This is a genomic window from Sphingobacteriales bacterium, from assembly GCA_016706405.1.
Lineage (GTDB): Bacteria > Bacteroidota > Bacteroidia > Chitinophagales > UBA2359 > BJ6.
Window position 1 is genome coordinate 1,208,872 of record JADJJT010000001.1, and the last position, 230,686, is coordinate 1,439,557.

Sequence of the window (230,686 nt, forward strand, 5' to 3'; positions counted from 1 at the left end):
TATTTGGGTAGGCATTACTACGGGTTCGGTAAGGCTGTCGTCAAAGTTAAGGCGGGTGTCAACGGTTTCTTTTTCGAGGTCTTCGGTAAATTCTTCGGCAATACGGCTAAAGCGGGCTTCGGTATAACGCATAGCGGCGGGGCTGTCGCCGTCAACCGAGCCAAAATTGCCTTGTCCATCTACAAGGGGGTAGCGCAGGCTCCATTGTTGGGCAAGGCGCACCATGGCATCGTACACCGAGCCGTCTCCGTGTGGGTGGTATTTACCCAGCACCTCGCCCACAATACGTGCCGATTTTTTGTAGGGTTTTCCAGCACCTACGCCTAATTCGTACATACCGTAAAGTACGCGGCGTTGCACAGGTTTAAGGCCATCGCGCACATCGGGCAAGGCCCTCGAAACAATTACCGACATAGAATAATCTATGTAGGCTGTTTTCATTTGCTCTTCAATGTTTACTTGTATTATTTTATCTTCGGCTGGAACTTGGTTATTATCTTCCGGATTCATAAATGGCTACGGTTTAAATGCAGGTTGTAATTTTGTAACAAGGTGTTATTAAAGCACAAAGATACGAAATTTAAGTGTTTTTTTTTACCAATCTGTCGCTGTTCTACAGGTTTTGTTAGCAGTTAGGCCATAATATTGCTTGTTACTTTGTTACCCCTAAGAAAAGTCTTCAAAATTAGTTTAAATTATTTTTTGTTCTATTACTAATTATATTTCAGGCAATAGTCCACAAAAAAGTATCCGGAGGTAATTAATAGTTCCATTTCATTTTAGAGGATGGGATGGGCAAAATCCTTCGGAGTTGTGGGGTTTTTCCATAAACTGCCAACCCAACCCCGGAGGCGAAAAATTTATCCGGAAACTGACAATAAACAGGTAACAGTTGTATTTTCCGGATAAAACACAAGTAGTTATATCCGGAAATTGAAAGCATAATAGATAGCAAAACAGAAAACCAATTACAATTTGAAGTTGTTTAAAAATTAGTTTCTTGAACTAATTTGAAACTATGTACTACTAAAGTAATTGCAAAACTAAGTTGTCAATATATTTGTTTTACATTTTACAGCCTGTTTTATCTCAATAGTTTCTTAGTATCAAGTCCTTAAAACTGCCACACCGTTTAATGCTTAAACAAATTCTATGTGTCTATGTGGTTAATTATTATGGTTTAATTCTTAAACAACTTCTTAGAAAATATCCGGAAAAAACGAATCATTTTTATTAGATGTGTTGTTTTATATTTGTCTTGTGGTAAAGGAGAAAACTGTAATTTTGCCCCTCCTTTTATTTGATTTATTTTACTTAATCGTTATTTACTTACCTGCCCACCTTAAACACCATGCAAAACTGGACTATTTCGCAAGAACTAATTGAACAAGCTTTTGATAACCGCCAATTATTAAACGAGGTGCAAACTCAAGCCACCATAAACGCCGTCATTGCCGCCTTAGATGCCGGCGAACTTAGAACGGCACAACCTATTTTTGATGCAGCAGGGCAAATGACCAACTGGCAGGTAAACGAGTGGGTAAAAAAGGCAGTATTATTGTATTTTTCTATCCGGAAAATGGAAACCATCGAAATAGGGCCTTTTGAGTTTCACGATAAAATGGCATTAAAACGCAATTATGCGCAGTTGGGCGTTAGGGTGGTGCCACACGCAATTGCCCGCTACGGCAGTTTTATTGCGCCAACTGTAATTATGATGCCCTCGTATGTAAATATTGGCGCTTATGTTGACGCGGGCACTATGGTAGATACTTGGGCTACAGTTGGCTCGTGTGCGCAAATTGGCAAAAATGTGCATCTAAGTGGCGGGGTAGGCATAGGCGGTGTGCTTGAGCCAATACAGGCCAGCCCCGTAATAATAGAGGATAATTGTTTTATTGGCTCGCGATGTATTGTTGTTGAAGGGGTGCGCGTAGGCAGCGAGGCTGTTTTGGGTGCTAATGTAGTGCTTACGCAATCTACTCATATTATTGATGTTACCGGCCCCGAGCCTTGCACTTATAAAGGTTATGTACCGGCAAAATCGGTGGTTATACCGGGCAGCTATACCAAACAGTTTAACGCGGGGGCTTACCAAGTGCCCTGTGCTTTAATTATTGGCCAACGCAAAGCAAGTACCGACACCAAAACCTCGTTAAACGATGCCCTCCGCGATTTTCAGGTGGCTGTTTAGCTTGCCCTACCCTACCCCATTTTACCCTTCGGTACTGCCTATTTCGTTGCCCTCGGCAGGTTGAATATCGGTTAGTTTTGGCAGGTCTTTAACCGAAAAAAGGCCAAAATATTGCATAAAAAACGGACTTGTACGGTATAAAACAGGGCGTCCGGGGGCGTTGCTGCGGCCAGCAATATCTATTAATTCTTTTTCGAGGAGTTTTTGTACGCTGTAATCGCAATTTACACCTCTTATTTGCTCAATTTCGGCTTTGGTAATGGGTTGTTTGTAGGCAATAATGGCTAAAGTTTCGAGGGCTGCCGTTGAAAGGCGTTTGTTTTGTTTTAAATTTAATAAAATTGATACTGACTTGTGGTAAATTGTATGGGTTAAAAACTGCCATCCCTCGCCAATAGGCACTAACTCAAAGGCATATTGCCCCAACTGGTATTTTGCTGTTAATCTTTGTATTGCTGCTTCTATCGCTTCTTTCTCAACGGGTTCGGGAAAACTAGCGTCTAAACAAGCTTTAATTTCTTTTATATTTACGGGTTGATGGGCGGCAAAAATTAAGGCTTCAATGTACAATTCCAAATCGGTCATACCAAATATAAATTACAAACAAAATAAATCAGGCACAAAGATAAGACTTTTGTCGATGCTTACGTTTTTATCCGGAATTGAACCAACGCGGCTCTATATTTGTTAAAACACATTATAAGGTTTTAAATGCTCAATTTTTAACTGTATCTTTGCCCTTTCAAGTTTTATTGGCAAGCAATATATTTTGTTCATTTTTTTATTTTACCCCCATCATTCAATTCAATACATGGATAAACAAGACATGAAAAACAGTATAGATCCTCAAGAGTTAATGCAAAGTTTTATGCGTAGCAGCCGTTTTGCCGATAAATTTTTAGAGCAACGAAAAGTGTTTTTATGGGGGCCTGTTACCGATAAGTCGGCAGAGCGTGTAGTAAATCAAATTTTATTTTTAGATGCCGACCAACCCGGACAGCCCATTACTTTTTATATTAATAGCCCAGGCGGCATGGTCACCTCCGGATTGGCCATGTTAGATGTAATGAATTTAGTTGCCTCGCCCGTGCATACTGTTTGTGTTGGATTGGCGGCCTCAATGGGTGCTGTACTGCTGTCGGCAGGTGTAAAAGGGCAACGTGCCTGTATGCCCAACGCCCGCGTAATGATTCACCAACCAAGTTTAGGAGGTTTTAGGGGCACATTTGCCGACCTCGAAATTACCGCCAAAGAAATGCAAAAAACTAAGGACGTTTTAGCCTTAATTTTAGCTCAAAATTGTAATAAACCCCTCGAACAAATTAATAAAGACTTTAACCGCGACTATTGGATGGGCGCCCAGGAATCGGTTGAATACGGTATTGTAGATGCCGTTTCGGCCAAAATTTAAACACCAAGGTTTAAAATCAAGTGTATTTACTCCCCTCCATAGCTAAATAAACAAGGTTTTTGTCGAAAAAAGAGAGATGCAATCTAAATCTATCCGGATTGCTTTATAAAACTATTATATGGCATCGAAAAACAGGGGCGCAGCCATCTACCAGCAAAAAAGCCAATTTAAAATTTGGCTCATCATTATTGCTGTCTTAGGTTTGATAACGCTTTTGCTTTATACCAGCAATTTAGCTACTCGTTTACAAGACGAAGAGCGCAAAAAAATATCGTTGGTGGCAGAGTCGTACGAACAACTTCAAAAATTAACCTTAGATTCATTAATTGAAGACCAGTTTGATTTTTTACAAGGGCTTGGGCAAAATAACAACACTATTCCGGTAATTTTGCTCAACGAATCCGGAAAAATTGTTGGCACAAAAAACTTAGATTCTACCCGTAATTATCGCAACCCCCAAGACTCGGTTTATTTTTACGCTGAGCTTGCCAAAATGCAAAATTCATACGATCCGGTTTTGTTTACCTACCAATACCCAAACCCCGACGGCACACAAATTACCAAACAACAGTATATTTATTATAACGACTCGGCATTATTGGTCGAATTAAAACGATACCCTTATTTACAAATTGGTATTTTACTGGCCTTTGCCTTAATAGCTTATGTAGCATTTAACACCGCTCGCCGCGCCGAGCAAAACCGCGTGTGGTTAGGTATGGCCAAAGAAACCGCCCACCAATTAGGTACGCCACTTAGCTCAATGATGGGTTGGTTAGCCCTGCTTAAATTAGTTGACGACCCCAACGGCCAAGCCGATATGGTAGCCAACGAACTGAATAAAGATGTAGAGCGGCTACAAGTTATTGCCGACCGGTTTTCAAAAATTGGCTCTGAGCCTCACCTTTCAACAAACGATATAGTTAGCTGTGTACAAAATACCGTTAATTACGTGCAACGCCGCGCACCAAATAAAGTTCAAATTAATTATGTAGCCAACCCCGCTCTAATTTATACTTTGCTTAACCCCGTACTACTCGATTGGGTGGTAGAAAACCTGCTAAAAAACGCCTTAGATGCCATGGACGATACCGGCACCATTGATGTAAGCATTAGTTTAGATGAAAAAACAAACCAACGTATTATAATTGATATTACCGACACCGGAAAAGGCATTGAAAGAAGCAAACTCGGCACCGTTTTTGAACCCGGATACAGTACTAAAACCCGAGGCTGGGGACTTGGCTTGTCCTTATCGAAACGTATTATTGAAGAGTATCACAAAGGGCGTATTTTTGTGCTGAAATCGGTTATAAATAAAGGTACAACTTTTAGAATTATATTACCCAAAATTACGCAATAACAAAACATGGCTCACAATTTAAATTCGGGCTACCTTACCCACCCCTCAAACCGCACCTAAACCAACCCCTAAACTTTAATTCCGAAGAAGTTAAATGCTAACAGAAAATGGCGTGATAAAATCCTAACTACAAAAAAGTTGAGCAAAGTTGAGTAAAGTTGAGTAAAGTTGACTCCGGATCAACTTCTTCGCCTCCTTTTGCCTAATTAAATTATATAGCCATTGGGCTAAGTTTTCCGTTGGCACAGTTATAAACCACACCTTTAAAGCGTTGCACGTTTGCGTAGTCATGGGTACCAACAACAATTGTAGTAGTAGTTTGCCGGCATATTTGAAAAAGCAGTTCAAAAATTTCGTGTGCACTTTGTGGGTCAAGGTTGCCGGTGGGTTCGTCGGCAATAATTAAGGCGGGGTTATTAAGCAAAGCGCGGGCAAAGGCTACGCGCTGCTGCTCGCCGCCCGATAGTTGGTAGGGCATTGCTTGTCGTTTATCGAGCATAGCAACGTTGGCCAAAGCGTGGGTAATGCGGTTTGCTATTAATTGTTGGTCGCGCCAGTCGGTAGCTTCAAGGGCAAAGCGAAGGTTAGCCTCAACGGTACGGTCGTGCAGCAATTGAAAATCTTGAAAAACAATACCCATTTTCCGGCGCAAATAAGGGCGGGTTTGCCAGTTAAGGTGTTCTAAAGTAAATCCGGCAACTTTGCCAAAACCGCCAGCCAAGGACAAATCGCCGTAAAGGGTACGCAACAAACTGCTTTTGCCGGTTCCGGTGCGTCCTAACACATACACTAATTGCCCTTCGTTAACAGTAAAATTAACATTATCAAGCACTACCCTGCTGCGGTGGGCAATTATAGCATTTTTAAGCTCAATAACAGTAGGAGGGTTGGTTGATGTCATTTGACGTTTTGTATTTTGCGGCAAATTAAATAAAGTTTTAAAAAATACAAACCTGTAACACAAAAAACCCGCAACAAATTGTGTTATTTAGTACAATTTACTGCGGGTTGTAATAGGTTGTGGTAGGTAGCCCGTAGGGGAATCGAACCCCTGTGCCAAGAATGAAAATCTTGTATCCTAACCCCTAGATGAACGGGCCATTTTTGATTTTTCTATCAAAAGCGGTGCAAAGGTATGGCTTTTTTTAGTTTCTGCAAATATAGAATTGATTTTTTTTGATTTTTTTTTGACTTTTTATCTTTTATACCTATCCGGCATAACTGGTAAACAACCCAACTAAATCAAATATTGCCTTGTTTTTTGTATCTTTGCGGCTTATGAACATGCAATATATTCGCAATTTTTGTATAATTGCCCACATAGATCACGGAAAAAGCACCCTTGCCGACCGACTTTTAGAACATACCAAAACCATTAGCGAACGACAAATGCAAGCACAGGTGCTTGACAATATGGACTTGGAACGCGAACGGGGTATTACCATAAAAAGCCACGCTATACAAATGTATTTAGCGCACAAAGGCATTAACTATACGCTTAACCTTATTGATACCCCCGGCCACGTTGATTTTAGCTACGAGGTTTCGCGTTCAATTGCCGCCTGCGAAGGGGCGCTATTATTGGTAGATGCCTCGCAAGGTATTCAGGCTCAAACCATTAGCAATTTGTTTTTAGCAATGGAAAACGACCTCGAAATTATACCTATTATTAACAAAATTGATATGGAGGGCGCAATGATTGAAGAAGTGGCCGACCAAATTATGGATTTTATTGGCTGCAAACGCGAAGATATTATTTTGGCCTCGGGCAAAACCGGGCAAGGTGTAGAAGACATTTTTGATGCCATTATTAACCGGATTTCTGCTCCTAAAGGGCATCCGGAAGAACCCCTGCAAGCCTTAATTTTCGACTCTCAATTTAATTCGTTCAGAGGGGTTATTGCCTACTTCCGGATTTTAAATGGTACCCTCCGCAAAAATGAAAAAGTAAAATTTGTAAATACCGGAAAAGAGTACTTTGCCGACGAAATTGGCGTGCTGCGGCTCAATATGGAGCCCAAAACCGAACTTAGCGCGGGTAACGTAGGCTACATAATTACCGGAATTAAACAAAGTACCGAAATTAAAGTGGGCGATACTATAACTACCGTTGCCAACCCCTGCAATAATGCCATTCAGGGCTTTGAAGACGTGAAACCAATGGTATTTGCCGGAATTTACCCCATTGATAGCGACGATTTTGAAGACCTGCGCGAGTCGCTTGAAAAATTGCGCTTAAACGATGCCTCCTTGGTATTCGAAGCCGAATCATCGCAGGCCTTGGGCTTTGGCTTTCGATGTGGTTTTTTAGGCATGTTGCACCTCGAAATAGTGCAAGAACGCCTTGAACGCGAATTTGATATGGACGTAATTACAACCGTGCCAAACGTGTCGTATTTTGCCTACACCCAAAAAGGCGACAAACTATTGGTAAATAACCCCAGCGACCTGCCCGAACCCACTTTTTTAGCCCGTGTTGAAGAGCCTATGATTAGGGCGCAGGTAATTTCCAAACCCGAATATATTGGCAATATTATGCGCCTTTGCTTAGAAGATAAACGCGGCCGGTTAGTAAACCAAACCTATTTAACACAAACCCGTATTGAACTTAGCTTCGATATGCCGTTGGCCGAAATTGTGTTTGATTTTTACGACAAATTAAAATCAATTTCAAAAGGATATGCTTCGTTTGACTACCACGTAACCGGATTTGAAGAATCGGATTTGGTAAAGGTGGATATATTGCTAAACAGCGAAAAAGTAGATGCGTTGTCGGCTTTAATTCACCGCGACAAATCGTACACGTTTGGCAAAAAAATATGTAGCAAACTAAAAGAATTATTGCCCCGGCAACAATTTGTAATTGCCATACAAGCAGCTATTGGCGCTAAAATTATTGCCCGCGAAACCATTAGTGCTTTCCGCAAAGATGTAACCGCCAAATGTTATGGAGGCGATATTAGCCGCAAGCGCAAACTTTTAGAAAAACAAAAAGAAGGCAAAAAGAAAATGCGCCAAGTTGGTTCGGTTGAAGTGCCACAATCGGCATTTTTAGCAGTACTTAAATTAGATTAATCTATATTTGCAAATAACGAGTTAATACGAGAAAAAGAATTACCATTCCGTAATGGCTACGCGCTTTAATTAACCCGCTTGCCATTGTTGTAGGTAACAACAAATCCCTGAAACCCCATTTTTTTAACTTCCTCAACATAGGCATCGGCTTGTGTGCGATTGGTAAAGTATCCGGTTACATAGCGGTATAACCCTTGGTCGTTTTTGTCTATCGTTACATTTTTAAAGGGATAATTTTTTAAATCTTTCCGGATGCTTGCCAAAAATTGTACTTTGTAAGTAGTAGTAATCATTTTGGCAATTACTGTTTTGGGGGCATATTTAGGATTTGTGTTTGGCTGTAATGCTAATACATTCGTATTTTTTTTAGCAGTTTTATTGTTATCATTTTTTGAGCTATCTTTAGATTTTACTGCTTTTTGGGCGAGTGGCGCATTGTCATTTTTAGCTGCTTGGGCAACTGCTGCCCGGTTAGTAGTTTTAGCACTGTTTAAATACTGGCAGTAGGCCGTTTCGTAGGCGGGGTTTGTTAATAAACTGTTCATTAATACAAATTGCTCGGCACCATAACTGCTATTTTGCATTACCTGCCTTGCATGTGTTAAGGCGTTTAGCAGTTGTTGCTGGTGGGCTTGGGGCATTTGTAATAAATTAAGTGCATCGGTGGCAAATACCGAAGCTGGCAAGGTATAATAAGTTCGTTTGTAGTGCCCGCCCAATTGCCCATCTTCGGGGTAGCGCCAAACAGGCAGGTATAATAACTGGTCAAAATAGGCTTGGCAAGTGGTGGGATGGCGCATTAAATTTACTTTAACAATTTGCCCTATGCTGGTATTGGTGCTAATGGCATTTGAAATAAAATTACCCAACGAATAAACAACCGGAACAATTGCTTCAGTGCCATCGGCTCGGGTAGTTTTTACTGTTTTAATAGGTTGTACCACATGCGGATGCGCCCCAATAATTAAATCGGCACCTAAGTTGGCAGCAGTTTGCGCCCATTGTTGCTGGTAGGCATTTTCGTAATTCACACACTCAGTTCCCCAATGAAAAAACACTATAATTAGGTCGGCATTTTGAAGTTGTGCGGCAGCTATATCGTTTTTAATGGCGTTAGCATCAATGCGGTTTACAATACCCGGTGCTTCGGTGCTAAGGCCGTTCGTATGAAAAGTATAGTTTAATAAAGCAAGTTTAAAATCGTTGACCCAAAAAACCAAAGGGCAATATAAATCGCGGTCGGCTTGGCTGGCAAAGGTGCCGGTTTGTAATAAATTGCGTTGCTTAATGGCATCAATAGTATGCGAAACCCCTTGATGGCCGCTGTCGTTTGAGTGGTTGTTTGCGGTAACTAATACATCAAATCCGGCAAATTTAAGTCCATCAACTAAAGCATCGGGAGTTCTGAAGCGCGGAAACCCAGTATAAGGTGGCTCGCCCGGAAGTGTTACCTCTAAATTAGCAATAGCAATGGTAGCATCTTCAATAATAGGCTTCATATACTGAAAACAAGGTTTGTAATCGTATTGCTGCGTTACGGGGTCAAAGGCGGCATTTACCTGCGGTTTATTGCCCATTACATCGCCGGCAAATAATAAAGTGGTGGTACTTGCCAATAGGCCGCAATTAGAATGAACCAAGAAAACCAAAAAAACAAGCGTTGTTATACAAACTGATTTCATAAAAATATTTATTTTACAATTGCAAATTTATAGGTTTTATTGATTGCTTAGGTATAAAAGGCTTTAGTTTGTGAAGGGTTAAGTTTATATCCGGAAAAAACCCAGACAATATAATATTTGTCCGGATGAATAACAAGCAAGTTTTACCTGTTAAAAAAGCGTTGTTAGCCTGTAGTAAATAATTTTATAAGTCCGAGTTTAAGAGACTGTCTAAAAATTAAAAATTGGCATGCCAGTCCTAAAAATTGATAGGAAAAAAGTTATTAAAAGAGATGTGAATAAAAGACTATCAGTTTGACGTTTAAATAATAATTCATAGCTTTATGAAAATCAAACACATAAAGTAAAATGAAAACCTACCCAAGCAGTCTCACCGATAGTCAATGGAGTGCAATATTAGGCATTTTAGACGACAAACGGAAACGAAAACACAGTTTAAGAGAAATTTTTTAATGCGCTGTTCTATTTGCTTAAGCTGGCTGTCAATGGCGCATGCTGCCGTTCCATTTTCCGTCATGGAAGCTTGTTTACTACTATTTTACCAAGTGGAAGAAGGATGGGACGATAGAACTCATCCATGAAATACTCAGGGATAAGACTCGAAAGCAAGCAGGCAGGGCTTCATCGCCAAGTGTTGGTATAATTGATAGCCAGAGCGTAAAGACAACAAGCGTCGGAGGCTTGTGCAGAGGGATTGACGGGGGTAAAAAAGTTAAAGGCGAAAGCGGCATATTATTGTAGATACAATGGGACTACTTTTAGCGGTTGTGGTTCATGCGGCAAATGAGCATGACAGTAAATCAGCCCCAATGGTTATAGCTGACCTCAGAGGCAGGTTTTGCAGATTGGTAAAGATAGTAGCTGATGGCGGGTATAGAGGCGAGTTAATTGAAAATACCCGCAAAACGTTTGGGTGGGTGGTTGAGGTTGTAAGTAGATCGAATACAGCCTCGAAATTCGAAGTATTGCCAAAAAGATGGATTGTTGAAAGAACTTTTGCATGGCAAAGCTATCGAAGATTGAGTAAAGACTTTGAGTTCCAAACCGAAACGAGCCAGACAATGATCCAACTTGCCATGATAAAATTGATGCTTAATAGAATTAGAAAATAAAATTTAGACAGGCTCTAAGGCTTTTATTATCATTTGGTATAAATTGGTAGCGGCAAAACTATTAATAATCATATTTGCCGCCGACAGGTTTTGATTGCCGCTATTTGGGTTATAAAAACCAACACAAAACATATTTGCAGCCTTAGCTGCCGTAACACCATTAAAACTATCTTCAATGACTATGCACTCCTTTGGCAGATGCCCCGCCTCATGCGCTGCCAACTCAAAAATATCCGGATGAGGTTTGCCGCGAGCAACTTGTTCCCCACTTATAATTGTCGTAAAGTATGGCCTTAATTTAGTTTTTTGCAAAATAAGGTCAATGTTTTGCCTCAACCCCGACGAGGCAATGGCGCAAGGCACTCTATTAGTTTTTAAGAATTGTAAAAAGGGAAGTAAGTGGGGCGTTGGCGTTAAGTTTGCTTTTTGTAAAGTTTTAAATTTTAAGGCTTTTTCGGCCAAAATATATTGCTCAACAGGCAAGCTTAGTTTATACACATCAACAATGTATTGCCAAAACAACCTACCCGATGCCCCAATAAATTGCAAATATATTGTTTGAGGCATTTCAAAGCCAAGACTTTTAAACCACGCGAGGTTCATGTCCATATACAATTTTTCAGTATCGACTAATACGCCGTCCAAATCAAAAATAACTAAACAAGACATAAAAAGGAAACAATAATAGGAAGCACTACAACAAATAAGGCGCATAAATTGAGCCAAATTAAATAAAAATGCTAAATTTGCAAAAATACAAGTACTGCGTGCAACGCTTTTTTAAATGTTTGCATCTTTAAACTACAGAAATTAGTATTTAATGCGTTGGGCTACCGAAATTTGTGAAAAAGACCTTATACGAGGCTGTATTGATGGAAAACAAAAGCACCAAGAGGCTTTGTACGCCCGGTACTCGCCAAAACTGTTTGCCATTTGCCTGCGCTATGCCAACGACCGCCCTACCGCCGAAGATATTTTACAAGACAGTTTCATAAAAATTTTCCGGAACTTAGAAAAGTTTAGATTTGATGGCTCGTTTGAAGGATGGATGCGCCGGATAGCCGTCAATACCGCCATTGAATATTTCCGGAAATCAACCCCTATGTACCCAATTGTTGAGACGGGAGGCGGGGTAAATGAAATTGTGAACGAAAACATATTGGCAAACTTAAACGCCGCCGATTTATTGAAATTGGTACAAGAATTGTCGCCCGGATACCGAACCATCTTTAATTTATATGCTATTGAAGGCTTTACGCACCGCGAAATTGCCGAAATGCTCTCTATCAGCGAGGGAACATCAAAATCGCAATTAGCACGTGCGCGCTATTTATTGCAAAAACGTTTACATGATTTAAAACTATACAAAACAAAGGTCTATGTTGAAGCGACCTGAAAATATGAACCCCATTGACGAGCTTTTTCGCGAAGGATTGGCCAACCACCAAACGCCTCCCCCACCCCGACTGTGGAAAGGGATTGCCGCGCAACTGCCCACCCGAAAGCCTTTTTACCAAAATTGGCAATTTACTACTTTATTAGTGGCCACTGCCTTGTTTTTGGGAGGCATAGGCGGGTATTATTTGGCCCTGCCCACCCAAAAAACTAATCGTATTGATGCCATTACTATTGCCGACAGCCCACCCGAAGGGCAAAACATAGCGCCACCAAGTGCTAATTTACAAAGCAAGGCACAGCCTACTGCCGCTACTGAAAATAGCATCTTAAAGTCGGGTAACGATATTGATACCGACAAAAACGCGCAAAGAAAGGTTAATACTGCTAAAGGTGTAGATACCGAGCCGCTTTCGGCGGTAAATGACCAGAGCGATGCAAATGCTAACAGCACCTTACTATCCAGATGGAAAAATAAATCCGGAAAAAAAAGCCAAAGCCTTTTAAACTCAACAATGGCCACAGCAGCAAATATCAAGGCAAACTCAAACTTGTTGCCTTCAAGTACAACATCGTATATTGAAACTATTGATATTGCTGCTAACAAAAATAAAAACACTGACTTTACCCAGCCGCTTGTTGCCAACCTTAAAAACACCGACCCAACACCTGCGCAAGCCAAAACCGAAGCCTTGGCAACCTTGCCTAAATTGTTGGCTTCAACAGCTAATAACGACAACAAAACAACAATTAATGCGTTGGAACACAATTTGCCCCAAGATCAAAACCCCAGCAAAGCAAACTACCAAGCACCAATAGGGCTTTGGGTGGGCAGTTTTGTTAACGGGGGCCTAAACTGGATTGTTAGCCCCAATGCCATGCAAAACCCGCGTGCTAATTTAGTAGCTGCCCAGCCATCGGCTGCTCGTTTTGGATGGGGGCAAGGATTAAGCGCCGGCTATAATTTTAGTCGTAATTTTGGTGTTCAGGTCGAGTATATAGGCAAAACATCGGTAGGGCAAAACTATAAAATGACGGCTACCAATAAATACCGCGACAATTCATTGGTAAATAATGGCTTGCCGGCCAAAGGATTATCGAGCAAAACAAGGGTTAATTTAGTCTATACGCAAATACCCGTTTTAGTTAAGTTCCGCACGGCAAACCTGTTTTTAAAATCAAGCCAATTGCCCGCAACTATATCGGTTTTGGCAGGCATACAATACAGCAAACTTAAAGCAGCCGCTATTAAAATAGACAATTACCTGCTACAAGAGCAATTACTAAACCAACATCAGTACGCTATAGCCTTAGGTGCCGAAATGGAACTGTACCTCACACGCAATTATTTTTTAACCTTTGCAAGCCGTGCAAGTTTTGGCGCAACAACCCCTAACAGCACGGAGGCAAGCATACCCTTTGCCAAAAATAATGCAACCTTAATTAACTGGGGACTAAGAGCGGGTATAAATTACCGTTTTGCCCCTACTAATTAATGGCATAACAGCTTAAAAAATGTAAAAATATAAAGGTTTAGGTGTTTATATACAATGCAGCGATACTCGTGCAAAAGCATAGGGTGTCGCTTTTTTGTAGTAGAATGCCAATTTTATTTGTATTTTTGGCGGCTGTTTTGAAATAAATATTTTAAATTCGATTATTCTATATTAGATTTTATGCCTTTTTCTTATTTCCGGATTTTTTTGTTTAGCATAGTTTGCATCACACATTCAGTTACCTTTGTTTTTGCCCAAATGCCGCCGGCCTTTGCAAATGCAGTAAAAGATACTTTTGACCTACCCGTTTCGACCTCAATAATTAACACAATACAAGCCGCCGATGTGGACTTTGATGGCGATTTAGATATTTTAACCGGACAATTACAGCAAGAAGCTTTGTTTTTATTTTCAAACTCCGGAAAAAAAGACAGCGCAATTTTAGGTACGTACAGCAAAAATCCGGATGGTATGCTTACGGCCTCCTCGTTTTTAAACTATGCCCGCCTTGCCGACCTCGATGGCGATGGCGATTTAGACCTGCTAACAACCAGTTTTGACCCTAATAATGCCAGCGCTGGCGTATTTGCCTACCAAACCAATGTAGGTAACGCTTACAAACAACAATTTGCAGCACCACAACTAAACCCATTTGGATTGTCGCTGCCTGCCGATACCTTAGTGCCTACAACCCTTGAAGTATTTGATTTTGATGCCGATAATGATTTTGATATTTTGGCCGGATTAATTACACCTTCCGGAACAGGCAACGTGTATTATTGTTTTTATCAAAACACAGGTAACGCCCAAACACCCAATTTTGCCCCGGCGCAAGTTCAACCCACGTGGCTACCCGATATTTTTACCCAAACAGCTACCCATTATATTACCGCTGCCTGGGGCGATTTTGACCAAAACGGCCACTTCGATTGTATTGCTTTCTCAAAACTAATAACCGACCCCACAAATCCCGCCGATACGGCCACTCAGGCCTTCTATTACCACAGCACAAACGATCAGATGGGTGGTTTTCCCGTTTTTGCTACAGCCCAAAAAGCTTCGTTAAATATTACCAAAACCACCAATAACCAATGGCCGTATATTGTACCCACTGCCGGCGATTTTGACGGCGACGGCGACCTTGATATACTAGCCTCATGGGCCGAAGGCAGTACGCAGTCGCGGTTTTATTTTTGGGAAAACAAACTGTGGATTACCAATGCGCCGCCTGATTTACCCCTAAATAAGGAAAACAATTTATTAAAAAATTTCAGCGTGGTTTACCAGCAGCAAAGCCATAGCTTACAAATAAATTATCATAATTACCAAACTGACGCCACAATCTACCATCCGGATTATAATAATGCTGTCTTAAATAATTGTCAGTTAGTAATTGCCAGCCTTGATGGCCGTATTTGGCATACTGTATCCGGAAAAAAATTAGCTGAAAGCCTTTTTTCTGTTTCAAATAATTCAGGCTACAACAGCATGAGCATACCATTGCCTCCGCTTGGGCAGGGTTATTATTTAGTTGGTATTGTGGGTGGACAAAACAAATTGCTTCGAAATGGGCATTTTGTAATTCAAAACAGCAAATAGTTTAGTGCTAGCTAATTTATTGGTATTAGTAAAATAGTGTAGGTTCTGATTTATTGTGCAAACCATAGTAGCTCTTATAAAATCAGTAAATTTGTTCGTTATTTTAGCGAATTGTATTTTGATTATTTTGTTGTAACTTTGTAGAAAGGTTTTTTAATTTTACCGTTCTCAATTTATTAAACTAAGATACTGATAATTTACCTCTTCAATTTTTATCCGGAATTTAACCGGACAACCAACTATAAATAAGTACAACCCATTCATTTAATTTACATCAAAGCTAAGTAAAACCGTTATTCATCCTTTGTCAATAAAAACACAACAAAATACATATATGCAAACTAAAAAAACTATTGTCCCGATTTTATTCACCCTCGCAACATTTATTATTAGCAGTATAAGCAGCAACACCCTATCGTTGGTGCAATTACAAGCACAAAATTGCATTTACGAAGTATTAGATGGCGCCCCTATGGCTGTGGCCAAACAACCTTGGTATTTTTGTACCAATACCTCGTTGGCAGCCGATATTACCGTTACGCAAACCATACCCCCAAGTAAAAACATTACCCCCGATTATATATACGTTGTAACCAAACCTTCAGACAAAACAATAACAGGTACTACCCCCAACGGCGCTTTTGATTTTAACAAAGGGCCAGGCAATAAACCCTACCCCGATGGCGTTTACCCCCTAACCGTTTTTGCCTACAGCCAAGCAGGTTTTAACGAAATGGCCAATAAATTTAAGGGCGTATTTGAAAGCTTTGGCCTTGATATATCTAAATTGCCCGAACAAAACCCCATTGCCTTAGCAATAGCCTTAGACGCGGACAAAAAACTTACCTTAGCCGAATTTGAAACTTTTTGGTGCGAAACATTGCCTACAATGGGGGCAATACCTTGCCAATACTCTATGGGGCTTTATCACGAAATTACGGTAACAAAAGATGCTGCTAAATGCCAGGCCATTGGTATTGATTCTAATGCCGCATCCAATAAATTTGTAGCCCACATTTTGCCCGGCAATACCTTGCAATTTACCCTTCCGGATGCTTTTAACACAGCAAATATTATTATTTATACCGCTAATGGCCATTTATTTGAAAGTTTACCTGTATCTTACGGCACTTTTTCGAAATCCGTAAGCACGCAAACATGGCCTAAAGGTATTTATTTAGCTAAGATTACCAATAATAACGGTTACAGCTTTAATACCCGGTTTGCAATATGGTAAACTAAAAAAGGAACATTACTGCCTACCTAAATAAACAAGCAAACAAATTAAATCATAATATACTAAAAAAAACTTAAGAATGAAGCAAATTTTTACCTTTATGCTATTATTGGGCCTAATGAACGCCCAAGCACAACTTACCGATTGTAAGTTTTTTGTTGCCGACTGCTTACAAGTTCCAATAGCACCTACCAGTGTTGCCTGCCAAAGCGGTAAAGATGCCGCTAACTTAGTCATTAAAGAATGGAGCTCGACTGGATGTGCCACTTTGCCAAGTTACCGCATTATTGTTACCAGCCCCGAACAAGTGTTATTAGACGGTGCTGGCAAACCCCGCGTAGATGCAAATGGCAACGAACTAAAAGGCGAACCAGTTGTAGGTGTATCTGCTGACGGTAGTTTCGATTTTACAAATAATCCGGACACCGGAAGTCCCTTTGTGCTGCAAGACTATAAATTTACCGTTTTTGCCTACCGCGAATCGCAGGTAGATTCATTTGTAAACAATAACAAAGCACTGCTTGAGTTTTTGGTGGGCACCGAAATTACCTCGACTGATTTAGCTGTTTTATTTGATGCAATGGCCAGCTTATTTGGCGATCTTTCTATCAAAGACGTTGAAAATGCTTTATGCAAACCAATTACTAATTTAGGTGGCTTAACCCTTGAAGATGCAGGCGTGGTTCCGGTACCCGAATACAACTATGGTGGCTCGTATGTAGTTAGCCTTAAAGCCGAACCCGATTGCTTATCAACCGGTGTTAGCAGTTTGCCCGATAACACTTTAATTATAACCTACCAAGCTCAAGATAATGCCGTACAAGTAGCTACTATTGGTAAAGCGCAGATTAATTTACACGACTTAACCGGAAAAAATATATTTGCTACCCAAGTATCGCCCGGTAAAACCCAGGTTAATTTACCAAGTTTAGTAAACGGTATGTATATTTTAAACGCACAAAGTACCGATGGTCGGATGCTAACCCAACGCATTATAGTACAATAAGCAAACACATACGTTTGATAACTGTGCATATATAAATTACACTTAAAAATATTGCGCCGGAAAAGCCCAAAACAGCTATTCCGGCGTTTTTTATTGATTTATTTTAACCATACATACAACAAACAACGCCACTCAACACGTTAAAAATAATGTCTAACACCCTTTTAATTGTTTACGCTACCTATTTGGAGGCTCAACCTTTACTGCTGCTTTTACAACCCTTTTTAGAAACAAGTGCTGAGTGCGATAAAAATGACTCGCAATTACTTTTGACTACAAAAGATAGTACCTTTTTAAGTTTTGTGCTATCGTCAAAATTAAAAGTTCAGCTACTAATTACCGGAGCCGGATTAACTGCCACCTCGTGTTGGGTAACAAAAATTACAAGTTTATTTAACTATAGTCTAGCTATAAATGCTGGCATTGCCGGATGTTTTGACTCCAAATTATCTATTGGCAGCGTTGTTTATGTAACCAAAGATACTATTGCCGATATGGGCTCCGAAGAACCACTTATTGGGTTTAAGCCTATTAGCCAAATGCCATTTTTTAACGCCAACGCTTTTCCATATCAACAAGGATATATATACCAAAACCCACCGCAGCACAATACAATATTACAAACGCATTTAAGCCAGCTACCACAAGCAAGCGGCATAACCGTTAATTGTGTTACCGGCAAAAAAACGACACTGAGGCAGCGGCGGCAATTATTTAATCCGGATATTGAAACAATGGAAGGAGCAGCCTTTTTTTATGCCTGCCATCTTACCCAAACGCCTTGTATAGCCATACGGGCAATTTCAAACCGCGCCGGCGACAGAAAATATACTAATTGGGACCTACCTTTGGCCGTAGAAAAACTAACTCACAATATTTGGTCCTTGATAAAACTGTTCCAGTAAAATAATAGTAGCTTGGCAATTTGTTTTCTTTTACTTTTAAACCTTTGGCGTGCCTACGGTAAACCTGCAATGAGAACAAAAATTTATTGTTTAAATTGTATCTTTGCAAAATAGAATCTTATATTTATAACCTTTAAATATTTTTATCTTCACTTTTACTATGGCAAATGACAAACAATCTATCAACGAACCACAAATATGGGAATGGCTATCGGCAATTTGCGACCCCGAAATTCCGGTTTTATCTATTGTTGACTTAGGTATTATCCGGAAAATAAATATTGAACCAAGCAATGACATCGACCAAGCAAATGTTGAAATAATTATAACGCCAACTTATTCGGGCTGCCCTGCTATGAATACCATCGAGGCTGAAATTGCCTACACTTTAACACAACAAGGTTTATCGTTTGTTAAAATTACAACTGTTTTATCGCCGGCATGGACAACCGACTGGTTAAGCGCTGCCGGGCGCGCCAAACTTTTAGCATACGGCATTGCACCACCAACAAAAACCAGTTCAAACAAACAAGCGCTTTTTGCAGCCCCTCCGGTTGTAGCCTGCCCGCAATGCGGCAGCACAAAAACGCAAATGATTAGCAATTTTGGCTCAACTCCTTGCAAAGCTCTTTATAGATGTTTAAACTGCCTCGAACCTTTCGATTATTTTAAATGTCATTAAAAGTAGGCGTAGCATTGAGGGTTCAGCACAATAATAAAGAAAAAAACAAATACAATATACAAAGTTATACCAAATATGATAGCTACGGAAAAAGCACAAAAAGTAGTTCAAAAAATGTATAGTAACGATGCCTTTAGCCAATGGCTTGGCATCGAAATTAGTGATGTTGAGCCCAACCACGTTATTCTTACCATGACCATACGGCCCGAAATGACTAATGGGTTTGCCATTGCACACGGTGGTATTACCTACGCTTTGGCCGATAGTGCTCTGGCTTTCGCCTCCAACTCATTAGGCCGCAAAGCTGTTTCTATTGAAACATCTATTAACCATACTTCCTCCTTACGGGCAGGCGACCAACTTATTGCCAGTGCCAGCCCCGAAAGTGTTACCAATAAAATTGGCATTTACAGGGTAATAATAACCCGCGAAGCCGACTCGCAAGTAGTAGCCGTTTTTAAAGGAGTGGTGTATCGTACAGAAAAAGAATGGGGAATTTAGCTAAATAGTATATTTTTATCCGGAATTTTATATAATTTGCGCGCTTAAATAGCATCGAAATACAAGTAAATTCCATTTTGACACTACTAATATTAAAATAACTTATAAACTCCGTATTATATTATGAAAAAAAATCCTATACTACCAATATTAATGTTTTTGTTTACCTGTTTTGCGCTTTGCACTCAGCCAATTTACGCCCAAAACAATAGCAACCCAACCAAAGGTAAAACAAAGGTCAAAACTACTGCCACAGACGATAATAATATGTTGGACGATGACGATGACGAACCACAGCTTGAGCGTGTAAAAAACGCCTTCAAATCATCACGGGTTATTAATGGTCACTCAATGGAAATGATTGGCCACGGCACCCTCGATTTTAGAATTTTGCACCGTTTTGGCCTAATCAACCGAGGGCTTTACGAGCTTTTTGGCCTTGACCAGGCAAGTATGCGCATGGGTTTCGACTATGGTGTTCTTCCTAATTTAACTGTTGGTATTGGCCGAGCAACCGTAAGAAAAGAATCAGACGCATTTATTAAATATCGTTTACTTTGGCAATCAAAAGGAGCCAAAAATATTCCAGTTTCTTTAGTTTGGGTTTCGGGTATTACTTGCAGTGGGCTAAAATGGAGCGACCCCGAACGTGATAACTATTTTAGTTCGCGTTTAGGTTATTACCACAGTTTAATTATTGGTCGTAAGTTTAACGAGCGCCTTAGCTTACAAATTTCACCGACCTTAGTACACCGCAATTTAGTTGCAAAAAAGGAGGATGGCAATGATATTTACGCTATTGGCTTAGGTGGTCGGGTTAAATTAACCAGGCGTATTACCCTTAATGTTGATTATCACCATGCCTTAAACGGGCAACCAAAAGACGAAAACCAAAATCCGCTTTCTATTGGCTTTGATATTGAAACCGGTGGACACGTTTTTCAATTACACTTTTCAAACGCTGTTGGCATGAACGAGCGTACTTTTATAACCGAAACCAACAACGACTTTTTTAAAGGCGACATACAATTTGGCTTTAATCTGTCGCGAATTTTTCAAGTTCACAGTCCCAAAAAATTAAAATAGGTCGAACTATTTGACTAATTAACTATTTAATTTTTCAGGATTTGGCTATACGTCCAAAACGTTGTTACAAGAAACAATGGTTCACCGGCATTAGTTATTTTATCCGGATAAACTAAGTTTTCGCTAACAGCCTGTTTAACACCGCTTTATTGGGCTCTTAACTTTTTTATGTCAAAGCTAACAATCAAAACTATATCGAGCGCGCAAAACCCTTTGATTAAAACTGTAATGTTGCTGTTAGATAAGAGCAGGGAAAGGCGGCGCGAACAAGTTTTTGTTGCCGAGGGTATGGCCGAGGTTAAACGTGCAATTGAGGCCGGATACGAGGCGCAAATCCTAATTTTTGCCGATGGCAATACCGATGATGCCGTAATTGCCGAAACCTACCATTTAGCCAATCAATATGCACCTGCCACAGATATTGAACTTATTAAAACTACCCCTACCCTATTTGCTCGCTTAGCCTACCGCGGCAATGTTTATAATCATATCTTAGCTGTTTTTAAAGCAAAAACGCATAGTTTAAGCCAGTTACCCAAACCTGCCAAAAACTGGCTTGGGCTTGTTATCGAGGGCGTCGAAAAACCCGGCAATATTGGGGCAATTATGCGCACGGCCAATGCCGCCCAAGTAAACGCTGTTTTGCTTTGCACCCCTCAGCAGCACGCCGATGTCTATCATCCGCACATTTTGCGGGCAAGTTTGGGGGGGTGTTTTAGCCTTCCTATTGCAATATGCTCTACCACCGAGGCTATAAATTGGTTGCAACAGCATAATATTACAAGTTTTGCCGCTGCATTATCCGGTTCAGTACCCCATTTCGAGGCCAATTTTAAAACATCATGCGCTATTGTTTTAGGTGCCGAGCATCAAGGTCTTTCAAACGAATGGTTAAATAATGCCAATCATAAAATACGTATTCCCATGCACGGACAAGTCGATTCTTTGAATGTATCGGTTTCGGCGGCAATTTTGGTTTACGAAGCATTACGGCAACGAGCCGCGTAAAAAAACTTCGCATTGTTCAATCTTTTTTATTTGCTAATTAGCCGTTTTATACCCCACCAAGACGTAATAATTAAAAAAATAGTTTTTTTGCAGCAAAACAGATGCCTTTAAAATGATGCCTCGTTGTGAAAGCAAATTTTGGTATTCTTTCAAATTATATTGATGTGGATGCAATACATCGGCAGGTATTTTCCGGAAAAGCCAACGCCAAAACCTGTAATTGTGCGCATCTATTGACATAACTAAACAGCCATTGGGTTGTAAACTTTGTACTAATTTATCAACAGCATTATCAATGTTTGTTACATGGTTAATAGCATTGAGGCAGAAAACCACCTCAAAACATGCTTCATACTGCATGTTTTCTATGGTATTTGTTTCAAACCTTACATTTGGCCATTGATTGGGATTAAAATGGGGCAGCTCGTTGGCGTATTTATTTAACAGGGGGTCAATGGCTGTTACCGCCCAATTATTGGCTGGCAGAGCAGTGAAAATACCGGCTGGCCCACATCCGGCATCTAAAGCATTTATAACCTTGCTTGAATTTGGTGTTTGTAGCGGCAGATATCCGGATAATTGATGTAAAAAATCATACCAGTATTGCCGCTTCCATGCTAAGTATTTATCCGGATGCTTTGGTTTTAGGTATCGCTTCCACCATTTTAATTCGAGCCATTGGGCAATACGCCATCGCAAATTTGGCATTATAAATTGGCTTTTAAATATTAGTCTAAATTTCTATGCCTTTTAGAGTCAACCATGCAACTGCTGCATATTTAAGCAATTTACCCAACAACATTAATAAGGCGGTTATACGCAAATTGGTTTTAAAAAAGCCCATTCCGGCACAAAACAAATCGCCTAAAAACGGCAACCAACTAAAAAAAGCCAACCACAGCCCATATTTGTTTAAATAGTATTGCGTTTGCACTAATTGTTGGTGTTTAATACCAAAATACCGTTCTAACCATTGCCATTTGCCTAAATAGCCCAAATAATACGAACTTAGCCCACCTAACCAATTTCCTATTGTTGCTATAATTATTATCCAACCTATATTGTAATAGCCTGCGTACACCATACCCACAACAACTACGTCTGAGCTAAATGGCACAATGGTGGCACCTAAAAACGATGCGGCAAATAAGCCAAAATAACCCCAGGCCAGCCATTCTTCCATATTACATATATGATACCGCTATTTAAGACTTGTATTTAAGAAATATAATTTCTTTAGGGTTTAAATACCGCCATTTTCCGCGCTCAATACCTTTTTTTGTTAAGCCACCATAAGCCACACGGTCTAATTTTACAACCTGGTAGCCTAAGTGTTCAAACAGCCGGCGCACTACCCTATTGCGTCCAATATGGATTTGTAGTTCAATTAGGGTGCGTTCAGCATTTAGACATTCCAATTCGCGTATTGGCACGAGGCCATCTTCTAATTCTACACCTTGTGCAATTTGCTCTAAATGCTTTTTAGCAATAGGTTTATCTAATGTTATTTGATATACTTTGCGCAATTCTTTCGAGGGGTGTGCTAATTTTTGAGCCAGTTCGCCATCATTTGTAAGCAATAACAAGCCCGTAGTGTCGCGGTCTAAACGGCCAACGGGGTAAAGTCGGTATGGCGATGCATCACTAACTAATTCCATAACTGTATGCCGTTCGCGCTCGTCGTCTGTTGTCGTTATATAATTTTTGGGTTTATTTAGCAACACATAAACACGCGGCTCGGGATTTAAGACTCTGCCTTCAAATGTAACCGTATCGGAAGGCATTACGCGGTGCCCCATTTCAACTACCACTTTGCCATTGACCTGCACGCTGCCTTTGGCAATTAATTCGTCGGCTTTGCGGCGTGCGCATACCCCAGCATTTGCTACATATTTGTTTAAGCGCATTCCATTCTCGCCAAATAGGTCGTTGAACTCATTATTGGCATCGTAGTGGTTGTTTACCCAAATATGGTTTTTTGCAATATATTCTTTCTGTCCGCCATACGATTCTTCCTTTTTACTTTGTAATTTGCTTTCTGTGGGCAAGCCAAAATCGCTCGAAGGGTTTTGCTTTTTATTATAAGTGGCCGCCTTTTTAAATTTGGGCGATTCATTATCTTCCGGAAATTGGTTAAAACGCGAATTGGGTTTTCTGTCTCGGCGGTACGTTTCCGGACTTTTTTCGTAGGTGTCGTAGGCCTCTTTATGGAAATTATCTTTGCCATTACGCGGTTTTTTGGGCACAAAACTGTCCATTTCTTGGCTAAAATCGTCCTCGCTGCCAACAATATTCCTTTGACGGTAATTGGTGTCATTGCGCTTTCCAAATTTACTACCTCTGCGGTTGGATGGTCTTGACGAGGTTTGTTGTTCCGAATCTTCCGGAAATTGGTTAAAACGCGAGTTGGGTTTTCTGTCGCGGCGGTACGTTTCCGGACTTTTTTCGTAGGTGTCGTAGGCCTCTTTATGGAAATTGTCTTTGCCATTACGCGGTTTTTTGGGCACGAAACTGTCCATTTCTTGGCTAAAATCGTCCTCGCTGCCAACAATATTCCTTTGACGGTAATTGGTGTCATTGCGCTTTCCAAATTTACTACCTCTGCGGTTGGATGGTCTTGACGAGGTTTGTTGTTCCGAATCTTCCGGAAATTGGTTAAAACGCGAGTTGGGTTTTCTGTCGCGGCGGTACGTTTCCGGACTTTTTTCGTAGGTGTCGTAGGCCTCTTTATGGAAATTATCTTTGCCACTACGCGGTTTTTTGGGCACGAAACTGTCCATTTCTTGGCTAAAATCGTCCTCGCTGCCAACAATATTCCTTTGACGGTAATTGGTGTCATTGCGCTTTCCAAATTTACCACCTCGGCGGTTGGATGGTCTTGACGAGGTTTGTTGTTCCGAATCTTCCGGAAATTGGTTAAAACGCGAGTTGGGTTTTCTGTCGCGGCGGTACGTTTCCGGACTTTTTTCGTAGGTGTCGTAGGCCTCTTTATGGAAATTGTCTTTGCCATTACGCGGTTTTTTGGGCACGAAACTGTCCATTTCCTGATTAAAATTGTTATTCCGCTGCCCAAATTTACTACCTCGGCGGTTGGATGGTCTTGACGAGGTTTGTTGCTCCGAATCTTCCGGAAATTGGTTAAAGCGCGAGTTGGATTTTCTGTCGCGGCGGTACGTTTCCGGACTTTTTTCGTAGGTGTCGTAGGCCTCTTTATGGAAATTGTCTTTGCCACCCCGTTGTTTTTTAGGGGCAAAACTGTCCATTTCCTGATTAAAATTGTTATTCCGCTGCCCAAATTTACTACCTCGGCGGTTGGATGGTCTTGACGAGGTTTGTTGCTCCGAATCTTCCGGAAATTGGTTAAAGCGCGAGTTGGGTTTTCTGTCGCGGCGGTACGTTTCCGGACTTTTTTCGTAGGTGTCGTAGGCCTCTTTATGGAAATTGTCTTTGCCACTGCGTTGTTTTTTGGGCGCAAAACTGTCCATTTCCTGATTAAAATTGTTATTCCGCTGCCCAAATTTACCACCTCGGCGGTTGGATGGCCTTGACGAGGTTTGTTGCTCCGAATCTTCCGGAAATTGGTTAAAGCGCGAGTTGGGTTTCCGATTGCTGAAGCTCTTTCCGGAGCCACCAAACCCCATTTTCGGCTTTGAAAATGTCTTTTTCATTTAGTATTTATTGCGATGTTTCACAACATCAAATTAAATTTGTTCGTGCATCTATTTATACTACAATTTTTGCAGTACAAAATTGAACGAATTATATCTATTAAATTAGTTGAATTATTTATTTGCGTGTTTGCTTGTTTATTTATTTGTTCCCATTAATTTTGCATACTCTTGATAAAAATAGGGTATGGTTTCAATGCCCTTGTAAAAATTGAATAAACCAAATTTTTCATTTGGCGAATGGATGGCATCCGTATCTAAGCCAAATCCCATAAGTACTGTTTTTACGCCCAAAACCTGTTCAAAAAGCGCTACTATTGGAATACTTCCGCCTCCGCGCGTAGGAATTGGCTTTTTGCCGAATGTTTTTTCCATTGCGGCTTCTGCGGCGCGGTAGGCTACAGCGTTGGTTGGTGTAACCGCCGGTGGGCCGCCGTGGTGGGGTGTAACCTTCACCTGCACAGAGGCGGGGGCAATTTTCGTGAAATGTGCTGTAAAAAGTTCCGTTATTTTATCGGGGCTTTGGTTGGGTACCAATCGCATTGATATTTTGGCATATGCTTTTGATGGCAGCACCGTTTTAGCGCCTTCACCTATATAGCCGCCCCAAATACCATTTAGCTCTAAAGTTGGCCTTATTCCGGTACGTTCAATGGTTGTGTAGCCTTTTTCGCCCATTACGTCGGCTACTTTTAAATGTTCTTTATATTTGTTTAAATCAAATGGTTGGCTGTTTAAGGCATTGCGTTCATTGGCGGTCAATTCTATTACATCATCATAAAATCCGGGGATGGTAATGTGGCGGTTTTCGTCGTGCATACTCGCAATCATGGTGCAAAGCACATTGATTGGATTGGCAACAGCGCCGCCATAAGTTCCCGAATGTAGGTCGTGACTTGGCCCGGTAATTTCAACTTCCACGTAGCTTAATCCTCGCAAACCAACGTCTATTGAGGGTATATCATTAGCAATCATCCCTGTATCTGATATAAGCACTACATCGCAGGCATAGCGCTGCGCATTTTCACGCAAAAAATCGGGTAAATTTGCCGAGCCAACTTCTTCTTCACCTTCAATTAAAAATTTAACGTTGCACGGCAAGCCGGTTGTTTGCATCATCATTTCAAACGCCTTTAAGTGCATAAAAAACTGTCCTTTGTCATCACAGGCCCCTCGCGCGTATATATTCCCATCTTTGACCACTGGTTCAAAGGGAGGCGAGTGCCATAATGCCAATGGATCGGGGGGCTGCACGTCATAGTGCCCATACACCAAAACGGTAGGCAAATTGGGGTTTATTATTTTATCGGCATAGACTACTGGGTAGCCTTGGGTTGGTAAAAGTTGAACATTATCTGCGCCAATAGCTTTTAAGTTTTCGGCTACAGCTTTTGCCATTTCATTCACAGCGCTGCTATATTTGCTATCGGCACTTACCGATGGAATACGCAACAAGTTTAACAACTCGTTTAAAAAGCGTTCTTTATGTTGTTCAAGATATGTTTGCATCGAACGTCACTCCGGCGGTTTATTATCCGGATTTGAATTTCTGTTTTTTAAGCTTTTTAATTAATTTAGCACAAAGATACAAATTATTAAGCATAAACTTCAATTCAGGCAAAGGGTTTGCATCGAGAAGATTTTTATAACGGCACCATTTTTCATTTTGTCAAATGGATAAAAACAAAAGCCAGCTATTTAGGCTGGCTCAGTTAGCATATTCTTATTATCGCAATTAAAAAATTTTTTTATGGTATATTTTTATACACCTGTACACCGTCAAAACCCCAGGTACCACTCGAAAAGCCGCCATCTGGATAGGGGGCTTCTACGCCATTTGTTGCCGGAACAATGCTAATTGTTGCCTCATTTGGTGTAACATCGAAGTTTAATTCAAATATACCTTCGTATAGTTTCGTACTGTTTTTAGTAAGTGTCAAAGCATAAATTTCTTCATTTGTAGCCTTTTGGCCTACGGTATATTGCCCATCTTCGGTAGCTGTTTGTCCGTTTTTATATTCTTTTAGCAAGGTAAAACTATTATCTAAATCAAAGAAAGTAAATGTAAGGGCTTTAATCGAGTCGGCAAATGCTGGTGCCATAGTAGCTGTTGATTTCCATTGTCCGCTTATATCATCCGGATCTGGTTTTTCGGGGTCATCAATTATTCCATCGGTACAGCCTATAGCAAAGATAGCCATAAGAGCAAATGCCATTAACGGCAAAAAAAATCTTTTCATTTTATTTGATTAAATTGGGTTATGATGCTTACAAATTATAGTTGAAATAATACAGGTTCTTGCTTATTTGACCAAAGATGAATTGTTTTGTTTAATGCATCTCTCTGTTAATCAGTCAATTATTTCCGGATAGTTTTTTCCTATATCTCTTCAAAAAAACAGAAAGTCTGCAAGGTATAACCTTACAGACTTTCGTTATCTATTAAAACGTTGTAAACAAAGGTGCGCAGGGTTTAACTACGCACCCATGTTTAACATTCGTTTTATTGTTTCATGAACTTGTTGGTAATAACTTCAGTACCGTTGTTTAAGGTAATGTAGTAAGTACCAGCAGCGTAGTTAGCTACGTTCAATTTAACTTCGTTGTATCCATTAACAGCATCAACAACTTTAACGGCAACAACTTTTCCGGCTACATCGTAAACTGTGATGTTGATATTGCTAGTTTGAGTAGCAGTATATCCAACAGTCAAGTCAACTTTAGCAGGTACTGGACCAAGTTTTACGATACCGAAAGCAACTTCGCCACGGATTAAGGTAATGGTTCCAGCATCGTGGATTTGGCCATTCTTATCGTGCGATAGCAAACGGTAGTAGCTTAGGCCAGCAGGAGCGTTGGCGTGTAAGAAGTTGTAGTTGGTAATGGTAGCAATAGTACCTTGACCAGCTTGTTCGTTGATAGTGGTAAATACGATACCATCGGTCGAAGTTTGAAGTTCGAACGAAGCGTTGTCAATTTCGCTGGCGGTTGTCCAAGTCAAGAAGTTACCGTTGTCTTGAACTTCACCAGTAAAGCTTACTAACTCAACAGGAGTTTTAGCGCAAGGCTCTACATCTTCGTTTACATTGTAAATGTTGCCATTTACGTCTGTAATTGTAAAGTTAAAGCTTTCGCCGTCAGCTTTTTCGAAACTAAACATGGTGCTCATATAGTTGGTAGCACTAAAGTCGCCGGTAATACTAAACGGTGGTGTACCGCTTGTAATATTTACGTCAACATCATAAGTACCAACTTGTGAAGAGCCTACTGGAGGACAAATCACATCGTATTCAACTAACAAGTTTGTGCCCTGACCACCTTTAACGAATAAGGTAATATTTGCAGTTTTTTGCTGACCAATAGCGTCGCAAACTACATACACAACATTAACGGTTCCGGTAAAGTTAGGAGCAGGTTTGAAGATAAATGTACCATCAGCGAACCATTCAATTTCACCAATTGAAGGATCGATATCTTGCATACCACAAACAACGATATCTGTTCCGTTGTCGTTTGCCAAGATGTTCAAGTTAATCTGTTGACCTTGTTCGCTTTCGCCAGCATCGTTGTCAGCAGCTAAGCCGCAAGGTTCGCTTGGAATAGCTACAAGAGCAGGACCACCTTGACACAAATGACCGTCAGAAGATACATTGATTGATACTTGTGCATCAGCTGGGAAGGCTGTACCATCTATATTAGTAATATAAGCACAAGAAACACCACCATCTATGCTAAATATCGAACTTGAATTTTCGATACCAGCTTTAGGCCAGTTGATATCGTAAGCGCCGCTTCCGTAGAATTCAGGAGCACCACCCGAGATACAAACTTGTACTAAATAACCATTATAAACAACACCACCTACTTCAGTAGAAGCAAAACATTCGGCAGTTGCTGTTATTGAAACTGGGTTCAATACAGTAATTGCAAATGCTTGGCTAATAGCATAACAATCGTTGTCAGCATCACCTTCAATCCATGCGCCAGCGTTGTCGCCTACACTTGGAGCTGAAACTTGGCCTACATGATAGTTTACTACCCAAACATTAAATGAACCAGCGTTTTCAGTGCCATTGATGAAGTTGCCATCATCAGTTAAAGCAACGATAGTTCCATCTTCAGAAGTAATTGCAAAGAAGTTGGCATAACCAGCACCTTCATTGAAACCAACTAAACTAAATGGATCAACTTTAATTTGCTCTTCAGCACAGTAAACGAAGTCATTCAAGTTATTAGCCATTGGCGGGAATACGCCAAATACACCAGCAAAAGCGTTACAAGCAACAGGACATGGGTCTGGAGTGTCGCTTACAACAACAGCATCGGTACAGTTATTGCCAATATCATCAACATTAAAGCTAAACGGAGCACCGCTTGCGATAGGATCGCTTACAAATGGGTTGGCCATATTGTAAGAACCGCTACCACCGCTAATTGTGAAGCTAACGGTGTAAGCTGTGCCATCTTCGTTACAAGTTACAGTTAAGCCGTCAACCACTATAGGAGTAGCATCAACAACTGTAATTGTAGCAGTAGCAGTAGCCGAGCATTCGCCAGCACCAGCAGTGTAAGATACAGCAACATCGCCGCTATACAAGGCAGGATCAAATGTGCCATCCGAAGCTGCACCATTGATAGTAAACGAGCCACCAGCTGGGTTACCAACTAAGGTAATAGCTGCATCATCGCTACAAATACTTGCAGGAGCACCAACGATTTGAGCTGAAGAAACACCAGGTGTAACTTCAATTGTCATAGCATCAGAACCACCGCAGTAGTTGTTGTCGCTTGGTATTTCGTAAGTTACTGTGTAAGTACCTACACCAGCAGTAGCTGGGTTGAACGAAGCACCCGATAAACCAGCCGAAGCAGGTTCAACACTCCATGTGCCAATACCAGAAGTACCAGCAGCATAGTAAGCCGATAGATCAACTACACCAGCACTTTCGCATACAGAGATTGCATCAGTAGAAAGTTCTGCATTTTGAGCAGGTTTGATCTTAATAGATTTGGTACGTACAGTTTCATTATCATCATCTATGCAGTTCAAATCATCAGATTTGATAGCATCAATGATATTGTTGCCGTTGCCAGTTTCGTAGGTAACTTCGATTTCCGAGTAGTCACCAGCGAAGCCATTAGGAGCAAATACCCAGAATGGAACATCTTCTGAATCCATATTCAAGGTTACAGGAGGAGTATTAAATGGAGCCCAGTTTGGAACATCAGCAGAGAAGTTACCAACAGGAACACATTGTACCCAATCAAGATGAACATTGATGGTTACAGTATATTGTTCGGTCATCGGAGCCCAAGTGCGGCAAGTATCACCAGTGATGGTGCCATCTTGGTAGGTATCATTGTAGTTACCATTGTACAAGTGAGCCATTAAGTCGCGTACAAAGTAGCGAGTTTTTGACAATTCGGTACAATAGCCAACATAACAAGCACCGCTCGAAATTGGGCGTACATCTGATAAGCCATCAGTAACAGTGTAATCTAAGTAAGAATCGCTACCGCCATAGATATTGGTGCCGTTGCCAGTCCAGTTAGGCATAACTGGGGCAAATTCACCGTCCATACAAGCGTTCGGGTCATCTTTACAAGCAATACATGGGGTAGAGCAATCTTGCCATCCGTTGAAGGCAGGATAACCATAAGTATCAAGTTCGCTACCATTGTAAACTGGGTTATTGCCAGCATCGTTAGTAACACCTGCAACTGATGGATTAGTTTCGATAACGCCGTCTGCATTTACGCAGTTGTGGTCAGCATCATCAACCCATGGAGTATTGCCATTAAATACATAACCGATATCAGTACCTACATCGAATATACCGTTTCCGTTTACATCAATCCAAGTACCATCAACGTCACCCATTGGATCAATTGGGTCGTCTAAGTAATCTTCTAACTCGTCATCAATACCATTGTTATCATCATCATCATCGGCGCAACCAGCACCAGGTATAATGGTAACATCGTTAGTATTGTGGTGTTGAGTGAATAATACTTCAGTATCAGGTTGTTTGCATGCATCTGAACCGATGGTATATTCGTATGTTTGCGAATAAGCATCATCGTAGTCAGAACCAATTGTTACATTGATTACGTGACCAGTTGTAATGGTATAATTCGGAATGTCGTCAACGTTTGAAAGATCAAGTTCAACTTCATCCGGAACACCCATAGCATCAGGAGACATATAGCAGTTATAACCACCAATCGAGTTTGAATATTCGTAAATTTCTTCGCCACCTTCATATTCTACGCCATTACAGCCAGGAATAGTAAAGGCACCACCGTTATAAACGATTACCCAAGTTTCGCCATCTTCATCACCTTCTAAACAAGCAGCAGCTTCAGGAACTAACGAAATAATTACGCTGTTTGACATACGTTGTAGTGTACGCAAGTCACCTAAAGTGTTTTTGCTGTTTTGGATGGTGTCTATAGGAGCAGATGACATTTGTTCGAATGGACCAGCTAAAGTAAAGTCTTCGCTTGCTTCAACACAAAGAGGAGCATATTGGTCAGCACCAGTGCTAGCACCACCATCGTCAGCATTAGCATCGCCCCAACTCATAAACTCAACTTGTTCGCCGCTACAAACGTTGATAATACCAACACCAGCTGCGTTATCCGGAATGTTTAAGATTGGGAACCAACGAGAACCGCGGTTAGCAGCAGGACATTCGCTTGGACGTTCCCATGGGAATTCAGTTGCAGCTACATTTAAGTCGCCAGCATCCCAAGCATCGTTGTCATTCGAGTCAACATATAAGCCAGGTACAAAGCCAGAGCCAGGTACATTACCATAAGGGTTACCCATTGGGTCAATACCAGCATACCATGGGTAACCTGTTCCACAAACCATACCTTTGTATGGGTTAGGACCAAAGTTAGGAACGGTATATAGGTCATGTTTTTGGTTGTACCAAGTACCTTGGTCATCATCAAACACACCATATAATTGCATGTATTTACCTTCAGATACGTCTGTAGTAATAGGTTCGCCATCTGGGCCAATATAAGTAACATCCACCATTAAGGCGTTGGCAGGAGAACCACCATTGCCAGCATTCGGGCTGTTATCATCGTAGAATACTAAAGCATAACAGCTTAATTCGCTATCGGTAAAGCCTGAAAGCTCAATACCTTCGCAGAACGAGCAGGTAGCATAAGTATCATCCATATTGTTAAATGGAGTACCGTTGTTGTTTACGTAGTTGTAGTTTACGCAGTGGTCATCAATTGAAGCATCATAACCATAGTCGGCATAATGAATCTCAGAAATGATCGGATTGCGTTTGTTTTCATCTAAAGTAACAACGATAGTTGTATCAAACGAACCAGTTATTTCGGTTGGAGCGATGAATTGGGCTTCTTCGTCAATTAACTCAGTTAATACTAAAGTATCATTTTCGCAGAAAGCTTCAGCTACGGTAACTTTGCCAATTTGGTCTTCATACAAGTGGTTTTCACCCCAACGGTCATCAAGATCCATTAACATGGTCAAGTTCCAAGTAGCGTTAATTACAAAGCCACAGTCAGTCATGGTTTCGTAAGTAAACGGCAAGGTATAAGTTGGTTGGCCACAAGTAAAGTCAACAGGTTCAATGTTTGTATCAACCACTTGGCTTACTACAAACAAAGTACGGCATAGACGATCCATATATAAGATATCACCATCTGGGGCGATATAGTCATAATAGAATTCTTCTTGGCTATCCGGATGCAAGCCCCAGTTTAATAAACCAGGATTTGATGGGTAGCAACGATTGCCCGGAGTTGTGCAGTAGTTGCGTTCAGCATCTGTTACACCTTGTTGTTCCCAGCAAGTATTAGTCATACCAATCGAGCGGTTAGCACCGTCAATATCAACTACGTTTAAGTCCATAGTAATCATACCAGCAGCTGGGCCGTTGCAGGCAGTAAAGATACCAAGGTTAGTTTGGTCGTCTTTACCTGCATCGCTACCAGTTTTGCCTAATTCACCATCGGGGTCAATACCGTAACCAACTAATTGAGTTACGTTATTGTTTTGACGATAGTTCATAGACCATAATAGATCACTGATTTGCTCAGTAGTATAGTAGGCTAAGTCAGCAGGAGCTACACCAAGAGCTTCGCAAACGTTTACTAAGGCAACAGCCGAAGGACCGGTGCGAATATCAAATTCGGGGTCGTAAGCAATAGCACCGTAGCTAATACCATTCGAAGCAGCGTATAGGTCGCCAGAACCAGCAGAGATATAATCTACAGGAACAGAAACGCCAGCAATTTTACCATCACCACCTACTGTGAAACCACCAGCAATATAGTCGGCAGTTGAAGAAGATGGATTAGTAGTATTATTGCCACCATTTTGTAACGAACCAACTACACCACGCAATTGGAATGCGCCGTAAACGTGTCCGGTAGATTTACCAGCAGTTACAGGTGGGAAGTAGCCTTCTGTACCAGCTAATATACCATACTCATGACGTTCGTAGAAGAATAAGGCATAACAGCTTAAGTCAGTACCTTCAGCAGCAGTTAACTCTACAAATTCGCGTGGGTTAGAAGCATCGTACTCAATCTCTGTGATGTGAGCAGGTACTTTACCAGCTATAAAGTTAAAGCCGTTGTTGTTGTTACCTGGATCTTGGTTGCCATCGTCAATGTACTCAGTCAAATCAATTGAAAAGTCATCAGCAGATTGGCATACAAAGCCATAAGATTCAACATTTAATGGGAATGTATCATCAATTACCCAAACAATTTCGCCATCAGTTACATCGCATTGAGCATCACCTACAACATAGCTAACTTCTACTTTGCCAGCACAATCGAAGGTATAAGTAGTACCAGCAGCATCGTAAGCAACAGTAACATCAGTACAAGCTTCATTGGTATAATTAATTATAAAGTTACCACCTGGGGTAGCACCGCTTACTAAATAGTCGTTCAAATCTACAGTAGCGTCTAAGCAAATTTGACCATCAATATCAAGGTCAGCAGTAGCTTGAGAAATTACAGTAATAGTGAAAGAGCCAGTAGCAACACATGTAGTACCAGTTGTGTAAGTAATAGCGTAAACACCATCGCATGATGGGCATGAAGCCGCAGCAACGTTCGGATCAAATACATTAAGACCTATAACACCTGGGCCACTGAATGTACCAGCAGCTTGACCTTGTGGAGTTTGAACAAATTGGTTTAAGTTAACCAAAGCATCTGAGCATACACTTACTTCAGCATCAGGTATTGTAACAGATGGAAGAGCAACTACATTAATGATTGACTCTTCGGTAGTAGTACAAGTACCATTTGTTACAGTATGTGTAATGGTATAGTTACCAACCCAGTCAGTTGGGATAACAAAATCGTTACCAGATACCATAACTGTTTGGCCAACACCAGCATTGATAGTGGTTGTACCAGCATTATCCGGAGTAATTGTTAAGGTTGAACCAGCGCAAATTGTAGGAGTGCCGTTGTCTGTGAAGTCAGCACTTAATACGCGGTCAATATAAACAGTACCCATATTGGCATCGTTACCACCACAAGTAGGCGAGTTGCCTAATGCATAGTAGATAGTAACCGGAATTTGCATAGAATAACCTTCAGCATTTGCTAAATCGTTATCAGCAGCATCAGAAGCAGCAACAGCAGCTTGCCAAGCGGTGTAAGCACCAGGCACATCACCACAAGTCAATGGATCGGCGTTACAAGCAGCAACAGCAGCATTGTATGCAGCAAAAGCAGCATCTTCGTCAGCTTGTGCAGCAGCAGCAGCAGCTTGTAGTGCAGCTAATTGGTTATCAATAACCTCGTCAGCAGCAGCAATAACATCACATACGTTTAAGATATCGCCACTTACTAAGCCATCAAATGGGGCCATAGCATAGAATTCACCACCGTTTTTATCTGTACCAGCCGAGAAGCCAGTAGTCAATAAGGCAGTTAAGTCATAGCCACAGTTTGTACCACTCCAATCGCCTTCGCAAAGGGTAGCCTCACCAAGTGTGCCGTTAAAGCTATTGTTAATAAAGAAGTCGCCACATTCTGTATCTTTAGCTGTTTCGTCTTCAGTTAAAACGCCATCGCCATTTAGGTCAATAGCATCGCAACCATAAACTGTGTGGCAAATTTGAATTTCGGTAAATTCTTCTAAGCCTACAGCATTAAATACATCATAAGGACGCCAAATTGTTTCGCCATCTGGGTCAACCCATTCTTCTACTGCAGTATAAACACCACCTGAAACGTCTTTGCCAGTATCGGCACAAGCATCGCCATCGCCATCGTAAGGCAACGAAATAGTGTTTAAGGTATTACCTTGATTGCTAGTAGTTTCTGAAGAAGTGAAGGCATCAAAATCATCAATTTTGTAATAGATGTAAACGCGCAACGAAACTTCAAAATCATCAGCATGCGATAAAGCAGTATAAGTAAAGGCTGGGCTAGCACCTAAGCAGTTGCTAAAGTTCAAATCGCCAGCATCTACAAGATTAGTTGGGTCAAATACAAATAATGGATTTGCACATTGGCCATTTTGACCAGGAGTAGCTGGGTTGTTATCAAACACAGTGCAGTTTTCGATATTTGTAATGTCAAATTTATCGTTACCAGCACCACCAGGACCTTGGTTGTCGCCAATATCAAAAATATTATTGCCAGAAGGATCTGTTACAAATAAATGATCTACATCACCTTGGAATTGCTGATTATTGCAATCTGTGTAAGAAACATACACTTTGTAGTCAATAATAGTAGCTTGAGGTGGAATACCAGTCAAGTTAACTGTAACTACGGTAGGTATGTTTGCATTACCGCAAAGGGTTTCAGTTTCATCAAATATTACATAAGGATTTGTGCAAGAGTGGGCAGTTAGGTTGTAAGCACCTGTTAAGTCGCGGCTATTGGGGCAGCCATCTATGTAACCAGCTGTGGTTTCAGTACCTTGACCTTCGCAAAGGATATTATCCAATGGTGGGCAGTTGAAAGCAGCATCCGGAATAGCGTGAACATTAATAGTAATAGTTACAGGATCAACGATAAAGGCGCCAGTACAAGATGCATAGCAAGTTGTATTTACTGGACCATCAGGTGTTCCGTCACCATCCCAGTCGCCATCAAAACCTACTACATAGCAAAGTGTAATACTTTCAATACCATCAACATCGTCAACTAAAATGGCGTTGCCATCCCAGTCGTAAGCGTTGTCAAAGATATTGTTGCCAAGATATTTGTGGTAAGCAACGATTTCGCCGTTGTTTACTTCAGGAGCAGAACCACCGGTAATTACCCAGTATCCACCAGGAGTACCAGTAACAAACTGATCTAAGTCTTCAAGGTAGGCATCGCCTTCAAAGAAGTCAAATACATCTTGCGAAACAGTATTGCTTACTACAGGGTAAACAGTGATAGCATGTGTATCACATTCTTTAGCCGAGCAGTCGGTAGTATTTTCGCCAGTACAGAAAGTTAATACATAAGTCGTAACTTCGGTTGTAGCGCTAAAGTCAATAGTAATAGTACCAGCAACGGCATCCCATACAAGGCCAGGACCAGCCGGGGCGATACTTGCACTTGAAACAGCAGTATTATAACCAGCACCTACAGTAACTACTACAACGCCATCACCAGCGCAAGCTTGTTCTGGAGCATCGGCGATATCAGCAACACCACCGCGAACCAACGAAACTACTTGCTCTATGATAACTTCGCACTCGAAACCAGGTACGCCACCAGGTGCATTAGCGCCTGTAAAGCGGAAGGTAACTAAGCCCATATCGGTTTGGCCAGGAGAGTAAACGCCAGTTGTGGCATCAACGGTACCTGTATTACCCGCATTTTGGCTGGTAATGCTAAAGCTATAGCTATCGAAAGCGGTTAGGTTAAGTTCGGTGCCATCAGAGGCAGTAACAGTAACCCAAGCCGACAAGTCGGTAGTATTATTAGTGCTTACACATTCAGGAGCATCAAAATTAGTGATAGGCGAATCAACGATGGTTAATACAGCGCAATCGCTGTCGTAGCAACCACCAAAGTCAGCTACTAATTGATCTACTGGGAATGGAACAAGGCTGCAAACATCCCAAGAATCGTCTGGACCAACAGCAGGAGGCATATCTTCGAAGTGGAAGAATTGGTTGGTAACTGTATAGCTGTCAATAATAGAAACTATTATTGAGTCCAAAGTAGGATCGCTAACAGAAGGTAGAATTTGTATTTCAGTATAGTAGAAGTCACTACCACCAACACTTAATAATTGCATTGGGTCAATGTACTCGTATTCGTTTTCGCCACATGGGTCGGCGCAAGGATCTGGGAAGCCAGGTGGAACTAATGTTGCACCACCGCCTGGGAATATAGTATAAGTTCCAGGAGCAGCTGTGAACGATTGGGTATCAATATTAGCTGTAGTAATTTGAACCATATAACCATTTGTATTAGGATATAATGTTTCAAGGTCTTCATCATCAACTACGCCATCGTTATTAGCATCCGGAATAATACCGGCGGCCAAAGCATAACCACATTCGCTGTTCAAAATAGCCAAAGCTTCGGTATCGTCAATAATACCATCTAAAACGCCGTTGCCATTTACATCTTCACCTGGATCGCAAACACCATTTTGGTTAACGTCTTCGCTGTCAAGGTCAAAGTCAAAAATATCAACATCGCCGTCGTTGTCGGTATCCCAATCTGGGCAACCGAATTCGTAGCAAACATTAATAGTAAATGGTAAATTGCCATCGGTGTCGTAGGTAAGGATTGTGCTGTTTTGTTGAACATCACCACCTAAAATGTCAGCACCATCTGCATCGGTTGCACTTGTTACATTGAAAGTACCACCTTGAACAGTAGTATTTTCCAATAATACGTTAAGGTCAACCATACCAGTTTCGTCTGTACCCATAGCGCATAATGCACGGTCGTTAATAGTAGCATCAACGTCGTTAACTACGGTTACAGTGAAAGCATAAGTAGCCACACAGCTTGGGTAACCAACTTCAACCATAATGGTATGAACGCCTAAGCCCGAAGCACCTGTTGGAGGTGTGGCAGTAGCGCCAGCACCAGGAGGAGCTGGATCGCCAGGGTTGTAGGTTGGGTCAAAGAAACCAGCGCCGGTACCGTCGCCGCTTGAAACAGCAAAATTATTACCGTCGTTTAAGTCCCACACACCAGGACCAGACCAACGAATGAAGAAGTCTTCTTCGTCAATTTGGGTATTAGCGTCAAATATAGTTTCTAAAGCATCGAAAGTATTTAAGATATTAGCAATATCAGCTAAGTTAAGTTCAATACCTTCAGTGCTCGAACATACTACTTTAGGAGCAGCAAATACTGGGTTAAATTCCGGATATACGCTTACTAATTGGTCAGCACAAACAACACAGTTGTCGGCGTTTGGATCAGCACATTCGTCAAAATAACCTGGGCGGTCGCCATACTCAAAACAGTAAGATACTAAGTGTTGACCAGGGCCAGCATTGAACGGATCAAATACGGCTGTTCCGTCGCCATTATTAACTAAGGCGGGGTCAAAAGCATCGTTGTTAAAGTAGAAAGTACCTACTTGAGCGGTTTCGGCAACAGGAGGCAATGGAGCAACTGGGCCAGGACCAGGACATCCGGGAATTGGAGCACCAGAGAAGAATCCAATACCAGTATCGTATTCAGCTTGGCATTGTGCATCCCAGCTAAAAGTACCGCAGAATGGGTCTTCCAATGTGATGATATTAATGTAGCAAGGATCGGTAAATGAATAAACGTTACCGGTTTGCCAGTAATCGTCATCGGTATTGCCATCGGGGCCTTGCGTACCGCTAATCAAGAAAGAGTCTGTACAGTCGCCGGGGCAAGTATTATTGGTTTCGCCGCAATCGCAAACGCCGTTACCGCAGTTAGCACCTATATCAACAGGGCCTAAGCCTGGGCAAAGAGGTAGCGGGTTGCCAAATAAATCTGTACCTGAGTTATACTCACCTTCGCAAATACTATCCCAAATAAAGAAGCAGACCAAATCAACAACTAATATTGATTGGTAGCAGGGGTCGCTTAATGGATAAGCACCACCACTTTGCCAGTAGTTAGGATCAACTAAAGACATACCGCTATCATCTGAACCGGGGGCAATGCCAGTATCCGGACAGTCGAATGGGCAAGTAGTAGCATCTTCGCCTTGGGCTGGTTCGCAAATACCGTTATCGCAGTATTGTACAAATTTGGTAAAGCCAGCTTCAAACAAAGCTTCGTCATAAACGATGCTTGTTGGGTCGTTTTGGCAGAATTGGTCTAATAACCCAGTAAAGTCGGGATCTGGTTCGTCGCAAACACCGCCTACAACTGCACTGCAACCAGCAGCATCTGTAACGGTTAAGCTCCACGATTGAGCATCTACAACGGTAACATTCATTACGTCAAATATTGAAGCATTGAAAGTAACACTACCAGTAGCATCGCCGTTAAAAGTAGCCACATTACCTGTTAAAATATTAGTTAAGGTAACACTGCTTACGCCAATACCAGTTATGTTATAGCTGGCAACGCCACCTACACCACCTGGGTTTGAAGTTTGGCTACCGCCGTTATCTATACCAACACATTTAGCAAAGGTTTCCAAATCGCCACCTTTAAGGTTAGCAACCTCAGCAGCCAATACCGAGCCACCTGTTAAAGTAACTTCAACGGTAAACTGTGCATCGGTGCCATCAGTGCCATTGTTTAAGCAAGTGCAATGGCCTTTGGTAGCAGTGATGGGGTCTAATAACATGAATGGAATAAACGAAGTAGTATTACAGCCATTGGGCGCAATTAAATCGGCCGGATTAGCTGGGGTAAAGCTATAGCTGTCATCGAAAGTATAACCTACGGCAAAGTAAAGTACGTTGCTCGACAAGCCACCACCAAAAATACCACCGTTTTCGCGGGGGTTATTAATAGCGAATGGGCCAATTTGAGGAGCGCTTGAATTTGCATCTAAATCATCTGCAAAGAACAAAGTACCAACGTATAAAGCTTGGTTGGCAGCGTTCAACAAATCGAATGGGTTATAGTTGCCGGCAATAGCCACGTCAACACCATAACCACCAACGCCATTGTTATCTTGGTCGGCCAAAACGATATCGCTTTCGCCAACAATATCAATGTTTAAAAATTCGTTGTTGCAAATTACGTTGTCATCTAATACGATGTCGCCAGCTAAGCCACCTGGGTAGCAAGCTTGGTTAGTTACATCAAGGTCAAATACCATAGTAATAGGTGTACCGGGTATGGCAACTAATACAGTACCGCCATTGGGGTTAGCCGCTAAAATAGTATTTAAGTTAATAGATACTGGGGTATTGTAAATATTATCGGCACTCATGCCAATATCGTCATCGGCACCAGGTTGGCCAAAGCCAGCACATAGTGCGTCAAAAACAAATGGGTTGCCGCCCAAAGCACTACCGCAGTCGTCTTCAAAACCAACTACTAGAATAGTTGAGTTTGGCAAATCGGTAGCTGACAATGGGTCGTTTACGCCATTAAACAAGGTAGCTGTTGGGTACGCTTGTTGGCTTGGAATAGCAGGAGGTACTGGGAATCCATCGTCATAATGCACCGCACTAAACTGGCTGTTAAACGGAGCAGCAGATGAAATACCAAAGGTTAGGTCTAACATTACGTCTGCAAGACCTAAGTCGTTACCGGCGTTGCCGGCACCAGTATTGTACTGTACGCCTACAAAGTCGAAGTTAATAGCAGCGCAGTTTGAGGCTACGCAACCACCTGCACCAGCACCGCCGGCCGAGCCGCAGGCATACGGAGCAGCAGCTAAGTTGCCAACTAAATAGTTAAAGTTGCCGCCCAAAGGTGGGGCTAAGTTAAGGCCGTCGGCATCGTTACCAAGGTGTACGTTACCAACACCAATGCCGCCACCCCAGCCAGATACCGCAACAATATACTGGGTACCGTTAACAGAGTTAAACGAAACAGCCGAGTTAAATCCGCTGCTTGTACCACCTGCATCGTCGTCGCAGGCAGCTACTGAAACAGTGGGGTTACAGGGATCGGCAGAAAAATCGATGGCGTGAACCTGTAATACGTGGTCGCCGTTAGCTGCGCCGCTGGTGGTAAGTGTGGTTACAGTACCGTTACCAACAAACGAGAACACATCAATAGTGGTACTCGGAATGCCACAATTAAAGGCTGGCAAACCGGCGGCACCCATACTGGCAAACCCGGGTGGGGTTACGCCCGTATTAAAGGCCACACCAGCAGCCGGCGACGAGCCGCACAACTGTTGTGCCGAAGCAATAGCTGTCAACAATGGAGTAGGAGGACAAGCACCTGCACCAGAGCAGTCGTCGATGTCTGCCTGCAAGTTTAACCCCATACCCATAGTTGCAACTACAAGTAAAAGAAATTTAATTAAGTTTTTGTGCATAATTATACAATTAATTAAAAGATTTTTTTTTAAAAACATTAGTTTGTTAATAAAACATTAGCGTTTAAACACATAAAAATAAATAAGCAATAAACGGATTATTTATTGCTATTTATTTTTCGTTACCTTGAATTAGCACTTTGTGCGATTTCATAACACCATAGAAAGCTTCTTTGTCAAAGTTGTTTTCATCAATTTCATAACTTAATTGATTGTTTACAACTTTAGCCGACTTAACGCCGGTAACTTTGGCAAAAGCAGCTTCTAAAGCGGCCTCTTTGCCTTTTGCGTTTGTTAAGTCCATAACCGATTGGCCTTCGGCAACTTGGCCGGGTTGTAGCACAACGGTGTAAGGATTAACTGGGTTTGCAGCTTGTTTAGCTTGAATAGTAGCCCAATCTTCGTTGCCAGTAACTTTTGTCCAAACGCGGTTGCCGTTGGCATCAACGTTTTGGTAGTACTGGGTAGGCTCGCCTTGGGGGGTAGCGGCCATTTGGGTTTTAGTGTCAGCAGATTTTTGCTGATCCTTTTTGTACTTGGGCGTAGTTTTAATCCACTCTTCGTGGCTTTGCCCATTGGCAGCTTTTTGGTGCATTAATTGAACGCTGGGGGTGTTGCTACCTTTTGTACGCGCAGTTTGCGCAGTAAGAAACACCGAAATGCCAGCAACCAACAAAACCAAAACTGCTGCTAAAAACAGTTTGTTTTTCATGTGGTACATAATTTGGTTAACAAGAATATTCAAAATTAAAAAAAATAATTAAAATAGAAAATACATAAAAATGTGGCTATCAAGACTTTAGAATATAGCAACAAGATATTTTGTTTTTTGTAGAAATTTAATTGAAAGACAAGAACAAAAGCATAAAACTTAATATGTATTTGAGTGTGTTTAAATGCATTACACAATTTGGCATATAAGCCGCAAAGTAACGCAGAAAATTTGAAATTTCGATGCGTTTTCCTATTTTTTTTTGTTTATAGTTAAAAAAAGATAAAAAGTAGTGCGGGCTTGGTGGTTAAAATAAATTGTATAAATATTTAAGTGTATTATTGGCAATAATATTATTATGTATGCAACGATGGTAAATTATAATAAAATGGTTTGTATTTATAAAAAGTAAACTGCCATAAAACTACAATTAACGGGTATTTAATTATTAAAAAAGTTTAAATTAACACTATTGCATTTTTATTAGTAGTTTGACTGGACTTCAGGTTTAAATTCTGAATAAATTTTGAAGAAGAAATGGGTGCAATCCTTTGCTGGATAAGGAAATGCAAAGATAATACCATTTTTGGAATTTTTTAAAAAAAGAGTAATTTTTTTTCGTTTGCGCCTATATTTTTGCTTTGACAAAATAAAAACTGAAGAATCAAAATATAGGTTTTAAAATTAATAGCCACAAAATTAATACCAAAAAAACTGCCGCAGCTACATTTATATTATACCTGCTCAAGAAGGTTAGGTGCTGAGGCTAAAAATAAAAGGCAAAACACAAAACTATGGTGCAAATTAGGCAAGTAAATATCAATTTTTATCTGTGCAAACCTGTAATATCTCTGGTTGCGCAGCAAAGAAGAGAGCACCTTCGCAAAATAATTTTATACTAAACTATTTTATTATTTGTTTTGATGCTATCTTATATAACTAAGAGCCTGTCTAAATTTTATTTTCTAATTCTATTAAGCATCAATTTTATCATGGCAAGTTGGATCATTGTCTGGCTCGTTTCGGTTTGGAACTCAAAGTCTTTACTCAATCTTCGATAGCTTTCGAGCCATGCAAAAGTTCTTTCAACAATCCATCTTTTTGGCAATACTTCGAATTTCGAGGCTGTATTCGATCTACTTACAACCTCAACCACCCACCCAAACGTTTTGCGGGTATTTTCAATTAACTCGCCTCTATACCCGCCATCAGCTACTATCTTTACCAATCTGCAAAACCTGCCTCTGAGGTCAGCTATAACCATTGGGGCTGATTTACTGTCATGCTCATTTGCCGCATGAACCACAACCGCTAAAAGTAGTCCCATTGTATCTACAATAATATGCCGCTTTCTGCCTTTAACTTTTTTACCCCCGTCAATCCCTCTGCACAAGCCTCCGACGCTTGTTGTCTTTACGCTCTGGCTATCAATTATACCAACACTTGGCGATGAAGCCCTGCCTGCTTGCTTTCGAGTCTTATCCCTGAGTATTTCATGGATGAGTTCTATCGTCCCATCCTTCTTCCACTTGGTAAAATAGTAGTAAACAAGCTTCCATGACGGAAAATGGAACGGCAGCATGCGCCATTGACAGCCAGTTTTAAGCAAATAGAACAGCGCATTAAAAATTTCTCTTAAACTGTGTTTTCGTTTCCGTTTGTCGTCTAAAATGCCTAATATTGCACTCCATTGACTATCGGTGAGACTGCTTGGGTAGGTTTTCATTTTACTTTATGTGTTTGATTTTCATAAAGCTATGAATTATTATTTAAACGTCAAACTGATAGTCTTTTATTCACATCTCTTTTAATAACTTTTTTCCTATCAATTTTTAGGACTGGCATGCCAATTTTTAATTTTTAGACAGTCTCTTAAAATATCGTTTTGTTTGGCAAAGATAACTTATTTTAACTACTATTAGGACTTCCATCCTGCCAATAAGTAACAAATTACGACAAGGAAATAAATTAAAAACTAGGACGAAGCATGATATTAGTGCGTTGTAAAAAAAGATTTTACTAATTTTAGGCCGTTATTTATTGTTTTTGACTATCATTTAGTTTATATTTTTTTACAAAACCGCTCGTTTTACTAATATGTTTTGCTTCCATCGCCAGCCCTTTGTTTTGCCCACAACAACAGTTGCCAATATATATAACCTTATAATAATTATGGCGATTATATTGGCATTATGCTTATTATCCGGATGCACATCGAACAAAAACAAAGAGGAAAATCCGGAAACTGCGGCTACCACCGCCATTCCATCCGGAGAGAAATTATTTACCTTACTACCAGCCTCGCATACAGGTGTCGAGTTTAACAATCAAAATATAGAAGATACCGAAAATAATATTTTTCTTTACGAGTATTTCCACAACGGGTCGGGTATAGGTGCAGGCGATTTTAACAACGATGGCTTACAAGATTTGTATTTTGCCAGCAACCAAAACCCCGACAAATTATACCTTAATAAGGGCAATTTGCAATTTACCGACATAACTCAAGCTGCCGGTATTAAAGACGAAGGCTGGAGCACCGGAGTTACCGTTGTTGACCTTAATAACGACGGATGGTTAGATATTTACGTGTGCCGGGCAGGGGCACCACATAACCACCCACCTGCCTTGCGCGTCAATTTATTTTACCTAAACACCGGAAAACCCCAAAATGGGCAGCCTGTATTTGAAGAAAAAGCTGCCGATTATGGTATTGCCGACCCCTCGTTTAGCACGCAAGCCGTTTTTTTAGACTACGACTTAGACGGCGACCTCGATTTGTACGTGGCCAACCATCCGGTTGAGTGGTATGAAAAAGTGAGCTACCGGTACGAGGAAAAAATAAAACGATACAACGAGTACACCTCCGCACATTTATTCCGGAACAACGGCCCCAACCAAAAATTTACAGATGTAAGCAAAGAAGCCGGCATTTTAGCAGCCGCTTTTAACCTTAGCTGTACTATATTTGATGTAAACGACGATAAATATCCGGATATATATGTAACAAACGACTATCTTATTCCGGATTTTTTATGGGTCAATAATAAAAAAGGAGGGTTTACCAATCAAATTGAACAATATTTTCCACATATAAGTACTTTTGCTATGGGTGCAGATATTGCCGACTACAATAACGACGGCCTTAGCGATATAGCCGTTACCGATATGATGGCCGAAGATTTAGAGCGATGGAAAACCCACGAACCAGCCTCGAACTATGACCGACTTATGATACACAAACAATATGGTTACCATTATCAATACAAACGCAATACCTTGCAGCTAAACAACGGCCCCGGCAAACAATTTAGCGAAATAGGCCAATTGGCTGGCATGGCTTATACCGACTGGAGTTGGGCTATTTTGTTTGCTGATTATGACCTTGACGGTTGGAAAGACCTATACATAACTAATGGCTACCGCCGCGATATAGATGACTGGGACTTTAAACAATACCTATTGCCCGAAATGGCAAAAAAAGCCAGCGGTATGAACAAAATTGACACCATGGCTTTGCTGCAAAGTGCTCCCGAAATTAAAATTGCCAACTATGCCTATAAAAACAACGGCGACCTTAGCTTTACAAAATCAAGCGACAACTGGGGCGTTAACCAACCCTCATTTTCAAACGGCGCGGTCTATGTTGACTTAGACAATGATGGCGATTTAGAAATCATAACTTCTAATATAAATGAAAATTGCTTTATATACCGCAATAATTCGCGCGAACTTGACTTGGGCAATTATGTTACCTTTTCGCTACAACCAAACCAAGCCAATAACGGCATTTTAACTACCGTTACCGTAACAGTAAATAATATAACACAAACCCCAGTTTTTTACCCCTACCCGCGGCTACATGTCGTCGGTTGACTGGCGTTTGTATTTTGGATTGGGCAAGGCCAGTAAAATTGACAACGTTGAAGTAGTTTGGCCCGATGGAAAAAAACAAATTTTAGCAAATGTGCCCATTAACCAGCTAACCATTTTAAAACAGGCTGAAGCGCAGAAAAGCACTTCGCCCCCCTCAAATGCCCCTTCACCCTTGTTTGAAGATATTACCGCCAGCAGCAAACTACAATTTAAACACATCGAAAATTCATTTAACGATTTTAAAGTACAGCCCTTATTGCCGCACATGCTGTCGAGCCGTGGACCTGCATTGGCGGCGGACGATGTAAATAATGACGGCCTCGACGATGTGTATATTGGCGGCGCAAATGAACAAATAGGGGTTTTATTTATACAAAAGCCGGATGGCACCTTTGCCAAAAGTTCTAGCAAAGCCTTTGCCAATGATACCAAATACGAAGACCAAGATGCTTTGTTTTTTGATGCCGATGGCGATAAAGACCTCGACCTTTACGTAGTAACCGGAAGCAGTGAAATTGCCGAGGTTAGCCCACGCCATACCGACAGACTTTACACCAACGACGGCAAGGGCAATTTTACTTTTAGTACCAACTCGTTGCCACCTATGGACACCCCAAAAAGTTGCGCCAAAGCTGCCGATTATGACATGGACGGCGATTTAGACTTGTTTGTAGCTGGCTTGTGTATTCCCGGAAAATACCCGCTTGCGCCACAAAACTATCTACTTAAAAACAACGGAAAGGGCCAATTTAGCGATGTTATCAAAGATGTACTGCCCGATTTACAGTTCGTTGGCATGATACGCGACTTGGTTTGGACAGACTTTAACAGCGACAAAACCCCCGATCTTTTTTTAGTAGGCGAATGGATGAACTTAACTTTATACATGAACCAGGGCAACGGTAAATATGCTAGTATAGCCGCCAAACCAGGTTGGTGGAACAGTATTGAACAAGGCGATTTTGACGGAGATGGCGACCTCGATTTTATAGTCGGTAATTCGGGCACAAATAACCGCTTTAAATCTAACAATCAACAACCACTACAAATGTATATTAACGATTTTGACGACTCGGGAACTATTGATCCTTTGCTTACTTTGTATTTGGGCGAAAACAGCTACCCTTTCCACTCGCGCGATGAATATATAGACCAAATGCCCTCGCTTAAAGGCAAGTTTTTACGCTATCGCGATTTTGCCACTAAACGGCTCGAAGATATTTTTAAACCCGAACAACTACAAAAAGCAATGGTATTACAAGCCACCACCCTGCAAAGCGCTTATATTGAAAACAAAGGCAACGGGCAAATTGGGGTAAGGCCACTTGAAAATGCCTTACAAATGGCACCACTAAACGATATGGTTGTTTCTGATTTTAATGCCGACGGTGTTTTGGATATAGTTGCCGTAGGCAATTCGTTTGCACCCGATGCCGAAATTGGCCAGTACGATGCCGCTATTGGCTGGTATTTACAAGGCGATGGCACGGGCAATTTTGCCAATATTGCCAGCCGAAACTCAGGGTTTTATGCACCCGGCGACTGCCGTAAAATAGTGGCAGTTCGCACCCCAAATAAGGGCATATCTTTAGTAATTGCACGCAATAACGACAAGGCACAAGTAGTAAAGGTAAAAGCTCAAAGAGTACAATAAAAAATGTGAGTTATATAATGTTTTATCAATGATATTTAACAACAATAATGTTTAATTGTATTTTTGGCAACTAAATATTGAGGATTATACATAGCAATAATTGTAACCATGGGTAATTTCAACCGGTAAGAACCCGAAGGGTTCAAATGTTCTTTTTTCGATTTCAATGCGACCCTATTGGGGTCGAACCTTTTGTTTATTTGGTTTCTCTATAAACGTAAAATCCCTTCGGACTTGATTAGATTTGTTCAAAAATAGTGGTCAAGGTTTTCAAACCCAAAAGTGCGAACCGACTGACAGTAATGTTGTGTAAATCAATTTTATTCTTGAACAAGACCAATGAAAACAAAACAATATAACCATACATCCGGAAGCAAAAAACAAGAACTGCTGGCAATAGCAATCATGGGCATAAACCCATATCAATATAGCTGTGTCGCTCAAAAAAACATCAAAATTTTGCCGTACCTTTGCTACTCGTTTTTTTTGTTTTTAATTTTAGGTAATTCGCAATACAATTTAATTTAGTTGCGCTTTTTACTTGTTTACCTGCCCTTATTACTTGTATGCAGCAGCAAAGAGGTGTTCGCACGCGCTACGCGCCCAGTCCAACTGGTTTTCAGCATATTGGAGGCATTCGCACAGCCTTGTATTGTTATTTGTTTACCCGCAAAATGGGTGGGCAATTTATTTTACGTATTGAAGATACTGACCAAAGCCGCACCGTGCCCGGCGTAGAAGACTATATTGTTGAAGCCCTAAACTGGTGCCAAATTACTTGCGACGAAGGCGTACATTTGCCCGGAGGCCCCTGCGAACCTTACCGCCAAAGCGAACGTAAAGCCATATATGCCCAATATGCCCAACAACTAATTAATACTGGCCACGCTTACTACGCCTTCGATACCGAAGCCGACCTCGATGAGATGCGACAACGTTTGGCCAATGCCAAGGCCGACCAGCAGCACTATACGCGCGAAACCATGACTAACTCGCTAACGCTACCCCCCCATGAAGTAGCCCAGCGCCTGGCCAATAACCAACCTTTTGTAATACGGCTTAAAGTACCAAAAAACACGCAGGTATTGGTAAACGACTTGGTACGGGGTGAGGTTGTTGTACACAGCAGCGAAATTGACGATGCCATTCTACTAAAATCGGATGGAATGCCCACTTACCACTTAGCTAATGTAGTGGACGACTACCTAATGGGCATCACGCACGTGATTAGAGGCGAAGAATGGCTGCCCAGCACGCCTAAACACGTTTTATTGTACGAGGCTTTTGGCTGGAAAGATAAAATGCCCCAATTTGCCCATTTACCCCTACTACTTAAACCCGACGGAAACGGTAAACTAAGTAAACGAGACGGCGACAGGTTAGGATTTCCGGTATTTCCGTTGGCATGGCAACACCCACTAACCCCCGACAGCTCGACAGGCTACCGCGAAATGGGATTTTTTCCGGAGGCATTTGTAAACATGTTGGCCTTTTTAGGCTGGAATCCCGGCACCGAACAAGAAATTTTTTCTATGGACGAGTTAGTTGCCGCTTTTTCGTTAGAAAACGTCAGCAAATCAGGGGCTAAATTTAGTTTCGATAAAGCTAAATGGTTTAACGAGCAGTATTTACGCGCCAAAAATCCGGATGAATTAGCCGCCTTTGCCGCACCATTCGCTCCCGAGAAATTTAAGACTGTAAATACCGACTACCTTACGTCGGCTTTTGCACTAATGAAAGAACGGCTAACCTTTGCCCCTCAAATTTTTACCGAGGCCGCCTATTTATTTGAACCGCCCCAAAATTATGATATGGCAACGGTTGCAAAAAAGTGGAAACCCGAATTAAGCCCTGCTTTTGCCCAATTGATTGCCGAGTTTGCCAATATTGAAAATACCGGATTTACTGCCTCGAACCTCGAACAAACCACTAAAAGCCTAATGGCTGCCCAAAGCCTTAAACCCGGCGACCTATTACCTTTGTTGCGCATAGCCCTTACCGGCACCACCGCAGGCCCCGCCGTTTTTGATACTGCTGCCCTGCTTGGTCAAACCGAAACTACCAGCCGGCTTATAACCGGCTTAGCTTTGTTTGAAAACAGTAAATAACTATAACCAGTTAGTATAAAAACCTTTTGTTGTATTTATAGCTATTGCATTGCGCTAATAAAGTGGCAATGGCTAATTGCAACTTCTTCGAGCGGCCTTATTGTAAATTTGTCTGCAAGTTTAATGGATGTAAGCTCGTTTAAATTTCCTTGTCTGAACGTTTCTTCTGAAATAGGAATATTCAAATCAGCATATATTTTTTTGTAGTCGTAAATTCTCATCCTACTTTGTGGTTGAATAGAGTTGTCAATCCATTTCCATTGATTGTCTGAAAACTGAAGAAAATTATAAATAGTAATAGACTTGTCAAAGTGGGCAAAATGGTCAGACATATCAATAAAATGCGACATTACCCCCGATTGTTTTTTAACTATTCTTTTGAACTCTTTTAGAATTGGAATTAATATATCCGGATAAATATGCTCAAATGTATTGTTTGAATTAATCAGGTCAACAGAGTTGTTGGCCAAGGAAAGATTTCTGGCATCTTCAATAAGATAAGCAATATTTAGTTGTTGTAGTACTTCATCTAACGTAAAACTGTCATAATTCAAAAGCAGATTAGTAAGCAGTTCAAATCTATTTGGCAAAAAGTCAATATAATTTTTTAGTTGCCCTGCTTTATGGCAGGCAATAAACTTTTCTAAGGTAGTTTGTATTCTTTCCTTTGAAGTTAAAAATGAAATATCAACCGAATAAATTTTTTCGGCACCTATCAAAAATAAGCTTATTGGCACAATCGGATACCATCCTGTTCCAACCTCTAAGCAAACCTTAGGAGTTGGGTTATTTGCAGCATAGTTTTGAAAACCTTTGATGTGGGCCTTAGCGTGTCCAAGCCTGTCATAAAAATACGCTGTTGATAGGTTTACGCCCTTTGTAACATACTTCTGAAAAAAATAATTTATATGATGAGTTAACGGCAAATAAGAGATAGTCTTTTGAACAATGGCCTTTAGTTTCCATTTTTTCATTTTAAAGCACAAAACACGTTTAAAGCAGTTTAATTATTAATATTTTCAAGTATAGCCGTGTATTTTATTACATGCTACGCCTGTACTGGCCGCCAACCTGATACAATGCATTGGTAATTTGCCCCAACGAGCAATATTTTACTGTTTCCATTAGCGCTTCGAACATATTGCCATTTTGAACGGCTACTTGTTGCAAATATTGCAGTTGTTTGGCACACTCCTCCGGATAATGTTGATGCAATTGTTTTAGTGTGTTAATTTGGGCTTCTTTTTCTTCAGACGAAGAGCGTATCACTTCTTCCGGAATTACCGTTGGCGACCCGTCTGAAGATAAAAATGTATTCACGCCAATAATAGGCAATTCGCCGGTATGTTTTTGAGTTTCGTAATACAAACTTTCTTCTTGTATTTTGCCGCGCTGATACATGGTTTCCATCGCTCCAAGCACGCCGCCGCGTTCGGTAATACGGTCAAATTCGGCTAAAATGGCCTCTTCAACCAAATCGGTGAGTTCGTCTATTATAAACGAGCCTTGCAATGGGTTTTGATTTTTTGCCAATCCCAACTCGTGATTAATAATTAACTGAATTGCCATAGCACGGCGAACACTTTCTTCGGTTGGTGTGGTTATGGCTTCGTCGTAGGCGTTGGTATGCAACGAGTTGCAGTTATCGTAAATGGCGTACAATGCTTGCAAAGTGGTGCGAATATCGTTAAACGAAATTTCTTGGGCGTGCAAACTTCTTCCGGATGTTTGGATATGGTATTTCAACATTTGACTGCGCTCGTTAGCCTGGTATAAATGGCGCATGGCTTTAGCCCATATCCGGCGGGCTACCCGGCCAATAACAGCATACTCGGCATCAATGCCGTTGCTAAAAAAGAACGACAAATTGGGGGCAAAATCGTCAATATTCATGCCGCGCGAGCGGTAATATTCTACAAAAGTAAAGCCATTTGCCAAAGTAAAAGCCATTTGAGATATGGGGTTTGCCCCTGCCTCGGCAATATGGTATCCGGAGATGGAAACCGAGTAAAAATTTCGGACACTATTTGTAATAAAATATTGTTGCATGTCGCCCATAAGTCGCAACGAAAACTCGGTACTAAAAATACAGGTATTCTGGGCCTGGTCTTCTTTTAAAATATCGGCTTGTACGGTACCCCGAACTTGCTTTAAGGTAGCGGCTTTAATTTGAGCGTATATGTTTGCTGGCAGTACTTTGTCGCCCGATAAGCCCAACAGTGCCAATCCTAAGCCATTATTGCCATCGGGCAGGGCGGCGGCATTGTATTGGGGTTGTTTGTGGCCTTTTTGCGCAAAAATTTCGTTTATTTTTTGTTTAACTTGCTCGGTTAAGCCATTTTGGGCAATATAAAGTTCGCATTGCTGGTCAATGGCGGCATTTAAAAAGAAAGCGGCAACTGTGGCGGCAGGTCCGTTAATAGTCATTGATACCGAGGTATTGGCGGCGCAAAGGTCAAATCCGGAATATAGTTTTTTGGCATCATCTAAACAGCAAACACTAACGCCGCTATTGCCAATTTTTCCGTAAATATCGGGGCGGTAGTCGGGGTCTTCGCCATAAAGGGTTACACTGTCAAAAGCGGTAGAGAGGCGGGTGGCGGGCAGCCCTTTTGATACATAATGAAAGCGTTTATTGGTGCGTTCGGGGTTGCCCTCGCCGGCAAACATGCGCGTTGGGTCTTCGTTTTCGCGTTTAAATGGAAAAACCCCCGCCGTAAACGGAAATTGTCCTGGCACATTTTCTTGTAAATTCCAGCGCAAAATATCGCCCCAATCGGTATAACGAGGCAGGCTTATTTTGGGAATTTTATTGCCCGACAAGGAGGTGTGGTAAGTTTTTACCCGAATTTCTTTATCGCGCACTTTATAGGCATACTCGTCGGCTTTGTAGGCAGCTACAGTTTTAGACCATGCCTCAAGGATGTCTAAATTTTTTGGGTCGAGTTGTTTTTTTAGTTCGTTATATAATTTTTGTAGTGTTGTTAGCTCTTCGTTGTTTTGGGCAGTAGTTGGCAATAAATTTATCACCTGTTTTACGGCCCAAAATTTACTTGCAGCATTGCTTTGTTCGTTTACCCAACGGTCGTAGCGGCGGTTATTTTCGGTAATTTCGCTTAGGTAACGGGTGCGGGCGGGTGGTATGATGTAAATTTTTTCGCTGTCGCCTTCGGGAAGTTGCAGATTAGTTTGTAAATTGGCATTGGCTTTTTCGTTCAATATCCGGATAAGACGTTTATAGAGGCGATTAGTGCCCGGATCGTTAAATTGTGAGGCAATAGTACCTAAAACGGGTAATTCATGTTCGGGGGCATCCCACAAATTGCGGTTGCGTTTGTATTGTTTACGCACATCGCGCAGGGCATCGGCAGCGCCGCGTTTGTCAAATTTATTGATGGCAATAAGGTCGGCAAAATCGAGCATATCAATTTTCTCGAGTTGGGTGGCAGCTCCATATTCGGGGGTCATTACGTAAAGTGCTGCATCGCTAAAATCAACAATTTCAGTATCGCTTTGGCCTATCCCACTTGTTTCGAGCATGATAAGGTCGAAACCCGCAGCCTTTAAAATAGCTAAAACGCTTGGGATATGTTTTGACAATGCTAAATTTGATTGCCGGGTAGCCAAAGACCGCATGTAAACGCGCGGGTGGTTAATCGCATTCATCCGGATACGGTCGCCGAGTAAAGCACCTCCGGTTTTGCGTTTTGAGGGTCAACGGAAACAATGGCCAAGTTTTTATCCGGAAAATCAAGTAAAAAGCGGCGCACTAACTCATCGGTTAAAGATGATTTGCCGGCGCCACCTGTACCTGTTATGCCTAAAATGGGGCAGTTATGTGTGTTTTGTTGACTTTTGGAATTTATAAATGGCAATATAGTTTGGGCTGTTTCAGGGTAATTTTCAACTGCCGTAATAAGGCGGGCAATGGCATTATGGTCGGTTACAGATAGGTGTTGCAACTCGCCATTTAGGGGTTGCCCTAGGGGATAATCAGATTTTTGCAGTAAGTCGTTAATCATGCCTTGTAAGCCCATAGCCCGTCCGTCGTCTGGGCTGTAAATGCGGGCAATGCCATGTTGGTGTAACTCTTCAATTTCGGTGGGCAAGATAGTGCCGCCGCCACCGCCAAAAATTTTTATATGCCCTGCGCCTCGCTGCTCAAGCAAGTCGTACATGTATTTAAGATACTCGTTGTGGCCGCCCTGGTACGAGGTAATGGCAATAGCCTGCACATCTTCTTGAATGGCACAGTTTACAATTTCGTTTACCGAGCGGTTGTGGCCTAAATGTATTACCTCGGCACCCGATTGCTGCATAATGCGGCGCATGATATTTATGGCGGCATCGTGGCCGTCGAATAGCGAGGCGGCGGTTACTAAACGTATTTTGTGCTGGGGTTGGTAGGTGGTGGGGGTAAGCATATTATTTGTTTATGCTGTTTTTGCGTTTATATTTTTTTTAAAGCTGTTGAGCAGTTGGAACACCATGCAAATGAAATGTATTTGTATTTTTTTCAAACACAATAACTTAATATTTGCTGCCAACTGCAATAAGCTACAAAGATACAAAAAACCTCACGCTGCCCTCGTATTTTTTTAGCTGCCGGAAAAACCAACGGCTCAATTACTTAAATACTTGTTTATGGGAACAAGCGTCCGTAATAACGCGGGAAAGGTATCGTTTCGCGGATATGCGGTACACCTGTTAGCCACATTACCATGCGCTCGAAACCTAAACCAAATCCGGCATGAGGCACCGAGCCAAATTTGCGTAGGTCTAAATACCAGGTAAAGGCTTCTTCGGGGAGATTGTGTTTTTTAATTCCGGCCAACAAGGTGTTATGGTCATATTCGCGTTCTGAGCCACCTACAATTTCGCCAAACCCGTCCGGGGCTAACAAATCAACCCCTTTTACGTAGTCGGGGTCGTCTTCAAAACGTTTCATATAAAACGCTTTAATTTCGGCAGGCCATTTATAAACAAATACGGGGCAGTTGAATAAGCGGGTAATGGCGCGTTCGTGCGCCGAGCCAAAATCGTCTCCTACGGGGAAACTTTTGGCCGACTCTATCCAAATTGGAATATTTACGGCATCGTCTTCTTCTAATTTTTTAAGGCGTACTTTTAGCTTATCAATTTTGTTTTTGAAATAATTAAGTTCGCCCTTTTTAATGCCAGGTGTGGCAATTTTAGCCTCTGCTTCAGATAGTTCGTTTTTAGTAGTGGCAATTTCGGTGTGGGTGCGGGCTAAGTCTTCTTCAAAGGCGGCAATACTTGTTTTTCCGTTTACCGTTTTTTGACCTTTAATAATTTGAGCGGCCTCCATATAGGTAATGCGCGGAAATGGTTGGTTAATATGCTCAAACAGTTTCATATCGCGTTCAAGGACTTGCAGTTCGAAAGCACATTTTTTAGCTACATCGTTTACTACATGTTTTACAAACTCTTCAATCAGGTTCATGTCCATTTCAAGGTCGTAAAAGGCCATTTCGGGCTCAATCATCCAGAACTCCGATAAATGGCGGGGCGTTGCCGATTTTTCGGCTCTAAATGTAGGGCCAAAAGTATAAATTTTGCCATGCGCCATAGCTATAGCTTCGCCGTACAACTGCCCCGATTGAGATAAATACGCTTTGTTTTTTTCGTAATAGTCAGTTTCAAACAAATTAGTAGTACCTTCGCAGGCGTTGCCCGTTAGCAGGGGGGCATCGGCTTGTATAAAGCCGCGGTCGTAAAAAAACTGCATAATGCTCATTTTTACCTGGTTGCGCACGCGCAGCACTGCCCATTGGCGTTTGGTGCGCAGCCACAAATGGCGGTTGTTAATTAAAAAATCAACACCGTGTTCTTTGCGGGCAATTGGGTACTCATCGGCCAAATGTACTAATTGCATATCATCAACCAGCATTTCGAGGCCATTTTCTTGTCGTTCGTTGGCTACAATTTGTCCGGTAATAATAACGGCACTTTCCATGGTTAATTTTTCGGCTAATTCTAAATTGGTTTCGCCGGCGCGTTGAAGGTCAACAATGCATTGCAAAAATCCCGAACCATCGCGGAACTCGATAAAGGCAATTTTGCCACTTGAGCGTTTGCTAACTACCCAGCCATGTAAAGTAACTGTTTGGTTGATTAAAGTGCCCAAATGCTGCACATAAGTTAAAGTGGTAGCCATTTGTGTATTATTTATGGTTTGTATATTTAATTGAATTATAAGGGTGTTGCTAAGAAGCAATTAAATTAAGTGTTTAGGCAAAATAGCTTTTAACAAAAAGTTTGCAAAGGTACGGCTTTTTGTCCATAGTATAACAACAAAACGAATTAGATGTTGCGTGTAATACGAACAGGCTTGGTTTCATTTTAGCACTTCGTTCGTGATTTCGCAGCTAAAAAATGGCATACAAGAATTAAATTACAAGTAATATTTTACGAGTAAAGGAAAAAAAATATCCGGATAAATAACGTACCTTTAGGCCAACTTATCCCTATACATTAACAACAAACTGCTTCCACTCGTTCTAATGAAACAACTTTTACAACGTACATTTTATTTATTTATAGCGGGCTTATTTTTGTGGCTTATAAAAAGCCCGTTTTTATATTGCCAACCCCCTACCCTTTTTGAGGTTCGATTATACGGCAAAATTGCTAACAAGGCCACTAACGACCCTTTGCCGTTTATTAATGTAACAACTTATATTAACAAAAAATTGCGCGGCACCCAAACCGATTTTGATGGAAATTATGAGTTAAGGCTTCCGCCGGGTAGTTACACCATTTCTTATAGTTCGGTAGGCTATGTAACTTATTCTACCGAAGTAAACATTCCGGATAAAGGCAATAGCAATAATAGCATCAACCTTAACGCCCAACTTGAAGAAGAAAAAGCGCTTTTAGAAACGGTAGTTGTATCGGGCAGCAAATACGCACAAAAACTAAGCGAGCAAATTGTATCGTTAGAAGTATTGAAGCCCGGAATTATTGAGAACAGCAATAACAAACAGTTAGATGAGGCCTTGCAAAAAGTGCCCGGCGTTGATGTAATTGACGACCAAGCCAATATTAGAGGTGGGAGCGGCTTTAGCTATGGTGCCGGAAGCAGGGTGATGTTGTTAATGGACGATTTGCCCATTTTAACTGCCGACTCGGGGCTTCCTTTTTGGGATTTTTTGCCCATCGAAAACCTCTCGCAGGTTGAAATAATTAAAGGTGCATCGTCGGCATTGTATGGCTCGGCAGCCATGAATGGCATTGTAAACCTGCGCACTGCCTACCCAAAAAATACACCCGAAACAAAAATAAGCATATTTAACGGTATTTACCAAAAACCATCGGGAAATATTACTAACGATGTAGCTTGGAATGCTGACGGAACTGCCCAGATAGACAGCGACGGAGACACCGTGAGGCAACAAAAAGCATGGTGGGGCAACAAAGCACCGGTTGAAGCTGGTTTTTCTATATCGCATCGCCGTAAAATTGATAATTTAGACCTTGTAACTGGTGCCTATTTTTTAAGTTCCGACACCTGGCGACAACATGACTACCAACGCCGGGGGCGGGTAAATGCCAATTTGCGCTACAGACTACCTAGTATTAACGGCTTGGCAATAGGTGTAAACATTAATGCGATGTTAAACCGAAGCGGTACTTTTTTAATCTGGAACCGCGACAATACCAGTAACGGCACTATCAGCAAAGGGCAACCCGGATACGTGGGCGAAGCAGGATCTTACCAACTTTGGAGCAGTACCCCACCTATTAATGGCCGGGGGCAAAAGCTAACCATTGACCCTTTTGTAGAATATTTTAACAAAAGTGGTGGCAGGCATAAATTATTGGGCCGTTATTACCGAAACTATAACCGCAACGATACCGACCAAAGCACACTTAGCGATATTTTATATGGCGAGTATCAATATCAGCAGCAATACAAAAACGCTGGGCTTACTATTACCGCTGGCATAGTAACTACCCAAACCAAAGCTAATGCCGAGCTATATACGAGCGACTCTTTTCCAACGGGCAAATTTAACGCCAGCAATTTGGCCGGATACCTGCAATTAGATAAAAAATTAGGCAAACGATTAAACGCATCGGTAGGCGGGCGCTACGAACGCAACACTATTGAAGAGGAAACCGAAGCAAAACCCGTTTTAAGGGCCGGATTAAACTACCATCCTTTGTCGTACACTTTTATCAGAGCCTCGTTTGGGCAGGCATACCGTTTTCCGACTATTGCCGAAAAATACCTGAATACTGCACTTGGAAGTGCTAATTTTGCCAACAAAAATGTACCAATTGGCATTTACCCAAATTTTAATTTAAAGTCAGAAACGGGTTGGACAGCCGAAATAGGTATTAAGCAGGGCTTTAAAGTTGGCGACTGGCAGGGATTTTTAGATGTGGCGTGCTTTAGGAGTGAATATTACGATATGATGGAATTTACATTTGGTGCCAGCGACCCCCTCCGGAAAATATTGGTAGCCACCGGATACTGGCCTGAATTAGACACTTCCGTTATTAGCATACCTGTTAATTTTGGCATAGGTTTTCAATCTATAAATATTGGCGACACCCGCATTTCGGGCATTGATGCCTCTATAGCAGGCGAGGGCAATTTGTTTGGCTTCCCCACTACCCTTTTAGCCGGATACACTTATATAAACCCGCAGTTTCAAAACTTTAACAAGGTTGAAAGGATGTTGTCGTCCTCTGATAAGAATGTGTTAAAATACCGTTACCGTCATACCGCTAAAACGGATATTGAAACAAAATTGGGCAAAGTTTCAATTGGTTTAAGTATGCGGTACTTTAGTTTTATGGAGGCAATAGACCAAGCATTTAACTTGTTAATTCCGGGCGTTGAAAAATATCGAGACGAGTTTAACGATGGCAATTTTATTTACGATATGCGACTTTTGTTTCATCTTACCAATAACTCGACTTTAACGTTAATTTGTAACAACCTTTTTAACCACGAGTACTCGATGCGACCAGCATTAATTGAAGCACCAAGGCAATTTCAATTAAAATACTCCCTTTTGTTAACAGAAAAAACAACCGAATAAGGGACAGGTGCTTAGTTTAAAAAAATTTCCGGATAATTATTTGTTTTACTATCTAAAAATATAGTACCTGCAAAACGTATAAATAATAAGAGGCTACTCATAATAAATATTATTAAGTAGCCTCTTTATTCTTTATGGTAAAAGAACCGAATGTTTGGCAAACTAAAAATTAGCGAGCCAATTCTTCGATTAAACCAGAAATTTCGTTGATACGGTCATGGTTAAGCGTGTAATAAATATACTTACCATCGCGCTCGGTAACTACTACACCGGCGCGGCGTAAAATAGCCAAATGTTGTGAAGCAACAGATTGTTCGAGGCGTAATTTTACATAAATTTCAGTTACCGTTAACTTTTCCGATTCTTCAAGTAGCTGTACAATCGATTGGCGCAACTTGTGGTTAACAGCACGCAATACCAAAACAGCTTTACGCAGTTGGCTATAATCTAACACTATTGGGTTTTTAGAATTCGCCCTTAATGTTATCGAATCAGCATTAGATGATTTAGACATAATAGTTCCAATGTTAAAATATGTGAAATAAAGAAAAAAATTAGTATTAAAATAATGGGTGTAATTAGGTATTTTGGGGGCGTTTAAAATCTGCCACAAATATACACATTATTTATCATTACACAATAACCTTTGGTATTTTTTTTAATTTTGTTTATTTTTTCTATAATAAATTACAAATAAGCAGGCTCAAAATAAGCCATGTCAACAAACTTGTGTTCGTTGTAATGCGTAGCAGCAATTTGGTATAAATGGTTTGCGCTGCATTGAAAATCTGGGGCAGATTGAATAGCTGCAGTAAGGGGCAAAAAAGGCTGTACTTTACCCGCGCCATTGCCCACTAAATTTATATTTTTATAAGAGCTGGCAAAGTTTATATCGGCAGCAGTTGTTACTGTTATTTTTTTGCTGGGCAAAATTTCATTGCCTACGTCATCCAACATCGTTAAATATACGTCATTGCGACGTGCGTCTAAAACGGCTATATATGCTACGGAATTATTATTTTGGCCATTTTCCTTTGAACTATGGCCAAACTCATCTATTGCAGCCTTAGCCATAGCAAACAAAGAGTCAACGGCAATTAAGGGTTTATTTAGTGCATAACACAAGCCTTTTGCAACGGCTGCACCTATGCGCAACCCTGTGTACGAGCCAGGTCCTTTATTGGTGGCAATGGCATTTAGTCTTGAAAAAGGCAAGTTTACTTTCTGCATTAAATTATATATTAGTTGGGTAATTTGAGCAGCATGATTACGGATTTCTTTTGCAGTAATTGTATCTATTATAACGCCATTTACTCCAACCGCTACGGAGCACAACTCACCCGAAGTCTCGATACTTAAAATGCAATGTTCTCGCATCTCAACACAAAAATGTATATTTAAAATAAATCACAATAATAAAAGTAAAAATAACTCAACAAAACTAAATTATCAAACTAAACTACTGCCGACAAAAAAATCAATAATTATATTTAATAAAGAAACGATAAAACTTATGTTTTAGTTTTCAGTAATTAATTAAAAAAAGTTAAAAATTTATAGGCATGGTCAAACTAACGTTTTTCCGGATAAAAGTTACACTTGTTGCATCGCCTTTTTTAAACTGGCTTAAGGCTTGCATATAGCTGGTCATGTCAGTTACTTTATGTTTACCCAAAGCAGTAACAACGTCTCCGGCTAAAAGTCCGGCCTTATGAGCAGGTTTATCGTCGTTTACAGCGCTTATCTTCATCCCTTGTCCATCAAACATATAGTCGGGCACTACTCCTAAGGTTACCGTAAAGCGTGGTGCATTAGCATTATTACTGTCTTGTGTTTTGGTAAAACCAAGTTGCCCCTTGTCTTGCAAACCATCAAGAAGTGCCAAGGTCAAATTAGCGATACTACACATACCATCAAAATTCACTTTTTCGGTATCATCGCTGGGTTTGTGATAATCGTTGTGTTGGCCAGTAAAAAAATGCAAAACCGGAATATTTTTTAAATAAAACGAGGTGTGGTCAGATGGACCAACTCCCGATTCGGTAGTTTGTATTTTTAGCCCATCCGGATTTGACAGGTTGGGAATAATTTGCCAAACCGGCGATGTGCCAAACCCATTGATTTGTATTTGTTTTTCCTCATTTAACCGGCCTACCATATCGTAATTTACCATTGCCGTGATTTGATTTATAGGTATAGTAGGATTATTGGCATAGTAGTTCGAGCCGTAAAGGCCGAGTTCTTCGCCCGAAAATGCAATAAACAAATAATTATAGGATATTCGTGGATTATCTTGCAAAGAGCGCGCTAATTCAATAATGGTTGCTACCCCACTTGCATTATCATCGGCGCCGTTATGTATTTCGGCTGGACCTCGGTATAACGAGCCGCCCATTTCGCCATGTCCTAAATGGTCGTAATGCGCACCAAAAACAACCGTCAATGGGGCTTTATTATCTAAGAGTGCTATTACATTAGTTGCCACTTTTTTAATTGGATTTAGCTGAACCGTTAATTTGGCTTTTTTAGCAGATTTTGCCAACAAGACATCGGCTATATTGCCCGGCTTAACTATTACCACCGGAATTGTGTAAGTGGTTAATTTTAAAGCCAAATTAACTTCGGGGTTAGGCGTGGCAGCATCGTTATTTACAAAAATCACACCTATAGCACCGCGTTCAATGGCTTGCGCCACTCGTTTATCGGCATCTAAATAGGGGGCAAAGTCCGAGTGTGGGTTGTTATCGGGCGAAGGGTAGCGCATTAAGGCAATTCGCCCTTTTAAGGCTTTCGGTTTGATGTTTGCATAATCATCGCGTTTTAAATTGGGAGCAATAATACCATAGCCCACATCTACAATTTTTCCGGATATTTTACCATTACCCGACCTTGGCATGGGCAAATAGGCACTATCCAAGGGGTAGGTTCGTCCATCAATAGTTAAAAAATTGTCGTTAGCATATTTACGGCCTGCATAAAACTCAAAACGCTGAAAAAAGCTGCCACTTTCGCCCAATGGTTGCAAGCCTATTTCTTTATATTGCTGTGCTATGTACTCGGCTGCTTTGGCTTCGCCAGCCGAGCCTGTGCCGCGCCCTTCTAAGGCATCGCTGGCTAAGTACGCAACGTGTTTCCTATAATTTTCAATTTGCAGTTCGCAAGCGTTTGAAGGTAGCTGTTGGGCAATTAATGCAATAGAAGGAGCAAAAAAGGTAAAAATTGCTAATAAAGTGTAAAATCGCATATTATAATTATTTTATTTTAAAAACATTGTGTCTGCCTTGTTAATATTCGTTTGTTTTTAGCACCAAGAGTGCATTTACCAGCGCAGTTTTTTAGGCCAGAAGATTGTTGCATTTTTCAAATACAAGCCTATATCGTTATTATTAATTTGCCCGTCTCCATTTAAATCGGCGGGTAAATATCCGGATTGGCCCTGCTTGGCAGTTAGTTCATTAAAATCAAATACCGATATAACTCCATCTGCATTAACATCGCCAACGGGTAGTCCATATAAATCGGGTAAAAGTATGGTGCCAATATTGCCCCAGCTATTGCCTGCGAGGCCAAAATTGTATAATGTTACACCATCTTCAATCAAAACAGGGTTGCTGCTCATTGCCCCCAAATGCCCCCATGCGTTTACGGTAATATAAACTGCTTGCCCATAGTGGCAGTTAAAGGGAACTCCGGATGTATTATTGAAGGGGTTTACCAGCGTTCCGTCGGCTAATAAAATTGCCGCATGGCGTTCAACAATTTGATTGAAATTAAATTTATTTCTAAACTCGACCAAAACCCAGTTAACTGTTTTATCCGGAAAATTAACTACCGTTTCTGCTCCGGTATAAAAATAGGGTGCGCTGTTAAAAGGCTGCGTTTTAGGCAATACACCCAATGTTAACAAATCATTGTTCATTATTTTATCGGCTTTATTGTACAAGCCCTCTAATTGCAACTGAATTTGAGCAGTTACCGGATTGGCACAGGTTTGTTTTGCCAATAAATACTGATAATTAAACTGAGTTATATCGTTAAAGGTGGCGCTATTAGTGGCTATGTCAACGGCATCGGCAGTTTTTAGCAATGTCCATGCCGAGTCGCTGTTAAATGGACGGTAATACAAGGCCAGCTGGTTTGGGTTGCCTTGTAAATAGGCTTCGAGAGGCTCGGAGGGGGTAAAGGTAAGGTCGCATTTAAACGCACCATTGCCGTAACGTTCAACTATCCAGTATTGGCTTGATAAAGGTGTGTCGGTGGCATACAAGCCTTCAAGCCCCCATGGTTCAATAGCCAATTTGGTAACAACTATCGAGGCGTTAATGGCATAGTCAAAATTGAGCAAAAGGTTTGTATTTTCAAACACTAATGGCCCGTCGTTTTCAACTTTGCGCACTGCTACGCCTTTGCCAAACGGCCCCGACGATGGCACATATTTAGTATTGCTTTGTAAACTGCCCTTAACGCCGCCAATTACGTCTTCAAAATCGCCATCTACTTGATTAAACTGAAAATAATGTACCAAGCCGTTTAAACAATTATCGTTTAATGTCATGGTTGGATGCATGGTTTGGCGTACTTCGCCTGTTCCAAGTGCCCTGTTCCATATTCTTATTTCATCAATTTGGCCTTTAAAAAAACGGTCGCCATAACTGTCGTGGGCAATACGAACATCGCCATCCATATTAGCTGGTTCGTGGTCGGCGGTATTTTGTGCGTACTGTCCGTTTAAAAATAAATACGCTTTGCTGGGTGTTACTACTATGGCCACATAACTCCATTTCTTGTCGGGTAAAATTAAATTGCTGCCAAACGTCCAGTATCCGTCGTTCCAATGGTAGCGCAGTTCGTTTTTATCGGTTAAGCTAATACCATGCACACCACTTTCGTGTCGAGTAAATACTAAACCACAAAAATCCTTTTGGGGACCGTCGGGGCGAACCCAGCAAGCCAGGGTAAAATTATTGATATATAAGTTGGTTGGGTCAAAAACGGCATAATCGTCCACGCCGTCAAACTGCAAACCATTTCCCGAAAAGCCCTCGTATTGCTCGCCGGTGGTGCCCACTACCTGCACCAGGCTGGATTGGGCATTGACACTTTCGTGGGTGATAGTTTCATTAAAGGTATTATTTCCGGTTGGTTTAAAACGTACATATATTTTTTGACTGGGCAGCGTGCCTTGCGCATCCGGATTTAAGGTGATTGTAGCTGGTGCTTCTACATAGTTTTTTCCGGATACCGTACTTATTTGCACATTATTTGGTGGTGTAATAACAACTTGTTCGGTAAGGTTCACGCCTTTTATATTATAACTCAACTCATTTGACCACTCGTTTTTAGGTGTTGGGCAAAACTCGGGCAGTAAATTGGTGCTTATAATTGGTTTAGTGCTGCGGCTAACTAAATATTGCCCTAAACTTGGCACGTTATTAAAGGTTACCGTGTTTGAGTCGGCGTTTACTTCATTGCCAACTGTAACAATACTCCAAGGGCCGTCGCTGCCGGCGGGTCGGCCAAATAAAATCATTTGAAGTGGGTTAGCGGCTTCTATAGCCGTAAGGTCGTAAGGAAGGGTAAAGCGCAGGTTGGCATCAATTTTTTTCGAGTTATTTTCGTGGCGCCAAGCCACCCAGTATCGGTTACTGTAAATGGTTTCGGCATCAACGCCTTGTGTGCTGTTAGGTGTTGCGTTAAGGCTGGCAATGGTTAATTTAGCGTTGCTAATTGGGCTATTGCTTGCCGCTTCAATATCGGCATTGTTGTAAGGAGTAAACTCGGCTGTTTCGGGCAGTGAGGCGGTTGCGCCTTGCGCCAGAGGTAAACTCGATGCTATAAAGTCAATACCGCCCAAAGGTTTTCCATTATGTGCGCCTGTAACATCAACAACAGTGCTTTTGGTTATTTGGTTAAACTGGTAATATACTTTTAAACCCGTTTCGCAAGCGGTAAGGGCTTGGTGCATATTTTGCCTAATATCGGTAGTGGTGCGGACTACCCCCCAAATTCTAAACTCATCTAAACGCCCCGATATTGCCGATGCACCTACGGCACCAATTTTTAACCCATCCGTCCAGGGTGCACTTTTTTCCATCCAAATTTTGGTGGCCAACAAATCGCCATTTTTATACATATAGGCTCGTCCGTTATCGTAAACAAAGGCTATATGCTGCCACTCGTTTACTTTAATAGCACCTTCGGGAATATCATCGGTATCGAAGCGCGAATTAGCATCGGTGCCGCAATAAATTGCCCCCTTTGTGCTAGTATGAAACTTAAATTTGCCCCACTCGCCAATACTTTGGTTAAAATTGGCCAAATCGTAAGGATAGAGCCAAAACTCGACTGTAAATTCGTTAGGTTGCCAATTTAGGTTTTGAATAGTAAAATTGCCGTTATTGCTGGTAATTTCGAGGGCGTTGTTGGCATTAGGGTCGGAGGTGCCGGGCAGTACCAACTCAATGGTGGCGGTGCGCACGCTATCGCTATTGGCAGTAAGAGTTATAGGGTAATTACCGGTTTGTACCTGTTGAACATTTACCACTGTAAAAGTAGTAGTTTGCCCGGCTTTTAGGGTGATGCTACTGCCGTTGTTTTCAAAATATCCGGAAGTGCCGGCAGGCAACCCATTTGCAGTAATAGTAATATCGGCGCTATATGTACCTAATGGATAAGGCAAAACATTATATACCACAGTATCGGCAGTGCAAGCAATTATTTGCGAAGGCTCGGCTTGTAGTTCGTAATCAATATTGGTTTCAGGATAAATTGTAAAATTGGCATCCGAGATATCAAAAAAAACATTGTCGGCAGCAACAACAGCAATCCGGAAAGTATTACCGGGCAAATTTGGCACCGTAACCGTTGCACTTCCGGTATTAGGCAAATCAAGAGCCAGGTCTTCATAACTATAACCTCCATCAGCCGAGAACATGATATTTACTTTTTGGCAATTAACGGGTGTTAGGTTCGTGTTAGCCACATCCCATTTTACTGTTCGGGTGGTGTTGGCTGTCCATTTTTCGTTGCCATTTGGAGAAAGAACCAAAAAAGGCCCTGCAAAGTCGGTGGTTTTAAAGGCTACTTCGGCAAAATCGGCTGCACCGCCACCGGCGGCATTATCGCGCACAACGCATCTAAAATGAAGGTCGCGGTTGGTATTGGGCAGCAATTCGCCTAAGGTGTGGGTATTGTTTACAATATCGCTAATTTGCGGAAAGGTACGCATCACTTGCTCAACAGGGCCAAACACCCTAAAGAGTGGGGCATTTTTTTGTGGTTCGTTAGGGGTGCCGGCGGGGCCTAAATCGTATTGCTCCCAGCTATAGGTGAGGGTTTGGTTGTCGGGGTCGTTGGCAGTCGCAGCCATGTAAAAAGGGGTAGCAATGGGAATAAAAAAATTGCTGGCCGGTACTTGTAAGGTGGGGATAGTGTTACCCGTAGGTTGTATTTGTGCACAACTTGCGCCATTGCCCTGAAACATGTATTTAATTATTGATTCGAACGAGTTAGCATGGTAGTTTGGCAATTCGCTGCCGGGCATATCATCATTGCCGCACAAGCCAAAATACCCCATTAAAGTGTTGCCACTGCCCGGCTCGTAGGCAGTATCGCCGCTGCGGTTGCCGTTACATCCGCCGGCTATGCTGTTAAAGGTATGCATGGCCCCGCATTGGTGGCCTACCTCGTGTGCTAACACCAAAACAGCATTTGCCGAAACCAATTTGCCTTTTAAATCGCCGCAGACATTACCTACATAGGCAACACCTCCAACGCCATCACTTTCGCGAAGTACAATGCCAAGGTCATAGTTATCCCAGCCAATTTTTTCACTAACTGCTGTTTGGTTTTGGTCTAACATGTCGTTGTTATTGCCGTTATATGGGTCGGTTGCGGGGTCGGTAAACATAAGCAAATTGTTGTTGGCAACCATTTCAAAACGCACTGCTATTTCGTGTTCGGTAATGGCGTTTAGGTCGTTTAGCATTTGAACGGTAGCAGCTAAAGCATTATCAACGCCGCCATATTTATTAGTATATTCGGCCTCAACCGAAATGGCAATCCGGTAAATATGTAATTCGTCGCCATTGGCAAAATCACTTTTTTGTTTATTGTTTATGGCCTCGTACCATTCGGGGGTAAGGTGCTGTTGGCCAACGCTACAAATACCGCCGGGCTTGGGTGTATCTTCTAAAAAATAGACTTGTAAAAGGTGGGTTGCCTGAAGATGATAGGGGTCAATGACCAGAGTTTTGCCCAAATGAGGCATAAAAATAAAGGCATGAAAGCCCAATTTGGTGAGGCAAATACGCCCTGATGCGCTTTTATGTTCAAAGCCTTGTATGGTAAACGTAGCTAACTCGGGATATTTTTGCCGGAGTTTTTCGTGCACTATTTGCGAATGTTTTACTTCAAATTCCACTGTGCTGCCATCGGGCAAAGGTAGGGGCAATAATAATCCGGAAGCATTTGGGTTGCCATCTTCGTTGGGGGCTTGGCTTAAATACATAGCCAAATCAGCAGGATTGATAGCATAAAATGAGCGGATGCCATTGTTTACCAAAGTTTTAAAAAACGGGTTGGTTTGGGCATTGCCATAATCCGGAATTGCTAAATTGGCATTATCTTTAACAGCAATATCGGTTAAGTTTTTAAAAAAATTGGCTTGTCCAAAAGTCAAATTCGAGATTAAAATCGCCCCAAATAACCATATCACAGCGACTATAAATAAAGTAAAACGCATAAAAAATAAACAAAAAATAAATACGTTGAGATAATCAGGCCACAAATTTAGTAAAATACTGCGTTTTTTCGATACTTTGCCGCATCTTTGCTTTGGTACAGGTAAAATATCCGGATTAAAACACCCTAATACATGTTTTATAATTTAATCTATCAGCCATGTTATTTTCAGTTATCAAAACTTTAGTTAATTTTGCAAATCAGTTAATTAGTCTCGCAATCATTCACTTCATAAAATAAACATAACAATTAAAATGCAAAACACAACCACAACTACTCAACGCTATTTTTTTATTAGCACCTTATTTGTTTTAGCCTTTGTATGGCAAGGTTGCCCCGTTACAAGCAATTTAGCCGATTGTGAATTACCGCCTACTATTACAAAAATAGCCCCTCCGGCCAATCCACCCGGCCACGAGGTGCAAATTATAGGCACCAATTTTGACTCAAATTATACCGTTAATTTTGGCACGCAACCTGCCGAAGTAGTTTCGGTAACGCCAACACTAATTATTGCCAAAGTACCTACGGGTGTATCGGGAAGTTTAGCCCTAAGTTTGGTTTTAGATGAATGTACCGCTCAAAAAAACTTTGATGTTTGGAGTTCCTATCCGGATAATTTACCACCATCGCCCAATGTAATTGTTATTCCCGAAACGCCATCTACTTTTCCGGGCAGTTTTGACAACCAATGGGTTAATGTTTTTAACAGCGAGCACAAATTAGGTTTGTTTAATTTTGGCGGAACAGGCGACCCTGACGAAGTAGTTTCGACTGCCGAAGGCGGAGCCTCGGAAGAATTGTACGGCGATTTTGACAAGGAGCACTTTCTAAACCACAATCCAATTTCGGGGTATTTTAAATTTGATGCGGCCAAAAAAACCAGCGATATAAAAATTACCATTGACCGTACCGCCAAGCCAAATGGCAGTAAAGAAACCTATACCGGCCAATTAATTGACCCCAAATTAGTGGGTTTAACCAACGATGCGAAAGTTATTTTGCTAACTTCTACTATTGATGGGCGGCAACTTGTTTGCAGCGTATTTTAGTATTTTAGTTTACCTTACCCAACGCATTTTTAAGCTGGTCAATTACGTTTACCTCCATGGCATCAACACCGCGTAATTGAGCTAAATACCACGATAGCCAGTCGCCTAAACAGGTTAAATACAAGATGCGTTGCAGCAGCGACACCCCTTTGGCCTGCACCCTAAAAATATGAGGTGTGTATTGACTTATTAGTTCGCGGTTTAATTGCATCCGGAGGGCAGTGCGTGGGTGGGTGTCTTCTAACTCAAAAAACACTACCCCAAGTTGGTCGTTAAAAATACGCCAGCCAACCAGTTCATTATGATTCATTTCGGGAATTACATGATGCCATGCCAGCATTTTACTATTCTCGTTAATTTGTTGTCGCCATCTGATGGCGACTGACTCGGCATGAGCAGGGGCATATATTACCGGAATTTTACGAATAAGTCCGTTGGCCAAATTTTGCGCTTCAGTTTGTATTTGAGGTGTTTGCCCATCGAGCCAGTTAGCGGCTACCACTATAGCATCTAAAATTTGAGGCTTGGCAAAACCCAAAGCAGCCAATACGTGCAACTGTTGTACCAACGAGTAACCCAAGCAAGCACGTGGCGAGGGTTTGCCCGCCGGCATAAAGGCAATATCGCATTGGTATTGCTGTGCTAATTGGGCTAATTTGCCGCCCGATGTTATACAAACGATATGCGCACCCCTTTGACGGGCTTGCTCAAAAGCAGCTAAGGTTTCTTCTGTGTTGCCCGAGTACGAAGAGGCAATAACTAAGGTGCCAACACCTACCGAAGCAGGCAGCACATAATCTTTATTAACCATAAAAGGAATATGTAGTTGGCTGTTCAGCAAATCGTACACCATATTTGCCCCCATTCCCGAACCACCCAAGCCTGTAACCATAATATTTTTAACAGGTGTAGATATTGGCTTGATGAAGGTATTTTTTGTAATTTCAACCGCTTCGCGCAGTTGTTGAGGGAAGGCGGCGATAAGTTCGTTCATCATATTATATAAAGCTATGTTTTAATTTGGCAAGGTAATAAACAAGGATACAAAAATACAGTTTAGTGCGGCAATTTTTATAAACTATCCATTAATTTGCTTAATTTAACGGCTTAAATAGCGCATTTATGGCCATACACAACCAGCGAGGGCAGCAAGCCGAAGAATTAGCACAGGCGTATTTATTACAGCGTGGCTATCAAATTAGGGCTACTAATTGGCGCTACAAACGTGCCGAGGTTGATATAATTGCCCAACTCAATAATCAAACTGTGGCCTTTGTTGAAGTACGAAGCAGGAAACACTTGCAGTATGGGCATCCGGAAGAAACCCTAAGCCCGCGCAAAAAAGCCTTATTGGCAATGGCTGCCGAAGCATGGATAACCCAAACGGGCTTTATCGGTCAAATTCAATTCGATATTATAAGCATAACCATACTACCTCATTTGCCACCTCACGCATGGCCTTTAAAACACCTGCCCGATGCTTTTTGGTTTTACGATGAAGCGACAGAATAAAACTTTTAAAATATTTTTTCTAATGCTGGCTTTGTAAGTTTAGCAACAAAATCCGGATAAATTACCTTTACTGTTTAGCAATAAACCAAGTCTAAAAAACCATACCCTATCTATATATTTACTATGCGTATTTTTGCTTGGCTCAAACAACCAAACATCTAAAATTTTGCGTAAATTTGCCGGCCAAATCAAACGCTGTTAAATCTAAAATATTTGTAAAAAACCAATGATTTTTAACCACCATAACAACGAGTTTTTACATCGCCACGTAGGCAACACACCCCAACAAGTTACCGAACTATTACAAACCATAGGCTGTAACTCGTTAGAGGAATTGATTGAACAAACAATTCCAGATGGTATACGCCTAAGCAAAGCTTTACCCTTAGACCACCCCACCACCGAATACGATTATTTACAACATATTCGTGCCCTTGCGCAACAAAACAAACTTTGGCGCACTTTTATTGGCGAGGGCTTTTACGGCACTATAACGCCCCCCGCAATACAGCGCAATATTTTTGAAAACCCCGGATGGTACACGCAGTACACCCCCTACCAGGCCGAAATTTCGCAAGGCCGCCTCGAGGCACTGCTAAATTTTCAAACGATGGTGGCCGAACTAACCGGAATGGACGTAGCTAACGCCTCGTTACTTGATGAAGGTACCGCCGCTGCCGAGGCTATGCAAATGTTGCACCGCCTAAAAAATAAAAACCCCAAACAGCCATTTAACACCTTCTTAGTTACTACAAGCTGCCTACCCAGCACCATTGAAGTACTACAAACCCGCGCTGAGCCATTAGGCATAAACCTAATAGTGCAATGCGACACCGAATTTGATTTTACCAACCCCGATGTTTTTGGCTGTATTTTACAGTACCCCAGCCATACCGGATGCGTTATAAACTACAAAACTGTTGTAGAAGCTGCACACCAAGCTGGCGCTTATGTGGCTGTGGCCGCCGACTTACTAAGCCTTACCCTGCTTACACCACCAGGCGAATGGGGTGCCGATATTGTATTGGGTTTGGCGCAACGTTTTGGTGTGCCAATGGGTTATGGAGGGCCTCATGCCGCCTATTTTGCCACCCGCGAAGAATTTGTACGACAAATGCCGGGCCGGGTAATTGGCGTTTCTATTGACCGTGCCGGAAACACAGCCTTCCGGATGGCCATACAAACCCGCGAACAACATATTCGCCGCGACAAGGCCACCTCAAACATTTGTACTGCACAAGCCTTGTTGGCTATTATGGCCAGTATGTATGGCGTTTACCATGGTCCGCAAGGTTTAAAAAATATTGCCTCGCGTATTCATAAACAAACCGCTCATTTAAATGCCGAACTAACACAAATGGGTTATCAACAAGTAAACAATTACTTTTTTGATACGCTATTGATAGATTTGAGCAAACACCCCAATACATCGGGGCTTCGAATACGCCGTGTTGCCGAATTAGACGAAATAAATTTCAGGTATTTTCCAGATCAACCCGACTTAATAGGCATATCCTTAGACGAAACCACAACTACCCGCGATATTGACCGGATATGCCGCATTTTTGCCGAAGCAGTTGATATTCCGGCCCCTTCAATAAATGGTTACGAGGCCAAACATCGTCTTCCCGAAGACCTAATGCGTACCTCGTCCTTTTTAACGCATCCGGTATTTAACCGCTACCACTCCGAAACCGAGCTTATGCGCTATATTAAAAGTTTAGAGCAGAAAGATCTTTCGCTAACACACGCAATGATTCCGCTTGGCTCGTGTACCATGAAACTAAATGCAGCCGTTGAACTAATGCCTGTTAGTTTCCCCGAGTTTGGTGCCCTGCATCCTTATATCCCCGCCGACCAAGCCAAAGGCTATCAAGCTGTGTTCAGAGGCTTAGAAAATGCCTTGTGCGCTATTACCGGATTTGCTGCCTGCTCGTTGCAACCTAATTCGGGGGCGCAAGGCGAATATGCCGGACTAATGGTAATTAGAGAATGGCATAAACAAAATGGCAACTTAAACCGGCATGTAGCACTTATTCCCGAGTCGGCGCATGGTACAAACCCCGCCAGCGCTGTTATGGCCGGCATGAGTGTAGTTGTAGTAAAATGTGACGAAATGGGCAATATTGATGTGGCCGACTTAAAAGCCAAAGCCGAGCAATACGGCGACACCCTCTCGTGTTTGATGGCTACCTACCCCTCAACACATGGCGTTTTTGAAACAGCCATTAAAGACATTTGCCAAATTATACACCAAAACGGCGGCCAGGTTTATATGGATGGCGCCAACTTAAATGCCCAGGTTGGCTTAACCAGCCCTGCTACAATTGGCGCCGATGTTTGCCATATAAACCTGCATAAAACATTTAGTATTCCGCATGGCGGTGGTGGTCCTGGCATGGGGCCTATATGTGTGGCCGAGCATTTAGCACCGTATTTGCCAGGACATATTCATAAAACCAATTCCGAGGCGACCAATATCAAAGCTGTTTCGGCTGCGCCCTGGGGTAGTGCCAGTATTTTGCTAATTTCGTACGCTTATATCATATTATTAGGCCGAGACGGCGTAACCGAAGCTACTAAACATGCCATTTTAAATGCCAACTATATTAAAGCTTGTTTAGAAAATGCTTACGAAGTATTGTATGTTGGCGAAAAAGGTAGAGTGGCACACGAACTTATTATTGATATAAGACCATTTAAACGCAAAATTGGTATTGATGCTATTGATATAGCCAAACGTCTGATGGATTATGGTTTTCATGCCCCTACAGTTTCGTTTCCGGTTCCGGATACCATTATGATTGAACCCACCGAAAGTGAATCGAAAGTTGAATTAGACCGCTTTTGCCAAGCTATGTTATCCATCCGAGAAGAGATAGCCGAAATTGAAAACGGAGCTGCCGACAGTCATAATAATGTACTTAAAAACGCCCCCCATACCATCCACGAGCTTACCGCTAATGAGTGGACTTACCCTTACTCGCGGCAAAAAGCAGCCTACCCATTGCCATGGTTGCATAACCATAAGTTTTGGACAGGGTGCGCTCGTATTGACAACTCGTACGGCGACCGTAATTTGGTTTGTACTTGCCCACCTATGGAGGCGTATGCTTCGTAGTTATTTGTATTTTGAACATTATCTCATCCGGAATGAATAGGTAAAATCCGGATTAATGTTTTATTCCAAGCGAAATGCCTTGTTGCTTATAGCTGCAATTTATTTGATTGCAGCTATAATGCTTATTTCAACATTTACCTGCCGGGGCAGGGCGGCTACAGCAACGGCTTCGCGGGCGGGCGGGGTTATACCCTCAAAATAACTGCCATAAACGGTATTTACAGTGGCGTAATTATCCATGGTAGTTAAAAAAATGGTGGCTTTAACTACATTTGCCCAGGTTAAATTGGCCGCTTGCAACACGGCAGCAATATTGTCCATTACGCGGCGTGTTTCGGTGGCGATACCCTCGGTAACAATTAGTTGGCTTGTTTGTGGGTCAAGGGCTATTTGCCCCGACAAATACAGCGTATTGCCTGCCCAAACGGCTTGGCTGTACGGCCCAATGGCGGCTGGAGCATTGGGAGTGTTTATAATTTGTTTTTCAAACATATTATTATTATTATTTTTAAGTTCACTGTTTGGTTGTTGCTGTTTATGCTGACAGCAAAGGTACGCAATAGACATCAGGATAAATAGCGCTGCCGTTACAAAAAGTAAGCATCTTGGTTGCATAATAATAGCTGTTTATTGAACAAAAAAAAAGCGTTGGTAATGGTTTTTACACGCACTGCCAACGCAAAAATAATACTATTATCAAAACAATTTTTATTTCTATGTTTTGCCTAAAAATAACGGGGGGTACGAACCCGATAACCCTGTTTAGCAATATTATAACCCAACATAATCTCGTGCGAGCCAGAGGTAAATTGGTTAATTTCGCTTAGCGTATAATCGTAAGCATAGCCAATACGAAGGCCATTTTTAGCGGCAAAGCCAACTAAAGCGTCTATTGATTCGCTGTCAATTAATTTGTCTTTATTATTAATTGGGGTGCGGTAGGTTGCACCAAAATAAAAGGCATCTTTAAAGAAGAATAACAAATTAGCATCGAGTTGAACAGGTGCGTTTTGTGGCACCATTTTTACCAAAAACGAAGGATGCACTTTAAACGATTCGCTGCCAAGTACTAAACCGCCCATAAAATGATAATGTCTAAATTGGTGGGCAATTTTAGTTGGGCCATATTTGTTGTCTAAAAGGTGTGGTACAGATGCGCCCAGATAATATTTATTTGTATTGTAAAGATATAAACCTAAACCAAAATTAGGTAAAAATTTGCTGTAAACGTTGCTTGCATTGTTAAAAGCAGGGTCGGTGAAGGGGTCGAACTCGCCGGTTTGTTTGAGTTGGGTATAGTCGGAGCGCATATACAAGCCACCGCCTGAAATGCCTAAACTAAGCCGGGTGGCTTGGCCTAAAATAAAACTGTACGAGTAGTCGGCAAACAAGCTTATGCGTTGGTGTACGCCCAACTGGTCGTATTCGAGCCAACCGCCTATGCCCGATTTTTTATTAATATTGTCTAAAGGAGCATGTGCGCTTAAGGTTGCCCCACGAGGTGCGCCATCTATATTTACCCATTGATAGCGACCAATGCCTACCAAGCTCAAGCCGTCTCCGCTTCCGGCGTATGCCGGATTAAACACCAGTTTGTTGAACATAAATTTGGTGTATCGGGCATCTTGTTGGGCAAAGGCTGCACTACCAGTCAAGCACAAAAAACATAGTAATAAAAATACGCGTTTCATATTTTATTTTGTAAAATTATTAATCAAAGTTGGAAAACGGCAATTGCCTATATTTTTAAGTTTAGCAAAAATATTGCCAAAATTGGCCAGTTAGGTAAAAAATAGCATAGTTAATGCGCAAAAAGAAACAAAATTATTATTTCCGACCTAAAATTGCCATTTTAACTCAAAAAAATACAAAAAAACTTACCGGATTATATTTATTGGCAGGTGGTTTAAACATATTTATTGTTTTAACAATGTATCTATTAGGTAAAGATATGGGTAGTTGTTATATTCGGGGGGTAAATTATAATCGCCATGATTTTTGAAAGCCCCTATCCATACTTTATTATTCTTTAAGCTATCTAAATGTTTTACATCTATCCACCAATGATAGGCAGTAATATCGTTATTGTAAAACATAAGATTAGTGTTTTCAAACGAATTTACATTTACAACTGTTTTTATATGTTCCGGAATTAGGTTTTTTAAGCTTTTATAAATTTGAGTATTATAAATTAGTTTTTCTCTTTCAGGGTTTTCTTTTCTTATTGCGAAAGATTTGTATGGATTGAAGGAAAGCACTACAACAACTACTATAATTAGGTAATTTATCCATTTAATATTAATTTTATTAAGTAATTTATAAATGCCAATTGCAAGGTAAATTAAGCCAAACGGAACAACAATAAAAAAATAAGTTGCCAGTTTAGATTGGGCAATGAATGAGAAAAAGCAAAATACTGTAATAAACGATATAAATATAGATGTGTTGATTGTTTTGTTGAAGTGGTTGTTTTTTGCAAATGCTATTACTATCCCTGCAATTACAAACAACCAAACAGGATTGCCAAAATAGACACCAAATTTCATTAAATAAAATAGAAAATTTCCTGTATGCCCTTCAATAGTTTTGAAAATATGTTGCGAGCTGAAATTGTATTCATACATGGCTAATTCATTAAATTTGTGAAGAATATATAATTGCCAGGGTAAAAAAACGGCAACGCAACAAATAATACTCAAAGCAAAAAGCTTGACTTGTTTAAATTCTTTTTTTAATATAATTTCTTGAAGTACATAAATACCAAAAGGTAAAAAAACTAATAAGCCAACTAACCATTTGTTTAAGATAGCGCAGCCCGCAAAAACGCCAATTACCAGATTCCAAATTATTTTTTTATTTACTATTTTTTCTGTAAATGCCCAAAAACTTGCAAGGATATAAAAACAGAAAGCCATATCATTATGGTCCATTCCAATTTGCCCAGAAATCAATTCTAATTGATAATGCGAAAAACACATCAACAGCCCTGCTATTATAGAGATGGTTTTACTATTAGTTAACAAGAACGCAATTCTATAAATCAACAAAATAGTAATAGCGCCCATTAGTGCACTAGGGAGGCGCATAGAAAATTCGCTGACACCAAATACCTTCATGCTGATTGCCATTTGCCACATAAACAAGGGTTGTTTATGTAACCATACCGAGTTACAACACCAACTGTTTAAATCGTATGGTACTACAGGATTTTTAAATAACATTGGAATTAGCGGGCTATCAATCATGTTTTGCGCAACTAAAGCATGAAACCTTTCATCCCATTCGTGCAGGTAGGGGTCTAACTGAGCATAGAATAAACGCAATATTAAGCCTATTAAAAAAATGACAGTTATTTCGGGGTGCTGCTTTATTAATTTCATAATCGGAAACAAGGTCTGGCAAATTTACTTATTTGATGTTGAAATTTAGTTTATTGTTTTATAAATTTAGTATAGCCAATGCCTTTTTCACTAAGAGCGCGAAAGATATACATGCCCTTGGGTAAGCCGGATATATCAATTTCACTTTCTTTAACTAAAGGTGTTTTTTTAAGTAGGCACAATCCTTGCATATTATATATTTCATATAAATCCGGATTATAGCGTTTATCGCATATTAGTATAATAGTATTTCTTGAAGGATTTGGATATACTGATACATTTTGTATGTTTGATTGTGTTTCGGTTGAAGTTGGGTTTGCCATCTTCCTAATTTCATTAATACTGCCACATGGCAAGTCGAGAATCTCGCAAGATTCTAATTTAAAGTAAGACAATACACTATTTCTTCTTTCGTTGTTATATATCATTTTCCCATCTGTACTTGTGACTAAAGAAGCAAAACTTGTAGGAAAAGTAGCGTTAAATGTAAGAAAATCAAATGTATTCCAATAATCATCTATCCAATAATGATTCCACGAAGTTGATGTGTTGTTTGAAGGAATTTCAAATCTTTGAACTCTCCCATCTCTACCGATATATAAAACAAAGTTTAACGAAGGCAAATAACTTAAATTACTTTTTACAAAATCGGCATCTGGCATTCCTGCACATAAGCCATAAGTATAGCTTGGTAATTGATGAATCATATCGACACCATTCCAATAAAATCTGTGCAGCTTATCGTCCATCCCTTTATAAAAAACACCTTTGGGAGTAGAAACAATACTTCCTGGATCTGTACTCACTAAATAGGCATTTGTTCCCCAATTATCATCTATCCAACCATGCTGATAAACAAAAGGTGATGATTGCCAAAATATTTGAAGTCTTCCGTCTCTGCCTCTATAGATGATATTATTAGTTTCTTTTTCAACAACAACATCGCCATTAACAAAGTCAGCATCTGGCATTCCAATACAATTACCATACGTGTACTCTATTGTTAATTGATCCCACTTAGATACGTTTGCATTCCATTTAAATACATGAATTTTATTATCCAAGCCCCTATATGCTATTTTTCCATCATTTGTAACATCCATTGAATTTGGGGTCTTTGAAATTTTATTTTCGTTTGAATTCCAATTATCATCAATAAACCAATGCCAGTCATTAGTTCCTTGATTGCTGAAATATTGAATTCTATTGTCTTTACCTGCATAAAGTATATAGTTAAATGTAGGATTGTATTTTAAATTCCCATTACATAAACTAGCAGGCATAGTAGGCGTATAGTTATAGTTAATAATATTTGTGTTCCAAGTGCCATTTAAGTAAACAGACTTATAAATTCTATCCTCAGATACTCCTCGAAAAAATATTTCATTCGAATTGTTAGGATTGACCTCAATTGAATTTTGTATATTTGAAACCTTTGTTTCGGTTATTTGATTTTCGAAAACATTTGTATTGACGAAGTCGTTTGATGACTTATAAGGTAACGAATAGTTGCCTCCTATGGGTTTATATACTCTTATATAATCAATATCCATATAAGTGTTAATATCATTCCAAGGGTACATTGCTAAATTACAAATTAGCGCACAATTATACGGGTATGTTTGTATGGAGGTTATTGTTCCAAGTTCTCGGTGGTCAAAAAAATATGTTATCTTGTCTGGTGTCCAAACACATGTGAACGTATGAAAATCACTGGTAAAATTATCAAAAGGCAAATCCCATTCATGAAGTGTTTGGCATATAGTTTGGGGTGTTGTAGTCCAATCAATAGCAGCCGTACTTATTCTATTAGGAAGGCCTGCCTCAAATATATCAAGTTCGGTAGCTCCACCATAAAGCCAGAAAGCAGGAGCAGAAAATTCTGAGGGTAATTTACATCTTATCTCAAACATACCGTATCTGAAGCCAGTATTATCCCAAGTTCCTGTATAATCATCGCTAGGGTCATCCCAACCTGTTTTGGTTTGTATCATACCCGATTTCCAAGTAAATGTTCTTAATGTATTTCCATCGTAACAAGAATACGTGCTAGATAATTTAGTTGCAGACAATCTTAATATTCCGTTCGGTTGCAAGGATACCAAAGATTCGTCATAATACTCCCCTCGCCCTAAATCTGGATTTTCAGAACTGGCATCATACCCCCACCCCCAACATTGTGAACTTGGTGTAAACTGCCATTTTGTTGTAAGTTGAGATACACTAGTATAAGTATCAAAGTTGTCTTCAAAAACAAGTTGATAGTTTGCTGTATCTAACCTGCATTGTGCCTTAATATTAAAAGATATACATATATATATATATATATATATTACATGCGTGTACATTGCTTTACTCATAAGATTTTTTATTTATAATGCAGATAATATGTTTTATATTTTACTTTTTGAATTTGATATGTTTAAACTCTTTGCCTTCGTTTTTATAAAAAATATAGGTAGTTAAATATTCGAGGCTAATTATTTGCAAAAATAGTAATTTCTTACAAATATACGCCTGTTTGTCGGTTAGCAGCAAATAAGAAATTAAAAAACCACTTATTATAAAAAACAAATCTACGCCAATGGGCAAATTGTGTAGAAACATTTTAACTGCTGTTGCCAATTGTGCTTGAGTTTCGAGGGTGCTATGATAAATTATAATGGCAAAAGCGGCAAAAAACCTCAAAGTATTTAATCCGGAAAAATGGGTTACTGCCTGCATAATCTGTTGCTTGGGTTGTTAGGAATAAGTTTAGCTTTTCTTTTCAGTAATTGATAGTAGGGCAATAAATTTATCTAACAACCATGCCCAAATTTTTCGCGCAATTTGTAGAATTTTTCGAGGTGAATGGGCAAAATTTTTATAGGCATTTTTATTGTAAGCCGATAGTTGTTTGTCGCGGCTAAGATACATTTTTACTGCTTTTAATTCTTTGTCAAACTCGTCAACGTCATGGGTATCATTATTTTGATAATAAATTTTTAACAACAGAATTTTTCGTTCTAAATAATAGTAATTGTCGGGATAATTACTTGTAAGAAGATACTTGGCTTTTTTAAGTTGATTTTCGTAAAAAAACAACAAGGCGTTATGATAGGCAGCGATATATGTTTTAGCTTCGGCTGTTTCGGTTACTAATTTATTTTTATACAATTTTATAAAGTTTTTCGTCCATTTAATTTCATTGTTTTCGAGGCCACAATTAACAATTGCTGTAAAATGGGTATATGAAATAAACTCGTCAAAAATACCCGCCTCGACCATTTCTTTAAAGGTAAAAAAAAGTTGCAGGCTATTGGGCACTCGTGCATTTTTAGTTCGCCACATTTCGTGGTTAGCACATAAAAAATATAGTTGTCGTTTATCGTCAATTAGCAGGTTGTTTCCTTGTTTTAGCAATAAACTTCGCAGTTCAAGGTAAGCCTGGGTATTGTCGGGGTCAATAAGTAAGTTAATAATTTGGTGGTAAAGCCTAATAATTAGCACTTCGTTAAAGGGGGGTTGCGCGGCTGCCTGGCAAAGTTCGGTTAAAAAGCGCAAATGGTATTGTTTATTTAAAACGCGCTGTCGGTTTAAGGCTGCTACACTCATTTTCATTTTAAGCGCCATCGTGTAGCAATCAATTTTATCGAGCAACGATTGTAAATTGTCGTTTGCGGTTTTATTTTTTACCCGCATCAGGTAGGTAAAGTATTGACTTTCTAAGCGGTAGCTATAGTACAAATTATCAACACTGCTAATGTTTTCGAGATTTTCATGGGCTTCGGCAAAAACAGACTTAAACAGTTCGAAATTATTTTTTTCGAGCAGTCTATCTAACAATAAATCGTTCTGCAGGCAGGTTTCGTTTTCAAATGTTGTTACTGCCCAAAATCGTTTCAACAACTTAATAAGTTCGCTCATTAATTGATGAAGATTTGTGCCGGTTTTAGGTTTATCCGGATATAATTTTGCAAAAACTTTTTGATGGGATAATGCCGCTGAATTATAATCCGGATGATATTTAGCCAACAAATTTATCAGCTCTATTGCTTTTTTATTTCTGTTATAAATGGGCGACTGTACAAAACGTGTAAACGTTTCGAATTCTTCATTTAACAAAGTTTGCAATAATTGTATTAATTTGCTTTGGTGCATAAGCGCTTTTAAAGGAGTGGCAACAAGGTTCTTCAGTTTTATTTTGCCGGACAAATGTAAAAAAAAACCTCAAACAGTGTATTGATAATTACACCGCTTGAGGTTTAAAATTTGAAAATATATCTTTTTTTGCTGTTATTCTGTTTAATTGGCAGGTATGGCAGCAAAAGCGTTGTTTTCTTTTATTTTAGCCATTAATTGCAAAATAGCGCACTAAGTCTCGCACTGTAAGAATACCTATAATAGTATTATTTGCTGTTACAACGGGTAAGGCCTGCAATTTGTGGGTGGCAAAAATTTCGGCTGCAACGCCAATTGTATCCTCTGGGTCAAGGGTTATTGGGCCGGGTGTCATAATCGAATCAAGCGAAATTTTAGAGTCCAAAACGCTTTCATCTTGCGTGTTAAAAGCAGGTACTTTGTTTTGATAGGCACGTAAAACATCGGTGCTGCTAATAATACCCACAACAACGTCTTCGTCGTTTACAATGGGCAGGTGGTGCAAGTTATATTGTAAAAACAATTTACATACTTGCGAAAAGGTTGAGGCACGGTTTGCTATAATTACCGTATCGCTCATAACTAATTTAACTTTGGTGTTTTTGTTCATATAATAAATAAAGATTTAAAGCAAATAAAAAACATAACTCACTGAAAAATAAGGTAGTTAGGCATTTGTACAAACTACAATAATAACAATTTTAGGCTCAAATAAGTTTCCTTTTATTAGTACTATATTTTTGTTTTTCAATTGGTAGAGGGTGGTTGTGGAGGGTGGTTTTGAGTCTGCAAAGCTGCTAAAGCCTCGGCCTCTTGCAGGGCTAATTTTTGCTGGCGTTGTTTGTAGGTACGGGCCGACACTAATATACTAACTTCGTATAACAAATACAACGGTATTGATACTAAAATTTGCGACCAAGCATCGGCGGGCGTAATTATAGCGGCAACAATCAAAATAATAACAATGGCTTGCCGTTTGTAAGTACGTAAAAACTTAGGCGTTATAACACCTACTTTTGTAAGCAAATACATAATCATAGGCAGTTCAAACATTAGCCCCGAAACTAATACAAAAGTTGTAAGGATTGATATATACGAGCCAAATTCGAAAATATTACTTACCTGTGGGTCAATGGTATAGCCTGCAAAAAAATTAATACAAAATGGTGCTAAAATGAAATAGCCAAATAAAACGCCAATAAAAAACAGTGCCGAGGTAGTAAAAACAAAACCTCCGGTATGGCGTTTTTCGTTGGGGTATAAGGCCGGCTCAACAAAGCGCCACAACTCCCACAACATATACGGAAAAGCTAAAACCAAGCCCAGCGTAAGCGACACCTGAAGGTGCATCATTAGCTGCCCTTGAACGGTGGTGCTTTGCAATTGAAAATTTGCCGGAGCCATACAAAAAGTATCTCCTAAATTTAAGCTTCTCGATGCCCAACAAAAAAACTTGTACGTAAAAAAATCTTGACTTCGCAGACCAAAAATAAGTTTGGTAAACACAATTTGTGGTACTAAAAATACCAAGACTGCAATTATACCAATAGCCATAACCGAGCGCAGTATATGCCAACGCAATGCCTCTAAATGGTCAAAAAACGACATTTCGGCTGAGTTATTTTTGGCTGAAGGCATTTTATTTGGCTAAAAAACAGATATACAAGTAAATAAATTGAGTGGCAAAGTTACACCAGATTTTTTAGTTTGGGCAACCTTATTTTAGTTCTATTAGCACAACAATTTAGTTTGATTACAAAATATAAAAAGGCAAAAGCAGTTAAACCTAATTCTATCCAACTGCTTTTGCCTTGCATTTCAATTAAACTGATATTTGTAATAGGCTTTGCGTATCCGGCCAATTTTCCGGAAACATTTTTTATTAATAACCAAACAACTCTTCAAGGGTAATTTCTTTAAACTCGCCTAACGATTTTAGGTAGTCCATATCTAATTTATTTTTATTACCCATTACTACGTAAGTGAATTTTTTTCCTTTTATATGGCTATTAAAAAAGTTAACCATATCGGCCATGGTAATGGTTTGGGCTTTGGCATAAGTATCTTTGCGCAAGTCGTAGTCTAAGCCTAATTTTTTAGCATTCAGGTAATTAAAAAACTTATTCGTTTTAGCTATTCGTTCGGTTTCAATTTGTTTTTGAACGGCTGCTTTTGCAGTTTCAAACTGGGTTTCGGCTTGAGGCATATTATTCAGCAAACTATCCATGGCAGTAATTGCCGATTTCATTTTATCAGCCTGCACAGCCATAAAAGCATTCACATAGTGAGCTTCATCTTTTTTGCCGGGGCTACCAAAACTTGAACTGGCCGAGTAAGCTAAGGCGCGTACTTCGCGAATTTCCTGAAAAACTATAGACGATAAACCACTTCCAAAATAGTTGTTAAACAAACGTGCATACACCGCCGAGTTTTTATTAAACTTAGGCTGAGACTGGCTTAACATCAATATTTGTGCTTGTACCATATCATAATTTACAAAATAAACCTTAGTTGCTGTGGTTGGTTGTTGTTTAAAAACAATAGGTTTGGGATAAGCCTTTAAGGTTTTGGGTACTTTGTGATATTTATCTAATAGTTTGCTTACTTTTTCCGGAGTATTTTGGCCGTAGTAAAAAATATAGTGTTTGTACGAAGTAAGTTTTTTAATTTGGTCTATTAATTCTTGAGGTGTAATATTTTTCAACTCGCTAGCACTTAATATATTAGTTTGAGGCGATTTTGGGCCATATTCACCATAACTATATAGGGCACTAAATATTGAGTTTTTATCTTTTTTGGCATCTTCGCGTTGTTTTAAAATACCATCAATCATATTGTTTAACGCCTCTTGGTCGGGTTTTACATTAGCTAAAATATGTTCAAATAGTTTGATGCCCTCTTGTAATGATTCCTCTAATCCGGATAAACTAACGTAAACCTGGTCTTCTGAGGTCGAAACTCCAAAACTTAAGCCTAATTTATAAAACTCTTGTTTTAGCTGCTCGGGGGTGTATTTTTTTGTGCCTAAATATTGTAAATATTCAACAGCCAAAGCTAATTTTTTGTCGTTATCATCGCCCATATCTAAAATATAATACAAGTTAAATGTGGGATTAATTTCGTTGCGCACATAATTTAACTCAATTTTATTTTTAAGGCGTAATTTTTTAATATCTTTTTTGTAATCAAGGAAAACCGGTTTTAGTCTATCCGATTTTTTGCTTATCAGGTTTGTTAAAAATTCGGTTTGTTTGCTTCTATCTAATTTTACTTGGGTAATAGGTGGTTTTTCAACTTTCATTACATTTTTGTCTTCGCCTTGCCGTTTGTAAATTACCACGTAGTTGTTGCCCAATTTTTGATTGGCTAAGTTAACTATATCACTTTTGGTAATTTTGCTTAATTTTTCTATTTCAAGGGCTATATCTTGGTATGGCCTGTCTTGAATAAAACTGCCTAACATGGTAAACACCCTACCCGAATTGCTTTCCATCCGTTTAATTTCGCGCAGTTTAAAATTGCGCAACGAGGCATCAATCAGCCAGTTTTCAAATTTACCTTGTTTTAGTTGTTCTACTTGTTCTAAAAGCAGGTCTTTAACTGCCTCTAAGGTTTGTCCTTCGCGGGGGGTTCCGGTAAAAACCAAGGTGCTATAATCGTTCATAGCCATATAATAGCAGCCGCCGTCTAAAATTTGTTGTTTTTGCAATAAATTCAAGTCCATAATTCCGCATTTACCATTTTGCACAATTGCATCAACCAAGCGCAATTTAAGGGCATCGTCCGAGCCAGCGCCGTCAAAACGGTAGGCAATTTGAACATACTCGGCTTCTGTGCCATTTACCTCCTTAACAATTGGCGCTTCAAGGTTTTTTTCAGGGGCATGCGTAGGGCGTTTAACATCGCCGGCGCGCATATTGCCAAAATATTTGTTCACTAAGCGAATAGTTGTTGAGGGGTCAAGGTCGCCCGCTAAAACTACGGCCATATTATTGGCTACATAAAAATTATTAAAAAACTCATAGATACGGGTCATCGAAGGGTTTTTAAGGTGTTCGCCTAAGCCAATAGTCGAAATATGGTAGGGGTGCGTAGGAAACAATGCTTGCAACATCGTTTCATAAACTTTGCTGCCGTCTCGGTCTTGGCTCATGTTAAATTCTTCGTAAACTGCCTCTAATTCAGTATGGAAAAGGCGCAAAACGCACATTCTAAAGCGTTCGGCCTCCAATTCAAGCCATTTTTCAAGTTCATTTGCCGGAATATCGTTTAAATACGTGGTTTGGTCGCTGCTGGTAAAAGCATTGGTACCTTTTGCGCCTAAAGACGACACCATTTTATCGTATTCGTTAGGGGCAGCGTACCCCGATGCTATAAACGAAATGCTGTCTATTTGTTTATAAATTGCTTTTTTTACTTCCGGATTGGTTTCTAACCGGTGTTTTTCGTATAATTCCTCAATTTTATCGAGTAATTTTTTTTCTGCCTCCCAGTTTGTCGTTCCTATCTTGTCTGTGCCTTTAAAAAGCATGTGCTCAAGGTAGTGGGCAAGGCCGGTGGCATCGCGAGGGTCGTCTTTGCTGCCTGCGCGGGTCGAGATTGTGCCATAAATACGGGGTTCGTCTTTATTTACTGACAAATAAACTTTTAACCCATTTTTTAAAGTATAAACACGTGCATTCAAGGGGTCGTTTTCTACGTACTCGTAGGTAAATTCTCCGTCAGTTGCCGTTTTAGTTTGTGCGTTTGATTTTGTTGGGTAAAACAAGGCAATAAAAAAGCTAATTGTTAACACCGATAATAATTTTTTCATAAAAACTGCTTTCTAATTCTATTTTATTTTGTATTTAAAATTTTACAAGGTACAAAGTTACGGCTAAAAACCCCCTTTTTATATAGGCATAATTGCTTAAATTTGTTAAATTACGTGAAATAAGCCTATTTGGTATTAAAAGATAGCTAACCCATGCTATTTGCTACATTCTATCCGGAACCTCAATACCCAACAAGCCCAGCCCATGTTTTAGTATTTTTCCGGAAAAAGCGCTAATAGTCATTCTAAACTGTATCAATTCGGGTGTTGGGGCGTTTAGTATTGACACCTCGTTATAAAATCTATTAAATGTTTTAGCTAAATTGTATAAATAGTTGGCTACCACCGATGGGTCGTAGGAATTGCCTGAATCAGCAATAGCTTGGGCATAGAAATAAAACTGTTTGATTAGGTCGCGCTCGGTAGCGTGCAATTCTTGACCAGCTTGGGTTTTTGTAGGCAGGGTTGCGGGTTGCCCGTATTTGCGTTGCAACGAGTTTATACGGGTGCAAGCATACTGAATAAATGGCCCAGTGTTGCCTAAAAAGTCAATACTTTCTTGCGGGTTAAAAACCATTCGCTTTTGAGCATTTATTTTAAGCATAAAATACTTTAAAGCGCCCAAAGCCAGCTGCCAAAAAAGTTTGTTGGCTTCGGTTTCGCTCATATCATGGGTTTTGCCTAATGTTTGGGTGTGCTCTTTGGCAGTTTGGTACATAGTGTCCAATAAATCGTCGGCATCTACTACGGTGCCCTCGCGCGATTTCATGCGGCCGGTTGGCAAATCAACCATTCCATACGATAAATGGTAGATGCCCTGCGCATACGGTAATCCCATTTTTTGCAATACAGCTTTAAGGGCTTTAAAATGGTAATCTTGTTCAACAGCTACCACATATATAGATTGATCCATGTGATAGTCGCTATATCTAATCTGTGCCACACCCATATCTTGGGTAATATAAATGGTGGTTCCATCTTTCCGGATAAGAATTTTTTCATCCAAACCCATATCCGTCAAATCAACGGCAATAGCACCATCTGGGCGCTTAAAAAATCCGGGTATGCCCAGCTGCAAAGCTCTTTCTACCATAAATTGGCCAACCAAATACGTGTCCGACTCGTAATAAGGTTTTTCATAATCGCAGCCTAACAATTTATAAGTTTCAAAAAAACCCTCATACACCCAGTTGTTCATTGTTTGCCACAAATCTCTAATTTGAGGGTCGTCGGCTTCCCATTTGCGCAACATTTCTTGAGTTTCGAGGGCAAGCGGTGCTATTTTCTCGGCTTCGGCAGCGGTTATACCTTGTTCTTGTACAATTTGAGAAATTTGTTCTTGCAGTAAATTGGCATAAGCCACATAGTAATTGCCCACAAAATGGTCGCCTTTGGTTTTTGTACTCTCCGGAGTAGCGCCTTTAGCTGTTTTAAGCCACGCTATCATTGATTTACAAATGGCAATGCCCCTATCGTTATAAATGGTTACTTTGTGTACGGTATGCCCATTTGCTGCTAAAATATTGGCCATAGCATACCCGATTAATATATTGCGGATATGCCCCAAATGTAAAGGCTTATTCGTATTTGGGCCTATATACTCTAATACAATTTTTTTGCCGGTTGCCGGCTTTACGCCATACTGCGGCAGCGATAGCATAGATTTAAGCGTTTCAAACCAAAACTCATCGCTAAAGGTTAGGTTTAAAAAGCCTTTTACGGTATTAAAACTTTCTATAAAGGGAAAATGGGCTTGCAGGGCCTGGCCTATGGCCTGTGCGGTTTGTTCGGGGCTAAGGCGCGACATCCGCACGTAAGGAAACACCACTACAGAAAAATCGCCGGTAAAGTGTTCGGGCGTTTGGTTGATGGTTACACTGTTAGGGTTTATTTGGTTGTTGTCGCCAAATAGCTGTTGCACGGCTTGTGCCGTAGCGTTTCGTAAAGCCTGTTCTATAAACATAAAGGCAAGTTGGTTAAATTCATTTGATGGAGGTAATTCACGTACCTAAAATTAGATTTTGACTGAATAAACAGCAGGTTAGCATTTATTATTTTTGTGCTAAAATTATTAAGTTTGGTGTAAATACCGATTGTTTGGCAGTTCGAGCGGTAGCAAACAATACTATCCGGATGCAAAGTTTAACTAAAGCCCAAGTTATTTTACGGAGTAAGTTTTTAAACCATCCGGCAGTATATAACAACGATGGCAATACCTCAACCGAAGTAAAATGGCAATTTTTAAACAATTGCCTCGCCGAAAGTCCATTCAAAGCATTTTCGTGGGTAAAATCGCCATTAACGTATATCGAGGTAAAGGGTGCATCGGCATTATGCGTCCGGAACAACATGTAGCCGTTAGGTTTCAGTGCTTTTTGTGCCAATAATAGCAGGTCAACAAGTTCGTCTTTGCCAAAATGTTCAATTATATCCATGCCTAAAATAGCATCGAATTGGGTAGGGTTTGCTTGCAAAAAATCGAATACATTGGCTATTTGCACCTTTGCAAGACCCATTTTTTGAGCTATGTCAATTTGTTCGGGGCTAATATCTATCCCTTGCGCCGCGGTATAGCCCGCGCGTTGCAAAGCGTAAAGCAACGAGCCTGTTCCGCAGCCCATATCTAAAAGGTTTTTTTGTTGGGGGTTATCCGGAAAAATACGCTTTACTATGGGTATTATTTCAAGGGCAAACTGTTGTACTTCTTCATCAAATCGGGGTTTTATATTGCCAATATGTTGCGAGCCTGCATGGGTGGTGCTATAGGCTTGGTATAAACGCTGTCTGTATTGATACATGATTTTTTTTACTGAAGTTGTGGCACAAAATTACGCCTTTTATTTTGTAACCGCTTTGTCAAGCACCGTTTTATATAACTGCGCGTATTTTTCGATGGCATTTTGCAAAGCATATACTTGTGCTGCTTGCTGGCGGATATATTCTTGTGGTATATTTAGTAAATTATCTATCTGATTGATGGCTTTCGTATAATTAGTTGTGTTAAATGCATCTACTAAGTATCCGGATTTGGTTTCGGTTACAATTTTTGCCATATCGCCTACGCCCGTATTACAAATTACCGGAAGTCCCATGCTCATTAATTCGCCATGTTTAGTGGGCGATGAGGCAATTTTGGAATAAACTGGTTTTATAAAAAACAGCGCGCAATGGCTGGCTGCCATCCATGTTGGCAAGTGTTGGCGAGTTACAAATTTAACAAATATGTTTTGAGCGTCAATATTTTGTCGTTTTGCTTCGTTGTAAATAATTTCCGGAGGGTCGGGTGTTAAAAATACCATTTTCCAAGGCTCGATATGTTTTTTTTGGTGCAATAATTGGGCATAAAAGGCCAAGATTTCGGGCAGGCAATACCAAGTACCTATGGAACCCACATACAGCAAAATTTTTCCGGATTTTTGTAGTTGTTGTTGTTTACCCCAAACTTCGGTTTGCACCTGTTTAATGGCTGCTGTGTCTATATCTGCACGCGAAAAATGCGTCATATCAACACTGCATGGTATTACCTCAATTATTGTGTTTGCTGGCACACCTTTCCAAGATAAGATTTCGGTTTTGGCAGCTTGCGTTAACGATACTACAGCCGCGCTTTGGGTAACAAATTCCAACTCACGGTTTTTAAAGTAGTTGTAAATTTGTTTGTATAACCAATTTTTAGTATTCCATATTCCGCCATCAACTCGTTCATCTGCCCAAAAACCCCGCATATCAAAAATAAAAGGCAGGTTGGTTTTGCGTTTAAAACGCAGTGCTACAAGCGCAGCGATATAACTGCGGCAATGCACTAATTCAAACGGCTGCTGTTTATGTTGGCGCATTAAAGCGCGGTACATCCGGTAAACATCGTAAAGTGTTGAAACTATTGGTGGTTTTTTAGTATAAGTCTGTCTTTGCCAGTTGATGTGGTTTTGTTGGCAAATTCTTGCAATTTGCTGTTCATTTTGGGCAAATTTTGCTGTTTTTTCAAAACTAAAGAGGGTAAAATTATAGCCCCTTTCACTAAGTCCACATAAATAAGGTAAAACTTGGCTTTGCCCAAGTGGGTCGGTCATACCATCATAACTTAGGTAAGCAATACGCATATTTTAAGTATTGTTTTGAAGCTAAGGAATCACTATTATTTTTGTATTCACGATCCATTTAAAAAAAACAAAAGGCGATAGCTGAGTTGCCATCGCCTTTTATCTATTTTTTGAGTTTGCAGCTATGCTTTACTGACTTATATTATTTAGTTTCGTCTTCTGTTACCTCAGTATTTTCGTTGGCTACTATTTCGTCGGCAACAACATCTTCGTAAGTAGCGGCAGCAGCGGTTTCTACAGTAGAGTCAGCAGCACCTTTACGGCGGCTGCGGCGTGTGCGCTTGCGGGTAGCACTTTCGTCACCTTGAGCAGCGGCTGCGAAAGGATTAAAATCTACCAACTCCATATAACACATTTCGGCGTTATCACCCAAGCGGAAGCCGGTTTTTAAAATCCGGGTATAGCCACCTGGTCGGTCAGCAATTTTGGGGGCAACTTCGGCAAAAAGTTTTTTCACCACCTCTTTATTTTGCAAATAGCTAAATATTACACGGCGGGCATGGGTCGAGTCATCTTTCGATTTAGTAATTAACGGCTCAACATACTTGCGCAAAGCTTTTGCTTTTGCCAAGGTTGTTTTAATATGTTTATGTTCAATTAACGATGCTGCCATGTTAGCCAATAATGCCTGGCGGTGTTCTGCCTTGCGGCCCAAATGGTTAATTTTTTTACCGTGACGCATGATGTATGATAATAAATAGTAAAGTTAAAATTTATCGTTGCCTAATGGGGCAAATTAAATAGTGTTTAGTAGTCTTCGTCAAGTTTGTATTTAGATAAGTCCATACCAAAGGTCAAACCTTTGGTATTTATAAGTGCTTCGATTTCGTTTAATGACTTCTTACCAAAATTCCGGAATTTTATAAGTGTATTTGTATCATAATGTACCAATTCCGAAAGGTTATTAATTTTAGCTGCTTTAAGGCAGTTATATGCCCGTACAGAAAGGTCAAGATCTTCGAGGGGTGTTTTTAATATTTTGCGCATGTGTAGTAATTGCTCATCAACTACATCTTCTTCTTCTTCTGCCCTAACATCAAAGGTTATGTTTTCGTCTGATATAAGCATCAAATGCTGAATGAGGATTTTTGCAGCTTCTTTAATCGCATCTTCCGGATGAATAGACCCATCTGTTACAATTTCAATAATAAGTTTCTCGAAGTCAGTTTTTTGTTCTACCCTTGTATTTTCAATATTGTAGCGTACATTTTTAATGGGTGTAAATATGGCGTCAATAGGAATAATGCCATTAACCCATTCTTTAGGTTTATTATCTTCGGCAGGAAGATAGCCACGGCCTTTGTGTATTGTCAGTTCGATTTCAAGTTTAACCCATGGTTCCATTTGGCAAATTACAAAATCCGGATTCATTACGCGGTAGGTTGTATTTTGCTTTTCAATATCACCTGCTTTAAACTCGGTTTGCCCCGACACAACAATAAACAGTTTTTCGGTAGGATCTTCTTTAACGTATTTTTTTAGTCGAACCTGTTTAAGGTTCAGTATAATTTCAGTTACATCTTCAATAACCCCTTTTATGGAATCAAACTCGTGGTCAACGCCTTCAATTTTGATTGCGGTAATAGCGTAGCCTTCTAAAGACGAAAGTAGTACGCGCCGTAAAGCGTTACCTACGGTAACACCAAAACCAGGTTCAAGGGGGCGAAACTCAAAAACACCTTTAAAGTCGGTTGTTTTTTGCGCAACAATTTTTTCGGGCTTTTGAAAAGCAAGTAATGCCATATTGTTAGTTGAGGTTAAAAAATGTTTTAACAGTTTATAGATAAAAGTAGCAGGCAAGTGAAAGAAAAAGCAACTACTACACCAAGCTAATTAATAAAGTAAAAAAGTAAATATTGTTAATTGTAAGTGTTATTGGTCAGTTAGCACCTAATTAAAAAATCGGCTTATAACTAATTTAATTTTACTTTGAATATAACTCTACGATTAGTTGTTCGTTTATATTTTCCGGAATATCAGCACGTTGAGGCAAAGCAATAAAAGTGCCCACATTTGTTTCATTGTTCCAGTCTAACCAATTATATTGTTTTCCGCGTTTTGCAACGGCCGATTTAATAAACTCAAGTTCAAGGCTTTTAGGCACAACGCCTACAACATCGCCGGGTTGCAGAAACATTGAAGGTATATTTGCCCGATTACCATTAACAAGGATATGACGGTGTGTAACTAACTGGCGGGCTGCGCGGCGTGTAGGCGCCAAGCCCAAGCGGTAAACTACGTTATCTAAACGCGATTCTAACAACTGCAATAATATTTCGCCGGTAATACCATGTCGGCGAGCAGCCTCGTGGAAAGTACGGCGGAATTGGCGTTCTAAAACGCCATAAGTATATTTAGCTTTTTGTTTTTCTGTCAATTGGATTCCATACTCGCTTGTTGTGCTTTTGCGTTTTTTAGAAAGTCCATGTTGCCCGGGCGGATATTGGCGTTTTTCGAAAGATCGGTCATAGCCAAAAATGGCCTCTCCAAATTTGCGAGCTATTTTAGTTGCAGGTCCGGTATATCGTGCCATATATTTTTATAATGCAATTTGTTTGCGTTCTATTAAAATTTTGCTTAAAAAAATTATTTTATACACGCCTACGTTTTGGTGGGCGGCAGCCATTATGAGGTAATGGTGTTATATCGCGTATCAAAGTAACTTCAATCCCGCTTTGGGTAATGGTGCGTATAGCAGATTCGCGTCCTGAGCCGGGACCACGTACAAACACCTCTACCCTGCGCAACCCGGCCTCATGGGCAACCGAGGCGGCATCTTGTGCGGCTACCTGTGCAGCATAGGGTGTATTTTTTTTCGAGCCGCGGAAGCCAGCTTTACCAGCCGACCCCCAAGATATAACTTGGCCGCCGGCGTTGGTCATTGTAACAATAATATTGTTAAAGCTGGCCTGAATATAGGCACGGCCATCGGCTTCGACCTTAACAATTCGTTTTTTTACTACTTTTTTGCCTTTAACTTTTGCCATGGCAATTATTTTGAAGCGATTTTACGCTAATAGATTATATGATTTAATAAAAAACATATTGTTTTAAGCAACTTATAGTTATTAAAACAATAAAAAATATAAATATCGTAACGACTGACGCTGCTTCGGCAGGTTATAACTATCTAGGTTTATTTACCTACTTTCTTTTTACCTGCAACCGTTTTGCGTTTACCTTTCCGTGTACGGGCGTTGGTACGTGTACGTTGCCCGCGCAAGGGCAAGCCCTTACGGTGCCGAATACCTCGGTAAGAGCCGATATCCATTAAGCGTTTTATGCTCAATTGAGTTTCGGCGCGCAATTCTCCCTCAAGGGTATAATCGCCTAATACTACACGCAAACGAGTAACTTCCTCGTCTGAAAGGTCTTTAACCTTTTTATTGTGGTCAATTTTTGCCTTATCGAGTACTTCTTTTGCGCGTGTATTGCCAACTCCATAAATATAGGTTAAGCCAATACAAGCGCGTTTCATACGGGGCAAATCAACACCTGCTAAACGAGCCATATTTTATCCTTGTCTTTGTTTAAGCTTTGGGTTCTTTTTGTTAATAATAAAAAGCTTACCTTTGCGTCGTACAACGATGCAATCGGCGCTTCGTTTTTTAACAGATGCACGAACTTTCATGACGTCTGTAAGTTTTTTTTAGTTATTTGCCTTTCGCGCTTTCTATTATTAACAGTAACGCTATGGCAATTATATTAATTAATTTATTTATAACGATATGTGATGCGACCTTTGGTCAAATCGTATGGGGTCATTTCTATCATTACCTTATCTCCTGGTAGAATCCGGATATAATTCATACGCATTTTTCCGGATATATGTGCTATTATTTCGTGTCCATTCTCTAACTTAACCCTATATTTTGCGTTTCCTAACGATTCAGTAACAATGCCATCTAATATAATAAGGTCTTTATTGGCCATAAGGGTAAACAAAAGGTAACATAATGAGGTGTTTTTGGTACTTATTTGCCAAAAACTGAATTAGCACGCAAAGATACAGTTTTTTTTAAGAATTTGTATCTACACAAACGCTAAATACTCATTATTTTTTAATGCCGCTTCAATTTCACTGAATGACGACAAAATATCGGCTGTTTGTTTACCAATTGTGATGGTATGTTCAAAATGTGCCGATGCTTTCCCATCGGCTGTTCTAATTGTTGTCTTATCTTCATCACCTACTATTTCTTTTCTTCCTAAATTAATCATTGGCTCGATAGCCAAAACCAAACCCTGCAATAGTTTAATACCATCTCCTCTTCTTCCATAGTTAGGCACATCAGGTGCTTCGTGCAGGTTTTTTCCAACTCCATGTCCTACCAATTCGCGTACTACACCGTAATTATTAATACGTTCAGTATATTGTTGTATTGCAAATCCTATATCGCCTATTCGTTTACCAACTACTGCCTGTTCTATGCCTTTATATAACGACTCTTTTGTAACTTGCAAAAGTTTTACGACCTCAGTACTAACGGCTTTAAAGCAATAGGTATAAGCTGAGTCTCCATAAAAACCATTTGCCAAAACGCCACAATCAATAGAAATTACATCCTCTTCGCCTAATTGGTAATCACTTGGTAATCCATGTACTACGGCATCATTAACCGATATACATAAGGTTGCCGGAAAACCATTGTACCCTTTAAAGCCCGGAATCGCTTGGTTGTCTCTAATAAATTCCTCGGCTAACACATCTAACCGCTTGGTTGTAACTCCGGGTTTTATAAAAGGCACTAACGCCGCATGTGTTTTACCAACTAACAAACAACTTTGTCGTATTAACTCAATTTCATCGTTTGTTTTATAGTAAATATCTTTTGAGGTTCTACGGCGCAAGGCTTAATTAGCTGGTTTTAAATTGATTGTAGAAAGAACTTTTTTATTTAGCAATGATATTTCTTGGGTTATTTTTCTCCGTATTTATTTTCTTACAATATTATTTTTTATTTCGTTGTTTGCTGTTCTAAGTCTGTATCGGCATAGGCATTACGGCCACGAATTCGTGAGCCACCTGCAATTAAGCCATCATATTTCTGATTTAACAAGTGGGTTTCTATTTGTTGGAGGGTATCAAGTAGCACACCTACCATAATTAGCAACGAGGTGCCGCCAAAAAATCCGGATAGCTGCGAGGTTACACCTAATCCGGCAACAATGGCCGGAAGTACGCCTATGAATGCTAAGCATATACCACCTGGCAAAGTTAATCTCGATACTACTCCATCTATATATTCGGCTGTTTCGGCACCAGGTTTTACACCTTGGATAAACCCGCCATTTCGTTTAAGGTCGTCGGCCATTTGGGTTGGGTTAATCATAATAGCCGTATAAATATAAGTAAAGGCCAATACAATTATGAAATAAATAGCTTCGTACCAAAATGTTCCAACGTAACCATTGTTTTGTATATTTTGCATCATTTCTGATTCGGGCATAAATTGGGCCACGAATGAGGGAATAAATAGAATAGCTTGTGCAAATATGATGGGCATTACCCCAGCCGTATTGAGTTTAATTGGAATAAATGAGCGAGAACCGCTTGTTTGCCTGTTTCCTACCACTCTTTTAGCATACTGCACTTGAATTCGGCGTACTGCTTGGGTAAGCACAATACAAAATACAACAATGGCCAAAAAGAATAAAATTTCGAGCAAGAAGAAGATTAGTCCACCGCCGCCCGAAGCTGTTTTAGCATTGAATTCGGCTGCAATTGCAAACGGAAAACGCGCTACAATACCAACCGCTATTATGAACGAAATACCATTGCCAATACCTTTGTCGGTAATGCGCTCGCCCAACCACATACAAAATATAGTACCAGCTGTTAATACAATAACGGTTGATATTGAGAACAAAAATGGATCTATAACAATGGCTGGACCTGCTGTATAGCGCAAGTACGTAATATAACCTACACTTTGTAAGATAGTAACGCCTATAGTAAGGTAGCGGGTCAATTGGTTTATTTTTCTTCGACCGCTCTCACCTTCTTTTTGTAATTTTTGAAAATAAGGTACCGCCATCGTAAGTAACTGCACTGCTATTGATGCCGAGATATATGGCATAATACCCAATGAAAATATGGAGGCACGGTTAAACGAGCCACCTACAAACATGTCGAGTAAACCCAGTAATCCGGAGCCGCCCGACTTGGCCAAATCACCCAAAGCATTGGGGTCAACGCCGGGCAAAACAATGTAAGTACCAATCCGATATATAAATATCAATAAAAAGGTATAGATGAGTTTTTTGCGCAACTCTTCTATACTAAAAATATTTTTAATCGTTTCTATAAAGCCTTTCATGGTGTACCGCTAGGTTGAGGTATATTTAGATGTAGAAAGGCCATTCCTTTTGAGATATGCAATATATTATACAAAACAGGGTGGCGCTTTCCGGATGGATATATTTAAATTAATTAAGCAATTGGTTCAAAGCTTCCACCTGCCGCTTCAACGGCTTGTTTGGCTTTTTCGCTTGCTGCGTGAAGTTTTACGGTTAATGGTTTTGACAAATTGCCTTTAGCCAAGAGTTTTACTTTATCGTTTTGCTGCACTAAATGGCATTGACGTAGTGTCTCGAAGCTGATATCGGTTAAATTATGTTTATCGGCAAAATATTGCAATTCAGATAAATTAAAAGCAACGTATTCTATGCGATTAATATTTTTAAAACCGCGTTTGGGCAAACGGCGTTGGATAGGTGTTTGACCGCCTTCGTGGTTAAACTTTCGGTGGTAGCCTGAGCGTGATTTGGCACCTTTTAAGCCGCGGGTTGCCGTATTGCCATGTCCCGAGCCTTCGCCACGGGCAATACGTTTGCTTGATTTGGTGCTGCCTTTTGCAGGGCGTAAATTACTAAGTATATTCATGGTTTATTAAACGTTTTCTACGGTAACTAAATGGGCTACTTTGGCAATCATACCTTTTATTTGCGGTGTAGCTTCGTGCTCAACGGTTTGTTGCATTTTACGAATGCCCAATGCTTTAAGGGTTGCCTTTTGCCTAACTGGGCGGTCAATTGCGCTTTTTACTTGTTTAATACGTACTTTACTCATGGTTATATTTGCGAGTTGCGGCCTTTATTAATAATAAAAAATATAAATAACAGGTTTTTTATTTTTATCCGTTCAATACTTTGCCAACTGTTGTGGCCCTTTGTTTTGCAATGGTTTGGGGTTCGCGCAATAAGGCAAGCGCATTAAGAGTTGCTTTTACTACGTTGTGAGGGTTAGAGGAACCTAAGGACTTAGCAATTACGTTGTGCACCCCGGCACTTTCTAAAACAGCACGCATTGCGCCGCCGGCAATTACGCCTGTACCTTTCGATGCGGGTTTAATTAATACTATTGCTGCCCCATATTTACCTAATTGTTCGTGTGGTATAGTGCCATCAACAACAGATACTTTGATAAGATTTTTGAAAGCATCGTCTTTACCTTTGTCCATAGCTTCGCTAACCTCACGAGCTTTACCTAAACCATAACCAACCGTTCCGTTAGCATCGCCAACTATAATCATGGCGGCAAATGTAAATGTACGTCCACCTTTGGTAACTTTTGCCACCCTGTTTACGCCAATTGATTTATGGTTAAGACCTTCTGTTGAATTTGGGCGTACCCGGTTATAATGTATCTTTGCCATGTATAATAAATGCTATTTTTGCGAATTTAATATAAAGATGATTAATCTAAAACTGTAAACCTCCTTCACGTGCACCGTCAGCTATTGCTTTTATACGTCCATGATATAAAAAGCCACCACGGTCAAATACAACTTCTGTAACTCCGGCAGCCGAGGCACGTTCGGCAAGCAAAGCACCAACTTTTTTTGATTGATCAACCTTGTTGCCGCCAGCAGCAACAATAGCCGGATCTTTTGATGATGCCCAACCCAAAGTGATACCCTTTGAGTCGTCTATTAATTGTGCGTATATATATTTATTGCTTCTGAACACCGCAAGTCGTGGACGTTGACTGGTGCCCTGAATTTTTTTGCGCACTTTAAGATGTATTTTTTTGCGACGTGATGCCTTGTTGACAGCCATGGTAATTATTTTTTTTTATGCCATGATTCAACGTTTAAAGTCGAATCTGATATATTTATCTATTTTTTATTAAGTTGATACTAATGTTCTAAGTGAATTTTACTTACTGGTAAATATAAAGCGATAACAAGAAGTATAGTGTGTATCTAAATAATGTTATAGCAATTATCAAAGAAACTAGGCAGCAGTTTTGCCTGCTTTGCGGCGTATAACTTCGCCTTTAAACAAGATACCCTTGCCTTTAAATGGTTCAGGTTTCCGGAAGGAGCGTATTTTTGCACAAACCTGCCCTAACAATTGCTTGTCCAAAGACTGAAGTATAATGGAAGGGTTTTGCCCTTTTTCAGCGGTTGTTGTTGCAGTTACTTCTTTGGGTAATACAAAGTAAATTGGATGTGAGAAACCAAGTTGTAGCTCAAGTATCTGACCTGTGCAAGTTGCTCTATAACCCACACCTACCAATTCGAGTATAGTGGTAAAACCTTGAGAAACGCCTAAGACCATATTATTCACCAAAGCACGGTACAAACCATGTAATGAGCGGTGGCGCTTTTGGTCGGTGGGGCGATTTACAGTTAAATTATTATCTTCTACTTTTAATTCAATATCCCTGTCAACAGCTAATTTAAGTTCACCCTTTGGGCCTTTTACAGTTAGCATATTGTTTTTATCAATATCTATATTGACGTTTGCAGGAACGGTTATGGGCATTTTACCTATACGAGACATGGTAATAAATATTTATTTAATTTGCGGTGCAGGATAATAAAAAATTAATATACAAAACAAAGTACTTCACCGCCAATATTTAATTTGCGGGCTTCCTTATCAGTGATTACACCCCTTGAGGTTGAGACGATACCTATACCAAGACCACTTTTATAGCGTGGAAGGTCGCTACATTTGGCGTATTGCCGCAAGCCTGGACGACTATAACGAACTAATTCCCTAATAATAGGCAATTTAGATATAGGGTCGTATTTTAAGGCAATTTTAATGACGCCTTGATTATTGGCTGTTTCTTCAAACTTATAGCGAAAGATAAAGCCATTTTCATACAAGATTTCGGTCATGCGTTTTTTTACGTTAGAGGCAGGGATTTCTACAACACGGTGGTTGGCCATTTGTGCATTACGAATCCTTGTTAGGTAATCGGCTATTGGATCGGTTACAGCAGACATTTCGCTTGTTATATTATAATAGGATTATTAAAAGAAAAAAATAGTGGTTAAACATTGAAAATGAAAATAAATAACCAACTACTGATTAATATAGATTTTAGGTTTACCAACTTGCTTTTTTAACACCCGGAATTTTACCCATCGAAGCCAAGTCGCGGAATTTAACCCGGCAGATACCAAAATAGCGCATATAGCCTTTGGGTCTTCCGGTTAAGTTACAGCGGTTGTGCAGGCGCACAGGCAGGGCGTTCCGGGGCAATTTATCTAACCCTTCGTAGTCTCCGGCCTCTTTTAATTTTGCACGTTTTTCGGCATATTTGGCTACCAAACGTTCGCGTTTAATTTCACGAGCAATAATTGATTTTCTTGCCATTTTTATTACTAATAATAAGGTGTTTTTATGGTGTAATTTGCAAAACGGGTTGCAAAGATACAAAACTTTTTTTAATTATTTACTTACTTTGCTGTTTGAAAAGGCATTCCTAATGCTTTAAGTAGGGCAAATGCTTCTTGGTCGTTAGGCGCCGAGGTTACAAATGTAATATCCATGCCTTGAATACGGGGAACTTTGTCGATATCTATTTCCGGAAAAATAATTTGTTCGGTTATACCTAAGGTATAGTTGCCGCGTCCGTCAAATGCTTTATTGTTAACGCCTCTAAAGTCGCGCACACGGGGCAATGCTACCGATATTAAGCGGTCTAAAAACTCCCACATGCGTTCACCACGTAAAGTTACTCGAGCACCAATTGGCATTCCGTCGCGCAATTTAAAGTTCGAGATAGATTTACGAGCTTTTGTAGCCAAGGCTTTTTGCCCTGTGATGGTACTCATTTCATCAATAGCCGTTTCTATTAACTTTTTATCCTGCGTGGCAGCGCCTAACCCCTGATTGATGCAAATTTTCAATAAGCGTGGAACTTGCATTACCGACTTATATTGAAATTGTTCGTTTAAGGCTGGTACTATTTCAGTATGGTATTTGGTTTTAATACGAGGTATATATTTGTTTGCCATTATGTATTATTTAATCACCTCCCCTGATTTTTTAGCGTAACGAATTTTTTTATTGTTTTCAATTTTTATACCTACACGTGTAGGGCTGCCCGTTTTGGGGTCAATTAACATGAGGTTCGAGATATGAATTGGTGCTTCTTTTTCAAGCACGCGGCCTTCGTTATTTGTTTGGGCATTTTTACGGTAATGACGGGTAACTACATTTATACCTTCTACCGTAGCACGGCCAGTTTTAGTATAAATTTTTAATACTTTACCTTGTTTGCCCTTAAATTCTCCGGCAATTATCATCACTTCATCGCCCTTTTTCACATGGAATTTGGGGGCAAAGCGGCTAACTGATATTTTATATTTGCTTTCCATTTCTAGAAAAAATTGCTATTTTTAATATGGCTAGGGTTTTGTTTGTTCCCTTAGGTGTTGTTGATTTAGGATTGAATACTAATATCGATGATATTTAAAAAATATTCCGGAAAGAAGAGCTGGTTAAAGTACTTCCGGAGCTAATGACACAATACGGGTAAATCCTTTATCGCGTAGTTCACGAGCTACAGGACCAAAAACCCTTGTTCCGCGCAGATCACCGGCGTTATTTATTAATACGACGGCATTATCATCAAACGAAATATAGCTACCATCTTTACGGCGAACTTGTTTAGTAGTTCGCACAACCACCGCTTTTGACACCGTACCTTTCTTTATATTGCTCGAAGGCAGGGCCGATTTTACGGTTATAACAATTTCATCGCCCACCGAGGCATAACGCCGGCGAGTTCCGCCAAGTACACGAATGCACAAGGCTTCTTTTGCGCCGCTGTTGTCGGCTACTTTTATTCGAGTTTCTTGCTGAATCATGGCCTTTTGTATATAAGAAGAAAGATGAGATATTATTTTGCACGTTCTATAATTTCAACCAAACGCCAGCGTTTGTTTTTGCTAAGCGGGCGTGTTTCCATAATGCGCACTATGTCGCCAGTTTTACAATCATTTTTTTCGTCGTGCGCTGTATATTTTTTGCTGCGCTTAAGGAATTTTCCGTAAATAGGGTGTTTAATTTTACGCTCAATGGTTACTGTAATAGTTTTTTCCATTTTGTCGCTGGTTACAACCCCAATACGTTGTTTCCGTAAATTTCTTGTTACCTCTGTATTATTTAACATAATAATAGTATTATTTCGTTAAGGCTAAACTACCTACTAATTGGTTGAAAGAGTGCGTTATTAGTAATAGTAATAAATTGATTGATTTTGTGTTAAGGAGCATTCTAATTTTTGGCGGCAGCAATTTCGCGGGTGCGCAACTCGGTCAACAGACGGGCAATTGTTTTGCGCGAATTGCGTGTCGAGTAGGCATCTACCGTTTCTCCGGTAGCAGCATTAAATTTTATCCGGCGTAATTGCACGCGCTCTGAGGCAACTGCATCTTGCAGTTCGTCTGTACTCATTGCTTTTAGATTTGTTTTTTCTGCCTTGGCCATAACTTTAGACTGTTTTATAGAATGTTAATAATATTAAAAAAAGCTTCTATTCTTGATAATCGGTGCGTACTACAAATTTTGTGGGTATTGGCAATTTTTGTGCTCCTAAGCGCAGTGCTTCAGTAGCAAGTGCCAAGGGCACACCTTCAACTTCAAACAAAATGCGGCCAGGTTTAACTACTGCTACCCAATGGTCGGGTGCACCTTTACCTTTACCCATCCGCACCTCCTGTGGCTTAGCGGTTACTACTTTGTCCGGAAACACCCGAATCCATACTTTCCCTTCACGTTTCATATGGCGTGTTAGTGCCACACGGGCAGCTTCTATTTGACGCGCCGTCAACCAATGCGACTCAAGCGCTTTTAAGCCAAAGGTGCCAAATGCTAACGTGGCTCCACGATGGTCGTCGCCTTTCATTCGGCCTTTCTGTACCCTTCTGTATTTAGTGCGTTTTGGTTGTAACATAACCGCTTAGTTTTTTTAGCTTTCCAATAAGCAAAGTAAGACAATTAAAATATAGTTTACTATTTATATTATGGCAAGCAATTAAAAATTTTTTATGTGTTGTTGTAATGTAAACTTGTGGTTGTTATTATCGTGCGTGATTATAGTTGCTTAGTTATTTAAGCATTATCGTTATTATTAGTATTATTGCGTTCCTGGTTTCCACCGCGCTCACGTCTTCCGCCACCGCCGCGCTCACGTCTTCCGCCACCGTCACCGCCGCTACCGCGTTCACGTCTTCCACCGCCATCACCGCCTCCACGTCGTCTGTTATCGCCGCCACGGTCATTCCCGCCGCCGGGGCCTCCTACAGATTTTGTTTCGGCTTGAGGGGCCAAGTCCCGTTTGCCAAACACCTCTCCTTTGCATATCCAAACCTTTATACCTATTTTTCCGTAAACGGTATGTGCTTCTTTAACTGCATAGTCAATATCAGCTCTAAATGTATGTAGCGGGGTACGTCCTTGCTTGTATTCTTCACGACGGGCTATTTCAGCACCACCTAATCGACCACCAACCCGAACTTTTATTCCTTCACTACCCATACGCATTGTGCTGCCTATAGCCATTTTAATAGCGCGTTTATAGCTAATCCGGGCTTCAATTTGTTTAGCAATCGTTTCTCCTACGATATTGGCATCTAACTCCGGACGTTTAATTTCGGCAATATTAATATGCACATCTTTATTGGTTAATTTTATCAATTCCTTGCGAATCAAGTCCACCTCATTACCTCCTTTGCCAATAATAATACCCGGACGCGCAGTATGTACGGTAATAGTAATGCGTTTTAAGGTGCGCTCAATTACAATTCGAGCTATGCCGCCTTTAGCGATACGGGCCGATAAATACGTGCGGATACGCTCGTCTTCGTGTAATTTATCCGGAAATTCGGATGGTTTTGCGTACCAATTCGAATCCCATCCACGAATATATCCTAAACGGTTGGCTATTGGATTTACTTTTTGTCCCATAACAAATTGGAAATAAAACTATGGCTTATTGCCATTTTATAGTATAAACTGTTATTGGTAATATTAATTATTTTCTGTTAAGTTTTGTTGTATTTTTTCGATAGCTGTTAACACTACCGTTACATGATTAGAGCGTTTACTCACCCGATAAGCTCGGCCCATTGGAGCAGGCTTAATACGTTTCAATGAACGGGCACCATCGACGGTCAGATGCGAAATAAAAATAAAATTTTCATCGGCACGTCCGTGTGCTTGTTCCCAGTTTGCTAATGCCGAGCGCAACAACTTATACAAGGGTTTTGCGGCATGTTTGCGCGAAAAGCGCAAAACATTCATGGCATGACCTATTTCTTGGCCGCGCACAATGTCGGCTAGCAAACGCATTTTGCGGGGCGAACTTGGGTGATTACGCAGTTTGGCAATTGCTTCCATATACTTATTAATAAAAAATTAGTATGCTAAAACGCTATTGTTTTAATGTTTGTTATTTATTTCTTTTTGGCAGCGTGGCCTCTAAAGTTACGGGTTGGGGCAAATTCGCCCAATTTATGACCTACCATATTTTCGGTTACATAAACCGGAATAAATTTGTTACCATTATGTACAGCAAATGTGTGTCCTACAAATTCGGGGGTAATCATAGATGCCCGCGACCATGTTTTTACTACTGTTTTTTTAGTAGTAGTGTTTAGCACATCTATTTTCTTTTGCAGTTTATGATGTATATATGGGCCTTTTTTTAATGAACGTGCCATAAAATAAAATAAAATTTTCGTTAGTTTACCAATCGGCTTAAAATTTATCGAGGGCGTTGACTTACAATTAATTTACCAGATGCTTTTGTACGACTGCGTGTTTTTTTACCTTTAGCATACAAGCCTTTGCGCGAGCGGGGGTGTCCACCCGAGGCACGACCTTCGCCACCACCCATTGGGTGATCCACAGGGTTCATGGTTACACCGCGGTTGCGTGGTCTGCGACCCAACCAGCGGTTTCGGCCTGCTTTGCCTAATTTTTCAAGGCTATGGTCGGCGTTTGAAACCTTTCCAATAGTTGCCATGCAGGTTAACAATACCATCCGTGTTTCGCCACTTGGCATTTTAAGTATCGCATAGCGACCGTCTTTTGCGGCTAATTGCGCATAAGTGCCAGCACTCCGCGCCATTACACCTCCTTGTCCGGGTTCTAACTCTATATTATGAATTAGCGTACCGTAAGGAATATCGCGCAAGCAAAGTGTATTACCCAAATCAGGCGTAGCTTCTGCGCCCGATACAATTGTTTGGCCTACTTTAATTCCATCCGGAGCCAAGATATAACGTTTTTCGCCATCGGCATACGCTACCAAAGCTATAAAAGCTGTGCGATTAGGGTCGTACTCGACAGTTTTAACAACAGCAGGAATACCGTGTTTTTCGCGTTTAAAATCTACTATACGGTAGCGTTGTTTATGACCACCCCCGCGGTAGCGTACACTTAAACGGCCTTGGTTGTTGCGGCCACCAGTATTACCACCCTTCGATAACAAGCTTTTTTCGGGCTTATCCGTAGTTAGTTCGGCAAATGCGTTTGCAATTTTGTACCGGGTGCCGGGGGTTATTGGATTAAATTTTTTAATTGCCATTTTTATAAAACACTATTATTTGCTAATAGATGGAATTTTATTGTTTGTTTTATTAACTTATAAACCTTATGCTTCAGTATTGCCGTAAACATCTATTGTTTCGCCTTCAGCTAAAGTAACATAGGCTTTTTTACGCAAAACCGTATGACCCGAAACTACACCTCGCTTTGTAAAGCGCGATTTATTTTTACGGGGCATGATAGCCGTATTTACAGACTTCACACCAACACCATACATTTCTTCTATTGCCTTTTTAATTTCTAATTTATTTGATTTGGGATTAACCAAAAATGTATATTGACGAGCTTTCAACTTGTCACTCGACAAGTAGGTTGCTTTCTCGGTTATTACCGGCCGGATAAGAATTTCTTGTGCCATATACGGTTATGCTAATTGGTGGTTGTTTAATTATCAGTAAAACTTTTTGCAGCACTTTCGCTTAAAATAAGAGTACCACTATTTAAAATGCTATAGGTATTTAAGTTATTTACCAAAGCTATATTTGTTTTTGGTATATTGCGCAAAGATAAAAATACATTTGGACGAACATCGGCCAGCACCATCAAGGATTTACGGCCAGTCAAACCCAAGTTTTTAAGAATATTAATATACTGCTTCGTTTTAGGGCTGTCAAAATCAAAATCTTCTAAAACCATAATACTATTTTCGCGGGCTTTATACGTTAAAGCCGATTTTTTTGCCAACAACCTCACTTTTTTATTCAAATCCGAACGGTAGCTGCGAGGACGAGGGCCAAATACACGGCCACCACCCTTGTACAAAGGGTTATTGATATCGCCTTTGCGCGACCCGCCGGTTCCTTTTTGGCGGTGCAATTTCCGGGTTGAGCCTGACATTTCGCCGCGCTCTTTTGATTTATGTGTTCCTTGGCGTTGATTGCCCAAGTAATGTTTTACCGCCAAATATATGGCGTGGTCGTTTGGTTGCTCAAGGTTAAAAATGCTGTCTGGCAATTCTACCTCGCGACCTGTTGGCTGACCATTTGTATTTAAAACTGCTATTCGCATAGTAGTATTGGTTTTTTATTTCTTACTTAACAATGGTTACATACGAACCTTTGCTGCCAGGCAATGCGCCTTTAATAAGCAAAATGTTTTTATCAGATAAAATTTTAACAATTTCAAGGTTGCGAACTTTAACTCGTTCGCCACCCATACGGCCTGCCATGCGCATGCCTTTTAATACACGCGAGGGAAACGAAGAGGCTCCAATAGACCCGGGAGCACGCTCGCGGTTGTGCTGCCCGTGTGTGCGGCGGCCTACACCACCAAAATTATGGCGGCGTACTACGCCCTGAAAGCCCTTGCCTTTCGACGTGCCTACTACATCTACTATGTCGCCCTCGTTGAATATATCAACTTTAATTTCGGAGCCAAGCGCAGCCTCCAGATCATAGTCACGGAACTCTATTACTTTGCGCTTAGGGCTTACGCCAGCGCGCTCGAAATGCCCTTTTTGGGGCTTCGTCACATTTGATACTTTAGCATCGTCAAAACCTAACTGAATAGCGTTGTAACCATCGCTTTCTTCGGTTTTAATTTGTGTAACAGCGCACGGACCGGCTAAAACAATCGTGCAGGGTATTTGGTGGCCACTTTCATTAAAGTAGCTGGTCATCCCAATTTTCTTTCCGATTAAACCTTTCATCGGCTTATACTGAAACGGTTTGATGGTGAAGGAGTAAATCTGTTGTTGTGGCATTTTTTCCGGATAGTTTTTTTTATGACTGCCTGTCCGTATATCCTCAATAACAGGTTCTTTTAATTTTTTATGCTTTTATTTCTACGTCAACCCCACTGGGTAATTCAAGTTTCATCAAGGCATCTATAGTTTTATTGGTCGAGCTATAAATGTCTAATAGTCGCTTATAAGTAAACAGTTGAAACTGTTCGAGCGAGTTTTTGTTAACGTGCGGCGAGCGCAATACCGTAAAAATTTTCTTTTGTGTAGGTAATGGTATAGGGCCATTTACCACCGCGCCAGTAGCTTGTACGGTCTTAACAATTTTCTTGGCCGACTTGTCCACTAAATTGTGGTCATACGACTTGAGTTTGATACGAATTCGTTGTGTGGCCATAATATATTAATCAATTTCGGCTTTAATTTTACCTTGTGATTTAGCAATTACCTCCTTGGCTATGCCTTCGGGAGCAGGTGCATAGTGCGAAAATTCCATTGTAGAAGTAGCCCGTCCAGAAGTAATCGTACGCAACGAAGTTACATAACCAAACATCTCTGAGAGTGGCACTTTGGCTTTTACAACCTGAGCATTGTTTTTCGAGTCCATTCCCTCAATCATACCGCGGCGGCGGTTAAGGTCGCCCATAACGTTACCGCTATAATCTTCGGGTGTAATTACTTCTAGCTTCATAATTGGCTCTAAAATTTGTGCACCAGCGGCGCGTGTTGCCTCGCGATAGGCTAATTTTGCACACATTTCAAACGAAAAACTGTCAGAGTCAACGGCGTGGAAACCGCCATCGAACAACCGAACTTTTAACGAAGGCATTTCGTAGCCAGCCAATGGGCCATTGACCATGGCAGCAGCAAAACCTTTTTGTACAGCCGGTATAAATTCGCGTGGAATTGAACCGCCGACAATATCGTTAATAAATTCTAAGCCAAGTCTTGCTTCTCCGGTTTCGGGGTCAATACCGGCGGGAGAAACTTCAACAGATATTTTTGCAAATTTACCACGTCCACCTGTTTGCTTCTTATACACTTCTGTGTGTTGCAAAGTGCGGGTAATAGCTTCTTTATAATTCACTTGTGGTGCACCCTGGTTACATTCAACTTTAAACTCGCGTTTCAAGCGGTCAACAATAATTTCAAGGTGCAACTCGCCCATTCCGGCAATAATTGTTTGGCCGGTATTTTCGTCAAAACTAACTTTAAAAGTGGGGTCCTCTTCGGCTAATTTTGACAACCCTATCCCTAATTTATCTAAATCTTTTTGTGTTTTAGGCTCAATGGCTAACTGAATTACTGGCTCGGGGAACGACATGCTTTCCAAAACGATGGGGTTGCTTTCATCGCAAAGGGTATCGCCTGTTTTTATATCTTTAAAACCCATGCCAGCACCAATATCGCCAGCTTCAATGGTTTCGATGGGATTTTGCTTATTTGCGTGCATCTGAAACAGACGCCCGATGCGTTCGCGTTTACCGGTACGAGTATTTAACACTTGAGAACCAGCATCTACTTTGCCCGAATAAACACGCATAAAACAAAGGCGGCCAATATAGGGGTCGGTAGCAATTTTAAAAGCCAAGGCAGAAAAAGGTTCTTTCACGTCAGGTTTCCGGATAACTTCAGCGCCGGTATCCGGATGCGAGCCTATAATTGCTTCTTTATCAAGTGGCGATGGCAAATAGGTTATAACGGCATCTAATAGTTGTTGCACTCCTTTGTTTTTAAAGGAGGCACCGCACATCATAGGTATAATAGCCATGCCAATAGTAGCAGCGCGGATTGCGGCCATTACTTCGGCTTCGGTGATAGTATCGGGGTCGTCAAAAAACTTTTCTAAAATTTGGTCGTCGTAGTCGGCCACTGCCTCAATTAATGCTTGGCGGTATTCGGCTGCCAACTCAACCATATCTTCCGGAATTGGCACCTCGTTAAAGGTCATACCTTTGTCTTCGCCAGTCCAAATAAATGCTTTATTAGTAATTAAGTCAACAATACCACGGAAATTATTTTCAGCACCAATAGGCAATTGAATAGGAACGGCGTTTGCACCTAAAATGCGGCGAACCTGGTCAACTACCTCTAAAAAGTTAGCACCTGTACGGTCCATTTTATTTACAAAGCCAATGCGTGGCACACTATAGCGGTTTGCTTGACGCCATACTGTTTCAGATTGTGGCTCAACGCCTCCAACAGCACAAAATAGTGCCACTACCCCATCTAAAACTCGCAACGAACGCTCTACCTCTACGGTAAAGTCAACGTGGCCGGGGGTGTCAATAACATTTATTTGGTACTCATCGTTGCGGTATTTCCACCCAACGCGAGTAGCTGCCGATGTAATAGTTATACCGCGCTCTTGCTCTTGCTCCATCCAGTCCATTGTAGCGGTACCATCGTGTACTTCACCCAATTTATGTGTTAAGCCGGTGTAGTACAGAATTCGCTCGGTAGTAGTGGTTTTGCCAGCATCAATATGTGCGGCAATACCAATATTCCGGGTGAATTTTAAATCGCGTGCCATGTTTTATAAATTAAAAAAATATTTGATTATAATATGAGTTATTGAATTTCCGGATGCAAGTTTACTAATGTTAGGTAATTGAGTTTTATTATTTTGGGGCTATCCGGATATATTTGTTTTTTTATTTTGAAATCCAAGCCAAAACAGCTTTAATTTTTATTTCTATTTTTAGGCTCTAAAATGTGCAAAAGCTTTGTTGGCCTCGGCCATACGGTGTGTATCTTCTTTCTTTTTAACTGCACCACCTTCGCTTTTTGCGGCTGCTACAATTTCGTTGGCTAATTTTTGTGCCATTGATTTTCCGGGGCGTTTGCGAGCAAACAAAATCATCCATTTCATGCCTACTGATATACGGCGGTCGGGGCGTATTTCGGTTGGAATTTGGAAGGTTGCGCCTCCAATCCGGCGGCTGCGCACTTCAACCTGTGGCATTATATTATTAAGGGCTTTTTTCCATACTTCGTAGCCATCTTCGCTGGCCATTTGACTCACGGCGTCAACTGTTTGGTAAAAAACGGCGAACGAAGTACTTTTTTTTCCTTCGTACATCATCATATTTACAAAGCGGGTAACGAGTGGGTCGTTAAAGCGCACATCGGGTGCGAGGGGTCTTTTTTTAGCTTTTGTTTTACGCATTTTAAATCTCTACGTTTTGCAGTGGCTTATTTTATATAGCGTTATAGATTAAAGGGGTGGGGTTATTTCTTTTTGCCGGGTGCGGGTTTACCACCTTTGCCGGGGGCTGCTGCCTGGCCTGGTTTTGGGCGTTTTGCGCCATAAAGCGAGCGGCTTTGTCGGCGTTTATCTACGCCAGAGGTATCAAGTGCGCCGCGCACAATGGTATAACGCACCCCGGGCAGGTCTTTTACCCTGCCGCCGGCCACTAATACTATTGAGTGCTCTTGCAGGTTATGGCCTTCGCCGGGTATGTATGCAATTACTTCTACGCCATGTGTTAAGCGCACTTTAGCTACTTTACGCAAGGCAGAGTTGGGTTTTTTGGGCGTGGTAGTATAAACGCGGGTACATACGCCGCGGCGCTGTGGACAAGCATTTAAAGCCCTCGATTTACTGGCCGATTTTTGTTGTTCGCGGCCTTTACGCACTAATTGTTGTATAGTTGGCATACTTGCGCCGTTTAAATGGGCGGCAAAGGTACAAAATTTACCTTACCGATTATTGTATTCGGTTAAAAAAATATTTTACACAACGATTTGCAAGGCACAACAAAGCTTGTAATTATTGTAAATCAATAACAAACCCTAACTCTTTTACAAGTATCAAACAAATTGTTTGAGTTGTGTTTACGTTACGAAACCGATATACCGTTAATTATTTGATATCAGCTAAAGACCTGTTATATCGTTGGTAAGAGGCAGTTTCGGGCGGTTAAAATATGCTAATCGCCAAATGAGAGCGCAAAGATACGCTTATTTTTTGGATGTGCACCTTCTAAGCCTATTTTTTTTAAAAAAAAATGATTTTTTTTGAGTTTAGTATTTGAAATTATCCGGAAGTTGTGCTTTTTCTTCCGGGTAATTTATTTTCCGGATAGCTGAAGCTCGACTCTATAATGTAGTACTCTTCTTAATCTGATGATTATGTTTGTATTACGATGTAGAGGTGTCAATTAAATCGCCTTCGCGTGCTACGCTATAAATGCCGGGCTCGTCTTTAAGGCGCTTAATTAATTCGTTAAGTTGGCGGTTATTTTTTACATATACTTCTATATAGCCTTCAAAAAGGCCGAGTCCTTCGCCGGCATCTAATTTTAGCGAGCGCATATTTAGTTGCATCTCACCCGATATGATATTGCCAAGGCGCAATACTACGCCAATATCATCTTGGCCAACGATACGCAAACCCACATGAAATAAAATTTCTTTGCTTTGTTTAGCCCAGCGTACCTTTACTACGCGGTAAGGATATTTTGAAATTAGGTTAGGTACGTTGGTACAGCTTTCGCGGTGTAAACGTATGCCGTTTGAGATAGAAACAAAGCCGATAATACTGTCGCCTGGAACGGGGTGGCAACAAGTGGCAATTGAATAGTCAACTTTGTCGGCAAAGCCTTCAAAAACAGTTACTCCTCCACTGTACTGTGTGTTATTGGAGTTAAATTTATTGTTGATTTTATTTTCAATTTCGGTAATAACATCGCTGGTAAGGGCTTGAGCAGCTTTCTTTTCTTCGGGTGTTGCTATCATTTTGTCGCCCAAAAAAGAAAGCTGGCGCAGGTCTTCAATATTAATATGTTCTTTGGCAATACTTATGTATAAATCTTGTATGGTTTCTAATTTAAAATAGAAGGCAATTTGTTGCAGGACATGGTCATTTTCGTTTATTTTTAGGCTTTTCAATTTGCGGGTTAAAATTTCTTGCCCTGCTTGTGCTAGATCTCGTTTTTGGGTATTGATGGTACTGCGTATTTTTGACCTTGCGCGGCTTGTTCTGGCAAAATTCAGCCAATCGAGATTAGGTTTTTGCCGCTTTGAAGTAATAATAGATATGGTGTCGCCGCTGCTTAGTTCGTGGTCAATATTGTATAGTTTGTCGCGTTTATTAATTTTAGCACCTACGCAGGTATTTCCTAATTCGGTATGTACTTCGTAAGCAAAATCAAGTACTGTTGCGCCTGCGGGCAAATATTTTATTTCTCCGGCTGGTGTTGATACTATAATTTCGTCTTTATATAATTCATGTGTAAATTCGCGTACCCAATTAAGCGCATTGTGTTCGTCTGTATGCATTTGGGCTAAAAAGTCGCGCACTTTGGCCAACCAGTTATCTAATCCGGCGGGCATAAGAATTTTGTTTTCGCTCTTTTTGTTTTTATAATTCCAGTGGGCTACAATGCCGCGTTCGGCAATATTATCCATGCGTTTGCTGCGAATTTGCACCTCGAAGCGGCGTCCATCGGGCCCGGTAAAGGTGTCGTGTAATGCTTGATATTCGTTTTCTTTACGGTGGTTAACCATGTCTTTATGGCGTCCGGGTACAGTTTGATAAATAGTTGAAACAAGGGCAAATACGTTCCATATTATTTTTCTTTCTTCCTTTTTATATGCTTCAAGATCTTCAAACTCTCCTTCAACGTCAAAAATAATTCTAATAGCAAAAAGGTCATAAATATCGTCTATGGTTGTTTGGCCACGGGCTTGCATTTTTTGGTAAATCGAAAAAATATGTTTGGGGCGGCCATAGATATCTAAATTTTTATGTCCTTCGGCTTCAAGTATTTTTTTAATTGGGGCGACAATTTTTTGAATAAAGGCTTCGCGTTCGCGTTTTTTCTCGCGGTTAAGCATTGTATGAATAGCTTTATAAACGTGAGGCTGTGTGCATTTCATGCAGAGGTCTTCGAGTTGTGATTTTATTTTATACATGCCTAACCTATGAGCTATTGGCACGTAAAGGGCAAGAGTTTCGGAGGCAATGCGTATTTGCTTGTCGTATGGCATGGATTTCATGGTAAGCATGTTATGCAAGCGGTCGGCAATTTTTATCAAAATAATTCGGATATCGCTGCCAAGCGTTACCAGGGTTTTCCGGATATTTTCGGCTTGTTTTTCAACAAAGGAGCGGTCGTCAACAAAGCCTTTAATTTTCGAAAGCCCTTCCACTAAAAATCTGATTTGCAAGCCAAAATAATGCTCAATATCTTCGAGCGGGGTAGCTGTATCTTCGTGTACGTCGTGCAGCAAAGCGGCTTTAATAGATTCGGCATCGAGGTTCATGTCGGTAGCTACAATTTTGGCTACGGTAATAGGGTGCAAAATATAGGGCTCGCCGCTTTTGCGATACATACCTTTATGTTTATCGCGGGCAAATTCAAAAGCCTGGCGTATTCCGGCATAGGTATCATCCGGCAAGTAGGTACAGAATTTCATCAAGTCATTAAAAGCCTTTTCTACTATTACGTTTTCTTCTTCGTCTGTTAAAGGCTTTATTAACAACGGGGGGGTGGTTTCTCGGCTCAGCAAAATCATAAATATAAGGTGTATAGTTGTATCAAATAAAAAAAATAAGTGATGAATGAAAAAATTATTATGGCATAGAATTAGCGTTAAAACAGCATAACAAAAGGGGCTGCAACCAAGTGATACCATCCTATTTTGTTAGTTTAGTATTTTTGATTGCAATAGAAAGGAGGATTGTTTGTATTTATGATTAGGGTGAGTCTTTTGGCTTTAGCTTCCTTAGAACCAAAATTTTAGGGTAAAATAAACTAAGTTGCCAAAGTTTTTTTTGAGAATTAAAAATAAAGCAATAACTTTGCGGCTGCATTTAGCAAGCTACTCGCTTTTGGTTATTTTTTAAAAATAAACGGCAAGTTACAACTTTTTTTTAAAAATGCCAAATTTTTTATTTTATACTTTGCGGATGTGGCGTAATTGGTAGCCGCGCTAGACTTAGGATCTAGTGTCGTGAGACGTGGGGGTTCGAGTCCCTTCATCCGCACTTTGTTTGCCTCGATGGCAATTTTTTTTTGATGAGGTGCAAGTGTTTTACCTATCCGATATTTAAACCGCAGCTGTGGGGCAAAATATCCGGATATTATTTTTTAAGTTTTTGTACTTTTTCCTTCCTTATCTTTGCACGTCTTTTGCAAATATACCTTCGCTAATTTCTAATTTATTTTACTTTAATTTATTGTTGTTAAAATTTATCTATAAATAATAATGTCCTATACCATTGAACACTTAAACGCCAGTCTTGTACATATTATTATTGATGTTACCCCTACCGAATTTTCAGACAAGCAAAAACAGGGGCTTAAAGAATTCCGTAAATTTGCGCAAATAAAAGGCTTTAGACCAGGTACAGCTCCCGACGCATTGGTAAAAAAAATGTACGGCGAACAAATTCAAAATAATGCAATTATTGGCATTATTGAGAACGACCTTCATAAAGCCTGCGCAGAAATTCGCAATACGCTTGGCGCCCCCTATCCTATCAACGAAAAACCGGTGTCGGTTAATGAGTTAAATAAAGGCCAAGCTCAGCAGATGGTTTACGAGGCTATTTTGTACCCAAACATCGAATTTAATTTAGATAAAATAGAAGTAGAACACAAAAAAGTGCTGTTAACTACCGACATTGTTCAGGAAGAATATGGAAATTTCATGAACCAGTTGGCTAAATTTGTTGATATAGAAGACGAAAATGCGACCGTTGCCGATTGTGCTAATTTTAGTTGTGTTTTTACACAAATTGATGAAACTACGCAGCAACCTATCGAAAATGGTTTAGTCAGCAAACCCACCCCCATAGATATGGACCTAATTACCGAGGGCGAACATAAAAACCATATTTTAAACCTTAAAACTGCCGACAAACTGCCCGTAAAACTGCTCGAAATTTTTGATAAACCTAAAGAAACAATATTGTCTGTTCTATTTAACATTAATAAAAAGAATGATAGCGACGAGGCAGAACCCGATTATGAATTAAGTTCGTCCTGGTTTATGATGGAAGTAACTAAGTTAGCTAAAAAAGAATTGCCAACAACCGAAGAGGCAAAACAAATTTTTTTAGAAAGGGCAGATATCAACCCTGAAAGTGCGCAATACCAAGAGCTAATTGAAAAAGACCTTCCTGCTTTGTTCGAAGACTCAATGGCGCAATTTTGGAATTCTAAAACCTTCGATAAAATGTTAGGAAAACTAAAACAAGAGTTGATTGATAAAGTTGAGATTGAACTGCCAATAGACGCATTAAAACGTTTACTAATACACAACAGAGAAAGTGATAAAAACAACAAAAACCAATGGACAAAAGAAGCTATTGCAGAAGATTTAGAAAAAAACTGGGATAGCACATGGCACGAAATAAAATGGACACTTATTAGAGACCACACAGTAGAAAACAAAAATATACACGTAACTGATGGCGAAATTGACGCGGCAATTTTTGACAATTACTTAACGTATATTAGACATGCAAATATGAACGGACTTCAAATTCCGCCTAATTTTATGCACCTTGTTGAAAATGCACGTAAAAACCCAAATGAACGTGCTCATACAAAAGCTACCATTTTAGAGACAAAAGCCTTATATGCAATTGCAGAGGAGGTGAATATTAAAGAAAATTTATTAGATATAGATGCCATAACTGCCTATTTAAATTCAAACGAGAACAACGAGGCGGCCGGATATATGAAGACCGAACCCCTTGAAGACGACACCATAGCATTTGAACCATTGCCGGCTGAAGAAAATATAAATCCGGAAACCAAAAACGATTAAACCACACAAAGTTGTTTCTCTTTTTTAGAAATCAACATAAAAAATCCTCTCCGGATACATCTAAAACAAGGCAAACGCTCATCCTATATAACAACAGTATTAAGTCAGTTTTTTAACAGTCAAAGTTTTTTAACAAATTTTTTATAACTTTAATGCCAAAATACTGTTACCTTTATTGTAGTTTTATATATCAATTTTAAACTAAATCAACACCCAATTTTAGACATACAATTTATGGAAAACCTAAAAAAAGAATTTCGGCAATACAGCGTTAAACACCAAGGCCTTAACGGAATGCGTGTGGACAAATATATGGAGCTTGCCGAAGCCCAAACACCTAATGTTACCTCGTACATTACCCCTAATATTATTGAAGAACGCCAAATGAATATAGCCGTTATGGACGTATTTTCGAGGCTAATGATGGACAGAATTATTTTTTTAGGGGTGCCCGTTGCCGACGACGTAGCTAATATTGTACAGGCTCAAATGTTATTTTTAGAATCGTTAGATACAAACCGCGATATACAAATTTACATTAATAGCCCCGGAGGCTCGGTAACAGCCGGACTTGGTATTTACGACACCATGCAGTACATAAACCCAAACGTAGCAACTATTTGTACCGGAATGGCCGCTTCAATGGCTGCCGTTTTGTTGGCAGCAGGCACGCCGGGCAAACGCACCTGCCTAAAACATAGCCGCATTATGATACACCAACCATCGGGCGGCGCAGGTGGCCAAACCAGCGATATTTTGGTAAATTACCACCTCATTTTAGAAATGAAAAAAGAACTATACGAAATATTAAGCCAACATACCGGCCAAACCGTAGAACGCATTGAAATTGATTGCGACCGCGACTATTGGATGAAATCCTTTGAAGCTAAAGAATATGGCCTGATAGATGAAGTACTAATACGCCAAAAATAAAAAACAAGCATTCCTAAACATAAATGGCGTTTTTAACTAATTTTTTTCTCCGGATATAAAAGAGGAAATATAGCATTGTAACAACTTCAAGCAAATTAAATAATATCAACTTTTTAAAGAAAGCACTTCTAAAAGAAACTCAACCTCAATTTAAATTTTTATCAAATACATAAATGGCAAAAAAACAAGATATTCGCTGCTCGTTTTGCAACGCCCCAAAAGAAGACAGGTTAATGCTAATTGCCGGCTACTTAGATGCCCATATATGCGATGTATGTATAGCCAATGCCCAGCGTATTGTTGATGACGAATTTGGAGGCGAAAAACAAGTGCGTTTTACCCCCCAAAAAAATATTAAACCAAATACCATAAAAAGTTATTTAGACCAATATATAATAGGACAAGAAGAAGCCAAAAAAGTAATTTGCGTTGCCGTTTATAACCACTACAAACGCCTAACCCAACGCCTTGGCGATGACGTAGAAATTGAAAAATCGAATATATTAATGGCCGGCCCAACCGGTACCGGAAAAACCTTGTTGGCACGCACCGTAGCCCGCCTGCTAAACGTGCCCTTTGCCATTGTAGATGCCACCGTATTTACCGAGGCCGGCTACGTGGGCGAAGACGTTGAAAGTATTTTAAGCCGCTTACTACAAGTGTGTAACTATAACGTACAAGCAGCCGAGCGCGGCATAGTGTATATTGACGAAATAGACAAAATAGCCCGCAAAAACGACAACCCCTCTATTACCCGAGACGTGTCGGGCGAGGGCGTACAACAAGCTATGCTAAAACTACTCGAAGGCACCGAAGTATATGTACCTCCACAAGGAGGCCGCAAACACCCCGAACAAAAAATGATTAGGGTAAATACGCAAAATATCCTTTTTATATGTGGCGGCGCTTTTGATGGTATTGAAAAAATTATTGCCCGCCGCGTGCAAACCAATATAGTAGGCTTTAAAGCCGAAAATTTAGGTGGAAAAAACCAAGAAGACAGTTTGCTGCGCTATTTAAGTCCCCAAGATATTAAAGCCTTTGGCCTAATACCCGAATTAATTGGCCGGATGCCCGCCCTTACCTACCTCGAACCGCTTACCCGCGAAGCCCTGCGCGCCATACTTACCGAGCCTAAAAACGCCTTGGTAAAACAATATAAACGCTTGTTTGAAATGGACGGCAAAAATCTAATTTTTGAGCCAGCAGTACTCGATTTTGTAACCGAAAAAGCCTACGAGTTTAAATTGGGCGCCCGCGGGCTACGCACTATTTGTGAGGCCATTATGACCGATATTATGTTTGAGCTACCCTCGCAAACACATATTAAAGAGTACACCGTTACCCTCGAGTACGCCCAGCACCGCCTCTCTAAAGACCGTATTAACCAATTGCGCTTGGCAAGTTAATACTTTTTCCTTGCTAAAAGCACAACTACATGGCGAAAAATTAATGTTCAACTCCTTCAGAGCTGGGACTTGCTATTACTTTGTTTTCTAATAAAATTCTATTCCATTGGAGGGCAGAGGTGGGCTACCCTTAGCCCCAACCCGCCCACCAAACCGCCACTATAACCCTAAACCCTACATTAACAGACCTCAACTTGGCATTACAAATCTACAACACCCAAGGGCAATTAGTAAAAACCATTCCTTTATCATCCGGAGGGGAGGCAACCACGTTTAGCACCGCCAACCTAATATCCGGCATTTATTACTGCCGCCTTCAAAACCATCCGGAAATAGAAGGCGTTAAACTCCTGCTCTACTAATTCCACCGCTTTGAAGGGCGTTAGGGGGAGTTGTCCTCCTTCGACCTGCGATAATACGAGCCTAAATACAAATTGGGTTTAGTATTGGTTGTTTGACAAAACAAAGCAGGCAAAGCAAGTTTTAAACCTGCTTTGCCTGCCGTCATAAAATATAAAAGATATATGTTTGTATAAACCCGTACAAATAAAATAAACGCTATTGTTTATTTGTTTTTTCCGCCACTATTGCTGCCGGGTTTTCTGGGTGCGGGCTGTTTAGCCTTGTCTTTTGAATTTTTGTTGGGCGTTTGCATGTTTTGTGGCTTGTAGGGCTTAGTGGCCTCGGTTTGAGGGCGCGAAGGTGGTGTTGTGTCGGTTTTTTTCGTTTCCTTGTTTGTTTTTGTTTTTCTTAGCCTCAGCTTTTTTGCGTGCTTTTTCTTCTTTTTTCTTGCGTTTTGCTTCAGCTTTTTTGCGTTTTTTCTCGGCTTTTGCCTTCATTTTTTCCTCTTTGTTTTTTTTGCCCTTAGCACTTTTTGCTGTTTCGGTTTCTTTGGTTTTATTATTAGCCGCACTATTATTAGCCTCGGCGGTTTTGTTTTTGCCGGGGGGTAATTCGCTGCGCACCGATTTGCTGTTAGCATCGGCAGCCGATGCCGGGCGGTTTTTTGGGGGCTTCATATTCGTTTTAGGCTGAGGCGGTAATTTTCCATCTTTGCCGCTGCGTGTTTTAGTTTGACCCATTTCCAAACCTTTTTGTTTGCCGTCGGCGCTTTTCTCTTTCGTGTTTGTTTGGGTGTTTGCTGGCGCATCGCCCTGTTTAGTATTACCCGCGTTGTTTTGCGCGTAAGTAGTAGCAGTAATACTAATTAGCAGCGCAAACATTAAAAAAAATAGTTTTTTCATGTTTTAATTTTAATTTACTAATATTGTTTTGTTTCTATTAATTAAACAAATAATTAAATAAATAATTGACTGTGTAAATATTTCTGATAATACTTTTTATTTTTTATTGTTATTTATCAAACTATTAAATAAATGAAATTTGCAGTTAGAAGATAGTAAAACGGATTGGTTTAAACCTTTAATGAAACTTGTAGCTTTTGCACATCCGGAAAAAAACAAAGAATTAAATTAAACGCATCTTCTTTGTACAATTTATTTAACAAGCTAACAATAATCGGCATGGTTTTGTTTAAGTATTATTTTTATTTTTTACAATAAATAACAACAAATTTACCTTATTTGCCGTTTTGTGCCTTTAAACTTAGTTTGGCCAACCAAATTGCTTTATTTTCTTTTACTACCTAATACTCACTTTTTATATGCCATTACACCCAAGGCTGACTCGTGTGCGTCTTTTATTTTTTTGGGCTACAATTTTTATCATTTTTAGCCAAGCACCAGCAGAAGCACAAAACCCCGATTCGTTAAAGACTGCCACTCCTACTGATCCAAACGCTGCCCATGCCACAATTACTCCAACTTGCATAGTTCCGAGCGGTTTAGCTACGCTTTGGCGAGGCTTTACCCACGCATGGACGTATAACCATCGCTTAAACCGGTTGGGCAACTACGTTTTAAACAATAATACTTCTCCCGATAGTTCTTGCACCTTAGAGACCAAAATTGTGCATTGCTCGGCTACTGGCACTGGGTCAGATGTGGGTAAATTTACCACTTATTACTCGCATATTGCTAGCGATGCCGTTTACACCAGCAGCGGCCAACAAGAACTCCTTTTTTCAGGGCGCGAGGGCGATTTTCACACAACTCAACTGCCCGTTTTAATACCAGCACCTTACGCCACACAGCCCAACGACCGTCATTTGGCAGTACTTAATGGTTTTGACTTAGAGGCAAAAGGCAAAGCCGATAAGTTGGCAGTTTTACACCTTGCCGTAAATAATGCCGAGTATTTGCCCGCTACAAAAGAAATCAGATTTTATATAAATGTTTCGCTAATGGTTAAATGTCAATCGGTTGAATGTAACCGTATAAATAATAAGTTTGATTATTTGCTTAGAATTCACTATTTAGTTTTTTCCGGATGTGGTGAAAATTTTACTTTTAGCAAGCAATATCATCAATTTGATTATAATTGGCATAAAGGCGAAGATCTTATTTGGAAAGATGCCCAACAAACTCTTTACGGTGTTGGCAATGGTATTTATCCGGAGGCTGCCTTAGCTTTCACGTCGCTGCAAATTACACTAAACAAACCGCATTGGCTATTGGCGTGGCGCTCTTTTATTCAACCCGAAAATTACAATCCGGTCAATGGTTCGTACCAATATTCGCTGGGCTTGTTGTTTAAGCAATGGCAAACCGGCATGAAACGGAACTCGGCCAATCCAAGGCAATCGCGGTATGCCATAAAACGGGGCGGTTGGGCAAGTTTTGGTGCCGAAATAGCCTTGCTGCAGTTTAGTAATGGCGCAGTTGTGCACGGGCATACCGACGGTGCTTGCATTTGGAAAGGAGGCAACAAAAAAGCTAACCTGCCCGATGCCGTTTCGGTTCAATCCATACAAACAAATATCGCTAAATTTTACAATAACAACGGCCTTAACAATGGTTTGGAAAACGGAAGTGCAACACAGCAAAAATACAATACAGAGGCAATTGAAAAATACCAACAATACCTAAATGATTTGCAAAAACGCCGCGAACAGCGCAAAAAAAGCAAAAAAAATAATCCTCACCCTTAAGAAACCAAGCTGCAAACTATACATCCGGATACTAAGCAACGCTTGTGACTAAAGCATAAAACAATTGTTAATTTAGGCTGTTATATGTTTCCGGATAAAATTAACTCAAGTTGTTTCTTGTTTTCAAACAAAAAATGAACTAATATTTTATACGTACATAGGCAATTATAAATACCTCAAAGCCTTGTATTTGGTAGGTTTTAACAAAATTTAATATATTGTTATATCCTACTAACCACCTTATTTAATACTTTTACACCTGCTAATTTAAACGCACCAAGCAGCCATTTAACCCAACTATGAGCCATTTTTTTAAGTTATTTTCTTTTTTTTTTATTTTATTTTTATACGGCAACCTCTATACCTCAACCACTTTATTTGCCCAACAAACTACCACGGTTACAGGTAGCGTTACAGATAGCTTAAACAGCCAGCTTGGCTTTGCCAGCGTACTGCTGCTATCGCCCGCCGACTCGGCCATGCTTACCTTTACCCGCGCCGATGAATTTGGTCACTTCGAATTTAAAGGAGTAAAACAAGGGGCTACTTACCTGTTAAAAATTACTTATGTAGGATATATTCCTTACCAACAACCTTTTACCACTACCCCACAGCAACCTGTAATTGATTTGGGTAAAATTAGCTTAAAATCCTTCTCGAAAGAGCTGTTTGAAGTAGTAGTTAAAACGGCACGCGCGCCCATTAGCATAAAAGGCGACACCATTGAATATAACGCCGCCTCGTTTAAAGTGCCGCCCGGCTCAAGCGTTGAAGATTTACTTAAAAAATTGCCCGGATTTGAAGTAAACCAAGACGGCACCCTAAAAGCACAAGGCCAAGATGTAAGCAAAGTAACAGTTGACAACAAGCGATTTTTTGGCAACGATACTAAAATGGCCACCCAAAACCTACCCGCCGAAGCAATTAGCAAAGTACAAGTATTTAACGATAAAACCGAACAAGCCAAAATTACCGGAATTGAAGACGGAAAATCGGAAAAAACTGTAAACTTAGCACTCAAAGAAGAATTTAAAAAAGGGGGATTTGGCAAAATTACAGCAGGTTATGGCACCGATAACCGCCTGATGGCAAAGGGTAACTATAATAAATTTGACAACAAAAATCAATTTTCGGTGATAGGCTATGGCAACAACCTAAATCAAACCGGATTATCGAATGATGATTACGAAGATTTTAAAGGCAGCCAATCGTTCAACTGGGGAGACGATGCCGACTTTGGCTTTAGCGGTTCTGGACGAGGCAAGCGCTTTTGGTCTTCGGGCGGTGGTGGCGAAGAGAGTTTTTCGATTCCGCGCTCGTGGGGTGGCAACGGCAATGGCGAGTCGGTAAATTATGGCGCAGGTATAAATTATAATTACGACACCCCAAACCGCAAATTTAGCAGCAGCTATTTTTACAATCAAACCGAGCAAGAAAACAACGCCAAAGTGCTAAGTCAAAATATTTTAGCCCATACCTACTACCAAACAACCGATACCAACAGCGTAAACAGCTTTTCGGGCAACCACCGGGCAACGGTTCGGTTCGAGCAGACAATAGATTCGATCCACACGTTTGTGGTTGTTGGCAATGGCCGCCTTGGCAACCGAAACAATACCGATACAAGCTTTACCGAATACCAGACACCTAACCAGCTTATTTTCCGGAACCAAAGTGCCCAAAACAGCAGCGATGTATTAAGTTACGCTGCCAATGGCACAGCTATCTACCGGCTTAAATTTAAAAAGAAAGGGCGCAATTTTGCCCTCAGCGGCAGCTATTTTGGCAGCAATTTAAACAACGATGCCTTCCAGGAATCCATAACTAATAATTTTGTTGTGCCCGACCCTATTTTCAATTTTGGCAATAACGTATTTAATAATATAAACCAAAACGACCAAAATGACAATTCGCAAACCGAATTAAAATCGAGTGTGTTGTACACCGATAAAATTCATAAATATTTGCACTTCGAAACATTTTATAATTTTAGGCAGTGCAACAACCTAATTACCCGCAATGTTTACAATTTACTTGATGCCAACACCCCGCGTATTGACAGCCTTAGCAGCTATTATAACAACAGTATTGCCTATAACCGCTTAGGTACATCATTGCGTTTTAATTATAAAGGCGTAAGCATAGGCGCGGGGGTAGCCGCACAACAATATAATTTAGACGGGCAATATCGCAACCAAAAGGGCGCGGCATTAATGGGAGAGGTAAATAATACTTATTTTTTATGGATTCCGAACTTTGAGCTTAACTATAGCCCCAAAAATGGCCGGAATTTTAGCCTCGAATACGATGTAACTGTAACCGAGCCTGACAGGCAACAATTACAACCTTTTGCCGACAACAGCAATCCACTTTATATCCGGAAAGGTAACCCCGAACTGCTGCCCGAAGTAAGCCATGCCTTTGAAATTTCATACCGGATGTTTAACCGCGCCTCATTTATCAGCCTATTCGTAAACGCCGAGTATAACTATTTTAAAAATCAAATTGTAAACAACCAAACCATAGACGCTAAATTAGTAACAACAGTAGTACCTGTTAATATTTCGGGAGGCAATAGTTTTTGGTCGTTTGCCTCGTTTGGGTTTCCAATTATTAAAAGCAAATTATCGGTAAATACGGGCGCAAATGTAAATTTTTCTGAGAACAAATTATATATCAATAATATTGCCAACAACAACCAAACGCAGGTTTATGGAGGTAATTTGCGCCTTGAGCTAACCCCTGTTGAGGCATTTTCTTTTTCGGCATCTGGCCGCAGCTCAGTTACCTATAACAAGTACTCGGTTAATAATGCGCAAAACAACCAGTACTACAACCATTCATTAGGCAGCGAGTTTACGCTAAAATTTCCCAAATACTTCTATTTTAACACAAACTTTAATTACAGCGTATATATTAACGAAAAATATGGGTTTAACCAGCAGCAGCCTATTTTAACCCTTGCGGCCTATAAATTGTTTGGCAAAGGCAATAAATCTGAGCTACGCCTTACCGCTTACGATTTGTTGAATAAAGGCGCAAGTATTGAACAATACACAGACGAAAATACAGTTACCCAATCGCAAAGCAAAACCTTAACACGTTATTACATGTTGGCTTACACCTACAATATGCGAGGTGTTACTATTAAAACCCGCCACGAAGGTGGCGGTATGGGCTGGTGGTAAAAATTTGGTACTTACCCTTTACCGCAATATTTCGCGGGCAATTACAACTTTCTGAATTTCGGAGGTGCCTTCGCCGATGGTACAAAGTTTGCTGTCGCGGTAAAACTTTTCAACCGGAAAATCTTTGGTATAACCATAGCCGCCAAATATTTGCACGGCATCGGTTGCTACTTGTACGGATACTTCGGAGGCATAATATTTGGCCATTGCTGCTTCTTTGGTCATTTTTTTGCCTTTGTTTTTGAGGTCGGCAGCTTGTAAGGTAAGCAGTTCGGCAGCCTCAATTTTAGTAGCCATGTCGGCCAGTTTAAACGATATACCTTGAAAACTTGCAATAGGGGCATCAAACTGGTGGCGTTCTTGGGCGTATTTTACAGCGGCAGCCAAAGCACCTTTGGCAATACCTAAAGCCAAGGCAGCTATTGAAATACGGCCACCATCTAACACTTTCATGGCTTGAACAAAGCCCTCGCCCTCGTTGCCCAACATACAATCGTTGGAAACACGGCAGTTATCAAAAATAACTTCGGTTGTTTCAGAGGCGCGCATACCCAATTTATTTTCTTTTTTGCCGGCCTTAATTCCGGGGTTCGATTTTTCAACCACAAAAGTTGTCATGCCGTGGCTATCGCGCACCGAACCAGTGCGAACAATTACCACCATCACATCAGACGAGTGGCCGTGGGTAATCCAGCATTTAGTTCCATTAATTACCCAGTCGTTGCCATCTTTTACGGCTACGGTTTTCATATTGCCTGCATCCGAGCCGGTATTGGGTTCGGTAAGCCCCCAGGCGCCAATCCATTCGGCGGTAGCCAATTTAGGCAACCAGCGTTGTTTTTGGGCTTCGTTGCCAAACTGCAATATATGTCCGGTACAAAGCGAATTATGTGCAGCCACCGATAAACCTATTGAGCCACAAACTTTGGCAATTTCTGAAATTACGGTTACATATTCAAAATATCCTAAGCCTGAACCGCCATAGTTTTCCGCAACCAAAACACCCATCCAGCCTAACTCGCCCATTTTTTTAAATAAATCTACCGGAAAATGCTGTGCTTCATCCCATTCCATTACATAAGGGCGTATGTATTTTTCGGCAAAATTTTGTATTTCGGTAGCAATTAAGCGTTGGGTTTCGGTAGTTTCAAAATTTAAGGACAGGTCAAAATTGGCAGCAGGCATAGGGCAGCAAGTAAATGAAATAAAAAGTTATTTAAAATGGATTAATTCTATTTTTATAAGGGCAAAATTACTAATTTTTGCTTAATTTTTAGCCATAAAATGCCAAATTAGCAAAAATGCCAAAATGCGTTGAGAATTTTATTCAAATAAACCTGCAACTATTATCCGGATGGTGGCTTGCCTACAAATATAAAATGACACTCAGCGTCAATTAAAAAAATCCGGAATAAATAGCTCTTTGTGTGTTTTTCTTGAAATATTAAATTTGGTAGAAATAAAAAAAGTCTAAACAAAATTTGATTTTATCCCATACTATTAGCATAATTTTAACGTTTATAGTGTAAATTGCAGCCTTAAAGCAGGCATCTATTCTGTTTTATTTTACTTGTCTCTAAAAATCAACAAAACACATGATTTTAGATTTTAATTTACACGAATACAGGCAACAAATGCTTGCAAAAAAAGTATTTGACACTTCGCGCCGCCATATTGATAAACCCGAACTGCCCCAAACCGACAACAACCAAACAACAGCCCCAAGCGGAAAACCCCGCGACATAATGAGTGGTCTTGCGCCCTACACCGGCGACTGGAAACCAACTCAGGTAGTACATTTGCTAAAACGCACCATGTTTGGCGCAAGTTCGCAACACCTAAACGAATTGCTTAAATTGTCGCCGCAAGAAGCTGTTGATACTTTACTTAACCTGCCCAGCGTAAACCCACCCATTAACAACTACAATGGCCTGCCTATAAATGATGAAGGCACCGAGTTTTTAGCTGACCCTTATGTTACCTTAGGCGAAACATGGATAGACGCACCCTACACAGACGACCCCTATGTGGTTTATGGCAGATACGTGTCGCTAAAAGGGTGGTGGATACGGCAAATGCGCTATCAATCGCTTAGTATTGCCGAAAAAATGGTGCTGTTTTGGCATAACCATTTTGCCACCCAAGCAAGCGAAATTTTTGAGCCGCGTGCTACCTGGCGTTATTTAAATACCTTGCGGCAACATGCTTTAGGTAATTTTAAAAAACTTACCAAAGCTATTACCCTCGACCCTCAAATGCTATTTTATTTAAACGGCGCACAAAACATAGCAGGCTCGCCCGATGAAAACTATGCCCGCGAATTGCAAGAATTATTTTGCGTAGGCAAAGGGCCAAACTCAAAATATACCGAAAACGACGTACAAAACGCCGCCCGTGTACTTACCGGATTTACCGTTACCGATTTTGACCTGCTAACCACTACCTTTATTGCCTTTAACCACGATAAGAAAGATAAAACCTTCTCGGCATTTTACAAAAATACCAGCATAAAAGGAAAATTGGGCAACGACGGGCAGTACGAATTGGATGACCTTTTAGATATGATTTTTGATACCGACGAAGCTGCTTTGTTTATTTGCCGTAAACTATACCGCTTTTTTGTTTATCACGAAATTACCCCCCAAACCGAAACCGATGTAATTGAACCACTGGCTCAAATTTTGCGCGACAACGACTACGAAATCGCACCCGTTTTAAGTGCACTATTTGCTAGCGAACACTTTTTTGACCCGCTAAATTTTGCTGCTGTAATTAAAAGCCCTATTGATTTTTGTATTGGGTTATTGCGCGAATATGAGGTGGCACTTCCTGACACTACTAAATATTCAGCCGACTGGACTTTAGGCGAACTTATCAATTTTGTATTGGCTTTGCTGATGCAAGAACCAGGCGACCCCCCTAACGTTGCCGGATGGCCTGCCTACTACCAAGAACCCCAATTTGACAAATACTGGATAAATACCAACTCGTTCCCGCGCCGCATACAGGTTTGCGATGCGCTGATTTATACCGGAATTAATTATTATGAAGAAGAAAAAATACAAATTGATATTGTAGGCATTACCAAACAACTAAGCAACCCCGGCGACCCCAATGCCCTAATTGACGAAACCCTAATGCGTATGTATATTTACAACCTTACCGACGAGGGAAAAGCGCAATTAAAAAACATCCTCCTGTCGGGGCAATCAAATGATTATTACTGGACTACTGCATGGAACTATTATATAGACAACCCCACTAATAGCGATGCCTATTTGCTCATCTATTACCGCCTTGCCGAAATGTACCGCCGCATAATGCAACTTGAAGAGTATCAATTAATGTAAACAAAAAAATCCGGAAAGAGGTTAGCATCTTTCTAATCCCTTTCCGGAAAAAATAAAAAATATTTGGGTCATCGCTATTTTTGTACGGACATGTTAGCCTGCTGCCAAGCCTCAAAACCACCCTCGAGGTTATAAATTTGCGTAAAACCCATTTTTTGTAGGTCGGTGGCGGTTTCGCTTGAGCGGCCTCCGGTAGCACAATAAACCATAACTGGTTCGTTTTTGTTTAGGGCACCAATTTTTTGAATAAAATCGGCAGCCTGATAATCAATATTTTGTGCTTTGGCAATTTGACCCATTTCGGCTAATTCATCGGGGCTTCGAACATCAATTAACTGCCCTCCTTTTTGAATTTGTTGGGCAAAATCATCCGGATTAAGGTTGGCAATTGCGTGGGTGGCGGTAGTTAGTGTTGATGCGGCAGTAGTATTTTGCTTTTGTTGTGCCTCGTTGGAACAAGCTGTTAGCATCAAAACAAAACTTAGTAATATTATGCTTCGGGAATTTTTAAAAAATTGTTTCATAATTTAATTAGGTAATGATTTAATTTGTAAACTATTTACAGTCGATTTTTTTTAACGTTAGGGCAAAATTAGCAGGATTGACATTTTTAAGCACAAGTTGCCCCGGCGATTTTTCGACTAACTCGCCTATATGTTGGCTAATACCATCCGGAATTAGTTTAAAAATCACCTCTTCTGATTGCTGACTTCCTTCTATTGTGTAGTTGTAAATACCTTTAATAATATCACCTTCTTTAACTGCTGTAATTGTACCAGTCGAGCCATCTTTTTCGTAGGGTTGCCAGCGCATTGCACCTGTAACTTTGTTACCACTCGCTTCAATAGTTAGTTGAAGCTCCGTTGTGTCTTGGTTTTTGGTGCCTTCGGTTAGCAAATAACATGTTTTTTCGGGTGCCGGCAAAGGTTTACCTGCTACAACCTGTTTAGGTGGTTTTTGCTCGGCGGCGTTAGTATCGTTACTTGTTGAACGCGAGTTGTTTTGGCAACCAAACAAAGCGGTCAACAAAACAAAAAAGGCAATTTTGCTTAGGTAGTTAATCTTTATCATTATTTTTGAACAGATAGTATTAAAAAATAAAATATACAGTGGCAAACTTGCTATTTCCATAAATACCAAACGGAAACAGCACTTGGGTTTTGTTGTAACAAACTAAAATCGGCATCATTTACAAGGCCATCAAAGTTAAAGTCGGCATTGTAATACCCTAAGTTGGGATTGCCATCGTCTAAAAGCCAGTTGTTAAAATCTAATACAGTTATAGCGCCATTGCCATCGGCGTTGCCGGGGGGCATGGCATACACATTCGAGTTGCCAATTTTTACTAATTGGGTAGCGCCGTGCAGCACATTTGTAGGTACGCTTAGGTCGTGGGGGGTGGTATTATCAATGCTTAAAGGCATAGCGCTAATAATTGGCAAATGGTTGCGGTGATAGACAGCAAAATAATATGTTTTATTTACATCCAAACACCTAAAGCTAATACCTTCCGCACCGTTTATTCCGATAATTTGGCCATCATTGCGCAAAAATCCGGTTGTTGTTTCGGCTATTTGATGAATATTATCGGCTTCGCGAGCCTCGACCATTACCCAATCAACCACATCTGCCGGAATAATATCGGCGTATTGCCAGCCCGAAAAATTAAAGGGCGCGCTCTGGTAGGGTTGCAATTTGGGCAACAAACCAGCATCATATAAATTGGTATTCATTAGGTTAGTGCCTTCGTTATAAGCGCCTTGCAGCCATGTTTTAAGTTTAACGGTATTGGGGCCGGTGGCATAACACGGTGAGGCTGTTACAATAAGCTGCCCTTGTATGCTTAAGTTGTTAAAAGTAACTGTATTGGTTTGCGCATCGGCGGCAGTAGCTTTACCCATTGGACCCCAAGGCCCTTCGCCGTTAAATGCACGCGCATACATTTTAAGCAAACTGGGGTTTGCAGCATCGGTAGGTGTAATATCAAAGCCGGGTTTAAAAGTATAATCGGCTTTAAACGAGCCACTTCCCCAACGGTTTAGCACCCAATATTCGTTGCCCATTATTTGCTCGTTTTTGGCAATGCTATTAGTATTGTAAGGCAATAAATTAAGATTGCTAACTACCGAAGTTGCGCCGCCTTGCTCGGTATAATTTGCACTGAATTGCGTCCCTAAAAAATCAACTCCACCTATTTTTTCGACTGCCTCGCCGCTCAATCCGCCACCAACTGGGGCCGATGAGGTTACGCGCTGCCCATTTCCGGAAATTCCGGCATGTGCCGAGCCTATTTTATCTAAAATTGGGCCTTGTGTTTCGTTAAACTGGTAATATGCTACTAAATTAGCTGCATCATTTTGTGAAGTTGGGTGCATTGCTGCCCTGATTTCTTGCTTGGTTAAGGCTTTATTCCAAACTTTTACCTCGTCAATACTGCCTTTGAAATAACGTTCGCAACAATTATCTAAACCAATATCAAGTGGTGCGTTAAACCCTTGTGGGTCAAAGGTATCATTAAGCGACCAAGAGTTGCCATTAACGTAGAGGGTGATTTTTTTGGGCTGCACCACCATGGCTACGTGCGACCAGTAACCATCCGGAAGATATAAACCCGTGCCTACATCCCAAAAACCTTCATTCCAATGAAAGCGTAGTTCGTTGTCGTCTCGCAAGCTAATGCCCGATGTAGTGTTGCCGCCCCTACAAAATAAAATACCAGCCCAGTCTAATTGTTGGCCTTCGGGTTTTATCCATGCCGATAGGGTTAGGTTATTTGTGTTTAGGTTAAGCGGTTGGGTGCTGGCATAGTCGCCGTTGCCGTTTAATTTTAGGGCATTTCCCGGAATGGGTTCGGGTGCGCAGCCCGAAAAAGTTGTAATAAGGTTTTTGAGGGTTTGAGTGCTGGTGCCAAAGGCATCGGTAACGGTTAATTTAACATCGTAAACACCGGGTGTGGGGTAAGCTACTTTTGGATTTTCGGCAGTTGAAGTAGCCGGGTTGCCGCCTTCGAACTCCCAATACCAGGTGGCATCCTTAGCCGATTGTCCCGAATAGTTAATAAACTGCACACTGTCGCGCTCGCAGTACACAACCTGGCGGTCGGTGGCTATTTGGGCTTGTGGAGCGGGTTGCTCGTAAAAATCGGCTTCGTAAACACTGCGGTTGGTGCCGTCTCGCAATTTGCCACCACGGTACCATGGCACTAAACGCACCGAGTAGGTTGATAGTGGCAATTGGTTATTAAATAATGCCCAGTTAGGCATATTGTCGTTGCGGTAATAAACTGCCCGGTCGGTGCCAATATACACGCCTCCGTTAGTGCCCCGCAAATGAATTATATTAGTTATGCCCTCGCCATTAAGTTCGGGGGTGGTGTAGTTTTGCCAGGTTTGGCCGCCATCATCGCTGGTATAGGCGCGGAAGCCATCAACGGCGGGGTAGCCGCCGCCGTAAGGCGAGGTGCGCACCATCCATATTTTTTTGGCGTTGGTGCTGCTAACGGCAATATCGTAAGCCATCCACGTTTCGCCGTTCAGGATGGTTGAAGCCGGTGTAATTTCGGTAAATGTTTTTCCGGCATCATCACTTCGATAGATGCGTTTAGTGTCCCACCAACCCGGATAGGTGCAAACGTACAGAACATTGGGGTCGGTGCGGGCAATTTCAACGGCAGCCACTTTTGCGCCAAAATCGTACACATCTTGTGCTGTATAGCCGCCATCGTAGGTTATGCGCAGTTTTGTATCCTCGCCAGCATAGTAAATATTGTAGTTAAACGGATGTACTGCCATATCGCTGCTTTCACCTACGATATACGAGGCATTTGGATAGGGCGTATAGTTTGTTTTTATCGATTTTACCTCGCGGTTTCCGGATAATAATTTCCGGTTATAATCGCTAAATGCCAAACGCGGATAACCATAATTTGTATAACCACGTATGCCGTCTCCACCATCGGTACTTATCCAGCCGTTAATAAAAGTATCATTGTCTTTTAGCAGGGTGCCATTGTGGTAAACCCCTCCTAACATTACGTTGCCGTCTAAAAATCCGGCAGCAAAGCCCCAAAAATCGGTTCCGGTAATACCTAACATCCGGCGCTGAAAATTTTTGCCATCATCATTTGAATAAAAAATACCGCCATCGCAGGCAATCCAAATTTCATCGTTATCGTATTTAATATCATGAATATCGGCGTGTACGTAGTTGGGTTTTTCGGAGTGGCTCCATTTTGAGGGGCAGGTAAAATCGTTGCCACTATCGGTCGAAATCCACAGGTTTACGGCTCCGGCAAATAATTTGCTGCCATCTTTACTTGACACATCTAAGGCTAAGTCGTAATAATACTGGCCGCCGTCGTCTTCGCCTTCATCGCTCCAGGCGCAAAGGTTTTTGTTGTCATCTTCGTTAGGTACGCCTCCGGGGCCTTCGCCGCAGCACATAAATGCCCAGTTTTCGCCAGCATCGGTGCTTCGGTAAATGCCATACAAGCCGCTACCGCCATTAGCTACCCCTGTGGCAAAAGCATAAATTAAATTGGGGTTTGCGGGTGTTGTGGCAATTTCGGTGCGTTTTTGCTCGGGGGTTCCGGGAATGCCCGATGGGTCAGGCCAGCCTATGCCTTTTTTTATGAAATTTATGCCCCCGTCCTCCGATTTATAAAATTCGGTTCGATTGTTGATTTGTTTTACCGCATACATAATATCCGGATTATCGGGCTTTATTTCTATCTCTTGAAAGATGCCTGTTAAAAGTTGTTGCCAGTTTACGCCTCCGTTACTGCTGTAGTATAAGCCTTGGTCGCTGGCTAACCATACTAAATTGCCGTTGGTGGGGTGGGTAATTATGTCGCTAATATCGTGGGTAAGTGCGGTAAAATTGGCATCGGGGGTGTTGTTCCATGTTAGGCCGCCGTTGTTAGTTATATAAAGGCTGCCCATCATACCGGCGTAAACGATATTGGCATCTGAAGGGTGTATTTTTAATGCCCGAAGGCTGTTTATCATTAAATTGTGGGTAGTTGCTACCCAGTTAAGGCCGTGGTCGGTTGTTTTCCAAATGCCGGTGGTGGCGGTTGCAGCATATAAAATATCGGGGTTCGATGTCGATTGGTCAATACAATATACGTGGGCGGCACCGGCGGCGTACGAGCGGTCGGCGGCTTCTTTGTCAAAATCAATAGGGCCAAGTGAGGTCCATGGCGAGGTGGGGTCTTTTGTTTGCTGTAATGCCAAGGAATTAGCTATGTACTTGGCCTCGTTTTTTTTGTAGGCTTTTACCGCAGCCTCATTGGCGGGTAAATTATTATTATTGGTGGCCCCTAATTTGCGGGTAATGCCGCGCAACCAGCGTTTGTAATATTGGGTATGGCCATTTTTTACAAATTTATTTGTTTTGTAATATTTTGTATAAGCGGCTATTACTTGGCCGGGGTCGGGATTTTGGGTGTACATTAATTGCACCCAGTCGGGCAAGTTAGGGTCGGCAATATTGTAGGGTAATTCGGTATTATTAGGGGTATTTTGGGCGCAAAGCGTTTGGTTCAAAAGCCCATTTAACACCAAAAAGGTTAAAAATGCAGTAAGCAATAAACAGTAACGATAAAACATATTTAAAAAACTATGTGGGTAAACAAGTAGATAAACAACTAAGTAATAGCAATAAAACTAAATTAGCTTAACCCACAAAGTTAAGAAAAAAACTGCATTTCGCTATAAATGCGTTAAGCTCAATCCGGAAGATTAGGAAGCAAAAGTTAAAACCATACTAACAACAAAGATGACATCTTGTTAGTACCTAATATAAACTACTCCAATAGCACTTGAGTTTGGCTTATAGAGGTTAAAATCGGCAATAGTAACGTTGCGGTCTAAATTGGTATCGCCGGGCAAGTACTCCATTATAGACGAGGCTTGCGAAGCGTAAATATTATAGTCGGCGATAGTAATGGTGCCATTGCCATCTATATCGCCTGCTTTGAGGGCATGTTTACCATCGGCAAACTGGTGTATTTGGCTGCTGCCGCCCATTACTACGTTTGCCACAGTAAAATTAACGGTAGTAGCTGTATTATTTAGCGCAATGGGTTGGTTCGTAATAATATCTAAATGGTTTCGGTGCCTGATAACTACAAAATAGTTGCCTGGCGGCACCTCGTCAAAAAATAAGGTGGTATTATTAGCGGTGGTAACGACATCGCCATTTTTAAGTAAAAGGGCAGCTTTCGCTTGGGCAACAACGGCGGTATCGTTTGCCCACCGAAGTTCAATGATAACCCAGTCAACAGTGTTGGCAGGCAATGGCGTTACCGATTCTGTGCCTGAATAATTCCAAGGAGCCGTATTATAAGGTTGCTTGGTTGGCAATAGTCCGTTTGTTAACAAGTCGGTGCGCATTTGCCCACTTCCAGTATAAGCGCCTTCTAAAAATGCTTTTACCTTAAGATTTACCCCACAAGCCATTACGGTTATATTGGCCGAGAATACATCTTGGCACGATGCGCCACTGCCCGTTGTGTGGGTAATGGTATAGCTGCCGGGGGCTACCCCATCCGGATTTAACTGCCCCGAACTGCTAACAAAAGGTACACCCGCCCAAGTGCCGTAATCGTCGTAATAATTTTTAATTTGGTCATTCAAATTTACCGTGCCCATACATTCAAAAATGCTTAAAGGTGTCCATTCGGCAGGTGGATCTAAGGTAAAAAAGTTTTTTATGCCCGTTGCCGCCGGCGGAAGCCCCGTGCAAACCGTTTCAACGTAATACTCGTAAGTTTTGCACGAGCTTAACCCTGTTAAAGTAATATTGGTATTGCTGGTGGTAGCAGTTAGCCAGGTTGGGTCGCCTACAATGCGGTAATAAACCGTATAACTATTAGCACCCATAGGCAGCCAGTTTACTTTGGCCGACTGGTAAGTATTGTTGGTAACCCAGTATCCGGGAGTAGCCAAACAAGCATCTAAAGTGGTAAAATTGGTTGAGGTAGAAAAGTTTCCATTAGAATTTGAGCAGTTAGTTCGAATTTGTACTTCGTAATTGGTTTTATGTATTAAGTTGGTTATGGTAAAAGTGTCTGTTGTTACATGTTCGGTTTTCCAGTAGGTTTCGTTTATTTTGCGCCAGGCAACGGTATAAGACAAGGCATAAGGCACGGCATCCCAATTAACTTCGGCGGTATTGGCCGATATATTAGTAATAGTTATATTGGTTGGCGTAGCACAGGCAGGCTCGGCGGTTTTAAATTTAAACGACCCCGAAAAATTACTTTTTAAGCCACCTGTGCAATTGCTGCGCACCTGAAATTCGTAATTAGTAAAAGCGGTAAGTGCGGTTAAGGTAAGCGAGTTGCCGGGCGCGGGTAAGGTTGTCCATGTAGTTTCGTCGATTTTGCGATAACGCACGCTGTAGTCGATGGCGTTTGGTGCGGCATTCCAAGTAACGGTGGCGGTAGTTTCGGTAATAGTATTGGCGCCTAAGCCTTCGGGGGGGGCTGCGCAGTTGGTGTTAGGACTTAAAAATACGTTGTGTGTAGTAAGAACACCGTTTGTTAGCGTTTTATAGGTTGAATCAGAAATGTATCCGGTTTTTGAAGTTACAATTAATTTGCTTCCGGATGCGCCCGAACCGGTAGCATAAAATCCGGTTGCATTAGTGGTTGTATTGCTTCCTATAATATTTACTACCTGAACAGTTGCGCCTAAAATATTGGCGTTGGTAATGGCATCTTTCACTACCCCTTCGACGTAACAAGCCTGCGTGTAGGTTGGCTCTAAAATAAACAGTCCGTCTTGCATATCGCTGGCCAATACCACCCCCGAAGGCAGGTAAGGGTGGGCTGTCCAAACGCCTTCAAAGCCGCTGCCAACCAAAGGGTTTGTATCGTAATGGCCTGTTTCAATAAGGTTGTATGGATATTTGCAATCAACAATGGTAACTCCTGCTTTGTAATAAGAGACCACAAAAAAATCGTTAAGTCGGTAGGGGTTGTGCGGTGGGTAATTTACAAGGGGGTCGTGTTTATAGCGGTCAACTTCTTTAATATCGGCTGCATCTGAGCAGTTGTAGGCTGTAACCCAGGCGCCATTCACCTCGTCTGTTACATACACATAATCGCCATCGGTTGTTGGCCAGGCCGAGTGGGTAAAGGCGTTAGGGGTGGTTTTGCTGCCCATTGAAACCGCCGATGTTTTATTGGAAACATTTAGCATACGCAGTTTGCCGGCATAAATTTCGCAGGCCCAAAGGGTGTCGTTTCTTACAAAGCCATCGTGGATATAGGTCGTATATTTGCCCAAATAAGGCGGGTCGGTGGGGTTGGCGGCAATGTCTATAAAATGGCTGGCGTTGCCGTGTGTGGCACTGTTGCCGCCAAAAATATAGCCGATACCATTTTCGTCAATATAAATAGTATGCCCTTTGCTAAACCCAATACCTAAATTGCGGGTGTAAGAAACATAGCCGCCGGGCAGGTCAGCCAAATCAATTATTACCAAGGCATGGTTAGCCTGCTCCGAAACTACATAGGCATAGTGGTCGTAAACTTCAATATCGCGCCAAATATTATAAGGGCCACTAACAAAATGCAGTTGGGTTGGGTTGGTTGGGTCGGTAATATCAACAATAGAAATGCCGGTGCGGGTGGCAACCAAAGCGTACTCTTTGCCGTTGGCAGCGTAGCCCCAAAGGTCGCTAACCCCTTGCGGGTATTTAACCTGACCTAAAAGGCCTAAATTGGTTTGCGCTTTGGCGTTAAAATTTTCGCCTGCCCAGGTCAAACAAATTAGCAAAGTATTCAATAAAAAAAAGTAGCGTTTCATCATAAATTGTTTTTAGCTAAAACAAGCAAATGAGTAATAATAATAGCTTAATTTGCAAGAAAAAAAAATGAAGCCAAAGTTAAGGCCATTTTATGAAAAACAAGCCTATTTTATTTATCTCCGGATACATTTAATTTTTACTTTCTGCACACCCACAACTGCGTTAATATTGCTTACTTAAACAATTTGCAGTAACTTTGCTCCTTGTTTCAAAAGAACAAACAATATCTCAATGGCCTCGTAGCTCAGTTGGATAGAGCATCTGCCTTCTAAGCAGACGGTTGCAGGTTCGAGTCCTGCCGAGGTCACTTAAATAATATTTCAGAAAACAAGCCGTTAAAATTTGGTTCATAAAACCAAATTCCGTGCCTATGCGGCCTTATTAAGCGGGTATTTTTGCCCGGTTTGCGCTCAATTCTGACGTTTAGCAGGCAATTTTCGCTCTTAGCAGCCAGTTTTTAGCCGATAGAGTACCCTGTTTACTATCCGGCAATAAGGTATAGCCGCTCCCCTGCCTCATTGATTTTTATTTCATCCGTAGTAAATGAAATACTGCTTAGTGCATATTTTACTTGGTTTTGCCGCTGTCGTTGCAACTTTTATATTTTCATTTGAACAAAAAAGACAGCTATATATTTTTTGTAACTTTTTTCTTTAGCTAATTCTAAACTAGCTCCTTGCAATATTTTTCCGGATGGTTTTTTTAAGCCATCCGGATTTTTTTTTAATTGCTTTCTAATATTAATCCGGCCGCATTGCCACTTTCGGTTAAAAAATATTTACAAAAAAAAAATCATTATTTGTTTATTTATTTTATCTACATTTGGCTTTCAATCATTTAATCACTCCTTAAATCGTTTTTTTATGCACAAATTTGCCTTGTTTTTTACTGCCTTAATACTGTTTTGCACGCTTAATGCAAACGCCCAAACGCCCCAACAATATAATTACCAGGGGATAGTGCGCGATGCAGGCGGCAACCTTATAGCCAATACCCAAGTTGGTATTCGAATTAGTATTCACCGAACAACCCCCGGCGGTACCATTGTTTACCAGGAAACCCACTTGCCCACCACTAACCAGTTTGGCTTAATAAACCTAAAAGCAGGAACAGGTACGGTAATAAGTGGCGATTTTACTACCATAAATTGGGGAAAAGACACCTACTACCAGCAAACTGAACTCGACCCCAACGGCTCAACAGGTGGTTTAACCTATACCGACATGGGCACCACCCAACTTATTAGCGTGCCCTACGCTTTGCACAGCGAAAATACCAGATTGGTAAGGGCAGAAAGCAGTTTCGGCAACCTCGCCGTTGGTCTGACAGATTATAACTTATCTGGCAGTAATAATTTGGCAGTTGGATTCAATTCACTAAAATCAAATACCTCCGGATATGAGAATATTGCAGTAGGAAGCAACACACTTTTCAATAATACTACAGGAACTAATAATATTGCTATTGGAAAAAACGCTATGATTTACAATTCAGTGGGAATTAGCAATACAGCGATTGGGGGCGAGGCACTTTTTGCTAACACTACAGGCGACTTCAGCACGGCGACTGGCTCTGGTGCCCTTTACAGCAACACAACAGGAGGAAACAATACAGCGAATGGATACCATGCCCTTTATTCAAACACTACAGGAAGCTACAATACAGCCATTGGTCACAGTGCCCTCAAGTCTAACACCGAAGGAGCTTATAATACTGCCCATGGTAGCTATGCCCTTCATTCTAATACTACAGGAATAAACAATACAGCTAATGGCTACTCAGCTTTGTACGAAAACACTACAGGTAACTATAACATTGCAAATGGCATAAATGCTCTTTTCGAAAACACAACGGGCGAGTATAATACGGCGAGTGGTTATTTTGCCCTCAACCTCAACACCACAGGTGACCCTAATACGGCTAATGGACATTCTGCCCTCGATAACAACACCACAGGAAATTTTAATACTTGTGTTGGAGAAGATGCCAATACAAGTACAGGCACGCTCGATGGTGCCGCTGCTTTTGGTTCTGATGCGGTTACCAATGCTAACGACAAAATTGTGATTGGTAAAAGCGCAGGTATGACTATAGGCGGCTACGCCAACTGGAGCAATTTAAGTGATGGGCGTTTTAAAAACAATGTAAACGAAAATGTACCCGGATTGGCTTTTGTAACCCAACTGCAACCCGTAACCTATACCATAGACCTCAACAAACTACAACGCCATATAACCGCCCAAATGCCCGATAGTATTGCCGCCCGTTATATGCCCACCCCAGAAGAAATTGCCGCCTCCAACACCGAAATACGCACCGGTTTTATAGCGCAAGATGTAGAAACAGCCGCTAAAAAATTGGGCTATGTTTTTGACGGCGTTAATGCCCCAACCAACCCAACCGATAATTACAGTATTGAATATGCCGGATTTGTACCCAGCCTAGTAAAAGCCGTACAAGAACAGCAAAGCACCATCCAACAACAGCAGCAGCAAATAGATGCCCTATTAAAAAGAATTGAATCACTCGAGAAAACACATAAATAAATAATTCTGCCTTATGAACAAAAATAAACTTTACCTTCTTTGCCTCTGCCTTTTGGGCAATATTTTAACGCTTCAAAGCCAAAGCATTCTTCCGCAGTCGGTTAATGCCGCAGGAGGCAGCTATTCGGCCGGCGGCTATTCAATAGATTTTAGCTCGGGCGAGACTGTTATTGCCACAGTCAGTTCGCCCAATAATATTATAACGCAAGGGTTTCATCAGCCCTTTACCACATCTACCGGTTGCGCCGTTAAAATATGGCTGCAAGGTCCTTTTAACGGTACAGAGATGACCACCACCCTGCAAACAGGCTCAAATTTAATTCCGCTTGCCCAACCTTTTAATACCCTCCCCTGGAATTATTCCGGAGGCGAATCGGTTGCGGCTATGCCCGTCAATGCAACCGACTGGGTGCTGTTAGAACTGCGCACCACCGGCGGATTTACCGGAAGCGATTTAGTAGCCCAAAAAGCTGCCCTGCTCTATAAAGACGGCAGTATTCACGACATTAGCGGAAACGCTGCCGTTGAGTTTACCAATGTTGCCTCTGGAAATTACTATATAGCTGTTAAACCGCGCGGCAATCTGGCTGTTTTAAGCGCAAACCTTGTTGTTTTGCCCAATACAGGCACTCCCTACGATTTTACCACTGGTATTAATAAGGCATTTGGCTCGCAACAGCAGGTTTTAGTAGGCGGGCAGGCGTGTTTACGCGCAGGCGATAACAACAACGATGGCAAAATAACCGTTGCCGATTTTAACCGCTACCAAACAGAACTTATAGGAGGTAGTTTAAATATTTACAAAACCTCCGATTTAAACAAAGACCGCAATATTACCATTGCCGATTTTAATTTGTATTTGCCCAACTCGGGTATTATTGGTGCGGCGGCAATTAATTATTAAGAGCAGGAGTAATTAACCAATAGTTTAATCCTTGCAATATTTATCCGGATGGCTTAAAAAAATCATCCGGATTTTTTCACTTAGTTTCTCAATTTTATCTACATTTGGCTTTCAATCATTTAATCACTCCTTAAATCGTTTTTTTATGCACAAATTTGCCTTGTTTTTTACTGCCTTAATACTGTTTTGCACGCTTAATGCAAACGCCCAAACGCCCCAACAATATAATTACCAGGGGATAGTGCGCGATGCAGGCGGCAACCTTATAGCCAATACCCAAGTTGGTATTCGAATTAGTATTCACCAGACAAGCCCCGGCGGCACCATTGTTTACCAGGAAACTCACCTGCCCACCACCAACCAGTTTGGCTTAATCAATTTGCAAATAGGATTGGGTACCGTTATAACAGGCGATTTTACCACGATTGCTTGGGACAAAGACAGTTTTTACCAGCAAACGGAACTCGACCCCAACGGCTCAACCGGTGGTTTAACCTATACCGATATGGGCACCACCCAACTTATTAGCGTGCCCTACGCTTTGCACAGCGAGAACACCAGATTGGTAAGGGTTGGAGGTACCAACATCGCCGTTGGAGATACCGGTTACGATTTGTCGGCAGTCTCTAATACGGCTATGGGTCAAAGTGCCCTCAATGACAATACAACAGGTCTTGGCAATACTGCTTATGGCGCATTTGCCCTCTACAAAAACACCGATGGATTTCAAAATACTGCCATAGGCGTAAATGCCCTGAAAGATAATACCTCTGGGGTGAACAATACTGCTTTGGGGGAAGATGCCCTCAACAAAAACAAAACGGGAAATGCTAATACAACTGCCGGAGCTTTTTCACTTTACCAAAACACAACAGGATTCAACAATTCGGCTTTGGGTACAAATGCGCTCTTTGAAAATACAATCGGAAATAACAATACAGCTACCGGGGCTTTTTCGCTAACCCTAAACATTGACGGAGACGAGAATACAGCCAGTGGAATAGATGCACTCCACGATAACACCTCAGGTTCTTATAATACTGCAACAGGCGGTCGGCACTTAGGAGCAACACAACCGCCAACGAAAATTCTGCTTATGGGAACTCTGCTATGTTTAGCAACACTACCGGAGCTTATAATGCGGCATTTGGGGTCTATGCACTTTATGAGAATACTACAACCAACAAAAATAGCGCTTTTGGGGATTCTGCCGGAGATTTTTCCACAGGCGCTACCAACTGCACCATGATAGGAGCAGAATCAGGTAATAACGCCGATAATTTTAGCAACAGCACTGCCTTAGGCTACCAGGCACCAATCACGGGCAGTAATCAGGTTAATATTGGCAATACAAGTATTAGTTCTATTAAAGGGCAGGTTGGCTTTACCACCTACTCAGACCAACGATTTAAAACCAACGTGCAAACCGATGTTTTAGGATTAGATTTTATTATGAAACTTCGCCCGCTACCTACCAGCTAAATACCCTTGGTTTAGACCGGTTTTTGCGCAGCGGCTATACGCCCCGCATAAAAGACGAACAAGCCGAAAAAATGAACCAACAAGCATTAGAACAAAAAGCCAAAATAAAATACACCGGTTTTCTTGCCCAAGAAGTGGAGCAGGCAGCACAAGCCGTAGGCTATAATTTTAGCGGCGTTGATAAACCACAAAACGACCGCGATTTATACGGTTTGCGTTACGCCGAATTTGTAGTGCCTTTGGTAAAAGCAGTACAAGAACAACAAGCTATAATTACTCAACTTCAAAACCAGCTACAAGAGCAACAACAGCAAATTAACAGTTTGAAAGCACTATATAACACGCAAGGAAAACAATAAAATAGTTTTAAACAAGATGCTTTTGAAGATTAAAACGGCATGATTTAATCAAAAATAGCAATTTATTTATCCGGATGATTTTTTTTATTCATCCGGATAAATTTTGCCTTGCATTTACGCTATAAGCGCAAGTCTTAACAGTAAGAAAACCCACCCAAAACAATTCATCCGGATAAAAAAATTTTAAGCAAACACCTTTTGAGTTTGTTTTATGAATATCTTGTGCCCGAAATCTTAAAACTCTTAACAAAATTAAAAAATAAAAATTACAAGTAACACGAGTGAAAAACCTATTTCTTTTATTTTTTGCCATCTTTACCTGTATGGCAGCCAAAGCCGACCCATGGGAAGATGTAACCGAAAAACAAGCAGCATCTATTGTTAAATTTCTGAAAAAAAACCCTTTTATATTAGATTATTGCGATTGCTGCGACGAAGGTGATGTGTATTTGCTTAAAGTAGTGAGCACAAAAATAGTACCTTGCAGCTATGACGAAACTAAAAAAACGGTAATTGCCAACGTACTGCGTATTGCCAAACTCGAAACAGGAAAAGACGGCACACCAACAGCCTACAGAGCCAAAACTTGCGCCGAACCCGAGCAGGAATTTATTATTTCGATGAACTATACCTTTGTTTTTTCGAAGCGCGATAAATGGGCAGTACCCTTTTTTAAAGAAATACCCTACGAACAAGACCATGTTTGCAAGGGTGCTACTCGTTATCCGAACCCTGCCGAGAACGAAAACATTAAAGATGCTGAGTATAAAAAGTGGTTTGCCAAACGAAAAATAAAATAATATTTATTTAATGGTAGCCGCCATTCAGTTGCATAATTTTGCAGGTATTGAATCTTTAAAACCCTAAAATTAAATAGACACAAGCGTGTTGCTTCTCTGCTTTGTAAACTTTAATTTGTGTAAAGCATCTACCTTCCTAAACATAGCTAAACATAGGCTCGCAGATTTGAGCCTTGCCGAGGTCGCTTAAAAAATATTTTAGAAAATAGTTTACCAAAATTTGGTTTATAAAACCGTATTTTGTACCTTTGCACTCTTATTAATAATTTCGTTATTGTTTAAAACAAATCATAGCAACAATGCTGATTATAGACCCACGCGAATCGGATTCAATCGATAAAGCACTAAAAAAATACAAGAAAAAATTTGAAAAAGCAGGCATTTTGCGCGAATTGCGCTCACGTCAGGCGTTTACAAAAAAATCAATTATTCGCCGCAGCCAAATTTTAAGTGCTAAATACCGTGCCCATGTCATTAGCCAACAAGAAAACGAGTAATAAATAAGCAAACAGCCAAATCGGCAGGTGTTTATAGTTAGTACACGTTAGCTTGCTTAATTTAATAAACTGGTTTAATAGTTTATAAATTTGTTATTTTTGCTGTCGTAATCCAATAGTTTGGGTTACGACAGTTTTTTATATTGGTATAACTCAAACTAAATAAAAAGCTCGTTATTGAATGCTTATGCAATAATAACACGCCAAAACGTTTAAAAAAATCATATATGTTGCCTCGTCTTTTACTACCAATTGCTGTTGTTATAGGTTTATTGCTGGGCATTAGTTTATCCGGAAAAACCCAAACTGCTACGCAAACCTTAGCCCTTGCCAACCAATATCTGGCAAATGGCCATTATAAGCAGGCAATTTTATATTATCAACGGGTTATTTTTTTTGACCAAACCGAGACCTTAGCTCCGCATTGCTACGCTAATATGGCTTTTTGCTACCAGCAAACAAGGCAATGGGCAAAAGCAGCCGAATTTTATAGTTATGCCCTATACACAGTTACCGGCAATAATGCTAACAACAACACGGCTATTACACCGCTAAACGACAGTTTGGCCTTTGAGCTAAAATTGCTAAAAATTGCCTGCCTGCTGTACGATGCGCAACACAAGGCAGCAATGATTGAATTGTTAGATTATAATGAGGCCTCGCTTACACCCGCCCAACAACACCGTTATTGGCTGTATATGGCTACCGGATATTATGCTGCCGACGACATTACAAAGGCAAAAACCTATTTTATTAAAGCGCTTCCTAATGCTGCCGACTCGGTAAAGGTTGATGTCTTGTTTGGCAAACTAATTAAGGCCAACAAAAAACGCGAAGGTACAGCGATGCTGCTTAGCATTATTTTACCCGGCACTGGCCAGCTATACGCCGGCGACGTGCGCAATGCCCTAAACTCGTTTTTACTGACAAGCGGCTGGCTGGCATTGGCTATTAATACCGGCATTAATACCGGCGGCATAAGTGCGGTAATAACTATTGTGCCATGGTATGCCCGTTATTATATGGGCGGACTAACTAATGCTGCAACTGCTGTGAAAAACTACAAATTGAAAAAAAAGGATAAGATACACAGGCAAGTTCTAAAGTTATATCATTAGAATATTATATAATCGTTGGGGTAAAGTATCCGGATTATTTTAGCTATGTTTCACAGGTCGCTTTAGTCAAAAAAGTTTGCATCACTGCTACTACTTTGGCGTTTGCTTTGATTTTTTAGGATAAATGCCCAATTTTGCGCTATTGCCGCCCGTAGCTTAAAAGAAAAACCGAATAAGCAAACCGTTAGAACTATGGGACAAAAACCAAGCGAAAACCAATGGTGTCAAAGCTGCCGAAGGTAAAATAACCGCTGCGGCACACCACTTGGCAGGCTTGCGTCCCACCGTGGGGGGGACGAGGGGGGGGGGCTAACAACCAACCCCGCCCACCAAATAAATTTTAGATTGTAGTTAATATGCCGTAAATTGCAGTTGTAATCTTTTTCTTATTGATATGTTTTTATAAATTAATGATATTATGCGTACTACTTTATTTACTGCAAGCAGGCTGTGTTTAACCTTATTTTTAGTAGCAAACGTTTTTATTACAAGTAAGGCCCAAACTAATTGGGTTGGCATTACTAATACAACGCCAAAACTGCCTACAATTACAATACCATCAACCAATTACAAGGCTACAACCGTAACAATTAGTATAGAAGGCTATTTGGCAACAGCCGTAAACACCCCACAAGGCGAACAGTATATAATTAGTTTACCCAATGCCACTCAAATTTTACAAGCCGGCGCTCCCGACTTGCCAAAATTAGCCATTCGTAATTATTTCAGACAACCAAAATACGACGGTAACGGTAGCGGCTTTCGATTATATTGATATTCCAATGGCTGCCCCCGTTGCCCCATCGAAGGGCAGTTTATCGCGCCAAATTAACCCTGCCGATGTGCCATTTACGTATGGAGCCGCTTACAACAAAAGTGCATTTTATCCGGAAGAAATTGCCACCCTGCGCAAACCCTATATTTTGCGCGATTTTAGAGCCCAAACCCTAATAGTACACCCGTTTCAATATCAACCCAAAACCCAAACCCTGCGTATTTATACCAATTTAACCCTCGAAATAAAAAACGACCAAAACGGCAATGTTTTTAACCCTTTGATACGGACAACCCCTTTAAACACGATAAGCGCCGAGTATAACACCATTTACAAACAACATTTTGCCAACTACACCCAATTAGCTGCGCAACAAAAATACACCCCTCTTGAAGAGAACGGAAGCATATTAATAATTGCCCCGAAAAAACTTGCTCCTGCTATGCAGCCCTATATTGACTGGAAGCTAAGAACAGGCCACCCTGCCGAATTAGTTACCCTCGAAACAATAGGGGCTGCGACCTCGGACATACAAGCGTACATAAAATATTATTACAACAACAATAAACTTACTTATTTATTGCTTGTAGGAGATGCCGAAGATGTTCCGCCCATGTGGTCGGAGGTGGCAAGCGGCGACAGCGATGTAATGTATGGCTTTATTGACGGGGATGACCATTATCCGGAAATATTGGTAGGTCGTTTTTCGGCCTCGACCACCGAAGAGGTTGCCATGTATGTTAAACGCACTATTAACTACGAGCGCAATGCAACCGAAAATGATGATTTTTATAAAGCGGCTACCTTTATTGCCTCTGACCAAGGGCCAGGCGACGAAAACGAGTACGACTTTGAACATTGCCGCGGTATGCGCCAAAAAATGCTCGACTATACTTATACTACCGGATACGAGCTTTATGACGGCGACCAAGGTGAAGCTGACATGCCCGGAAACCCTAATCCCGAAGACGTAATTAACACCATAGAAGCCGGCATAGGCGCTATGCTTTATACAGGGCATGGCAGCGAATTTGGCTGTGTAACTTCAAATTTTTCGAGTGGCGATATTGCCTCGCTTGAAAATAAAAACAGATTGCCGTTTTTTTGGTCGGTGGCCTGCTTAAATGGCGCTTTTAAAGGGGCAACTTGTTTTGCCGAAGCCTGTACCCGTGCCAGCAAAGATGGCGAGCCAACAGGTTTTGTGGCCGCACTTATGTCGTCAATAAATCAAGTTTGGGACGAGCCAATGGATGCCCAAGACGAAATGGTAGCCTTGCTTACCGACAGCTATGCCAATAATATTAAACGCACTTTTGGCGGTATATCATTTAACGGCTGTATGCACATGAACGACGAATATGGAAGTACGGGCGAGGCCATGACAGATACCTGGAACTGCTTTGGCGACCCCTCGCTAAAACTGCGCACCAACACACCCCAGCCTATTGCAGCCCAGCACGAGGCAACCTTATTCATTGGCGACAGCGAGCTAAATATTACTTGCGATAAAGAAGGCGCTTTGGTTAATTTAATACTTCAAAACCAACTTATAACATTGGGAAAAATAGAAAACGGCGGCCTTAATATTCTATTTGCCCCTATAAATGAATTAGATACCTTACAATTAACTATTTCCGGATATAATTTAATACCCTATTTGGCCGAAATACCCGTTATTCCCGGATCAGGACCTTACGTAGTAAAAAACAACATCACATGGTTCGAGACGATAGGCAATGCCAACAATATTCCGGAATATGGCGAAACATATTCAGCAAATCTTACCCTTAAAAATATAGGTGTAGAAGCAGCCACTAATATAAAGACAACCGTTAGTTGCACCTCGCCATACATAACCCTCGATAAAACAACCGAAAACTGGGGCAATATTGAGCCAAACACCACCTTAACCATTGACAACACTTTTAATTTTACCATAGCCAACAACGCCCCCGACCAACTCAACATCTTATTTAAGCTAAATATTACCGACGATAAAGGAAGTACCTGGCCAAGTCAAATTTTACTGAAAATAAATGCACCAAATTTGGTCATTTCTAACAAATTTACTATTGACGACTCGATATTAGGCAATAACAATAATCGTTTAGACGTGGGCGAGGCTGCAACGGTATATTTTACCGTTGAAAACACCGGACATGCTGCCGCCTACAACGGCCTTGGCGAAATAATAGCAAAAGATGCCTTCGCTACTTTAAGCAATGTTACTAATACTTTTGTTAGTTTAGACCCCGGCCAAAAAGCCGAACTTTTGTATTTGGCAACCGCCTTGCCATCGGCACCACAAGGGGTAATTAACAATTTTAGCTTGGTAGTTACTGCCAACGCTTATACCGACAAGCAAAATTTTGGCCTAAAAATTGGGCAAATTATAGCCGAACTTAACCCGGATTTTAATTTTGAAACAAGCGGCGACAAGGAATGGACAATTACTACTACTAATCCCTACGAAGGCGCATATTGTATGCAATCGGGCCAAATTGGCCACAATAAAATTAGCACTATCCAAATTACCAGATACGTAGCCTCTAATGACAGTATTGCGTTTTACAGCCGTACAGACTGCGAGCTCAATTATGATTTTTTGCATTTTTATATTGATGGCAATGGGCAAAAAAGCTGGTCGGGCAAAAATAACTGGGCGCGTACTGCGTATGCCGTTAGCGAAGGCTATCATACTTTTAAATGGGAATACGCTAAGGATGAATATCAATCGGAGGGTGCCGATGCCGCATGGCTCGACTTTATAGAACTGCCCTCTGATTATTTGGGCGGCGATTGCCAGGCACAAAAACCAACCTTAACCCCCAGTGCGCCTGTGTTTACAAAAGACCAGTCTGTAACATTTACCGTTAGCAATTCCAATACAAATATTGACTACGAAACAATTGTAATAGCCGTTGATGCCAATACTACCCCCCCAAACAAAATTGTGGCAACCAGTAAAATGAGCAGTATTTATTTAAACACCCCCTCGGTTTATAAACTTACCGCAATTAATTACCCCAAAGCACACCCACTTATTATGAATGCAGATAAAGGTATTATTTATAGCCCTTGCATGATGGCTTCGGAAACTGTAACCATTGAAATTACCAACCAGACTGTAGGCATGGCGCAACAAAATCCGGAAGAAACAATGGCAGCTATTTCGGTAAGCCCCAACCCAAGCACAGACCAAGTTACTATCAACAGCCCCGCTTCCTCGAGTCAAATTAACTTAGCAAATGCAGCCATACGCTTATACGATGCGCAAGGCAACGAAGTAAGGTTTACTACAAGGGCAAAACAAGCTCAATACATAACTATATCCATGCAAAATTTGCCATTAGGCATTTATATGTTAGCTGTTGATTTACCTAATAGCGGCGCAACTCAACTACATAAAATAATTAAATGTAATTAATTAAAGTCTTTATAAGGCTAAAATAAAATATTTATTACACAAATAGCAGCGCGGCATGATATTTGTCGTAAATTAGCACCTCGTTTTCTTATCTTTTAACACGAAAAGCCAAATTAGCAGGCAAAATTGAACCTTTTCGCCCCTTTTAAGCTTTAGTCTATTATAAACATATAAATTAAAAGAAATGATCAACTAATTTTAAGACAGCACAAGACCCTTAAAACAAAAACAACAAGAAAATAAAAATTTAACTCCTCCGTTATATTTTTCCGGAAATTTTATTTTTTTCGGAAATTTTGATTTTTTACCCACTTTACTATAAATAGCTAAGTTGGTTGCTTAAACAAAGCAGGCAGTAGGGTATTTCATCGGCAAAAATTACTATTGAAAAAAAGAAAAAGCAGCCCATTTATAAAGTTGTTTATTTATACAAATATTTTCACTATTTTAAAATTTGAAAAACTTTCTTTAAAAACAAAAATCAGCATGTAATACCACTATTTGTAGTGGCATGGTTTAACCAAATTACTTTTTTATGGATACAATTAAAATTATTGAGAACCGTTCGGAAATTGCCGCTGGCACGCGCGGCGCAAGTTTAGGGATAGACGCACTAAAAATTGCCGCCCTAAACAATAATAGCGATTTTTTTAATAAGTACGAACATATTGAAATTGAACACCAAAACCATTTATTAGGCCAACCCGTAGCCCAACCCTATGCTAAACGCATTGAAGGTTTAGCAAAAATTTACGACCGCGTTAGCCGAACAGTATCGCGCGAGTTAATTGGGCGGCGATTTCCGTTGGTAATAGCTGGCGACCACGCCTCGGCAGGTGGAACAATTGCCGGCGTTAAAAAAGCATTTCCATTTTTAAAATTAGGCGTAATTTGGATAGATGCCCATGCCGATGTTCATAGCCCATTTACTACCCCATCGGGTAATATGCACGGTATGCCCTTGGCCATTGCCTTGGGTATTGACAATATTGACTGTGCACGCAACGAACCCGATACCGATACACAGGATTTGTGGGAACACCTTAAACATATTGGCGGCGCAAACTCAAAAATTACTCCTAACGACCTTATATATATTGGTGTACGCGACACCGAACCCGAAGAAGATTACCTTATAAGTAAATTTGGCATTAAAAATTATTCTATTGCCGAACTAAACCGCCTTGGGGCCTTAGCAGTTGCCAAACAAACCCTCCAACAATTGGCGCATTGCGAAGTTTTATACGTATCTTTTGATGTTGATAGCATGGACTGCGAATTGGTATCGAGAGGGACCGGCACACCCGTACCCGGCGGCATTAGCCAACAACAAGCTACCGACTTAGTGCTAACGCTGCTTGAAAGCCCAAAAGTATGCTGTTTTGAAATGGTTGAAATTAACCCAATTTTAGACACAAAAGGCAATATGATGGCCGATACTGCTTTTAAAATTTTAGAACAAGCCACAAAAACTATTGAGGGGCGCCCCTACCAAGGCTTTTTCGTTACAAAATACCGCAACACGCAACCCCTCTACTACTACCACTACCATTACAAGCGCAGGCTTACCGCCAACATATAATCCGGCAAAAAATAATATTATTATTTAGCTCAATTAGTATTTGTCTAACTGTTTTAAGTATTAATCGTTTTAGTTGCTGCCTACTCATTTGCTTTCTTTTTGCTTTATTATATGGTGCTAACCACCAATATACACCTGTTAATTGTGTTGTTATTTTTGGCCTTATACGCCCTAACTAATGGCGCGCAAATTGCTATTGCCCAAGGCGTTAAACAACCGCTGCCTGCTGCAAATTTTTGGGGAATTAGTGCCATATACCGCGCCCCACGTACCTTTTTAATGGCTATGCTGGTAGGCAATGCTTTGTTTTTTGCTGGATATTTTATAGCAGCAGCTACTTTATCCGGAAAGTTATTAGGTCAACTTCTACCTTCCGGATGGTTTCTATGGCTTTTACAAGTAGCAATCCCCGCTCTAATTATCATTTTTGTTGTTGAATTGGGCACTCAAATGTTGTTTAGGCTAACTCCAAACACTGTGTTTTATAAATTGCGCTGGCCACTATGGTTAATTTATGTGGTTCTATGGGTTTTTGCATGGCCATTAGCTTGGGCAAGCCGTAAATGGCTAAATTACCCCGGCGACGAAGAACACGCCAATCAGGTATTGAGCCGCGCTGACCTATACCATGCCCTAAAAATAAAAGGCCTGATAGACAGCAACGAAACAGACGACCTGACGATGGTCGAAAAAGCACTTGACTTACCCTACATTAAAGTGCGCGAGTGCATGATACCGCGTACCGAAATTTATGGGGTTAATATTACCGATACTATTGACGTTGTAAAACGCGAGCTAACAGAAAGCCGCCATTCAAAATTAATAGTTTATAAGGAAAATATTGACAATATAGTAGGCTATATCCACCACCAAGACGTTTTACAGCTACATCAAAAAAATAACCAAAACTGGCAAGACCGCCTTTGGCGTGTAGTTACCGTACCACAATCGTATCCGGCAAGCGAGTTATTAGCTACCCTCATCCGCGAACACCGCAGTATTGCATGGGTAATTGACGAGTTTGGCGGCACCGCAGGCATTGCTACCCTCGAAGATATTATTGAAGAAGTAATTGGCGAAATTTCTGACGAATACGATGTACAAGAGCACGATGAAGCTAAAATTGCGCCCGATAAATATCAATTTTCCGGACGCTTAGAAATTGACTATATCAACGAAAAATATGGTTTAGACCTCCCAATTGGCGAATATGAAACTTTAGCCGGATGGATTATGACTAAAATTGAACGCATACCACAAAATAACGAAGAAATAAATTTAGACCCGTTTTTACTAAAAATTATTGAGGCTGACGAAAAACGAATAAATAGCCTGTTATTACAAGTAATTAAAAAAACGGATAACGGCAATGATATTCCACAAAACGAGCACCAATAATAAGTTAACGAAAAGTACAGGTTAAACGCATTAAAATAGTGGTTGGATTAATTTGAGGAGATACATATCGTTCCAAGCGGCGATGTGTCTTCGTTTTTTAATACTGTTTTTGTCGTCATTTTGGGTTAAGATTTGTAGGGCTATTTTTCTGAGAGTAGCAAAGTTTTCAGCAGCATATTTGGTTCTGCTACGATTATGGTCTTCATTAAAGACAACATCGAGCATCCAGTGTAGGTTGTTTTCAATACCCTGTGGTTTCGGCAAATTGTCAAAGCGTTTTGTGGACTTATATCGAGACTGGTGAGGTAATAGCGAACTTCCTGAGTAGTTTTTTCGGGTTGGTTTTTCAAAGTTCGCTCGGCAATAATACGAATAATTGATTGGCAATCCTTGAATTTTGCAGCCGAATCGACAAAAACAATTGATTTAGCACCGTACAGGTGCGTTTTCTCGATGCGTCCGCCGTTGTACTCCACTTTTTCGAAACTTGGCAGTTGAGCAGCTAATGATGAAAATCGGCTGACGGTTTCTTCCAAACAAAACACCTTGGTCCTTTTTCAGTGCCAGTACATAATCTGCCTTTATTACGGATTTGTTTCGGCTATATGGGGCTGACAAGCAATGGCATCTATACTAACTATGCTGCCTGCCGCTCGAGAGCATCCAAAAGTTCGGGGATTGCCGTCTTTTCGTTGCTCTTTGCTGCCACCTTTGCTGCCCCAACACCAAACGCTGCTCACACGCCCAAGCAGTTACAATGCATATACCGCTTTTTTTGACCCTGAACGGTCGGTTCCGCATAAAACCTTGCCATCAATACAGACCTGTTTGTCGGCTAAAAAACCTAAAAGTTCCTTCGACCAACGATATAAACTTGACGAAAACGCATCTTTGTCTAAGTGCTGAAATACTCGGTTGAAAGTGTCGTGAGGGAATGCCGTTGGGTAATTCCATAAATGTCTTTAAAAAGACAATTTTTTGACGACCATACTCGGCTATTTCCTCAAAATCCTCCGCACCACTTACCACTGCACATAAACTAATAAGCAATATCTCAGGCAGGCTATACAACTTCTTGCGGTTTATACGAAAATCCTTTACTTCGGCGAAAAATTTAATTGTTTCCATGCCGCAAAAATAATTCCTATCTGGCTTTCTTTTATTTTTAATGCGTTTAACCTGCGAAAAGTAGTAACTTATATTATTGTTCAATTTGTTCGCTGGAAATCGGCCCAATTATAGGTTTTATAATAAAACTGCCCGAAATAACGCAATAACCGCATCATATCTACCGGATTTTTGTAGGCTGTGGTAGGTATTGCCTCATCATTGTTGTAGTTAAGCACTACCATAGTTGGAACATTAGAGGCGGTAAGTTTTACTTTCCCTTTGCTCAAAAAAACGGCTAAATCGTGATAGGTTGTTTTGTTTTCATAAGAGCTGCGGTAAAATAGTTGCTCTCGAAACTCAATGGTATCAAATGTAGCCACGTCCATTAGTACCGGAAAAAAATACTCATTTATGTATCGGGCAATAAGTGGATTTTGTAAGGTTTGCTGTAAAATAACGGCGCAATCGTGGCAATCTTTCGATTTAAAATAAATAAGTATCTGTTTTTCAGGTGTTTCGGTGTGTAATTCAATGGCTTCGGCAAAGGATAACCAATTAACAGACGGGGTGATAACCGCATTTTTTTGCTTAGTTTGAGCCTGAATTAGAAAGCCAGAACTAAAAAATAGCCCTAAAATAAAGACAAAATAAGAAAAGCAGAAGCGCCTACAATGGCCAAAGCCCATAAAAACAAACAAAATAGGGTAATTAAAACACAAAGGTAGTGCAAGTTAGACTATTAAATACACTAAGGTTTATTTTGTAAGCAAAACTTTGATTGTTATTATTTCAAACACGTTCACCAAACACTTAATTTGAAGACGAAATAACTAATAAGGTAAAACATAAAACCCAAATTCAACAATTAATCTGTTTCTTTATTTGCTTTGTTACCATCTTGGTTGGGCAAAAGCACGCTACGCACATACTTCATAAAAAAGTACATCACAACAATAAAAAAAACTATTCCAAACCAGTAAAGACCAAATCCGCCCTGAACCTGAAATTGTTGCACTTGCTCTGCCATCATATAAAAAATATAATAAAATTAATAGTTAATTAAACGGGCAGGGGGCATCTACGGTTGGGCAATGGTCGGGGAGTTGCCACCATGCGCATTTATCGGTAAAGGTGCCGTGTGCACAGGTGGTTTTGTAATTACTGCCAATACAATCTTGCACTAAAACACAATCGACAGGTGGCATACTTATATCGGGTACATCTTTAATAGTGCACGTGGTTAAAGCCGTGCCGGGGCTACGGTCGGTAATATTGGGGGTGCATTGTGTAGCTACGGTAAATTTATGCTCATCTGCACTTGATTTGAGCTTGAAGGTAAAAATTGGCAAATCAATAGTTACGAGGGTGTCGAAGCCATTTGTAGTTTGGTATTGAAACACATAGTACAAAATACCAGCTTGCGGCTCAATACTAACTGTAACCGAATCGCGGGTAGTATTGGGCGTAATGTCGGCAAATAACGGAGGCGTACAGTCGCTGTCGGGGTTAATAATGGCAAAATTAATTACGGGTCCGGGTTGATTGTCGGCAGGGTTAAGGTTGCAATAAGCCGCTATACCAAACTGATAATTGGCGGCGGTATTGGGCAAAACTAAGGTAATTGTGGGTTGTGTAGTTTGCAGTGTGTCGTTGGTTGCGCCGTCGCCATTTAGGTCGGCGTTGGTGCTAATAACATAATAATCGGCGTTAGCAACAGCATCCCACCCAAGGGTTACATCAAAGCCAGGCGTGGTGCCGGGCGCATGTTTAACAAAATTAGTTAATTGTAGCCGGGTGGGTGCTGTTAAATTGCAGTTATCTTCGTTGGGGTCGGTTGGACATGCCGAAAATAAAATGAGCAAGGAAAACAAAGCGAGTAAAATAAATCGAAATGGTAACATGTTAAATATTGATTGAGTGTTAAATTTGCTTGATAATAGTTAAGATAAAAGCTTTTTAAAATAGAAGTGGTGGTGTAAAGCTTCCGGAAAAAATATGACTGTAAAATTAAATCTTTGTGCTATAATAAGGTGTTTATTTGTATTTAATTATCAAAATTAGCGTATTTTTCGCAAAATATGAGTGGCAAACAATTACACGAGAAAAAAATTGTAATTTTTTTGAATAGTTTAACCGAGCACGAACGGCAGCGGTTTGTTAAATTTTTGGCCTCTCCGTATTTTAACGAAAACGAAAACCTAATAAAAGCGGCACGATGGTTAATAGAAAAGCTAAAAACTGAAGTGCCTCAAAATAACCATCAACATCCGGAAACAATTATACCGGATAATAACTATTTTGCATCCGAACAATTGTATAACCATCTTTTTTCTGGCAATCAATCTAACAATATTTACGATCCTAATTCTTTAAATAAAATTTTATCGAAACTTTTTCAATTAGCCGAGCAATTTGCTGCTATCGAAAATTTAATGCTCGATGAGATAGCTGTAAATAATAATATTTTATCATTTTACGACCAAAAACACTTACCTAAATTTCATGAAAATACGTTTAAAAAAACTGAAATGCTAATTGCTAATTTGCAAGGTAATAAGCCTAATTACGAAGAAAAAAATTATCAGCTACGCGCCGATTTTAAGCAATATGAAGACAAAAATTTTGAAGGAAGAACGGGTAACGAAACGCTAAAAAACCTTAATACCGCTGCCGACTTATTTTTCATCAAATCTAAACTAATTTTGTTATGCGACATGCTACAGCGTGCCGAAATTACCAATATTGAACTTAATTACACTTTTTGTGCCGAACTATTGGCATTTTTACCACAAAGCAACTATTTGTCTGACAATGCCTCTGTTAATGCGTGGTATTTGACCTTGCTACTAATGAGGCAACCTTCGCCCGAAAACTACCTAAACCTTAAAAATTTACTATTACAAAACCCTTTATTGCCCGCCGAAGAACTTTTTACGCTGTTTAAACAACTCGAAAACATGGTGTTAACGGTATTTACTCATCACCCACAGGCAATGCTCGAAATGTTTGACCTATACAAATACCAGTTAGAAAAAGGCTTTTTTTATACCGACAATATTTTGCCTGCTGCTTTGTTTAAAAATGCTGTAACAGTTGGCATTTATTTAAACGAATTGGCCTGGGCTGCTTGGTTTATAAATGCCCATGCTCAGTTTATTCACCCCCAAAATCAGCGCGAAGAAACGCATCAGTTTAATTTAGCTAAGCTTTATTTTGCCCAAGGGCAGTACAATAAAGTTACCGATATACTGTTACAATATGAGTTTCAGGATTTTTATACCGTCTTAAATGCCCGCCGTATGTTGTTAAAAGCCTACTACGAGCTAAATGAGTTTTTACTGCTCGATTCCGGATTAAATGCTTACCGTGTGTTTTTGCATCGGCTTAAAAATTTGCCAGCCAACCGCAAAGCCAACGAATTACAGTTTATCAATCTTTTGGGTCGCTTATCGAGGGTATTGCCCAACGACAGCCAACATACCAAAGATACCGTTGCCAACGAAATTGCCGCCAACCCCAACGCTCTTGAGCATAACTGGCTGACGGCAAAAATGAACTTGTTACAGATAAAATAGAATGGCCTTTAGCACCTATTTGTATTGGCTACAATAACTATTCTAATTAACTATTAGTTTATAGGTTTGACTTTGCTGACTTAATGCTACAACTAAATAATAAATTCCCTTTGGCAAATCATTCAGCATTAAAACTTGCTGCTGCTTTTGTTGTAAATTTTGACTTAATACCTGCCTGCCTAACGCATCAAAAACATAAGTTTTCCCTTGTAGTTGGGCAATATTGCCGTTAACAGAAATTGTATAAGCATTGTGCAATCCGGATGCAGGAGCTACACTCGTTAATATCTTATCCGGATGCTGCTGTGGTGGGGTTATTCCGGTATATTCACCTACAACTTTTATGTATTTATCTTTTGTAATATAGTCGTATCCAACGCTATTTGAGGCGGTAAAACTTACATTATACTCGCCAATTTCGTTATAAGTATAGCTTGGGTTCTCTAAGGTGCTTGTTGCACCCAAGGGGCCAAACGACCAAAAAAACTCGGTAGCATTAGAACTTAAATGGCTAAAATTAACAGTTGTTCCTACTAAAATTTCCCCAAATTTATCGCTGGTAAAATCGGCTTTGGGTGCTTGCAGGGTTAAGGTGTCTAATAAGCCTACGCGCGGCCCCTCGAGCATAGCGCGTATTATGCCTGCCTGTTGTTCGGTAAACATATTCATGCAATCTTCGTCGCTATAATCCATATAATTTTCAAGCATGTCGGGCAGGTCGGCAGCGCCGTCATCGCAAGTATTTTTGCTATAATCACAAACTTGTTGAGTGGCTTCGGCAGCTTCGGGCGTATCGGTTAAGCCATCATCCATAGTACAATCGCCATCGCCCCAAATATGGCGCAAGCCCAAGTAATGGCCTACCTCATGTACGGTAGTACGGCCTTCGCCAACTACCTCTTTGTAGGCTGTGGGTAAAGTAGGGTTATTTGTGCCAAAAACCTGGTAATGAATAACAACGCCATCGGTTTCGGGGGTGCCGGTTTGCCCATCAGGCCAATTAGGTGCACCAACGGGTGGGTAGGCAAAGCCTAATATTGCGCCTTCGCCGCTCGCCAAGTCGCCCAAATTACAAACCCAAATATTTAAGTATTTATCGGTTGGCCACGCATCTTTTCCGCCGTTACTATTGTACTTCATTTTGTCAAAACCACCTGCGCCCATTAGTTCTTTTTCTAAGCAGGCCATTTGCTCCTCGGTCAGATTGCCACCTAATAAATCGGCTAATTCAATGCCGCATTTATCTAATACCTCAAATATTTTAGTAATGTCACCTAATGGCGACCAATTATCAACAGTTGTTTTAGTGTAAGTAATGCCATTTGTAGGTTGGCCTTGCGGGTCAATTTTAGTCAAATAAAATTGGATATTAGGGTTAGCGGCTACGGGTTTAAATACATCGCGGGTAAGTGCGGTATCGGCATTTTGGCGACTGTAATCGCGGTTTAACACATCAATTTGCGATTTTATTACCTCTTCGCTCAGTTTTTGCTCGTCGGTTTGATGAATTACATGCACAACCACCGGAACATAATAGGTTTTGTCGTCTTTAGCAGTATTTAATGCCGCCTTAGCCTTGGCTTTTTCAAAGGTAGCGTTTACTGCTTTGTGGTAGTCTTTATTTAGTATAGTTTGTAAGAGTTCTAACTCAAACGAGCCACAGCGGTGTACGCCGTTTTGATTGTTGTTTTGTTGCCCCATAAGTGGCAAAACACTGCCAATAAGGGCAAATAAAAGTAATAAATATGATTTTTTCATGTCTTAGTTAATGATTTTAGCCAACAAAATTACAAAATTTTACCCATAAAACTATCAGTTACGAATTGAATAGGCGAAATTGTAATCGAATTTTATACAAACAGGATAAAAAAGCATTAAGGAAAGTAGATCGATTTGGCTTGTATTAAAAAGAAATCCGGATAAATGCACTACCTTTACGAGTTATTTATTTTAGGCCAAATGGATGCCCTCGCATTAACTCACTCTTCTCATTTATCTTCCATAAAATAATTATACTTCTCTCCTTCAAATGAACCTAAAACAACGCTTCTTAACCACTTTTTTGGTAGTTTATACCCTACTGACATTATTATTTGTTTCCGGATGTAATCATAGCGACACGAACGAAGAAATTCCTGCTAATAAGACGGGCAAACTACTAAACATTGAAAAGGTTGCCACTTACACCGCCACTCAAGTTGGCGATATGATAAAATCGGAAGCCCCGTTTGTGAGCAATAATTTTCCACCTGTTTACGATATAGATTATTATGTGCTAACCTACGAAACCACTAATTATGACGGAACAGCTACCTTTGCCACAGGGGTAATGGCCATACCAATTGGCATTGGCAAAGACCTGCCTTTGGCAAGTTACCAACACGGCACTATGTTAGGCCGCAACGAAGCCCCTTCGAAAGGCGGTACAGAGCGACTTTTAGCCCTTGGCATGGCATCGAGTGGTGGTTATTTAGGCGTAGCACCCGACTATTTGGGCTTAGGTGACGGCCCCGGCCTTCACCCTTATGTACACGCCGCCTCCGAAGCCACCGCCACCATTGATATGTTGCGCGCTACCCGCAATTATTGCCAGCAAAATGCCATTGGTTTAAATGGCCAGGTGTTTTTGTTTGGCTACTCGCAAGGAGGTCATGCTACTGCCGCTGCCCAAAAAATGATTGAAGAAAAATACCCACACGAGTTTACCATTACCGCATCGGCACCAATGGCCGGCTCGTACGATATGTCGGGCGTTATGACGGAGGTAATGCTTAGCGAACAAGAATATCCGGCGCCCGGATACCTGCCTTATGTTATTTTTTCGTACAATATGGTTTATAAAATTTACCCTAGTTTAGATTCGGTATTTACCGATTCAATAGCGCAAAAAATAGCACCTTTTTTTACCGACCAACATCAGGCAGGTTTGTGGGATGTTTCGCAATATATTCCTAATATTCCAATTAAAGCCTTAAATCCAAATTTTGTAGCGGCATTTAAAAACGATATAAACCACCCCATGCGCCAAGCCCTGCGCGATAACGACTTGTACAACTGGAAACCAAAATCGCCAACTCGTTTATATCATTGTGGCGGCGATAAGCACGTGCCCTACCAAAACGCCTTGGTAGCCATAGGAAAATTTACAGAATTAGGGGCCGCCGACGCAACCTTAGTTACACCCAACGAAAGCTATGGCCACGATTTATGCGTGCTTCCGTCTTTGTTGGCAGTAAAAACATGGTTCGACACCTTAAAAAAATAGGGAAATGTTTAGTTGACCTTGTTGGGTAAATTTACCATCCGGATTTGCTTGGTAATAAAGCAAAAGGATACTTATCCGGATTTAACTTTGAAAGCTATATTTTCAAAAATCCGGAGATAGAATTGCCTTGACTATTAATTTACTACGTTATCAGTTAGTTTATTATTGCTAACTCCTTGTTTGGTATTGTTTTTTTTTAACTTAAAAAAGAGCAACAATTAATGTAGTTTGTTGTTTTGTAGTCGTATAAACTTTTAAAGTATATAGGTTAAAAATCCATTTTCTTAAAAAGTGTTATAATACGGCACTTAATTTTTTATTTTAATCGAAATTTTGTTTTTTTGTAGCTCAATTTTACCACTTATGTCAAATTTTCGTATAGCTGTTGTTTTGTTTTTTGTGGCTACTGCTGCTGCAACCGCACAACCTGCCAATTTACAACACAAACCCCAATTTTCTCCGGAGGTACGCTACGACTCGGTTGCCGTGCGTTTTGCCAACTCAATTACTGTTGATGATTTAAAAAAAGACCTTTACACCTTAGCCTCCGATGCGTTTGAAGGCCGCGAAACCGGTCAAAAAGGCCTTTTGTTGGCTGCCAACTATATTGCCGACCATTTTAAAGCAAATGGTTTACAAGCGGGGGTAAACAACGGCGAAACGTATTTTCAAGAAGTACCCTTGGCTAACCAAAAATGGGAAACTACAAGTTTAAACGTCAATGGCAATAATTTTAAGTTTAATAACGACTTTTTTGCCAATATCCGTACGCCCGAACTGAAAGAAAACCTAAATGAAGTGGTGTTTTTGGGATGGGGTATTGATGCCCCGAATTATAGCGATTACAAAAACCGCGATGTAAAGGGTAAAATTGTAATGGTGCTTTCGGGCGAGCCAACCAATAAAAAAGGTATTAATTTAATTACCAACTCGACCGAAACAAGCGAGTGGAGCCAAAATTGGCGCAAAAAGGTTGAAGTAGCCCGGCAAAAAGGGGTAAAAATGCTATTTATTGTATCGAACGATGTGCAAAGCATGGCTATGATGTTTGGAAACAATCCATCGCGCGGGACTATACAGCTAAAAACCGATGCTGATAAAAGTCCTTTTGCTCCGGCGGTCTATATTAGTCCGGAGGTGGCTAATCAATTAGTTCCCGGATGGGAAAAATTGCGCAATAAAACACTAAAAAAAGGCAAACCCAAACTCAAAGTTTACGCACCCAAAAATGCAAAGATAGAGTTAATTAAAAATTTTGACGATATTGCCGCTAAAAACGTGCTGGGTATTATTGAGGGCAGCGATCCCAGCCTAAAAAACGAGTATATTGTTATAACCGCCCACTTTGACCACTTAGGCAAGCGCGACAATTCAATTTTTTATGGTGCCGATGATGACGCATCTGGAACGAGTGCTTTGTTGGAAATGGCACAAGCTTTTGCCCAAGCTAAAGCATCCGGAAAAGGCCCGCGCCGAAGTATCCTCTTTATGCCAGTTTCGGGCGAGGAAAAAGGCTTGCTTGGCTCGGCATATTATACCGACTCCGAGCCGGTTATTCCCCTTGCTCAAACCGTTTGTAACCTCAATATTGATATGGTTGGCCGCGTTGACGATTTTCATAAAAATGGCAACTACGTTTACTTAATTGGCTCAGATAAACTTAGTAGCGATTTACACAAAATTAGCGAAGCAGCCAATGATGCTTATACCCAAATTGAATTAGATTACAAATACAATAGCGAGAAAGACCCTAACCAATTTTATTACCGCAGCGACCATTACAATTTTGCCAAAAACAATATTCCGGTAATTTTTTATTTTAACGGCACCCATAAAGACTACCATCAACCCAGCGATACACCCGACAAAATTAATTTTGAAGCCTTACAAAAACGCACGCAATTAGTATTTTATACTGCTTGGGAACTGGCTAACCGCGACAAACGAATTGTGGTTGATAGCAATAAGAAATAATTTAGCCTTAATTTAAACCGCGTATGCCCACCATTATAACGCATGGTTTAGCCGCTGCAGCGCTTGCCTTATACACCCCGCAACCCAAAACCGCCAAGTACCTATGTTTGGCTGCTGCCTTTGCCATGTTGCCCGATGCCGATACCATTGCATTTAAATTTGGTATTCCGTACCACCATATCTTGGGGCACAGAGGCATTACCCATTCAATTGTGTTTGCCGCAATTTTGGCTTTTGTGGCAGCCTTAATATTTGCAGAAGACAGACCTAAAAAAACATTTGGCAATAAAAACTGGTGGGGTGTTTGGCTTTGTTTTTTTGTTGCTACGGTATCGCATCCGTTGTTAGATATGCTTACTAATGGCGGTTTAGGTGTGGCTTTGTTTGCCCCTTTTTATAACGACCGCCTGTTTTTTGGCTGGCGACCGGTAGCCGTTTCGCCGTTGGGGTTCGATGCTTTTTGGCAAGGACGAGGGCTATTGGTTTTAAAGTCTGAGATGTGGTATATAGGTTTGCCTGCTTTAGGTTTGGTTGTTTTATTTCTTATCTGGAAATGGAGGCAAAATAACTATAAATCAAAATTAAATTAGCTAATTATTTATTGAATAGGATATAAATATTGTGTGTCTTTATGTGCAAAATGGTATGGTATAAATTGCTGTTAGTGTTGTGTTTTACATTTTTTCCCGAGTCCTGTGTGCCGCCGCCGTCAAGCGGAACGCAGCAGTTGCCTACCGCACCCTTAACAATTATTGCCACCGCTAACCCCAATAAATATGAGTTTGTAGGCGAGGTAATTGGCATTAAAGACGGCGACACAGTGGAAGTGCTGCACAATAACCAATCTACCGTTGTTAGGCTTGAACATATTGATTGCCCCGAAAAAAAACAGCCCTACGCAACACAGGCCAAACAGTTTGTATCTGATAATTGCTTTGGCAAAAATGTAAAAATATGGCACAATAATAAACACGACCGCTACCAGCGTTTATTGGCCTTAATAGTGTTTAACGACTCGGTAGTTTTAAACAAGGCTTTGGTACAAGCAGGTTTGGCTTGGCACTACACTAAATACTCAACAGACCAAACCTACCAAGACCTGCAAAATGAGGCCGAAGCCCAAAAGCGCGGATTTTGGATTTTGCCCAACCCAACTCCGCCTTGGGAAAAACGCGACTCGGCCAAAACCAAACACACAGGGTAATTTATGATTAGTTGTTTTAATAAAAATAAATATGTATTATGAAATTTCTTGTATGGATTGTCTCAATTTTAAATATCTATTTAGGAATAAGAAGCTTTCTAAATCTAATTAACGTTTTGCAAGATAGTAAATACTCGCAAGGTGCTACGGCTGTATTTGCCGCCCTGTTTTTAGGAATGGGGATTTTTGGCTTATATTTTTCGTTGGTAAAAAACAACTACAAACTTGCCCTTTTAGTTGAAGTTGGCCCATGGATACTTGCCTTACTGTTTTTATTATTTACCATGCTGACAAGTGATTACAGGTAAACGAATAAATTTTTAACCATTTTATACAGCAATGAAGGCTAAATTTTTAAATCTGCTATTGATTATATCCTCGCTATTCGGCTATTTGGAATGGGGGGCGGGCAACAAAACTTTTTTATTTGAAGGAGAATACGAAGTATTAAGTAAACTTTTCACCGACCCAAAATCGGTAGTTCACCCTTTTACCCTGCTTCCACTATTAGGGCAAATTTTGCTTTTACTTACTTTGTTCCAAAAGAATCCGAGCAAAACTATGACCTACGTGGGTATTGCCTGTTTGGGTGTGCTGTTAGGTTTAATGTTTTTTATAGGTATTATGGCATTGAATTTTAAAATACTTATTTCTACCTTGCCATTTTTATTAATTAGCTTCTATACGATAATGTATTGGAGGGTAACAAGCGCACTTTCAACTCCGGAAAGAAAAAATAAAGTTTAGCGTTACATAAAGAGGACGGCAGCCTTGCAATCCGGAAGAAATAAATGCTTCAAAAATTTCCGGAATCAAGTCTTAAGATTGAAAAGAGGTAATTTTCTGTCCACTATTTGATTAGGTTTGCTCAAAAATAGCAACTAAAATTTTGAGGCTGCAAAAAATTTAACCCACAAAAAGTACGCTCATTGAGGAAATGCCAACTTTGTATGCTTAAACCTACAAAATGTATAACTATGGTAAAAGGCAAAAATTCCCAATTCTTTCCAATATCATAACGTATATTTATGGCATGAAAATTTTAGTAATCGAAGACGAAGCTCAGTTACTCCGGAATATTAAAGAATCGTTAGAAAAAGAAAAGTTTCTGGTAGAAACCGCTTCTGACTATCAAACTGCCATAGATAAAGTTCTTTTTTATGAGTACGACTGCATTTTGTTAGATATTATGCTGCCTAACGGCAATGGGCTGAACATTTTATCTGCACTTAAAAAAGAAGGTAAAAGTGAAAATGTTATTATAATATCGGCCAAAGACTCATTAGACGACAAACTTAAAGGTTTGGAACTTGGGGCCGATGATTACCTCACAAAACCCTTTCATTTGGCCGAGCTTAACGCAAGGATAAAAGCTGTTTTGCGAAGGCAAAAATTGGAGGGCAAAAATACCATTGAAATTGCCAACACGGTTTTAGACTTAAAAGAGCGTCTATTTTTGGTAAAAGGCCAAAACATTCCACTCAACAGGAAAGAGTTTGACCTTTTAAATTATTTTCTGCTCAACAAAAACCGATTGGTAACAAAGTCGGCATTAGCCGAACATGTTTGGGGAGATAATGCTGATGATGCCGACAATTTTGACTTTGTTTACTATCAAATAAAAAATTTGCGCAAAAAGCTGCAATCGGCAGATGCCGAAATAGAGATTGAATCTATTTATGGAATTGGATACAAACTTGTTGAAATATGAAACTATTCAATCAATCCATAAAGTATCTGTCCAGCTCAATTTTAGTAATTATTACAGCTTGGGCGGTCGTTTTTTACTTCAATATGCTTAACGAAATAAAGGACAGTATTGACGAAGGGCTTGAAAACTATAAACGTTTAATTATACAAAATGCCAGCCAAGATTCAACTATTTTAGAACAGCACGCTTTTGATGAAAACTTTTTCAGCATTCAGAAAAGAAGCAAAAAACAGGCCTTTTCGATTAGAGATCGATATATTGACACCCTGCTTTATATGCAAGATGATGACGACAAGGAAACAGAGGCCGAACCAGTGAGAATGCTTATTACTGCTTTTGAGTTGAAAGGTCAATACTATGAATTAAAAGTTGCCAACTCAATGGTAGAAGAAGACGACCTTATAGAAAGCTTGCTACACGATACTATTTGGTTGTACGTTAGTTTAATAATTGGTATTATTCTTATCAATAATTTTGTCTTAAAAAAACTTTGGAAACCATTTTATGCGTTGTTAAATCAGTTGAAAAATTTCAGGCTTGGCAAAACGCAAGCACTTCCCAGCGTAAAAACCAAAACCAAAGAATTTACCGATTTGCAAAACGTAGTAAATGTTTTGCTGCAACATACAACCCAAACCTACGAACAGCAAAAACAATTTATTGGAAACGCCTCGCACGAATTACAAACGCCCTTAGCCATAGCCACTAACAAATTAGAATTACTTATTGAAAAAGGAGATTTACAAAACGAACAAGCCGAAAATATTGCCGAGGTAATGGGTATTATAGAGCGGTTGGTTCGTTTAAATAAATCATTGCTGTTATTAACCAAAATAGAAAACAAACAGTTTTTAGACAACCAAACAGTTTCGCTCAACGAAATTGTCCGGAAAAATGTAAGCGATTTAGAGGAAATAGCTTTGTTTAAAAATGTAAAATTTTATGTAAATGAAACGGCTCAGTTATCTGTTCAAATGGATGCGTCGTTAGCCAATGTAATAATATCAAATTTATTGAGAAATGCAATTTTTCATAATATTCCAAACGGCAGCGTAACCCTACTAATTACCGATAAAGCAGTTAAAATAAGTAATACGGGTAGCGGCCAAATGCTTGATAAAAATTTGACTTTTACCCGCTTTTACAAACCCAATAATCAAACATCCGGAACCGGACTTGGCTTGGCCATAGTAAAAGCCATTTCCGATGCGTATAATTTCAAGGTTTCTTATTCGTTTGAAAACTCGCAACACTGTTTTCAGATTTTTTTCCGATAAACAATTTCCTTTCCCAAATCTTTCCAAATTCAGCTTGTTACTTTGCATTGTAATTAATTAATTAATTTACTAATCAATCAAAAACAAAGTACAAAATGAAAAAACGAATTTTAATTTTTAGCGTAGCAATTTGCACGCTTTCCGCTGCACAAGCACAAGACATTTTTCAATACCAAGCACCGTCTGTTATTGTAAACGAATTTAGCAAACAATATCCTAAAGCAACAGATGTAGAGTGGGAAATTGAGGGTGATTTTTACAAAGTTGATTTTGAAACCGGATGGAATGTTGACCATGAAATATGGTACAACGCCGAAGGAAAAATGGTTAAACACAAAGAAGATATCAGCAAAATTGAACTTCCAAAAACTGTAACCGACAGAATAAAAACCGATTTTAATGGCTATACAATAGACGATTTAAAACGCATAACAGATAACGGGAAAATAGTCTATAAAATGGAGCTTAATGCCTTAATGAAAAGAGACTGGAATGTGGTTATAGATACCAACGGAAACGTGTTAAGCAAAATGGCAGACTAAGTTTTTCACCAAATTGCCTTGCTAAATACGCTTATCCGGATTTGGGATGGGTAATTACGACTATTAGATTTATTCTTTTTAAAGCGTAAAAATTTAAATTAAACAAAATAATCATGCAAAATTTTCTTAAAACCTCCTTAACAGCAACTGTCTTAGCCTTTTTGTTTGCAAGTTGCGACAAAGAAGAGATAATTCCTGCTTCCGAGCTTCCAACTGAGATTACGACCTTTATTTCCACTCATTTTCCGGATAATACCATTGTTCAGGCAATTATTGATAAAGATGGCTTGACTAAAACCTATGATATTTTACTTTCCGGAAATATTAGCTTAGAGTTCAACAAGAAAAAAGAAATTATTGATATTGACGGCGTATCGCAGCTTCCGGACAGCGTAATTCCCGAAAAAATTCTTCAGTACGTTGCTACAAACTACCCATCCAATTTTATAACAGATTGGGAATTGGAGGGCAAAAATCAACAAGTTCAATTAGACAACGGCCTTGACCTTGAATTTAATATGGAGGGCGGTTTTCTTAGAGTTGATAGTTAAATGACCCGGAAATTTGTTAAACTAAAACATTCACACTACAAAAGGCAGTTCTTAAAAAAGGGCTGCCTTTTGTTTATATACCCCTGCTTTGTTTGGGCCATACTTTCAAATTATTGCAGCATTGTGCAACCGTCGCACCCGATAGCTCCTTATGGGCTTGGTTTGCAAATGAGTTTAATCAATAAACCTCCAGAAAAATAAATGATACCTTGCCAATTTTCAATAAAAAACTAATAGTAATTTTGCCAGCAGTTGCTTGTAGTAATTTTTAAATGGCAAGAACATGAAATGGTATGACCTTTTTTCAAACTTTTACGACAATTCCTTAGAAAAACTATATTTCGACAGCCGAAAAAGGGCAATAGAACTGCTTGACTTAAAGGACGGACACACAATTATTGACGTTGCCTGTGGCACCGGTGCAAATTTCAGGCATATAAAAGCAACCAATAAAGATATTTCAATCTATGGCACCGACTTCTCTGCCGGAATGCTCGAAAAAGCACAAAATATAATTGAAAAAAATAATTGGAAAAACATATTCTTGTTCCAATCAGATGCCCGCAACTTAAATATATCATTAATAGAACAACATGCAAACAAGAAAGTAAAATTCGACCGCGTAATTTGTATGCTTGGCTTATCGGTAATACCCGAATGGGAGGCAGTGCTTGATAATTTGTTAACGCTTTTAACTGAAAACGGTAAAATTGTAATTGTAGATGTTTTTGCCGAAAAAAGAAACTTTAATACGTGGTTAGTTGAAAAAGTAGCAAAGGCAGACCTCGACCGTAAAATTTGGCAAACACTCGAAAAAATGACAACAAATTTTTATCGAGAATATTTGCCGGTAAAAGAAAACAAGGTTGGAGGAAGATTATTTGTAGCAATTGGCACAAAGAAAAAATAAAAAATTAACACTGCAAACTAGTTAATAATTTAACCATTGAGTTTTATCCGGATACCTTTATTAAAGCTGCTGCCTCAGAAAAAAATGACAAAGAATTATTTTAACAATCCAATTTATGTTTTGATTTTTCTGGGTATGTTTTTAAATGCTTGCCACGGCCAGGTAGCAAACAAAAACTCACCCATCGAAAAAACTGTTACGCCCAAACCAAGCCCTAAAATTATAGGTGCACCCCCGGTTTTTGCTCCTCAGCCTAATTTACCACTCGAAACAGACCTTGTAGGCCAATATATCAGATGTATTTTTCAAGATTCGAAAGGTAATTTCTGGTTTGGTCCGGCCGGGGGAAGTGTAGCCCGCTATGATGAAAAAACCCTCCAATACTACAGCAGGGCTGCGTTTTTTAATAACAACTCAAACGCAGATACGGCTTTCAACAGTGTACACGCCATTGCCGAAGATAAAAAAGGTAATATTTGGTTTGGAACAGACTGCGGAGCTATTAAATACGATGGAAAAACTTTTAACAGCTATACTAAAAAGCACGGATTAAACAACCTTAACGTCGGCAGGAAAAGCATTCTTGTAACTAATTCCGGAAATGTTTGGGTAGGCACTGCAGGCGGTGTTTTTCAATACAACCTATCTGCCGATAGCGTAGGCGGTAAATGCTTCTCGCCATTTGCATTACTTGAAACTATAAATATTACTGGCATAATGGAAGACAAAACCGGAAACATTTGGTTTGCCTCGCAAGATAATGGCTTGTTTTGCTATGATGGAAAAACAATTAAAAATATTTCAGCAAAAAAAGGGCTGGGCAATAACTATGCTGGCGGCATAATACAAGATGAAACAGGAAACTTTTGGTTTACCATGGATGGGGGCATTTGCAAATATGATGGCAAAACTTTTACCGAAATTACACCCAAAGACGGCTTAGGTGGTAATGAAGTTTGGGGTATATGTTTAGAGAAACCGGGTATTATTTGGGTTACAGCCCGAGGCAGTACCACAAGATTAGACCCCTCAATTGGCATTTCAAACCCCAAAGCATTTACCGTATTTACCGAAGAAGATGGGCTTAACTGCTGTGTTCAAAGTATGTACCAAGACAGAGAAGGAAATATGTGGTGGGGTGCCGGCCAAGGACTTTACCGGTTTGACGGCAAACGTTTTTACCAAGTCAAACAAAAAGGCCCTTGGTAAGATTTATATTTTAAGTAACAAGCCACTAATTAATCCGGATGAAAAGAAATACCCACAACACCAAAATTGGTTAGTTATTGCCAATTTTGGTCGTCGTTGTATCTTTGCTCTTGGTTCTCGAGTTTTTATCTAATAATTCATTGGGGTCGGGTGCCTGCTTAAACTTATCGAACCCTTTGGGTTGGATGAATTTTGTTGGCTCAAAATCTAATTCGCCATTATGGGTTTCAATATATTGTAAAATTTCTTCCATGTCGGTGTATTTGCTGGGGTCGTAGCCCTCTTTTAGGTCGTAGCCATAACGTTTGGCTAACTGATTTAAAAAAAACACCGACATCGGGTTTTTTAACTCGCGCAAAATATCAAAAAATGGCCTTTGGGTTTCGCGTTCAATTATTTTAATTAGTACTTTGCCCTCGTTAACCGTAAACTTTGTTATTTCGTCCTGAAATTCATCACGCAGTTGATCTTCCAATTTTTTTAAGTACTTTTTTTGGTCTCTTTTGTTATCCATTTCGGCGGTCAGGGTTTCAACTTGTTTAAGCAAACCTACCGCATTCATGGCATAAGGATAAGTTTTTTTTATGCGTTGTTTAAGTTTGCGGTACTCAAGGGCGTCGGCTTCGCCCATAGCTTGGCCACCGCCAACTACTGCCACCGCCCGCATTTGAATTAACACTACCGTATCGGCACCATTATTGGTAATAGCCACCTGAGGCGGGTCGTATAAACGCGGCTCGGTAGGCTGCCCGTAAATAGCCGTACTATTTTGCAAATAAAAACAACCTATAACCACCACCGCTCTAAAAAACAACGGCAAGCATTTGAAACACATATAAGTAAATAAATAATTAAAAACAACCGTATTATGCTTAAAATTTGATTTGTTAAAACTTAAAAGGTTAAATTTACAAGTGTAGAGATTGTATTATAATCTGAACATTTATTGACTGGCATACTACTGTTACAAAAGTACTGTAAATTAGAAACATGCCAAATAATCCGGAAAAATTTTTTCTTCCTTGCTCACACCTGTTTTCTTTGTTGCGAAATCCTCTCCACTTTTTTTATCCGGATAAAAAACAAATACACTTATCTTTGCCATTTTGCGGTAATTTTTTAACCCATGAACGAATTGATTAGCTGGGATTACAAACTGCTTTATTATATTAATGAGTTGTGCGCTAATCCGTTTTTTGATTATCTGTTACCCCTTTGGCGCGACAAATATTTTTGGGCGCCCGTGTATTTGTTTTTGCTAAGTTTTATTGCCATCAATTACCCGCGTAAACAGGTATGGTGGCTTATGTTGGGTTTATTGGCAACCGTAATTTTAAGTGACCAAATCAGTGCATCGGTTATAAAACCACTGGCCGACAGGCTTAGGCCATGCCGTAACCCCGATTTATTAGAATATATTCGGGTTTTAGTTCCTTGTGGCAGTGGTAAAAGTTTTGTGTCGAGCCATGCGACAAATCATTTTGCTTTTTCAACTTTTATTGCAGTTATTTGGGGTCGTTTAGCTTGGTTTATCACACCTTTGGCTATGTTTTGGGCCTTTACCGTGTGTTTTGCACAAGTGTATGTAGGCGTGCATTTTCCGCTCGATGTAATTTGTGGCGGTATTTTGGGTCTTATTATTGGGTTTGTTGTGGCAAAAGCAGTTTTGTTTGCCGTATCCAAATATGCTTCAACAACTTACATGTAAATAACGCTATCAACACATTGCTTGATTGTTTGTTTGATTAACTTTAATACAACTCCTATCAATTAAACTTTAAGGTATGCTTTTTATATTGCAAAAAACTATTGCCGGATTTACCGTTCAGAAATTGCACTTATTATTATTTTTATCATTATGCGTAAGTCTTGTAGCTTGCCAAAAAGATAACGACCAGCCACAAAAACCAACCGTTGATTTGGCTAAACTTCCTTATGCAAAACTTACCGACTATCATTTTTTTGCCGGAGAATTAGCAAACTTTACCCCAAACGAAGGCGTACTTCCTTACGATGTTAGCACCGCACTATTTTCGAACTATGCCGAAAAATTGCGGTTTATATACTTGCCCAATGGGCAGGCCATGACCTACGAGCCAAACGAAGTATTTAATTTCCCGGTTGGTGCTATTTTAATTAAAAATTTTTTCTACTACAACGATTTTACAAACCCTAATTTAGGCCGCCGCATACTCGAAACGCGCCTGCTCATAAAAACTGCCGATGGCACCTGGTTGCCCGCTACTTATATTTGGAATGACGACCAAAAAGAGGCCAATTTTACCGTTCTGCACGATTATAAAACCGTTAACTGGGTGCATACAAACGGCCAACAACGCAGTACAAACTATTATATACCCAACAAAAACGACTGCAAAGGATGCCATAGTTACAACAAACAAATAGTGCCAATTGGTCCGGCTGCTCGCTATTTAAACAAAGATTTTATTAATCAATCCGGAAAAAACCAGCTTAGCACTTGGGCTTCACAGGGGTATTTAACCGGATTACCCACCAATTTAGCCGAAGTCGCACAGCTCCCCAACGCATTTAATACCGCCCAAGCCCCTTTAAATATAAGGGCGCGCACTTATTTAGATGCTAATTGCGCCTACTGCCATAACCCCCAAGGGCCAGCCAACAATACTGGGCTAAACTTAGGCTACCAAATTACCGACTCAACAGCTTTAGGTATATGCAAAACGCCCGTAGCAGCAGGCAAAGGTACCGGCAATTTAAAATATGCCATTGTGCCAGGCAAGCCCGACTCGTCTTTTATGGCCTATCGAATGAACTCGCTTGAAATTGAAATAGCCATGCCCGAATTAGCACGCTCGGTTGTAGATGAAGAGGGCGTAGCCCTTGTGCGCGAGTGGATTAAAAACTTGCCCGGATTTTGTGATTAAACCAGAACATTATTAATTTATTCCAAGAAAAGCCAATTCCGGAAAATACGCTTGACTACAAACTTTTCTTGTAGTTAACCTTCCAATTTATCCGGATAAATAATTTCGTTGGCGGGCATATTGGTATTTAGTTTACGGCCAATAACCAAATGTTTATTGCGCCATTTTATCCCATCTCCGGGCGATAACAAGTGTAAGTCGGCTTCTTGAAGGATTTGTCCTTTGCGCATGGCATATTTAGTGGCAATTGAGCGCTCTAATTTTACCGAAGTTGCCGCAATATCTTCGCAAATAAAAATATCTTCAACTCCCATGCTCATATCTAACATTCTAAGGTCGCGCATCATGCGGTAAATTCCGTCTGGGCCAAGTGAGCCAGCTTGGTCAGTACCTTTCATTCGGCGGTCAATAGTAATATGTTTTTCTATAACGGCAGCACCCATAGCTACTGCCGCCAACGGCACCGAAATGCCAATTGAGTGGTCGGAATAACCAATGGTGTACTGTTGGCCGTAGCGTTTTTGTAAATAGATAATAGTGCGCAAGTTAAGGTTTTGAGGTTTGGTGGGGTACTCGCTTACGCAATGCAAAATGGTAATATTGCTATGATAGCGGGCTATTGTGTTAAGGGCATCATCTAACTCGCGTTGCGAAGCCATACCCGTTGATGCAATAATGGGTATTTTAGTTTCGGCTAAGGCTGCTAATAGCGGAAGGTTTGTTAGGTCGCGGCTGGCAATTTTTAAGCGGTCGGGGGTAAAAAGCTTTAGCATTGAAAGGCAGCCTATGGCGCAGAGGGTTTCTACAAAATCGAGGCCATACGATTTAGCGTGCAAATACACTTCGTAATGTTCTTCGTCGGTAAGCTCAAGGGCGGCGCGGTGTTGGCCGTAAGTAGCGCCAAACGAATGAGGGCTGTTGTAAGGGCGGCTCATGGCCGAGTCGGTTAACTCTTCGGCTAAGTCGCGTTTGGTTAATTTTACGGCATCAAAACTTTTAAGTTCGAGGCCAAAAACCTCTTCGCGAATGGGGCGGGCAGCTACGTCAACTATAATTTTGGCAATATCTGCCGAACCATTGTGATTTTGGCCAATTTCGCCTATAACGTAGGTCGGTTGGTTGGTTGTCATATATTTTTTTGGGGCGTACTTACTACACAAAATGCAATTTTAATTTTAATTTGATTTTGATGCGGCGTAGTAAATACTGTTTATTTACTGTTTAAATCAATTTGTTGCTGCATGTTGGGCATTAGGTTAAGTCGTTGGCAGGCAGCAATTAGTTCCGGAATTTGATAGTTGTAGGGGTTGGGTAGTTCGTTCCAAATTTTTTGAGCGTGTTTAAAATCGGTTTGGGTATCAACAGTTAAACGCAGCCATTTGTTGTTTTCAAGTTCGGGGGGCACGGGCAAATAGAGGCAATTATATAGTTGTGGGTTTTGGTGCAGTTGCCAGGTTACGTGTTCAAAAGCTAAGGGCGAAGTGGCGGTTTGCGCTACCTGACGCAAGGCGTTTAAATTGGCATATTCGGCAAAAATACCGTAATGCGTCATAATGGCGGGCGTTTTATTGGCGGTAATATAGGAGGCATAATGAGCATTGGGATTTTGCAAGGCAAAAGTATATAGGTTAGCCAATAAATTGTGGTTTAAAAAAGGATTATCGGCGCAAATGCGCAAAATACCTTGTTGTTGGTTGTTGCTGTTATTGGTATCTAAATTAAGCTGTTGGGCAGTCGTTAAAAACCTGTCGAGTACATTATGTTCGCTACCTCGCACAATGGTTAAGCCCTGCTGTGTAAACGGCAATAGACTTTGCACCAAAGCATCGTCAGTTGGTTGGTTGGTGGTAGCTACCACAATTTTGGGCATTTCAACAACTTGTGCTACCCGCCGTACCGTTATTTGCAACAAGGTTTGTTGCTCGGCAAACTCAAGCAGCATTTTGTTTGGTAGCCGCGTTGCGCCTGCACGAGCCTGTATAATGGCATACATAAAAAATAAAAATTCTTACCGCGTATGGTTTCTACTAATTCCGGAAATTATTTAAGTTTAGTCTGAAATAAAAACAAGCAATTTAGGTTTTTGTTGAAAAAAAAGTTAAACGTCGTGTTTATCCCTTTAATCGTAATTTATTTCGAGGCTAAACCTGTTAATTAAATTTTGTATTTCCGGATTTTGTGTGGCCATGGCTTTAAGTTTATCCTTCGGATGGTAAAGCGCAGCGCGCTGGTTGGCTTCGCTGGTGGCAGTATCGTCCACTTCTACCACAAACTGCCAGCCCGTGCAGGTATAGCCTTGTTGGACAATGTAGTCTTTAAAATCTTCAATTTTTTGTTTAATGCGGTTGCTCAACACCTGCCCTTGCGATTTTAAGGTCAAGGACTCGTTTTCGGTGCTGGCTATTGCTTGGTTGAACCCCGGATTTAGGGTTACAAACGTGTTCCACAAGTTTACAATATCTGGCCCTGTTGGTATTATTTTTTGGGTGGGTGGTAATTGTGGGTTATCGGTAGTAGTGGGTGGTTGCGGCAATACCGATGGGGCATTTATATTTATTTTATTTGGTGTTTGACCGGGCAAATTTAAACTTGCATTTTTGGCATTTTCTAAAAAATTAGTGTTCTTTATAGCCAACAATTCAGATGGTGGTGGAGGCGTTGGTTCAATGTGTTTAGCTTTATCCGGATCCGGATTTTTTGCATTATATTTAGGTTTTACCTCCTGAAGTAAACTTGCTTGCTGGTGTTGGCTATCCGATATAACAAGTGGCTTTGCGTTAGGCTCGGTACTTGTACTAGTAGGCTGTAATTTAACAACAGCATTCACGTAGCACATTTTCATAAGGGCAAGTTCAACTTGTAAACGCTTGTTCTTAGCAGTTCGGTAATTTACGTCGCATTCGTTGGCAATTTGAAGGCAGTTGAGCAAAAAAGCGGTGGGCGCTACGGCTGCTTGATTTATGTATTGTGCTTTAATGGTGTCGGGTGCTTCTAAAAGGCGTATTGTATCGGGTTGTTGGCAAACCAATAAATTCCGGATGTGTTCAGCAAGCCCCAACATAAAATGGTCGCCTTCAAAACCATTTTGTAGTACGGCATCAAAAAGCAACATTAAACTGGGCAAATCAGTAGTAAGTAAATAATCGGTAGCCTTAAAAAAGTAGTCGTAATCTAAAACATTAAGCGATTGTATAACTAATGTATAAGTGAGGCTACCTTCGGTATAGCTGGCAATGCGGTCAAACATAGAAAGGGCATCGCGGAGGCCGCCATCGGCTTTTTGGGCAATTATATGAAGGGCGTCGGGTTCGGCTGTAATTTGTTGGTCGGTACAAATTTTTTGCAAGTGCGCGGCCATATCGGCAACGGTTATGCGAGTAAAATCAAAAATTTGACAGCGCGACAGTATAGTAGGAATAATTTTATGCTTCTCGGTAGTAGCCAAAATAAAAATGGCATAGGCGGGGGGTTCTTCCAAGGTTTTTAAAAAGGCGTTAAAGGCTGCCTGCGACAGCATGTGAACCTCATCTATAATATAAATTTTATAGCGCCCAAATTGAGGCGCAAACCGTACCTGCTCAATAAGATTGCGAATATCGTCAACCGAGTTGTTTGAGGCGGCATCGAGTTCAAAAATATTTAAAGATGCTTGTTTATTAAAACTTTCGCACGCTTGACATTCGTTACATGGCTCAAAATCGGGAGTAGGGTTGAGGCAATTTAATACTTTGGCCAAAATACGTGCACAAGTTGTTTTCCCTACTCCACGCGGACCGGTAAATAAAAAACTTTGTGCCAGTTTTTGGTTTTTTATGGCATTTTTGAGGGTGGTTGTAACGTGTTGCTGCCCTACTACATCGGCAAAACGCATAGGGCGGTATTTACGCGCCGATACTATAAAAGCCATTGCTTATTATTATTATTGTTGTTGTTATTTTATTGATTTTGGGTGTTTATCAGTTGTTTTTAGGGCTTGCTTTTTTCAAGTAATGCGGTCCTGCCTGTGCGGTGCTTGTTAAGGTTATTTCGCTAATATTAACATGTGGCGGGCGCGTTACGGCAAAATAAATAGCCTCGGCAACATCGTTGGCTTTTAATGGTTGATATCCGGCATATACTTGTTTAGCTTTTTCAGTATCACCTTTATAGCGCACTAACGAGAACTCGGTTTCGGCAGCTCCGGGGCTAATATTAGTTACTTTTACACCAAATTTAAGCAAATCAATACGCATAGCCTTGCTTAGGGCAGTTACGGCAAATTTAGTGGCACAATATACGTTTCCTTGCTCGTAAACCTCGTGGCCGGCGGTCGAGCCAATATTAACAATATGCCCTTTAAACCTTTCGGCCATCCATTTGCCAACCGTATGGCTAATATACAGCAAACCTTTTAAATTTGTGTCTATCATTACCTCCCAGTCGGCAATATCGGCTTCATGTATTAGCGACCGGCCGGCTGCTAATCCGGCATTATTTACCAAAACATCTATACTTCTCCATTCTAAGGGCAGTTTTTGCAAAACCGCTTCTGTTTGTTCGCGGTCGCGCACATCAAAATTTAAAGGTATAACTGGCACCTTGTAGTCTGTTTCTATTATTTTTTGTAGTTCAACAAGTTTGTTTGTGCGCCGGCCGGTAATAATTAAATGCCAGCCGTGTTGGGCAAATAATTGTGCGGTAGCTTTTCCTATGCCCGAGGTGGCACCAGTAATAAGAGCTATCATGATGTGCTAAAAAGGGTAAATTACAATTAACTAACTAAATGATTTTGGTTTTTACAAATTGCAACCATTTCAATTTTTATTCTAAGAAACAAAGTTACAATAAACTGCGTAATAAAAAAAAGCTGTTTTTGCTTAAACAAGCTATTTTTTTAAAATAAAAAAGTTTTTATAAAATATTAACATATAATTATTACCTTTGCTTTTACCTGTTACGTGTAAGAACACAGGTGATTTTATTTTTTATACAATTAACCTACTTTTTTATGATTAAGAAAACACTACTTCGCAATTTTTTGTTTGTAAGTTGCATCGGATTGTTGGCTCTTCTTTTTTGCAACACCCCATTATTACAAGCGCAAAACTACACAACTGCTGTTGGCCTGCATGTTGGGCAGCCCACTGGTATTGACGTGAAATTTTTTACCAGCGAGCGCTGGGCTGTTCATGCCATTGGAGGCTTTTACTTACGGCAGCGAGGCATTGATTTGCGGGTGTTCTACGAACGTCATTCAGAGTTTTTTACGCCCGAAATGCAAATTGTTTTAGGTTTTGGTGCACATGTGGGCAGTTACCAAAAGAGGGCAACGGCGGCAGTATATGGCACTTTTGGCTTCGACTTGCTTATTCCACGCTCACCCATTTCGTTTCAGCCTGCCTTTCAAATTGGGGTGGGTTTGGTTGACGAGCGCTTTAAAGAGACCATAGGCGGTGGTTTGGCGCTTAGGTTTGCTTTATCGGGGCGGTAAAATAAAATTAGGCTGAAATTTGTTGGCTTGTTTTGGTTTTTAACTTTACACCCTTTTGAGGAGCATTCTCAAGTCCGGAAAATTCTCAGTTGTTCCTTTCGGAGGCAGGGAAGTCCGGATAAATAGCTCCTAAAATCCAATTTATTCCGGAAAGTGCAAAGTTTTAACTCCGAACTATTTCATACCGCGCAATGGTATTCGTATTTGTTATTTTTGCGACAAGCAAATTAAAAATTTTTAAGTTTTTTTTTGTTTTATACAACCATTTCGGCAATAAAATACCTATTTTTATAGGTTGATTACGTACCAGCTAAAAATTTACTGCCAACAAACTCAAATTAAATCGGCGCAATTCGATATAAAAAGATATAATTATGAATAAAAGCTTTACCCGCCCCTTTTTTATCCGGATGCTGTTGCCCAAAACAGAAGCATCGCACCTGTTTGCCCTTACTGGTAAAAACAGTACCGCAGGCAAGTTTTTAAGTATTATATTTTATTTTTTGTTTTGCTTGTCAATGGGCTGTATAAGTACCCAAAGCCTTTGGGCTTATCATTTAATTGGCGGCGAAATGTGGTATAATTGTGTTGAGGACGATAAGATTGAAATTAATATGGTTATTTACCGCGACTGTAATAGTGCGGGTGCCCCTTTCGACAGCCCGGCGTATTTAACCATATTTGATGAAAATGGCATAGTAGTTGAAAACCCCAGTGTATATTACGGCAGCAGTCAATTAGCGCCCAATACAGTTGATGGCACCTGCATTTCTAATATTCCGGATGTTTGTGTAGAGTGGGCACTGTATAAAGAAACCATCAAACTGCCCTACGAAAAAGGGGGCTTCGATATTGTGTATCAACGCTGTTGCCGCAACAGCACTATTGTAAATATTTACAACCCCGACCAAACCGGCAGCACGTATTTATTGCATGTATCGGAGTACGAAGACAAAAAAAACTGCGACAATAGCTCGCCCAAATTTATTAATTACCCCCCCATCATTATTTGCGTTGATAACCCGCTAATTTTTGACCATTCGGCAAAAGACCTCGACGGAGATAGCTTGGTTTATTTTATTTGCGACCCCTACGAAGGGGCATCTAGTATTAACCCGCAACCCGTTACTGTGCCCGACCCACCTTATGACAATATACCTTGGAAGCCCCCTTACTCGGCGGCAGACCAGTTAGGCGGTACCCCTGTAATGAATATTGACCCAGTTTCGGGGCTTTTAAAAGCATATCCGGATAAAATGGGGCAATTTGTGGTAGGTATTTGTGTTTCGGAGTACCGCAATGGCAAATGGCTAAGTACCAATATGCGCGATTTTCAGTTTAATGTTGGCGATTGCGATATTGTAATTGCCAGTACCAATTTACAATACCTCGAAGATACCGTTATTTGCCTTGGCGAAAGCGTTGAACTTGTAGGCGAAGTTTTTGGCGGCGACTGGAACTGGACGACCCCCGAATTTTTAGACGACCCCAGCAGCTTAACCCCCATAGCCACCCCCACCCAAACTACCACGTTTGGCTTACATATTATTGACCCTCTAACCGGATGCGAAGCCACCGACTCCATTACCATTTTAGTAACCCCAATACCCGTTGCTAAGGCTGGCAACGATACCGCTGTTTGTTTAGGCGCATCGCTTACCCTGCATTGCCCCTACGATGGCATTATTGACTATTTACACTGGACAAGCGATGATGGCCTTGACCTTGTAAATACTTTTGATGTGCCCATAAGTCCCGACCAAACTACCACTTATTATCTATATGTAGAAAGCGGTTTTCAATGTGTTGATTTTGATACGGTTACCGTAAACGTTATTCCGACCCCAAAAATTGAGGCACAGCCCGATGCTACTATTTGCCTTGGCCAATCGTTTAGCTACGCCACCTCTGCCGATGGCAATATTGATTACTTAAAATGGCAAGAACAAGACGGCCTCATTTTGCTTGAAAATCAATACGCCATAACACTTGCGCCAGTAAAAACCACTACCTACACCCTTTATGCCGAGAATAGTTTAGGCTGCTCGGTAATTGATACGTTTACCATTTTTGTACTAACCAGCCAAACTGTTAGCGCCAGCGACGATATAAGTATTTGCCAAGGCGACACAGCATTATTGCAAGTATTTGGCAGCAGTACGGCAAACTGGCAACCACCAGCATTTTTAAGCGACCCAACCGGAGGTACTACTTACGCCTACCCAAGTACCACCACACAATACTACGTATCGGTTAAAGCCGATTGTTTAGATTTTAAAGACACCATTATTGTTACCGTACTTCCTTATCCGGATATTGAGGCGGGGCAAAACATCACCATCACCAAAGGCGATACCGCTTGGCTAAATGCGCAATATACCAATGCCGCTCAATATCAATGGCTGCCAAACAGCAGTTTGTTTAACCCACAAAAGGCTGCTACCGCTGCCCTACCCGATACAACAACCACTTATTATTTTACTGCCCAAAACGAACTTGGCTGTGGCAAAACCGACTCGCTGACCATTATTGTGCTACCACCAATTGACCCTGCCAATATTATTTTACCCAATGCTTTTAGCCCAAATAACGATGGTATAAACGACAAATTTGCCATTGCCAAACACCTTAATATCGAAAAATTATTAGTATTTGCCGTTTATAACCGTTGGGGCAAGCGCATGTTTACTACGGCAAACCTAAACGAGGGTTTGGACGGCTACTATAATAACCAGTTACAAGAGTTAGGCGTTTATGCCTGGTATGTTATTGCTGTTGATGGCAACGGAAAAACCCACCAATTAAATGGCAATGTTTCGTTGATTAGGTAGAAGCAGCAGTTATGCTTACTTTTATCTCCGGATGAATAAACAAGGGCAAGTCGCCAACAAAAACAAACAAATAAATCAACCAAATTGACGAAATTGTTTTGTTACAAACTCAGGTCGGTTTTTATCGTATCAAAACGTTTTTGCACGGCGGCATTTCGGTTTGATAAATTGGTAATTGCATTTTGCTCTTCTTTCATAAAGGCATCGAACTCTAAAAAGCTATTGTCAATGCGCTGGCGTATTTCGTGCGAGTAGGCAAGCAATTTGTCGGTAACTTGTTCTGATAAATTATTGCGTCCTTTGGCAATTTCAGTGGTAAATTCATTTACAATGCGTTTGCGCTGTACCAGGGTTACTACGCCCGCCACACCGAGGCCAATAGCTGCCAAAACCCCTCCGGTAATATCAACGGCAACGCTTGTTGTTACCGTAGCGAGCACCCCTCCTACAATAGCCAGTCCGCCACCGGTTGCCAATCCGGGCACTAAGTCGGCACTTTTTTGGCCTAAATCCTGCCGCACAAAAGCTTCAAAATTTTTAGCCAAATCGTGCAAACCTGCTTGCAGTTGTTCTAATTTTTCGATGCGTTTGTTGGCAATATCGCCAAATATTTGGTGATTGGCCTGTAAAATAGTTTCGTGGCGTTCTATTTCGGCGTGTATAATTTCGGCCATTTGTTTTACCCCATCGCCTACATTGCGCACGCCGGCGTACAATTTTTCGTCGAGGGCGGGTTTTAGTTCGTTCTGAACCCTTGCTGCTATGCCTTTAGCCCATTCTTCGAGGCTTGAGCCGCTGCCAAATATAGAAAGGAACGATTTTTTAAGCAGGGTAAAAACGCCTAATCCGGCTTCAAATTCAGATTTAATATCGGTGGTGCGGGTATCATATTCTTTAAGCAGCCCGGCGACTAAGGTTTCAATTTGCCTTGCCGATTTTTCGCCTGCGCCTTCTAAAAGGGCGTTAACGCGGCGGCGAAAAGCAAAATCGCTATCGAACTGGCGTTGCCGCAGTTGAATAGCATCGGTTAAATTGCGCAAAACACTATTGCCATTATTTATGTGGCTTTGCAGTTTTAACCTCAGATTATTGCCACCCGTTACGGTATGGCGGATAAAATCGCGCATAGGTTCAAATCCGGATGCTTCGTGTTGGCCTTGAAGTTCGCGTTTAGCCGATACACAAAACACCTGCGGGTTGGCAACACCTCGTTTTTCGGCTTGAGCAATTAAGCCCAGTCGGTTGGTTTCAAGGTCGGCGGGTTCCATAACATCGGCTTGTTGCAGCACAAAAATTACCTTTTTTTGCCACTCCACGCTGATAAAGTTAAAAAAATCCCAAGCTGATTGGCGGTAGGGATTTTTTGCTTCAAAAACAAAAATTACTAAATCACTAATCGGAATAAACCGTTCGGTAATTTCGGTATGGTGTTCAACAATGGTATTTGTGCCGGGGGTATCTACAATGGCAATTTTGCGCAAAATAGATATGGGCAGCATAATTTTTTTAAGGTACGGGTTAATGGTTAGCTCTCCGGGTTGGTCGCTGTAAACAATTTGCTGGATGATATCGGTGCAGGGGTCGGGGGCAACTTTGCATACTTCTTCATTTGTTTCGAGCAAGGCATTTATGAAACTGCTTTTTCCGACCTTAACTTCACCAACAATTACAAATAAAAAAGGCTCGCCCAAACGCGACCTTATTTCGTTTACAGTGGCGGCTAATGGTTGGTTGCCAACATCAATTGTTAAGGCGTGCAGTTCTTTAAAGCAATCGTCAATTAGGGTGGTGTATTGCTCAAATTGTGTATCGAGTAGATGGTGCGGCCTCATGGTTAGTGCGTATATGGTTAATTTTACTTGTTTGCCTGTTTAAATGGATTATGCTATGCCAACTCGACATAAATTAAGACCATTTATACGGACAAAGGTAACGAAAAACATAATCCGGATAAATATTATTGCGAATTTTAAGTTCATCAGTTTGTTTGATATATTTTATGTATGTAAAATAATTTATTTCGACTATCCGGATAATTAAATCACGATAATAAAAAACAAGGGCAAAATAATTCGCAAATGATGTTACTTTTATTTTTTAAGCCGTCTTTTATTATGACTAATGGGCAAGATGAAGCAAGAGGGCGTATTTGTGAAAACCAAAAAGGCTACAAAACTTTTTTAAACAATCATGACTTTATCTATCGGGGAGATTTACCAACACTTTACTACCTCTAACGGCGTTACTACCGATACTCGCAATTTGCAGGAGGGCAATATGTATTTTGCTTTGAAGGGTAGCAATTTTAATGGCAATAGTTTTACCGAAAAAGCCTTAAATCAGGGCGCCGCTTTTGCTGTTGTTGATGATGCTGATTTTGTGTTAAATGAACGCTGTATTTTGGTAGAGGATACCCTGACGGCTTTGCAATCGTTGGCTACCTACCACCGGAGGCAGCTAAAAAACGTAAAAGTTTTAGGACTAACTGGCTCAAACGGCAAAACAACGACTAAAGAACTAATTGCTTCAGTAGCAGCTACAACCTTAAACACCTACGCCACGAAAGGCAATTTAAACAACCACATTGGTGTACCGGTTACTTTGCTAAACATGCCAGCCAATACCCAGTTTGCTGTTATTGAAATGGGCGCTAACCACCCCGGCGAAATTGCCCAACTTTGCGAAATTGCCCAACCAAACATGGCCCTAATTACTAATATTGGTAAAGCCCATTTAGAAGGGTTTGGCAATATTGGGGGGGTAATGAAAGCCAAAGGCGAACTATTTGACTATATAGATGGCTTAAACGGGCAGGTGTTTTTAAACATGGAAGATATTAGAGTGGCAAAATTGGGTTACTTTTTTAAAAATGCTATTGATTACGGCACAAAATCGTGGTATAGGGTACATGCACAAATTACCCAGTCGGTGCCTGCATTATCGTTGGTTTGGTATGCATCGCAAAACCACCATCGCAGGCATGGTACCGTTACACCCACCACCGTAAATACTCAATTAGTAGGAAATTATAATTTTACAAATGTATTAGCTGCCATAGCTTTGGGTATTCATTTAAATGTACCACCCGAGCAAATAGTAACAGCCATAGAGCAGTATTGCCCAACGAACAACCGCTCGGAAATACGGAAAATTGGCACCAATACTTATATTTTGGATGCCTACAATGCCAACCCTACCAGTATGGAGGCGGCAATACGCAGTTTTGCGGCGCAGAACCACCCCAATAAATGGCTTGTTTTAGGCGACATGTTTGAGTTGGGTGACCAGGCTAAGACCGAACACAGCAATATTATACAGTTGTTACGCGAGCTTAAACTTAAAAATGTGGTATTGGTTGGCAACGAATTTGGAAAAGCGAAAGGCAAATTTTTATGCGAACATTTTACCTCGGCAGTTGATGCCGCCCAATGGATGAAAACTGCCCCTTTATTAAACAATGCGTTGATTTTACTTAAAGGTTCGCGCGGTATGCACCTCGAAACTATTATTACTTCGTAAGATACGACGAAAATCCACTTTCCGTTAGATTACCCCCCAATAAACGACAACTCCGGATTAAATACCTAATCATAAAAAATAGGTACTATATCCGGAGGTTTTTGTTTGGTTTCTATTTGTTCTGTATGTTTTTCAAGTTGCTGCAATCAACAAACATCAACGGTATATCGGCAGGGCTGTAATTGTTTAAAATTAGCACTATTTTATTTTAATTTATAACCTATGCGTAACACCTACACGCAAACCAATGCTTGTAAAGTGTTTATTGCTATTGGGTATGGCATTTGCCAACGACCTGTCGAAGCGGTGTTTTTGGGCAGTTGTATGTACTTGTAACGACGATGTTATTTGGGTACTTTTGTTCCATGCGTAAATAATACCTGCTTCGAAGCGCAAAATATCGAATATGGGTTTGTTAAAAGGTTTTGTACTGGTAATGTCAAGTAATAGTTTATTGTCGGTACTTGAAAGTTCGGATTGGCTGTTGTAGTTGTTGGCAATTTGGAAAGCGGCTACATCGTCTAAGCCCGAATAAACAAACCGTTCTTTTAAAGGCCAATAAACCGATATACCAGCGGCGGCAAATGGGTACCATGGGCGTTTAAAATCGGGGAAATGGTATTTAAGCCAAACGGGGGTTTCTAACAGAGTAAAATTTGCTATGGATTTGGCTGTTTGATTTCCGGGTAAAAGGATATAGTCAGATGGGGAAAATCTTTTTTGCCCTACCGATAAGCCCATACCTAAACTTATTTGTTGCGCAAAACGCCAATCTATTGAGCCGCCTAAGGCAAAACCTGCTTGGGGGTTTTCTATTGCACCTACTGTATTTCCGTCGGCGGCAACATAGCCACCAACCCATAATTGTTGATTAAAAGAATGGGGTGTTTTTTTAATTTTTTTAGATTTATTTTTATTGTTTGCCGACGATTTAAAAGTTGAAGTTACCGGCTTAGGCTCGGTTGCGTTTTGCAAAGTGTTGATTGTTGTTGCTGTTGGCGTTGTAGTAGTTTGGCTGTTCGGTAAGGAATTGTTAGCGTCAATATTAGTTTGCCCAGCGATTTTATTTATATCCTGTGAATTTGATATTTTGATTTCGGTATTATTTATATTTTCATCCGGATTTGTTTTTAAAGCAATCTCATCTTTTACTATTGTTTTGGCTGCGACAGGTAACTGGCTGTTGTTTTCATTGCCTACAATAATTACGTTCTTATCATTAGCATTAGCATTGTCATTGTTGCGTTTGCTAATATTATTGATTAAATTGTTATTGTTAAAAGCAACGGCAATTGGTTTTTTTGCAGTGGCTAAACTATTCTTATTGTTGTTTAAATTATTAATATTATTGGCAGTATTGCCCTTATTAGAACCTACCGAAGCCGAAGCATCCGATAAAGGCTCGGCATTGTTGTTGTTTGCTTGGGTTTGGCTACCCACATTATTATTAATATTAACAGGGGTGTTATTGCTGTTTTTGTCGTTAGAAACAGCAGCGTTAGTATTATCTGTGGGGTTCGAAATGGTTGATTGCGATTGTATTGCTGAGGGTGTTTGTTTGTCGTTACTTAAATTTGATAAATAGTAATAACCAGTAAACAGCCCCGAAATTAAGGTTGCCCCAACTATAAATACTACTATGGGCTTAACCCAATTACCTCCGGCACCCACACGCGGCGATGCAGAGTCGTTTAACTGCGCGTTCATTATGTCCCAGTCATTGGCATTAAAGGGCATTTCATGTCGCTGCAATTTTTGCCTTAACTGGTTGTCAAAGGCCTTGTTGTTATTGTCGAAGTCTTGGTGCATAGACGTATTTAGGTATCAGCAAATGGAGTAAATTTATTAATATTGGTAAGTTGGGTATAGTGTAATTTAAACTGATGGAAAGCAAAAAATAATGCTGTTTTTGTTTGTTTTATATTAAATCAGTTTATTAGTAAGTGAGTTAGGTAAGTATATATACGAATTTTTATAAAAAAGGCTGCGTTAAAATAATATTTTTTTTAAGGTATTAATTGAGGACAAGAAAAAACAATGCCAATTTTTTATTTTATCTAAAAAATCCGGGGTAAGCTTCGCGTATCATAACTTGTAATTTGGCCCTTGCCTTTGCCAGGTTCGATTTTGAGGTTCCTTCGCTAATACTCAGTTTTTTCGCTATTTCGGCATGGTTAAATCCTTCAATTACGTATAAATTAAATACGGTTCGGTAAGCAGGTGTTAGTTTTTGTACCAAAAGCATAATTTCGTCGGCGGTAAGTTTGCCCAAGATATGGTTATTTATAGGTTCTACGTGGTGCTGGGCCTGCTCTAAGTCTAAATCTTTTTGAAATTTCCGATTGCGCCGGTAATGATCTATTGCAGTATTAATCATAATACGGCGGATCCAACTTTCAAGCGAGTGGCGGGGTTGGTATTGGGCAATATTTTTATACACTTTCATAAAACCTTCGTGTAAAATATCGCGGGCTTCTTCATAATCGTTGCTGTAGCGCAAACACAGTGCAATCATTTTGCCATAGAAAAGCTCATACAGCCTTTTTTGGTAGAGGCGGTCTTGCCGAACACATCCGGCCAATAGTTCATCGGTTAAATTGCTGCTTTGCAACGGTAAAGCTATATCCATTGTTAAACCGAAAATTCTAATTTTGTAATGTCAATACGCAAATTTTGCGGTAGGGGTTGCCAATTACAAAAATAATGAAACAAAAAAATGCAAACTTTTTAACGCAATATAACACTTTTTTATTGTTAAGTACTTGTAATTTTATCTCCGGATGCGTGCAAATTTACTGTTTTTTATTTGAAACATGCAGTTAATTTGGTGCAAGACTATTTATGATACAAAATTATTATTTTCACAAAATTATATAATAAAACTAAAAAAATGAATATAGATAAATTATGGAATTTTGACGACCCGGTTGCAACGCAAGTCCGGATGGAAGCATTAATTCCGGAAATTCAAAACCAATATCCGGATAAATACTTAGAACTGCTAACTCAAATTGCGCGCACTTACTCCCTGCAAAGGCAGTTTCAGCAAGCACATCAACTGTTAAATCAAGTTGAAAACAATCCGTTATTCTCAAGTTTGCCCTTAGTGCAAATACGGTATTTGCTCGAGCGGGGCCGCACCTACAACTCATCGGGCGAGCCACAAACGGCCATGCCTTTATTTACGTTGGCTCTTGAAATAGCTACCACCAACCAATTTGACAATTTTGCCGTTGATGCTGCCCACATGTTGGGTATTGCCGCCCCCACCCCACAACAACAATTAGAATGGAATTTACACGCCCTTACATTGGCCGAAAAAAGTACCAACCCCCAAGCCAAACAATGGTTGGGAACGCTTTATAATAATATTGGCTGGACTTATTTTGAACAAAAAAACTACCAACAAGCCTTAGAATTTTTTGAGCAAGGCCTGGCTTGGCGCACACAAAACAAGCATCCAAGCAATACCATTTTAATAGCCCGCTGGAGCGTAGCCCGCACCTGGCGCGCATTAGGGTTTGCCAAACAAGCACTTGACGAGCAATTAGAATTGGTAAAATTTGGTGAAAAACACCAGCTATTGCCCGATGGTTATGTTTTTGAAGAAATAGCCGAATATTTACACGCACAAGGTAAACACCAAGAAGCCGAGCCCTATTTTGCCAAAGCCTATGAATTGCTTAGTGCCGATGTTTGGTTGGTTGCGACCCAGCCTCAACGCTTAATCCGGTTAAAAAAATTAGCAAACAAACAGGACTTTTAAGGTTCAAAATCCTTTTATTTTAGTATCTTTGCCGGAGCCGTAATTTCATTTAATTCATTTTGTAATAATCTTATTTAATTCCCCTAACTATTTAATTAACATGCGTAGTTTATTGTTATCTTTAATATTATTTAGTTTAATTTTTGCCGCACCGTCTTGCGTAAGCAAACGCAAATACCGCAATTTAAAGGCAACTTTAGAAGCCACCCGTACAAAACTAACCGATTGCGAAAAAGAACGCAATAAATTAGACGGCCAATTACATACCCGCGAAGAACAAGTTGGCGATCTAAAAGAACAACTTAAAGAAACTAAAACGCAACGCGATAAACAATTTGAACAAGTTGGCGATTTAACCATTTTGTCGCAGTCGGCAAACGAAAATATTAAAAAAACCCTGCAACAACTTGAGCAAAAAGACAAATACATTCATCATTTGCAGAATGCCCGTACCAAAGCCGACTCGATCAATCTTGCTTTGGCAGTCAATCTTAAATCGGTTTTAAAAAATGGTTTAGACGACCAAGATGTTGAAGTTAAAGTTGATAAAACAGTGGTATTTATTAACTTGTCGGATAAAATGTTATACGAAACCGGAAGCCATAACCTAACTTACCGAGCCAACGAAGTATTAGGTAAAATTGCTCAAATTATTGAAAAAAATCCCCAATTAGAGGTAATGGTAGAAGGTTATACCGACAACGTTCCGATTAAAACAACCTGCATAGACGATAACTGGGATTTGAGTGTAAAACGCGCCACTTCGGTAGTAAGGGTACTACAAAATACCTACAAAATTGACCCCAATAGGCTAATAGCTGCCGGCCGGGGCGAGTTTAACCGCTTAGTAGCCAACGATTCTGAAGCCAATAAAGCCATTAACAGGCGTACCCGTATCATTATTTTACCTAAAATGGACCAGTTTTACGACCTGCTTAGCCCCAAAGGCCTGCCCGAATAAAACAAGAAACACATAAAATACTTTATTGAAGTTTTATTTGAAACTAAATAGCATGTTGTACCTGTTTATGAGGGTAGTATTTTCACAAGCGACACTATTTGTTTCCTTAATCAACTTTAACTAATCAATCATGCGTATATCCTATAACTCGCCAGTAATACTTAATTTTACTATCCTTTGTTTGGCTGTTATGGGCCTAAGTATGACGGTAATGCCTGACCTAAACGAGCGACTTTTTGCCAACTACCCCCACCCAAACTGGCTTAACCCACTCACCTATTTTAGGTTGTTTTCGCACGTTGCCGGCCACGCCGACCTTACGCATTTATTGTCTAATTTTACTATCATTCTGCTAATTGGCCCAATTTTAGAAGAGAAATACGGCTCGAAAAATTTACTCCAAATGATGGTCATCACTGCTCTTCTTACCGGATTAGTTAATAGCTTGTTTTTTTCTACCGGATTAATGGGGGCAAGCGGTATCGCATTTATGTTAATACTGTTAAGCTCGTTTACAAATATTGTAGAGGGCGAAATACCCCTTACCTTTATTTTGGTTGCCATTTTATTTTTAGGCCGAGAAGTAATTGGCTCCTTAGAAAGCGACGATATTTCTCAGTTTGCACATATAGCCGGCGGTGTGGCAGGCAGCGTTTTTGGCCGCAGTTTGGTTAAGCCCCGCTTTTAATTGCCAATAATAAAACTAAATATTTGACATGGCCTTTCCCGAAGATAAAACACCTGTAATTAACGCCGCAAATGCCCCTAAACCGGTAGGACTTTACCCCCACGCCCGCCGGGTGGGCAATTTACTGTTTTTATCGGGTATTGGCCCCCGCGACCCCAACGACAGCACCACTATTCCGGGCTTAACCCTCGATAAAAACGGCAATTTTATGCAGTTCGATTTTGCCGCCCAGTGCCATTCTGTGTTTCAAAATGTAAAAGCTGTTTTGGCCGCCTCGGGTGCAAATTTTAACAATTTAGTGGATATAACTGTTTTTTTGGTCAATATGCAGCGCGATTTTACCACTTTTAATACTATTTATGCCCAGTATTTTAAAGACAGCCCTAACCCACCCTGCCGTACAACTGTTGAGGTAAATAGCCTACCCACCCCTATTGCCATTGAACTAAAATGTATTGCCGTTATTGACGACTAAGTTTTATGGGCAAGGTAGCGGTTCAATCTTTATTGACTTGCAGTGCATACACTTTTTTTCTTACTTTATTTCTAAGTGAAGTTTATGCAATAACCTGTGCAACAACGGCGCAATTAACAGGCCAACAATGGCTAAAAAAGCTAAACCACTGTATAAGGCATAAAATCCGGTAAAAATTTTACATGCGTGTGTTTGTCCGGCCTCGGGGGTAGGCCCCATTCCGGTTAAAATCATAGCAGCATTATAAAATGCATCTGTCCACGATAGGTTTAACAAGCGGTAACCTACCATACCCAAACCCAACGAAAAAGCTAAAAATGCACTCGATGCCATAAAATGCCAAAACAAGCGCCCTAAAAATGCACGGTTGCGTATAACCGGCTGCGATTTATGTTCAAATTTGCGCATTAGCAATAATTAAATTAATTCGATTAGCAGTACAAAAGAAGCGTTGATTTCAGCAAAATCAACCTAAAAAAATCCGGAATAAAAAAGCGGTAACAAAAACTACACCATTACGATATTGTTTCCTAAATAACCCCTATCTTGCTTCTTACATCATTAAAGATTTAGCTTTGTTCATCATTTGAACGCCATGCACCAATGATGCCCCACCGCGAATAGCTGCCGCTACATGGATGGCTTCCATCATTTGGGCTTCGTCGGCACCTTTTTCGAGCGAGTCGGTAGTGTAAGCATCAATACAATAAGGGCATTGCACCGTATGGGCTACGGCCAAAGCAATCAGGCTTTTTTCGCGCTCGGTTAGCGCCCCTTCTTTAAATACTTCGCCGTAATAATCGAAAAATTTTTTGGCCAGAGTCGGTTCAAATTCGCCAATTTTAGAAAATTTTGCCAGGTCGGCCGGGTTGTAATAAGTTTGCATTGTTTGGTCGGATAAAAATAGTTTGTTTATAATAATTTAAGGACAAGCAGTGATAAAAAGATGCCATTTTTTCCGGATTTGGAAGTACAATTTCCGGAAAAAATGGCAAATATAGTCAAACAGTGCATATCTTATCCGGATTTATCCATCAATCAATCAGCATGTATCTCGCCAATTAAAATTTGCCTCCAAATATTTTTCTGTTTCTGTTTATTATTTATTTGTTTGGGATTAATCCTTAACGCGGTCTAAATAGGTTTTGGTTTTAGTATCAACGCGAATTTTAGTGCCTGTTTCTACAAAGATGGGCACCCGTATAGTAGCACCCGATGCCAATGTAGCAGGTTTGGTTACGTTTGTAGCGGTATCGCCGCGCACGCCGGGCTCGGTATAGGTAACTTCAAGGGTAACGTGCGGGGGAAGTTCGCAAAGAAGGGGTTCGTCATTGTCGGCGTAAAATACAATTTCAACGTTTTGACCTTCCATTAAATATTCGGGGGCATCTATTAATGCCTCTTGCAACAAAACTTGGTCAAATGTTTCGTTGTTCATAAAGGTGTAGCCCATATCGTCTTTATATAAAAACTGGTATTGGCGGCGCTCAATGCGAATTTCGGTAATGGCGTGCCCCGAGGGGAAAGTGTTGTCAATTACTTTGCCATTTTTTAGGTTTTTTAGGCGGGTGCGTACAAAAGCGGGGCCTTTTCCGGGTTTTACGTGCTGAAACTCTACAATTTGCCAAGGGTCGCCCTTAAATTCCATTGTAAAGCCGTTAAAAAAATCGGCTGTAGATGCCATAGTAAGTAGTATAATATTTTAAATTAAATTAGTTGTATTGTATTTTACTGTTTTGGTTATGAGTTACGTTGCTGCTGCTTGACTATCGCTGCCATCGTATGCCCATTTTAAATATACAGCGCCCCAAGTAAAACCGCCGCCAAAGGCTGCCAAAACTATATTATCGCCGCGTTTAAGGCGGGGTTCCCACTCCCATAAACAAAGCGGGATGGTTGCCGCTGTGGTATTGCCATATTTTTGAATATTTAGCATTACTTTGGCATCCGAAAGACCCATGCGCCGGGCGGTAGCATCTATAATGCGTTTGTTGGCTTGGTGTGGCACTAACCATTGTACATCATCTCCGGTTAAATTGTTGCGCAGCATTATTTCTTCGGCAACATCGGCCATACCTTTTACGGCAAACTTAAATACAGTTTGCCCATCTTGATAAACATAATGCTCGTTGGCTAAGACGGTATCAAAATTAGGTGGGTTTAGCGAGCCACCCGCCTTTTGGTGTAAAGCTACCCGTCCCGAGCCATCGGTTTTAAGTATTGAGTCGATAAGGCCTATATTTTCTGTTTCATCGCAGGCTTCTAATAAAACGGCGGCAGCGGCGTCGCCAAAAAGAATACAGGTAGTCCTATCTTGGTAATTAGCAATAGACGACATTTTGTCGGCTCCAACTACAATAGCGCGTTTAACCCTGCCCGATTCAATAAATTGCGATGCCGTTACCAAGCTAAAAACAAATCCACTGCAAGCGGCGGCAATATCAAAACTTATATTGTTTTTTATTCCTGCTTTGTCGCAAATAATATTGGCTGTTGCCGGAAAAACCATGTCGGGAGTTACCGTTGCACAAATTAACAGGTCAATGTCGGTGGGTTGTAGGTTTTTTTTTGCTAAAAGCCCGCGCACTGCTTCGGCCCCCATGTCGCTGGTAGCCAAGCCTTTGCCTTTTAAAATGCGGCGTTCGCTTATGCCTGTACGTTCTTTTATCCAATCGTCGGTGGTTTCAACCATTTGAGAAAGCTCGTCGTTGGTTAGCACGTAGTTTGGTAAAAAGGCATTAACGCCGGTAATGGCTGCAAACGTTTTAGGCATAGTACAAGGACAACAATAATAAAGTAAGTATATATAAAAAAAACGAACTACTCGTTAATTGCTTGACTATTTATTAGTTAGATTGGCAAAAAACGGTAGTAAAAGAAAAAATAAAATTAAAAAAACAATATATGACTATGCGCCGAGTAATATTTAAACAAAATTAAAAATTACTCGCCACTATTTTCGCCACTATTTTGTTTCACTGCAAAAATTTGCTGACCGCGGTAAAAACCACATTCGCCACAAACGCGGTGTGCCAAAACGGCTGCGCCACAATGGCCACATACCGATAAAGTAGGGGCAACGGCTTTGTAATGGGTGCGGCGCTTATCGCGGCGTGTTTTCGATATTTTTCGCTTAGGATGTGCCATGATGTATTAAGTATGTATTTTTTTAGTTGTATATATTTTAAAAATTCGGTATTTGGTTGCCGGAGGTATCAAAGGCATCCGGATATATATTTTTACAAGGGCTAAATAAAGATAGGGCAGATTTTTACCTTAGTCTTCATTTAATAAATTTTTTAGTTTTGCCCATCTCGGGTCAATTGTTGTTTCTTCCGGATTGTCTTTATTGTTGTTGTTGTTGTTGTTTTTCTTCTTAGCGGCAGTTGGTTTGTTTTGTTGTGTTTCTATGTTTTCTAAATAGGCAATTACCGAAGGGTTGCATCCCGATTTTCCGTTGGGCAAATCTTCGTGTACTTTGTGCATGGGCAAACAAAGGGCGGCAAACTCATAAACCCAGTTGGCAATATTTATTTCGCTTGCTTCGTGGTGCAGGTAATACACTTCGGGGTCGTCATTATTAGCAGGCAGGTGTTGTACTAATTTTACAAGCAGTTCAAATTTTTCGTCCACGGCAAGGTCAAGCGGGTCGGCGCAGCGGTCGCACTCGCAGTAAATCAGGCCGGTAATTGTAAAGTTTAATTCCAAAAAACTAAGGCGGCGATTAAAATTGAGTGCTACGTTTAAATTGGCTTTTTCAATGGGCGAGTTTTCAAAACAGGCAAAAAAAGCATCGTCCACCTTAAAATTAAAGTGGTGAATACCTTCTTTTAAGCCCGAAAACTGTATTAAAAAAGGTTTAAGCAGTAACGAAGTTTCCTCCGGATGTTTCAAGGAACGCGGTTATTTGGTTGTGTGAAAACAGCAATTCAAAAAAATTGGCTGCAAAGATAAGGTTTTATCCGGAAAATTGCGCTTTTTGAGCAGATTAAATTTTCGCAATGGGCAATTTGTCTCCATTTTGTGCTTCAAATTAACTCAATTAAGAGCTAAAAAAAAAGTTTTTAGCTTTACGCTCTTATTTTCCGGAGCTTTGAAAGTGTTTAAGGATATGACCTTACCCTTTACTAATTTTTAAAAAAAAACAACCGTTCGAGCTCTAAAATTAATACCTTTGCACTGCTTAAACTGCCAAAAACAAGTCAAAATTACAACTTATTGGAAACCTACCAAATAAAACTTGACCAATTTGAAGGCCCCTTCGATTTGTTGTTGTTTTTTATTGAACGCGACGAATTAGATATTTACGATATTCCAATTGCCAAACTAACCGAAGATTTTTTGGCTTATATCCGCGATATGGAATTGCTTAATATTGAATTAGCCAGCGAGTTTATTTTAGTGGCCGCAACCCTAATGCATATAAAAGCCCGGATGCTGTTGCCCCGCCGCGAGCTAAACGAAGCGGGCGAGCCCATAGACCCACGACAAGAATTAATTGACCGGCTATTAGAATATAAAAAATATAAAGCCTTGGTAGCTACGCTACAAAACATGGCCGAAACACAAAGTCTGCGCTTTAACCGTGGCAATGCCGCCGAAGAACAAGCCTATATCGCCGAAAAATTTAATACCGAAACCGAACTTGAAGCGTTGAATCTATACAAACTGCTACAGGTTTTTCAAAAACTATTGCAACAGTACGAAGGCCGTCTAAACCAGCCGCGGGTCGAAATGGTGCGCTTTAGCTTTTCAATTGAAGACGAAAAAAAACACTTAAACCATTTAGCATTTAAACTTGCCCACCAACAGCAACCTCTGCCTTTTGAACAAATTTTTTCAGACTGCCAAAGCCGCCTCCATGCTATTTTTAGGTTTTTAGCCCTGCTCGAGCTTATCCAAGAGCAACTGCTGCAATTACAGGTTGGCATTGGATTTAACAATTTTAAAATAGCCGCACCTGATAATGAAACTGATAAAACACCCAATTCTGAATCCGGAAATGAACCGGAAATATAAAATTATCACCCTTCAACTACTTAATTGATAAAGTTTAATCATTGTATTTAAAATAGCTATTTCCAACAAACCTTTATTACATTTGCACTCAATTAAAAACGATTAACCCACCCACATTATTAATTTACCTTGCAAGCAAACTACAATCCCGACCGTTTATTTTTAATTACCAACGATGACGACGTTACCGCCAAAGGTATTAGGGTATTGGCAAACGTTGCCGCACAATGGGGCCGCGTGGTGGTGGTTGCCCCCGACAGGCCACAATCGGCAATGGGGCACGCCATAACCATTAACCAACCCCTCAGAATAACAAAACTCGATGTATTTGGCAACAATATTGAAGCCTATGCCTGCTCGGGCACACCAGTTGATTGTGTTAAATTAGCAGTAGATAAAATATTACCTCAAAAACCCAATTTTTGTTTGTCGGGCATTAACCACGGAAGCAATTACTCGGTCAATGTAATATACTCTGGAACCATGTCGGCGGCTATGGAAGCAGCTATGGAGCATATACCGGCCATTGGGTTCTCTATACTCGATTACGCCCCCGACGCCGACCTAAGCGCTGCCGAGGTGTGGGTGCACCGCATTTTAGGCCTGGCCTTAAATAATGGTATGCCCCCTTGCAATTTGTTGAATGTAAATATTCCAAAACTACCCCTCGACGAAATTAAAGGCTATAAAATTTGCCGACAAGCATACGCCCGTTGGGAAGAAGATTTTATTATGCGCCAAGACCCCACAGGCAACAAATATTATTGGTTAACCGGAAAATTTATTAACCTTGAACCCAAAGCAACCGATACCGATGTATTTGCCCTCGAAAATGGCTACCTTTCGGTGGTGCCCGTGCAGTACGATTTAACAGCCTATAACGATATTCACTATTTAAACGAACAATGGTAAGACAGCATCATTAAATTTGCAAAATTTTATACCTGCTTAACTTAAAGCAAATTCAATTTTTTCCGGATATATTTTATCCACTTCCTTAAAATGCAACCGTGTAGCCTTTAAAAACATCCATTGTTAAGCCTAACAAGGCATATCATTTTTCTTTATTTTTGTTCAAAAATTTATATCAATTAAAAAATAATTTAAACATGAAAAAAAACTACCTTTTAATTGCTTTTTTGCTCGTAGCTACCTATAGCACTTGTTTTGCCCAAAAAGGACTTGAAATTGGTTTGCGTGTTTTTCCTCAGGCAACCACCTTAGTAAACGACGACGATTTTGCCGCCGGCGACGAACTTAATTTTAAAGTGCCTTTTAAATTTGGCGGCGGGCTAACCGTTGGCTATAATTTTACCAACAGTGTAGGGCTCTATACAGGCGTATTGTTTTCGCCACAAGGCACCAAATACGTAAATGGCGGTAAAACCCTCGAGTGGGAGGCCAAACTTAACTACATAAAAATACCTTTTGTAGTAAAAGCCAATTCGAACCCCAATAATGGCGTTTGCTTTTTGTTTAACGCCGGTATAGAATACGGCATTTTAAGCAGTGCTACCGGCGACTATAGCTACTGGGACGGCGTTACCTCATCGGCAGATAAAGATATTAAAGATACCTTCAAAAGCTCGGCACTTGCCGCTATGATGGGCTTTGGGGCGCAATTTAAATTTACCGACCAAATTTTAGGCCACACCATGCTGCGCTTCGACTACGCCTTTGGTGATATTGAAAACCCCGATACTAAAACACCAGCAAACCGCACGCCTACCCACCCAGGTGCCGCCGGCTTGCAAATTGGCATAAGCTACCTGCTTGGCAGCGACAACTAATTGTTTTTTTAATATTTTTTACTTTAGTCATTTAAACGCTTAGGTAGTATTTAGCTACGTAAGCGTTTTTTTTTATTTTTCTTTATTGATTGATTGATTGTGTCGCCCTTGACCTCATTTACCAACCAACTTGAAGGTTAAACAGCCCCGCGCTTTACAATTTCCGGAATAGATTTTAAGGAATTATGTGCACGGAGTTTCCTGATTCCGGAAAACTAATGTCTTTATGCCGACGAAAGTCCCTCAAGAGTTCAGTAAAAAATATTTTAAAGAGTAATACTTAACAAAAATTAACCTATCTTTGTCTAACATAAGTACAAATTTTTAATTATAGATGTAAACAATATGAGAAAACGCTACTTACCTTCGCAAATTATTGGTTTTTACCCCCGATGCCGTTGCGGGCACATGGGTACCAAAACACAGGTTTTTACTTACCTGTTTTTGCATTGCCCTTATGGGTTTGCTGTTAAGCACAAACACTTTACAAGCCCAGTCCGCCAATGCTTGGCGGTGGGTGCTCAGGAGGATCCTCTTGGGGAGCTGTACAGTCAACCACCTCAACCACTTTTGTGTCGGCAGTTTCAGGTACTTTTGCAGGCGAATACAACACCTTTAATGTAACCTCGGGTATGCAATACGAGTGGTCGATGTGCAGTGTTGATGGTGCCACCAACCCCACCAGCGACACACAATTAACTTTGCGCAATACGGGTGGGACGAATTTATGTTACTCTGATGATTTGTGTGGCCTTGTATCCAAAATTTTATGGACGGCCACGTTTACCGGCCAGGTACAGGTTTTAATTAATCAGTATAATTGTACTACTAATTCTAACTCCCACACTATGGTTTGGCGCTGCGTAACTTGCGGCGGCGGCGGTTATGACCCTTGCGGCCCCTTGGCGGGTACGCTTAGCTGTGGCACCAGTGTAACCTCTTCGCATAGCGGCTCGGGTGCCGGCTGGAGCCCAGGTGCCTGCGGTTGGAGCACCCCCGGGCAAGAGCGCATTTACTCGTTTACTGCTACCTCCACAGGAATCCATCAGGTTAATGTAACGGCAAATAATAACAGCACCTATATAGACTATTTCTGGAAAGCAGCCTCAGGCGGTTGCAATAGCTCCGGATGGACTTGTATTAGCGATATTTACTTTACCGGATTTTATGGCAGTATGTCATTTACCGCCGGCACCACCTACTATTTTTTACTCGACCCCGAATCATCGGGCACTTCATCGCATACCTTTAATATTGTTTGCCCGGCAAGCTACGACCCTTGCAGCCCCTTGGCGGGTACGCTTAGCTGTGGCTCAAGTGTAACCTCTTCGCATAGCGGCTCGGGTGCCGGCTGGAGCCCAAGCTCGTGTGGTTTTACTACCCCCGGGCAAGAAAAAATTTACTCGTTTACTGCTACCTCCACAGGAATCCATCAGGTTAATGTAACGGCATCAAGCGGTGGCTATGTTGATTATTTTTGGAAAATAGCCTCAGGCGGTTGCAATAGCTCCGGATGGAATTGTATTGACGATATTGGCTTTACCGGAATTTATGGCAGTATGTCATTTACCGCCGGCACTACCTACTATTTTTTACTCGACCCTGAAGGAACAGGCTCATATAGCCATACCTTTAATATTGTTTGTCCGGCAAGCTACGACCCTTGCAGCCCCTTGGCGGGTACGCTTAGCTGTGGCTCAAGTGTAACCTCTTCGCATAGCGGCTCGGGTGCCGGCTGGAGCCCAAGTGCCTGCGGTTGGAGCACCCCCGGGCAAGAGCGCATTTACTCGTTTACTGCTACCTCCACAGGAATCCATCAGGTTAATGTAACGGCAAATAATAACAGCACCTATATAGACTATTTCTGGAAAGCAGCCTCAGGCGGTTGCAATAGCTCCGGATGGAATTGTATTGACGATATTTACTCAACCGGAATTTATGGCAGTATGTCATTTACCGCCGGCACTACCTACTATTTTTTACTCGACCCCGAATCATCGGGCGCTTCATCGCATACCTTTAATATTGTTTGCCCGGCAAGCTACGACCCTTAGCAACCCTTGCGGGTACGCTTAGCTGTGGCTCAAGTGTAACCTCTTCGCATAGCGGCTCGGGTGGCTGGAGCCCAAGCTCGTGTGGTTTTACTACCCCCGGGCAAGAAAAAATTTACTCGTTTACTGCTACCTCCACAGGAATCCATCAGGTTAATGTAACGGCAAATAATAACAGTACCTATATAGACTATTTCTGGAAAGCAGCCTCAGGCGGTTGCAATAGCTCCGGATGGACTTGTATTGACGATATTTACTCAACCGGAATTTATGGCAGTATGTCATTTACCGCCGGCACTACCTACTATTTTTTACTCGACCCTGAATCATCGGGCGCTTCATCGCATACCTTTAATATTGTTTGCCCGGCAGTTTACGACCCTTGCAGCCCCTTGGCGGGTACGCTTAGCTGTGGCTCAAGTGTAACCTCTACCCACTTGGGCAGCGGTGCCAGCTGGAACCCATACTCGTGTTTATATGGTACCCCCGGGCAAGAGCGCATTTACTCGTTTACTGCTACCTCCACAGGAATCCATCAGGTTAATGTAACGGCATCAAGCGGTGGCTATGTTGATTATTTTTGGAAAATAGCCTCAGGCGGCTGCAATAGCTCCGGATGGACTTGTATTGACGATATCAATTCACCCGGAATTTATGGCAGTATGTCATTTACCGCTGGCACCACTTACTATATCCTCCTCGACCCCGAAGGAATAGGCTCATATAGCCATACCTTTAATATTGTTTGCCCGGCAAGCTGTACGGCAAATGCAGGCAATTTAACCCCACCCGGCACCCTAACTGTATGCCAGGGCACATCCACAGGGGCATTCGGAGCACCAACCTACCCCGCCCCCGATTATCAGGGAAATAATAACGGCGCACCAAGCCCTGCTACAGATTATTTTTACTTATACTTGCTTGTAAACCCTGCCAATATTGTAATGGCGACCTCTTCAAACGGTTCGTTTTCTACTGGTTCGTTAACCCCGGCCTGTTATAATATTATAGGCATGTCGTACCGCGATATACCTGCCGATGGTGCTGATGGATTGGGCACTATTACGCCCGGCGTTACCGACTACCGAAATATTACTGATGCAGATGGCACAAATGCCCCGTGGGACTATTCTCCTGGCACAGCTTGTATGGATATAAGCAGCCCCGTTGGTATAACGGTATTCCCAGCTATTCCGGCTACGCCTGTGGTTTCAAATACTTGTGGCTCGGCATTATCGGTTTCAGCTCTTGCAGCCTTTAGCGGCTTTACAGCGCAATACAGTTTCGATAATGGAGCTATCTGGGGAACAAGCACTATGTCGCCCTCTACCGTGCCGGGTTGTTACAGCATACTGCGCAGGTATGTTACCAGTGCTGCGTGCGGTAGCACTCCGGCAGGAAGTGTAGGCCCTTGTACCTTGCCCACAGTTGTAAATGCGGGGATATTCCCAGCTATTCCGGCCACACCTGCGGTTACAAATACTTGTGGTACAGCATTATTTGTTTCATCGCTTCCGTTTGTAACTGGTTTTACAGCGCAATACAGTTTCGATAATGGGTCAACGTGGTCAACAAGCACTATGTCGCCCTCTACCGTGCCGGGTTGTTACAGCATACTGCGCCGATATATTACTAATACTGCGTGCGGCAGCACTCCGGCAGGAAGTGTAGGCCCTTGTACCTTGCCCGCAGTTGTAAATGCCGTGATATTCCCAACTATTCCAGCCACTCCTGCGGTTACAAATACCTGCGCTTCGGCATTATATGTCCAGCCCCTACCATTCTTTAATGGCTTTACAGAACAATACAGTTACAATAACGGAAGTACATGGACAACAAGCAATTTTTCTCCCACCACGCCGGGCTGTTATAGCATACTGCGCAGGTATGTTACCAGTGCTGCGTGCGGTAGCACTCCGGCAGGAAATGCAGGCCCTTGCACCTTGCCAACAGTTGTAAATGCGGTGGTATTCCCAACTATTCCGGCCACACCCCCTATTACGAGTACCTGTAACAGCCAGCCGTTTACCGTACCAACCTTACCTGCAGTTGCCGGCTTCACTGCCCAATACAGTTTCGATAATGGAGTTAGCTGGGGAACAAACAATATTTCGCCGTCATCTCCGGGTACCTATAAAGTATTAAGGCGTTATGTGCTAAGTTCGGCATGTGGCAGCACTCCGGCCGGTAACGCTGGTCCTTGCACCTTACCTTCGGTTGTAAATGTAACCATTAGTGACGACCCAACCGTGGGAGTTGTTTTAGGTGGTGGAGATGGGAACCAAAAAATTGACTTTTTCACTGTTGCAATGAGTTGCAAGCCCTATTCATGGACTTATAGCATAACCGGAGGTCCGGTTACGGCTACAAAAACTACTAAAGTGTTAATAGTAAACCATAACTGCAACAACTATACGGTAACAATTAGTGCTTGTGGCTGTTCTAAAACATTTAACGGCGGTACAAGTTGTAAAGAAGATGGTGAAATTGTTAACGAATCATTCGCGGTTGAGTTATATCCTAACCCCGTTAGTCATGAACTTACCATTATGTCGAACCGTTCGTTTGTTGAAGTTAGATTGTTTAACCTTAGTGGCAAACAAGTACAGACGCAAGTTGTAGCTGAGACCTTTGTTAGCTATTTAGATGTAAGCGATTTGCCAAATGGCTTATATGCTGCGCAAATAATAACAAGTAATGGCGAAACATCTATGCAAAAAATAGTTGTAAGCAAATAGTTTATCTTATAAACTACTTCTTAGCTAAACTATGCGCAAAAAATCACCCAAACAAATGTTTGGGTGATTTTTTGTTTTATAGAACCTATAAATTAGGTCAAACGCCCCCGGTATTCTGGCTGCAATTTTTGTGGGCAGCCTATAGCGTTGTTTTCTTCGACTTTAGGGTCGGTTAAAAAAAGATGGAAAGGCTTTAAAACCCCATTCTCCGGAAATTGCTACGTATTATTTTGGTTGGCCAGGCTATTTAACAATTCAAATTATTAGTGTGGTGTTAAGTTTTATTTGGCATCTTGAATAACCGCACCAATTTTTTTCTGCACGGGTTTAACTGAATGCAGGTATTTCCATATTGCGAGTAGTTCTGTTTCGTTCATATTTTTGAACTGTCCCCATGGCATGGGTGATTGCGGTATTAATTTGCCTTTTACAAACCGATTTTTAAATTGCTCGAACGACCAATTATAAATATGTCCGGTCTGGGGGTCGGGAGTGAGGTTGGGTGCAAAAATTAATTTTGTAGGGTCGTTCTCTACCGGTTCAAAAAGCCCACCCGCTAATTCTTCACCAATATATTCGCCTGTATTTTGACTTCTTTCGGTATGGCAACCCTTACAATTACTGACATTTTCGGCAATATAATGGCCGTATTCAACGGTAGTGTCGGTCAATACTTTTACAGGTGGGGTACTTTTTGGATTAACGGGGCGAATAAGAAATGCAAGTATGGCTTTGCCCAAAAGATTAAAATCATTTTCTGGTACTTTGTGCACAACGGGGGGCAGTGTCCTTAAATAAGAAATGATTGCGATTATATCCTCATCGCTCAGATTTTGATACTCCATTGCGGGAATTAAAACACTACCATCGCGTTTTATTCCGTAGCGCAACATACGTGCAATTTCACCGTCTGTATAATTGCCTATTCCGGTTTCTTTATCACTGCTGATATTAGAAGCGTAAAATACCCCTCCGGGAAATTTAAATGGGAATCCACCGCCGGCCATGTCAACTTCTTCGCCTGATACTACTTTTAACGAATCTCCCGGCTTAAAATGGCATTCCACGCAGTGCGCAGTTGTAAAAACAAGGTGTTTCCCCTTGCTAATAACCAAACTATCTTTAGAGGCATGAAGGTCGGGAATTGGTGCGTCGTACTTTTTATTGTAAAGAATACTGCCGGCAACAAACAGACATAAAATAGCTACGACAAGCAAAAGACCTGACCATTTAAGGATGCGTACAAGTTTTCTCATAATGAGGTAAATGTTGGATTGTGATTAAAAAATTTATATGTTTTTAGGAATCAAAAGCAAGAAAAACTAAAAGTACGTGTATCGTCTATGCCTAATTTTTTTATGTGTAACTGGCATTTTTTGCGGCTATTTTAGATTGGTATTTGAATTACCGGTCAATTGATCCATTTTGGTTTTTCGGTTTTCACTAAAAGCCCGTTTGCAATAAAATTATTTCCGGATATTAATTCTATGGTGTAGGTTAGTTGTTCTGGTGCTATATTTTCGGTTTCAAGCAGTGTTAGGAATTTGTTTTCGGCAGGAACAAAAATTTTATCGCCAACAACAAGCTGTTTTATTGGTGTATTTTGGTGGTAATTTTTATTTGATTTATCCGGATTTAAGGAAGCCCAGTTTTTGCCTTCGGTCCAAAATGGGTGGTCATCTGTAGTAGATATTTCTCTATCCGGAAATTTGAGCTTTAAAAGATTGGAGTGTCGCGTCAGTATAAGTCCGGAAACCTGGGTTTTAGCTAATTTGTTTGCCTTGTCGTCAAAAGTCATAATCCAGTCATCTTTTACAATTTTTTCTATGTTTTTTGTTGTGTTATCGGCCATTGTAATTTGTGTTCCGGCACCAAAGCAGTGAACGTCTAAGCCATTAAAATTTATTTCGCTAACGGCAACATCTTCGTATTTGCTGCCTTTGTAAACTTCCAATATTTCTAAGGTTAATATCAGGTCTTTTGTGCTGTCTGTTGATTGAACTGGGTTAATTTTAAAAGTTTGGGCGTTGCTTACGTCTTTAAGTTCGAGTATTGCCGTTGGTTGGCCGTTAATAAGCAATTTAAATTTTGCCACGCGCGCGTTTGCCTTCCATAAATCGGTATTTTTTATGTAACCATTCCAAATAATTATTTCATTTATTCGTGGTGCAAATGGCTTAAAATGAAAATTTATTTTTTTACCTATTCCTTTGTTTTCATTGTCGGGCACCCAAGCAGTAAAAAGGTTAAAGTCGTGGGCATTATTGGGCAGGTAAGTTATTTTACCTTCTTCTTTTAAGTTCGATGAGGCAGTTATTTTATAAGGCCCACCGCCGCAATACCAACTGCAACCTACACCTTGCGTTATTGGACCACTGCCCACTTCTAAGGAGTCGGCCATTTTTTTGTCTGCCGCCGAAAGTCGTTCGTATTCAATTTCGCCCGAGTTGATTTTTGAATACATATCGAGTGCTTTTTGCCAGGCTAATTGCTCGTTTTTTGTATATTCGTTAGCCTTAGCAAGCGTAGGTTTGAGGGTGGGCAAATTTTGACCCGAAGCCGAAAAGGTAACTGTCAAAACTAAAATTGTCAAAATAGACATTATGCTTTTCATAATATTTTAAGCTAAAAAATAAAAAAAGATGTTTGTTGTAAGGATGTTGGCACAAAAGCAAACAATGTTGTAGGCAGAAAAAAAACGCAAGCGTTAAGGATGGCAATGAATATATATTACAAAGCTAAAAGTATTATTTTTAATAAAGCAAATAAAAGATGAAAAAAATTGTAAAAAAATCAAAATAAATAATACTTATTTGCATAGCCACCGCATTTAGATAAGGAAAGGGATAGTATAGTTTATTAATCCGGATAGATGAACTTCAAATAAATCCGGAAATGTGTTTGATGTGTCCGCGTCAAAAATTACTATTGTCAATCTTAAAGTATTTAATTCATTAAAAAAGCAAAACTCCGTACCTTTACAACATAGTATTGTTTGACCGTATTAACCTAATCCATTTACTTATATGTTTTGTAATGATATTTATCGCTCAACCTGCCTTTTGCGCTCCCCGATAGTTTGGGCTTGTTTATTGTTGCTGGCTATAAATGCGCCCCAAATATTACAAGCTACAACCTGGAACGTTGGCCCATCGTACACCTACAAAACACCATGCGCCGTAGCCAATTTGGTAAATGCTAACGATACCGTGTTAATTGAACCCGCTACTTATGTGGCCGATGTTTGCCACTGGTACGATGATAATTTGTACATTTCTGGCCATAATGGCATGGCCGTTTTAGATGCCAATTTTACCTCGGCAGGCGGAAAAGCAATATGGGTAATAAAAGGTAAAAATTGTACGGTTGAACATGTTGAGTTTACCAAATGCACTGTTCCGGATCAAAACGGGGCGGGCATACGCGCCGAAGGCGAAGACTTAACCCTTCGGTACTGCTATTTTCATCATAACGAAATGGGCATTTTAACCAGCAATGATGGCATCAGCGATTTTTTATTTGAATATTGCGAGTTTGCCAACAATGGGTATGGAGACGGTTACTCGCACAATATATATGTAGGCAAAGTAAACAGTTTAACCATGCGCTACTGCTACAGCCATGCCAGCCTAACCGGACACTGTGTAAAGTCGAGGGCAAAACATAACTATTTATACTATAACCGAGTTACCGACGAAGAGGGCGAGCCCAGCTACACTATTGACCTACCCAACGGCGGGCAATCGGTATTAATAGGCAATTTAATTCAACAAGGGCCCGACTCGCCCAACGGCGGCATTATTAGCTACGGCGCCGAGGGTTTAGAGAACCCTGTTTCCGAATTTGTAATGGTAAATAATACGGTTGTAAACCAAAAAGGCAGCGGTACCTTTGTCTATTTAAAATCCGGAACTGCCCTGTTTAAGGCATGGAACAACTTATTTTTAGGTCCCGGAACCTGGACAAACGGCACCGCCACCACCATTGACACCGCTTATAACTGGCGACTAACTGATATTAATGCCGCCGGCCTTGAAGATTACCCCAACTTTAACTATAGACTGACCCAAAATAGCTGGGCTGTTGATAAAGGTGCCGACCCCGGCACCTACGCCGATACCATTGATTTAACCCCAACCCTTGAATATTTACATCCGACAAACCACGAGCCCCGCACCCAAATAAACACCATAGATATGGGCTGCTACGAGTATTGCCAAATAGACCCCATAATTAGCCCCCAAAACAATACTGCCTGCCAAAATACTTCGGCCACTTATAGCACACAAGTAATTAATGGCGCACTTTACAACTGGACGGTTACCAATGGCAGTATTTTAAGCGGACAAGGAACGGCAACGGTAACCATTTTGTGGGGAAACTCCGGCCCAGGAGCGGTTGATGTAACTATTACCGCTTATTAAACGCTGCTTCTCCTTTTTACGATAAAGTCGCCGGGGGTTCATATTAAATTATGCCCTTACGCCCTACCCTATTACTTGTTGGTGCGCTGTTTGCTGTTTTAATTAAATAAAATTTCGCCGTACATGCCAATTTTGTAGGTGCCGTCATTTTGCAGTTTTACTTTTATTGCGTACACCATGTTTGCCCGCTCGTCTTTGGTTTGAATAGTTTTTGGCGTAAACTCTGCCTTGTCATTTATCCAAATTATTGTTCCCGTTGTTTCTTTGTAGCCGCCATTGCCGTCGTCGGTAAGTACTTTTACCTGTTGATTGAGTTTTATTTGCGGAATTTGATTGCCCGTAATATATGCCCGCAAAATAATATTCGACAAGTCGGCAATTTTGTACAGCGGTTTTCCGGATACAGCCATTTCGTTGGTTTCGGCATATTTGGTCAGTACTGTTCCATTGATGGGGTTAATGATGCTGCATTTTGCAAGCTGGTCTTTTAGTTGCTCAATTTGTATTTGCAGCGGCACAACGTCTTTGCTCAGCCCTTGGCTCGAAATGCTAAGCGTTGATTTTTGTGCGTTTATTTGCTTTTTTAGCACTTCAATTTGGGCATTAATGTCGTCTAATTGCTTTGGCGTGGCGGCATCGCCTTTAACTAAGTGTTCGGTCCTTAGTTTCTCTTTTTCGGCTGTTTTAAGTTGTTCTTCAAGGGCCGATAACTGAATTGGAATATTGGGTTTTTTTCCCAATAAAGCGGTAATTTGCGATTCTAATTGTTTTTTCTTTAAATACAACTGAACGCTGTCTATATGGCCAACAATTTGTCCGGATTTTATTGTTTGCCCTTCTTCAATACTTAAGTCTTTAATGATTCCGGTAGCTTCAGAAGAAATAATCGTCTCCGTTGCTTCAAAACTCCCCGAAGCATCAAATAAAACTTTGTTTTCGTTGCAAGCAGCAAACATAATCATTAAAAATTGAAAATTAAGCATCAATATTAGTATGCTGCCGCGCTTTTTATTGCCCATTGTTTTGTTGTTTAATTTTTTACTGTTTAGTTTCGTTGTTTATTAGTTGCCCGCTGTTGTTTGAGCGTTGTACTCAAGCATTAACAACTGTACTTCGTGTATAATTAAGTTTTGCTTTGCAAGGTCTTCGGCATTAACAGCAACGAGGTAGTCGTTTGTAGTTGCCGTACCATAGGTAAGTTGATTTTGGGTGGTGTTTTTTACACTTTCGCGCAGTGTTGTAATATTTTTATCCAATACTATCAATTCTTGCATTTTTACAATTTCGGCGTTTTGCTGCTTTAAGGTAAGATTGGTATTGAATAAAAAAGTTGCTGTTTGCACTTCTATTATATTTTGATTGAGCGCAAGCATTTCCTTTTCGTTTTTGATGGTATAAAATCCGGATAAATTCCAGCCTACCCGCAACCCGCCTATAAAATAACCCTGAAAATCGTTTTTTAACATGTTTAATCCGGGTCCGCCGAAACCACCTTGCAAAAATAAACTTACGCGGGGAAGGTTTTTATTTGTAAGGAGCTTGTTTTGTGCTTCAAACGATTTTTTCTGCAAGGCAAATAATTTTAACTCCGGACGGTTAATAAGGTTTGAAAGTATTTGCCGTCCGGGTTTTTCAAATATTGTGTTTGGGTCAAAGGGTTTGCCGGTAAACAAGGCCAGCATGTCAATATAGCCTTGTCGGGTGGCTTTCAGTTCAATGGTGCGTTGGTTTGCCTTCAGCAGTTCGGCTTTTAAATTGTCGGCAGCACTTTTTAGGGCTACGCCGTTAGCAATAGCTACCTTGGTTTTTTCAATACCATTTTGAATATCTTTTTTTAGCAGTTCGGTTTGTACAAGCTGGGCGTCTATCAAAAGTACCCCAAAGTACAGGTTGTTAATGCGTTCTCGTAGCTTATACAGTTCTACAGTCGTTTTTTGTGTTTCTATTTCCGAGTTTGCTTTTAGGTACTCTTTTTGGTCTTTAATGGTAAACAGGTCTGTAACAGACTGCGAAATTTCGGTGTATAGTTTGTATTGGTCTTTACTTGTTTGAGGAATATCGAGATTGGGCAACGAAATTGGAATTTCTGTTACATTCGATTGGTAGGTGGCTTGCCCGGCCACATTAATTTGCGGTAAATAACCTTTGTGTGCGTTGTCTAAAGTGTATTCCCTTGTTTTTTCTATGAGGGCGTATTGCTTAATTAACGGATAATTTTGTTTTGCCATTTCAAGGCAACTGTCAAGGGTTAGAGCCTGCCCGTTTGCATAAGTGATGTATAGCAGCCAGTAACTTATAATTAAAGTCAATTTTTTAATCATTTCATTTAATTTTTTGTTTCAATCATTTGATTAATTATTAGGCGAAAAAACTATTTTGTCTTCATCATCGCTTTTATCCATGCTGGGATGCGATCTTTGCGCTCCTGCATCAGTTTAACAAACTGTGCTTCATTCAAGCCACTAATACCTTGTAGCAATGGTTGCCCAATGAAAGGAAAAACTACCAAACTTATTAAATTCATCAAGAAATGTAAGGGATTGGGGTCGGTTATTTTGCCTTCTGCCACTAATTGTTGATGTTGCTTAACAAAAGCAGAATCCATTATTAAATGTTTAAGAGGTAATTTTTCCAACAAATTTTCCGGATGGTTGCGGATTTCACTCAACATAAATATCGGAATATTGGGGTCTTTGATGATAAGGTCAATATAGTTTGAGACAAAAAGTTTAACCTTTTTTTCTAAGCTGCTTTTTTCATCGCTCAGCACCATTATCATATTTTGCATAAAGCCAAACAGGGTTTCAAACATTATAATTTCAAACAATTTCTCTTTGCTCCTGAAATAATAATTTAGCAAGGCAAGGTTAATGCCTGCTTCTTCGGCAATATCCCTTGTTCTTGTTGCCGCATACCCTTTTTTATGAAACACTAACCGGGCGGTAGCTTTTATTTTTTCTTCTGTTGTTGCGTCTATTGTTTTTTTATGCTTTGCCATTTCAATTTAAAACTGTTTGGGGTGTAAAGGTAATAAGATATTTTTACTTAAACAAATTTTTAAATCAAATGATTAATTTTATTTAGCGTTTAGGCCATTACTTTTTTCCGGAAAAAAATAAGTACCCTTGTAGCAGCGTATCAACTCGCTGTATTTTCCCTGTTTTATTTCAAATGAGCAGGTAGAAATTATAAATAATTATCCACTTTAAATTCGATGCTCATTAAATCGATATGTGTTCTAAAATACAAACTATCGGCGGAATAGGAACCTTGCGAATCGAATTCTACGGTTAAATAAAAATCTATATCGCCCGGACCATCTCCAAAAGCCTGTTTTAATCCTATTTCACGACTTCCTTTATAGCCTTCTGGCCCTGGGTTAATGTTTCCGGAAACTAAAATAAGTTCATCCGAAAAAAAACTCCAATAGGCTTCGCCATAAATTTTCATGGGCAAAGGCTGAGGCGAAGTAGAGGGGAATACTGCATAGTCAACTTTTAAATGCTCTTTGGTACAAACATTAACCCGGCTGTAAGCACTAAAAAACTGTACTTTGCCGTTGCCCGCCGAATTAGAGTAATAAAATACTGCATCATTGGCAAACGGATAGCTGAACGGTTTAATTTCGCCTCCGGCAGTAGGCAAAACAGTGTGTGTAACAAATTCATGGCCAGCATCGCAGGCGCCATTTTTTTCGTCTGTGCAGGCATTAAAAATTAAGAGGGCCGTCAAACAAGAGATGGCAATAAGATTGTTGAATTTCATTTTTTGTATTTTAAGGTGAGTAAATATGATTTGAAATTAATTATTATCGCTCAAATCCGGAAAAATTTTTACCCGTATTTTGTAGCTATTTTAGTAGTATCATTTTTTAACTCCGGAGAATATTGCTCTGCATCCTTATGTCTCCTGCTGTTTAAATCACCTACAAAATTAAAAATTTTTAATAAAATTTTAATCTGAGTTAAGTGCGAAGCAAAATTTTAGCCAATAAACCTCTACGCAGAAGGCAGCCGTTTAACCGAGCATTTTACCCTTTTTTGCTACCTTTGTAATGCGTATAGTTGTACGGCCATAAATACAATTCCATTTGAAACCATGTTTAATCATTCACTACCCCAACCTTTAAACTTCAAAAAATTAGGGCAGGCGCAGGGGCAAATACCACCTTTGGTGGTGCTGCACGGCTTGTTTGGCATGTTAGATAATTGGATGAGTTTAGCCCGACTTTGGGCAAACAATTTTGAGGTTTGGCTCGTTGACCAGCGCAACCACGGCAAATCGGCGCATACCGCCGCCTTTGATTATTTTTTATTAGCCGATGATTTATTACAATTCTTCGAACAGCATCATATAACTAAGGCACATGTTTTAGGCCATTCAATGGGCGGAAAAACCGCCATGCAGTTTGCCACGTTGCACCCTAACCGGATGGCTTCGCTAATGGTTGCCGACATAGCACCCAAAGCCTACGAGGCCGGCCACCACAGCAATGTTTTGCAGGCTTTAAAACAAGTAAATTTAACCCAAATAACTACCCGCCAACAAGCAAACGAGGCGCTACAAACTTTTATACCCGACGAAGGCACACGGCAATTTTTACTTAAAAACCTGACCCACAATTCGCAAAATCAATTTGTATGGAAGTTCAATATTGATTCGCTCTTGCAAAACTACGATACTATTATTGATAACCCTTTGCCGCCGTTTGCCCATTACAACGGCCCTTGTTTGTTTATTAAAGGTGGCGCCTCTGACTACATAAATCTTCCTGATGACGAAGTTTTAATACACAGCCATTTTAGCCATGCCATTGTAAAAACTATTGAAAATGCCGGGCATTGGGTACATGCAAGCCACCCCCAAGAAGTTTACCATTTGGTTGAATCGTTTATATTAAGCGCGTAAATTTTTTATTGGCATACAACCCCGCTTACAAGCAAGCAAAACCATTATAGCGTAAGGTTCGATAATTTTAGCGTATTTTTGCGGTTTGCTATTCATAATTCAGTCCATAAACTAAGCCCAAAATATGTCGCATCGCAAACGCCGCCCCCCTGTCATTTTGCCTCAAATTACCGCCCAAACAATGGTAGCCGAGGGCAAAGCTATGGCCTTTGTTGACGGCAAAGTGCTGTTTATTGAAGGGGTCGTTCCGGGCGATGTAGTTGATGTAAGGATTACCAAAAACAAACCAGACTATGCCATTGGCGAGGCAGTAAGCATTATTACCCCATCAAAAGAAAGGCAAAACCCATTTTGTGCCCATTTTGGCAGTTGTGGCGGTTGTAAATGGCAACATATTAGTTACGAGCAGCAATTACAATACAAAAGCCAAATTGTGGCCGATGCCTTTAAACGAACCGGCAAAATACATTTTCCGGAAATACAGCCTATTATACCCGCTCATCCGGATACGTACTACCGCAATAAGCTCGACTTTAGCTTCTCGACCCGGCGCTGGCTAATCCAATCCGAAATGGATAGCGACGCTACACCGCAGCAACGTTTAGCCCTGGGTTTTCATGTACCCAAAATGTTTGACCGAGTGGTAAATATTGAACATTGTTATTTGCAAGGCGACCCCTCGAACGAGCTGCGCAATGCGGTGCGCAATTTTGCCCTGCAAAATAACCTTAGTTTTTACGATGTTAAAACCCATAGCGGCCTATTGCGCAACCTAATTATTCGCACCACCACCCTTAACGAAACGATGGTGCTGCTTAGTTTTGCCTACGACGATGTAACGGCGCGCACTGCTTTGCTCGATTATTTGACCACCACGTTTGGACAACTTATAACTTCTTTAGTGTATGCCATTAACCCCAAACACAACGAAACCCTATACGACCTGCCTATACATACCTACTATGGCCGCGACCATATTTTTGAAGCCTTAGGCGATTTGCGCTTTAAAATTAGTCCTTTATCGTTTTTTCAAACTAACTCGCGGCAGGCTTTACAATTATATGAAGTGACTAAACAAATGGCCAATTTAAACCAGAACGAACTTGTTTACGACCTTTATACCGGAACAGGTAGTATTGCTCTTTTTATAGCAAAACATTGTCAGCAAGTAGTGGGCATGGAGGAAGTTCCTGCAGCTATAGCCGATGCCAAATTAAATGCACAGTTAAATGGCATTACAAACGCGCATTTTTATTCCGGAGATGTGAAAAAACTATTAGCACAAGGGCAAATTATGGCACAACACGGCCAGCCCGATGTATTAATTACCGACCCCCCTCGCGCCGGAATGCACACCGATGTAGCCAACGCCATTGGCCAAACTCTAATGCCCAAGCGGGTGGTTTATGTTAGTTGTAACCCCGTAACACAAGCCCGCGATTTGCAACTACTCGATGCTTGGTATAGTGTTGAAAAATTGCAGCCTATTGATATGTTTCCGCATACCTGGCATATTGAAAATGTAGCTTTGTTAGTACACCGTACCGGCAGGTAGCTTTGCGTTCGGGCGGAAAATCGAAGCTCGTCTGCCGAATTTATTACTGGTGTTTAATCGAAGAACTACTGTTGAGTTTTGCAATCATCCCATCTGACGCAAAACTGTTTGTTACCGGCTGGTGTTCTATCTGCCTGTCTTGTTATTTATTAATTTTTAAAAGGCTTGCGTTTATGGCAACCACAATCGTACTCACACTCATCAAAACTGCCCCCATTGCAGGGCTCAAAATAAAATTCGGATAAAGTATTCCTGCCGCAAGCGGAATGGCAATGACGTTGTAGCCAACCGCCCAAAGCAGATTTTGAACCATTTTTTTATAAGTCCGTTTACCGAAGTCAATCATTTTTACTACATCTCTTGGGTCACTGTTAACCAGAATAATGTCGGCTGTTTCGGCTGCTACATCCGTACCTGAACCTACTGCAATACCCACATCAGCCTGTGCTAATGCAGGTGCATCGTTTACGCCATCGCCTGTCATTGCAACAATTTCACCTTTGGCTTGATATTCCTTTACTTTTTCCTGCTTTTCGTGAGGCAATACATTGGCGATAAAGCCGTCCATTCCCAACTGCTTGGATACGGCTGCCGCAATTTTTTCATTGTCGCCTGTAAGCAGAATGGATTTGATGTTCATCTTTTTTAACTCGTCAATGGCTTGTTGAGAACCCTCACGAATACTGTCAGCCAACGTGATAATGCCGATAACTTCATTGTCAATAAAAACATAGTTGACCGTTTCAATATTTTGATTGATTTCTTTGGGAGTTTCAGGCTCTGTAAGATTGTTTTGTTTGAAATAGTTAGGTCCGGCTGCTACTACTTCCTTTCCATTTACTACTGCTTTTACACCTATACCTGCCATATAGCTGAAATTCTCCGACTTCCAAAGCTCAAGGTTTCTTTCTTTTAGAGTTTTCAGAATGCCTTTTGCAATGTGGTGTTCAGAATATTGCTGAACGGCTGCTGCATATTGGATTATTTCATCGGCAGAATATTTATCCGTTAATGGAATGACCTTTTCAATAGCGTGAGAACCTTTGGTAAGTGTTCCTGTTTTGTCGAAAATAATGGTGGATAATTTTCTTGTGGTTTCAAAAGCAGTACGGTTGCGAATGAGCAGACCATTTGTTGCTGAAAGGGTAGTGGAAATAGCTACCACCAACGGAATAGCCACTCCCAAAGCGTGGGGACAAGCCGTAACCATTACCGTAACCATTCTTTCCAATGCAAACGCAATATCTTCAATACTGCCATACCAATAAATGAAAGTAGCTACCCCTACGGCAATCGCAATAAAAGTGAGCCATTTGGCTACTTTATCAGCAAGGTTTTGCGTGTTTGATTTTGCTGCTTGTGCATCTTGAACCAGATTGATAACCTTATTGAGGTAACTGTCTTTGCCCACTCCGGTTGTCGTAACTCTTAAAGCACCTTCGCCATTGATAGCGCCTGCAATCACTTTTCCATCCGCTTCTTTTTTAACAGGAACACTTTCCCCTGTAAGCATACTTTCGTTTACATAAGAAACGCCATCAATTACCAATCCATCGGCAGGAATTTTTTCACCGGGTTTGATGATAATGGTTTCTCCGTTTTTCAGTGCTTCCAGTTTTATTTTTATGGCTTCTCCATTTCGTTCTACTGTTACATCATTTGGCAATAGAGCAACCAAAGATTGCAAGGCTTTTGAGGCTGCCATTGTAGAACGCATTTCTAACCAATGCCCTAAAAGCATAATCACGATTAGTGTTGCCAGCTCCCAAAAGAAATCCATACCGGGCAGACCGAAAACTACCGCAACCGAATAGATATAGGCAACCGAAATGGCGATTCCTACAAGGGTCATCATCCCGATGGCTTTGGCTTTTATTTCGCCTGCCATTCCTTTCAAAAAAGGCATTCCGCCATAGATGTAAATGATAGTTCCTAATGACAACAATACATATTTGCCTCCCGGAAATGAAATGCTAAAGCCGAGCCATTCCTGTATCATGTGCGACAAAAGCAAAATAGGAACAGTGATAATTAAACTTACCCAAAAGCGTTTGAGAAAATCGTGGGTATGATGCCCTTCGTGCTTGTCATAATTATTTTCTGAATGATGGCTATGTTCTTTATGGTCGTGATGATGGTGGTGTCCGTGATGGTTATGAGCTTCTTTTTTTGCTCCACCCATTGGGACTAAATCCATTCCGCAAAGCGGACATTTTCCCGGTTCGTCCTTAATCACTTGTAAGTGCATCGGACAGGTATATTTCTTCATACTCTTTTTGTTCGTTAATAATTGTTCGAAGTGTCGTTTTACACTTGCCGTACCTAATATTAATGCGCCATTACATTTTTTTTAAGTTAAGTTGCCCATCAGCTAAATATTGCCATCGTTAACCGGAGTTTGCACTTTTGAAGCTTGTTGTTTAAACCACCATCCGGAAAAAACAAACAACGCCAAAGCCGGCAAAACCAACCAAACAGGCATATTGGGCAACAATTCGTCGGCCTGGCTATCGAGCGAAATAATACCCGCCCAAACCAAAAACACCTGAAGGCCATTGTTAACAAAATGAAACAAAACAGGGTACCATAAATTATTGGTGTAATAATACATATAACCCAAAACCAAACCTAATATAAAACGCGGTAAAAAACCGTAAAACTGAAAATGCAATAAACTAAATAAAAAAGCACCCATAAATATGGCCAAATGTGGTTTGTTTAGGCATTTAACAAGTAAAGTTTGAAGCCCGCCCCTAAAAAGCAACTCTTCGCCAAAGGCCGGAATAGCGGCAACTATGAGCAAATTTACAAACAAGTGTGCTACGGAATTGCCTTGCAAAAAGGCTTTGGTAACAATTTCGCCTTCTTTTTCTAAGGCTTGCATCCATTGCTCAATATGTTGCAATGCCGGCGGGAATACTATATTTTGGTTAATGCCGTTAAGCCATTGAATAATGGGTACAGAAACAATAAACAAAGCCAAACTTGCCAGTAGCAAGCCCCATTTAGGCACTTGTTGGATGCCGTAAAAGCGCCAAAAATTCCCTGTTTTTAGCCAGCTTAATACCATGCCGGTAGCTACAAAAATTAATAAGCTGCTTATGGCCTGCCCCCATTTAAGCCCCTGTAAAATGGTAGGGTCTTGTACCATTTGGGCCATGCTTAACGATTGTAAATCGCTAAGGCCAAACAACATTAAAATAAATAAACTAACCATTTGCGCCAGCAAAAAAAAGCCAGCGGCAATAAAAGCAAAATAGCCTAATTGGCTGCAAGGGCTTTTTTTATTGAGATTAATAAATTGGTGTAGTTTCATAGTTGTTTATTTGTCTTGTTCAAAAAAAAATAGTTTTAAGGCACAAAAGTACAATTTTGATGTATCAACGGGCCTAAAACTGCAGTTGCGGGCGCAATATTAGTTGTTTTTTAGTACCGCAATGCACTTATGGCAATTTTACTGCTATTGCCTTTATATTTGTTAAAATCAGCTACGGTTATACTCCCGTCCATGTTGGCATCGCATTGGTGGTAAACATTTATAAGGCTACTGCCTGCCTGGTAATCATTAAAGTCGGCAATAGTTATTTTGCCGTCGCCGTTAAAATCGCCCGACATAAAACAAAATTTAGTGCCTACTTTTTTTAGCTGGCCTATTCCATTGGCTTGGGTAGCAGCAGTTGTAAAATCGAAGGGGGGGTTATTAGGAAGCAAAATTGGCGTTTTGCTCATTGCTGCTAAATGGGCGCGTGGTTTTAGGGCTAAATAATAATTGCTGCCTGCATCGCGCACGTTAAACAGCACCCCATTATTGCCATTGGCATCGTGCAGGCTGCCATCTTTATACAATAGTGCTGCCTTTTGTGTTATTAAAATGCCTCCGGTTTCGGTGTCAGAGCTACGGCGCAATTCGGCAAGCACCCAATCGGTGGCATCGGGCAGGGCAGTAGTACGGCTTTCGTTGCCGTCATAATTCCAGGGGGTAGTATTAAACGGCTGCAACGAGGGCAATAAGTTTTTACTACTCAGCAAGGTCGTCATTTGGGTTCCGGTAAAGGGGCCTTCGGCAAAAAGTTTAGCTTGCGCTAATGCTCCGCAGGAATGGTTGTCGCTGTTGTCGTCTAAATTAATATCCTCGTCTCCGGTTTGGTAGGTTAAAAAGGTAAAAAATACCAACATCATTTCGTCTGTTGTGGCTTCGCCGGCGCTCACATCTTTTGGTGGACTGCTGGGGTTATGCGGATTATTTTCGGTATTATCGTAAACTGCTTCGGCATAAAGTATTGTTCCGGATGGAACTATCATGGGTTTTTTAAACGAATAGCCGCCTTGCCAATGAAAATCCCAGTGCGGAATATCAATAAATTTTAAGGTATCGTTGGTAGGTGTAACCGCATACGATTTTATACTGGTGCCTATTAAATGCATGTGAGGCGCAACATTTAAAATAGTAGCTTTTACGGGCACCATTTGCTCTTCGTAAAAGGTTTTAACTGTGTTTTTAGCAATAAACAGCGGCCCGTTTGTCATATTAGTAAAATGATTCAGGGCGGGCAAATTCATAGCATTGCGCATGCCTGCGGGATTGGTTAGTTTAAAATTTATAACTGTTTGATCGGTTTCGCCCTGGCTGCCATCGGGGTAGTGTAATTGCAAAACAATATGGCTATTTGCCGGCAAAGACATGCCAATTCCGGATGGAAAAAAGTACGGCGATGCACCCGGTGCCCAGCCAAATATAAAAGTAGCGTTATTACTACCCACCCCGCCAAAATTTTCGTATCCGGGGCCTGGGTCCGCGGCATCCAAGGCCGCACAATCCCCAGATGTATCGTAAAAAACCAATACATGATGTACAATAGAGGAGTTTCCGGGCAAAACTTCAATGGCTGTAATGTATTTGTCTTGCAACAAATTAGTCGGAATGTCGAAACAACGGTATATATCGCCTCCGGAGCCTGTTACGGTATAAGATGGCATCGAAACAGTTAAGTCGGGTGTACCTAACTGGCTAGTATTTGTGTAGGTTGGCGGCGTGGGTGCTTGTGCAGGGTCGCCTTCGGGGGTATCGTTATTTACCCAATCTCTTATCAGGGCAATTTCGTCATCGCAAAGTAAACGTTCATTGGCGTAGTGTTGGTAGTTGGGGTTAGGTGGCCAGGGCGGCATGTGTTTGTGCTCAATGGCGTCTAATATTTCGGCGCTAAAAGCGGCAGCATCTTCGTAGGCCACTAACGAAAAACCGGCAATACCCCCCTCATGATGGCATTTAGTACAGTTGGTATAAATAATATTGGCAATATCGCTGCTCCACGTTGGCGATTGAGCACGAATTACCGTTGTTTTACAAAGGCAAAATATAATGATTAGTAGTAGATTTTTTTGCATAGACAAAGATGTAGCAGTTAAACAAACCGAAAAAGAGAAAAGAAGAAAAGAAAAATGAAATGAGGATTTGATGCCTAAAATTATTATTTTTTTCTGTGTTGGCGTTATTGTTTTTTTCCGGATGATTTTAGAAACTTATTTTTTTGTTTCTTTAACCACCGCAATCCGGGCTAATTCGCTAAAATCGGCAAGGCTTAGTTGCTCGGCGCGTTTTTGTAATATGGTGGGTGGCAGTACCGAATCATCAAAATTAAATTGATAGGCTTTTAAACAATTTGCCAACTGCTTGCGGCGGGTGGCAAAAGCTTGTTTTACTAATGCCCTAAAAATGGGTTCGGGGGTGCCGTTAAGGGCATCGGTAGCCCTGCGAGTAAGCCTAATTACCGCGCTTTGAACCTGCGGGGGCGGGTCGAAATTGCCGCGCTCGACAGTAAACAAGTACGAAACCTCAAAAAATGCCTGTAACAATACACTTAATTGCCCATAAACCTTACTGCCCGGCTGCGCACAAACCCGCTGCGCCACCTCGCGCTGAAACATGCCTACCAACTGCCCAATTTGTTGCCTGTGTGTATAGGCCATAATTAGCAACTGAGACGAAATATTGTACGGAAAATTGCCTACCAAACTAAATCCATCCGGAAAACGTTGCGGCAAACGCATTTGTAAAACATCGCCTAACAATATTTTTTCAGAGGGTAAAACTGTTTCCGGAAATTTAGCCCGCAACACTTGGGGCAAGCGGTCGTCTAACTCGCAAACCCATAAATCAATATCCGGAATTTGAAGTAAAAATTGCGTCAACATACCCTCGCCAGGGCCTACCTCAACAACCGTTGTGCAGTTTTGGTAAGGCACCTCCACATTATTAGCTACCCGTTGCGCTATGGCGTTGCTGCGCAAAAAATGTTGCCCCAGCGATTTAATTTTTTTCATATTAACAAATAATTGTCTATCGTGGGTTAATTAACAATTTTTATAGCCTACATCCGGCTTAAAATTAGTAACTTTGCGCCCCAAAATAAAATTTTTTATTCAATTAAATTCTAATTTAGTTATCCCAATGCGTATCGAATCCGTTGCAAAAATATCGAAAAATACGCCCATTGTGTATGTGGGTTTACCAAATTCTAATTGGGCTAAAGTTTTTAATGATGCCCAGGTGGCGCAAATTGCCCAATTAAATGCCGCCAACTGCCACCAGGTAGTATTTAACGACGGCAGTACAGTGGCCATCGCTGCCTGTGTAAAAACCGATGCTAATCCCGATATTCAAACCGAAAACTACCGTTTAGCCGGTGCCGAAATAACAAAAGAACTAAACCGATTAAAAATAAACAAAGCAGGCATACATAACGTTGATGGCAACGAAACAGCAAGTTTAGCCGTAGCCGAAGGTGCTTTTTTGGCCGGATACCAGTTTACCCGCTATATTTCTGATAAAAAACGCTTCAACACGCTGCAAACCATTGAAGTGCCAACCAATATGGCCAGCGCTGCCGCCATTACCGAACTTAGCCACGTGCTTACTGCCGTTTGTAATGCCCGCGACTTAGTAAACGAGCCTGTAATTACCTTAACTGCCCCAAAACTTGCCGACGAAATTGCCCGCTTAGGCAAAGCCGCCGGTGTAAAAGTTACTATTTTTGACAAAGCGCGTATTACAAAAGAAAAAATGGGCGGCATATTGGCCGTAAACGCCGGCAGTATAGACGAGCCGCGCTTTACTATTATGGAATACAAGCCTAAAAATGCCAAAAATAAACAACCTATTGTGCTTGTGGGCAAAGGCGTAGTGTACGACACCGGCGGTCTTAGTTTAAAACCATCAGACGGGATGGAGTGGATGAAATGTGATATGGGCGGCGCTGCGGCTGTGGCTTGTGCCATTTGTGCTGCGGCACACAACCAGTTGCCTTTACATATTGTTGGCCTTATACCCTCGACCGATAACAGACCCGGCGGCAATGCCTATACTCCCGGCGATGTAATTACCCACTACGGCGGCACTACCTGCGAAGTGCTAAATACCGATGCCGAAGGTCGCCTTATTTTGGCCGATGCCCTTGCTTACGCCAAACAATATAAACCCGAACTTGTAATTGATATTGCTACCCTTACCGGCGCGGCTGTTATTGCTGTTGGCCACCAAGGTATGCTGCTAATGGGCAACGATGCCGCCACAAACTACAAACAACAAATTACAGCCTGTAGCTACGAGGTATATGAACGCTTGGCCGAACTACCGTTGTGGGGCGAATTTAAAGAACAACTAAAAAGCGATATTGCCGACCTTAAAAATATTGGTGGCCGCCCTGCTGGCTCAATTACCGCCGCTAAATTTTTAGAGCATTTTACCGACTATCCATGGATGCACGTTGATATGGCCCCAACCGGATGGGCCGAAAAAGCACACGGATATTTTACAGCGCACGGTACGGGCATGGGCGTTAGGTTGTTTTACCAATTTCTAAAACAACGGGCTAATAACTCCTAATTTTATTCTTTTTAAGATGAAGCAAAAGATAAGATAGCATACAAACTAAACGCTATTCTTCCGGAGGAAAAAAAACAATCAACCAACCAATTATCGGAGGTTTTACACGTTTATTTACGTGCCGATACTTGGTTGGTTTTGTTTATATAAGATTTAATTTTAGAAACGCGGTTATAAAAAACTCCGGATTTTATTACCTTTGTTATAGGTTTTCTTTGAAGTTGTTTAAAAATTAGTTTATTGAAACAGTTTAGAACTATGTGCCATTGAAGCAATTGCAAAACTAAGTCCTCTATAAATCTGTTTTACATTTTTGTAGCCTGTTTTTACCTCAATATTTTCTTAGTATCAAGTGTTTAAACTGTCACATCTTATTTATGCTTAAACAAATTCTATGTGTCCTATGTGGTTAATTATATGGGTTAATTCTTAAACAACTTCTTTAAAAAACTTTTAATCAAACTCAATTATTCAAACCTTAGTAAATTAAACTAAACAAACTAAAAACATAAGCAATGAAAAAGGTATTTTTGGTTTTCGCCTTATTTTGTTTTGCCACCTTAGTTTTTACCACCTCTTGTTTGGCGCAAGCAAAGGGCAAAACGCGCCCCAAAGCTACGACCTCGGTTGGTAAAACGGCGGCAAAGTCGAATCAAAAGAACAGTTATGGCTATGGTGGTAATTATAACCGCCACAACATAGCCTTATTTGGCGGGGCCACCACCGGTCTTTACGATGGCGCGAGCACCTTGCCCACATTAGGATTTGAATACGAGTACCGTGTTAATAATTTATTAGGGGTGGGGCTGTTTACCCAGGCACTTTTAGGCGATGGTTATACCAATTTTGTACTTGGCGTGCCGGTTGTAGTACACCCAATTGCTGGTTTTAAAGGATTTGCTGCCCCCTTACTTGAGTTTGCAAAAGGCTACGACTTTACAACCTTGAAAGAAAAATGGCAGAGCGAGTTTGGTTTTAGAATAGGTGCCGGCTACAATTTTAATTTTGACCGTTTTGTTGTTGCGCCAAGCCTTAGTTTTGACCGGGTAGCCAAGCACAACTCGTTAGTTTATGGCGTATCATTTGGTCTTGGATTTTAGTAACGATAAAAAGCGATGATTAACCGGCCATTTACTTAACTGTCAATTTATTTTAAGAAAGTTGTTAGGAGGTTGCTATCGCCAAAGTACTGAGCCAGCAAGCACTATGTTACACAGCAAAACAAATTAATTTAATCCGGAAAGACCAAATTTAGACTAAATAAAATATTTTTAACGAACAATATTAAACATTATCCAAACTGTGCAAAATTATCGCTCGTTGTTTATCTTAATTGCCGTTTTAGGGGTTAGTATTTTAGTGGCTTCGGTATTAGGCATTTTAAAAGCCGATTATGTTAATTTTACTTGGTTGTCGTATTTATTTTTGTCGTTAATTAGTTTGTTCGTGGTGTCGTTGGGGGGTATGGCGCGCAAGGCAAGCCCTAATAAAAGCGTTAGTATAATAATGGGTGCTATGGGACTAAAATTTTTGTTTAGTTTGTTTGTGATTGTGCTTTATGTGTGGGTTTCCAAGCCCCAGAGTGCGGCTTTTGTGCTTCCTTTTTTTGTTTTGTATGCCATATTTGCCGTTTTTGAAACAAAAGCGCTAATTAAAAATACAGATACCCGCCAAGAAACAGATGATTGAGGGCAAATATATAAACCATTAATTAATTAGTTAATGACAACATTTTGGCTTATTTATGTCTCCTGAAAATTTAGCCTCAAAATTAGCCGCCTACATGCCCCAGGCTGCAAGCCCAATTATTGCAAACTGGTTAATTAAATACAATATTAAACTTATAATTACTAATGCCCGCATAAGTAAACTTGGCGATTTTAGAGTAGAAACCAGATTTCAGCACACGTATTTATCAATTAGCGTAAATGGCAACCTCAACCAATATTCATTTTTACAAACCTTGTTGCATGAGTTTGCCCACTTTTTTACCTGGCAAAAATACAGCCATAACGTAAAACCGCACGGCCCCGAGTGGAAACAAATTTATATTGATACGATTACCCCTTTTTTAACCAACGATTTTTTTCCGGATGACCTTATTGCCGCCATCCGCTCAAACAATATAAACCCAAAGGCAAGTAGCTGCTCAAACCCACAGCTAATACAGGCACTAAGGCGTTATGACGCGCATAACACACCTGAATTATCATCAACCGAAAACGGTGTTAATTATACTACACTCGATTTACTTCCGGAAGGAGCTAAATTTATACTCAAACAATCGGGGTTAAATTTAGAGCCTGTCTAAATTTTATTTTCTAATTCTATTAAGCATCAATTTTATCATGGCAAGTTGGATCATTGTCTGGCTCGTTTCGGTTTGGAACTCAAAGTCTTTACTCAATCTTCGATAGCTTTCGAGCCATGCAAAAGTTCTTTCAACAATCCATCTTTTTGGCAATACTTCGAATTTCGAGGCTGTATTCGATCTACTTACAACCTCAACCACCCACCCAAACGTTTTGCGGGTATTTTCAATTAACTCGCCTCTATACCCGCCATCAGCTACTATCTTTACCAATCTGCAAAACCTGCCTCTGAGGTCAGCTATAACCATTGGGGCTGATTTACTGTCATGCTCATTTGCCGCATGAACCACAACCGCTAAAAGTAGTCCCATTGTATCTACAATAATATGCCGCTTTCTGCCTTTAACTTTTTACCCCCGTCAATCCCTCTGCACAAGCCTCCGACGCTTGTTGTCTTTACGCTCTGGCTATCAATTATACCAACACTTGGCGATGAAGCCCTGCCTGCTTGCTTTCGAGTCTTATCCCTGAGTATTTCATGGATGAGTTCTATCGTCCCATCCTTCTTCCACTTGGTAAAATAGTAGTAAACAAGCTTCCATGACGGAAAATGGAACGGCAGCATGCGCCATTGACAGCCAGTTTTAAGCAAATAGAACAGCGCATTAAAAATTTCTCTTAAACTGTGTTTTCGTTTCCGTTTGTCGTCTAAAATGCCTAATATTGCACTCCATTGACTATCGGTGAGACTGCTTGGGTAGGTTTTCATTTTACTTTATGTGTTTGATTTTCATAAAGCTATGAATTATTATTTAAACGTCAAACTGATAGTCTTTTATTCACATCTCTTTTAATAACTTTTTTCCTATCAATTTTTAGGACTGGCATGCCAATTTTTAATTTTTAGACAGTCTCTTAATAAAAGGCCAACTGCGCCGCACGCGCTACCTTTGTTTTGAAATCAATTCTAAACGCCGCTTTATCGTATCGGGTATCGCCGAAGTAATTCCCCTGCCTGCAACACAAACCGAGGCAAATGCCGAACTTAAACCCACCAACCCAACCCAACCTTCTACTACATCCGGATTAGTACAGGCAGCTACTTTACCGGTAAACAGTTTGTTTGTTTTGCCCTCGAAACCCAACGATGTATTTTTAAAATTATCGAACAGACGCACCCGTATTTTGTGCAGACTTGTTGTAAATAACCATCAATACACCTTGCCCGGCACAGCTTTGGTGAAGCAAATTTTTTAGTAAATTGTACAAAAAAATATGATTATTACCCCCACACCTATTGCCGATTTGTTAGTACTTGCGCCACAGGTGTTTGAAGACGAAAGAGGTTTTTTTTACGAAACTTTTAATGCTAATTTTTTTAAGAAAAACGGGTTAAATTACCATTTTGTACAAGACAATCAGGCGTGGTCGAATTATGGTGTGTTGCGCGGATTGCATTTTCAAGAAGGGGCATTTGCACAGGCAAAATTAGTGCGGGTTGTTGCCGGATGCGTTTTTGATGTGGCCGTTGATTTGCGGCCAAACTCGCCCACCTACCATCAATGGTTTGGTATTGAACTAAGCGCAAAAAACCGCAAACAACTACTAATACCGCGTGGGTTTGCTCATGGATATGTTGCACTTACAGCCGCTGCCGAGTTTTACTATAAATGCGACAATTTTTATCATAAAGCCAGCGAGGCCGGCATCCGTTACAACTGCCCTAAATTAAATATAAACTGGCCTGTTGAAGAACAAGGTCTTATAATTTCGGAAAAAGATTTGGCGCTGCCATTTTTAACTTGAACAGACCGATTTTAGTACAAGCACAAAGCTCCGGAATTATTTTAAAAAAGTATATTTGCTGGTTAATCTCAATAAACAAGTAATCGCAATTTAGTTATTTTTTACAAGCAGGGAACTTAACGCCCATTTTTACCGTTATTTCTCATTGTAATTATATTAGTACTAATATGATGTAAATCGGCATTCTAATTCTTAATTTTAAAACACAACCAAAACCTATGAACAAAAAACAAAACAAATGGCGTACCCTTGGTGGTGAAAAAATTGACGAAATTAAACAACACGTTCTCCACACTATAATTGCCGAACAAAAAGCGGGCAACAGACTTAAAGTTTGTATTGGAACTGACTCGCAAGTACACGGCGACCATACCGATTTTGCTACCGTTATTGTTTTTTTGCGCGAAAAAAAGGGCGGCTTTATGTTTATACGCAACAATGTTTCGTACATTAAAATGAGCATTAAAGAGCGCATGATAACCGAAGTGGCACAATCAATTGAGGTAGCCTACGACCTTTGCGATTTGCTTGACGAATATAAGGTTGAATTAGAAGTACACGCCGACATTAATACCGACCCTCATTTTAAATCGAATACCGCCCTGCAAGATGCAATGGGTTATATTTTGAGCATGGGCTTTGTGTTTAAAGCCAAACCAGATGCATTTGCCTCGTCAAGCTGTGCGAATAAAGTAGTACAATAACCGAGAATTTAGAAAACATATAAAAACTAAATCCTTTTTCCGGATGCTTGCAGTAATGTTTAAGTATCCGGATTTTTTTTTATTGTGAGGGTCAAGGGGCGGGTTTACCCTTCTTTTAGAAAGTTAGGGGGAGTTCTCTCATAAATCCTGCTAATCCATAAATCCCGTAAATTCAGATTCTGACAATATCCGGAATAAAAGAAAAAATCATTCCTAGTTCAAGACGAATGTGCGGCTTATCCCATCCGGAGTATTAACCCACCCCTGCACCCCTCCGAGGAGATAACCCACCCCTGCCCCTCCGAGGAGGGGAAATTGCGAAATCATACTAATCCTTTAATCATGAAAATCAAGGTTCAAGACAATATCCGGATATAAAGGAATAATGCTACCACCTTCGGGGTAGTTTTTATTTGGTTTGTTTGTATTTTATAAGCATTTCACCCCTTTGGGGTTTAGCAGTCGTTTTAAAAACCAAGCCAATTCTTAAATCTCGCTAATCCTTTAATCTTGTAAACGATGAATTGAGCCTGTCGAAATTTCAAGGTTCAGACAATTTCATGATTCAGACATTTTTTTTTGCCCAAAGGCATACAAGATAAATAAAGTGTCGTACATTTACCACACCTAACTAATACTACCTACTAATTTAATTTTTTGCGCCTCATTTAACCGCCGTTTGCTATGATTTTTAACACATTCCCCCGCACCGGCACCCTCCGCGCTTTAAGCAAGTGCTGGGGTAAATACAAAGCGTAGCTTACCTTACCGCCTTGTATTTACCCCTATCCCCCTCATCCGGAAGATTAACCCACCCCTGCCCCTCCGAGGAGGGGAAAGTGTAAGATTCTGCTAATCCTTTAATCCTGTAAACGATGAATTGAGCCTGCCGAAATTTTCATGTTTCAGACAATTTCCGGAATAAAAAGGAAAATCATAGTAAACATTAAATCAGAAAAATCCAGGTTAAACGCATTAAAAATAAAAGAAAGCCAGATAGGAATTATTTTTGCGGCATGGAAACAATTAAATTTTTCGCCGAAGTAAAGGATTTTCGTATAAACCGCAAGAAGTTGTATAGCCTGCCTGAGATATTGCTTATTAGTTTATGTGCAGTGGTAAGTGGTGCGGAGGATTTTGAGGAAATAGCCGAGTATGGTCGTCAAAAATTGTCTTTTTAAAGACATTTATGGAATTACCCAACGGCATTCCCTCTCACGACACTTTCAACCGAGTATTTCAGCACTTAGACAAAGATGCGTTTTCGTCAAGTTTATATCGTTGGTCGAAGGAACTTTTAGGTTTTTTAGCCGACAAACAGGTCTGTATTGATGGCAAGGTTTTATGCGGAACCGACCGTTCAGGGTCAAAAAAGCGGTATATGCATTGTAACTGCTTGGGCGTGTGAGCAGCGTTTGGTGTTGGGGCAGCAAAGGTGGCAGCAAAGAGCAACGAAAAGACGGCAATCCCCGAACTTTTGGATGCTCTCGAACGGCAGGCAGCATAGTTAGTATAGATGCCATTGCTTGTCAGCCCCATATAGCCGAGCAAATCCGTAATAAAAAGGCAGATTATGTACTGGCACTGAAAAAGAACCAAGGTGTTTTGTTTGAAGAAACCGTCAGCCGATTTTCATCATTAGCTGCTCAACTGCCAAGTTTCGAAAAAGTGGAGTACAACGGCGGACGCATCGAAAAACGCACCTGTACGGTGCTAAATCAATTGTTTTTGTCGATTCGGCTGCAAAATTCAAGGATTGCCAATCAATTATTCGTATTATTGCCGAGCGAACTTTGAAAAACCAACCCGAAAAACTACTCAGGAAGTTCGCTATTACCTCACCAGTCTCGATATAAGTCCACAAAACGCTTTGACAATTTGCCGAAACCACTGGGGTATTGAAAACAACCTACACTGGATGCTCGATGTTGTCTTTAATGAAGACCATAATCGTAGCAGAACCAAATATGCTGCTGAAAACTTTGCTACTCTCAGAAAAATAGCCCTACAAATCTTAACCCAAAATGACGACAAAAACAGTATTAAAAAACGAAGACACATCGCCGCTTGGAACGATATGTATCTCCTCAAATTAATCCAACCACTATTTTAATGCGTTTAACCTGAGAAAAATCATAGTTCAGACAATATCCAGAATAAAAACCACAAATCAAACCTATTTTTTAACCCAAAAAAAAACATTGTAAATGAAAAATTTTTTTCTTAATTTTGTAGGCGCTATACCTACAACAGCCCAACAGCCCAACAGCCCAACAGCCCAACAGCCATAATAATTTAAAAACTATAAAGGTAATAATTATGGTGTTATTGTTTATGTTTAGTAGTGTGGGCGCAAGGGGGCAGGAAACCGTAACCGCATCTATGTTTTACGGAGATAAACCTATAAAAATTAGTCCTATTAGCCGGGGAGAACTGTTTTTCAGTGAATTTGAATACATTACAAGTACAAATGTTTTTGCAACAGGCTTCGAAGTTACAGCGGCATCTGATAATTCAGGAGACCTTGACTTAACAAACTACCGAGTAGAATTTTACTGCGCCTGCCCAAATAGTAATCCTACCGAAATACATCCAATCCACGAAATTAGTTTAACGGGTAGTTTAGCACCTAATACTGCTAAAATGGAAAATGATTATGTAATAATTGCAAAAATATTTAACAATTGCAGAAAAAAGGCTAACGACCCAAATGAATTAGACTACAGCCAACCATTTTATATTGCGCTCATTAAAACCGAGAATAACGAAGATATTATTGTTGACATGGTAAGCCTAATTTTCCCTTCTGGTGCTTACCTAAATTGCCAAATTGGTCTCAATACAGATTTTGAACCGTCTAATACTATTGCTATGTCTGCTCAGAATTTTGGTTTGTTTCATGTAATATTAACAGACTATGGATGGCACCATGAGCCAAATGTAGATAATTTTTCAATGGGCGTTTTAAATGAAGATTTAACTACAACAAGCAATGTGTTTATTTTAAAATATTTACCAACCAACAAAACCAAGCCTATTTATACCTACCATAATTCATTAGATAATTTCAGTAAGTATAATGGTGATAATAGTTTTTTAGCAAGTCATAATTTTACTGCAAATCAACTTCAATCAAGAAAACATTACTATTTCAAACATACCGACTTGAGTGCAGATTGGAACACTTCTACTATTGCCGATGAATCAAAAATTATAGACGGGAATAAACAGTTTTATAATTATACCAATCCAAGTGATTACAATCGATATGCTATTTTAACAACACATTTCTCTGCATGCAAAACTTTTGATTATCTTATTGAAGCTTTTGATTTTAATACAGATTATTTATGTGATGCAGATAGGAATTTTTACACCTGCTTGTATAAAGATGACAAGGATTGGGGATCTTCGGGTGGTAATCTTAATAAAGTACATATAAATGGATTAGGAGCAACTAAACAAATTGTAGGGCACGAAATAGGGCATGGCATAAATAGGTATCATGGTTTAGATGGTGTCTCTTTTTATGATGAAGGCTTTGCCGATATTTGGGGTACTTTAGTTGAGTGGTATATTGATGCAGACGCAGCACCTGACTACACATCAAAAAAGATGTCTATACCCATAAACAGCCAACCCCCTTTTTCTGAAAGTGAATTTCGACCTTTTTATGAAGGCAAAAATGATGATTTTTTTAATAGCGATGAATGGTTAGCAGATAATAAAGAAGACGAGCACCTGGGGGGTACTATAATAGGCAAATGGTTTTATTTTTTGGCTGAAGGAGTAAATGATGTAAAAAGTAATATTTTATTTAATAAGGGTAACATAAAGAAAAATTTTATCCGGCAAGTTTGCGGTATTAACCCTTCGGTTGCACAATATATTGTTTACCATACTTTAAAATCGCTTAAAGACAAAACAGGTGGTTTTTTAAAAGGCGGTGACCCTATTTTTCAATGTTCACCAGACCCTTATTTAATGGAAGATTGTATGGACGCTATACGTCAAAACTCCTTAGCCGACATTACGGATATTACTAATGTGCCTTTTATTCAAGATAATATCAATTTTGTGAAAGCACAAGTTAAAAACGCTTGGGCAGCAGTTGGCGTAGGGCAAGCCGATTTTAGCCTATCATCAATTACAACCTATAATGTTTGCAAAGGACAACCGATTAAACTATATGCTAGCACCTCTACCAACGAAACTATTACATGGAAAAAAGATGGCACAACCCTAACTGGTGGCAATATTGTTAATATGGATGCAAACGGCGACCCCATATTAGACCAAGATGGCGATGCTATTACGCAATATTGGGCGTATGGCGAAAATACCAATGCCGACCCCACCCTGCATAATGGCACTTATACAGCAACCATCTCCTATTCATATACCCAAGATGGTGTTCTACAAACCTGTACTTTTGAAAAAGAAGTGGAAGTAGTAGTACACGAATTAATAGTTAAAGATGAGATTGAACCGCTTAATGATAACGAATTAATTTTTTGCGAAGGTAATTATGTCAATATTTTTTTAGAATTACACCCTGGTATTACCTCTGTAAATAGTGGTTTTTTTGCCGATAATAGCGCCGCAACTTATGATAATGTATTAAAAAGATTTTATTTCGACAATATACAGCCTGAGCAATCCGGAACATTTACCGTAACCGCAACTTGCGATGACAATGGTACACCTGTTACGGTAACCGCAACTATTAATATTGTAGTTTTAGAAAAACTAACCCTAACCCTTGTAAGCGATGAAAACGATATATGTTCGGGCGAAAATGTATATTTAACTGCTACAACCGATGGCTCAGTTACCTGGTACACCCAATTTGGCAACGACCCTATTGGTTACGATTTTAATTTTACAAGCCCTGCACTAACTCAAACAACCACTTTTAGAGCAGAAGCATTTAATAGTATGGGCTGCCCAAATACAGAGGTTGTTAAATACATTACCATCACCGTAAACCCCAACCCTACCGTAAACCTTGGTAACAACCTAAATATATGCACCAACGAACTACCCCATACCTTAGATGCTGGCAATGTGGGCAGTAGTTTTTTATGGAGCAACAACCAAACTACCCAAACCATTGAGGTTACTGCTGCCGACACCTACACCGTAACCGTTACCGATGCCAACGGCTGCACCGCCACCGATGCCATTACCATTACTACCCAACAATTACCCGCCGTAGGCATTACAGCTACCGCCGGAGGCGAGTGCGCCACCAATACTACAACCCTTTCGGCAGTAACAGATGAAGGAGGAACATTTTTATGGAACGATGCCGCCCAAACCCAAACTCCAGAATTAACACTTACCACCGACAATATTGGGCAAACCTTTACCGTAACCTTTACAAGCTCAAATACCGACTGCCAAAATACGGCAACTTATACCGTAGTTGCCACTGATTTTTTACCCATTACCACCATGCAAACACTTAGCACAAACACCATTTGGAACAACGAAACCAAGTATATTAACGGCGTTATTACCGTTCCTGCTGGTATTACCCTAACCATTAACAACAGCAGCGACATTTTATTTTTAAGTGCCACAAGCGGTATTATAGTACAAGCAGGAGGGCGTTTGGTAATAGACAACAGCACCCTGCGCGGCACCTGCGCTACTACCCCCCAAGTATGGCAGGGCATAACCGTAGAAGGCACTTGGGACCAACCCCAAGCCACCCCCACCGATATAGCCACCTACCACGGCAGCGTTGAACTTACCAATAACACCGTTATTGAAAACGCTAAAATTGGCGTTGATTTAAGCCATATTGAAGTTATAAACAATGCCTCTGTTATTAAGGGTGGCGGTATATTAACGGCCAACGACAGCTATTTTAATAATTGCTCGGCTGGTGTGGTGTTTAGTAGCTACCGCAACCATTCTAACAGCGAAATAAATAATTGTGAATTTAATTTTTTAGCAGATTTTTCCGGAACCTACTACAACAACGATACAAAATACATAGGCATTCATGTAATTCAATGCAATGATGTCGTAATTACCAACAATAAATTTATCCGGAATTTAAGTTACGTACCCACCAATTTATCGGAACACGGTTTTGGTATTCGGGTTAACGAATGTAAAGTAATGATTGGCGAATTGGGTGCCCCTAACCAAAGTGGGCAAGGCAATACCTTTACTAATTTGTATATGGGCATTGATGTGTATGGTGCACCGTCTATAGATGATATTGTACAAATATTGGCAAATAGTTTTAATAATACCCGCAGAGGCATAACCCTAAACGGCAACGGATTTGGTCTTGTAATAAACAATACTTTTAATAATATACCGAAGGTAAACAACAACACCCACCCCGAAGCTTACGGTGTTTGGGCGCAAAACGGTACGGCTTATTTGGTTACAGGTAATATTCTTAATACCAACGAAGATGTTTATGCAGGTACAAATTATACTTAC

General features: G+C 40.6%; 187 protein-coding genes, 3 tRNA genes and 3 pseudogenes (2 of these 193 running past the window's edge). 85 read left to right on the forward strand and 108 right to left on the reverse strand.

Going from position 1 to position 230,686, the window contains the following annotated elements:
• Together gyrA and IPI59_04645 are read right to left on the reverse strand one after the other, a co-directional pair.
• On the reverse strand, window positions 1-510 hold the 5' end (the start) of the coding sequence (gene gyrA / locus IPI59_04640) for a DNA gyrase subunit A (GenBank protein ID MBK7526838.1). Its footprint begins 2,022 nt before the window's first position; the window shows 510 of its 2,532 coding nt (coding positions 1-510); the start codon lies at window positions 508-510; the stop codon falls past the left edge of the window.
• Between the two features lie 250 nt (window positions 511-760).
• Window positions 761-943 carry a hypothetical protein gene (locus IPI59_04645; GenBank protein ID MBK7526839.1) on the reverse strand — a complete coding sequence of 61 codons (183 nt, stop codon included), beginning with the start codon at window positions 941-943 and terminating at the stop codon, window positions 761-763.
• Window positions 944-1,351: 408 nt separating this feature from the next.
• On the opposite strand from IPI59_04645, the gene IPI59_04650 reads away from it, so the two are divergent.
• The gene (locus IPI59_04650) at window positions 1,352-2,194 is read left to right on the forward strand and encodes a 2,3,4,5-tetrahydropyridine-2,6-dicarboxylate N-succinyltransferase (GenBank protein ID MBK7526840.1); all 843 of its coding nucleotides are present in this window, start codon (window positions 1,352-1,354) and stop codon (window positions 2,192-2,194) included.
• 21 nt (window positions 2,195-2,215) lie between these two features.
• Here IPI59_04650 and scpB read toward each other — a convergent pair whose 3' ends face one another.
• Window positions 2,216-2,779, reverse strand: coding sequence for an SMC-Scp complex subunit ScpB (scpB, locus tag IPI59_04655; protein ID MBK7526841.1), 564 nt, complete (start codon window positions 2,777-2,779; stop codon window positions 2,216-2,218).
• Window positions 2,780-3,020: 241 nt separating this feature from the next.
• On the opposite strand from scpB, the gene IPI59_04660 reads away from it, so the two are divergent.
• On the forward strand, window positions 3,021-3,605 hold the full coding sequence (locus IPI59_04660) for an ATP-dependent Clp protease proteolytic subunit (protein ID MBK7526842.1): 585 nt from the start codon (window positions 3,021-3,023) through the stop codon (window positions 3,603-3,605).
• 118 nt (window positions 3,606-3,723) lie between these two features.
• Window positions 3,724-4,968: a HAMP domain-containing histidine kinase gene (locus IPI59_04665; GenBank protein ID MBK7526843.1), complete on the forward strand. Its 1,245-nt coding sequence runs from the start codon at window positions 3,724-3,726 to the stop codon at window positions 4,966-4,968.
• 211 nt (window positions 4,969-5,179) lie between these two features.
• Here IPI59_04665 and IPI59_04670 read toward each other — a convergent pair whose 3' ends face one another.
• Complete coding sequence (locus tag IPI59_04670; GenBank protein ID MBK7526844.1) at window positions 5,180-5,869, reverse strand: ATP-binding cassette domain-containing protein; 690 nt, start codon at window positions 5,867-5,869, stop codon at window positions 5,180-5,182.
• Between the two features lie 127 nt (window positions 5,870-5,996).
• A tRNA-Glu gene (locus IPI59_04675) sits at window positions 5,997-6,068 on the reverse strand.
• Between the two features lie 184 nt (window positions 6,069-6,252).
• Here IPI59_04675 and lepA point away from each other — a divergent pair.
• The gene (gene lepA / locus IPI59_04680) at window positions 6,253-8,043 is read left to right on the forward strand and encodes an elongation factor 4 (protein MBK7526845.1); all 1,791 of its coding nucleotides are present in this window, start codon (window positions 6,253-6,255) and stop codon (window positions 8,041-8,043) included.
• A 65-nt stretch (window positions 8,044-8,108) separates the two neighbouring features.
• Here lepA and IPI59_04685 read toward each other — a convergent pair whose 3' ends face one another.
• Window positions 8,109-9,725: a CapA family protein gene (locus IPI59_04685; GenBank protein MBK7526846.1), complete on the reverse strand. Its 1,617-nt coding sequence runs from the start codon at window positions 9,723-9,725 to the stop codon at window positions 8,109-8,111.
• Window positions 9,726-10,073: 348 nt separating this feature from the next.
• Here IPI59_04685 and IPI59_04690 point away from each other — a divergent pair.
• A pseudogene (locus IPI59_04690) lies at window positions 10,074-10,837 on the forward strand (IS5 family transposase).
• A 3-nt stretch (window positions 10,838-10,840) separates the two neighbouring features.
• Here the strand turns inward: IPI59_04690 and IPI59_04695 are convergent.
• Window positions 10,841-11,506, reverse strand: a complete 666-nt coding sequence (locus IPI59_04695) for an HAD-IA family hydrolase (protein ID MBK7526847.1) — start codon at window positions 11,504-11,506, stop codon at window positions 10,841-10,843.
• A gap of 151 nt (window positions 11,507-11,657) precedes the next feature.
• On the opposite strand from IPI59_04695, the gene IPI59_04700 reads away from it, so the two are divergent.
• From IPI59_04700 to IPI59_04745, 10 genes are all read left to right on the forward strand, one after another.
• Window positions 11,658-12,233, forward strand: a complete 576-nt coding sequence (locus tag IPI59_04700) for an RNA polymerase sigma factor (protein MBK7526848.1) — start codon at window positions 11,658-11,660, stop codon at window positions 12,231-12,233.
• Window positions 12,217-13,728, forward strand: coding sequence for a hypothetical protein (locus IPI59_04705; protein ID MBK7526849.1), 1,512 nt, complete (start codon window positions 12,217-12,219; stop codon window positions 13,726-13,728). The genes IPI59_04700 and IPI59_04705 overlap by 17 nt, the downstream gene beginning before the upstream one ends.
• A gap of 180 nt (window positions 13,729-13,908) precedes the next feature.
• A complete protein-coding gene (locus tag IPI59_04710) occupies window positions 13,909-15,327 on the forward strand; it encodes a hypothetical protein (GenBank protein ID MBK7526850.1) in 1,419 nt (472 codons plus the stop codon).
• A 334-nt stretch (window positions 15,328-15,661) separates the two neighbouring features.
• Window positions 15,662-16,564: a T9SS type A sorting domain-containing protein gene (locus IPI59_04715; protein MBK7526851.1), complete on the forward strand. Its 903-nt coding sequence runs from the start codon at window positions 15,662-15,664 to the stop codon at window positions 16,562-16,564.
• A 79-nt stretch (window positions 16,565-16,643) separates the two neighbouring features.
• Window positions 16,644-17,570 (forward strand): T9SS type A sorting domain-containing protein, encoded by a 927-nt coding sequence (locus IPI59_04720; protein ID MBK7526852.1) that lies wholly within the window; start codon window positions 16,644-16,646, stop codon window positions 17,568-17,570.
• Between the two features lie 149 nt (window positions 17,571-17,719).
• Window positions 17,720-18,475, forward strand: coding sequence for a futalosine hydrolase (mqnB, locus tag IPI59_04725; protein MBK7526853.1), 756 nt, complete (start codon window positions 17,720-17,722; stop codon window positions 18,473-18,475).
• A gap of 160 nt (window positions 18,476-18,635) precedes the next feature.
• Window positions 18,636-19,157 carry a phenylacetate-CoA oxygenase subunit PaaJ gene (gene paaJ / locus IPI59_04730; protein MBK7526854.1) on the forward strand — a complete coding sequence of 174 codons (522 nt, stop codon included), beginning with the start codon at window positions 18,636-18,638 and terminating at the stop codon, window positions 19,155-19,157.
• Between the two features lie 75 nt (window positions 19,158-19,232).
• Window positions 19,233-19,658, forward strand: coding sequence for a hotdog fold thioesterase (locus IPI59_04735; GenBank protein ID MBK7526855.1), 426 nt, complete (start codon window positions 19,233-19,235; stop codon window positions 19,656-19,658).
• A 123-nt stretch (window positions 19,659-19,781) separates the two neighbouring features.
• Window positions 19,782-20,744 (forward strand): hypothetical protein, encoded by a 963-nt coding sequence (locus IPI59_04740; GenBank protein ID MBK7526856.1) that lies wholly within the window; start codon window positions 19,782-19,784, stop codon window positions 20,742-20,744.
• 168 nt (window positions 20,745-20,912) lie between these two features.
• Entirely contained in the window at window positions 20,913-21,752 is an 840-nt protein-coding gene (locus IPI59_04745; protein ID MBK7526857.1) for an RNA methyltransferase, read from the forward strand.
• Window positions 21,753-21,785: 33 nt separating this feature from the next.
• Here IPI59_04745 and IPI59_04750 read toward each other — a convergent pair whose 3' ends face one another.
• From IPI59_04750 to IPI59_04785, 8 genes are all read right to left on the reverse strand, one after another.
• On the reverse strand, window positions 21,786-22,460 hold the full coding sequence (locus tag IPI59_04750; protein ID MBK7526858.1) for a methyltransferase: 675 nt from the start codon (window positions 22,458-22,460) through the stop codon (window positions 21,786-21,788).
• 25 nt (window positions 22,461-22,485) lie between these two features.
• Window positions 22,486-22,935: a DedA family protein gene (locus IPI59_04755; protein ID MBK7526859.1), complete on the reverse strand. Its 450-nt coding sequence runs from the start codon at window positions 22,933-22,935 to the stop codon at window positions 22,486-22,488.
• Window positions 22,936-22,957: 22 nt separating this feature from the next.
• Window positions 22,958-24,010, reverse strand: a complete 1,053-nt coding sequence (locus IPI59_04760) for an rRNA pseudouridine synthase (GenBank protein ID MBK7526860.1) — start codon at window positions 24,008-24,010, stop codon at window positions 22,958-22,960.
• 1,548 nt (window positions 24,011-25,558) lie between these two features.
• The gene (locus IPI59_04765; protein MBK7526861.1) at window positions 25,559-26,929 is read right to left on the reverse strand and encodes a dipeptidase; all 1,371 of its coding nucleotides are present in this window, start codon (window positions 26,927-26,929) and stop codon (window positions 25,559-25,561) included.
• A 239-nt stretch (window positions 26,930-27,168) separates the two neighbouring features.
• A complete protein-coding gene (locus IPI59_04770; GenBank protein ID MBK7526862.1) occupies window positions 27,169-27,660 on the reverse strand; it encodes a hypothetical protein in 492 nt (163 codons plus the stop codon).
• Between the two features lie 263 nt (window positions 27,661-27,923).
• Window positions 27,924-41,846, reverse strand: a complete 13,923-nt coding sequence (locus tag IPI59_04775) for a T9SS type A sorting domain-containing protein (GenBank protein MBK7526863.1) — start codon at window positions 41,844-41,846, stop codon at window positions 27,924-27,926.
• A gap of 112 nt (window positions 41,847-41,958) precedes the next feature.
• Window positions 41,959-42,591 (reverse strand): hypothetical protein, encoded by a 633-nt coding sequence (locus IPI59_04780; protein ID MBK7526864.1) that lies wholly within the window; start codon window positions 42,589-42,591, stop codon window positions 41,959-41,961.
• A 925-nt stretch (window positions 42,592-43,516) separates the two neighbouring features.
• Window positions 43,517-44,284 (reverse strand): IS5 family transposase, encoded by a 768-nt coding sequence (locus tag IPI59_04785; GenBank protein ID MBK7526865.1) that lies wholly within the window; start codon window positions 44,282-44,284, stop codon window positions 43,517-43,519.
• Between the two features lie 371 nt (window positions 44,285-44,655).
• On the opposite strand from IPI59_04785, the gene IPI59_04790 reads away from it, so the two are divergent.
• The 4 genes from IPI59_04790 (at window position 44,656) to IPI59_04805 (ending at window position 50,196) form a co-directional block, all read left to right on the forward strand.
• Window positions 44,656-46,434, forward strand: coding sequence for a VCBS repeat-containing protein (locus IPI59_04790; protein ID MBK7526866.1), 1,779 nt, complete (start codon window positions 44,656-44,658; stop codon window positions 46,432-46,434).
• The gene (locus tag IPI59_04795) at window positions 46,421-48,088 is read left to right on the forward strand and encodes a VCBS repeat-containing protein (GenBank protein ID MBK7526867.1); all 1,668 of its coding nucleotides are present in this window, start codon (window positions 46,421-46,423) and stop codon (window positions 48,086-48,088) included. The genes IPI59_04790 and IPI59_04795 overlap by 14 nt, the downstream gene beginning before the upstream one ends.
• Before the next feature lie 339 nt (window positions 48,089-48,427).
• Window positions 48,428-48,616: a hypothetical protein gene (locus IPI59_04800; protein MBK7526868.1), complete on the forward strand. Its 189-nt coding sequence runs from the start codon at window positions 48,428-48,430 to the stop codon at window positions 48,614-48,616.
• 38 nt (window positions 48,617-48,654) lie between these two features.
• Entirely contained in the window at window positions 48,655-50,196 is a 1,542-nt protein-coding gene (locus IPI59_04805) for a glutamate--tRNA ligase (GenBank protein MBK7526869.1), read from the forward strand.
• 41 nt (window positions 50,197-50,237) lie between these two features.
• Here IPI59_04805 and IPI59_04810 read toward each other — a convergent pair whose 3' ends face one another.
• From IPI59_04810 to IPI59_04820, 3 genes and pseudogenes are all read right to left on the reverse strand, one after another.
• Entirely contained in the window at window positions 50,238-51,170 is a 933-nt protein-coding gene (locus IPI59_04810) for a class I SAM-dependent methyltransferase (GenBank protein MBK7526870.1), read from the reverse strand.
• A 67-nt stretch (window positions 51,171-51,237) separates the two neighbouring features.
• Window positions 51,238-54,620: pseudogene (locus IPI59_04815) on the reverse strand (methylmalonyl-CoA mutase family protein).
• 218 nt (window positions 54,621-54,838) lie between these two features.
• Window positions 54,839-56,374, reverse strand: coding sequence for an asparagine--tRNA ligase (locus tag IPI59_04820; GenBank protein ID MBK7526871.1), 1,536 nt, complete (start codon window positions 56,372-56,374; stop codon window positions 54,839-54,841).
• 346 nt (window positions 56,375-56,720) lie between these two features.
• On the opposite strand from IPI59_04820, the gene IPI59_04825 reads away from it, so the two are divergent.
• Window positions 56,721-59,270: a TonB-dependent receptor gene (locus tag IPI59_04825; GenBank protein ID MBK7526872.1), complete on the forward strand. Its 2,550-nt coding sequence runs from the start codon at window positions 56,721-56,723 to the stop codon at window positions 59,268-59,270.
• Window positions 59,271-59,439: 169 nt separating this feature from the next.
• Here the strand turns inward: IPI59_04825 and IPI59_04830 are convergent, their stop codons facing one another.
• The 4 genes from IPI59_04830 to IPI59_04845 all read right to left on the reverse strand — a co-directional run bounded on the left by IPI59_04830 (window position 59,440) and on the right by IPI59_04845 (window position 68,013).
• Window positions 59,440-59,784: a helix-turn-helix transcriptional regulator gene (locus IPI59_04830; protein ID MBK7526873.1), complete on the reverse strand. Its 345-nt coding sequence runs from the start codon at window positions 59,782-59,784 to the stop codon at window positions 59,440-59,442.
• 173 nt (window positions 59,785-59,957) lie between these two features.
• On the reverse strand, window positions 59,958-60,647 hold the full coding sequence (gene tsaB, locus IPI59_04835; GenBank protein ID MBK7526874.1) for a tRNA (adenosine(37)-N6)-threonylcarbamoyltransferase complex dimerization subunit type 1 TsaB: 690 nt from the start codon (window positions 60,645-60,647) through the stop codon (window positions 59,958-59,960).
• A 169-nt stretch (window positions 60,648-60,816) separates the two neighbouring features.
• The gene (locus IPI59_04840; GenBank protein ID MBK7526875.1) at window positions 60,817-62,514 is read right to left on the reverse strand and encodes a M28 family peptidase; all 1,698 of its coding nucleotides are present in this window, start codon (window positions 62,512-62,514) and stop codon (window positions 60,817-60,819) included.
• Between the two features lie 75 nt (window positions 62,515-62,589).
• Complete coding sequence (locus tag IPI59_04845; protein MBK7526876.1) at window positions 62,590-68,013, reverse strand: hypothetical protein; 5,424 nt, start codon at window positions 68,011-68,013, stop codon at window positions 62,590-62,592.
• A 253-nt stretch (window positions 68,014-68,266) separates the two neighbouring features.
• On the opposite strand from IPI59_04845, the gene IPI59_04850 reads away from it, so the two are divergent.
• Window positions 68,267-69,064, forward strand: coding sequence for an IPT/TIG domain-containing protein (locus tag IPI59_04850; protein MBK7526877.1), 798 nt, complete (start codon window positions 68,267-68,269; stop codon window positions 69,062-69,064).
• Between the two features lie 4 nt (window positions 69,065-69,068).
• On the opposite strand, the gene IPI59_04855 is transcribed toward IPI59_04850, so the two are convergent.
• A complete protein-coding gene (locus IPI59_04855; protein MBK7526878.1) occupies window positions 69,069-70,061 on the reverse strand; it encodes a bifunctional phosphoglucose/phosphomannose isomerase in 993 nt (330 codons plus the stop codon).
• Between the two features lie 125 nt (window positions 70,062-70,186).
• Here IPI59_04855 and IPI59_04860 point away from each other — a divergent pair, with 125 nt between their 5' ends.
• Both IPI59_04860 and gcvP read left to right on the forward strand, forming a co-directional pair.
• Window positions 70,187-70,576 carry a YraN family protein gene (locus IPI59_04860; protein ID MBK7526879.1) on the forward strand — a complete coding sequence of 130 codons (390 nt, stop codon included), beginning with the start codon at window positions 70,187-70,189 and terminating at the stop codon, window positions 70,574-70,576.
• Between the two features lie 226 nt (window positions 70,577-70,802).
• Window positions 70,803-73,697 (forward strand): aminomethyl-transferring glycine dehydrogenase, encoded by a 2,895-nt coding sequence (gcvP, locus tag IPI59_04865; GenBank protein ID MBK7526880.1) that lies wholly within the window; start codon window positions 70,803-70,805, stop codon window positions 73,695-73,697.
• A 99-nt stretch (window positions 73,698-73,796) separates the two neighbouring features.
• Here the strand turns inward: gcvP and IPI59_04870 are convergent, their stop codons facing one another.
• From IPI59_04870 to IPI59_05095, 46 genes are all read right to left on the reverse strand, one after another.
• Entirely contained in the window at window positions 73,797-74,189 is a 393-nt protein-coding gene (locus IPI59_04870; GenBank protein MBK7526881.1) for a RidA family protein, read from the reverse strand.
• A 233-nt stretch (window positions 74,190-74,422) separates the two neighbouring features.
• Complete coding sequence (locus tag IPI59_04875; GenBank protein ID MBK7526882.1) at window positions 74,423-75,388, reverse strand: type IX secretion system membrane protein PorP/SprF; 966 nt, start codon at window positions 75,386-75,388, stop codon at window positions 74,423-74,425.
• Between the two features lie 225 nt (window positions 75,389-75,613).
• Window positions 75,614-76,942, reverse strand: a complete 1,329-nt coding sequence (locus IPI59_04880; protein MBK7526883.1) for a glycosyltransferase family 39 protein — start codon at window positions 76,940-76,942, stop codon at window positions 75,614-75,616.
• A 185-nt stretch (window positions 76,943-77,127) separates the two neighbouring features.
• Entirely contained in the window at window positions 77,128-79,437 is a 2,310-nt protein-coding gene (locus IPI59_04885) for a T9SS type A sorting domain-containing protein (GenBank protein ID MBK7526884.1), read from the reverse strand.
• 40 nt (window positions 79,438-79,477) lie between these two features.
• Window positions 79,478-79,801, reverse strand: a complete 324-nt coding sequence (locus IPI59_04890; GenBank protein MBK7526885.1) for an acyltransferase family protein — start codon at window positions 79,799-79,801, stop codon at window positions 79,478-79,480.
• A 30-nt stretch (window positions 79,802-79,831) separates the two neighbouring features.
• Window positions 79,832-81,217 carry a hypothetical protein gene (locus IPI59_04895; protein ID MBK7526886.1) on the reverse strand — a complete coding sequence of 462 codons (1,386 nt, stop codon included), beginning with the start codon at window positions 81,215-81,217 and terminating at the stop codon, window positions 79,832-79,834.
• Window positions 81,218-81,404: 187 nt separating this feature from the next.
• Complete coding sequence (locus IPI59_04900; GenBank protein ID MBK7526887.1) at window positions 81,405-81,827, reverse strand: CBS domain-containing protein; 423 nt, start codon at window positions 81,825-81,827, stop codon at window positions 81,405-81,407.
• Between the two features lie 137 nt (window positions 81,828-81,964).
• A complete protein-coding gene (tatC, locus tag IPI59_04905; protein ID MBK7526888.1) occupies window positions 81,965-82,855 on the reverse strand; it encodes a twin-arginine translocase subunit TatC in 891 nt (296 codons plus the stop codon).
• 244 nt (window positions 82,856-83,099) lie between these two features.
• On the reverse strand, window positions 83,100-86,030 hold the full coding sequence (locus tag IPI59_04910; protein MBK7526889.1) for an insulinase family protein: 2,931 nt from the start codon (window positions 86,028-86,030) through the stop codon (window positions 83,100-83,102).
• Between the two features lie 163 nt (window positions 86,031-86,193).
• The gene (locus tag IPI59_04915) at window positions 86,194-87,993 is read right to left on the reverse strand and encodes an arginine--tRNA ligase (GenBank protein MBK7526890.1); all 1,800 of its coding nucleotides are present in this window, start codon (window positions 87,991-87,993) and stop codon (window positions 86,194-86,196) included.
• Window positions 87,994-88,081: 88 nt separating this feature from the next.
• Entirely contained in the window at window positions 88,082-88,828 is a 747-nt protein-coding gene (locus IPI59_04920; GenBank protein ID MBK7526891.1) for a class I SAM-dependent methyltransferase, read from the reverse strand.
• Between the two features lie 39 nt (window positions 88,829-88,867).
• A complete protein-coding gene (locus IPI59_04925) occupies window positions 88,868-90,130 on the reverse strand; it encodes a glycosyltransferase (protein ID MBK7526892.1) in 1,263 nt (420 codons plus the stop codon).
• Between the two features lie 142 nt (window positions 90,131-90,272).
• Window positions 90,273-90,812, reverse strand: a complete 540-nt coding sequence (gene rplQ, locus IPI59_04930) for a 50S ribosomal protein L17 (protein MBK7526893.1) — start codon at window positions 90,810-90,812, stop codon at window positions 90,273-90,275.
• A gap of 65 nt (window positions 90,813-90,877) precedes the next feature.
• Window positions 90,878-91,873, reverse strand: coding sequence for a DNA-directed RNA polymerase subunit alpha (locus tag IPI59_04935; GenBank protein ID MBK7526894.1), 996 nt, complete (start codon window positions 91,871-91,873; stop codon window positions 90,878-90,880).
• A gap of 181 nt (window positions 91,874-92,054) precedes the next feature.
• Window positions 92,055-92,663, reverse strand: coding sequence for a 30S ribosomal protein S4 (gene rpsD / locus IPI59_04940; protein ID MBK7526895.1), 609 nt, complete (start codon window positions 92,661-92,663; stop codon window positions 92,055-92,057).
• A 58-nt stretch (window positions 92,664-92,721) separates the two neighbouring features.
• On the reverse strand, window positions 92,722-93,117 hold the full coding sequence (gene rpsK, locus IPI59_04945) for a 30S ribosomal protein S11 (GenBank protein MBK7526896.1): 396 nt from the start codon (window positions 93,115-93,117) through the stop codon (window positions 92,722-92,724).
• 149 nt (window positions 93,118-93,266) lie between these two features.
• Entirely contained in the window at window positions 93,267-93,641 is a 375-nt protein-coding gene (gene rpsM, locus IPI59_04950) for a 30S ribosomal protein S13 (GenBank protein MBK7526897.1), read from the reverse strand.
• Window positions 93,642-93,644: 3 nt separating this feature from the next.
• Window positions 93,645-93,761: a 50S ribosomal protein L36 gene (gene rpmJ / locus IPI59_04955; protein MBK7526898.1), complete on the reverse strand. Its 117-nt coding sequence runs from the start codon at window positions 93,759-93,761 to the stop codon at window positions 93,645-93,647.
• 83 nt (window positions 93,762-93,844) lie between these two features.
• The gene (gene infA / locus IPI59_04960) at window positions 93,845-94,063 is read right to left on the reverse strand and encodes a translation initiation factor IF-1 (GenBank protein ID MBK7526899.1); all 219 of its coding nucleotides are present in this window, start codon (window positions 94,061-94,063) and stop codon (window positions 93,845-93,847) included.
• A gap of 99 nt (window positions 94,064-94,162) precedes the next feature.
• Window positions 94,163-94,957: a type I methionyl aminopeptidase gene (map, locus tag IPI59_04965; GenBank protein MBK7526900.1), complete on the reverse strand. Its 795-nt coding sequence runs from the start codon at window positions 94,955-94,957 to the stop codon at window positions 94,163-94,165.
• 131 nt (window positions 94,958-95,088) lie between these two features.
• Window positions 95,089-96,450 carry a preprotein translocase subunit SecY gene (secY, locus tag IPI59_04970; GenBank protein ID MBK7526901.1) on the reverse strand — a complete coding sequence of 454 codons (1,362 nt, stop codon included), beginning with the start codon at window positions 96,448-96,450 and terminating at the stop codon, window positions 95,089-95,091.
• A 113-nt stretch (window positions 96,451-96,563) separates the two neighbouring features.
• Window positions 96,564-97,016 (reverse strand): 50S ribosomal protein L15, encoded by a 453-nt coding sequence (rplO, locus tag IPI59_04975; GenBank protein ID MBK7526902.1) that lies wholly within the window; start codon window positions 97,014-97,016, stop codon window positions 96,564-96,566.
• 6 nt (window positions 97,017-97,022) lie between these two features.
• Window positions 97,023-97,202 carry a 50S ribosomal protein L30 gene (gene rpmD / locus IPI59_04980; GenBank protein ID MBK7526903.1) on the reverse strand — a complete coding sequence of 60 codons (180 nt, stop codon included), beginning with the start codon at window positions 97,200-97,202 and terminating at the stop codon, window positions 97,023-97,025.
• Between the two features lie 64 nt (window positions 97,203-97,266).
• Window positions 97,267-97,788 carry a 30S ribosomal protein S5 gene (gene rpsE / locus IPI59_04985; GenBank protein ID MBK7526904.1) on the reverse strand — a complete coding sequence of 174 codons (522 nt, stop codon included), beginning with the start codon at window positions 97,786-97,788 and terminating at the stop codon, window positions 97,267-97,269.
• A 46-nt stretch (window positions 97,789-97,834) separates the two neighbouring features.
• On the reverse strand, window positions 97,835-98,200 hold the full coding sequence (gene rplR, locus IPI59_04990) for a 50S ribosomal protein L18 (protein ID MBK7526905.1): 366 nt from the start codon (window positions 98,198-98,200) through the stop codon (window positions 97,835-97,837).
• Window positions 98,201-98,368: 168 nt separating this feature from the next.
• The gene (gene rplF / locus IPI59_04995) at window positions 98,369-98,920 is read right to left on the reverse strand and encodes a 50S ribosomal protein L6 (GenBank protein MBK7526906.1); all 552 of its coding nucleotides are present in this window, start codon (window positions 98,918-98,920) and stop codon (window positions 98,369-98,371) included.
• 44 nt (window positions 98,921-98,964) lie between these two features.
• Complete coding sequence (gene rpsH / locus IPI59_05000; protein MBK7526907.1) at window positions 98,965-99,372, reverse strand: 30S ribosomal protein S8; 408 nt, start codon at window positions 99,370-99,372, stop codon at window positions 98,965-98,967.
• 103 nt (window positions 99,373-99,475) lie between these two features.
• Window positions 99,476-99,745 (reverse strand): 30S ribosomal protein S14, encoded by a 270-nt coding sequence (gene rpsN, locus IPI59_05005; protein ID MBK7526908.1) that lies wholly within the window; start codon window positions 99,743-99,745, stop codon window positions 99,476-99,478.
• An 83-nt stretch (window positions 99,746-99,828) separates the two neighbouring features.
• On the reverse strand, window positions 99,829-100,374 hold the full coding sequence (gene rplE / locus IPI59_05010) for a 50S ribosomal protein L5 (GenBank protein MBK7526909.1): 546 nt from the start codon (window positions 100,372-100,374) through the stop codon (window positions 99,829-99,831).
• Between the two features lie 21 nt (window positions 100,375-100,395).
• A complete protein-coding gene (gene rplX, locus IPI59_05015; protein ID MBK7526910.1) occupies window positions 100,396-100,752 on the reverse strand; it encodes a 50S ribosomal protein L24 in 357 nt (118 codons plus the stop codon).
• Between the two features lie 123 nt (window positions 100,753-100,875).
• The gene (gene rplN, locus IPI59_05020) at window positions 100,876-101,244 is read right to left on the reverse strand and encodes a 50S ribosomal protein L14 (GenBank protein MBK7526911.1); all 369 of its coding nucleotides are present in this window, start codon (window positions 101,242-101,244) and stop codon (window positions 100,876-100,878) included.
• 32 nt (window positions 101,245-101,276) lie between these two features.
• A complete protein-coding gene (gene rpsQ, locus IPI59_05025) occupies window positions 101,277-101,549 on the reverse strand; it encodes a 30S ribosomal protein S17 (GenBank protein ID MBK7526912.1) in 273 nt (90 codons plus the stop codon).
• Window positions 101,550-101,653: 104 nt separating this feature from the next.
• The gene (gene rpmC, locus IPI59_05030) at window positions 101,654-101,866 is read right to left on the reverse strand and encodes a 50S ribosomal protein L29 (GenBank protein ID MBK7526913.1); all 213 of its coding nucleotides are present in this window, start codon (window positions 101,864-101,866) and stop codon (window positions 101,654-101,656) included.
• Between the two features lie 46 nt (window positions 101,867-101,912).
• Window positions 101,913-102,332, reverse strand: coding sequence for a 50S ribosomal protein L16 (gene rplP, locus IPI59_05035; GenBank protein ID MBK7526914.1), 420 nt, complete (start codon window positions 102,330-102,332; stop codon window positions 101,913-101,915).
• A 158-nt stretch (window positions 102,333-102,490) separates the two neighbouring features.
• Entirely contained in the window at window positions 102,491-103,345 is an 855-nt protein-coding gene (gene rpsC / locus IPI59_05040; GenBank protein ID MBK7526915.1) for a 30S ribosomal protein S3, read from the reverse strand.
• A 63-nt stretch (window positions 103,346-103,408) separates the two neighbouring features.
• Window positions 103,409-103,777 carry a 50S ribosomal protein L22 gene (gene rplV, locus IPI59_05045; protein MBK7526916.1) on the reverse strand — a complete coding sequence of 123 codons (369 nt, stop codon included), beginning with the start codon at window positions 103,775-103,777 and terminating at the stop codon, window positions 103,409-103,411.
• A 56-nt stretch (window positions 103,778-103,833) separates the two neighbouring features.
• Window positions 103,834-104,100, reverse strand: coding sequence for a 30S ribosomal protein S19 (rpsS, locus tag IPI59_05050; protein MBK7526917.1), 267 nt, complete (start codon window positions 104,098-104,100; stop codon window positions 103,834-103,836).
• A 44-nt stretch (window positions 104,101-104,144) separates the two neighbouring features.
• Window positions 104,145-104,969 (reverse strand): 50S ribosomal protein L2, encoded by an 825-nt coding sequence (gene rplB / locus IPI59_05055; GenBank protein MBK7526918.1) that lies wholly within the window; start codon window positions 104,967-104,969, stop codon window positions 104,145-104,147.
• A gap of 66 nt (window positions 104,970-105,035) precedes the next feature.
• Window positions 105,036-105,347 (reverse strand): 50S ribosomal protein L23, encoded by a 312-nt coding sequence (rplW, locus tag IPI59_05060; protein MBK7526919.1) that lies wholly within the window; start codon window positions 105,345-105,347, stop codon window positions 105,036-105,038.
• Between the two features lie 26 nt (window positions 105,348-105,373).
• Complete coding sequence (gene rplD, locus IPI59_05065) at window positions 105,374-105,997, reverse strand: 50S ribosomal protein L4 (protein MBK7526920.1); 624 nt, start codon at window positions 105,995-105,997, stop codon at window positions 105,374-105,376.
• Window positions 105,998-106,019: 22 nt separating this feature from the next.
• Window positions 106,020-106,637, reverse strand: a complete 618-nt coding sequence (gene rplC / locus IPI59_05070; GenBank protein MBK7526921.1) for a 50S ribosomal protein L3 — start codon at window positions 106,635-106,637, stop codon at window positions 106,020-106,022.
• A gap of 121 nt (window positions 106,638-106,758) precedes the next feature.
• A complete protein-coding gene (gene rpsJ, locus IPI59_05075) occupies window positions 106,759-107,067 on the reverse strand; it encodes a 30S ribosomal protein S10 (GenBank protein ID MBK7526922.1) in 309 nt (102 codons plus the stop codon).
• A 6-nt stretch (window positions 107,068-107,073) separates the two neighbouring features.
• The gene (gene fusA, locus IPI59_05080) at window positions 107,074-109,203 is read right to left on the reverse strand and encodes an elongation factor G (GenBank protein MBK7526923.1); all 2,130 of its coding nucleotides are present in this window, start codon (window positions 109,201-109,203) and stop codon (window positions 107,074-107,076) included.
• Between the two features lie 168 nt (window positions 109,204-109,371).
• Complete coding sequence (rpsG, locus tag IPI59_05085; protein MBK7526924.1) at window positions 109,372-109,839, reverse strand: 30S ribosomal protein S7; 468 nt, start codon at window positions 109,837-109,839, stop codon at window positions 109,372-109,374.
• A 62-nt stretch (window positions 109,840-109,901) separates the two neighbouring features.
• Window positions 109,902-110,330, reverse strand: a complete 429-nt coding sequence (locus IPI59_05090) for a 30S ribosomal protein S12 (GenBank protein ID MBK7526925.1) — start codon at window positions 110,328-110,330, stop codon at window positions 109,902-109,904.
• Between the two features lie 483 nt (window positions 110,331-110,813).
• Window positions 110,814-113,192: a bifunctional (p)ppGpp synthetase/guanosine-3',5'-bis(diphosphate) 3'-pyrophosphohydrolase gene (locus tag IPI59_05095; protein ID MBK7526926.1), complete on the reverse strand. Its 2,379-nt coding sequence runs from the start codon at window positions 113,190-113,192 to the stop codon at window positions 110,814-110,816.
• A 390-nt stretch (window positions 113,193-113,582) separates the two neighbouring features.
• On the opposite strand from IPI59_05095, the gene IPI59_05100 reads away from it, so the two are divergent.
• From IPI59_05100 to IPI59_05120, 5 genes are all read left to right on the forward strand, one after another.
• Window positions 113,583-113,664, forward strand: a tRNA-Leu gene (locus tag IPI59_05100).
• Window positions 113,665-113,885: 221 nt separating this feature from the next.
• Window positions 113,886-115,454: a hypothetical protein gene (locus IPI59_05105; GenBank protein ID MBK7526927.1), complete on the forward strand. Its 1,569-nt coding sequence runs from the start codon at window positions 113,886-113,888 to the stop codon at window positions 115,452-115,454.
• A 234-nt stretch (window positions 115,455-115,688) separates the two neighbouring features.
• Window positions 115,689-116,387 (forward strand): ATP-dependent Clp protease proteolytic subunit, encoded by a 699-nt coding sequence (locus IPI59_05110; GenBank protein MBK7526928.1) that lies wholly within the window; start codon window positions 115,689-115,691, stop codon window positions 116,385-116,387.
• Between the two features lie 173 nt (window positions 116,388-116,560).
• Complete coding sequence (gene clpX / locus IPI59_05115) at window positions 116,561-117,796, forward strand: ATP-dependent Clp protease ATP-binding subunit ClpX (protein MBK7526929.1); 1,236 nt, start codon at window positions 116,561-116,563, stop codon at window positions 117,794-117,796.
• 161 nt (window positions 117,797-117,957) lie between these two features.
• Window positions 117,958-118,158 (forward strand): T9SS type A sorting domain-containing protein, encoded by a 201-nt coding sequence (locus IPI59_05120; protein MBK7526930.1) that lies wholly within the window; start codon window positions 117,958-117,960, stop codon window positions 118,156-118,158.
• A 312-nt stretch (window positions 118,159-118,470) separates the two neighbouring features.
• On the opposite strand, the gene IPI59_05125 is transcribed toward IPI59_05120, so the two are convergent.
• Window positions 118,471-119,040 carry a hypothetical protein gene (locus IPI59_05125; protein ID MBK7526931.1) on the reverse strand — a complete coding sequence of 190 codons (570 nt, stop codon included), beginning with the start codon at window positions 119,038-119,040 and terminating at the stop codon, window positions 118,471-118,473.
• Between the two features lie 419 nt (window positions 119,041-119,459).
• Between IPI59_05125 and IPI59_05130 the strand changes: the two genes are divergently transcribed.
• Both IPI59_05130 and IPI59_05135 read left to right on the forward strand, forming a co-directional pair.
• Window positions 119,460-120,845: a hypothetical protein gene (locus IPI59_05130; GenBank protein ID MBK7526932.1), complete on the forward strand. Its 1,386-nt coding sequence runs from the start codon at window positions 119,460-119,462 to the stop codon at window positions 120,843-120,845.
• A 299-nt stretch (window positions 120,846-121,144) separates the two neighbouring features.
• Complete coding sequence (locus IPI59_05135) at window positions 121,145-124,033, forward strand: outer membrane beta-barrel protein (protein MBK7526933.1); 2,889 nt, start codon at window positions 121,145-121,147, stop codon at window positions 124,031-124,033.
• 18 nt (window positions 124,034-124,051) lie between these two features.
• On the opposite strand, the gene IPI59_05140 is transcribed toward IPI59_05135, so the two are convergent.
• Window positions 124,052-125,218 (reverse strand): acyl-CoA dehydrogenase family protein, encoded by a 1,167-nt coding sequence (locus IPI59_05140; protein MBK7526934.1) that lies wholly within the window; start codon window positions 125,216-125,218, stop codon window positions 124,052-124,054.
• Window positions 125,219-125,628: 410 nt separating this feature from the next.
• Here IPI59_05140 and IPI59_05145 point away from each other — a divergent pair, with 410 nt between their 5' ends.
• On the forward strand, window positions 125,629-127,383 hold the full coding sequence (locus IPI59_05145) for a DUF1800 domain-containing protein (protein MBK7526935.1): 1,755 nt from the start codon (window positions 125,629-125,631) through the stop codon (window positions 127,381-127,383).
• A 74-nt stretch (window positions 127,384-127,457) separates the two neighbouring features.
• Here IPI59_05145 and IPI59_05150 read toward each other — a convergent pair whose 3' ends face one another.
• The 4 genes from IPI59_05150 to IPI59_05165 form a co-directional block, all read right to left on the reverse strand.
• Window positions 127,458-127,907 carry a rhodanese-like domain-containing protein gene (locus tag IPI59_05150; GenBank protein MBK7526936.1) on the reverse strand — a complete coding sequence of 150 codons (450 nt, stop codon included), beginning with the start codon at window positions 127,905-127,907 and terminating at the stop codon, window positions 127,458-127,460.
• A gap of 31 nt (window positions 127,908-127,938) precedes the next feature.
• On the reverse strand, window positions 127,939-128,454 hold the full coding sequence (locus tag IPI59_05155) for a hypothetical protein (protein MBK7526937.1): 516 nt from the start codon (window positions 128,452-128,454) through the stop codon (window positions 127,939-127,941).
• 50 nt (window positions 128,455-128,504) lie between these two features.
• Complete coding sequence (locus IPI59_05160; GenBank protein MBK7526938.1) at window positions 128,505-132,992, reverse strand: PKD domain-containing protein; 4,488 nt, start codon at window positions 132,990-132,992, stop codon at window positions 128,505-128,507.
• Window positions 132,993-133,172: 180 nt separating this feature from the next.
• Window positions 133,173-136,202: a choice-of-anchor B family protein gene (locus tag IPI59_05165; GenBank protein ID MBK7526939.1), complete on the reverse strand. Its 3,030-nt coding sequence runs from the start codon at window positions 136,200-136,202 to the stop codon at window positions 133,173-133,175.
• Window positions 136,203-136,433: 231 nt separating this feature from the next.
• Here IPI59_05165 and IPI59_05170 point away from each other — a divergent pair.
• The 13 genes from IPI59_05170 (at window position 136,434) to IPI59_05230 (ending at window position 151,088) form a co-directional block, all read left to right on the forward strand.
• Window positions 136,434-136,507, forward strand: a tRNA-Arg gene (locus IPI59_05170).
• 556 nt (window positions 136,508-137,063) lie between these two features.
• Entirely contained in the window at window positions 137,064-138,746 is a 1,683-nt protein-coding gene (locus IPI59_05175; GenBank protein ID MBK7526940.1) for a tail fiber domain-containing protein, read from the forward strand.
• A 13-nt stretch (window positions 138,747-138,759) separates the two neighbouring features.
• Window positions 138,760-139,650, forward strand: coding sequence for a hypothetical protein (locus IPI59_05180; GenBank protein MBK7526941.1), 891 nt, complete (start codon window positions 138,760-138,762; stop codon window positions 139,648-139,650).
• A 145-nt stretch (window positions 139,651-139,795) separates the two neighbouring features.
• Window positions 139,796-140,899 (forward strand): hypothetical protein, encoded by a 1,104-nt coding sequence (locus tag IPI59_05185; GenBank protein MBK7526942.1) that lies wholly within the window; start codon window positions 139,796-139,798, stop codon window positions 140,897-140,899.
• Window positions 140,896-141,132, forward strand: coding sequence for a tail fiber domain-containing protein (locus IPI59_05190; GenBank protein ID MBK7526943.1), 237 nt, complete (start codon window positions 140,896-140,898; stop codon window positions 141,130-141,132). The genes IPI59_05185 and IPI59_05190 overlap by 4 nt, the downstream gene beginning before the upstream one ends.
• Before the next feature lie 23 nt (window positions 141,133-141,155).
• The gene (locus IPI59_05195) at window positions 141,156-141,491 is read left to right on the forward strand and encodes a hypothetical protein (GenBank protein MBK7526944.1); all 336 of its coding nucleotides are present in this window, start codon (window positions 141,156-141,158) and stop codon (window positions 141,489-141,491) included.
• 323 nt (window positions 141,492-141,814) lie between these two features.
• Window positions 141,815-142,291: a hypothetical protein gene (locus IPI59_05200; protein ID MBK7526945.1), complete on the forward strand. Its 477-nt coding sequence runs from the start codon at window positions 141,815-141,817 to the stop codon at window positions 142,289-142,291.
• A 299-nt stretch (window positions 142,292-142,590) separates the two neighbouring features.
• Window positions 142,591-142,788, forward strand: coding sequence for a 30S ribosomal protein S21 (locus IPI59_05205; protein MBK7526946.1), 198 nt, complete (start codon window positions 142,591-142,593; stop codon window positions 142,786-142,788).
• Between the two features lie 227 nt (window positions 142,789-143,015).
• Window positions 143,016-143,906 carry a hypothetical protein gene (locus IPI59_05210; GenBank protein MBK7526947.1) on the forward strand — a complete coding sequence of 297 codons (891 nt, stop codon included), beginning with the start codon at window positions 143,016-143,018 and terminating at the stop codon, window positions 143,904-143,906.
• 418 nt (window positions 143,907-144,324) lie between these two features.
• The gene (locus IPI59_05215) at window positions 144,325-144,681 is read left to right on the forward strand and encodes a hypothetical protein (GenBank protein ID MBK7526948.1); all 357 of its coding nucleotides are present in this window, start codon (window positions 144,325-144,327) and stop codon (window positions 144,679-144,681) included.
• 7 nt (window positions 144,682-144,688) lie between these two features.
• Window positions 144,689-148,108: a T9SS type A sorting domain-containing protein gene (locus tag IPI59_05220; protein MBK7526949.1), complete on the forward strand. Its 3,420-nt coding sequence runs from the start codon at window positions 144,689-144,691 to the stop codon at window positions 148,106-148,108.
• A 535-nt stretch (window positions 148,109-148,643) separates the two neighbouring features.
• On the forward strand, window positions 148,644-149,690 hold the full coding sequence (locus IPI59_05225; protein MBK7526950.1) for an arginase: 1,047 nt from the start codon (window positions 148,644-148,646) through the stop codon (window positions 149,688-149,690).
• A 111-nt stretch (window positions 149,691-149,801) separates the two neighbouring features.
• Window positions 149,802-151,088, forward strand: a complete 1,287-nt coding sequence (locus tag IPI59_05230; protein MBK7526951.1) for an HlyC/CorC family transporter — start codon at window positions 149,802-149,804, stop codon at window positions 151,086-151,088.
• Window positions 151,089-151,228: 140 nt separating this feature from the next.
• Here the strand turns inward: IPI59_05230 and IPI59_05235 are convergent, their stop codons facing one another.
• The 6 genes from IPI59_05235 to IPI59_05260 form a co-directional block, all read right to left on the reverse strand.
• Window positions 151,229-151,624 (reverse strand): hypothetical protein, encoded by a 396-nt coding sequence (locus tag IPI59_05235; GenBank protein MBK7526952.1) that lies wholly within the window; start codon window positions 151,622-151,624, stop codon window positions 151,229-151,231.
• Between the two features lie 48 nt (window positions 151,625-151,672).
• Window positions 151,673-151,828, reverse strand: a complete 156-nt coding sequence (locus IPI59_05240) for a hypothetical protein (GenBank protein ID MBK7526953.1) — start codon at window positions 151,826-151,828, stop codon at window positions 151,673-151,675.
• Between the two features lie 73 nt (window positions 151,829-151,901).
• The gene (locus tag IPI59_05245; GenBank protein MBK7526954.1) at window positions 151,902-152,216 is read right to left on the reverse strand and encodes a transposase family protein; all 315 of its coding nucleotides are present in this window, start codon (window positions 152,214-152,216) and stop codon (window positions 151,902-151,904) included.
• An 80-nt stretch (window positions 152,217-152,296) separates the two neighbouring features.
• Entirely contained in the window at window positions 152,297-152,884 is a 588-nt protein-coding gene (locus tag IPI59_05250) for a DUF255 domain-containing protein (protein ID MBK7526955.1), read from the reverse strand.
• 179 nt (window positions 152,885-153,063) lie between these two features.
• Entirely contained in the window at window positions 153,064-153,228 is a 165-nt protein-coding gene (locus IPI59_05255; protein ID MBK7526956.1) for a hypothetical protein, read from the reverse strand.
• Between the two features lie 25 nt (window positions 153,229-153,253).
• Complete coding sequence (locus IPI59_05260) at window positions 153,254-154,099, reverse strand: hypothetical protein (GenBank protein MBK7526957.1); 846 nt, start codon at window positions 154,097-154,099, stop codon at window positions 153,254-153,256.
• 177 nt (window positions 154,100-154,276) lie between these two features.
• Here IPI59_05260 and IPI59_05265 point away from each other — a divergent pair, with 177 nt between their 5' ends.
• Window positions 154,277-155,773, forward strand: coding sequence for a hypothetical protein (locus IPI59_05265; protein MBK7526958.1), 1,497 nt, complete (start codon window positions 154,277-154,279; stop codon window positions 155,771-155,773).
• A 42-nt stretch (window positions 155,774-155,815) separates the two neighbouring features.
• On the opposite strand, the gene IPI59_05270 is transcribed toward IPI59_05265, so the two are convergent.
• On the reverse strand, window positions 155,816-157,531 hold the full coding sequence (locus tag IPI59_05270; protein ID MBK7526959.1) for a T9SS type A sorting domain-containing protein: 1,716 nt from the start codon (window positions 157,529-157,531) through the stop codon (window positions 155,816-155,818).
• Window positions 157,532-157,802: 271 nt separating this feature from the next.
• Between IPI59_05270 and IPI59_05275 the strand changes: the two genes are divergently transcribed.
• From IPI59_05275 to IPI59_05330, 12 genes are all read left to right on the forward strand, one after another.
• Complete coding sequence (locus IPI59_05275; protein MBK7526960.1) at window positions 157,803-159,038, forward strand: hypothetical protein; 1,236 nt, start codon at window positions 157,803-157,805, stop codon at window positions 159,036-159,038.
• 363 nt (window positions 159,039-159,401) lie between these two features.
• Window positions 159,402-161,012 (forward strand): M28 family peptidase, encoded by a 1,611-nt coding sequence (locus IPI59_05280; GenBank protein MBK7526961.1) that lies wholly within the window; start codon window positions 159,402-159,404, stop codon window positions 161,010-161,012.
• Between the two features lie 23 nt (window positions 161,013-161,035).
• Window positions 161,036-161,602: a metal-dependent hydrolase gene (locus IPI59_05285; GenBank protein MBK7526962.1), complete on the forward strand. Its 567-nt coding sequence runs from the start codon at window positions 161,036-161,038 to the stop codon at window positions 161,600-161,602.
• A 41-nt stretch (window positions 161,603-161,643) separates the two neighbouring features.
• Window positions 161,644-162,216 carry a thermonuclease family protein gene (locus tag IPI59_05290; GenBank protein MBK7526963.1) on the forward strand — a complete coding sequence of 191 codons (573 nt, stop codon included), beginning with the start codon at window positions 161,644-161,646 and terminating at the stop codon, window positions 162,214-162,216.
• Window positions 162,217-162,254: 38 nt separating this feature from the next.
• Window positions 162,255-162,524 carry a hypothetical protein gene (locus IPI59_05295; protein MBK7526964.1) on the forward strand — a complete coding sequence of 90 codons (270 nt, stop codon included), beginning with the start codon at window positions 162,255-162,257 and terminating at the stop codon, window positions 162,522-162,524.
• Window positions 162,525-162,555: 31 nt separating this feature from the next.
• Window positions 162,556-162,963 (forward strand): hypothetical protein, encoded by a 408-nt coding sequence (locus tag IPI59_05300; protein MBK7526965.1) that lies wholly within the window; start codon window positions 162,556-162,558, stop codon window positions 162,961-162,963.
• Between the two features lie 286 nt (window positions 162,964-163,249).
• Entirely contained in the window at window positions 163,250-163,927 is a 678-nt protein-coding gene (locus tag IPI59_05305) for a response regulator transcription factor (protein ID MBK7526966.1), read from the forward strand.
• Entirely contained in the window at window positions 163,924-165,204 is a 1,281-nt protein-coding gene (locus IPI59_05310) for a HAMP domain-containing histidine kinase (GenBank protein ID MBK7526967.1), read from the forward strand. The genes IPI59_05305 and IPI59_05310 overlap by 4 nt, the downstream gene beginning before the upstream one ends.
• A gap of 95 nt (window positions 165,205-165,299) precedes the next feature.
• Window positions 165,300-165,746: a PepSY-like domain-containing protein gene (locus IPI59_05315; GenBank protein ID MBK7526968.1), complete on the forward strand. Its 447-nt coding sequence runs from the start codon at window positions 165,300-165,302 to the stop codon at window positions 165,744-165,746.
• Between the two features lie 107 nt (window positions 165,747-165,853).
• Window positions 165,854-166,297, forward strand: coding sequence for a PepSY-like domain-containing protein (locus IPI59_05320; protein MBK7526969.1), 444 nt, complete (start codon window positions 165,854-165,856; stop codon window positions 166,295-166,297).
• Between the two features lie 283 nt (window positions 166,298-166,580).
• A complete protein-coding gene (locus IPI59_05325; protein MBK7526970.1) occupies window positions 166,581-167,207 on the forward strand; it encodes a methyltransferase domain-containing protein in 627 nt (208 codons plus the stop codon).
• A 135-nt stretch (window positions 167,208-167,342) separates the two neighbouring features.
• Window positions 167,343-168,416: a regulator gene (locus IPI59_05330; protein MBK7526971.1), complete on the forward strand. Its 1,074-nt coding sequence runs from the start codon at window positions 167,343-167,345 to the stop codon at window positions 168,414-168,416.
• A 70-nt stretch (window positions 168,417-168,486) separates the two neighbouring features.
• On the opposite strand, the gene IPI59_05335 is transcribed toward IPI59_05330, so the two are convergent.
• The gene (locus tag IPI59_05335) at window positions 168,487-169,251 is read right to left on the reverse strand and encodes a DUF4294 domain-containing protein (protein MBK7526972.1); all 765 of its coding nucleotides are present in this window, start codon (window positions 169,249-169,251) and stop codon (window positions 168,487-168,489) included.
• Between the two features lie 291 nt (window positions 169,252-169,542).
• Between IPI59_05335 and IPI59_05340 the strand changes: the two genes are divergently transcribed.
• Both IPI59_05340 and IPI59_05345 read left to right on the forward strand, forming a co-directional pair.
• Window positions 169,543-170,124: a phosphatase PAP2 family protein gene (locus IPI59_05340; GenBank protein MBK7526973.1), complete on the forward strand. Its 582-nt coding sequence runs from the start codon at window positions 169,543-169,545 to the stop codon at window positions 170,122-170,124.
• Window positions 170,125-170,200: 76 nt separating this feature from the next.
• Window positions 170,201-171,322 (forward strand): hypothetical protein, encoded by a 1,122-nt coding sequence (locus IPI59_05345; protein ID MBK7526974.1) that lies wholly within the window; start codon window positions 170,201-170,203, stop codon window positions 171,320-171,322.
• Between the two features lie 74 nt (window positions 171,323-171,396).
• On the opposite strand, the gene IPI59_05350 is transcribed toward IPI59_05345, so the two are convergent.
• The 4 genes from IPI59_05350 to IPI59_05365 all read right to left on the reverse strand — a co-directional run bounded on the left by IPI59_05350 (window position 171,397) and on the right by IPI59_05365 (window position 176,046).
• Entirely contained in the window at window positions 171,397-172,452 is a 1,056-nt protein-coding gene (locus IPI59_05350) for an N-acetylneuraminate synthase family protein (GenBank protein ID MBK7526975.1), read from the reverse strand.
• 80 nt (window positions 172,453-172,532) lie between these two features.
• Complete coding sequence (locus tag IPI59_05355; GenBank protein MBK7526976.1) at window positions 172,533-173,315, reverse strand: NTP transferase domain-containing protein; 783 nt, start codon at window positions 173,313-173,315, stop codon at window positions 172,533-172,535.
• A gap of 126 nt (window positions 173,316-173,441) precedes the next feature.
• Window positions 173,442-175,229 carry a DNA polymerase III subunit gamma/tau gene (gene dnaX, locus IPI59_05360; protein ID MBK7526977.1) on the reverse strand — a complete coding sequence of 596 codons (1,788 nt, stop codon included), beginning with the start codon at window positions 175,227-175,229 and terminating at the stop codon, window positions 173,442-173,444.
• Window positions 175,230-175,278: 49 nt separating this feature from the next.
• Window positions 175,279-176,046, reverse strand: a complete 768-nt coding sequence (locus IPI59_05365) for an SDR family NAD(P)-dependent oxidoreductase (GenBank protein MBK7526978.1) — start codon at window positions 176,044-176,046, stop codon at window positions 175,279-175,281.
• A 263-nt stretch (window positions 176,047-176,309) separates the two neighbouring features.
• Between IPI59_05365 and IPI59_05370 the strand changes: the two genes are divergently transcribed.
• Window positions 176,310-176,792 (forward strand): hypothetical protein, encoded by a 483-nt coding sequence (locus IPI59_05370; GenBank protein MBK7526979.1) that lies wholly within the window; start codon window positions 176,310-176,312, stop codon window positions 176,790-176,792.
• Window positions 176,793-177,166: 374 nt separating this feature from the next.
• A complete protein-coding gene (locus IPI59_05375) occupies window positions 177,167-179,623 on the forward strand; it encodes a gliding motility-associated C-terminal domain-containing protein (protein ID MBK7526980.1) in 2,457 nt (818 codons plus the stop codon).
• 101 nt (window positions 179,624-179,724) lie between these two features.
• Here IPI59_05375 and IPI59_05380 read toward each other — a convergent pair whose 3' ends face one another.
• Window positions 179,725-181,455 carry a dynamin family protein gene (locus IPI59_05380; protein ID MBK7526981.1) on the reverse strand — a complete coding sequence of 577 codons (1,731 nt, stop codon included), beginning with the start codon at window positions 181,453-181,455 and terminating at the stop codon, window positions 179,725-179,727.
• Between the two features lie 358 nt (window positions 181,456-181,813).
• Here IPI59_05380 and IPI59_05385 point away from each other — a divergent pair, with 358 nt between their 5' ends.
• Window positions 181,814-183,142, forward strand: coding sequence for a UDP-N-acetylmuramoyl-tripeptide--D-alanyl-D-alanine ligase (locus tag IPI59_05385; protein ID MBK7526982.1), 1,329 nt, complete (start codon window positions 181,814-181,816; stop codon window positions 183,140-183,142).
• A 213-nt stretch (window positions 183,143-183,355) separates the two neighbouring features.
• Here IPI59_05385 and IPI59_05390 read toward each other — a convergent pair whose 3' ends face one another.
• Both IPI59_05390 and IPI59_05395 read right to left on the reverse strand, forming a co-directional pair.
• On the reverse strand, window positions 183,356-184,951 hold the full coding sequence (locus IPI59_05390) for an outer membrane beta-barrel protein (GenBank protein MBK7526983.1): 1,596 nt from the start codon (window positions 184,949-184,951) through the stop codon (window positions 183,356-183,358).
• Window positions 184,952-185,195: 244 nt separating this feature from the next.
• On the reverse strand, window positions 185,196-185,771 hold the full coding sequence (locus tag IPI59_05395) for an RNA polymerase sigma factor (protein MBK7526984.1): 576 nt from the start codon (window positions 185,769-185,771) through the stop codon (window positions 185,196-185,198).
• A gap of 261 nt (window positions 185,772-186,032) precedes the next feature.
• Here IPI59_05395 and IPI59_05400 point away from each other — a divergent pair, with 261 nt between their 5' ends.
• The 4 genes from IPI59_05400 (at window position 186,033) to IPI59_05415 (ending at window position 189,032) form a co-directional block, all read left to right on the forward strand.
• Window positions 186,033-186,908 carry a tetratricopeptide repeat protein gene (locus IPI59_05400; protein MBK7526985.1) on the forward strand — a complete coding sequence of 292 codons (876 nt, stop codon included), beginning with the start codon at window positions 186,033-186,035 and terminating at the stop codon, window positions 186,906-186,908.
• A 100-nt stretch (window positions 186,909-187,008) separates the two neighbouring features.
• Entirely contained in the window at window positions 187,009-187,869 is an 861-nt protein-coding gene (locus IPI59_05405; GenBank protein ID MBK7526986.1) for an OmpA family protein, read from the forward strand.
• 130 nt (window positions 187,870-187,999) lie between these two features.
• Window positions 188,000-188,557 (forward strand): rhomboid family intramembrane serine protease, encoded by a 558-nt coding sequence (locus IPI59_05410; protein ID MBK7526987.1) that lies wholly within the window; start codon window positions 188,000-188,002, stop codon window positions 188,555-188,557.
• Between the two features lie 28 nt (window positions 188,558-188,585).
• A complete protein-coding gene (locus IPI59_05415) occupies window positions 188,586-189,032 on the forward strand; it encodes a RidA family protein (protein MBK7526988.1) in 447 nt (148 codons plus the stop codon).
• Between the two features lie 60 nt (window positions 189,033-189,092).
• Here IPI59_05415 and IPI59_05420 read toward each other — a convergent pair whose 3' ends face one another.
• The 6 genes from IPI59_05420 to IPI59_05445 form a co-directional block, all read right to left on the reverse strand.
• Complete coding sequence (locus tag IPI59_05420; GenBank protein ID MBK7526989.1) at window positions 189,093-189,440, reverse strand: hypothetical protein; 348 nt, start codon at window positions 189,438-189,440, stop codon at window positions 189,093-189,095.
• A gap of 145 nt (window positions 189,441-189,585) precedes the next feature.
• A complete protein-coding gene (locus IPI59_05425; protein MBK7526990.1) occupies window positions 189,586-189,918 on the reverse strand; it encodes a carboxymuconolactone decarboxylase family protein in 333 nt (110 codons plus the stop codon).
• 231 nt (window positions 189,919-190,149) lie between these two features.
• Window positions 190,150-190,716 carry an elongation factor P gene (gene efp, locus IPI59_05430; GenBank protein ID MBK7526991.1) on the reverse strand — a complete coding sequence of 189 codons (567 nt, stop codon included), beginning with the start codon at window positions 190,714-190,716 and terminating at the stop codon, window positions 190,150-190,152.
• Between the two features lie 63 nt (window positions 190,717-190,779).
• The gene (locus IPI59_05435; GenBank protein MBK7526992.1) at window positions 190,780-191,805 is read right to left on the reverse strand and encodes a ketoacyl-ACP synthase III; all 1,026 of its coding nucleotides are present in this window, start codon (window positions 191,803-191,805) and stop codon (window positions 190,780-190,782) included.
• A 170-nt stretch (window positions 191,806-191,975) separates the two neighbouring features.
• Window positions 191,976-192,179: a 50S ribosomal protein L32 gene (gene rpmF, locus IPI59_05440; protein ID MBK7526993.1), complete on the reverse strand. Its 204-nt coding sequence runs from the start codon at window positions 192,177-192,179 to the stop codon at window positions 191,976-191,978.
• Window positions 192,180-192,308: 129 nt separating this feature from the next.
• Window positions 192,309-192,926, reverse strand: coding sequence for a DUF177 domain-containing protein (locus IPI59_05445; protein ID MBK7526994.1), 618 nt, complete (start codon window positions 192,924-192,926; stop codon window positions 192,309-192,311).
• A gap of 324 nt (window positions 192,927-193,250) precedes the next feature.
• On the opposite strand from IPI59_05445, the gene IPI59_05450 reads away from it, so the two are divergent.
• The 5 genes from IPI59_05450 to IPI59_05470 all read left to right on the forward strand — a co-directional run bounded on the left by IPI59_05450 (window position 193,251) and on the right by IPI59_05470 (window position 200,630).
• Window positions 193,251-194,051, forward strand: coding sequence for a segregation/condensation protein A (locus IPI59_05450; GenBank protein MBK7526995.1), 801 nt, complete (start codon window positions 193,251-193,253; stop codon window positions 194,049-194,051).
• A gap of 129 nt (window positions 194,052-194,180) precedes the next feature.
• On the forward strand, window positions 194,181-194,963 hold the full coding sequence (gene surE, locus IPI59_05455) for a 5'/3'-nucleotidase SurE (GenBank protein ID MBK7526996.1): 783 nt from the start codon (window positions 194,181-194,183) through the stop codon (window positions 194,961-194,963).
• Window positions 194,964-195,160: 197 nt separating this feature from the next.
• A complete protein-coding gene (locus IPI59_05460) occupies window positions 195,161-195,841 on the forward strand; it encodes a PorT family protein (protein ID MBK7526997.1) in 681 nt (226 codons plus the stop codon).
• A 572-nt stretch (window positions 195,842-196,413) separates the two neighbouring features.
• The gene (locus IPI59_05465) at window positions 196,414-197,895 is read left to right on the forward strand and encodes a hypothetical protein (protein ID MBK7526998.1); all 1,482 of its coding nucleotides are present in this window, start codon (window positions 196,414-196,416) and stop codon (window positions 197,893-197,895) included.
• The gene (locus IPI59_05470) at window positions 197,871-200,630 is read left to right on the forward strand and encodes a T9SS type A sorting domain-containing protein (GenBank protein MBK7526999.1); all 2,760 of its coding nucleotides are present in this window, start codon (window positions 197,871-197,873) and stop codon (window positions 200,628-200,630) included. The genes IPI59_05465 and IPI59_05470 overlap by 25 nt, the downstream gene beginning before the upstream one ends.
• A gap of 281 nt (window positions 200,631-200,911) precedes the next feature.
• On the opposite strand, the gene IPI59_05475 is transcribed toward IPI59_05470, so the two are convergent.
• Window positions 200,912-201,886, reverse strand: coding sequence for a c-type cytochrome (locus IPI59_05475; GenBank protein ID MBK7527000.1), 975 nt, complete (start codon window positions 201,884-201,886; stop codon window positions 200,912-200,914).
• 155 nt (window positions 201,887-202,041) lie between these two features.
• Entirely contained in the window at window positions 202,042-203,244 is a 1,203-nt protein-coding gene (locus IPI59_05480; GenBank protein ID MBK7527001.1) for a hypothetical protein, read from the reverse strand.
• 448 nt (window positions 203,245-203,692) lie between these two features.
• Between IPI59_05480 and IPI59_05485 the strand changes: the two genes are divergently transcribed.
• Window positions 203,693-205,054, forward strand: coding sequence for a right-handed parallel beta-helix repeat-containing protein (locus tag IPI59_05485; protein ID MBK7527002.1), 1,362 nt, complete (start codon window positions 203,693-203,695; stop codon window positions 205,052-205,054).
• A gap of 98 nt (window positions 205,055-205,152) precedes the next feature.
• Here the strand turns inward: IPI59_05485 and IPI59_05490 are convergent, their stop codons facing one another.
• The 4 genes from IPI59_05490 to IPI59_05505 all read right to left on the reverse strand — a co-directional run bounded on the left by IPI59_05490 (window position 205,153) and on the right by IPI59_05505 (window position 208,819).
• On the reverse strand, window positions 205,153-206,037 hold the full coding sequence (locus IPI59_05490; GenBank protein ID MBK7527003.1) for an efflux RND transporter periplasmic adaptor subunit: 885 nt from the start codon (window positions 206,035-206,037) through the stop codon (window positions 205,153-205,155).
• Window positions 206,038-206,115: 78 nt separating this feature from the next.
• The gene (locus tag IPI59_05495) at window positions 206,116-207,375 is read right to left on the reverse strand and encodes a TolC family protein (GenBank protein ID MBK7527004.1); all 1,260 of its coding nucleotides are present in this window, start codon (window positions 207,373-207,375) and stop codon (window positions 206,116-206,118) included.
• A gap of 50 nt (window positions 207,376-207,425) precedes the next feature.
• Window positions 207,426-208,052 carry a TetR/AcrR family transcriptional regulator gene (locus tag IPI59_05500; protein ID MBK7527005.1) on the reverse strand — a complete coding sequence of 209 codons (627 nt, stop codon included), beginning with the start codon at window positions 208,050-208,052 and terminating at the stop codon, window positions 207,426-207,428.
• A 188-nt stretch (window positions 208,053-208,240) separates the two neighbouring features.
• Window positions 208,241-208,819, reverse strand: a complete 579-nt coding sequence (locus IPI59_05505; protein ID MBK7527006.1) for a hypothetical protein — start codon at window positions 208,817-208,819, stop codon at window positions 208,241-208,243.
• A 333-nt stretch (window positions 208,820-209,152) separates the two neighbouring features.
• On the opposite strand from IPI59_05505, the gene IPI59_05510 reads away from it, so the two are divergent.
• Complete coding sequence (locus tag IPI59_05510) at window positions 209,153-209,962, forward strand: alpha/beta fold hydrolase (protein MBK7527007.1); 810 nt, start codon at window positions 209,153-209,155, stop codon at window positions 209,960-209,962.
• Between the two features lie 124 nt (window positions 209,963-210,086).
• Window positions 210,087-211,517: a 23S rRNA (uracil(1939)-C(5))-methyltransferase RlmD gene (rlmD, locus tag IPI59_05515; protein ID MBK7527008.1), complete on the forward strand. Its 1,431-nt coding sequence runs from the start codon at window positions 210,087-210,089 to the stop codon at window positions 211,515-211,517.
• A gap of 142 nt (window positions 211,518-211,659) precedes the next feature.
• On the opposite strand, the gene IPI59_05520 is transcribed toward rlmD, so the two are convergent.
• The 4 genes from IPI59_05520 to rsmA form a co-directional block, all read right to left on the reverse strand.
• Window positions 211,660-213,786, reverse strand: a complete 2,127-nt coding sequence (locus tag IPI59_05520) for a heavy metal translocating P-type ATPase (GenBank protein ID MBK7527009.1) — start codon at window positions 213,784-213,786, stop codon at window positions 211,660-211,662.
• Between the two features lie 102 nt (window positions 213,787-213,888).
• Window positions 213,889-214,833 (reverse strand): CPBP family intramembrane metalloprotease, encoded by a 945-nt coding sequence (locus IPI59_05525; protein MBK7527010.1) that lies wholly within the window; start codon window positions 214,831-214,833, stop codon window positions 213,889-213,891.
• A gap of 110 nt (window positions 214,834-214,943) precedes the next feature.
• Window positions 214,944-216,902 carry a hypothetical protein gene (locus tag IPI59_05530; protein MBK7527011.1) on the reverse strand — a complete coding sequence of 653 codons (1,959 nt, stop codon included), beginning with the start codon at window positions 216,900-216,902 and terminating at the stop codon, window positions 214,944-214,946.
• Between the two features lie 135 nt (window positions 216,903-217,037).
• Window positions 217,038-217,838 (reverse strand): ribosomal RNA small subunit methyltransferase A, encoded by an 801-nt coding sequence (gene rsmA / locus IPI59_05535; GenBank protein ID MBK7527012.1) that lies wholly within the window; start codon window positions 217,836-217,838, stop codon window positions 217,038-217,040.
• A 127-nt stretch (window positions 217,839-217,965) separates the two neighbouring features.
• Here rsmA and IPI59_05540 point away from each other — a divergent pair, with 127 nt between their 5' ends.
• The 4 genes from IPI59_05540 (at window position 217,966) to IPI59_05555 (ending at window position 221,710) form a co-directional block, all read left to right on the forward strand.
• Window positions 217,966-219,399: a leucyl aminopeptidase gene (locus IPI59_05540; protein MBK7527013.1), complete on the forward strand. Its 1,434-nt coding sequence runs from the start codon at window positions 217,966-217,968 to the stop codon at window positions 219,397-219,399.
• 515 nt (window positions 219,400-219,914) lie between these two features.
• Window positions 219,915-220,499 carry a hypothetical protein gene (locus tag IPI59_05545; GenBank protein ID MBK7527014.1) on the forward strand — a complete coding sequence of 195 codons (585 nt, stop codon included), beginning with the start codon at window positions 219,915-219,917 and terminating at the stop codon, window positions 220,497-220,499.
• Window positions 220,500-220,701: 202 nt separating this feature from the next.
• A complete protein-coding gene (locus tag IPI59_05550; protein MBK7527015.1) occupies window positions 220,702-221,088 on the forward strand; it encodes a hypothetical protein in 387 nt (128 codons plus the stop codon).
• A gap of 55 nt (window positions 221,089-221,143) precedes the next feature.
• Window positions 221,144-221,710, forward strand: coding sequence for a SprT-like domain-containing protein (locus IPI59_05555; GenBank protein ID MBK7527016.1), 567 nt, complete (start codon window positions 221,144-221,146; stop codon window positions 221,708-221,710).
• Between the two features lie 3 nt (window positions 221,711-221,713).
• On the opposite strand, the pseudogene IPI59_05560 reads toward IPI59_05555, so the two are convergent.
• Window positions 221,714-222,480, reverse strand: a pseudogene (locus IPI59_05560) (IS5 family transposase).
• Window positions 222,481-222,655: 175 nt separating this feature from the next.
• Window positions 222,656-222,889 (reverse strand): hypothetical protein, encoded by a 234-nt coding sequence (locus tag IPI59_05565; GenBank protein MBK7527017.1) that lies wholly within the window; start codon window positions 222,887-222,889, stop codon window positions 222,656-222,658.
• Between the two features lie 97 nt (window positions 222,890-222,986).
• Here IPI59_05565 and rfbC point away from each other — a divergent pair, with 97 nt between their 5' ends.
• The 7 genes from rfbC to IPI59_05600 form a co-directional block, all read left to right on the forward strand.
• Window positions 222,987-223,517, forward strand: coding sequence for a dTDP-4-dehydrorhamnose 3,5-epimerase (rfbC, locus tag IPI59_05570; protein MBK7527018.1), 531 nt, complete (start codon window positions 222,987-222,989; stop codon window positions 223,515-223,517).
• Between the two features lie 218 nt (window positions 223,518-223,735).
• Window positions 223,736-224,221, forward strand: coding sequence for a hypothetical protein (locus IPI59_05575; GenBank protein ID MBK7527019.1), 486 nt, complete (start codon window positions 223,736-223,738; stop codon window positions 224,219-224,221).
• Window positions 224,222-225,237: 1,016 nt separating this feature from the next.
• Window positions 225,238-225,402 (forward strand): transposase family protein, encoded by a 165-nt coding sequence (locus tag IPI59_05580; protein ID MBK7527020.1) that lies wholly within the window; start codon window positions 225,238-225,240, stop codon window positions 225,400-225,402.
• Window positions 225,403-225,410: 8 nt separating this feature from the next.
• Window positions 225,411-225,629, forward strand: coding sequence for a transposase family protein (locus tag IPI59_05585; GenBank protein ID MBK7527021.1), 219 nt, complete (start codon window positions 225,411-225,413; stop codon window positions 225,627-225,629).
• The gene (locus IPI59_05590; protein ID MBK7527022.1) at window positions 225,626-226,018 is read left to right on the forward strand and encodes an ISAs1 family transposase; all 393 of its coding nucleotides are present in this window, start codon (window positions 225,626-225,628) and stop codon (window positions 226,016-226,018) included. The genes IPI59_05585 and IPI59_05590 overlap by 4 nt, the downstream gene beginning before the upstream one ends.
• Window positions 225,978-226,334: an ISAs1 family transposase gene (locus IPI59_05595; protein ID MBK7527023.1), complete on the forward strand. Its 357-nt coding sequence runs from the start codon at window positions 225,978-225,980 to the stop codon at window positions 226,332-226,334. The genes IPI59_05590 and IPI59_05595 overlap by 41 nt, the downstream gene beginning before the upstream one ends.
• Before the next feature lie 206 nt (window positions 226,335-226,540).
• A protein-coding gene (locus IPI59_05600) for a T9SS type A sorting domain-containing protein (protein ID MBK7527024.1) crosses the window boundary here: on the forward strand, window positions 226,541-230,686 show its 5' portion. Its footprint extends 1,176 nt past the window's final position; 4,146 of the gene's 5,322 nt are visible here — the first part of the coding sequence; its start codon is at window positions 226,541-226,543; its stop codon lies beyond the right edge, outside the window.

Excerpts from the sequence above, each read along its gene's own strand:
- IPI59_04740 (MBK7526856.1), top strand. The coding sequence starts at position 19,782 with ATGAAAAAAAATCCTATACTACCAATATTAATGTTTTTGTTTACCTGT.
- rpsS (MBK7526917.1), bottom strand. The coding sequence starts at position 104,100 with ATGGCACGTTCATTAAAAAAAGGCCCATATATACATCATAAACTGCAA.
- IPI59_04915 (MBK7526890.1), bottom strand. The coding sequence starts at position 87,993 with ATGTTTATAGAACAGGCTTTACGAAACGCTACGGCACAAGCCGTGCAA.
- IPI59_04645 (MBK7526839.1), bottom strand. The coding sequence starts at position 943 with ATGCTTTCAATTTCCGGATATAACTACTTGTGTTTTATCCGGAAAATA.
- IPI59_05480 (MBK7527001.1), bottom strand. The coding sequence starts at position 203,244 with ATGAAAAGCATAATGTCTATTTTGACAATTTTAGTTTTGACAGTTACC.
- IPI59_04650 (MBK7526840.1), top strand. The coding sequence starts at position 1,352 with ATGCAAAACTGGACTATTTCGCAAGAACTAATTGAACAAGCTTTTGAT.
- IPI59_04840 (MBK7526875.1), bottom strand. The coding sequence starts at position 62,514 with ATGCGATTTTACACTTTATTAGCAATTTTTACCTTTTTTGCTCCTTCT.
- rplC (MBK7526921.1), bottom strand. The coding sequence starts at position 106,637 with ATGAAAGGTTTAATCGGAAAGAAAATTGGGATGACCAGCTACTTTAAT.
- IPI59_05355 (MBK7526976.1), bottom strand. The coding sequence starts at position 173,315 with ATGTATGCCATTATACAGGCTCGTGCAGGCGCAACGCGGCTACCAAAC.
- IPI59_04750 (MBK7526858.1), bottom strand. The coding sequence starts at position 22,460 with ATGCCAAATTTGCGATGGCGTATTGCCCAATGGCTCGAATTAAAATGG.
- IPI59_05125 (MBK7526931.1), bottom strand. The coding sequence starts at position 119,040 with ATGAAAAAACTATTTTTTTTAATGTTTGCGCTGCTAATTAGTATTACT.
- IPI59_05260 (MBK7526957.1), bottom strand. The coding sequence starts at position 154,099 with ATGTTACCATTTCGATTTATTTTACTCGCTTTGTTTTCCTTGCTCATT.
- IPI59_05255 (MBK7526956.1), bottom strand. The coding sequence starts at position 153,228 with ATGATGGCAGAGCAAGTGCAACAATTTCAGGTTCAGGGCGGATTTGGT.
- IPI59_04920 (MBK7526891.1), bottom strand. The coding sequence starts at position 88,828 with ATGTATCAATACAGACAGCGTTTATACCAAGCCTATAGCACCACCCAT.
- IPI59_05135 (MBK7526933.1), top strand. The coding sequence starts at position 121,145 with ATGAGCCATTTTTTTAAGTTATTTTCTTTTTTTTTTATTTTATTTTTA.
- IPI59_05155 (MBK7526937.1), bottom strand. The coding sequence starts at position 128,454 with ATGATAAAGATTAACTACCTAAGCAAAATTGCCTTTTTTGTTTTGTTG.
- rfbC (MBK7527018.1), top strand. The coding sequence starts at position 222,987 with ATGATTATTACCCCCACACCTATTGCCGATTTGTTAGTACTTGCGCCA.
- IPI59_04775 (MBK7526863.1), bottom strand. The coding sequence starts at position 41,846 with ATGCACAAAAACTTAATTAAATTTCTTTTACTTGTAGTTGCAACTATG.
- IPI59_04895 (MBK7526886.1), bottom strand. The coding sequence starts at position 81,217 with ATGCACCAAAGCAAATTAATACAATTATTGCAAACTTTGTTAAATGAA.
- rpsC (MBK7526915.1), bottom strand. The coding sequence starts at position 103,345 with ATGGGACAAAAAGTAAATCCAATAGCCAACCGTTTAGGATATATTCGT.
- IPI59_04715 (MBK7526851.1), top strand. The coding sequence starts at position 15,662 with ATGCAAACTAAAAAAACTATTGTCCCGATTTTATTCACCCTCGCAACA.
- IPI59_05500 (MBK7527005.1), bottom strand. The coding sequence starts at position 208,052 with ATGGCAAAGCATAAAAAAACAATAGACGCAACAACAGAAGAAAAAATA.
- IPI59_04785 (MBK7526865.1), bottom strand. The coding sequence starts at position 44,284 with ATGAAAACCTACCCAAGCAGTCTCACCGATAGTCAATGGAGTGCAATA.
- IPI59_05395 (MBK7526984.1), bottom strand. The coding sequence starts at position 185,771 with ATGGATATAGCTTTACCGTTGCAAAGCAGCAATTTAACCGATGAACTA.
- IPI59_05265 (MBK7526958.1), top strand. The coding sequence starts at position 154,277 with ATGAGTGGCAAACAATTACACGAGAAAAAAATTGTAATTTTTTTGAAT.
- rsmA (MBK7527012.1), bottom strand. The coding sequence starts at position 217,838 with ATGAAAAAAATTAAATCGCTGGGGCAACATTTTTTGCGCAGCAACGCC.
- IPI59_05520 (MBK7527009.1), bottom strand. The coding sequence starts at position 213,786 with ATGAAGAAATATACCTGTCCGATGCACTTACAAGTGATTAAGGACGAA.
- IPI59_04765 (MBK7526861.1), bottom strand. The coding sequence starts at position 26,929 with ATGCAAACATATCTTGAACAACATAAAGAACGCTTTTTAAACGAGTTG.
- IPI59_05415 (MBK7526988.1), top strand. The coding sequence starts at position 188,586 with ATGGCCTTTCCCGAAGATAAAACACCTGTAATTAACGCCGCAAATGCC.
- IPI59_04685 (MBK7526846.1), bottom strand. The coding sequence starts at position 9,725 with ATGAAATCAGTTTGTATAACAACGCTTGTTTTTTTGGTTTTCTTGGTT.
- IPI59_04855 (MBK7526878.1), bottom strand. The coding sequence starts at position 70,061 with ATGATGAACGAACTTATCGCCGCCTTCCCTCAACAACTGCGCGAAGCG.
- IPI59_04925 (MBK7526892.1), bottom strand. The coding sequence starts at position 90,130 with ATGCGTATTGCTTACCTAAGTTATGATGGTATGACCGACCCACTTGGG.
- IPI59_05200 (MBK7526945.1), top strand. The coding sequence starts at position 141,815 with ATGGCAGCCAAAGCCGACCCATGGGAAGATGTAACCGAAAAACAAGCA.
- IPI59_04795 (MBK7526867.1), top strand. The coding sequence starts at position 46,421 with ATGTCGTCGGTTGACTGGCGTTTGTATTTTGGATTGGGCAAGGCCAGT.
- IPI59_05435 (MBK7526992.1), bottom strand. The coding sequence starts at position 191,805 with ATGCCTAAAACGTTTGCAGCCATTACCGGCGTTAATGCCTTTTTACCA.
- IPI59_05425 (MBK7526990.1), bottom strand. The coding sequence starts at position 189,918 with ATGCAAACTTATTACAACCCGGCCGACCTGGCAAAATTTTCTAAAATT.
- IPI59_05405 (MBK7526986.1), top strand. The coding sequence starts at position 187,009 with ATGCGTAGTTTATTGTTATCTTTAATATTATTTAGTTTAATTTTTGCC.
- IPI59_05505 (MBK7527006.1), bottom strand. The coding sequence starts at position 208,819 with ATGAAATTCAACAATCTTATTGCCATCTCTTGTTTGACGGCCCTCTTA.
- IPI59_05210 (MBK7526947.1), top strand. The coding sequence starts at position 143,016 with ATGTTGCCTCGTCTTTTACTACCAATTGCTGTTGTTATAGGTTTATTG.
- IPI59_04670 (MBK7526844.1), bottom strand. The coding sequence starts at position 5,869 with ATGACATCAACCAACCCTCCTACTGTTATTGAGCTTAAAAATGCTATA.
- rpsJ (MBK7526922.1), bottom strand. The coding sequence starts at position 107,067 with ATGGCCACACAACGAATTCGTATCAAACTCAAGTCGTATGACCACAAT.
- IPI59_05175 (MBK7526940.1), top strand. The coding sequence starts at position 137,064 with ATGCACAAATTTGCCTTGTTTTTTACTGCCTTAATACTGTTTTGCACG.
- tatC (MBK7526888.1), bottom strand. The coding sequence starts at position 82,855 with ATGCCTTCAGCCAAAAATAACTCAGCCGAAATGTCGTTTTTTGACCAT.
- secY (MBK7526901.1), bottom strand. The coding sequence starts at position 96,450 with ATGAAAGGCTTTATAGAAACGATTAAAAATATTTTTAGTATAGAAGAG.
- IPI59_05340 (MBK7526973.1), top strand. The coding sequence starts at position 169,543 with ATGAACGAATTGATTAGCTGGGATTACAAACTGCTTTATTATATTAAT.
- IPI59_05215 (MBK7526948.1), top strand. The coding sequence starts at position 144,325 with ATGCGTACTACTTTATTTACTGCAAGCAGGCTGTGTTTAACCTTATTT.
- IPI59_04880 (MBK7526883.1), bottom strand. The coding sequence starts at position 76,942 with ATGATTGATAGCCCGCTAATTCCAATGTTATTTAAAAATCCTGTAGTA.
- IPI59_05545 (MBK7527014.1), top strand. The coding sequence starts at position 219,915 with ATGAAAAAGGTATTTTTGGTTTTCGCCTTATTTTGTTTTGCCACCTTA.
- IPI59_05110 (MBK7526928.1), top strand. The coding sequence starts at position 115,689 with ATGGAAAACCTAAAAAAAGAATTTCGGCAATACAGCGTTAAACACCAA.
- IPI59_05160 (MBK7526938.1), bottom strand. The coding sequence starts at position 132,992 with ATGTTTTATCGTTACTGTTTATTGCTTACTGCATTTTTAACCTTTTTG.
- IPI59_05285 (MBK7526962.1), top strand. The coding sequence starts at position 161,036 with ATGCCCACCATTATAACGCATGGTTTAGCCGCTGCAGCGCTTGCCTTA.
- rplP (MBK7526914.1), bottom strand. The coding sequence starts at position 102,332 with ATGTTACAACCAAAACGCACTAAATACAGAAGGGTACAGAAAGGCCGA.
- scpB (MBK7526841.1), bottom strand. The coding sequence starts at position 2,779 with ATGACCGATTTGGAATTGTACATTGAAGCCTTAATTTTTGCCGCCCAT.
- rpsQ (MBK7526912.1), bottom strand. The coding sequence starts at position 101,549 with ATGTTAAATAATACAGAGGTAACAAGAAATTTACGGAAACAACGTATT.
- clpX (MBK7526929.1), top strand. The coding sequence starts at position 116,561 with ATGGCAAAAAAACAAGATATTCGCTGCTCGTTTTGCAACGCCCCAAAA.
- IPI59_04745 (MBK7526857.1), top strand. The coding sequence starts at position 20,913 with ATGTCAAAGCTAACAATCAAAACTATATCGAGCGCGCAAAACCCTTTG.
- rplW (MBK7526919.1), bottom strand. The coding sequence starts at position 105,347 with ATGGCACAAGAAATTCTTATCCGGCCGGTAATAACCGAGAAAGCAACC.
- rplQ (MBK7526893.1), bottom strand. The coding sequence starts at position 90,812 with ATGCGTCACGGTAAAAAAATTAACCATTTGGGCCGCAAGGCAGAACAC.
- IPI59_05345 (MBK7526974.1), top strand. The coding sequence starts at position 170,201 with ATGCTTTTTATATTGCAAAAAACTATTGCCGGATTTACCGTTCAGAAA.
- IPI59_05305 (MBK7526966.1), top strand. The coding sequence starts at position 163,250 with ATGAAAATTTTAGTAATCGAAGACGAAGCTCAGTTACTCCGGAATATT.
- IPI59_05350 (MBK7526975.1), bottom strand. The coding sequence starts at position 172,452 with ATGACAACCAACCAACCGACCTACGTTATAGGCGAAATTGGCCAAAAT.
- IPI59_05230 (MBK7526951.1), top strand. The coding sequence starts at position 149,802 with ATGGTGCTAACCACCAATATACACCTGTTAATTGTGTTGTTATTTTTG.
- rpmD (MBK7526903.1), bottom strand. The coding sequence starts at position 97,202 with ATGAGTAAAGTACGTATTAAACAAGTAAAAAGCGCAATTGACCGCCCA.
- IPI59_05270 (MBK7526959.1), bottom strand. The coding sequence starts at position 157,531 with ATGAAAAAATCATATTTATTACTTTTATTTGCCCTTATTGGCAGTGTT.
- IPI59_05280 (MBK7526961.1), top strand. The coding sequence starts at position 159,402 with ATGTCAAATTTTCGTATAGCTGTTGTTTTGTTTTTTGTGGCTACTGCT.
- IPI59_04700 (MBK7526848.1), top strand. The coding sequence starts at position 11,658 with ATGCGTTGGGCTACCGAAATTTGTGAAAAAGACCTTATACGAGGCTGT.
- IPI59_05385 (MBK7526982.1), top strand. The coding sequence starts at position 181,814 with ATGACTTTATCTATCGGGGAGATTTACCAACACTTTACTACCTCTAAC.
- rplN (MBK7526911.1), bottom strand. The coding sequence starts at position 101,244 with ATGATTCAGCAAGAAACTCGAATAAAAGTAGCCGACAACAGCGGCGCA.
- IPI59_04810 (MBK7526870.1), bottom strand. The coding sequence starts at position 51,170 with ATGAAAAAATGGAAACTAAAGGCCATTGTTCAAAAGACTATCTCTTAT.
- rpsM (MBK7526897.1), bottom strand. The coding sequence starts at position 93,641 with ATGGCTCGTTTAGCAGGTGTTGATTTGCCCCGTATGAAACGCGCTTGT.
- tsaB (MBK7526874.1), bottom strand. The coding sequence starts at position 60,647 with ATGCGAGAACATTGCATTTTAAGTATCGAGACTTCGGGTGAGTTGTGC.
- IPI59_04910 (MBK7526889.1), bottom strand. The coding sequence starts at position 86,030 with ATGAAAAAATTATTATCGGTGTTAACAATTAGCTTTTTTATTGCCTTG.
- IPI59_05295 (MBK7526964.1), top strand. The coding sequence starts at position 162,255 with ATGAAATTTCTTGTATGGATTGTCTCAATTTTAAATATCTATTTAGGA.
- IPI59_05205 (MBK7526946.1), top strand. The coding sequence starts at position 142,591 with ATGCTGATTATAGACCCACGCGAATCGGATTCAATCGATAAAGCACTA.
- rpsG (MBK7526924.1), bottom strand. The coding sequence starts at position 109,839 with ATGCGTAAAACAAAAGCTAAAAAAAGACCCCTCGCACCCGATGTGCGC.
- IPI59_05130 (MBK7526932.1), top strand. The coding sequence starts at position 119,460 with ATGCCATTACACCCAAGGCTGACTCGTGTGCGTCTTTTATTTTTTTGG.
- IPI59_05410 (MBK7526987.1), top strand. The coding sequence starts at position 188,000 with ATGCGTATATCCTATAACTCGCCAGTAATACTTAATTTTACTATCCTT.
- IPI59_05275 (MBK7526960.1), top strand. The coding sequence starts at position 157,803 with ATGAACCTAAAACAACGCTTCTTAACCACTTTTTTGGTAGTTTATACC.
- IPI59_04885 (MBK7526884.1), bottom strand. The coding sequence starts at position 79,437 with ATGAGTAAAGCAATGTACACGCATGTAATATATATATATATATATATA.
- IPI59_04805 (MBK7526869.1), top strand. The coding sequence starts at position 48,655 with ATGCAGCAGCAAAGAGGTGTTCGCACGCGCTACGCGCCCAGTCCAACT.
- IPI59_04820 (MBK7526871.1), bottom strand. The coding sequence starts at position 56,374 with ATGGCTACCACTTTAACTTATGTGCAGCATTTGGGCACTTTAATCAAC.
- fusA (MBK7526923.1), bottom strand. The coding sequence starts at position 109,203 with ATGGCACGCGATTTAAAATTCACCCGGAATATTGGTATTGCCGCACAT.
- rlmD (MBK7527008.1), top strand. The coding sequence starts at position 210,087 with ATGTCGCATCGCAAACGCCGCCCCCCTGTCATTTTGCCTCAAATTACC.
- IPI59_04870 (MBK7526881.1), bottom strand. The coding sequence starts at position 74,189 with ATGTTTGAAAAACAAATTATAAACACTCCCAATGCTCCAGCCGCCATT.
- IPI59_05150 (MBK7526936.1), bottom strand. The coding sequence starts at position 127,907 with ATGAAACAATTTTTTAAAAATTCCCGAAGCATAATATTACTAAGTTTT.
- IPI59_05095 (MBK7526926.1), bottom strand. The coding sequence starts at position 113,192 with ATGATTTTGCTGAGCCGAGAAACCACCCCCCCGTTGTTAATAAAGCCT.
- IPI59_05165 (MBK7526939.1), bottom strand. The coding sequence starts at position 136,202 with ATGATGAAACGCTACTTTTTTTTATTGAATACTTTGCTAATTTGTTTG.
- IPI59_05530 (MBK7527011.1), bottom strand. The coding sequence starts at position 216,902 with ATGCAAAAAAATCTACTACTAATCATTATATTTTGCCTTTGTAAAACA.
- IPI59_05090 (MBK7526925.1), bottom strand. The coding sequence starts at position 110,330 with ATGCCAACTATACAACAATTAGTGCGTAAAGGCCGCGAACAACAAAAA.
- IPI59_05475 (MBK7527000.1), bottom strand. The coding sequence starts at position 201,886 with ATGAGAAAACTTGTACGCATCCTTAAATGGTCAGGTCTTTTGCTTGTC.
- rpsE (MBK7526904.1), bottom strand. The coding sequence starts at position 97,788 with ATGGCAAAGATACATTATAACCGGGTACGCCCAAATTCAACAGAAGGT.
- IPI59_04935 (MBK7526894.1), bottom strand. The coding sequence starts at position 91,873 with ATGGCATTACTTGCTTTTCAAAAGCCCGAAAAAATTGTTGCGCAAAAA.
- IPI59_05380 (MBK7526981.1), bottom strand. The coding sequence starts at position 181,455 with ATGAGGCCGCACCATCTACTCGATACACAATTTGAGCAATACACCACC.
- IPI59_05290 (MBK7526963.1), top strand. The coding sequence starts at position 161,644 with ATGTGCAAAATGGTATGGTATAAATTGCTGTTAGTGTTGTGTTTTACA.
- IPI59_04660 (MBK7526842.1), top strand. The coding sequence starts at position 3,021 with ATGAAAAACAGTATAGATCCTCAAGAGTTAATGCAAAGTTTTATGCGT.
- infA (MBK7526899.1), bottom strand. The coding sequence starts at position 94,063 with ATGGCCAATAAAGACCTTATTATATTAGATGGCATTGTTACTGAATCG.
- IPI59_04790 (MBK7526866.1), top strand. The coding sequence starts at position 44,656 with ATGTTTTGCTTCCATCGCCAGCCCTTTGTTTTGCCCACAACAACAGTT.
- IPI59_04860 (MBK7526879.1), top strand. The coding sequence starts at position 70,187 with ATGGCCATACACAACCAGCGAGGGCAGCAAGCCGAAGAATTAGCACAG.
- rpmF (MBK7526993.1), bottom strand. The coding sequence starts at position 192,179 with ATGGCACATCCTAAGCGAAAAATATCGAAAACACGCCGCGATAAGCGC.
- IPI59_05390 (MBK7526983.1), bottom strand. The coding sequence starts at position 184,951 with ATGCACCAAGACTTCGACAATAACAACAAGGCCTTTGACAACCAGTTA.
- IPI59_05555 (MBK7527016.1), top strand. The coding sequence starts at position 221,144 with ATGTCTCCTGAAAATTTAGCCTCAAAATTAGCCGCCTACATGCCCCAG.
- IPI59_04705 (MBK7526849.1), top strand. The coding sequence starts at position 12,217 with ATGTTGAAGCGACCTGAAAATATGAACCCCATTGACGAGCTTTTTCGC.
- rplB (MBK7526918.1), bottom strand. The coding sequence starts at position 104,969 with ATGGCAATTAAAAAATTTAATCCAATAACCCCCGGCACCCGGTACAAA.
- IPI59_05365 (MBK7526978.1), bottom strand. The coding sequence starts at position 176,046 with ATGATAGCTCTTATTACTGGTGCCACCTCGGGCATAGGAAAAGCTACC.
- IPI59_05225 (MBK7526950.1), top strand. The coding sequence starts at position 148,644 with ATGGATACAATTAAAATTATTGAGAACCGTTCGGAAATTGCCGCTGGC.
- IPI59_04890 (MBK7526885.1), bottom strand. The coding sequence starts at position 79,801 with ATGCAGGCAGTAACCCATTTTTCCGGATTAAATACTTTGAGGTTTTTT.
- IPI59_05510 (MBK7527007.1), top strand. The coding sequence starts at position 209,153 with ATGTTTAATCATTCACTACCCCAACCTTTAAACTTCAAAAAATTAGGG.
- IPI59_05185 (MBK7526942.1), top strand. The coding sequence starts at position 139,796 with ATGCACAAATTTGCCTTGTTTTTTACTGCCTTAATACTGTTTTGCACG.
- IPI59_05140 (MBK7526934.1), bottom strand. The coding sequence starts at position 125,218 with ATGCCTGCTGCCAATTTTGACCTGTCCTTAAATTTTGAAACTACCGAA.
- IPI59_05310 (MBK7526967.1), top strand. The coding sequence starts at position 163,924 with ATGAAACTATTCAATCAATCCATAAAGTATCTGTCCAGCTCAATTTTA.
- lepA (MBK7526845.1), top strand. The coding sequence starts at position 6,253 with ATGCAATATATTCGCAATTTTTGTATAATTGCCCACATAGATCACGGA.
- IPI59_05220 (MBK7526949.1), top strand. The coding sequence starts at position 144,689 with ATGGCTGCCCCCGTTGCCCCATCGAAGGGCAGTTTATCGCGCCAAATT.
- IPI59_05525 (MBK7527010.1), bottom strand. The coding sequence starts at position 214,833 with ATGAAACTACACCAATTTATTAATCTCAATAAAAAAAGCCCTTGCAGC.
- rpmC (MBK7526913.1), bottom strand. The coding sequence starts at position 101,866 with ATGGCCAAGGCAGAAAAAACAAATCTAAAAGCAATGAGTACAGACGAA.
- rpsH (MBK7526907.1), bottom strand. The coding sequence starts at position 99,372 with ATGTCTGCTGTAACCGATCCAATAGCCGATTACCTAACAAGGATTCGT.
- rplO (MBK7526902.1), bottom strand. The coding sequence starts at position 97,016 with ATGAATATACTTAGTAATTTACGCCCTGCAAAAGGCAGCACCAAATCA.
- IPI59_04825 (MBK7526872.1), top strand. The coding sequence starts at position 56,721 with ATGAAACAACTTTTACAACGTACATTTTATTTATTTATAGCGGGCTTA.
- IPI59_04695 (MBK7526847.1), bottom strand. The coding sequence starts at position 11,506 with ATGTCTTGTTTAGTTATTTTTGATTTGGACGGCGTATTAGTCGATACT.
- IPI59_05325 (MBK7526970.1), top strand. The coding sequence starts at position 166,581 with ATGAAATGGTATGACCTTTTTTCAAACTTTTACGACAATTCCTTAGAA.
- IPI59_04760 (MBK7526860.1), bottom strand. The coding sequence starts at position 24,010 with ATGGACAGTTTTGTGCCCAAAAAACCGCGTAATGGCAAAGATAATTTC.
- IPI59_05585 (MBK7527021.1), top strand. The coding sequence starts at position 225,411 with ATGGAATTACCCAACGGCATTCCCTCTCACGACACTTTCAACCGAGTA.
- rpmJ (MBK7526898.1), bottom strand. The coding sequence starts at position 93,761 with ATGAAAGTTCGTGCATCTGTTAAAAAACGAAGCGCCGATTGCATCGTT.
- rplV (MBK7526916.1), bottom strand. The coding sequence starts at position 103,777 with ATGGAAGCAATTGCCAAACTGCGTAATCACCCAAGTTCGCCCCGCAAA.
- IPI59_05105 (MBK7526927.1), top strand. The coding sequence starts at position 113,886 with ATGTCCTATACCATTGAACACTTAAACGCCAGTCTTGTACATATTATT.
- IPI59_05190 (MBK7526943.1), top strand. The coding sequence starts at position 140,896 with ATGATAGGAGCAGAATCAGGTAATAACGCCGATAATTTTAGCAACAGC.
- dnaX (MBK7526977.1), bottom strand. The coding sequence starts at position 175,229 with ATGGCTTTTATAGTATCGGCGCGTAAATACCGCCCTATGCGTTTTGCC.
- IPI59_05315 (MBK7526968.1), top strand. The coding sequence starts at position 165,300 with ATGAAAAAACGAATTTTAATTTTTAGCGTAGCAATTTGCACGCTTTCC.
- rpsD (MBK7526895.1), bottom strand. The coding sequence starts at position 92,663 with ATGGCACGATATACCGGACCTGCAACTAAAATAGCTCGCAAATTTGGA.
- IPI59_05180 (MBK7526941.1), top strand. The coding sequence starts at position 138,760 with ATGAACAAAAATAAACTTTACCTTCTTTGCCTCTGCCTTTTGGGCAAT.
- IPI59_05300 (MBK7526965.1), top strand. The coding sequence starts at position 162,556 with ATGAAGGCTAAATTTTTAAATCTGCTATTGATTATATCCTCGCTATTC.
- paaJ (MBK7526854.1), top strand. The coding sequence starts at position 18,636 with ATGGCAAATGACAAACAATCTATCAACGAACCACAAATATGGGAATGG.
- IPI59_04665 (MBK7526843.1), top strand. The coding sequence starts at position 3,724 with ATGGCATCGAAAAACAGGGGCGCAGCCATCTACCAGCAAAAAAGCCAA.
- IPI59_05375 (MBK7526980.1), top strand. The coding sequence starts at position 177,167 with ATGAATAAAAGCTTTACCCGCCCCTTTTTTATCCGGATGCTGTTGCCC.
- IPI59_05145 (MBK7526935.1), top strand. The coding sequence starts at position 125,629 with ATGATTTTAGATTTTAATTTACACGAATACAGGCAACAAATGCTTGCA.
- IPI59_04735 (MBK7526855.1), top strand. The coding sequence starts at position 19,233 with ATGATAGCTACGGAAAAAGCACAAAAAGTAGTTCAAAAAATGTATAGT.
- rplD (MBK7526920.1), bottom strand. The coding sequence starts at position 105,997 with ATGCGAATAGCAGTTTTAAATACAAATGGTCAGCCAACAGGTCGCGAG.
- rpsN (MBK7526908.1), bottom strand. The coding sequence starts at position 99,745 with ATGGCAAGAAAATCAATTATTGCTCGTGAAATTAAACGCGAACGTTTG.
- rplX (MBK7526910.1), bottom strand. The coding sequence starts at position 100,752 with ATGGAAAGCAAATATAAAATATCAGTTAGCCGCTTTGCCCCCAAATTC.
- IPI59_05420 (MBK7526989.1), bottom strand. The coding sequence starts at position 189,440 with ATGCGCAAATTTGAACATAAATCGCAGCCGGTTATACGCAACCGTGCA.
- IPI59_05250 (MBK7526955.1), bottom strand. The coding sequence starts at position 152,884 with ATGGGCTTTGGCCATTGTAGGCGCTTCTGCTTTTCTTATTTTGTCTTT.
- IPI59_05335 (MBK7526972.1), bottom strand. The coding sequence starts at position 169,251 with ATGTGTTTCAAATGCTTGCCGTTGTTTTTTAGAGCGGTGGTGGTTATA.
- IPI59_05400 (MBK7526985.1), top strand. The coding sequence starts at position 186,033 with ATGAATATAGATAAATTATGGAATTTTGACGACCCGGTTGCAACGCAA.
- rplF (MBK7526906.1), bottom strand. The coding sequence starts at position 98,920 with ATGTCTCGTATAGGTAAAATGCCCATAACCGTTCCTGCAAACGTCAAT.
- IPI59_04755 (MBK7526859.1), bottom strand. The coding sequence starts at position 22,935 with ATGGAAGAATGGCTGGCCTGGGGTTATTTTGGCTTATTTGCCGCATCG.
- IPI59_04850 (MBK7526877.1), top strand. The coding sequence starts at position 68,267 with ATGCAAAACACAACCACAACTACTCAACGCTATTTTTTTATTAGCACC.
- IPI59_04900 (MBK7526887.1), bottom strand. The coding sequence starts at position 81,827 with ATGAACAAAAACACCAAAGTTAAATTAGTTATGAGCGATACGGTAATT.
- IPI59_05330 (MBK7526971.1), top strand. The coding sequence starts at position 167,343 with ATGTTTTTAAATGCTTGCCACGGCCAGGTAGCAAACAAAAACTCACCC.
- IPI59_05490 (MBK7527003.1), bottom strand. The coding sequence starts at position 206,037 with ATGCTTAATTTTCAATTTTTAATGATTATGTTTGCTGCTTGCAACGAA.
- IPI59_04845 (MBK7526876.1), bottom strand. The coding sequence starts at position 68,013 with ATGCGTTTTACTTTATTTATAGTCGCTGTGATATGGTTATTTGGGGCG.
- IPI59_05575 (MBK7527019.1), top strand. The coding sequence starts at position 223,736 with ATGAACAAAAAACAAAACAAATGGCGTACCCTTGGTGGTGAAAAAATT.
- efp (MBK7526991.1), bottom strand. The coding sequence starts at position 190,716 with ATGGCATCTACAGCCGATTTTTTTAACGGCTTTACAATGGAATTTAAG.
- rpsK (MBK7526896.1), bottom strand. The coding sequence starts at position 93,117 with ATGGCAAAAGTTAAAGGCAAAAAAGTAGTAAAAAAACGAATTGTTAAG.
- IPI59_04710 (MBK7526850.1), top strand. The coding sequence starts at position 13,909 with ATGCCTTTTTCTTATTTCCGGATTTTTTTGTTTAGCATAGTTTGCATC.
- IPI59_05460 (MBK7526997.1), top strand. The coding sequence starts at position 195,161 with ATGAAAAAAAACTACCTTTTAATTGCTTTTTTGCTCGTAGCTACCTAT.
- IPI59_04830 (MBK7526873.1), bottom strand. The coding sequence starts at position 59,784 with ATGTCTAAATCATCTAATGCTGATTCGATAACATTAAGGGCGAATTCT.
- IPI59_04720 (MBK7526852.1), top strand. The coding sequence starts at position 16,644 with ATGAAGCAAATTTTTACCTTTATGCTATTATTGGGCCTAATGAACGCC.
- IPI59_04770 (MBK7526862.1), bottom strand. The coding sequence starts at position 27,660 with ATGAAAAGATTTTTTTTGCCGTTAATGGCATTTGCTCTTATGGCTATC.
- mqnB (MBK7526853.1), top strand. The coding sequence starts at position 17,720 with ATGTCTAACACCCTTTTAATTGTTTACGCTACCTATTTGGAGGCTCAA.
- IPI59_04800 (MBK7526868.1), top strand. The coding sequence starts at position 48,428 with ATGAAAACAAAACAATATAACCATACATCCGGAAGCAAAAAACAAGAA.
- IPI59_05580 (MBK7527020.1), top strand. The coding sequence starts at position 225,238 with ATGGAAACAATTAAATTTTTCGCCGAAGTAAAGGATTTTCGTATAAAC.
- gcvP (MBK7526880.1), top strand. The coding sequence starts at position 70,803 with ATGATTTTTAACCACCATAACAACGAGTTTTTACATCGCCACGTAGGC.
- IPI59_04875 (MBK7526882.1), bottom strand. The coding sequence starts at position 75,388 with ATGAAACGCGTATTTTTATTACTATGTTTTTTGTGCTTGACTGGTAGT.
- IPI59_05245 (MBK7526954.1), bottom strand. The coding sequence starts at position 152,216 with ATGGAAACAATTAAATTTTTCGCCGAAGTAAAGGATTTTCGTATAAAC.
- IPI59_05540 (MBK7527013.1), top strand. The coding sequence starts at position 217,966 with ATGCGTATCGAATCCGTTGCAAAAATATCGAAAAATACGCCCATTGTG.
- IPI59_05370 (MBK7526979.1), top strand. The coding sequence starts at position 176,310 with ATGATTAAGAAAACACTACTTCGCAATTTTTTGTTTGTAAGTTGCATC.
- IPI59_05495 (MBK7527004.1), bottom strand. The coding sequence starts at position 207,375 with ATGATTAAAAAATTGACTTTAATTATAAGTTACTGGCTGCTATACATC.